Genomic DNA, 230,686 nt, shown 5'->3' with positions numbered 1-230,686 from the left:
CGCAATCCTAACGCCAAGGTGGTGTACCTGCATTCTGAGCGCTTTGTAGCCGATATGGTGAAAGCCCTGCAGTTAAATGCGATCAATGATTTCAAGCGTTACTACCGTTCCATGGATGCCTTGCTGATTGACGATATCCAGTTCTTCGCCGGTAAAGAACGCTCACAGGAGGAGTTCTTTCATACCTTTAACTCCCTCCTTGAGGGGGGCCGGCAGATTATCCTGACGTGTGATCGTTATCCGAAGGAAATCAATGGCCTTGAAGAACGCTTGAAGTCCCGTTTTGGCTGGGGCCTGACGGTAGCGATTGAGCCGCCGGAACTGGAAACACGTGTAGCTATATTAATGAAGAAGGCTGAACAGGTCGGTATAGACTTGCCCCATGAGTCCGCTTTCTTTATCGCCCAGCGTATTCGCGCCAATGTTCGCGATCTTGAAGGCGCCTTAAAACGGGTTATCGCCAGCGCTAACTTTACCGGCCGGCCGATTGATGTGGATCTGGTGCGCGAAGCCTTGAAAGATCTTTTGGCGCTGCAGGACAAACAGGTGGGTATCGATAATATCCAGCGAGTAGTGGGCGAGTATTACAAGATCAAGATAAATGACTTGCTCTCCAAGCGCCGCAGCCGTTCAGTGGCACGGCCCCGGCAGGTCGCCATGGCGCTTGCGAAAGAGCTGACCAATCACAGTTTGCCTGAGATTGGTGAGGCCTTTGGCGGACGGGATCATACGACGGTATTGCACGCGTGTCGCAAGATCAAAGAATTGCAGGAAGAAAGCGCGGATATCCGTGAAGATATGAAAAATTTACTGCGTTCTCTGACAACTTGATCCAGACCCACCGATTCGGTTTATGATGCGCAAGCCGTGCAGGGTATCGCACCAACCTTTACCTTCTGTTGAAGCCCTTTTATCAGGACATTTAAAGAGACCAACACATGAAATTTGTCGTTTCCCGTGAGGCTTTGCTTAAACCCCTACAACTGGTTGCCGGTGTTGTGGAACGCCGGCAGACCCTGCCGGTGTTATCCAATGTGTTGCTGGTCCTGAATGGTGATAAACTGTCCTTAACCGGTACTGACCTTGAGGTTGAGATTGTCGGTCGGGTACAGCTGGAACAGGCGGGAGAGAGTGGCGAAATCACTGTTCCAGCGCGTAAGTTGGTAGATATCTGCAGATCCCTGCCAGATGGATCCAATATCGAGTTTTTTCAGGAAGAGCAGCGGATTATTGTTAAGAGCGGCCGCAGCCGGTTTACCTTATCGACCCTCGCTGCCAGCGATTTCCCGAATGTGGAGGATAGTCCGGGCAACCTGCAATTCAGTTGTGCCCAGCAGGAGATCAAACGCCTTATTGAGCGAACCGCTTTTGCCATGGCACAACAGGATGTGCGTTATTACCTTAATGGTATGTTGTGGGAAGTTCGCCAGGATCAGTTGCGCGTAGTGGCCACTGATGGACATCGGATGGCGATGTGTACTCGTGCTGTGGCGGTAAATACCGGCGAGATTATTCAGGCCATTTTGCCGCGCAAAGGCGTACTGGAATTATCCCGCCTGCTCGATGATTCTACTGCTCAGGTAGAGATCACCCTCAGCGCCAATCACATTCGCGTGACCTCTGCGGAATATACCTTTACCTCTAAACTCGTTGACGGCAAGTTTCCGGAATACGAACGGGTCTTGCCTCGGGGCGGGAATAAGGTGGTTATTGGCTCCCGTCTTGAGTTAAAACAGGCTTTCGGTCGCACGGCGATTTTGTCCAACGAGAAATACCGCGGTGTGCGTTTGTTGCTGAGCGACGGTATGCTCACTATCGTCGCCAACAACCCGGAGCAGGAAGAGGCGGAAGAGCAGGTTACCGTGGATTATTCCGGAGATTCCCTGGAAGTAGGCTTCAATGTAAGTTACCTGCAGGATGTGGCAAACGTGATCAGCCATGAAAATATCGAGATCACCCTCTCCGACGCCAACAGCAGCGCCTTGATTGAAGAGCCTGACAACAGTGATTCTCTGTATGTGGTTATGCCGATGCGTCTCTAGGACGCTCGGTATCTGTTTACTATCTCTTTCCTCTTCTTACTAAAGAGACCTTCTTATGACCTTGAAGCGTCTCTTTATCCAACATCTGCGCAATTTGGGCGCTGTTGATATTACCCCCTCAGCGCAAGTAAACCTTATCTACGGGGAAAACGGCTCCGGTAAAACCAGTATCTTGGAAGCGATTAATGTCCTGGGTGTTGGCCGTTCTTTTCGTAGTCATAAGCATAAGCCCTTAATTAACCATCACCAGACATCATTCACTGTCTTTGGCAAAGTAAACGCTGAAGGAGTCGAGGTGCCGGTGGGGGTAAATCGCCAGGCAAATGGCGAGGCCGTATTCAAGGCTAACGGCATGTTAGTTTCATCCGCAGCCATGCTGGCTTCTTATCTTCCGCTCCAGGTGATCAATTCAGATACGTTTTTGTTATTGGAAGGTAGCCCGAAGATTCGACGACAGTTTATGGACTGGTTGGTGTTTCACGTGGAACCAGGTTTTTTCCAGGTTTGGAAAGATGCGCAGCGGTGTCTCAAACACCGCAATAGCTTGCTCCGCCGTGATAGAATGGACCGCTTTGAATTGGCCACCTGGGATAAAGAGTTAGCGCAGTACAGCCACCAAATTCATGTATTTCGGCAGGAATGCATGCGCCAGTTTTGCGAGACCTTTTACTTGTTGGTACAAGAATTTATCGCGATAGAAGGCGTGAGCCTGACCTACTACTGCGGGTGGGACGAAGAAAAAGACTATGCAGCGATCCTCGCCGATAGCGTTGAGCGGGATAAGCGCCAGGGATTTACGCAGGTAGGCAGTCATCGGGCGGATCTTCGTATAACGATTAATGGGTATCCGGCTGCTGAAGTGCTTTCCCGAGGGCAGCAGAAACTCCTGGTTTGTGCCCTCAAGATTGCCCAAGGTTACCTGTTCAGTAAGATAACCGGCCGGCGCTGCATCTACCTCATTGATGATCTACCGGCGGAGCTTGATGAGCATCACCGTAGTCTCCTGGTGAGGTGGTTGGATGCTATGGAAACCCAGACATTTGTTACCGGTGTAGAGAAGCAAGCTTTATTGGATGCTTGGCAAGAGTTGCCAGCCACAGAGATAAAACTGTTCCACGTGGAACAGGGGAATGTTCAAGCGATTGTCTAATTTACGATAAACGCGACAGATTACGTAGCAAGCGGAGAATAAATCTATGTCAGATGAGAAGACTTACGACTCGTCCAGTATTAAAGTCCTTAAAGGACTGGATGCGGTGCGTAAGCGCCCAGGGATGTACATTGGTGATACCGATGATGGTTCGGGCCTGCACCACATGGTCTTCGAAGTCGTCGATAACTCCATCGACGAGGCGCTCGCCGGTTACTGTACTGAAATCAAAGTTGTTATCCACCCCGACGAAACAGTGTCCGTCGCTGACAATGGCCGGGGCATTCCCACTGATATGCACGAAGAAGGTGTGTCAGCAGCGGAAGTGATCATGACAGTGCTCCACGCCGGTGGTAAGTTCGATGACAATACCTACAAGGTATCCGGTGGTTTGCACGGCGTAGGGGTTTCCGTGGTCAATGCCCTGTCAGAAGAACTTAAACTGACAATCCGCCGCAAAGGCAAGATTCACGAGCAGGTTTATCGCCATGGCGTTCCTCAGGCACCCCTAACCGTGGTAGGCGATACCACCACGACCGGCACAGAGATTCACTTCAAGCCCTCGCCGGAAACCTTCACCAATATTGAATTCCACTACGATCTGCTGGCCAAGCGTCTGCGTGAACTGTCCTTTCTTAACTCCGGTGTCTGCATCCATCTGAAAGACGAGCGCTCAGGCAAAGAAGACACCTTCCAGTACGAAGGTGGACTTAAGGCGTTCGTGGAATACCTGAATCAAAACAAGAGCTCCATGAACAAGGTTATCCATATCCTAGCGGCGCAACGGGAAGACGGTATCGGTGTCGAGATCGCCCTGCAATGGAATGATTCGTTCCAGGAAAACCTCTACTGCTATACCAACAATATTCCACAGCGGGACGGTGGTACGCACCTGGCCGGTTTCCGCGCTGCGTTGACCCGCAGCCTGAACAACTATATTGAGAAAGAAGGCTTGGCCAAGAATGCCAAGGTAGCGACGACCGGGGACGACGCCCGTGAAGGTTTAACCGCGATTATCTCGGTTAAAGTGCCTGATCCGAAATTCTCATCCCAGACCAAAGACAAGCTGGTTTCATCCGAAGTAAAAACTGCTGTGGAGCAGGAGATGAACCAGATTTTCAGTGACTACTTGCTGGAAAACCCCTCGGAAGCCCGCGCGATCGTGAACAAGATGATCGAAGCCGCCCGTGCCCGGGAAGCAGCGCGCAAAGCGCGCGACATGACCCGCCGCAAAGGCGCGCTGGATATCGCCGGCCTGCCCGGCAAGCTGGCAGATTGTCAGGAGAAAGATCCGGCGTTGTCCGAAGTTTACCTGGTGGAAGGTGATTCGGCGGGCGGTTCCGCCAAGCAAGGCCGTGCCCGCAAAACCCAGGCAATCCTGCCGCTGAAGGGCAAGATCCTTAACGTGGAAAAGGCACGCTTTGACAAGATGCTCTCCAGCGCCGAAGTCGGCACCCTGATTACCGCTTTGGGTTGCGGGATTGGTAAAGACGATTACAATCCCGAGAAGCTGCGCTACCACAGCATCATCATCATGACGGACGCCGATGTCGACGGCTCCCACATTCGCACGTTGTTGCTGACCTTCTTTTTCCGCCAGATGCGTGAACTGATTGAGCGCGGCCATATCTATATCGCCCAGCCGCCGCTGTACAAAATCAGCAAAGGCAAGCAGGAACAATATCTCAAAGATGAGGCGGCAATGACGGAGTTCCTGACCCAGGCAGCTCTTGAAGGTGCCAGCCTGCACGTGAATGCTGACGCGCCCGGCATCAGCGGGGAAGCGCTGGAGAAACTGGTTGGCCAATACCGCAAGGTCATGGCGACCATTGACCGTCTCTCCCGGCTATACCCATCGGAAGTCCTGGAGAAGATGATTTACCTGCCTTCGCTGCGGGCAGAACACCTGGCAGATCAGGGCCATATGCAGCAATGGTGTGATCAGATGCTGGCGCGCTTTAGCCTGGACACGCGTGCTGGCAGCCAGAAATACATTATCAGCGTGCGTGAAGACAGTGAGCGCCATCTATTTCTGCCCCAGGTCGAAATCATCGCCCACGGTATCTCCAACCATTACCCCTTCAATCACGACTTCTTCCAATCCGGGGAATACGCATCGATTGTTGCCTTGGGTGAAAACCTTGAGAGCCTGATGGAAGAGGGTGCCTACATCCAGCGGGGCGAGCGTAAACAAACTGTTAGTAATTTTGCAGAAGCCCTTGATTGGTTGATGAAGGAATCGCGCAAGGGTTACAACATCCAACGTTATAAAGGGTTGGGGGAGATGAATCCGGAGCAGCTGTGGGAAACGACGATGAACCCGGAGACTCGGCGTATGTTGCGTGTCAGCATTCAGGATGCTATCGCTGCTGATCAAATTTTCACCACTCTAATGGGTGATCACGTGGAACCGCGCCGTGAGTTTATCGAGTCCAATGCGTTAGCAGTTGCTAACCTCGACGTCTAGAATTGCTGCTATGGTCTATACTCATTACACGGCTCCCATCCAGCCAGTTCAACCCGTAATGTGTAGCAAGAGGCAATATCAATGAGTGAAAAAAAACTCAAGGCGGTAACCCTGGGCCAGATCGTGGAGGCGCTGGAAGAGCGTCAGACGCCGGATCGACGCAGGAAAAGTCGGGGTCTTCCGGAAGGAATTGCCAACGATCGTCGTAAGGGTGACAGACGTAATCCCAAAGGTGAGAAGAGTTAAGGCATAAGCCCACACGAAGCAAAGCCAATCTGTAAAAGGGTTGGCTTTTCTTTTTGGCGATTAACAGGAATCAATGGATTGCGTTTGCATTAACCGGTGAGAATCGATATATATCGTTGTGACACATTTTTTTACTAAACGATAACGTATCATTCCAACAGCATCACCGGCTTGTCGACCAGGCTCAACCACGTGAGAGGGTTATGGACACACCTGAACAGTCTAATAAACAAAGATCCTCTGCTGAGCCCATGGTGTCCATTCAGGTCCTGAATGCCTGCCGTATTCTGGTGATTAACGGAAAAGGAGGCGCGGGAAAGACAACGGTCAGCACCAACCTGGCTGCCTGGCTTGCTCATCGCGGTGAGCGAACGGTGCTCGTCGACGCAGACCCCCAGGCGTCTTCACATTACTGGGTTACCCATCGCGATCCCGTACTGCCCTCCATTTACAGCGTCAAGATTGAAACCAACTCGCGCACCACGCGCAGTTTCCAGTGGCGAGCGCCCAAACCGACCCGGTGGCTGATTACCGACGCGCCGCCAGGCTTGACCGGCCCGGCCCTGGATGATCTGGTACAGGATCACGACCTGATCGTGGTACCTGTGCAACCTTCGGACATTGATATTCGTGCCAGTGCGCGCTTTATCGGCGAATTACTGCTGACCCAGAATATGCGCCGCAAACGCCGGCCGATTGCGGTGGTAGCCAATCGCGTGAAGCAGCAAACCAATGCCTGGGAGCGCCTGCAAAAATTCTTATTGAGTTTGAATATTCCCTTCCCGGCCACTCTGCGCGATACACAGAATTATGTGCGTGCTTACAGTGAGGGGCGCGGCATCGTGGATTATCCGTTTCAAAGCCACGCCCGCGACAGACAGGACTGGGAGATTTTAATCCGCTGGCTGGACGCGCAAAATTCTACCCATGAATGGTTGAAGGAAGATCCGCCCACCAGCACCATCACCAATGCTTCCTGATACTGCTAGGCAAAAGCCTGGCGATCAATCCCCATCTTTTTCATCCTCGAGGCCAGCGTAGTGGGTTTGATACCCAATAACCGGGCCGCACCATCTTCACCGTAAAGTTTTCCCCTGGTATGCCGCAGCGCATCTATCGTGGCTTGGTAACGTAGATCCCGGTAATCCTGTTCAGTAATCGTTTCAGCGACGAGGGGTAACACATCCTGTGGTGGTTCGCGCGTCAGGGCGAGATCATCAAGCACGAGCTTATCGCCCCGACTTAAAATCACCTGCCGTTCAATCAGATTTTCCAGTTCGCGAATGTTACCCGGCCAATCGTATTGTTGCAGGCGCTGGATCTGGGCAATGGAGACTTTTAATTCCGGTTTATGAAAACGCTGACAGGTCTTTTGCAAAAAGTGCGCTGTTAGCAAAGGAATATCTTCCAGTCGCTCGCGCAAGGGAACTGAGCGAATAGGAAAAACATTTAACCGGAAATATAAATCCTCACGAAATTTTCCCTCTTTCGCGAGTTGCTTGAGATTACGATTCGTCGCCGCGATAACGCGCACATCGACTGAACAGGTAACGGACTCACCGACACGTTCGAATTCACCGTCCTGCAATACACGTAATAATTTTCCCTGCAAACCCAAAGGCAATTCGCCGACCTCATCGAGAAACAGGGTGCCGCCATCCGCTACCTCAAAACGACCCAGGCGATCCGTGACTGCACCGGAAAACGCACCGCGAACATGACCAAAAAATTCACTCTCAAATAAATCCTGCGGGATTGCCGCACAATTTACGCGAATTAACGGGCGACTGTTGCGATCACTGGCACTGTGGATCGCACGCGCAATTAATTCCTTACCCGTGCCGGATTCGCCGGTAATTAATACCGTTGCCACTGTGGGAGCGACCAACTGGATTTGATATGCAATCTGTTGCACCGCCGGGCTACGCCCGACAATATGATGGGGGTTGTAGCCCTCGCTGATTTCTTCCTGCAGGTACGCATTCTCCAATTCCAATTTATGCTTCAACTGCTCAACTTCTTCGAGTGCCTTACGCAATTTACTTTCCGCCAGTTTGCGATCCGAGACATCGCGGAAGATCACCACCGCCCCGACCAGGTGCCCGTTGTCCATAATCGGTGTGCTGGTGTACTCCACCGGAATTGGTCGGCCATCTCGATGCCAAAAAACCTCGTCGTCCACACGTCGCACAGTGCCATCTTTAAAGGCGGCAAAGATCGGGCAATCGTGTACGCAATAATCCGAACCGTCGGTGTGACTGTGGTGAATCGCCACATGAATATTACGACTGATCAATTCCTCCGCCTTCCAACCGAGAATTCGCTCTGCTGCGGGGTTCACAAAGGTTGCCCGACCCTCGGCATCAACACCGTAAATACCTTCACCCGCCGCACTCAGGATCAACTGATTTTCTTTTTCAATATCCTGGAAAACCTGGTGGATGCGTTGCCATTGCAACAGCCCGAATTTGTGATGGCGTTGCGCGTTCGCATGCATGCGCCACTGTTGATAAAAATCCCGGTCGCGCAGGCACAGGCAAATTAACTGTTGATTTTCAACGCTGGTGACAGACGCGTTGATTTCCAATTCAATCTCGCGGCCATCGGCCGTGGTGATGGTGATGTCATCGATCAAACTGCTGCCTTTGTGTATTACCGCTTGCGTGAACACGTGCAAACTCGGCAGCGAATTTTTAAAACACCGGCTGACCGGCTGGGACATTAATGCATCGCGATCCCACCCTAACAAATCACAGGTTAATTGGTTGATAAACACAAACCGGTCCTGCCAGGGGTTGATCAACGCCATGGCTTCAGGTGCTTGATCGAGCATGATGTCGTTCATAGTTATTCATTCAACGTTAAGGTGGTCAGAAACCTCTACCCAATGCGTCCACAGTCCAATTTTGAGAAGAGAGAGGTGGCAGCGCTCCGTTGGCGCTTGCGAGACACGCCGTGAATACATCCCTGTAGGCTCATCATCGGCATCCATGCCGATGATGGTCTCGCAAGCGCCAACGAAGCGCTTTCTCGTCTCCCTGTGGCTCTTAAGGATCAACAACGAAAAATCGTGCCAAGTGCAACGACATTTCGTTAACCACGAAAAATCGTGACGAACCAAAATCCAAAGCCAAATAAAAACACGATGAAAATCAGTGAGTTGAGCGAACGGAAAAGATTGGCATAAAGCTCGCAATAGCCCTCATAGCCGTAAAACAGTAACTACAACTTCTTAAATAATTCCGCGCGATGGCTGCCGTAACTTGGTGCTGTGCGCATTAAAAGGGGGCGTTATGAGTAACAAGAGTTTGGGTAATCCTTACGACAGCAAGGTCTCGTTGATCCATACCAAAGGCTGCAGCTGCTCCACTTGCCAGGCTGCCACTGACCAGAAAAGTTACTCACAAGCGCTTGAGCAATATGAAGCACATAACCGGCCTGTCACGGCCGAGACAACGGATCTGCAATCGGTTGAAGATTATATGGATCGCGCGGTGGAGAACGCGATTGTGCGCGCGGTGTTTAATCAGGATGACGGTGGTCGCCGGCGTTTCTTGCAGGCGATTGGCGGCGGGACTTTGGCCGCTGCGCTCTCCAGTGTGATTCCGCTCGGAGCTATCAAAGCCGCTGCAAAAGAAGCGGGCGGCCCGCTGGAAAAGAAAAATCTTAAGGTCGGCTTTGTACCCATTACCTGCGCGACGCCCATCATCATGGCGCATCCCATGGGTTTTTATGCCAAGCACGGTTTGGATGTTGAAGTGATCAAGACGGCGGGTTGGGCGGTTGCGCGGGATAAGTCCCTGGCGGGTGAGTACGACGCGTCGCACATGCTGACGCCCATGCCGATTGCGATGAGTATGGGTGTGGGTTCCACCGCGAAACCTTTCATCATGCCCGCGGTGGAAAACATTAATGGCCAGGCCATTGTGTTACACGTGGACCACAAAGATAAACGCGACCCCAAGCAATGGAAGGGATTTAAATTCGGTGTGCCGTTTGAGTTCTCCATGCACAACTTTTTATTGCGTTATTACGTCGCCGAGCATGGCCTCGATCCGGATAAAGATATCCAGATCCGTGTGGTACCGCCGCCCGAGATGGTCGCCAATTTGCGTGCGGGAAATCTTGACGGCTATCTCTCGCCCGATCCGTTTAATCAACGCGCCGTGTGGGAAAAAGTAGGTTTTATCCACACGCTGACCAAAGATATCTGGGAAGGCCATCCCTGTTGTGCGTTTGCGTGTAGTAAGGAATTTGCGTTGACCAACCCCAACACCTACGGCGCCTTGTTGAAATCCATTGTGGAAGCTACGCACTACTCCGCCAAACACGAAAACCGCAAGGAAATCTCTGCCGCGATTGCGCCGGCAAATTATCTTAACCAACCGGTTCCTGTGATCGAACAAGTATTGCTTGGGCGTTATGCCGACGGCTTGGGTGAAGTGAAAAACGTACCTGATCGTATCGACTTCGATCCTTTCCCCTGGCATTCCATGGCGGTGTGGATTCTCACCCAGATGAAGCGTTGGGGTTATGTAAAAGGTGACCTGGATTATCAAAAAATTGCCCAGGAAGTTTATCTGGCCACGGACTGTGAAAAAGTCATGAAAGAACTGGGCTACACCGTGCCGACCTCGACCAACAAAAACTATTTCATCATGGGCAAGGAATTTGATTACACCAAGCCCGAAGCCTACGTTGACAGTTTTGCCATTCGGAGAAGTTAAATGAGCAGCATCAATTTGCGCGCGCTCGTTGTATCGCTCAGCTTTCTTATTCTGGTATTGGGCATCTGGGAATTAAACGCACAAGCACCGGCAGCAACGGAAGCCGTGTCGGAATATGAATTGCTGATGGGTGGCGCCGAACAGGAAGCGCGGGTACCACCGCCTTCAGCCATCCTGGTGCGCGCGTGGGAAGAGTTGAGCAATCCCTTTTACGACGCCGGGCCGAATGATAAGGGTATCGGGATTCAATTGGGATATTCCATCTATCGCGTGCTGAGTGGATTTTTTCTGGCGGTGTTAGTGGCGATTCCAATTGGTTTTTTAATCGGCATGTCGCCGCTGATGTATCGCGCGTTAAACCCGTACATTCAAGTGCTGCGACCGATATCGCCGCTGGCATGGATGCCGCTCGCACTGTTCATCATCAAGGATTCGGAAACCTCCGCGATCTTTGTGATTTTTATCTGTTCGATCTGGCCGATGCTGCTCAACACCGCATTCGGCGTCGCCAATGTGCGCGAGGACTGGATCAATGTAGCGCGCACCCATGAACTGTCACCTTTGCGTACGGCGTTTACCGTCATCCTTCCCGCAGCGGCACCGACCATCCTGACTGGTATGCGAATTTCCATCGGTATTGCCTGGTTAGTCATTGTGGCGGCGGAGATGCTCGTGGGCGGAACCGGCATTGGTTACTACGTGTGGAATGAGTGGAACAACCTGGATTTAACCAGCGTGATTTTCTCGATCCTGATGATCGGCATCGTCGGTATGATTCTGGATTTATTGCTTACCGGCGCGACGAAACTGGTGCAGTACGACGAGTAATTTATGAATAAACATTTTCTACAAGTACAAAATCTTGCCAAACGTTTCAGCGGCAAAACCGCGAATGATTCGCTCACGGTGTTTGAAAACGCCAACTTCTTTATTGAGAAAGGTGAGTTCGTTTGCATCATCGGTCACTCCGGCTGTGGCAAATCCACCATCATGAATTCACTGTCCGGTCTGGATAAACCCAGCGATGGCGTGGTGATCATGGATGGCAAGGAAATCAGCGGGCCAAGCCTGGAGCGCGGCATTGTGTTTCAAAATTATTCGCTCCTGCCCTGGTTAAGTGCACAGGACAATGTGATCTTCGGTGTGCGTGCGCGCTGGCCGCAATGGTCAAAAGAAAAAATAAAACAACACAGCCGCGACTATCTGGAGATGGTGGGTTTGCAAGGTGTCGAGAATCGCAAACCGGCGCAACTCTCCGGCGGTATGCGGCAACGGGTTTCCATCGCACGCGCTTTTGCAACGCAACCAAAGTTACTGTTGCTTGATGAGCCCTTCGGCGCACTGGACGCACTGACGCGTGGTGTTATTCAGGATGAGCTAACCAATATCTGTAATAAAACCCAGCAAACGGTGTTCATGATTACGCATGATATTGACGAAGCCATGTTATTGGCTGATCGAATCTTATTAATGAGCAATGGCCCCGGCGCTGTCATTGCAGAATCGGTCCAGGTCGATATACCGCGACCACGTAAACGCGCGGAGATTATTCATCATCCCGGCTACTACCAGATCCGCAATTATCTGGTGGATTTTTTGGTGAACCGCTCCAAGACCATCAAGGCCGAACCGGGTGTACAACATTTTCCCATCAACATTAACCCCACAACCGTTAATCCAAAACAGGATGCGCAGCAAACACAAGCGATTTCTGCGCACGCCGTTAATGCCTAGGAGCACCACGCCATGAAAAAGCAAGACGTTGTAGAAGCTATTATCCTCGCGAAACAAAAGATGAACCTGACCTGGGAAGGTGTTGCTGACAGTATCGGCATGTCGCCTGTGTGGACGACCTCGGTATGCCTTGGTATGAACAGCGCACCCGCAGAAAAAGCCGAAGCCTTATGCAAGGTCTTTGATCTGCCGGAAAGCGCCAAAGCCGCGCTGATGCAATGCCCGACCAAAACCTGGGGCGATGCGATTCCGCAAGATCCGCTGATCTATCGCTTGTATGAAATGATTGGTGTGTACGGCCCGACGATCAAGGAAATTATCCACGAGAAATTCGGTGACGGCATCATGAGCGCCATCGACTTCTCCATGGAGATCGGCAAGGAAGAAAACCCGAAAGGTGATAGGGTGATCATCAATTTGAATGGAAAATTCCTGCCGTACAAAGCCTGGTAAGCCAGCAGGCCGAGCATGCGCCCTGACTCGCCGGGGTTTCGCATGCTCGGATTCAACCATCACCTGCCGTCGCTATGGTTTTCTCACTTATCATAGACGGCATCAACCACTCAAAATGCTTCCCCTGCCAATGTTTCTCCCATTCCCTTCGCGCTTGTTTCAAATCAACTTCCTGGATTGCAGAGAGGATTATTTTGGTAGCTGACGCAACCAAAATGGGGATGTGATTATGCGAATTTTACTCATACAAGGACACCCGGATGGTGCCGGGCATCACCTGTGCCATGCCCTGGAGATGGCCTATAAAAGAGGCGCTACGGGAGCTGGCCATGAAGTCCGGGAAATCAACGTGGGACAACTGGATTTCCCATTTTTGCGCAGCCAGCAGGACTGGGAGTATAGCGCCACACCGGAAGCGCTTTTGCCGGCGCAGCAAGATATCAAATGGGCCAAGCACGTGGTGCTGTTTTTCCCGCTCTGGTTGGGCGATATGCCGGCCCTGTTAAAAGCGTTCCTCGAACAAGTTGCGCGCCCTGGTTATGCCTTTTATAAGGACGATGGAAATCCCTTCGCCAACAAAGGGCTCACGGGCCGCTCCGCGCGGGTGGTGGTGACCATGGGCATGCCGGCGGTGGTGTACCGGTGGTACTTCCGTGCCCATAGTGTGAAATCGCTTGAGCGCAATATCCTCGGGTTTGTCGGCTTCAGTCCGGTGAATGAAACCCTGATCGGTATGGCAGGTAACCTGAAAAAAAGCGACGCCGAAAAATGGCTGAAAAAATTGGAGAAACTCGGTGCAAATGCGGAATAACCTCCACTCAAAAAACATAGGAAATCGCCTGAGGGTAGGTTAAGGTTACGCCGGCGCAATAACCGGAGACGCAGATCCCGGAATGCCTGGCGCAACCTCGGCATGGTAGAGGTCAATGATGTTCATTGACGGCAGGAACGATAACCATGAATAAAATCAACCTAACCACAGTGCTATGTCTCTTTACGTTTGGCTCTTCCATGGCCATCGCGCAAAACCCGCTGGATTTCGGCAGCAATATCAAAACCGCCGATCCGTCCGCGCATGTGTGGGCCGATGGAAAGATGTATCTGTACACCTCCCATGATCAGGAATGCCAGCAAGATTTCCACATGAAAGACTGGCACACCTTTTCGTCTTCTGACCTGGTGAACTGGACTGATCACGGCCCCAGTTTATCGGTGGATGACCTCACCTGGGCCGACGACTTCGCCTGGGCGCCGGACGCAGCTTATAAAAATGGCAAATACTATTTGGTCTTCCCCGCCGGCACCGGCTTTAAAGATCGCGTCAATCCGGAAAAAAGCACCAAATGGATGGGCATCGGCATTGCCGTCAGCGACTCCCCCACCGGCCCTTTCAAAGACGCCATTGGCAAACCCTTGTGGAAAAAACCTTACGCCAATGATCCCAGCCTGTTTATCGATGACGACGGCAAAGCCTATCTCTATTTTCACGGTATGAACCACGATTACTACGTGGCCGAAATGGCTGACGATTTACTCAGCGTGAAAGGTGATTTCATCAAGATGGATATGGGCGGCTACGAGCCCAAGATGGAAGGTCCCTGGGTATTCAAACGTAACGGTATCTACTACTTCACCATGCCCGAAAATAATCGGGTGCTCACGTATTACATGGCAAAGTCGCCCACCGGTCCGTGGAAATATAAGGGCGTGATTATGGAAGAAGAAGCCAACGCAAATAACCATCACTCTATTGTCGAATACAAAGGCCACTGGATTCTGTTCTACCACCGCTGGCTGAAAACCCCGGGTTCTGCCTGTGATAAAAAGCAACGTCATGTCGCTGCGGAATATATTCATTTTAATGAAGACGGCACGATTCAAAAAGTGGAGCGAACGGATGAGGGGGTAGGTGATTTTCGGAAGAGAGTGAAAGCTGGCGCATTGAAATAGCTATTACAAAACAGAGGAAGTACCCGCGAAAAATCTCACACCTTGATGAGATTTTTCGCATTTTACCTCGAGAGGTTTACGAACCTTTAACGGCCGCTTCAACCATCTTGACCAAAGGTGTTGTCGGTCGGCCAATCAATCGGCTGAGTTGATGGCTATCATCAAGCAGTCCGCCTTTCCCTGCACCTGTATCTGATTCAGCAATGAGTGTGGCAAAGCCATCCGGTAAACCGGCGCCGATTAATGCTGCTTTATAATCTGCCTCGGGCAAATTGTGGTAGGTCACCTGCTTTCCTGATTGACGGGCAATTGCAGCGGCGAACTCGGCCAACGAATAGGAATCATCGCCAGCCAGTTCATAAATGCGCCCGGCTTGACCTTCCTCCGTAAGCACTACCACTGCGGCGTCAGCATAATCTGTTCGCGCGGCAGAACTGATGCGTCCGTCACCGGCACTGCCAAATACGAAACCAGACTGGAGCGCGTTGGGAACGCTTGCCAGATAATTCTCGGTATACCAACCGTTGCGCAAGAACACGAACGGAATACCTGAAGCGCGAATCAACTGTTCGGTTTCCTTATGCTCAGCGGCCAATGGCAAAGGCGATGTATCAGCATGCAAAATACTCGTATACACAAGCAAACGAACACTCGCACGTTTCGCCGCTTCAATCACCGCGTGATGCTGCGGCACCCGGCGTCCGACTTCATTGGCAGAAATCAGCAACAACTTCTCGACACCTGTGAATGCACTCACCAGCGTTTCGGGCTTATCGTAATCCGCCAAACGCACCTGCACACCCAGCGCCGCCAGATCGGCGACCTTTTCGGGACTGCGGACGGCAACGCCGATGTCGTTTGCAGGTAATTTTTTCAGCAGCGCAGCAATAACTAAACGGCCCAGTTGCCCAGAAGCGCCAGTAACCATAATCATGGTAAAACCCCTTTTCAGTGGAATTCGGTAGAAGAAGTTGCCACAATACCAACCAAGCTAACTTTTAGTAAGTACGCACAAAAAGGTAAGCATAAAATGAGCCCCAAACCCGCCAGGTTAGAAACCACGCCGGAAACTCTCAGTAGCAAGCTCATGCGCGGCGATGTCATGGCCGACCAATGCCCCTCGCGCGCCATACTTAACCACGTCACCGGTCGCTGGGGCGTATTACTCTTAATCGCCCTGCGTAGCGGCACCCATCGTTTCAGCGAACTGCGCCGCAAGGTCGACGGCATCAGCGAAAAAATGCTCGCACAAACGCTGCAAGCGTTAGAAGGTGACGGCTTTGTCCAGCGAATTTCCTACCCCGTCGTACCACCGCATGTGGAATATTGTTTAACGCCATTGGGCGAACAGGTAAGCGAGAAAGTGGCGGATTTGGCGGATTGGATTGAGGTGAATTTGGGGAAGATTTTGGCAAGGAAGGAGGAAGGGCTCGATAGCTCGGGGTATTAAAAATCTCACCTCAGCTTGTCATAAATGCAATTCTCAATACAAGGGAGCCAAAGATCCTCTTGTATGTGACTACGGAATTCCAAGGCGAGCGCTCTATCCGTACTCTCTACGTAATTACAACATTCAGCTATCAATTAAATTTTTGAGCTCTGGACATTACCCAACTGCGCCTGAGCAAATTCAAATAGAACTCGAGTGCCGTAATTATGGTTGTTCACCAAGGCAAGCTTTAGAAGCGGAGCTGCTCTCTTATGGCGAACCACCTTGGATTGATGCTTCATTCTTAAAGGCGGCATATCTTCAAGAGGTTGATAGAGCTGGGCTCATTTCTCCAGTATCTGAATCCTAATGAGTAGAATGTTTTAATGGTTCGTTAACATAGATATCTATCTGGATGCCCTGGGAGGGATTGTGGAAATGAAAATTCAATCAGTTTGGCTCTTACATCATAAAGCTTCTTTAGCGCCGGACTCAACTGAGAATCTTGATGGTTCAACATTTATGCTGGGTGTGGGTGTAGTGCCAGCCTCCAATATGAGAGAAGCATTAACAAAGTTCGATAGTTACCTCGAAAGCCGGAAGATGGAGATTATGGAACTTTGGAAGTGCGAGCAATGGGACCCCAAAAACTTCATCGGAGATTCTCTGGAGAACCGACAGATCAATGCAGCAGCGGGTAAGGCATTGGAAAGCGATAGAATTCACTACACGTGCGGCATTTCATCGGAAGCATTGGATTGCGAGGAGGATTGATCATGAGTGAATCACAAGGAGCAATGTCGATCGCTGAAGGGAATCTGGATTACAAAACGGACGTTAATTTAGTTCTCGATGGTGGTCAAAAGATCAAAAAGTATGTATTACGCACGACCTTGGACAGCATCGGGGTGTGGAAAGCAAAATATCCTAAAAACGCATCACCCTTTACGGAAATGATCAGTGGTGTGACCAAAGATGCAGCTATTATCGATAAAGAGGTTTGGGTGTTTGGTATTGATGCTTCTAACTCGGGTGATATTTTCATAGCTGTATCAATCGCAAAAAAATATTTTAAGATCAGTGCAAAAGAATTAATTGGTGAGGTTTATGTGAAAAACCTCAACGCAGAACGCGAAAATGAAATGGAGTTACAAGCGCTGGTTCGCGCAAATAAAGCGCTTTATTCCAAGGTTTGCAAAGCGTTAGTTGAAGCGGCTAGGAAACTTGGTGTTAGCGGGAATGTTAATTTCTGGATATTCAGCAATAGCATAAACCCTAAAATACCAAAACAGGACCTGCATGAAGCGTTAAAAAGTGGTAATGCGGAATCAATTACGACCGATGATAAAACTAAACATGTTTTCTTTGTGGGTTCGAATGACGGTACTGATGAGCGAAAATTTAAAACTAACCTTCACCTAGCTAAATTAAAGATATAGTAAGGCTTGATGTTTTGAAGGTATTTGGATACATCCATTAATGAATACTAGAAATTTCTTATCTTCCACTGTGCGATTTGTCCAAGCTGTACTGATAGCCGCTGTTGCAGGCTGCATCGCTCAAACCCAAATCAACCTGGCGGCACTGATTAACCTCGGTGCAAAAATCCCACCCGCGTTGCGCCTGGATGTCACCATCCAGGATCTGCTGGGTTTTGGTCCGGTGTATGTCGCCATGGTGTTTACCGCGTTCATTCCCGCCTTGTTGTTCGCGCATTTTCTTACCCGACATTGGCCGCGCCTTCGCTATCTGATTTTCATTTCCGCTGGTGCTTTATCGTTATTAATAACCTTCAAATTGGTCGATGCTGTTGCGCCTATGCCGACCTTGATCGCTGCGACGCGAGGTATTGTCGGTACTTTATTGATGATGAGCGGTGGTGCATTGGGTGGTTGGTTTTTTACGCGAGGATATCGCCGGGGTGACGTATGTTGAGTTTGCTTCGTGCAGTGGTTGCGAGCCTGATTTTTGTGGCCAGTTTAACGGTGCATAGCCAGCAAAAGTTTCGTATCGACACCCTTGCCGAGGGGTTGGAATTTCCTTGGTCCCTGGCTTTTTTACCGGATGGTCGGTTACTCATCAGCGAGCGACCCGGGCGTTTGCGGTTACTGGATCTGGAGGGCAAGCTGCATGCCGTGAGTGGTGTACCTGAGGTTTTTGCACAAGGTCAATCCGGCTTGTTCGATGTATTACTCGCCCCGGATTTTGCCAGCAGTGGGCAGGTTTATCTCAGCTACACCTGCGGTACTCACAATGCGAATACCTTGTGTTTAGCGCGCGCGGAGTTGAATAACAACAATTTGCACAACACGCAGCAGATCTTTGCTGCAAAACCGATGCGCAAGGGCGCCGCCCATTACGGCGGGCGCATGGTATTCTTGCCGGATAACACGCTGGTGCTGACCTTGGGTGATGGTTTTGATTATCGCGAAGAAGCCCAGAATCCACGCAATCATCTGGGCAAGATTCTGCGCTTGAATGCCGATGGCAGCACGCCCGCGGATAATCCTTTCGTTGATCAAACCGATGCCGCACCGGAATTATTCAGCCTGGGTCATCGCAATGTGCAAGGGCTGGTTTACGACCATCAACACCATCGTATTCTCGCGAATGAACACGGTCCCAAAGGTGGCGATGAAATCAATTGGATTCGCGCTGGCCGCAATTACGGCTGGCCCCTGGTCAGCCACGGCATTGATTACACCGGCGCGCGGGTTACACCGTTTACTGACCTCTCGGGTTTCGAAGCTCCCTTACTTTACTGGACGCCGTCCATCGCGCCTGCGGATATGACCTTGTATCAAGGAACCTTATTCCCCGAGTGGCAAGGGGATTTGCTGGTCGCCGCGCTTGCTGCCAAAGCGGTTTACCGCGTTCGCCTTACGGACAAAGGCGCTGAACAAGTTGATATTTTATTTGCCGATATGAACGAACGTATTCGCGCTGTGCGTACCGGTCCGGATGGGGCGATTTATTTATTAACGGATAGCCGGGAAGGGCGGTTGCTTAAGGTGACGCCCCGGCCGTGATTGTTTGGCTCGACGTGAAAAAATTCGAGCCTAACCCCTTGTGCCGCATCAGTAATCAACCCGGTTGAAAAACACAGTTCGTTTAACCGCCTCCGTAATCTTTCCAAAACGCCGTCCGTGAAATCCCGCCTTTCCAGACACCTCCTCAACAAACCTGACTAAACTGCTTGCCAGCTGTGTATATCTGTATATACTGTGCATATCGTATATATACAGATGGGGTTTGCGTGACCGAAGCACTATTTCTTTCGCAGAATGATAGTCGGCCCATGTATCTGCAGATCATGGAGCAAATAAAGCAAAAGGTTCGTGCGGGCGATTGGCCGGCGGGGCACCCCTTGCCTTCCATTCGGGAATTGAGTGTTGTCACCAAGGTGAGTGTTATTACAGTCAAACGTGCATATACCGAACTGGAACAGGAAGGGGTGATCGTGACCCAGGCCGGGCGCGGATCCTTTGTGGCAGACAGCGCTGATTTAACCACGGAATTGACGAAAGCCGAACTGGAAAAGACCTTGGACAATTTTATTAGCTGCATGAAGCGATTGGGTTTGAGCGATACGGAGATCCTGGCGCAGGTTAAAAAAGCATTGGGCAAAGTTCGCTAGCACAACATGTTTAACGGAATTATTGGGATAGGGTTATGCAAAACGCTATTGAATTTAATCAGGTCTGCAAACGTTATCCGGAGTTTTATCTGGATAATCTCGATTTGCACTTGCCAGTGGGGCAGGTGATGGGATTGGTCGGTGTGAATGGCGCCGGAAAGTCCACGATGCTTCGTTTAGTAATGGGTTTGATCCAGCCGGATGCGGGCGATGTCAGCGTGTTGGGTTATCGCCTGCCGGAGCATCAAGTTCTGGCAAAGGAAAATATTGGTTACGCCGCCGAGGATATGCGCCTGTACGGCGCGGAGAATCTGCGTTGGCATATGCGCTTTATCCAATCAATTTTTCCTTCGTGGGACCCTTTATACGCAGAGCATTTATTAAAAAAATTCGATATGAATGCCGAGCAAAAAGCCAAAAGCTATTCACACGGTCAGCGCGTTAAAGCAAGTTTAATTCTATTGCTGGCGCGGCGTCCGCGCCTGGTCATTCTGGATGAACCTACTACCGGTCTTGATCCGGTCTCGCGTTACGAAGTTTTGTCTGAATTGGCAGAAATTCTGCGCGATGAAAACCGCAGTGTCTTATTTTCCTCGCACAGCACCCAGGATGTAGAGCAGCTGTCGGATTCGATTACGTTTTTGCACAAAGGCAAAACCCTCGCCTGTCAGGACAAAGAAACGTACATCGAAGGGTGGCGCAGAGTCATGTGCTCGGGCACGCTCAATCAGCCGTTGGATTTACCCGGTGTGGCGGAATTAAAAAGTAATGGCTCGCTGCACGAAATCAAGATCAGGGGCTTTGACAAAGCCATGCTTGCCAGACTCAGCGCGCAAGGGCTGCAGGTGTCGCAGGTGGAGCGCATGACATTGGAGCAGATTTTTATCGCAAGTGTGCGGGAGGTTGCAAAACAATGAATCCGATAATTGATACAGCAAATAACAATCCCGTCAGTATCCATCCATCAGCGAATCGCCTCACATTGAATATGCCGGTGATCAAACAACTGGTTTATAAAGATTGGTACTTGAACCGGAAATTACTCGCGATCTACGTAGGTGGCGGCATCTTTTCGTTGAGCATCCTCAGCCTGGGCGAATGGCAATTCTTTATGGGTTCAATCATGTTCATCACCATGTTGGTGGCGTTGGGCAACCACCAGTTATCCGTCACCATGATCAATGAACGAAAAGAACAAACCCTGGCATTTGTGATGAGCTTGCCGGTATCACCCGCCGACTATGCCATGGCGAAATTTTTATCAAATATGGTGCTCTTCTTTGTGCCCTGGCTGTTGTTAGTCACGGTGACAACGGGCGTTATCTTGCTGACACCCTTACCGGATGGGCTCCTGGCTTTTACGCTGCTGGTGTGTGTGTTGATTGCCGTCAATCACTGCATCTGCTGGAGCGTCACCATGTTTACTGAGACCGAAGCCGCGTTTCTGATGGTGATGATTGGTCTCAATTGCTTGTTAAATCCTGCGTTATATTTTTTAGCCCGCTCGCCGAATATCGGTATTAGCCAAGGCGAAAATTTTATCTGGACCGATACAGCATCGCTTGTTCTATCCGGCGAGATTCTCGCGATCCTGCTGCTGCTATTCGGCACCCTGTATCTCCGATCCCGAAAGAAAGTCTTCTTCTAACAAGCACGTCAACCCTGATTCGTCAGGGATTCCCTAATCGTCTCAAGAGGTGGTCGTTATGAACTCCACAGAGTCTTCACACGTCTATGAAAAGCTGCAGACCGAAAGAACCCGTTTACATTATCTTGATAATCTGCGCGCATTGGCCATGATCGGCGGTGTCTTTTTCCATGCCGCGCTTGCTTACAGCCCGATGTTGCATCACCTTTGGTTGACGGCAGATAGTCAACAATCTGAACTCGTCGATATCGTGAGTTGGTTTTCACATCTGTTCAGAATGCCGCTTTTTTTTGTCGTTGCCGGATTTTTTGTGGCGTATCTGGTGAATAAGCGAAGGATGGGCGGGATGCTGGCTAATCGTGCCAAACGAATTCTATTACCGTTTATTATTTTCTTGCCGTTATGTTTGTGGGCGATTGTGGCACCAATGATGTCGGCGGTTGCGACGGTGGAAAATAAATCGCCCATGCTGTTGATGATTGCGCAGGCCATCGCAACACCTGGCTCGCAGCCGCCGCCGTTTTCCACAATGCATCTATGGTTTTTATACAATCTGGTGTTTTTTTGCATCCTGACCTGGGCGTTGAGCTACCTGAACTGGACACGATTATTTAATCTGTTTAAGGGCATCAAGCCGTTGCACTTTATCTTGCTGTTTCCGCTGTTGCTGTTGCCGGCACTGATGTCTGTTTCATCGCCTTTTCCTGCGCCGGATCAGTTGTTGCCGCAATTATGGTCATTCGGTTTCTTCGGTATTTTCTTTGCTCTTGGTTATTGGATATGTCGCGATGGGCAATTCATTGAAAAATTTCTGCCCTACGGTTGGACGTTGCTCGGGGTAAGTATTCTGGTTTACGCGCTTTACTATTATGTTATTCCCAAACAAATCAGCTTTCCGCCGGTGCCTGTTGAGCTCCCAATAAACGTGTTGTTAAAAATCGGCGAAGCCTATATTTCGGTATGGATGACGCTGGTCTGTCTGGTGCTCGGCAAACGTTATTTAAATGCCCACAATTCGGTCATGCGTTTTTTCTCGGACAGTTCTTACTGGATCTACATTATCCACTTGCCCCTGTTATTTGCGGTGCAGTATCAACTAATGGATCTGGACTGGAGCTTGCTGATGAAATATACGGCATCAGTGGGCATCACATTGGCAATCGGCGCCATGAGTTATATCGCGTTGGTCCGCTGGACGCCGATTGGATGGATGTTGAATGGGCGAAAGAAAGCCACCCATAAAACCGGGGCGCTACCGGTGGCTGATGGAAGCGGTGGTGCACCTTAACCGGTCGCCCAACCCAGCAGCAGTAATCCACACAAGATCCACGCACTCAAGGTCATAATGTTTTGTTGCCAAAAGTGATTCCAACGGCGTTCCCGGGCGCGCCAGCGTACAGCATCAACCCTCGGCTCCAGCGGCGGTACCGGCGGACGTTTTACTAGCCGAAATAACTGCAGTGAAAGATAGCGCGCCGGGTTGGGCAAATGCGTTAGTCGATAGGGTATTGTCCAGCCGCAGCGTATCGCCAGCAACGTCAGCGCAAGTGCAAACAGCAGGGGCCAGAAGGTTGCCCAGATGGCGTGAAGGCTGAGGCTCGCCAGCCAGGTAGCGCGCAGCTCGGGCCATAGCAGAGGAAGCAACAGCGGCATCAGGCACAGTAACGCCCAAGGAAGGATCAATGTCCGGGCTGCCGGCGTTGATGGCGCGGCGTTTTGGGCATGTCGCATCAACCAGAGTGCTCGCGCCAGGACTAAGGCGGTAGCCAGTGCACCCAGGGTAAGGAGTGGTAGCCATTCGTTTAGCAGGCTTTGGTCCAGCTGTTTTTTAAACAAGGTTTTAACGGCGGCGCCGCTGGTGATGGGCGCGCCGGCAATGGCCAAGGCTGGTATCAACATCAAAAAGCCATGCAGCGGGTTGAGCCGGTAACTGGACGCAAGCCCCGCACCCATAAACAAAGCACCCTTGGCCAGTCCGTGATGCACGGCATAGAGCGCTAGCAATGTGCCCCATAAAGCGCGTGCTTCTGGCTGATACCAAGCGAGGGCGAGTATAGCCAGCAGGTATCCCACCTGACTCACAGATGAGTAGGCCAAAGCCGCCTTGGCTTTGGTTTGTACCAGCCCGAGCGCCACGCCGTAAAAAGCGCTGACCATCCCGATGGCAAACAGCACTGTTGACCAATCAACCAGCCATCCATCGCTATCCGGCATAAAACGCCACAAACCAAGAATCCCGGCCTTGATCATCGCGCCCGATAACACCGCACTGGCCGCTGCCGGAGCAGCGGGGTGCGCCAGCGGCAACCATACATGGAGCGGCCAGAAGCCGGCTTTAATACCAAACCCGGTCAGGATCAGCACGGCGGTAACTCCGCCCAGCGGCGCCGTCTGCCAATCGGTAAAGCCGTAGACGCCGCCCACCTCGTGAATCCGCAGCATAAGCCCGACATAAAGCAACATCTCGCCTAGCACGGCGAGTTGGAGATAGAGCCGCCCTGCCTGGCGCGGAGCCGGCCCGGCTTGATGAATAATGAGCCCATAAGCCGCGAGACTCATCACCGTGAAGCCGACGTAAAAGCTGGCGCCGTCCTGCGCGATTATCAATAACAAATTGCCGCTTAACGACAGCAACCAGAAGCTGAAAAAGCGCAGGCGATGCGGATCGGTTTTGTGATAAGCAAAGGCATAAAGACTGGCGCAGCCCCACAATAACGCGGTGAACCCGAGAAAAGCGCGCGCGACCATGTCCGGCGCACCCCATTGTGCACCGGGCCAGAGTGCTGGCAACGGCAGCGCAGCGGGCGGAAACATGGCGGCGAGCAGTGCCGGCAAGCAGCTCAGCCACAACCAGGGCGCAACCCGATCGCGCCAGCACAGCAGCATGCATGCCGTGACCAAAGGAGCCATCGGAATGACAAGCCAGACCACCGCATTCATGGCGCAAACTCCGTGGCTATGATCAATTGGGCCCAGGTGAGGGGACTGAAATCCGTCCCGGCAAGTACTCCAGCTAACAGGGAGAGGCTGGCGGTAAACAGGGTGGGTAACAGCAGCATCCAGTGGGTTTCACGCCAACCGCGCGTGCCGCTGCCGAGGTGAGCGTCTTCCGACCATGCCTGCGACGGTTCAGCAAACCAACCCCGATAAACCAGCGGCAGAAAATAGGCAGCGTTCAACAGACCGGAACCGACCAGCACCAGCAATACCCACGCCTGCCCGACCTCCAGGGCCCCCACACCCAGGTACCATTTACTGATAAAACCAGCGATGGGCGGCACCCCGATCATCCCTAAAGCACCCAGGGTAAAAGCCGCCATGGTCAGTGGCATGCGCCGCCCGATGCCGTCCATCTCGCGTACATGGTGTACATGTAGCGTTTCAGCGAAGTTACCCGCACAGTAAAACAGCGTCACTTTCATTAGTCCCTGGTGCACCAGATGCACCAGAGCACCGATGGCGGCAATGGGTCCGAGCAGGGCAATACCGAGGATGATATAGGACACCTGGCTGACGGTGGAGTAAGCCAGTCGCTTTTTAATCTCGTGTTGTTGCAAGGCTCTGAGTGAGGCATAAAGAATTGTGGCTGCCGCAAGCCATAGTAGCGGTTGCGCCAGATCAAGCGCTTGTACCGGCTCCACCCCGAACACATCGCACACGACGCGGATAATGCCAAAAGCGCCCGCTTTAACCACCGCCACCGCGTGTAACAAGGCGCTTACTGGCGCCGGGGCGACCATGGCCTGCGGCAGCCAGCCGTGCAAGGGGATCAGCGCAGCCTTAACACCTAAGCCGGCCATCAGGAGCACAAACGCCAGGGTCAGGCTGAACGGGTGATTTTCTACCAAGGGTTTGAGATAACCGCCCGGCACGAAGTCCGGGCTGCCGATCAGAGTATGAAGAAGCGCTACACCCATCAATACCAACGTACCGCCGCCGAGGGTATAAGCCAGATAGATACGCCCGGCACGCAACGAATCGCGCGTGCCCCGGTGCACTACCAGGGGAAATGTCGCAAGGGTTAGCAGCTCGTAAAACAGCAGAAAACTCACCAGGTTACCCGCCAGCGCCAGCCCCACCGTGGCGCTGACGCATAAACTGAAGTAGCCAAAAAAACGGGATCGCAGGGGCGAACCTTCCAGATAGCCGATGGCATATACCGTGGTGGCCAGCCAAAGAATGGCGGAGAGGCTAACAAACTGCAGCGATAGCGCGTCGGCTTGCAGGATGAGCTCACCGCCGGGAACAAAGGGCACCGCAAAACGGAAACTCATGCCCTGGCTCACGCCGTAGATCATCAACCCGGTCAGCCCCAGCTTGGCGAGCACGCCGCTCAGGTTAAGCAAAGTGCGCAGACCATGCTGATCCTCCCGCAGAGAAAAGATAATCAAACCCGGCACCAGAGAGCTGAGGACCATCAACAGAGGCAAGAAATTGGCAGTGGACTGGATCATCCCGTCACCCCTGTGAGCCACAGGATCAGTGAATCACTGATCAAAGCCATGCCCCACACACAGAGTGCCGGCAGCAGCGCGAGCCATTGGGCAAAGCGATCAGGATGGTAATCCGGGTGCGTCGGGCTGGCGCGATCAAAGGATAAGGCCACGATACGAAACACATAGGCGGCGCTGATTAACGTACCGATCAGCACCCCGGCTGCCCAAGGCCAGTGGGCGGGTTCGAGCAGTAAGGGGCGCAGCAATACCCACTTGGCAAGAAATCCGCCGCTGGGCGGCAGGCCAATCAAGCTGCCGCCAGCGACCGCAAAGGCAAACATCGCGATAGGCATGGTCTGCGTAGCTCCCTTCAGGCAGGCGACGCTCTTGCTGCCAAGCGTCGCCTGCATTTCGCCGGCGGCGAGAAACATCGACACTTTAGCCAAACCATGGGCCAGCACAAACAGCCATAGGGCGACGTGCAGTTCCGGCTTCTGCCAATGCAAAAGCAGCCCCAGTGCCAGCATGGCGTAGCCCAACTGCGCCACGGTCGAATAGGCCACCATGATTTTAATAAAGGGTGCACGCCACGCCGACCAGCCGCCGAAGATCAGCGCCAACACCCCGGCTACCGCAATAACGGGACCTGCCTGCCGGCCCAACTCCGCCGGGGCTAACTCGCTCCACAACATCCACAGGATAAACAGCGGACCTTTCACCACTAGGGCAGACAGCAGGGCACTGACAGCGGTGGGGGCGCTGGCGTGGGCCGGCGGCAGCCATAAATGCAGTGGCCAAAAAGCCGCTTTGAGCATTAATCCCAACGTCATCAGGACGAGCGCCGCCTGAGTGCCAGGGTCAGCCTGGGTGAGCTTGGTCAGCAACGCCAGATCCAACACACCATAACGGCCATAAAGTAGTGCCACACCAAGCAGGTAGAACAGAGATGCCACCAGCGAGAGCAACAAGTAGCGCAACGCGGGCCAATAAGCCTTGGGACCGGAAATGGTCACCATCGCCACGGCCACCAGGCCCAGAAGTTCGAGCGTGATGTACCAGTTGAACAGATCGTTGGAAAGCCACAGCGCCGCCAGGCTCCCGTGCAACAGGCTGGCGAGCGGCCAGAAATCGGTACGTCGGGTCTGGCTGTGGCGACTGCGTTCAGCATACACGGCTACCAGCAGATGAATCAGCGCCGTGAATACCAGCAGGAGTGCCGAGACCGGCATCAGATGAAAGCGGATCGCCAGTGGACTATCCCATCCGCCCAGGTTCAGCCATTGGCTGCCGTCATCGATGACACTTTGCAATGCGCCCAGAGCGGCCAGCAAGCTGAGTAGACTGGAGGCCATCATCCACCAGCCCGCCCGCATCTGCGACACCAGCAGAAACAGCGCCATCAACAGGGGGATAAGCAAGCTGATCAGGGCGAAATTCATAGATCGCCCTCCGGCTTTTTTCCACGCGCCAGCAGATGGCTGGCCAGGCGTAAAGCAAAGGCTGTTGCACTGATGGCGACCACCAACCCGGTAACCACCAGCGCGTGTAACACCGGATCGGTGTCTTCGCTGCGTCGGGCCAAGGCTACCATTACCATGAACACGCCGCTGCCCATGATGTTGATGGCGATGATCAACCGCAGCGGTTGGTGTTGCACCAGCAGGCTGTGGAGCCCCAGCAAAAACAACCCGACACCGATGGCGAGATAAAAGAGCGTCATGGATCTAGCTCCTCCTGCTCTCCTACCACCAGCAGGGTCAGGGTAGTCGCGATGGAGAGGGTGGCCGCTATTTCAATGATCATTATCAAGCGGCCTGCCCAGGCAGTAGGGTAGATGAGCCAGCCGGTCCCAAGGTACGCGCAGAATCCCCCCACCGCGACAAACACTGCCACGCCGATAAGGACCAGTAAACGGGTTAACCAATAGTCCCAGCGCAGTGGTGGCAAGAGATGGCAGAGCCGCAGGATTACGGCCCCGGCGGCGAGGATGGCACCGGCCTGAAAGGCGCCGCCCGGTGCGAATGCACCTCGCCACAGGACATAACCGCCGACCATCAACGCCAGCGGGGCCAGCATCTGACCCCAGGCGAGTAACAGCGGCCAGGGTCGGGGAAGGTTGAGCTTACTTGTTTGCAACTGACGCACACCGAGCAGGGCTAACAGCAGTACCACCAGCTCCAGCAAGGTATCCCAGGCCCGATAATTCAGTAGCACGGCGGTTACCGGGTGGTCGACGCCACTGACCGGGAGCTGTTCGTTAACCAAAGCGGGCAGTATCACCGGTCCCTCAGCCAGGGGCCAGACGGCGCGTAGCAGAACAAGCGATACAAGCGCGGCGAGAAGCGTGGCCGGAAAATAGCGAACCATGGCCCGCCGGGTGGTGTTCACCTGTGTGTCAGCTTCGCCGCGCGCCAGTGCTGACAGTAGGAGAGCGCCCGTCAGGCCCGCACCGATGGCGGCTTCGGCCAATGCCAGGTCCGGGGCGCCCAGCCGGGCCCAGGTGAGCGCGAGCAATAAACCAAAGGCAATGAACAAGACAACGCTGGTGTACAGCCGACGCACATGCAGCACCGCCGTGGCCAGTGTCAGCAGCAGAAGGCCCAATGCACCGTCAAAGAGCCACACTGTCATCGACGCCCGGCCCCTTCATTATCTGCCTCCCTTATATCGGTGGCTGCTTGATCCTCCCGCGCATAACGCGCCAGTAGCTGACAGGCAGTAGCGCCCGACGCCATGATCAAGAGCCAGATCAGCAGCATCATCACGACAGGCTGCCAGGCTTCAGCGCGTAAACACAGCCCCAGCACAATACATCCCAGTCCGAGGGTATCGGCCTTGGTCACGGCGTGAAGACGGGTATAGATATCCGGAAAACGGAGCAAACCTGCCGTACCAGCCACAAAGAAAAAAGTGCCACTCGCCAATAGCAGCCAGCTAAGCCAATGTAACCACTCACTCACCGGCCGGCCCCCGCAGATATTGGACTAAGGAAGCCGATAAAACGGCGGCCAGTAAAGCCAGAACCAGCGCTGCATCGCGCAGAGCTGGTGCGGCTTGCCATTCCGCCAGGAGTAGGAGCAACGCCGTGCCAGTGGTGCCAAAGAGTTGGATGGCCAGCAATCGATCAGCGCGACCGGGCCCGCGCAACACACGCCATAACCCGACAAAGACCGTTAGCAGCAGGATGGCGGCGAGATAGATCATAGATAATCCCCTTCCAGCAATTGCGCTAGATGGGCTTCCATCCGGGTTACCGCTGCGCGCCAATCCTGCTCTTTATCAAGTACGTGCAAATAGAGATTGTCGTTATCGACGTGGGAGGCCAGGGTGCCAGGCATCAGGCCGACCATGGCTGATAACAGCAAGTGCACCCGGGGGCTTGGGCTGCGCAGCGGGTAAATGACCCACGCCGGGCTGAGTGGCAGTTGGGGATGGAGCGCGCGACGGGCAACATCCCATGCGCCGAGCGCCGTTTCAAAAACGAAAAAAACCAGAAAGCGGGGCAAATAGAAAAACCTCAATCCGCAGGTTGGCAAGGTTAACCACAGCGAAAGCAGAGTGGCCGCCAAAGCAAACGCCAGCCCGAAACCCCATCCGCTGGCGTCGCTGAGTAGTGCCCACAGCGTTAGGTAGACGGCCAGCCAATAACCGGCATGAACGGACAATTGTTGGAGTTTACGCGACGATTTCACAAGGGTTCCTTTGCTCTGCACGGTTTTGAACAAGCCCCACGCTACTTGTGGCCGGCTTACATTAAGATGTCTCTTAAGGACCGCAAAATGACGGAAACGCTCCTGAATTACCCCACCGGCAAAGCCGTCTTGTTCACCGGCGACTTCAACACAAACGATGAATGCACGCCGCTTACCCCTTCGATGCGCGTCAGCTTTTGCAGCAAAAACTGCTGATAGGCATCCATATCTTTCACGATCACCTTCAATAAATAATCCGCCGACTGCCCGGTAATCAAATGGCATTCAAGGACTTCCGGGTAGCTGCCGACGGTTTTCTCGAATGCATCGAAACGCTCGGGGGTGTGTTTGTCCATGCTGATCTGGATAAACGACATGAGCGTGAGGCCGAGCTTGCGCGCGTTGAGCAGCGCAACGTAACCGTCGATCAGACCATCTTCCTCCAATTGGCGGACCCGGCGCAGGCACGGGGAGGGAGACAGGCTGATGGCATCTGCCAGTTCCTGGTTGGAGATACGGCCATTGTGTTGCAGTTGTTCCAGGATGAGGCGGTCGTAGCGATCAAGGTTCATGAGCAGGTGCCTCTGGGCTTGATGTTCTGGTTGGTCGGCCGGGTTTGACAGGTTAAACCAACGGCAAGCAGTATTAAATGCCAATTAATGAGATATTTCAGCAATAAAATCGCTCATTAACGTTATATGTAACAATTTTGGCAATCTTCTTGCGCGAGAGACGCCCTATACTGTGTCCAACCTGATCGCGAAGCATTGGCCGTCACAAGCGGCTTGCAGGGCTGGCTGCCCAGATCCTTACCGGGATCACCCACACGCCAGCGGTTCATGGGGCACTCCCAACCACCCTATCTGCAGGTCTTCCACAGGTTTTTGTCGTTAAGCCACCTTTGTTTTTGGAGTCATCATGCTTGCCAATCCATCCACCAAGTATCAGCGTTTTGCCGGCGTGGCCTTGCCGGACCGCCAATGGCCGAACAAGATTATTGAAAAGCCGCCGATCTGGATGAGCACCGACCTGCGCGATGGCAACCAGGCACTGATCGACCCTATGTCGGTAGCGACCAAGTTGCGCTTCTTTAAAGAATTGGTGGCGATTGGTTTCAAAGAAATCGAGATTGGTTTTCCCTCCGCATCGGAAACCGACTTTGAATTTACCCGCTTATTGATCGAACAAAACCATATTCCCGACGACGTCACCATCGAAGTATTGGTGCAGGCGCGTTATGACCTGATTGAAAAAACCGTGCAGAGTTTGCGCGGTGCCAAGCGCGCGATCTTGCATATGTACAACCCGCTTGCGCCTGCGTTTCGCAAGATCGTTTACAACACCGATAAAGCAGGTGTGAAAAACATTGCCATCCAGGGCACCAAATGGGTTAAGGAATTAACCGCGCAGGCGCCGGAGGTGGATTGGACTTATCAATATTCTCCGGAAGTGTTTTCCAGCACCGAAGTTGAATTTGCCAAAGAAGTGTCCGACGCGGTGGCGGCGATCTGGCAGCCGACGCCGGCCAAAAAAATGATCCTCAATTTACCGGCAACCGTAGAGATGAGCACGCCGAATACCTACGCCGACCAAATTGAGTGGATGCATCGCAACATCAATAACCGCGACGCCATCATCATCAGCGTACACCCGCATAATGATCGTGGCACCGCTGTAGCAGCGGCGGAACTGGCGGTGATGGCCGGCGCGGATCGCGTCGAAGGCTGTCTGTTTGGTAACGGCGAGCGCACCGGTAACGTTGATCTGGTCACGCTCGCGTTGAATTTGTATTCGCAAGGTGTGCATCCGGGCCTGGATTTTTCCGACATTGATCGCGTGCGCAAATTGGTGGAAGACTGCAACCAGTTGCCGGTGCATCCACGCCACCCTTATGCGGGCGAATTGGTATTTACGGCGTTCTCCGGTTCGCATCAGGATGCGATTAAAAAAGGCTTTGCCGTGCAGAAAAAAGATGCGCTTTGGGAAGTGCCTTACTTGCCGGTTGATCCGGCGGATTTGAATCGCAGCTACGACGCCGTGGTGCGCGTGAACAGCCAATCCGGTAAAGGTGGCGTGAGCTTTTTATTGCAGCAGGAAGCGGGCTTGCAGTTGCCGCGCCGGTTACAAATTGAATTCAGCGGTGTGGTGCAAAAGGTCAGCGACAAGACCGGCAAGGAAGTCAGGAGCAGTGAAATTGCCCAGCTGTTTGAGCAGGAATATTTTGCGGTGAACACGCCCTTTCGTTATCACAGCAGCAAGATAAGTGAAGATGCTGAGCATGTGGATATCGTGATCCATGTACGCCACCAGGAAAATCCGGTTTCACTTTCCGGTAGCGGCAATGGGCCAATTGATGCCGCCGCCCACGCGCTGAGCCAGCATCTCGGTAAGGATGTGCAAGTGGTGGATTATCACGAGCACGCGGTAGGCGAGGGCTCCGATGTGGCTGCTGTATGTTATGTGGAGTTAAAGATTGACCAAGGCAAAACCGTGTTTGGAGTGGGCAAGGACAGCAACATTATCTCCGCCGCCATCAAGGCCTTGCTGAACGGCGTTAATCGGCACCAGAAGATGGCAAGCTGAATGGCCAACGGCCGATGCCTAAGCGCATCGGCCGCAGGAAGCGCCGAATTTCTTACCTTTGGCACAAAATGATGGCAAAAAAAGGTGTACAGTATTTCACCGCCATCGTGCTGTCATGCCGGCACAGGTAGAATCTCTGCACATCACGATTTGTGTAAAACAAGGAGTTGCTTATGGGCCAGACCACCTTTGCCAACTGCCGCGGTATTGTCCACAAAGGCAGCAACGGCGTCAGTATCGTATTCCCCGACGTATGCAAAACCCCCACCCCCGGTGGCCCCGTACCTATTCCTTATCCCAATATCGGCAAATCCTCTGATACCACCAAAGGCCCCAAAAGCGTAAAAACCGACGGCCAGATGCCCATGGTAAAAGGCGCCCAATACTCGCGCAGCATGGGCGATGAGCCGGGTACCTTGAAGGGCGTTGTCAGCAGCGACCAGATGGGGGTGTGCGAATTTATGATGTATTCGCCGGACGTGAAATTCGAGGGCAAGAATGTGTGCCGCCTGGGCGATCCGCTGTTTCACAACAAGAAAAATATTATGGGCTGATAAGGCCGGATTCATGCCAGCGAAACCCCCTTACTGACTGCAAAATCGAAGGAAGCGTTGATGTCCCAGCACACCAAGGTCTATGTGGCCGGCGCCGGCATTATCAGCCCCCTCGGGCCCGACTCCTCCGCTGTGGCGGCGGCGGTCAACGCCGGGATCAGTGCCGTGCAGGAAACCCCGCTGCTGAGCAAACATCTGGCACCCATCAAGATGGCCCTGGTACCGGAAGACGTACTCAGTCCTCTCGACCCTCGTCTGGTCGCCGCGAAATTACCGTCCCGCCAGGAGCGATTACTGCGCATGGCGGCCCCGGCACTGCAACAAGTGCAACCACTCTTGCCTGAAGGTGGTGTGTTGCCGATGTTGCTTGTTTTGCCAGAGGTCATCCCTAATCTCAGTCATCCTTGGCGAGGGAATGCGATTGAACAACTGGCGGTTCAGAGCGGTATTCCCCTGGATTCGCGTAACAGCAGAGCTGCTGAAATCGGTCGCGCCGGCGGCCTGCACGCGCTCAAGCATGTTTTCCAACTGATGGAACAAGGCCAGGACTGGGTACTACTCGGCGGTATGGATAGCTACTGGGATGCGGAATTGCTGGCGCGGCTGGATGCACAGGACCGGCTGCTGCTGGAAAACAGTCTCGATGGATTCCAGCCGGGCGAGGGCGCCTGTTTTGTGCTGCTGGCCAGTGAGCGGGTTGCCGGAACCTTAGCTGCACCGCGAGTGGTGCTCTACCGTCCCGGCATCTCACAGGAAGCCGGACACCGCTACAGTGAAGAACCTTATCGCGGTGATGGATTGGCGAGCGCGGTCCGTGATGCTATCGCACAAGCACCGGCGGCGAAGATCGACGCCGTCTGGACCAGCATGATTTACGATAGCTACGGCGCAAAAGAATTTGGCGTGGCCATGACGCGCAACAGCGCGCATTTTTCGCCAACTGCCAGCCAGAATCACCCGGTGGATCGGTTAGGTGATGTGGGTGCGTCCATCGGCCCGACACTGATCAGCTTGATCTTTGAATTGTCCCGCCGCCCTAAAAAACCGGCGCAACACCATATACTCTGCTGTTCGTCCGATACCGCCTATCGCTCGGCGGTGCGTATGGATATTGAAGGAAACGCCTGAGGAGATCGCCATGACTGATATCGGTGAGATGATTGCGCCCCCGGCGCTACACAAGGAACCCAACGAAAAATGCCCATTCTGTCCACCGGCGGAACCGGTGAAATACACCACCTACCCAGGGGCAAAGAATAATTCAACGCACCTGGCGTCCATCATGGCAAAGCCGGCGCAGCTGACCGCCCTGCAAGCGGGTGCACGGCCCCAGACTGCCAAGGTGGACAAAGACGGTTACACCCAGGAGCAGGAAAAGCCCGATCCCCGTAAAGAAAACAAGGATAAATTTTATACTCATCAGGCGCATCACCTGATCAGCGGTAATCAGGCGCTCAAGGGCAGCCCAATGGAAGACTGGATTCTGGCGAGCAAGAAAAACGACAAAGACACGGGCTATTCGGTAAATTGCACCGGCAATGGCTTTTGGGCACCGTCAGTGCCGAAAGAGCTGGTGGGTAAGTGGGGACCCAGCAAAGGTGTACTGACCGACGCCAAGCGGCAGGAATGGGCTGAAAAAGTCATGAAGGATGCCAATGCGCAAGCGCATATCGGACCGCACAATATTGCCGATCCGGACGATCCTCTGGGTCACAAACATCAAAGCTACGATAAGTACATTAAAGATTTGCTGACGGCGTTATCGGATCGCATAAAGGCATGGTCGGATACCTGTTATCTCTGTGAAGACGCGAAGAAAAAGAATAAAAAACCCCAGGCGAACTACACCGTTCACGATGTACTGGACCGATTATCCAACCATCTTCAACGAGAGATTACCGGGTCGAGAAAGAACTGGAAAATTTTCCTCTCGAAATACGCAATGGCTTTTCATAAGCCTGTCTGTACCCACAAAAGGGAAAGATTATGAGCACCTATTATCAACTCGCAGAAGACTACTTTCTGGATTACGGCGTTACGAGTGGGCCGACATTGCCGGACGGCAGCATCATGTCAGGGAAGTGGGTTGACGCCAACTCCCTGCCGGAATTGATTTACGAGATCAATGTTCCCGATGATGAACCCTGCCAGCATTTTATGACCGGCGGCACTGTCATCGTCAGTGAACATTTTATCAAGGTGTTGCAAGGTGCGGGTGTAACGAACTTTCAACAATTTCCCGCAGTGCTGGTTAACCCGAGCACCAAAAAACAACGCACAGGGTTTTATCTGTTCAATGTACTCGGCATGATAAAAGCCGCTGACCTGCAAAAATCCTCATTCGACACGCTGATGGACGCCGACGCAGAAGGTGTTGATGTGCCCTTGGTGGCCTTTAATCAAATCGTATTGGACGGCACCAAACCGCGCGGACTACACATGTTCAGAATGGCGGAAAGCCCTAACGTCTTGGTTGTTGATGACACCATCAAAATTGCACTTAAGGAAAATCGCCCGGAAGGTGGTTGGGGAATTATGTTGGAAGAGATGGATGTGGTTTGACTATACGAAAACGTATAAGAAAGGATTAATGAATGATAATCTTCAGGCATATTTTTATCCTTGCGATAAGTGCATTAACGATAGTTGGCTGTAGAGCTGAAACTGAATCGATAATAGATCGTGATGGCGACGACCATCCGGCGACTCTTGCAAAAGAGATCGAAAATCCTCAATTGCACAAAAATATCAACTGCCTGCCGCCGCTCGACAGTGCTTTTGATAATCTTCCTGCCGAGGTTCTGGTCGGGACTGATGTTGACGTGATTGGACGCTTCACCAGCGCCGCTTTTACACCAGGTACCTATTACGCTGAGAATGGAGGAGCAGAGCTAAGCGTGACGGTATTTGAGACCGAGAGCGGCTTGGTTGCACAGCGTGATTATCTGGAGCCTGGATCAGCAAAAAACGCAAAAATTTACACTGATCTTTGTAAAAAAGAAGATGCTCTCTACGGTAAATATTTGCGTGTTAAATTTGTGAAAGACGGATTACTTTGGCTGGAGCTGGAGCCAGACAATGATTTTATTCCTACAGATGTATGGTTTTACCTGGAGAGATCAAATTAATTAACGAAGGAACGATACAATGAAATTAAAGCCGGTATTAAAAAAGGGAAATAGGGGAGATGCTGTTGTAGAACTACAAACGCTCTTAAATAGCATGGCTAGCGTTAAACCAAAGCTTGTGATTGATGGGATTTTAGGCGCGGGAACGGACAGAGCATTAAAACAGTTTCAGAGAGAAGCGAATTTACTTGCGGATGGTATCGTCGGCAAAAGAACCTGGGCTGCTTTATTACAGGCTTCTTTGCCGAACAACGACAAGATTTCACTTTACAGTTTCCAGCCACAGTCTGCTTTGGCAGATATCGCCAGGCGCTACATCGGTGTGACTGAAACGGGCAATAATCTGGCAGGCGATAGCAAGGAGTTGTTGGCAATTTTTAAATCCGATGACTTAAAAATAAATGGAAAAACAGACGGTTATCCCTGGTGTGCGGCTTTTGTCTCCTATTGCATACAGAAACTGTGTAAACAATCGCCTTATTTCAGCGGATTAATTCCTCCTCGCGAAGCATCGGTCAATCGACTTCTAACGTTATGGGCAAAGAACAATCACTGCCTGATATTCACCAACAGATCTAAGGACTTACAACCGAAAAAGGGAGACATTGTTGTCTTCACCTTCTCTCATGTCGGTATTATTGAAGACACGCAAGGCGCCACCCTGCGGACTATCGAAGGTAATACAAACGACGCGGGTAGTCGCGAGGGAACCATGGTTGCGCGGAAAACGCGTGCGAAGTCATTAATAAGATCCTACATAAGGTTACCCGTTTCGCTGATCAATATTCCCACGCACGTGGAAACGATAGCGAGAATGGTATGATCATCTACATTTAAAGGCGGAGCTAAACGCATGGGCGAAACCGATTTACGCGATTCACTTGCTGTGGAGCGCACTCATCTGGCCAACGAGCGTACCTTGTTGTCCTACATCCGCACGGCCCTGGCGTTGCTGGCTGGGGGTGCGATGGTGTTGAAGTTTCTGAATAATGATCCGGTACTAATGCCGTTTGCCTGGGCGGCGCTGGTGGTGGGTACGCTGGTGTTGGTGATCGGCAGTTATCGCTTTTTCAGTGTGCGGCGGCGTATCAGTCGCGGTTGATCTTCTTGATAGAAAGGATGCTTCTCCCGGGAGCAAGGATGATAATTTTTCTCATGTCTGTTGCCCTTCTCATCCTCCTTTCTGATAGACATTCGACGGCCTCTGGTAAATTGAAAAAATTTTTATATCGGGTGAATCCGAACGGCCATTTATTGCTTCTAATCTCATAACAAGCGGCGAGAGCGCCGTGTAAAGAGCCAGACGGGTAGATGACAGATGTCACCAGTTTGTTAATTTCGGTAAAAACCTGGCCATTTTGCGGATGGTTTTCGGAAAAACTGTTTAAGCTTGGCGCAAGCCCGTGGTTCCACGAAGGATTCAAAGACACATGATCAAACTTCATAACATCCATAAATACTATTCCACCGGTGAGCAGCGCCTGCACGTGCTCAAAGGCATCGACCAGCATATCCGCGAGGGTGAGTTGGTATCGATTATGGGTTCATCCGGTTCGGGCAAGTCTACCTTGTTGAATATCCTCGGAATTCTCGATAACCACGACGAGGGAGATTACTTCCTTAACGGCGTGGAGATCCGTCGCCTCAAGGAGAAAAAGGCCGCGCAATTGCGTAACCAATTGCTGGGCTTCGTGTTCCAGTCCTTTAACTTACTGCCCTTTAAAAATGCCACGGAGAATGTGGCCTTGCCGTTATATTACCAGAATGTCAGCCGCAAGGAGCGCAATTACCGCGCGGCGCAATATCTGGAGATGGTGGGGCTATCCAATCGCGCTACCCATATGCCCAACGAATTATCCGGAGGCCAGAAACAGCGGGTGGCGATTGCCCGCGCATTGGTCACCAAGCCCAAGGTTATTCTCGCCGACGAACCAACCGGCGCGCTGGATAGCCAGACCACACAAGAGATTATGGCGTTGATGAAAGACGTGCACAGCCTGGGTAATACCATTGTGATCGTCACCCACGAGCAGGATATTGCGGATCAAACCGAGCGCCAGATTATTCTCAAAGATGGTTTGATTGTGCCGGCAAGAAAAAAGACGCCCGCCATGACCGCACCGGCCATTGCCAACGAAGAAGACATCCTGGGATAAATGACAATGGACGGCTTACAGGAAATTCTCTACACCCTGCGCCAGAACAAACTGCGCACCGCACTGACCGCGTTCGGCGTGTTCTGGGGCATCCTGATGTTGATTTTATTACTCGGTGCCGGACGCGGGATGCAGAACGGTGTTTATGCGGATTTCGGTTCTGATGTGCTGGATTTTATTGTGGTTTATACCGGTACTACATCGGTGGCTTATCGCGGCATGGGCCTGGGCCGGCAGATCAGTTTAACGCTTGACGATGTTGATGCGATTCAACGGCAGGTAAAAGGTGTTGGGGTGATCTCACCGACCAACGAGCGCGGCGGTATTGCCATCGTGTACGGTGATAAAACCGGTAATTTTGCCGTGCATGGCGTGCCGGATGAATTCTTTAAAGTCAAGGAAAGTGTGCCCTTTCCGCTGGGCCGCAAGATCAACCCGCTCGACGATGCTTACGTGCGCAAGATTGCGGTGATCGGCACTGTCGTTGCCGAGCGCGTTTTCGGCAAAGATGTCGACCCGGTTGGAAAAGAGATTCGTGTTAACGGCGTGGTGATGAAAGTGGTGGGCACGTTTTACGATAAAGGCAATCGTGGTCGCGACTCCGAGCGTGTGTACATTCCTATCACCACGTTTCAAAAATTGTTCGGTGCCAGCGATAAAATTGCAGCGATCTGGTTGCGTCCACAAGCCGGCTTCGATGGCTTTGTCGTTGAAGAAAAAATCATTGAATTATTAAAACGTCGCCACGCTGTTTCGCCGGAAGATCGCCGCGCGATTCGCTCGTTCAACATGGCTGAGCCCGCGAAGATGGTGAACGGTTTGTTCCTCGGCATCAACGCGTTTATCTGGTTTGTCGGCTTGGGGACATTAATGGCCGGGATTGTGGGTGTGAGTAACATCATGATCATCACAGTAAAAGAGCGTACGCGTGAAATCGGTATTCGCAAAGCCTTGGGCGCAACGCCGTTCAATATTGTCAGCACGCTGCTACTGGAGTCGATTCTAGTGACCAGTATCGCCGGCTACGCGGGGCTGGTGGTCGGGGTAGGATTGATTGAGCTGGTGTCCTATTTTCTTAATTCTGTGGGTGCGCAATTGCCGTACTTCACCAATCCGGAAATTAATTTTCAGGTGGCGATCACTGCGATTATTTTGTTGATTGTCGTAGGTGCTTTGGCAGGGTTAATGCCCGCCTTGCGCGCTGCGAAGATTATGCCCATTGAAGCCATGCGCGCGGATTAATCATCATGATTATTGATACAGAAAAATGGCAGGAAATTTTCAAGACCTTGGGTCAACACAAGCTGCGCACCGGATTAACAGCTTTCGGTGTGTTCTGGGGCATCTTTATGCTCACGGTGTTGCTCGGGGCGGGCAAGGGTCTGGAAAACGGTGTGATCGAAGGTTTTCCCCGGGTGGCCAACAGCGTGTACATCTGGATACAGGGAACCACCCAAGTACCTTATCAGGGGCTGCCCATCGGCCGGCAAATTCGGCTGGAGCCAACCGATGTCAAAGCCATTGAAGAGAATGTGCCCAGTGTCAGTTTTATTCGCGGACAAAATTCCGTGGGCATCTGGGGCGGTACGCCGCCTTACACGAAATATAAAGATAAAAATGGCACTTTCTATGTGCAAGGCACCCACGCTGGCATGGCCAACATCAATTCCATGCGCATTATCGAAGGCCGTGGCATCAATGAGATTGATGATGATGAGCGGCGCAAGGTGGCGGTCATTGGTACGCGGGTAAAAACCCAGTTGTTTGATGAAGGCATCAACCCGATCGGCGAAAACATTACCTTGTCCGGCATCAGTTTTACCGTCATCGGTGTATTCAAATCCCTGGCTGACGGCAACCAGCAACAGGAAGAGGAAAAGATTTATATCCCCAATGACACCCTGCGCTACGCGTTTAACCAGGTGGGTTGGGTCGGCAGTTTTGTACTGATTCCACAACCCGGTTTACATGCACGGGTGGCCGAGCAGGATGTCAAAAAATACCTGGCCGAAATCAAAAAAGTATCACCGGAAGATGTCGGCGTGTTCGGCAGTTTCAATCTGCAAAACGAATTCGACAAAATCCAGGGATTGTTTACCGGCATCGAAGTGTTCAGCTGGATGGTGGCTATCGGCACCATCATGGCCGGTGCCATCGGCGTGGGCAATATTATGCTGATTGTGGTGAAAGAGCGCACCCGGGAAATCGGTTTGCGCAAAGCGCTGGGTGCTACGCCGACGTCGATTGTGGCGATGATTGTACAGGAATCCATCTTTATCACCGCGGTAGCGGGTTATATGGGGCTGGTGGTGGGTGTGCTCCTGCTTGAGGGCGTCAGCAATGTGCTTGAGGCCAGCGGTGGCGGCTCGGGCATGTTTCGTCGGCCCGAAGTGGATTTCGGAACAGCGATCAGTGCGCTGGTGGTGTTGGTGATCTCCGGTTTATTGGCATCGTTGATGCCCGCCGCCAAGGCGGCTGCGGTGAATCCGATTGTGGCATTGCAAGATGAATAATGGCGGTGTTTGCTGAATGTTGCTTGTGTTGTTGCACAGATAATGTTTGGTAACCCTGACAAACCTGTAAAAAATTTCAGTCAAAAGTAAGAAGGGAAAAATGAAAAAATTAGTGTGGTTCGCCGTATTGGCTTTGATCGCGTTTATCTTTATCGGGACAGCCGTGTTCCTGTTCAATAAATCCCAGGCAAAACCGGTGGTTTACGAAACAGATGCGCCTTTCAAGACAACCATCATCAAGAAAACCGTGGCCATCGGTAAGGTAATTCCGCGCAAGGAGGTCAATGTCACTTCCCAAGTGTCCGGCGTGGTGGAAAAGGTTTATGTGGTTGCCGGCCAAACGGTAGAGAAAGGTGATTTGATCGCGCGCATTACCCTGGCACCCAACATGGTGATGTTGAATAGCGCTGAATCACAATTGCAGTCAGCCCAGATCAATTTGAAAAATGCTGAAGATGAACTGGAGCGGCAGAAAAAACTCTTTGCTGACAAGCTTATCTCTGAATCGGAATACAACAAGTTTCTGCTGACCTATAACCTCCAGCGCCAGGCAGTAGAGTCGGCAGAAAATAATCTGCTGTTGATTCGCGAAGGGGCCACGCGCAAATCGGATTTGGTTTCAAATATGATTCGCGCCACGGTTGATGGCATGATCCTCGATGTACCCAATAAGGAAGGTGCATTTATTGTGGAGTCCAGTACCTTCGGCGCGGGCACCACCGTGGCCAGCCTGGCAGATATGAACGATATGATCTTCGAAGGGATGGTCGACGAAGCGGAAGTGGGCAAGATCCGTGAAGGCATGGAACTGGTATTGGATGTGGGCGCGCTGGAAGGGGAGCCCTTCAGCGCGGTGCTGGAATATATCTCTCCCAAGGGCATTGAGGACCAGGGTACCATTAAATTCCAGATTCGTGCGGCGGTTACCCTGAGCGATAAACTCTTCCTGCGCGCCAACTATAGTGCCAACGCCGATATCGTGCTGGAGAAACGCGAGGATGTATTGGCCATCAACGAAGGCAACCTGCTGATCGAGGACGGCCAGCATTTTGTGGAAGTTGAGACCGCGTCACAGCAATTTGAGAAACGCAAAGTGGAAACCGGTTTGTCCGATGGTATCAATATCGAAATCATCTCCGGCCTGACAGAGAGCGAGAAAATCAAACGCCGTTGAGAAGCGGCGAGTCATAGCGGATAATGCTCGGGCCACTGCGGTGGCCCTTTTTATTGGGTGACTGGCAGCGGTAAACCGGGCGACAGCGCGCAGTAAAATTAGCTATAACGGGCTACACGCTACAATACAAATTGTTACAACATATCGGAACCTTTCAAGGTATACATAAGCTGGGTGATTTTACCCTGGCAACTTATGTACCCCATTATGAATAAACAGCTTCTCAGAGCCATGCTTTTACTCTTCGGCTGCTACGTGGTGGCGGCGTCTGCCGCTGACTGCGACAGCAGTACGGAAGGCTGCGTGGAGGTCGGCAAATGGCAGGTCGCCGTAGCACTGGGTGTGGGCGTTCGCACGAATCCGGTGATCGATAACGAGGATATTCCGCTCTACGTTATTCCGCAGGTGAGTTATAACGGTGAACGTTTTTTCCTGCAAAACCTTGACCTGGGTTTTATCCTGTTTGAAGACGATACCCGCCAGTTCAACCTTTTGTTGACTCCCAGTTACGACCAGGTATTTTTTCGTCGCTGGGATGTGAACAATTTCGTGCTCACGGAAAACCTGGTATCCGAGCCCGGTCCTATGTTTGGTTCGGCTAATGACGCCTATCATAAGCTTATTGATACCGACCAATTGCGCAAGCGACGCATGGCCGGCCTGGCAGGTTTTGAATACAACCAGCAGTTCAATAAATTGGATGTGCAAGTGCACGCGTTACAGGAATTTACCGGCTATCACGATGGCCAGGAATTACGCATCGCGTTGGCGCGGCATTTTCTCGCAGGACAACACCATTGGATTTTATCGGCCGGGGCCATCTGGCAAAGCGGCGACGTACTCGATTACTACTACGGCATTCGCGAAGGCGAGGGCGGCACGCTGGATTATCGCTACGATCCCGGTAGCGGTGTTTCGGGGGTTGCCCGGGTCGACTGGAACTACCGCATTAATGATCGCTGGAGCCTGACTTTTACTACGGCCTATCGGCAACTGGCGTCGGGTATCCGGCGCAGTCCCATCGTGAATGACGACAAAGTCATTACCTCATTCATCGGAGGGGTTTACCATTTCTAACGGCACATCGGTTTTGGTCGCTACAGCGTTCTCCTGCCTGCTTGCGTTATCGCTGAGCGGCTATGCTGTTGCAGAACAAAAAAAACTACCGGTGATTCAGTTTTCCATCAAACCACGTTTGTGTGTGCTGACGGCGAAAGAAGAAGTGTGTCGTGATGAACTGGAAGTCACCTGGGCTGCCGAAGAAGCACGTAGCTTGTGCCTGTACCAAAGTGGCGAAGCCATGCCATTGCGCTGCTGGGAAAATCAAACCCGCGGTGCCTATCAATTCAATATCACCGCCAGTACCAGTGTTGATTTTCACCTGCGCGAAGCCGAAGGCACCCCCGCATTGGGTAGCGAAGTCTTTGAAGTGGTTTATGATCAAAAGAAATTCCGCAAACAACGGCGCAACCCCTGGAGTTTTTTCTAACGCGATATGACTATGAACAACAACCTCATCCTGTTAGTGGAAGACGACCGCCGCCTGGCTGATCTGGTCAAAGATTTTCTCGAAACCAACGATTTTGCTGTGGTGGTGGAAGCTCATGGCAATCGGGTGATTCGCCAATGCCAGAATGTGAACCCGGCGCTGATCATCCTCGACATTATGTTGCCGGGCAAAGACGGCTTGACCCTCTGCCAGGAACTGCGCCCCGAATACAAAGGGCCGATCCTGATGTTAACGGCGCGTAATGAAGATGTGGATCAGGTGCTCGGTCTGGAATACGGTGCGGATGATTACGTGATAAAACCCGTCGAACCCCGTGTGTTGCTCGCCCGCATTCGGGCGCTACTGCGTCGTTATTACCAAACGGATGCGCGTGAACAGGAAGCCTTGGTATTTGATCAATTAACCATTCAGCCTGTGCAGCGCAAAGTGGAACTGGCGGGCCAGGAAATTCATTTGTCCAGCCATGAATTTGATTTGCTGATGGCGCTGGCTAACCAGGCGGGTCAAATCCTCAGTCGCGAGTTTTTATTCAACCAGATTTACAGTCGCCCTTACGACGGACTGGATCGTTCGATTGATGTGCGCATCTCCCAATTGCGAAAAAAATTACTCGATAATCCGGAAAATCCCACGCGCATCAAAACCATCTGGGGTCGTGGTTATTTATTTATCGCCGACGCCTGGAAGGATTAACGGGTGTGAATCGCGCATTTATCTCGCTGTATTTTTTTATTGTTTTTTCCGTCATTGTCATCGGCTGGGGGCTGGATAAATTTTGGGAAAAACTCTATCCCGCCCCGGATCTGGAAGCGGACGTCGCCGACCTGATCATCCTGCTTGAACAAGACCTTGTTCCCTTGTCTGCCGAACAACAGCAAGCGCGCATCGAACAACACAACCAGCATCTGCACAATCAACTGCAATTGATCCATATTGGTGACCTCGCTAATTCATCGGCCACGCAACAGATTCGCGCGGGTGAGGTGGTCAGCGCCTCGGCGGATGCCGATCGTCTGATCTGGTACAAACGCATCGCAGACACCGACCAGGTGTTGGTGATGGTTTCGCCCAATAGCGATCAAACCCGTTCGCCCGTGTATTCCGGTTTATTGATCATCTTTTATCTCGGCATCGCGTTGGTGGTGTTTTTGTGGGTCTGGCCTTTATCGCGCGACCTCAGCCGGCTGGAAAAACACACGCGCCTTGTCGGTAAAGACGGCGCGCCGGATCAAATTGCTGTTGCGCCTACGTCCACCGTATTTACCTTGGCCAATGCATTTAACCGCATGGCAAAACGCATCCGCGAATTGATTAATTCGCACAAGGAAATGACCTACGCCGTGTCCCACGAATTACGCACACCGCTGGCGCGCATGAAGTTCGCGTTAGCGATGGTGGATAATCACGATGATGCAAAAGTGCAAAAACAACTCGACAGCATTCATCAGGACGTGATGGAGATGGAGAACCTGATCAGTGCCTTATTAAGTTACGCGGGCTTTGAACAGGAGTCGCAACAACTGGATCGGCGCGACGGCTTCATGCACGACCTGCTGAATGAACTGTGCGCGCGCATCTATCGCGACCGCCCGGACGCGGTAGCGATTCATATTCGGGATGAATCCGGTGGGCAGGCGTTTAACTGCGAATGGAAGTTGATGGAATGTGTCATCCTCAACCTGCTGCAGAACGCTGCGCGTTTTGCCAGGGAGAAAATCCAGGTGGAATTGCGCATTACCGATACGGAGTTCCAGGTCGCCATTGAAGACGATGGGCCTGGTATTCCACCCGAACAGCGCGCCCGGGTGTTTGAATCTTTTGTGCGCCTGTACAACGAACATAAACCCCAGCCCAGCGGATTCGGCCTGGGTCTGGCCATCGTCAAACGGATCATGAAATGGCACGGCGGCGATGCCACCTTCGTCGACGCCCGCTCCGGCGGCGCACGAATTCTGCTGTATTGGCCTAAACAACCGATGCCGCTCTTTCCGTCCTGAGCCTGTCACGCCTAATAATTTTCATCCTCTCCCAGGCACTTTTTTATAACCATACCGAATTAACGCCATTAAAATTTCACCAAAATTTACGTTGATTGATCAAAAAAGCGCTGGCTCAGGGGTGGATATGGCGCGTTTTATGGGTATAGAATGCAAGCTCAATCAACCAAAGAGTGTGATTTGGGTGGGATAACAGTAAGATCAAACACCCCCGGGGGCGAAGAGAGCGCCACTATCTTTGAGTACAGCTGGCAAACAGCGACCGAAGAAACCCGATAACAGCTATCCCTGAATCATCACTCGCTGCTTGCGTGTGACCATGAAAACAATAAGCCTGATCAGGGCACTGGGGACTGCATCCCTGGTGTTTGTTGCTGCTTGCGCAACTGCCGACACCGCCTATCGCGAAATACCGATAAGCGAGTTCGCGGACGCCATAAAGCACTGGAATGATCGCACCGGCGAGACAGACGCAGCGCATTACGCCCTCACCCAAATCCCCCAGATCGCTGACAACATCCTGCGTTACCAACGCGCCGATGGTGGTTGGCCCAGCAACAAACACCCCATTCGCATTTTATCCACCGCTGAGCAAAAAGACCTGGCGGCGCAACAACACCTCACCGATGCCAGCTTCGACAATCGCAATGTTTACCCGCAGATTAATTACCTTGCCCGCGCATACCAGCAAACCGGCGATAGTCGTTATCGCGATGGCGCTTTGCGCGGAATCGACTATATTCTAAAAAACCAGTATAAAAATGGTGGCTGGCCCCACACGCCCGCCAGTACCAAGGCAACTTATCATCAGCACATAACCTTTGCCGATGATGTCATGACAGGATTACTGCAATTTTTGCGCGACGTGACGAACAGCCAGTCACATTTCGCCTTTATATCGCCAGAAACTTTGGCAGATATACGCAGCGCGATTCACAAAGGCGATCAACTGATTTTGCAATTGCAAATCAGCATCGACGGCAAACCCACCGTGTGGGCCGGTCAATACGATAAAAATACCCTGGCGCCCGTAGGTGCCCGCAGTTTTGAATTACCGGCGCTATTAGCGTGGGAAAGTGTTGCGGTTGTTGATTACCTGATGCGCATTGAAGACCCGACAGACGACATAAAAAACGCAGTACACGCGGCAGCGGCCTGGTTTGACCAGGCAAAAATTGAAGGGCTGACGCTACAGAAAATCTCACATCCCAGGACTCGCTACCCTTACCACACGGCGGACTACGACCTGAAAATTATTCGCGACCAGAATGCTGAACCCCTGTGGGCAAGATTCTACGACTTGAAGACACAACAACCGTTCTTCGCCAATCGCGATGGTAAAAAAGTGTTCAGCCTGGAAGAAGTAAATCACGAACGCCGCACTGGCTACAGCTGGTACGGCAGCTGGCCGAGCACATTATTAAGCACTCGCTATCCCGCATGGCGCGCGCGAAACACACTGTAATACCACGACAAAAAGCAGCGAGGTTTTCTGTTATACGTACGCTACACCTGAATAATAAATCAATCACTGTATCAACCTAGTCTTACAAGATCCTTAATAAATTTCGATAAAAACGAGGGAGAAAGAGATGTTCAAAAAACGCCTATTACCAGTCTTTGTTGCCATGGCAGCCACCGGCTCGCTACCCGCTCAGGCACAGGATTCTTCTGACAGTGCACTGGAAGAAGAAATTATTGTGACCGGGGTGCGGAATGCGGAGTTGAATGCGCGTCAATCCGAGCGGAACAAAAATATTTTCAGCTCTGTTATTGCCCAGGATGACGCGGGGAACTTTGCCGATCAAAACGTTGCTGAGTCCCTTCAGCGTTTGCCGGGGATAACTTTGCAACGCGAAGAAGGTGAAGGAAAATTTGTTTCGGTGCGCGGCCTTGGTCCAGGTTTTGTATCAGTTAACATGAATGGTGCCGAGCTGGCTTCAGCTAGTTCGGATACTCGTGCCTTTGCACTCGATGCAATTCCTGCTGACCTGCTAGGTTCCATCGAAGTTTTCAAATCCCTGACTCCTGATATGGATTTGAACTCAATCGGCGGTACAGTGAATGTAAAAACGGTTTCCGCTTTTGATCGCAAGCGCGACACAATGCAGTTGACCGTTCAGGGTACTTATCAGGATTACGCTGAAGAGGTTTCCCCCAAAGTCACGTTCCGTGGGACCAATTTGTTTGCTGGCGACACTATCGGTGTGGGCTACTCCATTTCATGGGAGAAGCGGATGACGGAGTTGTATGAGCAGGTTCATCATAACGATACCTTGCCTGAATACCGCTCGGTAACGCATCCGACAGCAAATCCTGATGCGGTAATCCTGGCGCCGTTTGAATTTGAAACTCGCCAGGAAGAAGCAGAGCGCACCCGGTTGGCTGGTTCATTGGATTTGGGCTGGCGCCCCAATGAAGACAGCGAATATTACCTTCGTTTAAGTCGGACAGAGTTTGAAGACAAAGACGTCGCACTGCGTGAGTACTATCGCTTCAATCCAAGCGGTGCCGATTTGATCGCTTATGTTGATCCCCAGAGCGGCATGTTTGCGGCTTTGGATGCGGAGGTTCAACAACAATACTTTATTCAGGAAGGTGAAGCGATTACCACCACGTTCGCAATTGGTGGTGAGAATGTTTTTTCGAGTACAAGCGGCGATTGGACATTGGATTACGACTACACCAATTCTGTTGGTGAGTTTTCAAAACCGGATGGTCGTCGGGTACAGTTTCGTTTGCAGGATTTGCCGGTCCTCGGTATGGCAGGCAGAGATTTTGTTGTAGGGGCTGTGCGCTCACCGGAATATCTTGCCGAACTGACAGGCGGTTCAGTCACTGACTATCAAATTGCCGAGACACAAGGTTGGACACGTTACACACCCGGTAGCCGTGTACAGCCTAACATGTCCTATGACAATATCTTTATTGAAGACAGTTTTCGTGAAGATACCCTGGATCAGGTGAGTGTAAATTTACGCAAGGATTTTACTGACGGCTTCGTCAGCTATATCAAGACCGGTATTCAGGCCAAATGGCGTGATCGCGACCGCAACAAGGATCGCTGGAGTCTGGATCCACGCCGTTTTACCCAATTCTGTAATGGCGACCAGCAGTGTCTGGATTGGGCCGGCGGCGCGACGCTAGCTGATTTCGATACTTTCAGACCGAACAACCCCATGTTCGATCACGACTTTATTACCCAAGCTGATGCAGAGCGCTTGTTAGCATCTACGTGGAATGTTGCCAAAGGTCTTGATCCCTTGGGTGTGGATGACGATAGTATTAAAGAGGACTACCTGCTAACGGAAGATACGCAAGCAGCCTACGTCATGGCAGATTTTCGTCTGGCAGAAAAACAATCGCTGATTGCGGGTGTGCGTTATGAAAAAACCGAGTTCACTTCCACCGGTTATTTCTCGGTAAGAAATGATCGCCTGGAGGAAACCCTGGGGATCAAGCAAGACGTTGCTGTACCTTTGGCTGGAGCAGAGTCGAGCTACGATGATTTCTTTCCCAGCCTGCATTACCGCTATGAAATGCGGGATGATGTTCTGGTACGTGCATCGCTGTGGACAAGCTTCACTCGACCCTCGTTTGATCAGGCACGTGCTTTCGCCAACATCGAAGGCCGTATCAGGTTATGTGATCCCAGTCGTCCGGAAATTCCATGTACTGACGAGATTCAACGTTCTCCAACGGCCACTACTCGCCCCGGTTTTGGTGTAGAAACGCCAGAGGATATTCAAAATCTGGTGATGGCTTCGGATAACATCCTGAGTTTTGGTAATCCTACATTAGAGGCCATGACGTCTACAAACTTTGACGCCTCCATAAGTTGGTACGCTGATGAAGATCTGTTCCTGCAAGCTGCATTTTTCTATAAAGATATTGATGACTTTATTGTTAATGTGCGCGGCACCGGAATGAATATCCAGGACTTACCAGTTGACCTGCCATCAATCTCCGAATTTATCATCCCGGAAGATTTGTATATTGATAACGTGAACTGGTCAACTAACGGCGATAAAGCCAAGGTCTACGGCGTGGAGCTGTCCTATTCGCAATATTTCAAAAGCGGATTTTTTATTCAAAGTAACGTGACCGTAATGGATAGTGAGGCCGAAGTAGGTGAAACAATCCGTGCGGGCAAAATTCAATTGCCGGATCAGGCCGATCTGACAGCTAACTTGTCGGTAGGTTGGGAAAATGAGCGTTGGTCACTGCGCCTCAACGGTAATTATCGCAGCGAGATTCTGGAACGTATCGGTGCATGTTCAGAGGCGGATATCGCAGCTGATCAAGCATCTGGTTTGGCATATCCGGAAAATTGTGCGGAGTGGGCGGATATGTTCTATGACGCTTCGTTCATGGTGGATGCTCAAGCAACTTACCAAGCCACAAAAGATATCAAAATCACCTTTGATGCTATCAACCTGACCGAGCAAACCTCTGATCGCTATTTTGCCGGTAACGCTTACTCCAATGGCAAGACTTTCTTCCGTATGGAAGATTACGGTGCTTCATTCCAGTTAGGTGTCAACGTTAGATTCAAGTAATCAACCTCCGGGCCCCTTCGACGAAGGTGCCCGGCTTTTTACATGTCCATAATCATAAATAGAGAGTGTAACCATGAAACTTAATCAACATAAATGGCTTGGCGTCAGCGCGCTGAGTATCATGCTTGCCGCCTGTGGTGGCGGTTCAGATTCCCGTCCAGAATTGCCTGGCGCCCCGGATCCTGTGAGTTCGTCTTCATCTGTATCTTCTTCAGCAGGATCCTCCTCTTCAGCTGGCAATGAAGAACCCAATGGTGTAATTCTTCACGAAACATTTAATGTCAGTAACGGCGCTGAATTTTTCAGTGTTGATTACAAACCCTTGCCTGGTGCTTTTAACGATGATCCTCACCCATCGATGTATTTTCCTATCGCTGGTTTTGAGCTGAATCCAGACCCGGCGTTACCGTCGGTGGATCCTCGCATCCTGGTTGGCGACGGCAAGTTAACTATTACCAGTAGTTCGCGCTTTTCTATCGGACAGCATTCCAACGTGCGTAATCGAAGCACAACGGGTTTCGATACAGGTGCCTTGGGTGCGTTGGATTTGAGTCAGCCCTGGAAAATATCTTTTTGCCTCGTTAACGCTACCTCGACTGACGTCAACTCCAAAGTTGAGTTTTATGTAGATAACAACACCACCGGTCTGGCGAATTCCCGCCACGGCAACAACAACAGGATTCTCTCCGTAGCTACACCGTCTTACGTGAGTCATATTGGTAGTCGTGTCGTTGTATCTGTGCCGGGTGTGGCGACCCCCGTGGCTGATAGAACAAACACGGCACTGGAGAATGCGACGAACTCATTTCTCCAGTTTCGTGTATCCGGTGCGAATGATCAAACAACGGTAACCATTTCCGATCTCTGGATTGGCCTTCAGGATGCGGAAGCACCGACGGCGTGTGAAGCGGGAGAGCACTTGAGCCTGAATCCGCCCGCGAATGCACCGGCAGCGCCAACGGTAACGGCGGGTGATTCACAGCTGACGGTTACCTGGAATGCCGTTGAGCGGGCGTCTGGTTATGACGTCGCGTGGAATACAACTGATACCCCCCCAACAGATACAGCACAGATAGTGAGTGCGTCCGGTTTGGAACAAACCATTACCGGTTTGACAAACGGTACCAATTACTACGTCTTCGTCCGGGCTAAAAATGCGGGTGGTGCGACTGCATGGTCTGCTTCTACATCGGGTTCTCCCGTTGCCGCGGTTGTTGTGCCGGATGCTCCTACGGGTTTGACCGCCCAGGCAGGGAACGGACAAGTATTGGTAAGTTGGGATGAGGTGAGCGGTGTTTTGGATTATACGCTCGCCTACAGTACTACTGATGATGTAAGTGCTGCGACAGAGATTACGGCGATAACGGATAACAGTTATGTCGTCACCGATCTGGCTGATGGAACCACTTATTATTTCTTCATCAGTGCAACGAACAGTGCAGGCCAAGGTGCTTACAGTCAGAGTGTATCTGCAACTACCTTGGCTGCCGTCAGCTGGCTCACGACAAACGCAGATATTTTCGGTGATTCGGGTAGCGCGCCTGATGGTTCACTATCAGAAAATGGCGAGGAGATCAGCATCACAGCCAATGGCGGTAATTTCTCAAGTAATGCTGGTTTTAGAATGTTCCTCGCCACTCAGGAGATGATGCCTCCTTTCTACCTGCAAGCACGTATTGCGTCGATTGATGTTACCAATGAGGGTAATAGCGGTGCAGGCAATTCCTACGGATATGGCTTGGCTGTTATTGAGTCGCTGGAATCCAATGCAGGTGGCACTACTTATGAAAACACCGTCCCACGTTTTGCAACTCTGGGTGTATTTCCATCGGGTGACCCTATCACTTTCTCAGGTTCGCGCGCACACAAACTAGCGAATCAATCAGGGACACGTTCACGCAGTAACGTCACAGTTGCAGTGGGAAGCACGTTAATGCGTATTGAGGTAACAGCGACTGGCGTGGTGCGGTGTACCTATGACCCCGTAGGAGATACATGGACGCGTGAAAACTCTTCCTCGTGGGGCTCGGATGTTGAGATTCCAGCTTCCTGGAATGCAGGTTTCTATTCTGCACCAAGCCATCCCACTACTGTCGTATTTGATCAGGTCGAGCATGGCATATTGACGGATTCCGCTTGTCCTTAATCTTAAGCCAATATATGAAACCCCGCTTCGGCGGGGTTTTTTGGAGTGTATGACTGGAACTCAACACCATTCAAAAGTATTTGCAGTTATGTGATATCGGTGTGAGAGCCGATAAACAACCTTAATAATAAAGAGATGTACAACATGAATAAAAACCTTTTAGCTGTGCTGCTAATCAGCAGCGCACTGGTCGCCTGTGGCGGTTCCGATAACAATTCCTCCTCTTCAAGCGCATCATCTTCTCCGACTATTTCTTCAAGCTCCTTATCGTCCTCGTCGGAGGCGCAATCATCTTCTGAGCAATCCTCGTCTGTGCCGACATCATCGGACGCTTCATCATCCGAACAAAGTTCAAGCACCGCATCCAGCGAGCCGGGTTGCGAGGTGGCGGCGATTGACTTTGCGGCGGTGACGCCCTTAAGTCGCAGTGTGCTCGATGGCGCTGAGCCGGAAACCGAAGCACCGGTTGATGATCTTCCGGAATATGTGTGTGAAGACGGTTTATATTTCTGCGATGATTTTTCCGCAGGCGATGGTAAGTGGAATCTGTTGCCCACAACCGAGCACGAGTGGACGCCCAACGGTGCTTTCGATGTGCTGGATGACGCTGGCAACAATGTATTGCGTTATACCGCCAACAATGTCGGCGGCGTAATTGCTTTGGTTGATCCGGCGGAATTTACCGGCGTGACCTCGGCGGATTATTACGTGGAGGCGCGTGTTCGTCCGCGTGCGAACGGTACGACGGGTAATAAACAAATTTATTTGCTGGCCCGTTATCAGGACGGCAATAACTGGTATGCCGGTGCGTTGAATGTGCAGAACGCAACGACCAGCACCCAGGTAGAAATTGCCATGATGAAAGACGGCGTGCTGTCGCGGCCGCTGCAAGTTAAGCGGCCGTTAGAACAGGGCGCAAGAGATGCGACCGATGGCACCTGGTACACGCTGCGCATTGAGCTGATCGGTGATGCCTTAACGGTGTATCTCGATGGCGAATTGATTGGTAGCCGAACCGATGCAGAATTTACATCAACTGGCTTAATTGGTTTGTGGACGGCGAATAAATCCTTCGAGATCGACGACATAAAAGTGGGCAATGCCAATGACAAGCCCGCGCAATTAAGTATCACGCCTGCAAGCACCACTTATGCGGCTGAGGTGAATGACGAACCTTACGTGATTGATGTGACAGCAGTAGCGCCCAGTGGTGATGTGGATAATTTTACCGTGGAGTCGAGCGATCCGACGGTGGTGTCAGTCAGCGTAGAAGGCGCGCAGGTTTCGCTTGCGCCGGTGGGCGAGGGCAGTGCGGTTATCACCTTCACCAGTGGATCGGATGCAGGCCTCACGCGGCGTATCAACGCGACTATTGCGCCGGAGTTTGTTTTACCCGTAGCAACTTACGATCTTGAGTGTGCGGCTTTTCCTGCGCCTGGAAGTACCAACGTGCATGTGGATACCAGCCTGAGCCTGACCTTTGATGAAGCGCCGACTTTCGGTGATGTAGGCGCAATCCGTATCTTCAAAGCCGATGACGACACACTGGTGGACAGCATCAAACTGGCCTACGAAAAAGACACCATCGGTGTGGGTTCAACCACGCGCACATTGAACACGCTGCCGATTCAGTTGACCGGCAATACGGTGACGATTGATTTGCACAGCGATAAGCTGGAATACAACACCACCTATTACGTGGCCATCAGTGCGTCGGTATTCCCGGAGGCTACATTGGCCGGTGAGGTCTTCGCCGGTATTGGTAAAGATGCGGGTTGGTCTTTCACCACCAAAGCGGCACCGCCCGCCATTGAGACCACCGCGTTGACTGTTGGCAAAGACGGCGCAACCAGCGACTTTGGTTCCGTGCAAGGTGCATTAAATTTCGTGATGGAAAATATTGCGAAAGAAACACCGGCCACGATTGAAATCCAGGATGGTGTTTACGAAGAATTGTTGTACCTGAACAACAAAGACAACCTCACCCTTCGCGGTGAAAGTCGCGATGGTGTGATTATTCAGTATCGCAATTCCGAAGGCTTGAACGGCGGCTCCGAGGGACGCAATGTGTTCCTGGTGGCGAATGCCGATTTGTTAACCCTGGAAAACCTTACCCTGAAAAACACGACGTTGATCGGCGCAGGTGGCCAGGCGGAAACCCTTTACTTCAACAGCCAACAACGTTTGATCGCGAAGAACGCCAGCTTTATCAGCGAACAGGATACGCTGCAACTGAAAGGTTACAGCTGGTTTTATCAAACCCTGGTCGCGGGTAATGTCGATTACATTTGGGGCAACAATCGCGTGGCGCTGTTTGAAGAAAGTGAAATTCGCACCCTCGGTCGTTCCAGCGGCCATAACAACGGCGGCATTATCCTGCAAGCGCGGACAGTCAACGCAGAGGACAAAGGTTTTGTATTCCTCAACAGTGAACTCACACGCGGTGCAGGCCCAACGGGTGAAGAATTTGCCGATGAAACCGTGTGGCTGGCGCGCAGTGGTGGCAGTGCGTCTTACTACGACAACATTGTGTTTGTGAACACCAGGATGGACGCTCACATTCGCTCCACGGGCTGGTCCGATAATCCCGTTGCCAATCCTGCTGTGCCCTCCGCCATCAGCGGCTGGCGTCAATACAACAGCATGAATCTCGCCGGTGAAGTGCTGGATGTCAGCAATTGGACGCTCGGTTACACCTTGTCGCAAACCGAGTACGAAGATGAGTTCGCTGATCGCGCAAAAATCTTTTCAACCTACAACGCGGGTGCCGGCTGGAACCCGCAGCCCTAAGACGTAGGTCGGATTAGCCAAAGGCGTAATCCGACAAGCCCCTCAAAAAAAACAACAAACGCTGCCCCCTGAAAAAGGGCAGCAACAAAACCAAAATGGACGTTCAAAAACGCAATAAAAAAACGCAACAATAAACGAGAGAATCAACCTATGAAAATTACACAGCTCGCTTTGACAATCGCGCTTACGAGCGCGCTTGTTGCCTGTGGCGGCGGCTCATCCGGTAGTGGCTCCAGTGCGCCGGTTAGCAGTTCTTCCGCCAGCTCTTCTTTAGCCAGTTCTTCTGTACAAAGCTCCGCAGGGGATAGCTCCTCTGCAAATAGCTCTTCAGAAAGTTCGGCGATCAGCAGTTCAAATAGCAGTAACGTGGAGAGCAGCAGCTCATCTTCAGCGTCGGGTACGGATGGAATTCGTCCGGCCAAGATAGAGGGTTTTGCCGCATACGAAAATGTCACTGGCGGTCAAGGTGGCCCGGTCTATCTTGTGTCTACTGGAACGGAGTTAAATCAGGCGTTGTGTGGTTCACGCAATGGGAATAGAACGGCACCCGTAGTGATTCTGGTCAACGGTACGATTAATCACGCTAACACCACAGCGCAAGGGTGCGATACACAATCAGATGTTATCGAAATTAAAAACACCAGTAATGTGTCGATCATTGGCGTGGGCACGAACGCCTTGTTTGATGAAATCGGTATTCACCTGCGATCAGCGAATAACATCATCATTCAAAACGTACATATTCGTAACGTGAAGAAAAGCGGCACCCCAACCTCTAACGGTGGTGATGCCATTGGAATTGAGCGTGACGTTAATCGCGTCTGGATCGACCATAACTGGCTGGAGGCGTCAGGTGGTGAAAAAGACGGTTATGACTCGCTCCTGGATATGAAAGATGGGGTCACTAACGTGACAGTTTCATACAATTTATTTAACGACTCCAGCCGTGGTGGATTAATTGGTTCTAACGATTCGCCGCAAGGAAACGACAATATTACCTTTCATCACAATTGGTACAAAAATATCGAACAGCGCACGCCGCTAATTCGCCATGCCTTGGTACATATCTACAACAACTATTGGTCTAACGAAAATCGTGCCGCCATGATTCACGGCATCAATTCGCGTTCCGAAGGGCGGGCTCTGGTTGAAAGCAACTACTTTCACAACACCAACAATCCTTTGCTAGCCTCTTCAGATTCGCCGACACCAGGTTGTTGGCAAACGAACAATGACAATACGCTGGTGGACAGTATTTATAGTCGGAGCGTTGGCAACGGTGCGCTGATTATTCCGGAAATTATTGATGGCCAAATGCAATCAATTTCCTGTAATGCCGGAGTACCCTACACCGTAGAGATGGATGCAGCGGCTGACGTCCCAGCCATTGTGATGGCCAATGCCGGTGTAGGTAAAATTGATGTCAGCATCGAAGGCGCCATTGCTGTGCCCGGCACTGGCAGTAGTTCTTCAGCGGGAAACTCCAGTAGTAGCTCATCATCAGGCGTTATTGAGATGACCGACCTGCCGGTAAGCGAAGGTTTCAACAATGTAGTAAGTGCTACGGACTTTTTTAGTGCTACATACAAAGCTCTCGCGAGTTCCTTTGAGCCCTTCTATTATCGCAGCGGTGGTACGGTAACGTTTAGTGGTAATCAGGTAACCTTGGCCGGAGGGCGCTTTACCCTGGCGAACACCCAGCCTGCGACTAGCACCACTTCCGGAGACACCCAAACATTTGGTGAACTGGATTTAAGCCAAGCTTACCGTATCTCTTTTTGTGTCAAAGCGGCGAGTGGTGCGGGAGCCTTGCAGGTGTCGGTGAACAATAATGGCACCTCTGCAGGCAATTCAATTCATGGCAGCTCCAGCCGTGTGTTTAACGCCGGCGCAGATACCCTGACGGCCGGTCAGCGTGTGGTCATTGATAGTAGTGTGGGTAACGCCAACTCGTTTATTCAGCTACGCACGGAAAGTAGCGCTACGGTTGTTATAGATGATCTTTGGATCGGTTATCAAAGTGATACGGATAGCGAGCCAGATACCGCGAGTTGTACCACCGATTAAGCAAATGATCGGCATCACCTTCACAGATGACAAAGCCCGCGTTTGCGGGCTTTGTTATTTATAGGACCAGTGAAAGTGAATTTCCAGGGGTTCAAGCAGAGCGCGCATTAAGAACCCAAAGTTGTAACCTCCCATGCTGACCACAATTACACCTCATAACCAGAAAGATAAGTAAACGATTACATGCTTTTCATGAGAAAAATGTAATCGTATCCATTCATAAAATGGCAATATCCATCACAATAATCCGCAAAAATGACAAAATTATTGATTGACCTGCAATTGGGGAAAGTGCAAGAATTGATCAACACGCCAAGACAGGGAAAGCCATACCAGCGGATCCCTTTTCACATTGCTTCAGGGCTCGCGCCAACCCGCCGCAGGATTCAGCGGGCGATGTAAAAAACATAAAAAGACGGTGAGAGAAGTCTGAAAAGACGTCGTTAATTACGCAGGCAAAAGACCTGCACATAACAACAATAATTAAAAAATACAGCGTTGGATAACAACGCTAATGCGGAATTCCCGCAATCACGTGGTACATCTTTTTTACGTTTCGATTTGCAGCCGCAAGATACAGTGCGCCGTGTGTGGATTTTTGTCTCCATGGCGCAGTGCTGTCGCGGCGCTGTAAAAACATAGTGGTAACCGTGGTAAAGAGCAATGCTTCGATGAGTTCACTCATTGAAGTCTTGTTGTTTATGTTTCCCATTTTCTCGAGGAGGTCAAACGTCAACACCCAGCATTCCCCTTTCTGTTAACTCACTCATTACGCCCTGCTAATCAACCACATAACGAAGCAGGCGTAACAAGATAAGAAGGAAAAATTTATGAAGATGCGAGTTCCCCTTTTATTGCGCCAGTGCGCGCTCGGCGCGGGCAGTTTACTGACTGCTGCGGTTGCGGCGGCGGGCCCGATTGGTTATGCCACCTTAAATGGCGGCACCACCGGTGGTGCCGGTGGCCAGGTGGTATATGCCAGCACCGGTGCTCAAATTAACCAGGCGATGTGTAATCGCGCCTCCGACGATACGCCGCTGATTATTTATGTGAGCGGCACCATCAACCACGGCAACACCCAAAAATATTCCGGTAGTTGTGACACCAAGGACGATGAAATTCAATTCAAAGGTGTCAGCAATATTTCATTGATTGGTACAGGCAGCGGCGCGGTGTTTGACCAGATTGGTATTCATTTACGCGATACCTCCAACATTATTCTGCAAAACCTGCACATCAAAAATGTGAAGAAATCCGGTTCACCTACCTCTAACGGCGGTGACGCCATCGGTATGGAAAGCGGTGTATTCAATGTGTGGGTTGACCACTGTACGCTCGAAGCCACCGGCGGCGAGGATGATGGTTACGACTCTTTGCTGGATATGAAAGCCACCACGCAATATGTGACGGTGTCTTACACGCATTACCACCATTCCGGTCGCGGCGGCTTGATGGGCTCCAGCGACAGTGACGACACCAACACCTTCGTCACCTTCCATCACAACTATTACCAGGATGTGGATTCGCGCATGCCGCTGTTGCGTCACGGTACGGCGCACGCGTTCAACAACTACTACAACGGCATCACCAAATCCGGTATGAATCCGCGTATGGGCGGCAAGATCAAAGCCGAACACAATCACTTTGAAAATGCCAACAACCCTATCGGCACGTTCTACACCACCAACATGGGTTACTGGGATCTTAAAGATAATATCTTTGAAAACGTCACCTGGACTTCAGCGTCCGATGAATTCCCGGCGGGCCCGAACCCGGTATCCACCACGTCTATCAACATTCCCTATTCGTATCAACTGGATGCAGTGAATTGTGTCAGAGACATCGTCAAAGCGACCGCCGGTGCGGGTAAAGGCTTGGCAACATCTGATGGTTCGTGCAGTGTTGATCCGGGCCAGCCCACCAGCTCTTCCAGTGCTTCCAGTGTTTCAAGCACACCTGCAAGTTCATCCAGCAACTCCAGCACGCCCGGTGGTGAATTGGTTCTGGGCACTAACCTTGCCGGTGGTGCAGCTGCTGACGGTACCAGTAAAGGCGGCGGTACCAGCTACGGAAATGTTACCGACGGGAATCTGAGCAGCTACTGGTCGCCCAGCTCTACCAGCGGCGAGCGTGTTTCTATCAAGGGTCTGAGTGGCAGTTTCAATACCGTGATCATTCGCGAATTGAACAACGCAACAACCAGCTGGCGGTTGATCAACAACGACAATGGAAATGTATTGGCATCTGGCACAACATTAGGTGGCGAGCGCATCATCACCGGATTTGGCACCATCTCCGCCAGTAAGCTCAACCTGATGATCGACAGCGCTAACAGCGCGCCGCAAATCGCCGAGTTCGAAATGTACAACGCCAGTGGCAGTGTCCCGGCTAGCAGCGCGTCTTCAGCATCCAGCGCAACACCCCTACCGAGCAGCAGTTCTGTCAGCAGCTCAGCGCCGCCGATCAACGAGACGGTGCGTTATGAAGCCGAAAGCGCTTACCTGTATCGCGGCACTGTCGACAACATTCACAGTGGCTACAGCGGTACGGGCTTTGCTGACTATGAAAACGTAAGCGACAGCTACGGTGAATGGACAGTCAACGTACCGAGCGCTGGTCAGGTTACGGCCACCTTCCGGTTTGCCAATGGCACGACCGTGAACCGTCCGATGGCGATCAGCGTAAATGGCAATGTCGTGAACAGTGGGTTGGCTTTCAGTGGCACGGGTGGTTGGGCATCCTGGGCAACGCAAAGTATTACGTTAACGCTCAATGCCGGTACTAACGTCATCCGCGCAGCATCAACCACCGCTAACGGTGGCCCGAATGTGGATTACCTTGAAATCACCACCACCGGCAGCGCACCTGCGTCCTCCGCCAGCTCGACCCCTGTCAGTAGTGCGTCAAGCAGTAGTGCACCGGAACCTGAGCCAGTTGTACTCGGTAGCAATGTTGCAGCTGGCGCGGCCGCCGACGGTAGCAGCAAAGGTAATGGCACCAGCTATGGCAGTGTGACTGACGGCAACCTGGGCACCTACTGGTCGCCCAGCTCTACCAGCGGTCAACGTGTGTCAGTCAAAGGCTTGAGCGGCACTTTCAACACCGTGATTATTCGCGAATTGAACAACGCGACCACCAGTTGGCGGATTGTTAACAACGACAACGGCGCGGTATTGGCCTCCGGTTCAAGCCTGGGTAGTGAGCGTGTGATCAGCATTGGCAGTGTATCCGCCAGCAAGCTGAATCTGATGATCGACAGTGCGAGCAGTGCGCCGCAGATTGCGGAGTTCGAGGTCTACAACGCCAGCGGTGATGTCGGTACATCCTCTTCATCGGCAAATAGCTCAGCCAGCAGCACACCGCCAGTGTCCAGCTCCAGTGTGGCCGTGAGCAGCAGCTCGTCTTCTGTCGCAAACTCCAGCAGCAGCGCCGCTAACTCTTCACTGCCGAATTACTCCGGTCCATTAAGTAATGACTGTATCAACCTTGCCACCAACCCCAACGTGAACTGGCGTGATACCTCGCTGCAAAGTGACCAGGAAATCGTTGAGTGTCTGGCGCAAACCCTGGGTCAACCGGTGGGTTACGGTGAGAATGCACGCGGTGGTTACGATCCCAATGGCAACAGTAAACTGACGGTCATCACCAAAAACGGCAGCACCTCGGTAGAGCAACAAATTTATGATGCAATTACCGATAACGCGCATAACTGGATTGTGTTCGACAAATTTGATTTCGCGAACCCATCTGAAATTGCGATGTACCGTTTGCAATGTGGTAACGCCGCTGTTCAATCACACCTGGGCGCAACCGAAGCACAATGTATCAACTACACCCAATGGTGTTCCAGCAAAGGTATTTCCAGCGCAAATTGTGTGAGTGAATTCTTCAACAACGCGTTGAATGAAAGTGACTTGCCGATTCGCAATACCGTTGTCGGTTCCAATAAAACCCTCGACGGTCGGATGAGTGAAGCTTTCTTCCGTTTCAACGGTTTTGCGATTGGTCGCGACAGTTCAGGTCAAGCGATTCAGACATCGAACAGCGTGATCCTGACACACCTGAACTTCGTAGGCGCAGGTCACACTGAAGATCACGGCCTTGATCCCGATATGATTCGCGCTACCGGCGAGTCACACGATATCTGGATTCATCGCAACAACTTTGACACCACAGGCGATGCTGCTTTTGATGTGAAAGTCGGTGCCTATGACATCACCATTTCTTACAACAAACTGGTGGATGTGAAGCGTGCATCCCTGCATGGCTCCAGCGACAGCCGGACCATCAACGAGCAGATCACGACCACCATGCACCACAATGCGTTTATCACGCGCGATGGCAGCTACAGTTCGTTGGGTAATACCTTGCGTCGTGTTCCGCTGATTCGCCGTGGTACTTCGCACATGTTCAACAACGTGTTCGTCAACTACCGCAAAGATATCCTCAGCATTCGTGTCGGTGCGAGCGTGCTGTGGGAAGATAACGCGTTTGTGGTCAATCGTGCGCACCAGGAAAAAAGCTCACTGGAATCTTCCCTGGACGAACTGCAGTCTAACCTGGTGCGTGACATCAGCGGCGGCAGCTTCCGTGGCGAAGGCATCTACCTGTGGTTCTCCGACGGTGCGTGCAACATCGACAGCACAACGCAACGGCAGATCACTGCTTCATCCGGCAGCGTGGGTAACCTGACGCAGCAGTATTCATCCAGATCGCAAAACAACATCGCTGACTGGCGCTTCACCGCTGGCCAGGATCTGGTGGATTACGTGAGTGCGACTGCAGGCCGCGATGGTGTGTTGCCATTCAACTCGCCTTTGGCGGGTGATCGCTACTATGTCTTGGGCTTGGGTAAAGTGCCTTGCCTGTAATATGAGTGAATTAGCTGCCGGTGTCGCCAAGTGGTGATGCCGGTCGCTAAAAACCTGCGAGATACGTGCTTTATCGATAGTGATGTAAACGATGTCCTGAAGCCGTAGTGCTATATAAATGCTTTGGAAGTTATCTTAAAAATCCGTTGTCGGTTTGCGCTGGCAGCGGATTTTTAAGTTGGCTGACAAGAACAATAAAAAAGCTTTTCCTGGTTCCCGGCGTTGCGTTTTGCGTAGCGACTTTTCCCAAACGCCAATTCACTATCCAGCTGATGGTTGATGTATGACTTTTATACACCAGGCATCGGATGGCTTTATCGTGTGTATTTTATAAGGAGAGACATCTCAGAAACGTATTCTTGATTGCGATAGCAACGTACCATCATCAATGGATGGTGGTGTGAACCATAACGAATAATTATTAACAGGTACATTAAGATGAGAGCGATAAAATCACCAAAAGGCATTGCTACTATAGCCGCCTTGGCGTTGATCAACCTGATGTCATTAAACGCAGTGCATGCACAAAATCTCGGTTCGAATTTATCCATCACCGGCCCGGGTGCTGGTGCCGATGGTTCTGGCTTCAGCGATACAAAACTGGTGCGCGATGGAAGTACTTCTACCTATACGCAAGCAAGTGGCACGACTAATCAACGTGTTTCCGTTAAGTGGAGCAGTGCGATTAATTTCAATACAGTAGTGTTGCGCGAGTCCGGTAGCAATGTGGCTAACTGGCAACTGGTTAACAACGATACCGGTGCGGTACTGGCAACAGGATCAGGTATTGGAGCTGCGCGCACGGTCAATTTGGGCGCGGTCAATATGAAAAAGTTGAATCTGATCGTTAACGGCAGCTCGCCGCTACGCATGGCCGAAATCGAAGTGTATAACGCTTCAGGTAGCAGCGCTTCCTCCAGCGTGGCCTCCAGCTCCAGCAATTCATCCAGTTCATCAAGTTCATCCAGTACGTCGTCCGGTTCTTTGATGTCGTGTCAGGAGGCGAATACAGTACGCGGTTTTGCCTCGTTGGGCGGCGGCACCACCGGTGGTGCTGGCGGTACCAGCGTGACAGTGACAACCGGTGCGCAATTGGTAACGGCATTGGCGAGCAAGAAAAATAACACAACACCCATCAAGATTTATGTTAACGGAACGATCACACCAGCCAACAGCGCCGGTGCAACCCAGTTTGATATCAAAGACATGGAAAATGTATCGATTCTGGGAGTGGGGACCAACGGTATATTTGATGGTATCGGTTTGAATATCGTGCGTGCGGATAACATCATCGTGCGTAACATCGTGGTTCGTTACAACCGCATTGGTCAAAAAGATGGTATCAGTCTGGATGGCAATTCCACCAACGTATGGATCGACCATAACGAGTTGTACAACAGCCTCAACGTCGGCAAGGATTATTACGATGAGCTGATAAGCGGCAAAGGCGAGATCGACAACATCACCCTTTCTTACAATTATCTGCATGACAGTTGGAAAACATCGCTCTGGGGCTCAAGTGATACAAATGCTTATGAACGCCGTATAACCTTCCACCACAACCGTTTTGAAAATGTAAACTCTCGCTTGCCGTTGTTCCGTTTTGGTCAGGGCCACGTGTTTAACAATTATTACAAAAACGTGCTGGAAACGGCGATTAACTCACGTATGGGTGCCCGTATCCGTATTGATGGAAATTACTTTGAAAATGTAAAAAATCCGATTCTTAGCAAAGATAGCTCCCAAATCGGTTATTGGGACGTTGGCAGCAGTGACACCAATGTGTATTCCGGTGTGACCTGGGAGCCCTCAACCTGTGATGGTGAATCCGCCTGTGTCGTAGCGGGACCGAACGTAGGTTCAACGGTCAACTACACACCGCCTTATTCATATAGCCTGATGTCAGCCTCCGCAGCGAGAGCACACGTCTTGGTTAATGCCGGAGTCGGAAAGTTAAAGGGTTGTCTTTAACCGGCAATGTCGGTCCGCTGACCCGGCACCGATATAACTGGAAACTGGAAAAACTCTCGTAAGTTAAGTCTTGTGGGAGTTTTTCTTATATAAATCCCTTACCAAAAAGAGAGTTGATTGAACCGGTAAGCAGGATTGAAAAAGTTGTTAAAAATTGTACAAAAGACGATTGACTTGAAAAAAACCTTGTGTGCAAAATAACGCCAAGCTTAGTAAGCAAGCTGTAACTTTTCCGATATATGTATCTCCGATCTAGGTGGCACGCCTTGGGTGTAGGATCAGGCCACATTGCTGTAAACCTCTGTTGAAACGCGGTTGTAAGAAATCTCATAAGGACTTGGTTATAAGTTTCGTTGATATTTCCAGCGCTATTTTGCCGGCAAATATTAAAGAAGTTATAAAACAAGCTGTTGCGTATTGTGTGTGATCGCAACATAAAAATAAGAGATAAGAAAATGAAAGAACTCAGCCCTTCCAAACAAATTCTGTTGTGTGTATCGCTGTTGTTGATCAATATTATTTTTAATGTGGTGATTCCTAATCCGAATCCGTGGTGAGATACCCGCATTAATGAGCCATCAATTTTTTGTCCTTTATAGTTTTTGCTATTCACCTGCGGATGATGCTGCGAATAGCAAAAACTTGCCGATAGAATTTTTTAACCTCTCCGCGTAAAGCGACCACTGCGTTTACTTCCTTAAAAAACTACCCGCCTCGTTTGTTTTGCACAATTTTCGACGACGCAGCCACTCAGTGAGTGTGTGCCTCAGCCCCATTGGTGCCTCTTGGTAGGTGTGTGAACGAACAGACCGTTAATACCACCTAAACTACTTTCGCGCTTCAGTACTCTAAAAAAATAATTTAACGCGAACGAAAAAGGAGATCGGTATGCAAACCACGCTTGAAGAAAATCCTGTTTATCGCAACGACGCAACAAATCTCGCAGCAATTTCTGCCAGCGCGGTTTCCTGGGGCGCCATCTTTGCCGGTGCAGCGGCCGCAGCAGGTTTGTCATTAATCCTGTTAATCCTCGGCGCTGGTTTAGGGTTTGCTACTACCTCGCCCTGGTCTGGTGAAGGAATCAGCGCAACCACCTTTGGCATATCCACCATTATCTGGGTGATTTTTATGGCATTTGCCGCCTCGGCAATTGGCGGTTATATCGCGGGGCGACTCAGAACCAAATGGGTCGGTGTGCATACGCACGAAGTCTATTTTCGCGATACCGCCCATGGTTTTCTTGCGTGGTCAGTAGCGACTTTAGCTACCGCGGCTTTTTTAAGTTCAGTGACCGGCGCCATCGTCAGTGGCGGTATAAAAGCTGGGTCTTCCATGGTCGGTGGTCTGGCCTCCACGGCCAGCGCCACAGCCGGGCAAGTGGAACTTGATGGTGGTCAATTGGGAGAAAGTGTGGATTATTTTGTGGATTCACTCTTCCGCCGCCAACCCACTAGCGCCACCACCAGTCCCGCACCGGCAACGGACACCACCAATCCCGGCATGAATCCCAACGCCTCTGAACCTGCCGCCGTCGCCACAAGCGATGTACCCACGCAAACGAATACTGTTGCAGATAATGCAGTAGAAAACACGGCGGAAGTCGTGCGTATTTTTATGCGTGGCTTGCGTGAAGAGGGTGATTTGCCGCAAGAGGATGTCCGTTATGTTGCGCAATTAATTGCGCAGGAAACGGAGCTGTCCCAGGCAGAAGCAGAGCAACGGGTTAACGAGGTTTACGAGCGTGTCCAAAGCGGTTGGCAAGAAGCACAAACCACCGCAAAAGAGGCAGCGGATAAAGCACGCGAAGCCTCGGCGTACGCTTCCTTATGGTTCTTTGTCTCTTTGTTAATCGGCGCGTTTTCAGCGAGCCTGGCAGCGACCTTCGGCGGCCGCCAACGCGATCTGTAAACCTACATTTGTAAAAGGAGAACAACGATGCACGCGATTCTTTTATGGTTACTCGGTGTACCAATCCCCATCATTATTTTGCTGATTTTATTGTTGTGATGGGTTGTAAAAAAACGCTGTGCGATGCACGGCCACATTATCAACATTAAGGAGAACACCTATGTCTGTCGGAACTATCCTGATCATCATCTTGATTCTGTTATTAATCGGGGCGCTTCCCGCCTGGCCTCACAGCCGCAGTTGGGGGTACGGCCCTACCGGTGGTTTAGGGTTGGTATTGGTTATCTTGCTGGTATTGGTGCTACTGGGCGTCATTTAGTGACGGTGGCCGTGCAGTAAAGGCCGGTGCGGCGTTAGGGCTTGGGTTTCGAAACCCAAGCCCTAATGACAAACGGATTAAGCAGCTCTTGATTCCAGGAACATCGAGCCATCGAAAAAAGTTTATTTTAAAGCACGACTTGAACTCGCCGGGTGCCAAGGCTCAGGCACATAATGCGTTCTCTCCAGCGCTTTGTAATGCTCCAGATCATGCGCAGGCTGCTCCAAACCAGCGGGAATTGGTTTCCCGGAAAGACTCTGGAAATACAACACACAGGAATCCCGCCACCGCACCGCATCGCGCTCCTGAATCTCCAGCAACGCCTTCACCTGCGCAAACCGCTGCGGATCAATCAGCCCCTCCAGCGCATCCCACTCACGCTGCATTTCCCGCACCTGCTCAACCCCCGCGTAATATTTGCGAACCAACTCCTCCCACAAGGTTTGTCCCGATTCCATCTTGTGATCCCAGCTCACATGGTGAAACCACAGCAGTAAATCCTCCGGCACTTTATCAATATCAGCATAGATATTGCGCACCGCAGGATGATATTGCGCGACCGCATTGGAACCGCTGGCGGTGCGATCAAAACCGATGCCGTCTTTACTCGCACGGTGATAATAGGTTGCCGTCCAGTCAGCGCGGCCGGATTTATCGTGCCAGGGCGCAGGACCATAGTGGTGGCCTTGCGCATACAAATGGGTAAGGCCCAGGGGCGAACGATAGTTCACGCCAGCCTCGCGGGACTGCATCATTATCGCAAGCGCAGGTGCGATAAATTTTTCGTTATTGGTGAAGGTCATGCGCAGCCATTCATCGGCAATGGCTTCTGCGGTGACCGTGTAGTCCCAGGCTAAACGGCCAAAGGCATACCAACTGGACTGCACGAACGGATGACCGGTCCAGTTGCGGTCGGTGCCTGGATTGATGACGGCAGCCATACCGGTGCGTGAATAATTAAACACCTTTCCTTCGAGAATCTTACCGATAGTTGAGCCCGGCCCTTTCGCGTGAGTGTCTGTATTGAGCGATTCAGTGAACAGTGGCCCTTGATAAGCGAGATGCTTATCGAAACCAAAATATTCCTGGGTCACCTGAAATTCGATCATGGTGTTGGTGTTTGGCAGGTTGCCGAACAGCGGCGAGAAAGGTTCGCGCGGCTGGAAATCAATGGGGCCGTTCTTCACTTGCAGGATGACGTTTTCACGAAATTTTCCATCCAATGGCGTGAACTCATCGTAAGCACCGCGAAAACGATCTTCGATATCCGCGTTGTACACAAAGGCGCGCCAGAACACCACGCCGCCATAGGGCTTGAGTGCATCGGCCAGCATGTTAGCGCCTTCAGCATGATTGCGACCATAACCTTGCGGGCCGGGTTGGCCTTCGGAGTCTGCCTTTACCAGGTAACCGCCGAAGTCGGGAATATAGGAATAAATTTTTTCGGTGCGCGCTTTCCACCAGGCTTGTACGCGCGGATCGAGTGGATCGGCGGAATCCAGATCGCCGAACGCACGGGGCGAATCGTAATTAATAGAGAGATACAACTTGATGCCGTAGGGCCGGAACATATCAGCCAGCACGGCGGCTTTTTTCAGGAACTGGTCGCTGAGGATGCGCGGGTCGGCATTGACGTTATTGATCACCGTACCGTTGATGCCAAGCGAGGCATTGATGCGCGCATAATCGGTGTAACGCGGGTTTTTATATTCCGGCAGGCTGCCCCATTCCCACAGTGACAAGCCGGCGTAACCGCGCTCCACCAGGCGATTCAAATTATCCCAATGATTGACCACGCGATGCTGCACGCGCGGTGCACTGCTGATGGCAAGGTCATTCAATTTCTGGTGGGTCTGCATTTGGCGTAGCAGATCGAATACGCCGTAAAGCACGCCCACATCAGTGTTAGCGGCAATCACCAGCGCGTCGCGCGCCTTGACCCTGGTTTGCTCAATCAAATAACCCTCGGGGCCGAGTTCGGCCAGGCGATCATCGAGCTTCAGAGAGGCAATCAACGGCGAGCCTTGCGGGGTGCCGATGACCACAGAACCTTTGCGGGCGAGCTGTTTGGCCAGGGGGATGTCGGTATCCAGTAATCCCGACAGGCCGAGCTGCAATTCAGCGGTTGCGGCACGCAAGATCGGTGAGTCGGTTTCGCTGACGATATGTTTGACCTGCGCGCGATATTGCTTGAGCAAGCGGGTATCGGACACTGCCGGATAGCGCAGCCACATGTCATAGCCATCTTCGGCCAAAGCTGTCTGGGCGACTAGTATACAAGTTAAGGAAAGAAACCAGGGTAAGCAGCGTTTGAACATGATGTTAAGCCTGTTTTTATCGGTATTTGACGCGTTTATTTGCGTCGATCAGATTGGGTCGGAGAAAGGATAAAACACAAACAATGCAAAAGATTCTGGTTAATGTCAAATAAACCAAAAGTAAAAAAGCGTCAATGTGGAGCGCAGGTGGGACAGGACGCAATAAAGAATCAGGAATGCTCAGTCGCCTGGTCGGTTTCATCGAGCCAGGGGCGCTTGCCGTCCTTGCGCGCGGGAGGCAATTGACTGATCTGGGTTTCAATCCAGGTTTTGATGTCTTCGGTTAACTGCTTGCGGTCACGGCCTTCTGTCAGTATCGGCTCGCCGATTACGACAGTCACCGTGCCGGGGTATTTAAGGAAGTGTTTATGGGGCCAGCATTCCGCCGCATTGTGTGCAATCGGCACCACCGGCACACCGGCGGTGCAGGCGATGTCTGCGCCGCTGCGCGCATAATTTCCTACGGTACCCAGAGGTACACGCGTGCCTTCGGGAAAAATCAGCAAATTGTTGCCTTCCTTAAGCCGCGCCAGCCCCTTGCTTTTCACATCTTTGAGCGCCTGGATCGGATTCTTGCGATCAATGGCAATAGGACGCAGGGTGGCCAGGCCCCAGCCGAAAAACGGAATCCGCAGCAGTTCTTTTTTGAGGATGGTGCTGACCGGACCAAAATAATATTGCAGGAACATGGTTTCCCAGGTGCTCTGGTGTTTGGACATCACCACGCAGGGATAAAGCTCCGGGTGTCGCTGGCCTACGATATTAACGCGGATGCCGCAACACACCCGCAACAACACCATCGTCAGGCGATTCCACAAGGTCACGATGCGCCAACGCCAACTGTAGGGCAGGATTGGTTGGATGATCACCGCGATAAAACCGATGATCATCCCGGTGACATTATGAAGCATCAGGAACAATAAACTGCGGAGGTAAAGCACTATGGATTCTCGCGTGTTGTGTTGATCAGAGAGTCGGCCGCTGCGGCCAGATCATCAAAAACCTGTACCTGTTCCAGGGTCAGCCCCGGGAAATCATCGGTGCTGTCGCTGTCCGGATACTGCAAATCCTCAAGGGTTTTTACCCCGTTGCCGGTGCGCACCAGCCACGGCTGACAACCCTTGCTGATCGCCGCCTGCAAATCGCGCAGAGTGTCGCCGATAAACGGCGCACCCTCGGCGGAGATATTAAATTCTGCTTCAATGGCATCGATCAAGCCGGGTTTGGGTTTGCGGCATTTGCAGTGATCTTCCGGCGCGTGGGGGCAATAAAAAATCGCACTGATCTCACCGCCGTGATCTTCTACCAGTTGCGTGATTTTTTCATGCATGGCTTCCAGATCGTCAAGATCAAATTTGCCGCGCGCCAGGCCGGATTGGTTGGTGGCAATCACCACCGTAAAGCCCGCCTGCGACAAACGCGCAATCGCCTCAATACTGCCCGCAATCGGCACGCACTCATCCACCGACTTTACAAAATCCGGCCGGTCGAGATTGATCACACCATCACGGTCAAGAATTACCAGTTTCATCGCGTCTCACAGTAGGTCGAATTAGCCGCGTATAACGCGGCGTAATCCGACAGCAAAATTAACTCTTCGCCGGCACCAGATAAGAAATATCAGCTACTTCCAAAAACAATCCGCGCAGTTGCTGTAACAGCGCCAGGCGATTTTGTTGCAGTGCCGGGTTGTCGCACATCACCATGACGTTGTCGAAGAAGTTGTCTACCGGTTGCTGCAGATCGGCGAGGCTAGCCAGGGCTTCAGTGTACTGATGGCCAACATACAGGGGTGCAACCACACTGGCTTTCGCGATGATCGCTTTAGCCAAGTCTTTCTCGGCCGCTTCCGCGAGCAAATCGGAATTCAATGCAGCGTCAATCTCGCCAGCTTGTTTGCTAAGGATATTGGATACACGTTTGTTCGCGGCCGCCAAGGCTTGCGCCTGCGGCAATTTACTGAATTCGTACACCGCTTTTACGCGCAGATCGATATCCAGAGGCACACTGATCTGCTTTGCGTTAACCGCCTGGAAGACTTCCGCCGGAATCTGTGCGTCTTCATAAAACGCGCGGAAACGGTCGAGCATATAGCCCAGCACGGTGTCCACCAGCTCGTCACCAACAGTCAAGGCTTTGTGCTGCGCCTTGGCGAAATTCAACAGGTCGCGCAGGTCCAGGTTAAGTTTTTTCTCTACCAGAATACGCAACACGGAAATACTGGCGCGACGCAATGCGAAAGGGTCTTTGGAGCCGGTAGGTTGTTGGCCAATGCCAAAGATACCGGAGATGGTGTCGAGACGATCCGCCAGTGCAATGATGGCACCGGTCGTTGTTGCAGGTAATTCATCACCGGCAAAACGCGGCAGGTATTGCTCGTTCATCGCCGCCGCGACGTCAACGTTTTCACCGTCATTCAATGCGTAGTAATAGCCGGCGATACCCTGCATATTGTCGAACTCGCCCACCATGTTGGTGACCAGATCCGACTTGCACAATTGCCCGGCACGTTCAGCCAGTTGTTTATCGGCTTTTAATTGCCCGGCGATATAAACCGCCAGCGCGGCGACGCGTTCGGTTTTCTCGTAAATCGTGCCGAGTTGCGCTTGAAACACAATGCTCTTCAAACGCTCACGCAGAGATTCCAGGGTAACTTTTTTATCGGTTTCAAAAAAGAAGGCCGCATCTGACAGGCGCGGGCGGATCACGCGCTCGTTACCGTCAATCACCAGCGCGGGATTTTTACTTTCGATGTTGGCCACAGTAATAAAGTGCGGCAGGAGTTTGCCTTTGTTATCGACCACGTGGAAATATTTCTGGTGTTCCTTCATAGAGGCAATCAGGGCTTCGGCGGGCACGTCCAGAAAACGTTTTTCAAAATTACCGGTCAAGGCCACCGGCCACTCCACCAGGGCAGTCACTTCGTCGAGCAAGTCCGCATCGATTACCGCGACGCCGCCCACTTTTTTCGCTTCGGCTTCAACCTGCTGTTTGATCAGTTCGCGCCGCTCGTTCATATCGACCAGCACGTACCCGATAGTCTTCAACTTGTGCAGGTATTCTTCCGCACTTTCCAGTTGTAGCTCCTGGTTGTAATGGAAGCGATGGCCGCGCGTGCAACGGTTGGCGCGCAAGCCGAGCACGGTGGCGTCCACAATGTCGTAGCCGTAGAGCATCACCAGCCAGTGAGCCGGGCGTACAAATTCGGTTCGTTTTGCGCCCCAGCGCATACGCTTGGCGATGGGTAACTTGGCAAATGCGGTTTCCACGATGTCGCCCAACAGGCTGCAGGTTTCCTTGCCTTCGGTGGTTACGCGGGCAACGAGTTTTTCTACTTTGCCATCGCTTTCCGTTGTTAATGCGTCGACAGCGATATTGTTTTTCTCGGCAAACGCAATGGCCGCTTTGGTGGGCTTGCCAGCGCCATCAAAGGCCACGGTTTTTGGCGGGCCCCACACAACCAGTTCCTTTTGCGGTGTAGCCTCGATCAACTGTTCAACGATGATCGCCAAACGGCGTGGCGCAGCAAAAGATTTGATTGCAGTGTAAGTCAGCTCCTGAGCTTGCAAACCCGCGGCGATATTTTCTTCCAGCGCGGCGATCAGCGTTTTCAGGGCTTTGGGTGGCAGTTCTTCGGTGCCCAGTTCCAATAAAAAATCAGCAGACATTATTCTTCTCCCTCCGCGGACAGCAATTCATTGCGCAGAGATTCAGGGGCCAGCGGGAAGCCGAGCGATTTACGCTTGTCGAAATAAGCTTGTGCCACGGCGCGCGCCAGCGCACGCACGCGCAGGATAAAACGTTGGCGTTCGGTGACCGAAATCGCGTGGCGGGCATCCAGCAAGTTAAAGGCGTGAGATGCTTTCATCACCATTTCATACGCAGGCAGCGGCAAACTTTTTTCCATCAAACGCTGGCTTTCGCGTTCGTACACATCAAAGCTGTGAAATAAAAATTCTGTATCGGCTTCTTCAAAGTTGAAGGTGGACATCTCCACTTCGTTTTGGTGGAACACATCGCCGTAGGTGACCTTGTCGCCGTTGGGGTTGATGGTCCACACCAGATCAAAGATTGAATCTACACCTTGCAGATACATGGCGATGCGCTCGATACCGTAGGTGATTTCACCGGTGACCGGATAACACTCGAGCCCACCCACTTGTTGAAAGTAAGTGAACTGCGTGACTTCCATTCCGTTCAACCATACTTCCCAGCCGAGGCCCCAAGCGCCGAGGGTGGGCGATTCCCAGTTGTCTTCCACAAAACGGATGTCGTGAATGGTGGTGTCGATACCCATCTCGCGCAATGAACCCAGGTAGAGTTCCTGGATATTGTCCGGCGAGGGTTTAAGTGCAACCTGAAACTGGTAGTAATGCTGCAAGCGGTTGGGGTTCTCGCCGTAACGGCCGTCTTTGGGGCGGCGGCAGGGCTGCACGTAGGCGGTGTTCCAGGTTTCCGGACCGATGGCGCGCAGGAAGGTGGCGGGGTGGAAGGTGCCGGCGCCGACTTCGAGGTCGAGCGGTTGCAGGATCACGCAACCCTGGCGTGCCCAATATTCTTGCAGGGCGAGGATCAGCCCCTGGAAGGTGCTTACATCCGGTTTTTTGGCATCAGGCTTGGGAGAACCTGCGGAATCTTGATGGTCAGACACGGAGACTTGCCTCTGGCTTGCGGTTCGAAAAGATAAAAGAGCGCCGGATTATAGCGGGACTGGTGCGGCATTAGTACTGTCGGGCTCCATGCTTGTGGATGGATTGTGAGGTTATCTCTGAGACTCGCCGTAAACCCGGTCCCTTCGCGCTCCCGGCGCTTCGGGACACTTCCCACATCCATGTGGGTCGTCCTTGGGGGCTCATCACCAGCATCCATGCTGGTGATGATCTCAGGGGTAAGATCGGAAACCATGGAAGATCGGAGTAATACCCGGCGTTCAGTTGTGGGATTTTTTCCGGTAAGCTGGCTGGCTGTTTTGCCAGTTGTTGGCAGTAGATGTTCACAATAATGAGTTCACCACGAATGAAAGACTGGTTAGTCGTCAGTTTTATTAAATTCCTTTCGCTTTTACCGCTATCAATAAGTCGTGCCTTGGGCACTTTTTTGGGTGGTTTGTTGTGGCGTGGTCGGGGGCGGGAGAAGCGGGTGACGATTGCGAATCTGCAGTTGTGTTTTCCGGAGTTAAGTGAAGCTGAGGTTCATGCGTTGGCGCGTGAAAGTTTGCAGGAGACGATGAAGACGGCGATGGAGGCGGGTGCGGTGTGGCGGAGGGATTACGCCTGGCTCAGGAGCAAGATGGTGGAGATTGAGGGCGAGCATATCCTGCGGGACAAGTTGGCTTTGGGGAAAGGGTTGTTGATGTTGGCGCCGCATCATGGGAATTGGGAGGTGGTGGCGCCGTATCTGGCGAGTATTGCGCCCTTGACGGCGATGTATCAGCCGTTGAAGTCGGCGGCGATGGATGAACTGGTGTTGAACGGGCGCAGTAAGTTGAACATTACGATGGCGCCGACCAATCGCAAGGGTGTGATGATGCTGCTCAAGGCGTTGCAGCAGGGCACCATCGTGGGCATTTTGCCGGATCAGGTGCCGGAGAAGTCAGCGGCTGGGGGGGTTGCGCCGTTCTTTGGTCAGCCGGCGCTGACGATTGGTTTGATCCACGGCCTGATTCAAAAAACCGGTTGTGCGGTGGCTTCGGTGTTTGCGCAGCGGGTGCCGGGTGGGTTCAAGATGGTGGTGCTGGATGCCGATCCGGCTATTTATAGCGAGGATGAGCTGACTTCGCTGACGGGTATGAATGCGAGTGTTGAGGCCTGTGTGCGGCGCGCACCGGCGCAATATCAGTGGGAATACAAACGTTTTCGTCGCCTGCCGGAGGGCTATCCCCGGCATTACCAGAGGAACCTGCCGTAACAGAATGTTAGCGCGAGGCTATTGAGACGCTTGCTTTGCAAAAAATCCTTTTTCACCATAGTGTGTTGCGTCAGTCTTAGGGCTACAATTAGGCGGCTTTTATGTCGCCGCGCTCCGGTGTGTTATTCGAGAGCGCTCATCCGTCGCTGCTAACCCAGCATCTCCTGTTACTCAATTCATGTGATAGTCGTTGGCCAGAATAATGAGCAATAACACAAAGTCAGGTTTGCATTGGATCGTTGTTGGATCGCTATGGTTGACCCTGACTGCTTGCAGTTCAACCTCTCATCTGTTTGTAAAAAAAACCGAGCTGGATGCGCTGGACCAATGTCTGGCGACGCAAAAATCGCAACAGGAAATCTTTACCCAGCAACAGGCCAAGCTGGAAGAAACTATTAATATGCTCAGCGAGAGCCTTGAAGAACAAAAGAAACTTGCCGCCATTCCCCCTCCGCCTCCTCCGCCAGTAGAAAGACCGCGCCCGATTGTCTGTCCGAAATTGCCACCGCGACCAGTACAGGCGACGAACGTCAATGACACGGCGTTCCAGGATAAACAGGTCGTGGGTGAGAAAGAACAGGTCTTCCTCAACGATCTGGGTATTAGCATTCTTGCGCGCATCGACACAGGTGCGACCACGGCGTCGATGGATGCGAGGAATATTCAGACCTTTGAACGCAATGGGGAAGAGTGGGTGCGTTTTACGGTTTATCATCCAATGACTCGCGAGCCGATTGAAGTGGAACGCAAACGGGTTCGCCGCGTCCATATCGTTCAGTCAGGTGCCGAAGAGCCGGAACGACGCCCGGTGGTGGAGATGCGGATTACCCTGGGCAAGATTACCCAGAACGCCCAATTTACCCTCGCTGATCGTAGTAACCTGGAGCAACCCATGCTGATTGGTCGCAATGTATTGCGCGATGTGATGCTGGTGGATGTGAGCCGTAGCGAGATTGTTCCGCCGGTTCGCCCAGAGAAAGCTCCGGAGCCGGCACCCAAGGCGCAAGACACACCCAAAGCGGAAGAAAAACCCAAAGCTGCCAGCGAGCCGCAAGCCAAGCCGCAGCCTCAACCCCAAAACCAACCCCAAAATCAACCAGAGCCTCAACCTGAACCACAGGCTGACCAATGAATAAGCCCTCCCGCGTTCCGTTTTACAGCATTATTGTCGGATTGATTGTGCTCGGCCTGGGCACCGCCTGGCTGCGCCACACCACCATGGAAATTCCGTTCCTGGCCGGTGAGCAGCGCCCGGTATGGATGATTGAGGCGCGGGTGGATTTTTTCGCCAGCGGTGATGCAGTGGTCGCCAACCTGGCGTTGCCGGATAACCCACCCGGATTCCGGATGTTTACCGAACAGGCTGCCTCACCCGGCTATGGCTGGTCGGTTATCGAAAGTAACGAAGGTCGGCGCGGTGAGTGGACCAAGCGCAGCGCCAGCGGGCCGCAAACGCTCTACTACAAGGCGCAGTTTGTCGGTGGGCTGGATAATGAGCCCATGCTTGAACCACAGCCACCCCAGGCGACGCCGGTGATTTGGGATGGTCCCCAGGCAACTGCTGCCGGGCAGCTGCTGGCAGTGGCACTCTCCACCTCCAGCACCCCGCAAAGTATGACCCGCGAGCTGATCAAACTGCTTAAAGATCCCTCTCCGGATCAGAACGCCTCGCTCATGCTGGCGGCTGAGCCCAATATGGCTACCCTTTTGGAGAAGCTGCTCAACCAGGCCGGTATCCCGGCACGCAGTGCTATGGGTTTATATCTCGAAGATGCCCGTCGCCACCAATCCCTGACACAGATGGTAGAGGTGTACGATGGCGAGGAATGGGTGCTGTTTAATCCCGTGACCGGCCAGCAAGGTGTGCCGGAGAACCTGTTAATCTGGCATCGCGGCAATCAGTCGCTGCTGGATGTGGTGGGTGGACGCAATTCGCGCATCGGCTTCTCCATGATTTATCAAACCGTACCGGCGCTCGAATTGGCTCGCGCCCAGACCAATGACAACATCTTCTCCATCATCGGCGTGCACCGTTTACCGATTGAAGAGCAGAGTATGTTCAAGCTGCTGTTCCTGTTGCCGCTGGGTGCATTGGTGGTGGTCTTTATGCGCGTGATCGTGGGCCTGAAGACCTCCGGGACTTTCATGCCCATCCTGATTGCCCTCGCATTCCTGCAAACCTCGCTCGGTTTAGGGTTATTCAGTTTTATTTCGGTGGTGTCTTTCGGCCTGGTGTTGCGCACCTACCTTTCGCGCCTCAACCTGTTGTTGATTGCGCGTATCGCCACACTGGTCGTGCTGGTGATCTTTATTATCTCGGTGCTCAGCCTGGTGGGTTATCAGATGGGCCTGAATACCGGCATGACGATCACCTTCTTCCCGATGATCATCATCGCCTGGACCATTGAGCGGATGTCGATCCTGTGGGAAGAAGAAGGCCCGAAAGAAGTCCTTGTCCAGGGCGGCGGCAGCCTGCTGGTGGCGGTGCTGGCCTACCTGATGATGCAGTTGCCGTTAATTGGCCATCTGACCTTTAACTTCCCGGAGCTCAACCTAGTGTTCCTTGCATTCATCATGTTGATGGGTCAATACACGGGCTACAAATTCTCTGAGTTGCGCCGCTTCCGCGCCATGGTGGAGAACGAAACTGTCGAAGACAAGGCGGGTGGCACCAAGTGAAATGGGTCAGTCCGTGGCGCCTGCGCCGCATGGGAATTCTGGGGATGAATTGCCGCAATCGCGATTTTATCGGCAGCTACAATTCCCGCCACCTGTTCCCGCTGGTGGATAACAAACTCAAGACCAAACTGCTCGCCGAAGAATACGAGGTGGCAACGCCACGCCTGTTTTTTGTGGTGGAGCAGCAACACGAAATTGCCCATATTGAAAAGAAGTTGGAAGGTCTGGAGGGCTTCGCGGTCAAGCCGGCGAAGGGTTCGGGCGGTAAAGGGATTCTGGTGATTATTGGTCGGCGCGGCGACAAGTTTATCAAGTCATCCGGTGCGGAGATCACGGTTGAGGATATCCGTCGCCATATGAGCAACACCCTCGCGGGCCTTTATTCTCTGGGCGGTAAGCCGGACATGGTGATCGTGGAAGACCTGATCCAGTTCGACGACTCGTTCGAGGGCTATTCCTACGAAGGCGTGCCGGATATCCGCATCATTGTATTCAAGGGTTACCCGGTCATGGCCATGCTGCGGCTGGCAACCCACGCGTCTGACGGCAAGGCCAACCTGCACCAGGGCGCGGTGGGCGTGGGGCTGGATATCGCCACCGGTCGCGCGCTCAAAGCGGTGCAATTTTCCAAACCCGTCACCCACCATCCTGACACCAAACGCCCGCTTAACGAGATCCAGATTGCCAACTGGCGTGACATGCTGTTGCTGGCGTCGCGCTGCTATGAGATGACCGGCCTGGGCTATATCGGTACCGACATTGTGCTCGACAAAGTGCGCGGCGCGCAGCTGCTGGAATTGAACGCCCGGCCGGGACTATCGATTCAAGTCGCCAACGGCCGCGGCCTGCTGCCGCGCCTGCGCCACATCGAATCCCTCAAACCGCGCGCCCACCGTACTCCGGAGCAACGGGTGGATTACGTCATGCGCACCTTCACCAGAGACGGCTTGTAATCCCGTAGGTCGGATTAGCACAGCGTAATCCGACACCCCGCTCTCCACTAACACCTTACCGTCGCCAAAACATCGGACTAAACAACACCAACAACGTAAACACCTCCAACCGCCCCAACAACATCGCGAAACACAGCACCCATTTTGCCGGCGCGTTGATGCTGCTGTAATTGGACGCCACCTCGCCCATACCCGGGCCGAGGTTGGTGATGCAGGCACCGACGGCGGAGAAGGAGGTGACCAGATCCAGGCCGCTCATCAAGAGCAGTAAGAACATCAGGATGTACATCACCACGTACATCGCAAAAAATCCCCACACCGCTTCCACCACCCGATCCGACACATTGATGCGCCCCACCTTGATGGGGATGACCGCGTTGGGGAAGATCAGGCGATGGATTTCACGAATGCCCTGTTTGTAGAGTAGCAACACGCGAATCATCTTCATGCCACCACCGGTGGAGCTGGCGCAGCCGCCAAGGAAGGCGAGGATAAACAGGGCGAAGGGCAGGAAGGATGGCCAGGCAACAAAGTCTGCCGCAAACCCGGCAGTACTGAGGGTTGATGCGAGGTTGAAGAAACCGATAACAAAGCTGTCCTTGGCGTCGTAGGTGTGGGTGAAGTAGAGATAGCTCACAGTCACCAGGGTGCCCACGACAATCCAGCCAAAGTAAAAACGAAACTCCGCATCGGCAAAATAGTAATGCAGGCTTTTCTCGCGCCAGACGAAAAAGTGTAGCGCAAAGTTGGCGCCTGATATCAACATAAACACGGAACATATCAGCAAGATCGCTGAACTATCGAAATAACGAATACTGTCATCGTGGGTGGAGAAGCCGCCGTTGGCGACGGTGGAAAACGCATGGCACAGCGCCTCGAACCAGTTCATCCCCGCCAGCCAGTAGGCGATACCGCAGGTGAGGGTCAGCACGAGGTACATCAGGAACAGTGCCTTGGCCGTTTCGGTAATCCGCGGTGTGAGTTTGTTGTCCTTCACCGGCCCCGGCGCTTCCGCGCGGTAGAGCTGCATCCCACCGATGCCCAGCATCGGCAGGATCGCCACGGCTATCACGATGATCCCGATGCCGCCGAACCACTGCAGCTGGTGGCGGTAATAGAGAATCGACGGCGGCAGCTGGTCCAGGCCGCTGATGACGGTGGCTCCGGTGGTTGTCAGGCCCGAAACGGCTTCAAACATCGCATCGGTAAACGACAGGGAAAGTCCATCGGACAGGATCAACGGCAGCGCCCCGAAAGTACTCAACACCGACCAGAACAGCGCCGTAATCAGGAAGCCATCGCGGGTACGCAAATCGGCTTTGCTGGTGCGTGCCGGCAACCACAAGCCAATACCGGCGGCGAAAGTGATGGCGAAAGCCAGCAGGAAGGTCATGTAATTGTGGTCGTCAAACCACAGGGAGATGGCGATGGGCACCAGCAGGGTCAGGCTGAACAGGGTGAGCAATACGCCCAGCACCCGGGCGATGGTGGCGAAATTCATGTCACACGTAATCCATCAATGAGCCGTTAAACATCAAAAGAAGGTGAAGCCGACCTGGAACAGCTTCTCGATGTCGCGAGTGTGCTTTTTATCCAGCAGGAACACAATGACGTGGTCGCCCGACTGCACCACCACATCGTCATGGGCGATGATAACCTCGCTTTCGCCGTCCGCCGTGTCGCGCACGATGGCTCCAATATTGGCGCCTTCGGGCAAGTCGATATCTTCCAGCGCCTTGCCTACCACCTTGGATGACTTGGCATCGCCGTGGGCAATCAGCTCCAGCGCCTCCGCCGCGCCCCGGCGCAGTGAGTGAACGTTCACCATATCACCGCGCCGCACGTGGGTCAGCAAACTGCCGATGGTGGTGGTCTGGGGCGAGATGGCGATGTCTATGTCGCCGCCCTGCACCAGATCCACATAGGCCGGGTTGTTGATCAACGTCATCACCTTGCGCGCGCCCAGTCGCTTGGCGAGCATGGACGACATGATGTTGGCCTCGTCATCATTGGTCAGCGCGAGGAATACATCGGTGTCTTCAATATTCTCCTCCAGCAGCAGATCCTGATCGGTGCCGCTGCCGTGTAACACGATGGCGCGCTCCAGTTGCTCGGAGAGGCGCGCGCAGCGATTGCGGTTGTGTTCGATCACGCGCACGTTGTAACGGCCTTCCAGCTTTTTCGCCAGCCGATAACCAATGTTTCCACCGCCGGCAATGGTCAGGCGCTTGTAGGGGACTTCGAGGCGGCGCAGCTCACTCATCACCGCGCGGATATCGGCCTTGGCGGCGATAAAAAAGACTTCATCATCAGCTTCGATCACCGTCGAACCGGTGGGCATTATGGCGCGATTGCGTCGATAAATAGCCGCTACACGGGTCTCGACATTGGGCATATGCTGGCGCAGGTAGCTTAGCTCCTGACCTACCAGCGGTCCGCCGTGGTAAGCGCGCACAGCCACCAACTGGACCTTGCCGTCCGCAAAATCCAGCACCTGCAAGGCGCCGGGGTTTTCGATCAGGCGAAAGATGTAATCAGAGACCAACTGTTCAGGACTGATCAAAACATCAATGGGAATGGCGCCGCTTTCAAACAGGGCGCGATGGGTGAGGTAGGCGGTGGAGCGCACCCGCGCGATCTTGGTGGGGGTGCGGAACAGGCTGTCGGCGACGCGGCAGGCGATCATGTTGATCTCGTCGTTATTGGTCACGGCGATCAGCATATCCGCGTCCTCGATCCCCGCTTGAATCAGGATATCCGGATGTGACCCCTCGCCCGTGATAACCCCGATATCGAGCCGGTCGCGCAGGTCGCGCAGGCGCCCCTCGTCGGTATCCACCACGGTAATGTCATTGGCTTCGCTGGCGAGATGCTCCGCAAGGCTGCCGCCCACTTGTCCCGCACCAAGGATGATGATCTTCATAAGCCTTCTTAGTTAACCAGGGGTTCAAATCCGCAGCCGCGCATCCAGAGCCCGACCGTACAGCGGCTGCCACTTTACTGCGTTTGGGTGTAAAAACGCTATAAAAAGCAGCTTGGTCGGTTTTCCTTCCTTTCTTTCTTAGTCCCGGATTCCTGGTGTGCTTGGATTCGTTAAGATTTCTCGTACATCAATCGCCCATATCGATTTGGTCACTTTCGACAGGGCAAACAAGAAGATCAAGGGCAGGATCATGGTCTTTAGTAGAAAAAGCGTCATTAAATTCAAGATGCCATTAATAGCACCTTCAAGTTTATCCTTCATGGAAAAAGCATTAAATTTATCGCCAAGACTTTTCACTGATGACATCGAATCAGACACGGTCATTCCGATGGATTCCATAAGGCTGTTTGGCTTTCCAGCCAGGGTATTTTCTATATAAATTTTTCTTTCCTGGATTGCTTCCATATTTTCTTCAAGCTCCTCTATCTGTTCTTCGAGAAGTTGAAGGCTTTTCTTTTTGGCTGAAGCAGTGCTTTTTAGTGACGATAAATCTTTATCCGATAGCCTTTGCATAAGGCTCAATTTTTCTTCTGCATTTCTGACGTTTTCATCAGCTTTATTTACAGATTTGTTGGCATTCTCACGTAGTTGGTGCTGCTTTTTCAAGAGGTTGCTAATAGATTGTTCTTCTGCGTTTAGTTGTAGTAGTTGATCTGAAAGCGCCTTATTATCTGCGACAGATATTTTCTGTATCTGATTGGCAGTATCAATATCGTGACTAAGTGAACTTAGTGCTTCTACATCATCTTGTGTTTTCTCATCGAGAAACGCATGGTCTACAAAACTATTCATAATGATGACGAGAGCTAAAGAAAACCTTATGAACAGGAAAAATAGAAAGAGTCTTGACAGAAAGTTCAGATGCATCCCGTTTTTAAAATAAAATCCGGTTAAAAGTAAAACTCCTGATACGCTCAATAAAATCTTGAACAATGTATCAGATACAATCTCCACTAATAATTTTTGGATTATTAGTGATCCGATAGCGAGTTTCATGAGTGATGCATAGTCTTCCACTAGGTTATTGACAGGATTCAATACCTCTCCAATCGTTACATTGGCTACACCTACGCCTAATGTTAATGATTGGCAGACAGAAATTACGGCATTAAGTGTTCGCGCAACACCAAACGCTACAGTGGACTTCACCAACGAGTCGTCAATATATTCCGTAGAGAGCTTGTCCAGCTTACCGAGCCATGAAATTAGCACTAAAAATAAGATGCTAATTATTAGAATGTTGCGGGTTTTCGGATGCTGGATCTTAGGTGGGTAGGGATCAAATGACATACTAACTCCTTATAGCTTTTGTTGTTGATAGCTGCCTTAGCAAAAAAATAATTGCACATTCAAATGAGAGTAGCTTGTTAATTTATGCCATTTTTGCGTAACCGGGCATAATAAAATCCGTCATGGCCTTTTTCATCGGGCAGTAATTGTCGACCACAATGTTGCGGAGTGCCCCAGGAAACATCCAGCGATTCGCACACGGCGTCAGGCTGTCGGGCCAGGAAGGCTTCGACCACCTGGGTATTTTCGGCGGGCATGATCGAGCAAGTGGCGTACAGCAAGATGCCGCCGGGTTTAAGCAGTGGCCAGAGGTTATCGAGCAATGTGCCCTGCAGCTGAGCCAGCTTGGTGATGTCGGCGGCGCTACGCAGGACTTTGATATCTGGATGACGGCGGATAATTCCGGTGGCGGAGCAGGGGGCATCGAGCAGGATGCGGTCAAATAGCTGACCATCCCACCAGTCACCTGGCTGGCTGGCGTCACCGCACCGGATCTGCGCGCTCACCTTGAGGCGTGCGAGGTTTTCCCGCACCCGCCCCAGGCGACGCTCGTCGCTGTCCAATGCCACAACCTGCAGATTGTCCGCGCTCTCTAATATATGGCCGGTTTTGCCGCCGGGCGCACAGCAGGCATCCAGCACCCGCTGACCGGGTTCAAGTTGCAGCAGGCCGGCACTTAATTGTGCGGCTTCGTCCTGCACGCTGATCATGCCCGCATCAAACAGCGGTAATTGCCGGGGATCGCTGGCGGTCTCCAGGGTAAACCCCACCGGACTAAACGGAGTGGGTTGCGCAGCGATAGCGGCGTCAGCCAGTCGGGCGAGATAGCTGTCCCTAGTTTCCTGCCGGGTATTCAGACGCAGGGTAAACGGCGGATGGGCGTTATTCGCCGCGATGATTTGATCGATCTGATCCGGCCAGGCGCCTCGGAGCGTGTTGAGCAGCCAGGCAGGATGGCTGCTGGTGAATACCGGGTCATCCTGTAACTGGCGATCCAGTTCCTCGTGTTCACGCTGGAAGCGGCGTAACACGCCGTTGATCAGTTTGGTGGCCCAGGGCTTTTTCAGCGGGCGTGCCGCTTCCACAGTCTCGCTGATGGCGGCGTGGTCGGGTACGCGCAGATGTTTGAGTTGGTAAAGGCCCAGCAGCAGCAGCGCCTGGATATCGCTGTCCTTGGCGCGCAGGGGCTTGTCGAGCAGACGTTGCAAGTAGGCGTCCAACTGCGGTTGCCAGCGCAGCGTACCGAAGCACAGCTCTTGCAGAAACGCTCGCTCTGTTTCCGGGACTTTGGTCTGGGTCGCCGGTAACAGGCTCGACAGCGAGCCCTGTTGGCGCAGGATCTGGCCGACGACCTGGGCGGCGGCGGTGCGGGCGGTCAGTGCCATCAGGCGGGTAACTCCAGTGGATCACCCAGGCTGAATAAATACGGGTGTCCGCGCAGCAGTTCATCGACACCCATAGGCTTTTTACCCGGCAGCTGGACTTGCTCAAGCAGCAAACTGTCTTGGCCACAACTCACGCGAATGCCAGTGCTGCTCACTTCCATCACGGTGCCGGGTGCCTTATCCGTATTGTTCGGTACGACCCGGCTCGACCAGATACGAATGCGGTCTTCGCTGCCGGCTTTTTGGGTAAAGGCCACGGGAAAGGGATTAAAGGCGCGTATCTTGCGCTCCAGTATGACCGCCGGTTGCCGCCAATCGAGCAGGGCTTCGTCTTTGTGCAATTTGGGTGCGTAGCAGCTTTGGCGGTCGTCCTGTGATTCAGGCTTGGCGAGGCCATGTTGCAATTGGTCGAGCGCTTCCAGGAGTGCCGGCGCACCGATGGTCAGCAATTTATCGTGCAGGCTGCCGCCGGTATCGTCCGGCAGGATGGCGCACTCGGCCTTCACCAGCATGTCACCTGTGTCCAGCCCGACATCCATCTGCATGATGGTGACCCCGGTGATGGTGTCCCCGGCCTCCAGTGCGCGTTGAATCGGGGCCGCGCCACGCCAGCGTGGCAGAATCGAGGCGTGCACATTGATACAACCCAGGCGCGGAGTATCCAGCACTGCCTTGGGCAACAGCAGTCCATAAGCGACGACGACCATGATATCGGCCTGGAGCGCGGCCAGCTCCTGCTGGGCGGCAAGCTCTTTAAGGGACAGCGGTTGATAAACCGGAATGTTATGCGTGAGTGCCAGCGCTTTCACCGGGCTGGCGGTGAGTTTCTTGCCGCGCCCCGCCGGACGGTCCGGCTGGGAATACACAGCGATCACCTGGTGACGACTATCCAGCAGGGTTTGCAGATGGTGCGCGGCAAAATCCGGGGTACCGGCGAAGACAATGCGCAGCCCCTCAGCGGCGGGGCGAGACGATGATGGCATGGAAGACCTGACTATTCGAGCGTCGTAAAAAAGAAAGCCTGACGGGTTAGATCAGGCTTGGGCGCGATGTTTCTTTTCGAGTTTCTTGCGAATCCGCGAACGCTTGATGGGCGACACGTAATCGACAAACAGTTTACCGTTAAGGTGATCGATCTCATGCTGGATGCAGACCGCCAGTAAGCCGTCCGGTTCGATAGTGAACGGCTTGCCATCGCGGTCCAGGGCATTGACCCGGACATGGCCGGGACGCACAACGGTTTCGTAGAAACCGGGAATCGACAGGCAGCCTTCGTCGTATTCCTGCAATTCTTCATCCAGCACGGTGATTTCGGGATTGATAAAGACCATGGGTTGGGATTTATCTTCGCTGATATCGATCACGATCACCCGCTCGTGCACATTGACCTGCGAGGCCGCCAGACCAATGCCCGGTGCGTCGTACATGGTTTCAAACATGTTATCGACCAGCTGCCGGATGCGGTCGTCGACCACAGCGACAGGTTTTGCGACAGTGCGCAGACGCGGATCGGGAAATTCGAGTATTTCTAATATCGCCATAGCTTGTGACAAACTTCTAGTAAAAAGACAATAACCGCTGCTAACATGATGATCGCACAGCATTTACGCCGCGAGAATGCGCCACCAGCAGGCGGAAGATTGGGCTATTATAACGTCAACAGCAGGGTGAAATCCTGCTTTACTTGCTGGTGCAACGTTAAAAATGGCGGCAAAGTTCCCGGCTTCAAGGGTAACGCAACGAAGGATGACGCATTGAATGGTTTGAATGTGTGCTAGCCTTCTTTCGGCGGCACCGCTGTGCATTTGGGGCGCTGCTAACTTCCAGGACCGAAAAAAACAGGATCGGTTTCTATGAAAAAAATGATAATTGCGGTACTCGCAGTGTCACTGCTGAGTGTGTTGACTTGGGCACAGGATGGGATCTTGCGTGACAACCATCCCGATGAATACACCGTCAGAAAAGGCGATACCCTGTGGGATATCTCCAATACCTTTTTAAACACCCCCTGGATGTGGCCGGAAATCTGGCATGTTAATCCACAAATTGAAAACCCTCATTTAATCTACCCCGGCGACGTCATCCGTCTGATCTACCTCGACGGCCAACCGCGTCTGACCCTGGATCGCACTGTGCGCCTGGCGCCCGGCGATACCAAACTGGGCCCGAGCGTGCGCGTCCTGCCGAGCGAAGATGCCATTCCCGCGATTCCGCTGGACCGCATCGACAGCTTCCTGTCGCGCAGCCGGATTCTGGATTTAGATGATTTGGAAGGTGCACCTTACATGCTCGCTGGACCTGAGAAGCGTATCGTCGTGGGTGCCGGTGACACGGCATATGCGCGCGGCGACTTCAGCGGCGATATCAAGAACTATGGTGTCTTCCGCAAAGGCGACAAATATGTCGACCCGGTGACCAAGGAATTTCTCGGTATCCACGCCCAGAGCATCGGCACGGTCAGCGTCAAATCGGTGAAAGACGATATCGCCACCGTCACCGCAACGCGCAGCACTGAAGAAATCCGTATGGGCGACCGCCTGTTGCCCAACGAAGAGCGTTCAGTGGACTCCATCTTTTACCCCAGCGCGCCGGATACCGAGATCGAAGGGGTGATTCTCGGTGTTGAGGGTGGCGTCAGCCAGGTGGGCAAGATGAACGTGGTGATCCTTAATCGCGGTGATCGCGAGGGCCTCCAGGTCGGCAATGTCCTGGCCATCTATAAAACCGGTGAGCTGGTGCGCGACCGGGTCACCAACGAGCGCGTGCAATTGCCCGACGAGCGCGCTGGTCTGCTGATGGTGTTCCGTACCTTTGAGAAGATGAGCTTCGGTCTGGTATTGGAAGCCGAGCGCCCCCTGTCTGTGAACGACAAAGTGCGTAATCCCTGATTCATATTTCCCCGTTAACACAGCCGCTTCATTGACGAAGCGGCTTTTTACTTTCAGCAAGGATGTGTATGCAAGACTCCCTTCAAGCCAATCTTATCCTCCAGCGTTTACCCGATTTTGGTCCCGCCACCTATTGGCGACTGATCGATGCCTTTGGTGATCCCGCCACGGCATTGAAGCAATCTCCCGATCAGCTGCAGGCTGTTTTAAAACCGGCAGCGCTCGAGGCGCTGCGCGAATATCAACGGCAGCCCCACGACAGCCACGCGGGCCGGTGCCTGGCGCATGACCTGGATTGGCTCGATCAGCATCCCCAGGTGACGCTCCTTAGCCTTGAACATCGTGATTATCCCGCCCTGTTACGCGAAATTCGCCGGCCGCCACCCTTATTGTTTGTTCTGGGTGATCCCGCATGCCTAAGCATGCCGCAGGTGGCGATTGTGGGCAGTCGCAGTCCCACACCCGGCGGCAGCGACAACGCCCACCAATTTGCCCGCTTCCTGGCCGGTGCCGGTTTTGTGGTGACCAGCGGGCTTGCGCTGGGGGTTGACGGTGCGGCACATCGCGGCGCGCTGGCCGCTAACGGCAGGACGGTTGCGGTGTTGGGAACGGGCATTGACCGGGTCTATCCGGCGCGACACCGGCAGTTGGCTCAGGACATCATCGCGGCAGGCGGTGCACTGGTGTCCGAATTCCCGCTCGACACCCGCTCCAACGCCAGCAATTTCCCACAGCGCAACCGCATCATCAGTGGCTTGAGTTGCGGCACTCTGGTGGTAGAAGCGGCGGTGCAGAGTGGATCGCTGATTACGGCCCGGCTGGCGCTGGAGCAAAATCGCGAAGTCTTCGCTATTCCCGGTTCGATCCATAACCCGCTGGCGCGAGGTTGCCACAAGCTGATTCGCGATGGGGCCAAGCTGGTGGAAACCGGCCAGGATATCGTGGAGGAATTGGGTGCCTTACTGGGCTTTCAGCAGGCGGAACTGGACTACGGACGCGGTGACAGCCCGAAGGTACCGCTGGACCCGGATGAGACGCATCTGCTGCAAGCCATGGGTTATGATCCGGTGGATGTTGATACCCTGGCACAGCGCACCGCCCTGGATGTGGGCCTTATCGCGGCGCAGCTGATCGGGCTGGAACTCAAAGGCGTGGTCAGCAGCACGCCCGCAGGTTATGTGCGGGCGATTGCTTAGGACCTGTTGAGCCGACCGGCCCGGTGCATTAGAGTGCGGACTCGTTTAACGGGCCAATGATGCCCATCTGCTACAGGATCTGTGCCATGACCAACTGGTCACTCAATCCCCGTATTCGCCACGCCGCCGAGGTGATGCGACGGGGCGGTGTTATTGCTTACCCCACGGAAGCCGTGTGGGGGCTGGGATGTAATCCCTTTGATCGGCGCGCTGTGGAATATCTGTTATCCCTCAAGCAGCGGCCCATGCACAAGGGGTTGATCCTGATCGCGGCAGATATTCGCCAGGTGGAGCCGTTTATCGACCACCTGGACGACCTGCAGCGCCAGAAACTGAAAAACTCCTGGCCGGGTCCCGTTACCTGGCTCGTACCCAGGAATAAGCTGGCGCCGTTTTGGGTAACGGGAAATTCTCCGTCTCTTGCGATCCGGGTAACGGATCATCCCGTGGCGGCGGGTTTGTGCCGGGCTTTCGGTGCGCCGATAGTCTCTACCTCCGCTAATCCCCAGGGACGTGAACCGGCCCGCGATGCCTTGACCTTGCGGCGTTACTTTGGTGATCAACTGGATGCCATTACCCAGGGAAAAGTCGGCCGCCGAGCCAACCCCTCGGAGATTCGCGACCTGTTAACCGGTGAGATCCGCCGCCCCGGCTAGTGTTGTCAGTAACCTGCGACCATTTTTGTAAGCACCATCAAGTGAGGATTTATGACCGAGACCAACCCCGGCTCAGCACCCGACAAACTCGCCGTCAAGGCTTACCTGCTGGATTTGCAGGATCGGATTTGCGCTGCACTCGCCGACGAGGACGGTGGCGGGAAATTTATTGAAGATGCCTGGGTCAGAGCGGAAGGCGGTGGCGGGCGCTCCCGTGTCTTGGCAGAGGGTGCCGTGATCGAGAAAGGCGGGGTAAATTTTTCGCATGTACACGGTACCCAAATGCCTGCGTCGGCCACGGCCCACCGGCCCGAGTTGGCCGGGCGTGCATTTGAAGCCATGGGGGTGTCGCTGGTGATTCACCCGCACAATCCTTACGTGCCCACCAGTCACGCCAATGTGCGGTTTTTTATCGCCGAGAAGGAAGGCGCAGAGCCCGTCTGGTGGTTTGGCGGCGGTTATGACCTCACGCCCTATTACGGCAACGAAGACGACTGTCGCCACTGGCACCGCACGGCTCAACAAGCTTGCGCGCCCTTTGGCGATGAGGTGTATCCCCGGTTTAAACAATGGTGCGATGACTACTTCTTCCTTAAGCACCGCAACGAGGCGCGGGGCATTGGCGGACTGTTTTTTGATGACTACAACAAGGGTGGATTTGAACAGAGTTTCGCGCTGATGCGCGCGGTGGGTGACAGCTACATCCCCGCGTATCAACCGATTCTGGCGCAACGAAAACATCAGGCTTATGGGGACCGCGAGCGGCACTTCCAGCTTTACCGACGCGGTCGCTATGTGGAGTTTAACCTGGTCTACGACCGCGGCACCTTGTTTGGTTTGCAAACCGGTGGACGCACCGAATCCATCCTGATGTCGCTGCCGCCGCTGGTGCGTTGGGAGTACAATTGGCAGCCGACGGACGGGTCTGCGGAAGCAGAGCTATACGAAAAATTCCTGCCCGCGCGCGCCTGGGTTTAATCAATATCCAAGCCATCCCAACGAGGATGGCACACCTTGCCAAAACGATAACAACACGCACAACACACTGGACTTGCAATGACTGACCTCTATGCTGTTTTCGGCAACCCGATCAATCACAGTAAATCGCCGCATATCCACCGTCATTTTGCCGAGCAAACCGGGCAGGACATGACCTACACCAAACAATTGGTGGTCGACGGAGAATTTGCGGCGGCGGCGACGGAGTTTTTTGCGAAGGGTGGTAAAGGGCTGAACATCACTGTGCCGTTCAAACTGGATGCTTATCGTTTTGCCGACCACCTCACGCCGCGCGCGCGCCGCGCCGGTGCCGTCAACACCCTTGCGGCGCAAACCGACGGCAGCATCCTGGGTGATAACACCGACGGCATCGGCATGATCCACGATATGCACAACCTCGGCTGGGAATTACACAATAAACGTGTGCTGATCCTCGGTGCTGGCGGTGCGGTGCGCGGCATCCTGCAACCCCTGCTGGAGCAGGAGCCGGAGAGCCTTGCCATCGTTAACCGGACCCACGACAAGGCAGAGCAGTTGGCCAACAGTTTCCATGACCTGGGCGATGTGCGTGCGCTTAAACTGGAAGAACTTGCCGGTCAACAATACGACCTGGTGATCAACGGCACCTCCGCCAGCTTGCATGGTGAATTGCCCCCGCTGCCGGATGATCTGCTGGCACCCGGCGCCTGTTGTTACGACATGATGTACGGTGCCGAGCCAACGATCTTCCTGCAATGGGCGCAGGATCACGGCGCTACCGGTGTGGCGGATGGCTTGGGCATGTTGGTGGGGCAGGCGGCAGAGGCGTTTTATCTGTGGCGACAAATACGCCCGGAGGTGGTGCCGGTTATCACCGCCATGCGCCGGCAAATGAGCGATAAAAATCACAAATAATCCACTGCCCATCAGCTATAGTGATGAGGCAAACCGGAACGGTTTGCCAGTTGAATTTTTAGGAGGTTTAACCTCCGGGATTACTGATGCTTTGCGAGGAACAGCCCATTAACCATCCATGAGGATGTAAAGTATGAGTAAGTCACAAGATGCGAAAAAAGAAACCAAGAAACAACCTGCGTTAAACGCCAAGGAAAAAAAGGCGCGCAAGAAAGAGAAAAAATGGATAAATAGCTTTTGATTGTCAACGGAACCCAACTTTTATCTCGTGGGTTCCGTTACCTACCCCCAAAGCCTCGCATATATTTTATCGGTTCGATGAAAAACAACTCAGTTAAGTTTTTCAATCGTGTAATGATTTACTATCGATAAAATTATTAAACAATTATTTAAGTGTCGTAAAAATCATCCAACCAATAAAATTAGTTGTAATTGCCAGCCGAGTTGCTAATAGCAAATCCGTCTAGGCGTTTATCGCATTTATTTCTGGTGACCGTTTACCCGCCCTTAGTATGGCTATATATTTTCTCTCGCTTGATAGTTAGCAGTAAGCGCAACGCGAACAATCATTGCCGACGGATTTATTTCGCTCTGCAGTATGATTGTGAAAATAAAAAAGTTGGCGTTGTTCGCACAATAATAACGTAACGTGAGAGAGCTAATACTATGTTAAAAAAACTGTTATTTTCTTTTGTGGTCCTATCCCTGTCTGCCAGCGTCTTCGCTGCCAAAAACCGTCCCGACGGTTATGTCACTATCTGTAAAATTGGTGAGACCTGTTTTGTCAGTTCCTCAACCAACGTAGCTTTTGGCGCGTCCGACAAATTTGTCTATAAAGTGTTGAGCGGGAGTTTCTCCTGTTCGGTGGCGACCTTTGGTTCTGACCCGAATCCTGCCAAGTCGGTAAAAGAATGTTCGATTCCGTCAGGCAGTTCAGGTGGTGGCGCTTCCAGTTCATCCAGCTCCAGCGGCGGTTCTTCCGGCGGCGGCTCCAGTAGCTCATCGGGCGGTGGCAATTCCGGCAGTATCACCGGTGCTTCCTGTTCTGCTAATGGCTCCACTACCGTGAACTCCACCATTCGCGTTACCAGCGGCACCTACGATGGTAGTTGCCGTGTGCATAATGCCGGCAGCGCGTTGGGTGACGGTAGCCAAAGCGAAAGCCAGCAGCCGGTGTTCCGCGTGGAAAATGGTGCGACCTTGCGTAACGTGATCATTGGCAACAACGGCGCAGATGGTATCCACGTTTACAACGGCGGTAACATCGACAATGTGACCTGGCAAAACGTCGGCGAAGATGCCTTGACCATCAAATCATCTGGTACCGTGAATGTCACTAATATCGAAGGTTACGATGCTGACGATAAATTCTTCCAGGTGAACGCGGCGAGCACCTTGCGGGTGAGCAACTGTATTATCCGTAATGCCGGTAAAGCCCTGCGTCAAAACGGCGGCACCACCTATAAGATTGATGTGGCGTTTGATCGGTGTGATATCTCCGGAATGAAGGAAGGTGTATTCCGCACTGACAGTTCTACCAGTGTGGCGCGCATCACTAACAGCCGTTTGAAAAGTGGTACCACCATTTGTATCGGATTCCGCTCAGGTAACTGCACATCATCCGGTATTACTTACTACTAGGTTTGTGCGTTAATTCTTTTTTATTCGTCTGATTTAAGCGCCGACAGTGTCGGCGCTTTTTTTAATCTGCGCGTTTGTTAGCCTGCGCGATAAAATACGTAGTCCTTACCGGCCTCTGTCTCCAGGTCCCATAATTGCCCTTCACGTACCGGCGCCCGCTGAACCGGAGCATCCTGATTGATGAGCGGTGGTTTTATGACGGGTGTCGAGAAAAAGCGATTGGGATTATCGCCGTTTGCTGGTAATAAACGCGCATCGCTTTTCAATGTTGTGTGAACACGCAGACGCGCTACGCCACCCAGACGCGAGTGCAGTTTCAAAGAGGTTAGCTCGCCATTATTCCAGGCAATATCCACCACAAAGCCACCGCGCGTTACCAAGCCTTTCACTTCGCCCTGCGGCCATGCCTCCGGCAAGGCTGGCAGGATATGGATAAATCCGTCGTGGCTTTGTACTAACATCTCGGCGATACCGGCAGTCACACCAAAATTGCCATCGATTTGAAACGGTGGATGGGCGTCAAGCATATTGGCGTAGGTGCCGCCTTTCTCGGAGATAGCATCGGTTGCTTCGGTGAGGTTAATTTGTTCCTGCAATAACGCGTAGGCGCGATTGCCATCGAGGAAGCGTGCCCACCAGTTGATCTTCCAACCCATGGACCAGCCGGTGGATTTATCGCCGCGATGCGCCAGCGATACTTTCGCAGCGTTTAACAGTTCGGGCGTGCGATAAGGAGAAATCTGGTTGCTGGGAAACACACTGTACAAATGCGACACATGACGATGGTGATCCTGTGGATCATCCCAATCCGCTAACCACTCCTGTAACTGACCGAAGTGACCGATTTGCATGGGCGGTAGGCGGTCGCGCTTGGTTTGCAATTCTGTTGCGAATGCTTCATCGATACCCAGCACAGCTGACGCCTCAATAACCGCCGAAAATAAATCAAATACCAGCTGGTTATCCATGGTAGTGCCGGCGCTGATTGATGTTGGTGTACCTTCGCGACGGTAAGTATTTTCCGGTGAGTTAGACGGCACCACGACCAGCCATTGATGTTCAGGTTCCACTTGCAAGGTATCGGCAAAAAACTGCGCAGCGCCGCGTATTACCGGATAGTACTTGCGCAAAAAATCTTTATCGCCGGTAAATAAATAATGCATCCAGATATGCTGACTCAACCAGGCGCCGCCGGTTTGCCATTGACCGTAAAAGGGTGCATCCACTTGCCCGGTAATCCGCCAGATATCGGTGTTGTGATGCATCATCCAGCCGCGTCCACCATAAAGTTTTTTCGCGCTTTCCTGGCCGGTTACCGCCAGGTCTTCAAGCATGTCAAACAGTGGCTGGTGCAGCTCGGGAAGTTGCGTCACTTCCGCAGGCCAGTAATTCATTTCGGTGTTGATGTTGACCGTGTACTTGCTGTCCCATGGCGGATTGGTGTGCGGATTCCAGATGCCTTGCAAATTGGCTGGCTGGGTGCCCGGTTGCGAGCTGGAGATCAATAGATAGCGACCGTATTGGAAATACAACATCGCCAGCTGCGGATCGTGTTGATGGGCAAATTGGGCAATGCGTTGGTCCGTGGGCTGATCCATTGCTGGTGTGGTACCGAGATCCAATGCAACGCGATCAAAAAATTGTTGATAAAAACGGATGTGCTCGTCGCGCATTGCCGGGTAAGATTTTTGCTTCGCATGTTGCAGATAATTTTCCGCACGCGCCACACTGTTACCGCTTACATCATCGTAGTGATTAAAGTTAGTGCCCACAGCAATACGAATAATGACTTCATCTGCCGCATCAATGTGCAGGCCATCGCTAGCCTTTGTAACACGCCCACCGGTAATCTCCGGTTCAATCAACGCAGTAAAACGAATCTTGCCCTCCACACCTTCATGGGCGTGGCCGCGTCCCTCGACGCGCAGACGCGTGTCTTCGATATGCAGTTGATGGGTTTGCGGACTGTTAAAACCAAGGCGCGTGGAGATCTGCCCGGCGCGATCAGCGGTCAAGCGAATAACCACCACCTGATCGGTAAACGAACTGAACGTCTCCCGCGTAAAGGTTACGCCCTTGTGACGATAGCGGGTCGTTGCCACGGCATTTCCCAGATCCAGTTCGCGATAGAAATCGTTGTAATCTTCATGACCGGGAAACGCCAGTATGAGATTGCCCAAGGTTTGATAAGGCATGCCATCATTGGTGGACTTAATCTTCCGGTCAGCCAAGGCTTGTGCCTGCTCATACTTACCCGCAAGCAATAGATCGGTGACTTGTGCAATCGCATCGGCAGCAGCGGGGTTAACATTATTATTCGGGCCGCCCGCCCAGATGGTATCTTCATTTAACTGAAGTTGTTCCTGCGCCGGATCACCAAACACCATGGCACCCAGGCGGCCATTACCGATGGGCAGCGCCTGATTCCAGTTCTGCGCGGGCTGGTCATACCACAGGCGCAAATCGGTTGATGACATTGGGGTATTAATTGTTTGGCAAGACAGTGTCAGCAAAACTGCACAGCCGTACACCAGCACGCGGAAAAGCGATAAAAAAGAAGAAAAAACCAAGCCGGAAGACATGATGACAATCCTGTTTATTAGAAGTGTATTATCAATCGCGCGTCAACCACGCAGTACACAGAGATGCCGAGCAATATAACGCTGTTATAAGAATAATAATGGCCCGAAACGGTAGGCCGTCAAAGTATAAAACAGCGCAGAGCGTTATAAACCAAATTACGAAACTTTACCTTATTATGATTAAGGAGCATGTGTAGGATATCGGTGACCAGATGAAGGACACAGACAACTTGAATATGAAGTTGCTTGCAAGGATACTTGCGTGAATTTAACGGATAAGGTAGGCGCCAAATGAAACTCAACGATATCCGAGTGTTTATCCCCAGCAAGGATTATGAAACATCCCAATCTTTTTATCGGGCGTTGGGCTTTACTCTATCGAAGGCGTCTGATGATTTATCGATACTGGAGAAGGACAACACCACCTTCTTTCTGCAACGATACTACAATAAGGAGTTTGCAGAGAATCTGATGCTGCAACTCGTGGTGGAAGATATTGAAGCGGCATACAAAGCCGTGTCCGGGATTGAGGTGGGAAATTACAATGCCAGATTCAGTCCTATAAAACAGGAAAGCTGGGGCAAGGTTATTTATTTGTGGGGCCCATCGGGGGAGCTTTGGCATATTACCGAATTAAAACCCTGAAAAATGAAAACTCAAAATCTATTTCCCAATGTTTAAAGGAGTTTCTATGAGTAAACGGATCTTACGCTACACGCTGATCGCTATCTTCTTTATCCCCTTCGGCGCGTTTGCGCGGGAGATTGCCATAACTTTTGATGATGCGCCGACACCAGACTCCGCGTTGATGACGGGTAGGGAGCGAACCACGAAATTAATTGCAGCGTTAAAAAAAGCTCAGGTTCGCGATGCACTGTTTTATGTAAAAGCTGATTATATCAATCCAGAAACAGCGGCACGTCTAGAACAATATACCCAAGCCGGGTTTCATTTGGCCAATCACAGCTTTAGCCACACGTCAGCCAATGAACTGGGCGCTGATGCTTATGCGGTGGATGCATACAAGGCGCATCTGCAATTAAAATCCTTTGACAATGTTGTGATGTATCACCGCTTTCCTTACCTGCACTACGGCAAGGAGTTGGCGTCTATCAATAAGCTGCAACAGTTATTGGCTGAGCTGGGTTACCAGGACGGCTATGTCACTATCGACAACTTTGATTGGTATATAAATGCCTTGCTCGTCAAAGCGGCGGAAGAGGGTAAGTCAATAGACTATGAGCGGGCGCGTGATTTTTACGTGAATACGCTCTATGACAATATAGAATTTTATGATGCGCTTGCCGAAAAATCCTTGGGCCGCTCGCCCCGGCATGTATTGTTGTTGCATGAAAACGACACGGCCGCTTTATTTGTCGCTGATCTGGTAGAGCACCTGCGTACTAAAGGTTGGAAAATTATTTCATCGCAGCGAGCTTATCAGGACAAGATCGCGAGAGATTTTCCCCAAACCGTTTTTCATAAGCAGGGCAGAATTGCGGCTATCGCCCATGCTAAAGGTATCCCCGAAGCTGAGTTGCGTCATGTATCAGAAAATGTTGATTATCTAAATAACGCATTCTCAGCCGCAAAAATTATCGGTGATTAATCAATCCGAACAATTCGCTCTCCCACCGCAAGCACCGCGCCCGTTTTTGGATCTGTCGTCAGGCTCCGGAAATGGCTGGCGGTGTGGGTGGGTAAAGTCTCCCAGCTTACACCGCCGTTTGTTGAGCGGATAACCTTACCGTCGCGCCCGGTGAGCAGCAGATTTTTTGTATCAGGTTCCACGACGGCATCGCGCAGCTCCTGGGTTGTTCCACTATCCATCGCTTGCCAGCTATCGCCCGCGTTGGATGAACGCAGCAAGGTGCCGTCGCCCCCAAAAGCCATTAGGGCTTTGGTGTTCGGGTCCATTGTCATTCGCCGTAGATCGGAATTTGTTGACAGATCGATTGGTTGCCAGCTTTGTCCATCGTCTCGTGAGCGTAATAAGGTGCCGCCCGCGCCGAGTAAAAACAATTGTTGATGGTGTTGGTCTGCATAGCTGCCAAACAAATCAGCGCTGGTGTTGGTATCAATCGCTTGCCAGGTCTGGCCACCATCAAGGCTACGTGCTGCCACACCAGCTTGGCCGGTTATGAGAACGACACTCTCCTGTGTTCGCGTTAATACACTGCCGTGCCAGAATTTTCGCTGCGTGGTAATCGGCGATGCAACCCAGGTTTTGCCCTGATCCTTTGACAGGTAATGGCGTCCATCGGCTTCGATCGCAATAAGCTGATGATGTGTTGAATCCATTAATAAATCGGTAAACGCTTCTGCCACATTAAAAGGTGTGTAATGCACCTCGGTCCAGCTCACGCCATCGTCTGTTGAGCGCACAATGGTACCGGTTGGCCCGGCGGCAATGAGTGCATTGGATTGGGTTTCTTCAATCAGTGCACGGTAGGTTGGTGGCGTCATCGGGTCGGTATAGGCAATGTTCAAGAGTTGCCAGCTTTTTCCTTGATCGATGGACCTCAGCATATAACCCAACTCGCCCGCCACTAACCAGGTACCCTGCGAACTGACCAAGGCGTTGCGCCAATAAATATCCAGTTGCATGCGATGATTCCGCCAGTTATCGCCACGATCATCGCTGGTTGCGAGCAAGCCACCGCGCCCGAAGGCGATATAGGATTTTTCATCGCCCAGCACAAGCACATCTTCAAACGGTGTTTGCGTATGCCGGGTTTGCGGCTCCCAGGTTAAACCCGCATCGCGCGATACCAGATGCGTGCCGTAATGGCCAAATGCGCGCAATACGTTTTTCTGTTTATCAATTACCACATTACCGAGGTAATTAGCGGCGCCGTGAAAGGGCGCATCGATTAATTGCCAGGTTTCTGCGTTATCCGCCGTGCGCAAAATTTTACCGTTGTGGCTCGCCAGCAAAAAAACATTCGCGGCACTGTCAAACACGCCATCGTTAAAGAACGCCTGGCCATCGGTTTCAATTAATTGCCAATTGCTACCTTCATCGCGGGAGACAAGCAACTTTCCATAAGCACTGGTCGCAACCAACACATCATTGAACGCATAAAACCCACTCAACGGCGTATCCAGATCCAGCTGCATGACCTGCCAATTCACACCGCCATCATCAGAAAAACCAAACAAACCGCGCGACCCACCGATAAATAAGCGCTGGCTTTTGGGCGAAACGAAAATCGCCTCTATATCCAGCACCGCCAAACCTTTGCCGAGCTCAATGTTTTGCCAATGCTGGCCATCATCAGAACGCAAAACCGTACTGCCGGTACCGACAGCAAACCACCGCTTATGCTCGCTGCTATAAATCAACGCCTTCAGATTCGCCGTCGTATCCGCAGAAATTTTATTCCACGTTTTACCCTGATCAACAGAACGCAACACCGTACCCTGTTCGCCCACCGCCACCAACGCATCGCCCCCGCTAACTATGTGATTCAACTGCGCCGTCGTCGGCGCCCCCACAAACTCCCACGTCCCTGAATCAGTTGAACGCTGAATAACACCATCACTACCCCACACCAAAATCGCCTGCGAATTTGGGTCGACCATCGCGCCGGTGTAATTGGGATTAATGACCTCGGGTTGATAATGAACCACTTTTTCCGGCGATGCAGATTTCTCTGTACAACCGAATAATATGAAAACCAATAGAAAGGACACGCGTAATATAACGCTGGACAGGCATTGCATGATCAGGTTTCTCCCTCGATATAGCGCACAAGATTTAGTTTTTATCTTTCTTGCACGTTGATTATTTTTATTGTTGAAAAATTAAATACTGCCAAACTCTGTTCGAAGTGCATTTGTTATCCGGGCTACCTGTTTCGAAACCTTCAAGTCAGGGACGACTTGAAGGAGCCACAGGGATGTGTCTATGCGTTTTCGAAACAGGTAGCCCGGATAACAAACTTCTAGCCAAGTACTTCTAAGGCGATTAGATTCACCACATAATTATTATAAGTCGATAAAACCCACCATAAGCACAACCCCCTCCCAACACAACCCCCACACACTAATCCTGCGACGCAAACCAATCTATTCCCCCGCACGCCTCCACAAACCACGCCAACGCCTTACCGTCATTATCCTTCCGCCACGCCATATACAACGGCATATTCGGCCGCGGCACACTACATGGCAGCGCCACCAACTCACCGCGCGCCAGCAAATCCACGATCAAATGCCGCGCCAGAAAACCCACGCCCACACCCAAGCGCTGCGCATCAATCTTGGCCGTCATATTCGCCACCCGCACCGTCTGGCGGCTGTCCAGCAAACCGCTGGAGCGCAGGGGCGAGGTCAACGACGAATCCGCTGCAACAATCGTCGTGAACGCCCGAATCGCTGCCGCATCCACCGGGCCTTTATGCAAGGTCAGCGGATGATCCGGCGCTACCGCAAACACAAACTCCACCTCACCCATCAGGCGATACTCGAAAGTCCCCTTGGGGAACTCGCCGCCCACACCCAGGGTCAGGTCGCAGCGGTCGCAAACCAACGCATCCCAACTGCCCCCGAGCACCTCCTCGCTGATATCAATAGCCACCTGTTTGTCCAATTGGTGAAACGCCGGTATCAGCTTCAGCAAAGGCTCGTTGGGCAAGATCGTGTCCTTGGCAATGCGCAGCCGCGTCTCCCAGCCCGACTCCAGTTGCTTGACCGCATCCTCCAGGCGGCTCGTGGCCTGCAAGAGTGTGCGACCTTCTTCCAGCAGCAAACGGCCCGCTGCCGTGAGTTGTGCCCGCTGTTTAGAACGATCAAATAGATTGACGCCAAGTTCTGATTCCAGCTTTTGAACGGTATAGGACAGGGCGGAGGGCACTTTGAAGAGCATCTCCGCTGCCGCGCCGAAGCTGCCTTTGCGGTCAATAGCATCCAGCACACGCAGGGCATCCAGGGTGATTGCATGGTGCATGATGGGCTCCGATTCATTTGTTCAAATTTTTTGAAGTTTACGCTCAAAATGTTCCGCTTTTAAGCGGTGCGGCGCAAGCATAAAGTGACAACCACTGAGGCGACGACAGGTTCACGCCGCAGGGAAGACGAAGACTTTCTTCGCTGACACCCCTCTAAACTTTTATGTGGAGCACGCATCATGAGCGCAATCAAAAACATCATTAACCCTGGTCAACAATGGTCATCCCTGGTGCTGCGCGTACCGCTCGGCATCATCTTCGCCGCCCACGGCGCGCAGAAATTGTTTGGCTGGTTTGGCGGCTACGGCCTCGAAGGCACCGGACAATGGATGGCCTCCATCGGCCTGCAACCGGGTTACCTGATGGCACTGGCTGCGGGCTCGGCAGAATTTTTCGGCGGCTTGTTCCTGTTGTTCGGTCTGCTGACACGCCCGGCAGCGCTGGTACTGGCGTTCACCATGGTGGTCGCAATCTTCGCGGTGCATATCGGCAACGGCCTGTTTATGAGTAACAACGGTTACGAGTTCGGCCTGGCTTTGTTGGCCGGCGCCGTGTCGCTGGTGCTGTCCGGTGGTGGTCGCTTGAGCCTCGACACGATACTTACCAGGCAAGTGAAATAACACGCGGTACGAATATAGTGAGAGCGAACCCGGTCGCTCTCTTTTCACAACGAACCACAACGGAGGCCACACCATGATTAACATCAGACGCAATAAAGAACGCGGTGCAGCGCAATTTGACTGGTTGAAGAGTCGCCACACTTTTTCGTTCGGCAACTATTACGACCCCAAACACATGGGCTATTCCGCGCTGCGCGTGATCAACGACGACGAAGTGATCCCCGGCGCCGGCTTCCCCACCCACGGCCACCGCGATATGGAAATTATCAGTTACGTGCTGGAAGGCGAAATTGCCCACCGCGACAGTGAAGGGAATGTTGCAACATTGCCAGCGGGAGAATTTCAGTTGATGTCGGCGGGCAGTGGCATCACGCACAGTGAGTTCAACGCGTCCAAGAAAAACACACTGAAGTTTTTGCAAATCTGGATTCAACCGAACGTGTACGGACAAGAACCCGGTTATCAGCAAAAAGATTTTGGTCGCAAGGATGGCTTGACGTTAGTGATCAGCCCTACCGGTGAAAACGGCAGCCTGACCATCAAGCAGGACGCATCGCTCTATCAATTGTTGTTGCAACCAAAAGGCAGTGCGAGTTTGGAAAACCCCTACAAGCGCAAACATTACGTGCATGTAATTGATGGCGAGTTAACGGTGGAAGGCGAAGTACTGAAACCCGGTGACGGCGCACAACTGGATGGCGTGGATGTGTTGCAGTTGGTGGCGGGTGAGCAGAAGGTCAGGGCGTTGGTGTTTGATTTGCCGAAGTAGACGATTTGGAAAACTGTTGTTTTTGTAAGTTATGCCCGCAGGTCGAGTACCAGTGGGCATTTTTTTATTGCCGATACCATTTACACTAGTCTTTGGTAAGAGTGCTTCGTACTAATGATGGACGGAGATCATTTATTGGCAAAGGTGAACAAACTGCTCTATAAGGGAGGACTATCCATGAGCATATACAAAACGCCAGAGGCAGACGTTGAGTTGATTGAAGAAAAAAAGTTACAACCCTTTAAAGCGATAACTTATGGCCTACTGGTATCCGTGGTATTGATTGTAATAGCGAGTGGTATTCAGGGAGTTGCATTCACATTAATCAACTTTGAAGATGTGATGGCGTTTGAAAGTCCGGAGGATGCAAAAAATTATTTCACGAGCAATCTCTCCTTTTTGATAATTGACATTGTCGTGTCATTTTTCATTCTTTATTTTGCGGGAACAAGGGCTAGAAAATACGCCCGAGGGCAGGAAATAAAATATGCCTTGGTGCTATCCGTCTTAACATTCTTAATTCATCTCACGTTCTTCATATACAAGAATTCAATTTCTGATTATCCGCTGTGGTATAACGCATCGCTGCTGTTAATAATATTCTTGGGTATATTCGGTGGCGCAAGACCAGAAAAGGTCAGATCGATTGAAGGACAGTAGTCTGTAGTTCGAGTATTACACCCGTTAGTCCATTGTCTGATAGCTTGTCAGTCGGATTACGCCTTTGGCTAATCCGACCTACGAATTTTACGAATAGCACTCCGTAAATCCCTCTGTAAATCGAAAGACTCCCCCCATTTGGCGGGTTTTGCCGCTTGCATCCTGAACGTATGATGATCAATTACGAGTAGACGGTGTCGTTAGAGCCCAACTTTTTGCTGGGCGAGGACTTTGCGTTCGCCGGCCAGGCTCTTCCTGATACATTCCAATAGAGTGAGCTAAACAAATGAAGCAGGTTATTTCTTGGGGCCGTGTGTGCATGGTATCGCTGGTACTGATCCTCACCGCTTGTGGTGGCGGTGGTGGGGGAGGCGGCGGTAATGGCGGTGGTGGGAACAGCAGTATTGCCAGCACTGCAAGCAGCACCGTTAGTAGTGCAAGTAGCAACGTTAGTAGCGCAGACAGTAGCGTTAGCAGCGTCACGAGTTCATCCGATAACAGTTCAAGTAGCAGTGTCCCTCCCGAACCCACGCCACCGGATCTTATAGATGCAAACACACAGAGCTTTGTTCTGGATGAATTAATCAGCGTAAGTCTGAACAATATCGGTGGTCATGCGCTGACTGAGTGTTCATCTGATTTACCGGACACCTTCACGGTTGCAGTGTCAGCGAATGCGTCAACCTGCGAGATCAGCGGTGAGGCTACGGCCTTGTTGGCGTTAACCAATTTTACAGTCACGGCGGTTAACGCAGAAGGCAGTGATTCCGCTCTGGTCCCGATTGAAATCGTAGCAGCCTCGCCTTTTGTCACCACTTGGAAAACCGATAACGAAGGCGCCAGTGACGATAACCAAATCACGATTACGACCTCGCCGAATTTCAGTTACGACTACACCATTGACTGGGGTGATGGTAACGCAGACGAAAATGTAACGGGTGATATTACCCATACCTATGCCACACCCGGTGAGTACCAAATTTCGATTACGGGGCGCTTTCCTCAAACCTATTTCAATTTTTTTGAAGATGTTGTCGATGCCAACAAGCTTGCTTCGGTAGATGCCTGGGGTAACCGGGTCTGGCTGTCGATGGAATTTGCATTTGCAGGCGCTGCTAATCTGGTGATTAACGACACTCAAGCACCTGACTTGTCCCGCGTGACCAGTATGTTAGGTACTTTTGCCGGCGCCGTTAATTTTACTAGCGATATCAGTCACTGGGATGTTTCAAATGTAACGGACATGACCGGAACGTTTTTTTCTTTGGAGAATTTCAACGGTGATTTAAGCAGCTGGAATGTATCCAATGTAACCACTATGGAATTCATGTTCAGTGAAGCGTTTACGTTTAACAGCGATATCAGTCAATGGGATGTTTCCAACGTAACGAACATGGCGAACATGTTCTCAGGTGCAACTGCATTTAATCAGGATATCAGCAGCTGGGACGTCGCCAATGTCACTAATTTTTCTTCCATGTTTGAAGACGCAGAAGCCTTTGATCAAAACCTTGGCAGCTGGGATGTCTCGAACGCGACAACCATGAGTGACTTCGCGGAAAGGTCGGGGTTAACGCTGCAAAATTATGATGCCATCTTGCTCGGCTGGTCGTTATTGCCACTACAGCAAGAACTCGATGTCAGTTTTTTTCCAACACAATACAGCGCAGCGGCCGAAGCAGCACGCTTTATCCTGACCGATACCTTTGGCTGGTCAGTGACTGATGGTGGCTTGTTGACCCTTCCTGATCTGCAAGACCAAGCTTTTAGTGTGCAAACCAATGAGGTGGCAAGCATCGGTATCCTCAATAGCGGTGGAAAACCTGATAGCTGTGTTGCCGATGCCTTACCTGACGGGCTTGAAGTCGAGGTGGTTGACAACACATGCGCCATCGTCGGCACGCCCGCAACAGCGCAAGCAGCCATCGACGTTACGATTGTTGCAACCAACGCCTTGGGCAGCGATTCTGCGGTTATCACGCTGACAATCGAGGAGCAAACGCCGTTTGTCACGCGCTGGAAAACCGATAATCCCGGCTTGAGTGACGACAATCAAATCACCATTCACACCGCATCTGGTATGGCTTACAACTATCGAGTTGAGTGGGGTGACGGATCATTTGATCCAAATGTGACCGGTGAAATTACCCATACCTATGCATCACCCGGTGAATACACGGTATCGATTACGGGAACATTTCCGCAACCGTTTTTCAAAGCCACGTTCGATCCAACAACAACAGATTCGCAGAAATTATTATCGGTCGAGAAGTGGGGTAATCGAGCCTGGCGCTCAATGAGCCAAGCCTTTTTTGATTGCCGCAACCTAACCATTAACGATACGGAAAGTCCTGATTTGTCACAGGTCACCAGCATGGCGAATATGTTTAGAAACGCTGATAATTTAAGCGGCAATATCAGTAACTGGGATGTATCCAGTGTGACCACTATGAGCCGTATGTTTGAGGGTGCCGACAATTTTAATCTGGATGTTAGTAGCTGGAATGTTTCCAATGTAACCAATATGGACAACATGTTCCGAGGCACAAAATTCAATCACGATATTAGTAACTGGGATGTAGCTAAAGTCACTAATATGAATGCTATGTTTCAGGAGGCAAGAGTATTTAACCAACCCATTGGGAATTGGAACGTCGGTAATGTCACGACCATGTTCGCTATGTTTAGAGAGGCCGATGCGTTTAATCAACCTATTGGTAATTGGAATGTCGGCAATGTCAGGAATATGGTCGATATGTTTTTTGGAACCGACGTGTTCAATGCTGATATTAGCAATTGGAACGTTTCCAACGTCACCGATATGGGCAATATGTTCAGAGAGACCGGCGTGTTTAATCAACCTATTGGTAATTGGAATGTCGCCAATGTGACCAGTATGCGCGAGATGTTTTTCCGTACCCCATTTAATCAGGACATTAGCCAGTGGAACACATCCAGGGTTACCGATATGGGCAATATGTTCAGAGAAGCCAGAGCGTTTAATCAGCCTATTGGTAATTGGGATGTCGCCAATGTCACAACGATGAGAGATATGTTTCTGTTTGCCGACGTGTTTAATGCCGATATTAGCAGTTGGAATGTTTCCAAGGTTACCGATATGTCGAACATGTTCAGAAGCACAAAAGCGTTTGATCAAAACCTTGGCAACTGGAATATCGCTAATGTAAATAACATGACTAACTTGTTTCTCGCAGGCGTGCTCTCTACTGCAAATTACGATGCCCTGTTAATCGGTTGGAGTCAGTTGCCCAGCGTTCAACCTGATGTGACACTCAATGCGGGAGCAACAAAATTCTCCGCCGCTGCACAAACCGCGCGCGATACATTGATTAATAATGCTGGCTGGACTATCACGGATGGTGGTTTAGCGGAGTAATCCCGCGTGGCTGACGCCGCCTCACGGGAGGCGGTGTCAGTTGTTACGCCAGGCAACTGTCCGCTGGTTGTTTAACGGAGATTTCAGGCATACTCCAGGATCACTTGATCACTATGCCTCGTGGTGAAATATGCACATCTCTCAATCAACCTTTTCAGAATTACCCGTCCACCTCGCGGTGAAATGGGTTGTTCTTGTTGTGCTTTTCAGTTTCACCATGCCGACGATTGGCGCTGTGCCAGACACAGGTAAAGTATTGATCCTGAGCGATCCCAAGGCACGCCATGATATTAACTCCGCTCCCCAGGCATCGGGGCTTTATGCCTGCCCAAAGGGTTTAAGTCCTGACGCCGTCGTAAAGCTTCAACGCATGGCGATGCTTGAGCCGATAGACCCACACAGCCTTCAGACCACAACACTGCCAGATTTTCAGAGAAATCACCGCTACTGTATGTTTATTGCATTTCGTAATGAAACGGATCAGTACCAGTGGAAGCTGCATTTCAGCAACTTTTTTCTGCATAAGGTAAAAATAATCTTATGGGATGGAACGAGCCTGCAGGCGTATCAATCGGATTGGATGTCTGGTGTCGGCACAGAAAGCATTAATGTATTGGGTAGGGCGTTTTCACTAAAACTTGAACACAATAAAGATTACTTTATGGCCGTGGAATTAACCTCACGCGGCTTGGTGGCAGCGCCCTATGTGGCGCTGATGACGAAGCATCAATACCAGGCATGGTCAGCTGCCATGAGCGACCTGTACAGCCTCAGCACCGGCGTGGTACTGGGGTTGGTATTGATGGCCTTGTTATGCAGTGTCATCCTCAAAGATATTACATTTTTCTGGTTCGGTATCTCATCACTGTTTTTGTTTTCGTTCTTTGCTATCAGAAGTCATTTGGGACTTTTTGTGATTCATGGTGATGAAGATCTTCCCCCCTGGATATGGTTATGGGCCACGATGGCGCTGTTGAGTTTTATGTTATTCGCGCGCTCCTTTTTACTACCTGAACCGGATGATCGTCCGCTCAAAAGAATATTTAATGCAGCTATCGTTATCTTTCTATTGTCTTTGCTGTTAAGTCAGTTTTTATCGCGCCAGTGGAACGTAGCGGTGTATTTGTTAAACGGTATCATCATGATAACGCTTATCTTTTCTGCCGGTATCGTGCGGGTCATTGAAAAGGGTCGTTATTATCTGATCTTTATGTTGGGTTGGGTTCCGGTGCTTTTCTCGCTAGTGGAGCTTGTTGGAACGGTTACCATTGAGCCAAAGCCCGGCGACAGTACGCTGTCGTATAAAATTTTACGCGAACCGGTATATCAAATCGTCCACATGCTGATTCATTTTGTCGCGATGGTGATACGCATCGACACATTGAAAAAAGAGAAACATCAGGCAGAGATGAAGAATGAGGCTAAATCGCGTTTCCTCGCCTCGGTAAGTCATGACTTGCGGCAGCCATTACACAGTATGGGTATGTTTCTGGCGCACCTGAATGATTACGTGAGTTCGCCGGCAGGTCAAAATGTCCTGACCAAAGTTTATGGCTTACACACGACGATGAATGATTCGTTTAAAAAATTAATGGATCTGAGTCGCCTTGAAGCGGGCGCGGTCAAGTTAAACAGTGAATCTATTGACCTGCGCTTACTCATTGCGCGCATGCAGCTTGAGTTCGAACCTTACGCTTGCGCAAAAGGTTTAAAAATTCGCTTTAGAAGCAATATTAAAAAGCTTGACACCGATCCGGAGCTGCTGGAAAGAATTCTCCGGAATTTGTTAACGAATGCCATCAAGTACACGGAAACAGGCGGCGTGCTGGTGGGATTTCGTCGCCGGAAGAGGCACCTGCTTATCCAGGTCTGGGACACGGGTTGTGGCATCAGTGCGGATGATCAGCACGTGATCTTTGATATCTATGAACGTTCAGAAAAAGTGTCAGCCAGTCATAAGGGTATGGGAATTGGTTTGGCGATTGTCAGGCACCTGGTGGATCTATTAGGTGGTGAAATCCTTGTACGATCAGCCGAATCGAATACTCGGGCGAAAACGGGAACATTATTTCAGGTCAAGTTGCCGTATACAGAAACCAGTAGCCAGGAAACCGAGAGCAAGGCCAAGACCGGTTTGCGCATTATCGTCGATCTGCCGGATACGCCCATGTTGAGTAAAGTGTCCGGTAGTTTAAAAAGTTGGGGTTATTTAACGACCGACGAGTCCAGCGAGGGTGGCAGTGTGCCGATAACGCTGATCATCATGGCGTGTGCCGGGCAGTTAACCGCTGAATCCATGGCTGACTCTGTAAGTCATTTGGAAGAACAATACGGGAATGTCGTGATTGCCCTGTTTTGTGACCATGTTGATCGGGAGCTGGCTGGAAAATTAACAGCACTTAACGTGCATATTCTTTCAGCACATTATCGCCCAGCGCAATTACGCTCCTTGCTTCGTTACCTGGAAAGCTTTTTATTAAAAAAGCAAACTTAACTAGTTGCGTTACAGCATGGCATACCATCACGCTTAAAAATTTGTTGGAATAAATGTATGGCAGAATTACTTGCAGGCGAAAAAGTACTGATCGCGGAAGATCACGAACTCTATCGCGACGGCTTAAAATTGCTTTTCGAGGAAATAAATCCCGAAACACGCATCTATCTGGCAGGAAATTTTCCCGAGGCGCTAACAATACTTCTGCGCGAACCGGATATCACGCTGGTGATGCTCGATATCCGTATGCCGGGCACCCAGGATCTGGATGGCTTGAAAGAGATACGCAGCCGCTTTCCGACACTGATTATTATTGTTGTATCCACGCTGGATTTTGATACCAGCACCCGGCAGATGATTGATGCGGGCGCAAATGGTTTTATCGCCAAGTCCACGCCAAAACAATCAATGAAACGAGCGATCGCTGAGGTTCTCGATGGCAATATCGTGATTGAGTCCGAGCGCGAAGGAACAGACTTTATCGATCTATCGCAACAACAACTGGCCACCTTGCGTTATTTAGCCGAGGGTTTGTCCAATAAAGAAATTGCCAGTCGCCTCGGAGTTTCGCCGCTGACAGCGAAAGAATATGTTTCTAAAGTGATTGAACGCCTCGACGCCGCCAATCGCACCCAGGCTGTGCTTATCGCCCAAAAGCATGGGTTGCTTATCGACCATTTAATGTAAACCGCATAACTCCGCTAGCAGTGTTTTATCTCCATCATCCCCCCATTTGGCGGGTACTGCATATCCAATATTTGACGTAGCATAAAGGCTCGTCTTACCCGCCCTGTCTTCCAGGTGAGCCATCGCAACTGTGTGTTCTTCCGCTCGCTCATGGATTTGAGACACCAACAACGAGGTTGAAAAACTCCTATGCCCTTACCCACCGACCTGGAAGTTCTGGAAAAAGCCGAGGCCTACAAAGGCATTCACTCGTGGGACGTGTCCCAATCCCATACGATATTGGGCAGACAGGCGGGGCGGGGTGTTTGCTTTGCCGCCTCCTGTTATTACATTTCAAAGCACAAAGCGGGTGGCTCATTGAGAGAGTTCATCGGCATGTATTTGGAAAATAACAAGCGAACCTTCGTTCCCTTGAACCAGAAGGCGGTAGGCCTGATTAAAACCGAGCAGAAACATTTCAGGCATTTTGAGACACCGGCTTTCGAGGCTTGGCTGAATCATAAAAGTGGAGTGAAAAAGCGCGGCTACGGTGGCGGTTCTGTCACTAGAATGCACTTGTTGAATTCCATCCTGGCCGTAAACGCCGGGTATATGCTGTTCGGTTTTATGCCGCCGGACGGTAGTGGGCATGCGGTGGCGATGTATTTCGGTACTGAAAGACGAGGTAAGGTTCCGGTTCGGTTTTTTGATGTGAATTTTGGGGAGTTTTTGTTTAGGGATCGTTATGAATTTTTCTGCTTCTTCGAATGGCTGCTTTTCGTGGGTTACGGTAACAGCGCAACATCGCGTTACGTGTTCTTCCACCTCGTATAACGTGATTGCCGGTTCGGATTATCCGACGTGTAACTTGACTCCCGGCCGCCTTTTTCGGTTCGGAAATTTGTTTGGTGGTTGCCTATCTGTAAAAGTCGGATTACGCCTGTGGCTAATCCGACCTACGTTAAATAATCAAGTTTAACTGCTTACCAACCTTCCGGCGGCGATGCGCAGGCGGCGCGAAAGTGACACGGCAATTGCGCGAATGACTTTGGCGGCAACTTTAGGGTTTTCCTGCATCATTTTTTCGAGTGAATCTTTGGAAAGCAGTAACAACACACATTCACTGGCAGTGGCGCACATGGCGGAGCGACGCTCGCCGTCGAGCACCGCCATTTCCCCAAAGCTCTGGCCTTTGGGTAAGGTAGCGATCTGGACATTTTTCTCCTCGGCATTGGCTTTATAAACGGCAACGCTGCCGCTGTTTATTATGCCCATAAAGGTGCCGGCATCACCCTCCTTGAAGATAATCTTGCCTTTGGGGATTTTGTTGAGGCTAAAATAACCGGCGGCAGACAGTAGCTCTGCCGCAGCCAGGTTATTAAACAAATTGCACTCCGCCATCATGTCGCGGATCTCAAGAATCAATGAAGATTTATCGGGCATGGTTCGCTAACCTGCAGCAGTTACCGCTTTTTGTTTACGAATCCATTCATCCACTTGCTGTTCCAAGACGGTCAGCGGTAGGGCACCGCCACCCAATACAAAATCGTGAAACGCACGCAAATCAAAGTGCTCACCTAATTCACGTTTTGCTTTATCTCGCAATTCAACAAATTTATTCATACCGATCTTGTAAGTCGTTGCTTGGCCAGGCATAACGATGTAACGCTCGATTTCCCGCGTTGCATCAGCGCGATTCATCGGGCTGTTCGCCACAAAATAATCGATGGCTTGTTCCCGTGTCCATTTTTTTCTGTGGATTCCTGTATCAACAACCAAACGCACTGCACGCCAGAGTTCCATCGCCAGCCGACCAAAATCGGAGTAGGGATCGGCGTAAAAGCCCATGGCTTTGGGCACCAGCTCGGCATAAAGTCCCCAACCTTCGATATAGGCGGTGTAACCACCGTGGCGACGGAATGAAGGTAAGTCTTTCATCTCTTGTGCAATCGCGATTTGCATATGGTGGCCCGGCAGTGCTTCATGATACGCCAGCGCTTCCATTTGGTAACGCGGCACGCCGCTCATATCGTACAAATTTACGTAATAGGTACCGGGGCGGGAACCATCATCAGCGGGGCCGTTATAAAATGCTTTACCGGCAGACTTTTCGCGAAAAGGCTCGACGGCTTTTACGACCAGATCAGCCTTCGGCAGATGACCAAATAATTCCGGCAGGCGCTTGCGCATCGCATCAATGATAGCGCGAGTGTCTTGCAGATATTGTTCGCGCCCGGCATCACTATCAGGATAATAAAATTGCGGATCATCGCGCATGAAGGTGAAAAAAGCCTGTAGATCACCCTCGAATTTTACGGTCTTCATGACCTGCTCCATCTCATTGCGAATCCGCGCCACTTCGGCTAAGCCGATCTTGTGAATGTCGTCGGCGCTGAGCGTGGTTGTGGTCATCCGCTCCAGCGCATGATTATAAAACGCTTCACCCTGCGGCAATTTCCATACGCCGTCACGGTTGCCTGCGCGGGCCTGCAAGCCCTCGACCGCTTTGATTAAACGTTGATACGCCGGCTTTACGGTATGCTGCAACTCTCTTGTTGCTGCACTGAGTAACGCGGTTTGCTGTTTATCTTCCAGCTTCAACGCCTCCACTTTTTTGGTGAAGTCTTCCAATAAAGGGCTGATCTTGTCACTGTCATCAAAAGGTTTGCCTTTGATGATATTGCGACTGTCGTCGAGCACAAACGGATACACAAAAGCCGGGGCGAGAATACCTTTGTCAGCACGGCGTTTGAGGTTGGCGATCAATTGATCGATAAGATCCCCCACGCCAGCGAGTCGGGCTATGTAATCCTCGGCATCGTCCTGCGAAGAAACATTATGGGAATTGATGAGAAACGCGGGTATGCCAGCATGCAAACCAAACATCTGGTTGACCGGATAATTGTGATCGCGCCATTGATAACCAGCGATGTCCTGCTCCAATTCAAACTGGAGCAATTCATAGCTGAGCTGGTTATCCGTATTGAGTGAATGTTTATCAAGCTTTTTTAATCGAGCAAGTTGGTCTTTGTTGAGCTGGAGATAAAGCTCGTCTTGTTGAGGACTTATATCATTCCATTTATCGTAGTTGGTTTTGCGCCCAAGATAGGTTTGCCACATGGGGCTGAGCGATACTGACTCTTCAAAAAATAATTCAAAGAGTGCACGCGCTTTAGCGTCTGCATCTGTGTCGGCAGCGAAGGTTTCAGTGGTGACGAATAATAAAAAAAGAGCGATAAAAAACTTTGCGCGTATCATAACGTCCTCGTCGTGAATATTTATCTATAAGTTCAGAATTATTGACTAGCTAATGGCACGGAGTTTGTTCTCAGGGGGTTTATGTTTCGAAACCCTCAAGTCAGGGACGACTTGAGGGAGCTACAGGGATGTATTCATGCGTTTTCGAAACATAAACCCCCTGAGAACAAACGTACTCCGTTATTGCTACGGAGCCTCCCCAAAACTAATCCTTCGGAATAACAGGCAATAACTCTCCATCCAATTCATAACCATTATCCCGCGCAATCTTTTGCAAATTGGCAATGCGCGCATCCAGGTCCGGATGCGTAGACATCCATTCCGGCAACACCAAGTCATCATGCTCTTCTTTAAGTTTACGAAATAACTCATCAGCACCCGCCACATGACCATAATGATTATGCAATGCCTGCAAAGCCCAGCGATCGGCTTCGTTTTCCTGCTGGCGGGAATAATTTAACAGGGCGAGGTTGCCGCCGACACCGGCGAGCTGGGCGAGGTCGGTTTGGCCGAAGATCATGGCGCTGAGCAAGCTCATACTTAAACCCCGCGCGACGGCTTGCACCGGGTGGCGGTGTTGGATGTGGGCAATTTCATGGGCGATGACAAAGGCGAGGCCTTGTTCGCTATCGACGGCATCCACCAAACCTTCGAAGATCATCATGTTGCCGCCGATGGTGGCGAAGGCATTGATGGTGTCGTCTTCGCTGTAGCGAACCTGCAAAGCGAGTTCAGGTGAGAGGCCACCCGCTTGTGCGAGTTGATCGGCGAGTTGTTGCAAATAGCCTTGTTGTTCGCCGGGTTGCTCCTCGAGCGCCCAGGAGTTTGTCAGCGCTTGTTCCCAGGAAAATGGCGTCCACTTGGCGGTCCAGGCGACAAGTTGCAACAGCAGCCAGCACAAGAGCGCGAGTCCGGCAAAAAAGCCGATCACCAATAAAATAAAATCCCGCGCCCAGCCATGCTCGACAACGTTGATGCCTTCTGGCGGTTGGCGATTTTCGTAGCGCATGTGCTGGGCCTTTGCGGGAAAAATTTATGGACGTGGAATAATGGCCGTACCGTAGGCGAGTACCTCCAGACAACTGACGCTGTTGGGATTGCGCCCGCCGATGGACATGGTTTCCAGTTTGACATTAAAGATTTGCGTTGCGCCGAGCGCTTTGGCTTCTTCGCGCATACGCAGAATGGCTTCGCGGCGCGCGCGGTCGAGCAGGGATTCATAGGTATTCAAGCGCCCACCAATCAGCATGCGCAAGCCGGCAATAAAGCGTTTGAAATAATCGGAAGAGATTACCACCGAGCCGCTCACCAGTTGCGTTACCGGTGCCGGCAAGATCGGTGGAGGTAAACGTTCAGCGAAGACCATTACCTGATCGGGCGAAGTCTCCCGGGCGATGATATTGGCGTAGTGTTTTTTCTCCAGGTAACGCCCTGAAAAAAATCCCACGGTGAGTAATACCAACGCAATCACCAAAGGCCCGATAAATTGGGCAAGAAAGATTTCCATGGTATTTACTCCAGTTCAACGGCGCTGCCATAGACAAATAACTCTGCGGCGCCAACCGCAACGGAACTGGTGGAGAAGCGAATATTGAGAATGGCATTGGCACCCATGGCTTTTGCCTGGGCCACCATACGCGCGATGGCTTCCTCGCGCGAATCGTTGAGCAGCTCGGTATAACCTTTCAGCTCACCGCCGAAGACATTTTTGAACGAGGCGGCAATATCACGCCCCACATGTTTTGCGCGCACAGTACTACCCTGCACCAGACCGTAATGCGCAACCACCCGACGACCGGGCACAATTTCCAGATTACTCAATAACATGAAGGCTTCCTTTTTCAACAGGCAGATTAGGGGAGGGGTTAATCTAGCACAGTTGTCACCCTGTGCAACGCTTCAGCGCTTGCGGCGGTAAAGCGTCATGGCGATGGGCCCACAAACCAGTGTCAGCAGTGCCGGTGCGATCAGGGAGAGGCCGATAAGTTGCACACTGGCATTGCCATCCATCAAGCCGCGAATGGCGCTCACCAGATGCGTTACCGGGTTTATCGAGACAAAGGCTTGTAACCAGCCGGGCATGGTAGTGGGGTCAACATAGATATTGGAGCCGAAGGTCAAGGGCATCAGGATCAGCCAACCAATCGTCATCACCGCGCCGGGGGTGCGCAACAACAAACCGATAGTGGTAAAAATCCAGCCAAGCCCCAGCCCGAACACGTTTAACAGCAGCAACGATAACAACACGCCGACCATCCCGGTCTCGGGTCGATAACCCATGATTAACCCGATGATCACCACGATGGTGGACGCAGCGGTATAACGCAACACATCGCCGAGCATCGCACCGACGATCGGCGAGGGCGACCAGATAGGCATGGATTTAAAACGGTCATAGATCCCTTTGGAAATATCGGTATTCAGAGTGACACCGGTGTAAAGCGATGTGAAGGTAACCGTCTGCGCGAGGATGCCGGGCAATAGAAATTGCAAATAGTCACTGGTGGAACCCGCCAGCGCGCCGCCGAATAAATAGGTGAACATCACCGTAAACATAATCGGCGTGATCACCACATCAAACAATTGCTCCGGCAGGTGTTTTATTTTTAACAGTGCCCGCCAACCAAACGCCACCACATTGCTAATTGCACTGGCTTGCGGCGGGCGGGTGTGGGCGCGAATCACCTTGTGCAAAGCGGCGTTGATATCATGTGATGTGTTATTCATGAACCCGCTCCTTCTGTCGTCGGTTCGGCTGCAAGAGGCGCCTGACCGGTCAATGCAAAAAACACTTCATCAAGACTGGGTTGACCGAGCGAATAATCACTTAACGCGATGCCGGCTCGGGCGACTTCCGCTAACGCCAGCGTGGCTTTTTGTGCGTCGGAAATCTGCACCGACAGCGCGCAAGGATCTTTCTCAATCAACACCGGCACCGCCAATTGTTCCACCAGAATTCGTTGTGCCGCTTCACGCTCCTGTGCATGGCTGACGCGCAGATGCAGCACACCGGAGCCGACGGATTTTTTCAACTCACCGCTTGTGCCTTCCGCAATCACCTTGCCGTGATCAATCACGGCAATGCGGTCCGCCAATTGATCGGCTTCCTCCAGATACTGTGTCGTCAACAACACCGTGGTGCCCTCAGCCACCAAGGCTCGCACGATATCCCACACCTGATTGCGCGAGCGCGGGTCCAGCCCGGTTGTCGGTTCATCCAGAAAAATCAGATCCGGCGTCACCACCAGCGACGCCGCAATATCCAACCGCCGCCGCATACCACCGGAATACTGCTTGATCTGCCGATCCGCCGCCTCTGCCAGATCAAACGCCTGCAACAACTCCTGCGCCCGTTCCTTCGCCGCGCGCCCGCGAAAACCCAGCAGCCGCGCCAGCAACACCAGATTCTCCCGCCCGGTCAAATCCTCATCCACCGACGCGAACTGCCCGGTCAAACTGATCCGCGAACGCACCGCATGCGCCTCACGTACCAGATCATGCCCCAACACCCGCGCCTGCCCGCCATCCAACGGCAACAAGGTCGCCAACATCCGTACCGTGGTCGTCTTCCCCGCCCCGTTCGGCCCCAGCACACCATACACGCTGCCCTTGCGCACGCGCAGATCAATACCATTCACCGCATGCGTCGCACCGAAATGTTTGATCAGCCCGGAAGCTTCAATCGCCAAATCTTCAATCATTGTTTTATCCATAACTTTTGGTTGTCGTACCACCAATCTTGCCGCCTTGGTCTGGTAATGCCGGTTGGGACCATCAGCAGCAGGGATGCTGATGATGAGCCTACAAGGATGTATTCACGGCGTGTCCCAACTGGCATTACCAGACCAAGGCCGCACAAATTGACGCAACGCAATAATCAAAAAGTCTTTAACAAAAAATTACCCGGCAATAACATTCACCCGCAAACACTCCCCCAACCCCTCAAGATTCGCCACCAACCGATCCCCCGGCACTACCGGCCCAACCCCTGCCGGCGTACCCGTAAAAATCAAATCCCCCGCCCGCAAATGCACAAACCGCGACACCTCCGCAATCAGCTCCGCCACCGGCCAGACCATCTCCCGCCAATCGCCTTTTTGCACCAGACTTCCGTTTCGGGTCAACGACAACTGCCCCATCTTCTGCAACTCATCATAACCACCGAGCTGCAACGCCGAGCAAGGCGCAGAACCGTCAAAACCCTTCGCCAATTCCCAGGGACGACCCTGTTGCTTTGCCTGTTGCTGCACATCGCGGCAGGTCATATCCAGCCCCACACCAAAGCCGGCAATCAAGGTCGGCGCGTCCTCAACCGACACCTGATAACCTGACTGGCCCAGTGCAATCACCAGCTCCACTTCGTGGTGTACATTCTGCGAAAACCAAGGGTAAATAAAATCTGTGTCAGATTCTGTCAGGGCACTTTGCGGCTTGAAAAAAAAGAACGGTGGCTCGCGTTGCGGATCGTGACCCATCTCCCGCGCATGTTCGGCATAGTTGCGCCCGATGCAGATAATTTTATTCACCGCAAAGCGGGTATGGGGTTGGCCGATAACCGGCAATGAACACTGGGAGTCGCTGAGCATAATGAAATCCCTATGCAGTACAGAAATAAAAAAAGACCCTGGAGCGGGGCTCGATCCAGGGTCAAAAAAGCGGATAACTTACTTGGCGGTTAAGGTACCGGTATCCACCAGGTAATTGGTCAGGTTGCGCGTCCACCGTTCCATCAACAGTCTGAAATGACGCGCGTTGGTGACACGGTCAGTGCGCTCCAGGCGATTGCCGATATTGGCTGACGTTTCGCGATGATCAATAAACTGCGCGATCACTTTATTGGTGCTTGCTTGAATCAAAGTTAAATCAAAGGTGGCATTGCCCACTTCATACACATACTTTTTCGTGCGCCCGGGCATACTCAAATCCGGTGCGTAAATATTTAACTCGCGCAGCAGCGGGCGATAGATAACATCGGCGTCGGCTGCGCTATCGACCACGGTGACATTGGTTTGCTCAGCCATGCCTTCGCGCAAGGCTTTCTTCAGCATCTCGCCATACGTGCTGGTGATACGCTCCAGGTCGCGGTCGGTGTAGTCACCGCGAAAATCCAGTAGCCAATGTTTGTTAAAGCTGACTTGCGGGTCTTCGATAAATACCTTTGAAAAGGTTTGAATACCGCTGCCAGGCATCATCAACACGTAATCAAAACTGCCCGCTTTGGCGCCCATTAATTTGGGGTCGGATTTCGGTAAAACCGGATCACTCGCGCAGGCACTCAACAGTAATACTGCTGCGAGAAAAACCGATACGGTTTTGGCTGATGGACAAATATTTTTCAACAGGGTGAATGACATGATGCCTCCGTCCACTTGGTGGTATAGCGATAAAGACTGCACATTATGGTTATGGCTGTAATGGCTTTGATTAATCATCCTGAAACAATAGCCTGCGATACGCACATCGGGACCGGGTGGATCAAGGGTTACCGGTCTGTCGTCATAGACAGCTCGCGCAAGTGAATGTCCTTCAGCTTGACATAATTATTTGCAGAATATGTAAAAAATTGTTTCTCGCTGTCCTTCAATGGCCGCACCTGTTTGCATGGTGAACCCATATAAAGATAGCCACTTTCGAGGCGTTTGCCGGGTGGCACCAATGTGCCCGCACCGATCACCACATCGTCTTCCACCACCACCCCGTCGAGCAGCGTGGAGCCAATACCCACCAATACCCGATTGCCAATCGTGCAGCCGTGCAGGTTGACCGAGTGGCCAACGGTCACATCATCGCCAATGACCAGCGGATAGCCATCCGGGTTAAACGGCCCGGCGTGGGTGATGTGCAATATAGAGCCATCTTGAATACTGGTGCGGGCGCCTATACGTATAGAATGCATGTCACCGCGCACTACCGCGTAAGGCCAGATAGACGAATCATCGCCGATCTCTACCTGGCCGATAACGACCGCCGTTGGGTCAACCAACACATTGTTGCCCAGTTTGGGGGTATGGCCCTGATGGGTACGAAGCGCCTGATGGGTACCAAGCGAAAGTGACATGGGTGTATTCATTGCAAAATCTCACGCGTTGAAGATGGAGGTCGGTGACGCTCACAAGCCGGCGCTACGCCATAAACAATGCGTGTATCATACGGAATCCCGCACAGTGATTCAGCTGATCGATTGATTGGAGTCTGCGTTATGTCCAACCCGTTATTAGAAACCCACGAATTGCCCCCGTTTTCTGCTATCCAGCCGGACCATGTTGAACCGGCCATCAGCCAGTTGATCGACGCCAATCGCAATCACCTGCAGGCTTTGCTCAGCAGCCTGCAACAACCGACCTGGGATAACCTTGTCGCCCCGCTGGAAGCCCAGGGCGACTTGCTTGAGCAGGCCTGGTCGCCGGTTAGTCATCTCAACGCTGTGTGCAACAACGACGCGCTGCGCACCGCTTACAACAACAGCCTGGCGCTGTTGACAGAGTACGGCACCGAAGTCAGTCAAAATACCGAGCTCTACAACGCCTATCAGAAATTGGCGGACAGCGAGGAATACGCGCAGTTGACCCAGGCCCAGAAGCAAGCGGTCGACAACGCCTTGCGCGATTTTCGTCTGGGCGGCGTAGCGTTGGACGGTGAGCAGAAAAAACGTTTCGGTGCGATTCAAAAACGCCTGTCCGAATTGTCCACGCAATTCTCCAACAATGTCCTCGATGCAACCCAGGCCTGGTTTAAACATTTTACCGATGCAGAAGCGCTCGCCGGCTTGCCGGAATCAGCGCTGGCCCAGGCCGCTCAAACTGCAGCGCAAAAACAATTATCCGGTTATGTCGTGACCCTGGATTTTCCCTCTTATTTGGCGGTAATGATGTATGCCGACAACCGCCAGTTGCGCGAAGAAATGTACACCGCTTATGTCACCCGTGCATCAGCGGATGGCAAAAAAGCAGACGGCAGCAGCGCCGCGCAATGGGATAACAGTGCACTGATTACCGAGACGCTGGCCTTGCGTCATGAGTTGGCGCAATTGCTTGGCTTTGCCAATTACGCCGAGCGCTCACTGGCGAGCAAGATGGCAGAGAGCACCCAACAGGTGCTGGAGTTTTTAAATGAGCTTGCACAAAAATCGCGGCCGCTGGCAGAGCGCGATATCCAGGCATTGCGCGACTTCGCCGCAACGCAAGGTTGTACGGATTTGCAACCTTGGGATATGACCTACTACAGCGAAAAACTGCGGGTGGAAAAGTACGCAATCTCACAGGAAGAATTACGCCCCTATTTTCCTGCCGAACGCGTTATCAATGGTATGTTTGATGTCGTTAAACGCTTGTATGACATCGATATTGTGCAGGTAGCGGTATTTGATTCCTGGCATCCTGACGTGCGTTTTTATCACATCTTTAAGAACGGCGAAAAAATTGCGAGTTTTTATCTCGACCTGTTTGCCCGCGAACATAAACGCGGCGGCGCCTGGATGGCGGACTGCCGCGTGCGCCGCAAAACGGCTACCGGAACACAATTGCCGGTGGCTTTTTTAACTTGCAATTTTACGCCCCCGGTAGGCGATACGCCCTCGCTGCTGACTCATGATGAAGTAACTACCTTATTTCACGAATTCGGTCATGGTTTGCATCATATGCTCACGCAAATTGATGTGGCCGCCGTAAGTGGTATTAATGGCGTCGCCTGGGATGCGGTGGAGTTGCCCAGTCAATTTCTGGAAAACTGGTGTTGGGAGCCGGAAGCGATTCCACTGATTTCAGGACACTATCAAACCGCCGAACCTTTGCCGCAAGCCTTGCTCGACAAGATGCTCGCGGCGAAAAATTTCCAATCCGGGATGCAGATGGTGCGCCAGCTGGAGTTTTCGCTGTTCGATTTCCGCCTGCATGCCGAATATGATCCCGCCAACCCGCAAGATCCGCAAGCGGTGCTTGATCAGGTGCGCCGTGAAGTCGCTGTGGTACAGGCGCCAGCGTTTAATCGTTTTCAAAACAGCTTCAGCCATATCTTTGCCGGTGGTTACGCCGCTGGTTATTACAGTTATAAATGGGCCGAAGTCTTGTCTGCTGATGCTTTCTCACGCTTTGAAGAAGAAGGCATTTTTAACGCACAAACCGGTGAGAGTTTCCTGCGCGAAATTCTGCAACAAGGCGGCAGCAAGGCGCCGATGGAGTTATTCATCAATTTCCGCGGCCGTGAACCCAGTATCGAAGCCTTATTACGTCACAGTGGCTTAGGCGAGGCAGCGTAATGGCCTACAGTCAAAAACGACGTTTTGTCGCCGGCGCGGTGTGTCCGCGCTGTTCGACAATGGATAAGCTGGTGGTCTACAGTGAGGACGGCAAGGATTATCGCGAGTGCGTCAGCTGCGGTTACAAGGACGAGATGCGCTTTCCCGGCAAGGCCAAAGAACTGCCCACGCGCGTGAATACGACAGAAGAGGAAAAACAGGAGCAGGTGCAAGTGGTGAAAATTCTTTCACCAAAATGACATAAGTTCTATGTAAAAAAACCCGCGTAAATCTCGCGGGTTTTTTATTGGGTGTATGAGTTGTGTCTGCTAATGCAATTTATCCGGCTTCTCGCCAAACTCTACTGCAATCGCCAGATCATCTGTCAGGCAAGGCCAGCGCTCCAGTTCTTCCGACCAGCCGCGGGTTTTGTGTGAGTCAATGTAACGCTGAAAATTTTCCCCGGAAAAACCGTATTCATTCAGTAATAATTCAGCGGAAAATAATACGGCTTGATCCAACTCGTTAGCGAAGGGTTCACCGATCAGTTCATGCACGATGATGTTAGCCCGCGTCATATCCATAGGTGCGAGCGGAATGCCGCAGTAACCGATAAACCGGTCATTCACTTCTTCCAACAACCGGTGCGCCAGATAAGCTTCATCCAGTAAAGTTTCCAGATGGCTGTGGCCATTCACAATATCGGGCGGCGATAAAAAATAATCGCACGCAATATTGAGCAATGGGCTGACACCGTCGTAGATGCCAGCTTCTTGTGCAATGCTGGTGATGGCTTCAATAAAGTTAGGTACCTGCTCGATATAGCGCACGACAAAATCCGCCAATAGATCGGCGGCGTGGTCATCGGGTAACTTGATGGCCTCGTGCAGGTATTGGGCGCGTTTCTCAAGCAAGCTCAGAAGTTGCGCGCTTTCCTTGTCATGTTCTCTGGCGTGGGTGATAAAGTCGCGAATTTGACTCACAGGGTTGATACTCATGGTTTTCCGAATCTTGCGATTCTATCGGGATAGGCAGTGACAGCAGTATCGATTCAGTGCGGAAGAAACGCCGTCAAATGCAACATTAAAAGTAAACCATAAGGCTGTAATCGCAAGTGAGTCTTAATACCGTGTTCTTATAAAAATGCGAAAAAGTGCTGTGAAGCATGCAATCCTGAGCGGTGATCTGGCTGGTTGAGCCTGGCGTTTCGATGACGTCCGTTACAGCGAAACGGGGCGCCTGGATTCTCAGGAATGCTACTTCACGTGAAAAACGGGGGAAATTTATCTACAAAAACCACAAAGCGATTGACTTTTTAATTTCTATATGGAATTACTGTCGCCTCTTTATGCGACAATTCGTCGCATGCAATGATCTGTACTCACGAAGGGTGCTGTAAACACCCCGGGACTTGTTCAGGATCTTGTCGCGCCAGGTAGTGCAGCGTGAAATAATGATTCAACAAGGTTTTTACTGCGTGTAAACTCCGCGTTCGCTCTACTTTCGCTCGGCTTGCCTCGCTTCGTTCCTGAATAGCTTCCCTGTAAAGCGGTAAGCGTAGTCTTCCTGTTAGCAGAGTAGAGAGAAGTTGTGAATCTGGCTTTCGTTGAGGCGGTAAGGGGTATCGCCGCCAGAGGTTCAGCGAAGATGTAGCCTGGGGCACTCCCTCGAGGTGTCCTGCAGTAGTTAGAAAATAAGCATAATTAGCTACACGGAGAAGATGGGCGATGTTGAATAGAGCACACGGGCGAAGCCCTTGGCTGCTTGCCCCTGCCTTGCTGGTCAGCAGTTACCAGTCACTGGCAGAAGAGGTAGAGCGGTGGAAATACAATATGACTGAAGGGGTTACCCCTGTCAGTCAGGACATCCACGGTCTCCATATGGAGATGTTCTGGTGGTGTGTCGGTATCGGAGTTGTGGTTTTTGGCGTCATGTTCTTCAGCATGATCGTTCACCGCAAGTCCCGCGGCGTCAAGCCCGCACACTTTCATGAAAGTACTGCATTGGAAATCCTCTGGACCGTTATTCCGGTGGCTATCCTGATCCTCATGGCTATGCCGGCCACCAAAAGCCTGATTAATCTCTACGATGCCTCTGAGGCCGATATGGATGTATTGATCACCGGCTACCAATGGCGTTGGAAATACGACTATGTTGAGGAAGATTTGAGCTTCTTCAGCAGCCTCAGCACGCCGCGCGAGCAGATCGAAGGCCTGGCGCCCAAAGGCCCGCATTATCTGCTGGAGGTCGACGAGCCACTGGTTGTACCCATCAATAAAAAGATCCGCTTCCTGATTACCGCCAACGATGTCATTCACGCCTGGTGGGTGCCCGCACTGGGCGTCAAGAAGGATGCGATCCCCGGTTTTATCAAAGAATCCTGGGCCGTGATCACGGAGCCCGGTACCTATCGTGGACAGTGCGCTGAGCTTTGTGGTCGCGACCACGGCTTTATGCCCATCGTGGTGGAGGCCAAGACGGAAGAGGACTATCGCGCCTGGCTGCAGGAGAAACAGGCTGCTGCCGCTGCTGTCCGCGAACTGACCTCCAAGACATTTACCTTCGATGAGTTGTACGCGCGCGGGGAAGAAGTTTACAACCGCTCCTGCGCCGCTTGTCACCAGGTTAACGGTGAAGGTATTCCCGGCACATTCCCCGGCCTGAAGGGTGTGGGTGTTGCGGTAGGTCCCATCGACCAACATATCGATGTGGTTGTGAATGGTGTGAAAGGCACCGCCATGCAGGCGTTTGGTGAGCAGTTGAGTGAAGTGGATATCGCCGCCGTTGTGACCTATGAGCGTAATGCCTGGGGCAACAACATGGGCGATATGACCCAGCCAATTGACATCTATAACCATAAACAAGGCAATTAGGAGCTAGGTTATGGCACACGGTCCTGCTAAGGGTATAACTCGCTGGTTATACACCACCAATCACAAAGACATCGGCAGCATGTACCTCTGGTTCAGCTTTGCTATGTTCCTGCTGGGCGGCGTTTTTGCCCTGGTTATCCGCGCGGAATTATTCCAGCCCGGATTACAAATTGTTGATCCCAACTTCTTCAACCAGATGACCACCATGCACGGTCTGGTGATGGTCTTCGGTGCGGTTATGCCAGCCTTCGTCGGTCTGGCTAACTGGATGGTTCCAATGATGATCGGTGCGCCGGATATGGCGCTGCCGCGCATGAACAACTGGAGCTTCTGGATTCTGCCCTTCGCCTTCGCGATGCTGACATCCACGCTGTTTATGGAAGGCGGCGCCCCCAACTTCGGCTGGACGTTCTACGCTCCACTCTCCACGACTTATGCGCCGCCGAGCGTGACCTTCTTCATCTTCGCTGTGCATATCATGGGCGCCAGCTCGATTATGGGTGCGATCAACATCATCGCCACCATCCTCAACATGCGTGCACCGGGCATGACCCTGATGAAGATGCCATTGTTCGTGTGGACCTGGTTGATTACGGCTTACTTGCTGATTGCGGTGATGCCAGTACTGGCGGGTGTGGTCACCATGATGTTGATGGATATCCATTTCGGTACCAGCTTCTTCAATGCGGCCGGTGGTGGTGATCCGGTACTCTTCCAGCATATCTTCTGGTTCTTCGGCCACCCCGAGGTGTACATCATGATCCTGCCGGCGTTTGGTATCGTCAGTGCGATCATCCCGACCTTTGCACGCAAGCCACTGTTTGGTTACGCCTCGATGGTATACGCCACGGCATCCATCGCGTTTCTCAGCTTTATCGTATGGGCGCACCATATGTTCACCGCTGGTATGCCATTGGCAGGCGAACTCTTCTTCATGTACGCCACCATGCTGATTGCGGTCCCGACCGGGGTGAAGGTATTTAACTGGGTGGCGACCATGTTCAAGGGTTCCATGACCTTTGAAACGCCCATGCTGTTTTCTATCGCCTTCGTCATCCTGTTCACCATCGGCGGTTTCTCCGGCCTAATGCTCGCCATCGCACCGGCGGACTTCCAGTACCACGATACCTACTTCGTCGTGGCGCACTTCCACTATGTACTGGTACCTGGCGCCATCTTCTCGATCACCGCGGCAGTGTATTACTGGTTGCCCAAGTGGAGCGGCAAGATGTATAGCGAAGTCATGGGCAAAACCCATTTCTGGCTCGCGTTTATCGGCCTGAACCTGACTTTCTTCCCCATGCACTTCTCCGGTTTGGCCGGCATGCCCCGTCGTATCCCGGACTACCACATGATGTTTGCTGACTGGAACATGATTTCCTCGGTTGGCGCCTTCCTGTTTGGCGGTGCGCAGGTGTTGTTCCTGTACATCGTTATTTCCACCATCGTCGGCGGCAAAAAAGCCACGGACAAAGTGTGGGATGACCCGGAAGGTCTGGAGTGGACTGTGCCGTCACCGGCGCCTTACCACACCTTCAGCACACCACCGGAAGTGAAGTAACGGGGGCCGCGATGAAAGGGCTGCTACCAAATAATCCCATCCATGCGCTCTGTCTGAAGCTGGGCACGTTGGGAATTGGTATGTTTGTCTTTGCCATCTGGGTCATGCCGCCGATTTACGATGTGTTCTGTGAAATCACGGGGCTCAACGGTAAAACCGGCGGCCCTTACCAGGCGGTATCGGCGGAGGTGGACACTAGTCGAACGATCACCGTGCAATTCGTGGCGACCAATAATGAAGGTATGCCGTGGGAGTTTTCGCCCGAGGTACGCACGGTGAAGGTTCATCCGGGCGCCCAAACGCGAATTAATTACCGGGCCAACAATCGTACGGATAGAGACATGATTGGTCAGGCAATTCCCAGCTTGGTACCGTTTAAGGCAGCCACCTATTTTCACAAGACAGAATGTTTCTGTTTTGAGCAACAGCCGCTAAAGGCGGGCGAAAGCGCGGAATTGCCGATGTACTTTATTGTTGATCAGGATCTTCCCGAACACATTCACACCATTACCTTGTCTTATACGTTGTTTGATGTAACAGATCGCTTTGCCAACGACAAGGTTGCGAAAGTAGCAAACTAGAGAAAGCGACGAAATAACATCGAAAGTAATGAATTAAATTGGACGTTTAACCGCAAAACCATAACGAACGCGGAGAGAAAAAATGGCAACGCATGAAGGAAGTTATTACGTACCCGAACAGAGCAAGCTGCCGATCTGGGCCAGCTTCGGTCTGTTTCTGACAGTATTTGGTGCCGCGCACTGGATTAATGGCAACAGCAATGGCCCGATGATTTTTTTCGCGGGCGGCTTGGTGTTCGCTTTTGTTTTATGGAGCTGGTTTTCTGCTGTTATCAGCGAGAATATGGCTGGCCTTAATAGCCCTCAATTGAAGCGTTCTTATGTGTGGGGTATGGGCTGGTTTATCTTCAGTGAGGTTATGTTCTTCGCCGCATTCTTTGGTGCGTTGTTTTACGTTCGCACCATGGCGTTACCCTGGTTGGGCGGTGAAGGCCATGCAGCAGCAACCAATGAATTTTTGTGGAAAGGTTTTGAAGCGGAATGGCCGCTGATGACCACGCCGGATATGGCAGTGAACGGCGATAAAGCCACGGTGTTAGGTCCACAGCAAAACATGAGCTTTCCTGGCCTGGTTGCCATGTTCAGCTGGCTGCCTTTTTGGAATACAGTGATCCTGCTCAGCTCCAGCGTTACCGTTCATTTTGCACACAGTGCTATCAAAAATGACAAGCGTCAGGCTTTTAACGCCTGGCTTGGTTTGACGGTTTTGCTGGGTATTATCTTCCTGGTGTTGCAAGTGTGGGAATATCACCATGCCTACACCGAGCTGGGGCTGACGCTGGAATCCGGTATCTACGGTACAACCTTCTTCATGTTGACCGGCTTCCACGGCGCCCACGTGACCTTGGGTACGTTTATGCTGCTGGTGATGTTGCTGCGCTCTGTACTCAAAGGCCATTTTAAACCCCACGATAATTTCGGCTTCGAAGCAGCCAGTTGGTATTGGCACTTTGTTGACGTCGTGTGGGTAGGTTTGTTTATCGCCGTTTATATCTTTGGTTAATGATGCGTTTCAGGCAACTGCTTCCGGTAGTTGCCTGATCTGAATATTTGGCCGGCAATTTAAATGCGGTGATCCCAGGGCGCTTGGCTATGCAAGATACCGCTGTAGAAACCGTAAAAAATACACAGCATCATCAATACAGCCAGCGTGATACGAATACCCAAGGCATACAGCGTTCGTTTTGATTGGGGAACATTGGCATCTTTTAACAGAAATCCTAAAGCGCTGCTGAGACTGATCAGGATACCCACAAACAACACCAGAATAATTATTTTTAACCACATAGCAGTTTCCGTGTAATCAGTAAAAGATGGTGATGTAAGCGAAGGTGAGATTGAGGTACACGTGAACTCTGTCGATAAATCCGCACATCAACTGCGCTTCATTGTGACGTTCAATCGCAATATCACCCTGTTTACGTTAATAACCCTGCCGATATTATGCGGCCTTGGTACATGGCAGTGGTATCGGGCAGCGGAAAAACAGGAACTGGAAGCTCATTACGCCCAGCAACAGGCACTGCCACCGGTGACATTGACCACAGCTAATCTCGCAAACTTGCCGGATTATCAGCGCGTTATGGTGCAGGGACATTTCGATAACGACCATACATGGTTGCTTGATAATAAACAACGCCATGGCAGAGTCGGTTTTGAAGTCGTTACGTCTTTTGTCTTAGGTGATGGTCAGCGGCTGTTGGTGAATCGGGGTTGGTTGGCAGCAGGTAAGACGCGCGCACAATTACCGACGATAGATGCTATTGAAGGGGAGGTGACGCTGTTTGCCGAGCTGGTTTCAGTCGTGGAGCATCCCCTATTGGATGCACAAACCGGACAAGCCGACTGGCCCAGGATCATTATGGCTATCGACATACCGGACATGGAACGGCAACTACAGAAAGCGCTTTTAACGCGTTATGTGCGCTTGGATGAAAGTAGCCCCGGTGCGCTTGTGACCGAATGGCAAGCCGTGAACATGACACCCGAAAAACATATCGGTTATGCATTTCAGTGGTTTGCCATGGCGCTGGCATTGATTATCTGGTTTGTATTTGCCAATACCAATTTGCTGGATTACTGGCGTAGGCGCCGACAAAAAGAACCTGATAAAAATTAAGGCTTTTTATGAGCAATGATGTAGATCGTTTAACCGACCAGCAAAAACAGCAGCGCCGGGGTCGTCTTCAGGCAGCCGCCATTATGTTGATTGTTATCCTGCCGATGATAATTGCTTACAGTGTGTATTACACCGGTGTTGGAATACCGAAGGGCACGGTTAATAAAGGCCAATTAATTGATCCCCCGCAGCAGATTGATGATCTGCCGTTGCAGACACCCGATGGCGAAGCCTGGCGAGTCAGCGAACAGGCCAAGCGATGGCGCTGGATTATTCCCGGCTATGCAAGTTGCAATGAACAATGCCAGAAAAACCTTTACCTGACCCGGCAGGTCCATATTCGCCTCGCGGAAAAATCCGGGCGTGTTGAGCGTCTCTACTTGTTGCTCGATGACCATATTGACGCAGCCACACTGGAATTTATTCACACCGAACATCCCCATGTGCCCATCGTAAAAGCCCCGGCAGATGCGGTAAAAGAATTATTTGCCCAAACCAATTTACCACCCGATGCGATTGCCGCCGGTCACTATTTCCTGATGGATCAGGAAGGCTTTGTCATGATGTCCTATACACCGCTGGATCAAGGCAAGGACTTGCTCGACGATATCAAGCGCATGCTCAAATATTCTTACGAGGAGTAGATCCGGTGTGGCATAACAATCCATTATCCAGTGCATACCGTTGGGGTTTGATCGCTACTGCTATCGCCTGTGTAGTTGTGGTCCTGGGTGCATTTACACGCTTGTCTGATGCAGGCCTCGGGTGCCCGGATTGGCCAGGTTGTTATGGACACCTGACCTGGCCGAAGAGCGACGCTGCAGTAGCGCGTGCCGAAGCTCGCTTTCCGGAGTTTCCGGTAGAGCACGATAAAACCTGGCCAGAGATGGTCCATCGTTACTTTGCCGGTTTTCTCGGCCTGATCATTCTGGGAATTACAATTTCGACCTGGCGTTGGTCGGTGAAGACGCCGCATCAATCCTATCCGCGCAAACACGCGTTGGGCTTGTTATTTCTGGTGATCATCCAGGGCTTGTTTGGCATGTGGACAGTGACCTTGAAGTTATGGCCACAAGTGGTCACCGCACATCTTTTGGGTGGTTTCGCAACGCTCAGTTTGTTGTGGTTATTTACCTTGCGCTGCGCTGGTACTCAATGGCAGCTTCCCGGTGACAAACATCGCCAACTATCCGGTTTAAAATGGCTGGCGTTGGTAACGTTACTGGTGGTCATTACCCAGATAGCTTTGGGTGGTTGGACCAGCTCAAATTACGCCGCTCTGGCATGTACGGATTTGCCCACCTGCCACGGCGAATGGTGGCCGGCGATGGATTTCGAACATGCGTTTAATTTTGCGCAGAGTATCGGGCCTAACTATCTCGGTGGTTTACTGGAAAACGAAGCGCGTACGGCTATTCACGTGACCCATCGGCTGGGTGCCATAGTCGTGACGGTTCTCGTGTTGTTGTTATCCTGGAAATTAGTGCGCCTGGGCAGTTTTGTTACGCGTCCCATTGCGTGGCTATTAATGTTAGTGTTACTCATACAAATCAGCTTGGGGGTGACCAATATTCTGGGCTCATTACCCTTGGCTGTTGCCGTCGCCCATAATGCCGTGGGTGCGTTGTTATTGCTGGTGATGATCACATTGATGCATCGCTTGTTTACCGCTAAAAGTTGTTAACCGGATTCTGCGCAAGCAGAGGTAGTGAAATGAACAAAATTCCTGAAGGACAAACCGCCACACTGGCATCGGCCAGCTGGCGCGATTACTACGAATTGTGTAAGCCGCGCGTGGTGATGTTGATGATCCTGACTTCATTGATCGGTATGTTTCTCGCCGTACCGGGCATGGTTCCTCTGGATGTATTGATTATCGGCAATCTTGGCATTGCCTTATGTGCGGGATCAGCAGCAGCCGTCAATCATCTGGTGGATCGCCATATCGATAAAAAAATGGCGCGAACCTTTAATCGTCCCGTAGCCAAGGGACGTGTTGAACCAATGCAGGCGGCGCTTTTTGCGTTGGTGATCGGTGCGCTGGGTATGACGCTGTTGGTGGTATTTATCAACGTGCTGACCGCTGTACTTACGCTCGCGTCTCTGCTGGGTTATGCCGTCATCTACACCTTATTTTTGAAGCGCGCGACACCACAAAATATTGTTATTGGCGGCCTTGCCGGTGCTGCGCCACCTTTGCTTGGCTGGACGGCCGTTACCGGTGAAATCCACGGTCATGCGCTGCTATTGGTACTGATTATTTTTGCGTGGACACCGCCGCATTTCTGGGCTCTTGCAGTACACCGCAAAGATGAATATGCAAAAGCCGATATTCCGATGTTGCCGGTCACCCATGGTGAGGCTTACACCAAACTGCACATTTTGTTGTACACCATCATCATGATTATTGTGACGGTATTGCCTTACATCACCGGCATGTTTAACTGGTTATATTTGTTGGGCGCTTTGGTATTAGGTGCCGGATTTTTATATTGGGCACTGGCCATGATCTTTAGCAAAAAGCCTTCGGTAGGTATGGATACTTTTAAGTATTCCATTGTTTATTTGATGGCGTTGTTCCTCATTATGTTGCTCGACCACTATTTATTGCCCATGCCGCAACACCTTGAATTTAATCTCTAGCAGGTGAGTTTGTGACTGATACACCGGAAGACAACTTTGATCTCGCCAGCCGTCAACGCGGTATACGCAATACCGTTATTATTTTATTGCTGATAGTCGCAACGGTTATTGGTCTGATTGTGCACAAGGTGACGAAGCCGCGCATTTTGGATCAAATGGAACTGCGTGCCCAGGATGCCATTGTGTTTGATACTCCACGCCGTTTCAGTGATTTTGAATTAATTGATCATCACGGCGAGCCTTTTACGCGAGAAGATTTACAAGGCAAATGGTCGTTATTATTTTTTGGTTTCACTCAGTGCCCCGATATTTGTCCATTGACCCTGTTGGACCTCAGCCGCCTGATGCCGGCCTTGCCGCAAGAGATTGCCGATAATACCCAGGTTATTCTGGTGAGCCTGGATCCTGCGCGTGATAAGCCGGAAGTTCTGGCAGAATATGTAGCGGCTTTCAACAAGGATTTTATCGGCGTAACCGGTGAGTTTCTGACATTGCGACGTTTTGCCAACGAATTAAACGTTGCCTTCGCCAAGGTAACCCAGGGTGAGGATTATACGGTCGACCACAGCGGAAATATTGTGATTATCAATCCCATGGGCGATTACCACGGCTTCTTTAAACCTCCCTTCTCCGTAGAGAAACTGCAACTTACCTATACCTCGGTTGTGCGGGGCTTCGATCATTAAAAGAGGTTCGTAAAAGGCTTCTGATTGACCATATACAACTGGTATTTCCCCTGTGCTTGTTATAGTCTGATGTCGCTCTATTCAACTATGGGCAATATCAATAATCAACACAAAAGGGAATCGGTATGTCTTTTACTGCCTCAATTACTCGCGTTTCAGCCATTATTTTATCGTTGTTTTTTGTCTATGGTTGTGCAACACAAATTACTGAACAGCCTTCCAAAGTCACTCGCGCTACGGTCAATCTGGGCGAATATAAAAAAGTGGTCCTGGTTAAATCCGAAATCGCCAAACCCTACGCTAATCAATCCGCAAACATTAAGGCGGTCAATAAAATTGATGAGGTTTTAGCCTCCCGCCTTGGAGCAATTTTTGATGAGGTGGAGGTTAAGACTGCTCAGGAAGTGGCTGCGATGGATTTTTCAGCAATACAAGAACGGGATGTGTTGTTGATCAAGCCGCTAGTCAAGCAGGTTAAATTTATCGGCGGCGCTGCACGTTTCTGGGCTGGCGCAATGGCCGGCAGTTCGGTGGTGATTCTGGATGCATCATTTGAAGAAGCAAAGACGGGTAAGCAGTTAAGTAATCCCGGCTTCATACGCAAAGCTGGCGCTTATACTGACGCGTTTGGTGTAGCGTCCAACGCTATGCTCTCCGATGTAGCTCAGGATGTTGCTAACTACGCTATCGCCAACAAGTAATCGTATATCGTGAGTCTGGTTTAACCAGGCTCACGATGCTTCAGGCAACGTGACTTGCCACGAGCGAGTCTGCCAGATCTTCCTGCCATTGCACCTGATCGCTGTAATGCAATAACCGCATCTTGCCTTGATAATCCTCCACCAATGCGGTGCAGTTTTCAATCCAATCGCCAGTGTTCGCGTAGCGAATACCGTTCGCTTCAAACAGCGCAGGGTAATGGATATGACCGCAAATCACGCCGTCGAAACCGCGTCGCCGGGCTTCTTCCATGGCTTCGTTTTGATAGGTTTCAATCGCAGCCTTGGCGCCCTTGATGTTGCTTTTGATCAAGCCCGCAAGAGAAAAGTAAGGGCGACCCATCCATTTGCGGAACCGATTGGCCCAACGATTGATAAATAATAAAAAATTGTAGGCAATATCACCGCAAAAGCGCGTCAGCCAACTGAGATTGATGTAAGCATCCATGGCGTCGCCGTGCATGATCAATAAATGCTTGCCGTCAGCGGTGGTGTATTCATGTTCTAACGCAATTTCTATAGGCCCGAACAATTGGCCGCAAAAGTGCCGCATAGGTTCATCGTGATTCCCCGGCACATAAATAACGCGAGTGCCCTTGCTCGCGAGTTCATAGAATTTCAACATCACCTGATAATGCTTCGCCGGCCAACAAAAACGCCGCTTAAGCGCCCACAGATCAATAACGTCTCCAACAAGGTACAAGGTGTCGCATTTGATATCGCTGAGGAACTCCAACAAGTAATCTGCTTTGCAATCGCGGTAACCCAGGTGGATGTCGGATATCCAGATAGTGCGGGCACTGATGTGTTTTGCTGGTGGTCGGGGTTGGAGCTGGGGAGGAATGGAGGCTAGTGGGGTATTGCTGAGGTCATCGTTGCGCAAGGCTTGGCGGTATGCAGTCATGGTGCTGTTCCGTCGGGCTGTTTGCGCAAGTTTTACCCAGCCATGTGACGGCTTTGCAACAGGATGATGAAGATTTAATGACGAAAAGAACGACGGCAACAGTTAACCGGTATGTTGGGCACCTTTTGGATGAAGGATATCCGAGGGGTCAATATAAATGCCCTGGCTCGCCAGCGCATCCAACTGGCGGCGGTTTAACTCCATAGCGAAAGCGGTATAACAGCGTTTGACATCGGGCGCATGGGAGTTGGCACCGGCAATCAATAAATCGATGATACCTTGGGTTGTAGAAAGCTTGTGACGTTTACCTGTGTGATGATGCAGATGGTTGGCAAGTTGTTGAAGATGGAAAACAGCGGCTTGGGAAAAGATCAGGGTTTCCATAGTACATCCTTCCCTAGGCGGGACAGACTTCAGCCGTTACTGACTTTTTTGTTGTCTTGTAACAGCCAATCCAAAACCGCTTGGCGGCTTTCGAGCATGTTTTTGTAGGTTTGAACCACTACCGGGTTGGGATTGCGTTGTTGCTCGAGCAATTTCAACCGATCAGCGAGGAAGGTGATATCTGATTGAACCTTGATAGCAATCTCTTCGCTGTTAATGGCTTCATCACCAATGTTAAGTACGGCCATGATGCATGATCCTTGTGCGCTAAAATGTGGCCAGTTTGCTACAAACATGGGTGGGGGAATAGTGGCTAACGGCGGTAGATCGTGTGAGATATTGCTCACAGGGTAAATGCACTAAGCCGTTCGCTGTTTAGCTAGTGTCAGAATAAAAAAGGCGGTGGCGGATAACACAATGGATGGGCCGGCAGGTGTGTCCCAGAAAAACGAAGCGGCTAGTCCAGCACAAACTGCAAGGCAGCCAAGGAGGCTGGCGAGGATTGCCATGGATTCCGGTGTGTGGGTTAAACGACGGCTGGCGGCGGCGGGAATAATCAGCAGTGCAGTAATCAACAGTACCCCCACAACTTTCATGGCAATCGCAATAACTAATGCCATCAGCAACATCAGCGCCGTGCGCACGGCGGTGACTGGTACACCTTCAACCTGGGCCAATTCCTCATGAACCGTAATGGCGAGCAACGCCCGCCACAACCACATGAGTGCGGCTAACACGGCGAGAGCAACTAGCCAAACGGTAACGACATCAGTGAGATTAGCTGAGAGAATGTCGCCAAATAAATAGGACAATAGATCGATACGGCTTTCGCTGAACAAACTCACCGTCACAAGACCGAGCGCCAGGGTTGAGTGGGACAGGATGCCCAATAATGTATCGGTTGCCAGAAACCGGTTCTGTTGTAAGGCCACCAATATCAACGCCAGCAATAAACATCCCACGGCCACCGCCAGGTTTAAATTGATATCCAGTAAAAAACCAAAGGTGACGCCGAGGAGTGCCGAATGCGCCAGGGTATCGCCGAAATAAGCCATACGTCGCCATACGGCAAATGACCCTAAAGGTCCCGCCACCAGTGCCACGCCAAGACCGGATAACAATGCATAGAGTAAAAAATCAGGCATGATGATCGTGCTCACAATCAGCACTGTGACGATGGGAAATTATATTGCCGTGCGCATCATGCTGATGATCGTGATGATGCGTGTAAATTGCTACTTGTGGCTTAGGTGTATCGCCGAATAACGCCAGGTAAGCTGGATCGCTGGTCACCTTTTCCGGGTGGCCGTGACAACACACATGCTGGTTCAGGCACACGACAGTATCGGTGGTGGCCATGACCAGGTGCAGATCATGGGATACCAACAGCACGCCACATTGACGGCGCTTGCGTATTTCATTAATTAATCCATATAGCGCAGATTGCCCGGTTACATCGACGCCCTGGACGGGCTCGTCCAATACCAATAGCTGTGGATCGCGCAATAGCGCACGAGCCAATAGTACCCGCTGTGTTTCGCCGCCCGAAAGCGATTGCATCGTTGTCTGTTGCAAATGTGCAATACCGGTCAGCTGTAAGATGTCCTGTAGCTCAACTCTGGGAGCACCGCCTAAAGCAAGAAAGCGAGCCACGGTTAACGGAAGGCTTGCATCAATATGCAGGCGTTGCGGCATATAGCCGATTCGCAGATCAGCGCGACGCTCGATAACGCCCTCATCAATCCTGATTAAACCCAATACGCTGCGTACCAGCGTAGTTTTGCCTGCGCCATTGGGGCCGATCAAGGTGAGGATCTTTCCGGCTTCGAGTGTGAGATCCGCATTCTTCACCAGATAACGTTCACCCCGCCGAACGCCGACACCGCGTGCGCTGATCAAGGGGGCGCTCACGATGCACGCCCCTCCTTGAGCGCCTTGCCTGTACATGCCGGGCAAACACCCATGACTTCCAGAGAGTGGGTTTCCACAACGAAGCCAGCATCTTTGGCAGACGACTGGATATCCTGCGTCAGTTTGTTGTTATCCAGCTCAACAGCAGTATCGCACAGGCGACAAATCAGGAAATGACTTTGGTGTTTTTTTTCCGGCGAAGGGCAACCGATAAACGCATTCAGCCCATTGATACGATGGACCAGTCCCTGCTCAAGTAGAAAATCCAGTGCGCGATACACCGTCGGCGGGGCTACCCGGCGTGTGGACGCAGAGGCGAGCATTTCCATCAGCGTATAAGCCCCGAGGGGTTTATGGTTTTGCCAGATCAGCTCGAGCACCTGCTCACGTAAAGAAGTCAGGCGCACGCCGCGGCTCTCACATAAATGACGTGCAGATACCATGGCGTCTTTGATGCAATGGCTGTGATTATGATGGCTATAAGCTAGCGGTGTTTTTTCCATAGCGAAGCGGTGATTCCGGTGAGCTGGCGGTGACCAAGTATGTTACTCTATAACAATCCTCGGCACTACCAGTTGTGGCAGTTATGGACATTACCGGTAAATAGACACCACTGGTTTAGGCGTTACTAATCATCCCCCTCTTGCACGGTATCGACGTTTCTATGTTTCTCCTCCGCTTGCCCAGAATCTTCAGCCACCTTCCGCTTATTTTATGGTTGGTTTTGCCAACAATGGCTGTGGCGGACATCAAGGTGGTGACCAGTATCAAGCCCCTGGCGCTGATCGCAAAGGAAATAGCGGGCGATAAAGTGAGTGTGGAAAATTTGTTGTCGGTAAAGGCATCGCCCCATGATTATCCGTTACGGGTATCGGATATCCGTCGCCTGCAAGACGCGGATCTGGTGCTTTGGGTTGGGCCAAGTCTGGAAACCTTCTTGCAGCGTCCATTGAATAATCTTGCATCAAACAAGCATCTCGCTGTTTACGATCTTCCTGGTATGAATTGGCCGGAAGGTGAGTCGCATTCACATGCCAGTGCAGCAGGCCATCAACATCATGGGCACGATCCGCACGTTTGGCTAGACCCGCGCAATGCGACGATCATTGCCGAGGGGTTAGCAAAAAAATTAAGCGAGATCGATCCTGCGTCTTCCATGTTTTATGCAAACAATGTCAAAAAATTTTCCATTGCCATTAAGGAATTGGATCAGCATTTGATGAAAATCCTGACGCCAGCGAGAGGAAAGGGTTTTGCGGTGTATCACGAAGGTTATCTGCATTTTGTGGAACATTATGATTTACAGCAATTGGCTTACGTGACCTTTACGCCGGAGCGCCGCCCCGGTGCAAAACATTTGTATGAGCTACGGCAGCAATTAAATAACCGTGCGACCTGTCTTTTTATAGAGCCTTATTACGACATGCGTATTGCTACCGACTTGGCGCAAGAATTAAATTTAAAGGTCGCCATTCTCGATCCTATTGGCGAGCCGGAAATAAAAACCTATAAACAATTATTGGAAAAGATGGCGCAAGCTTTTTTAGCTTGCCTTGCGAATAGCTCCGTTACGGGAGAAGTGTAGCGGTACGCGCAACGTAACACCGCGTTCGGATAAAGATTCGATTTGGCGCTTGTTTAGCTCCATTACGAAAGCATCGTAAGATTCCCGTACATTGGCATCCTGTGCCAGCGCAGCGGCTTTCAATAAATCAAGAATACCTTCCGGTGTAGCCAGTTTGTGTCGCACGCCACTGTAATGGTAATAGTGACTACCTAGCTGTTGTAAACGAAAAATAGCGGACTGCGAGAAGATCAGAGTATCCATAAAAATTCCTTTGCTATTCAAACACGATTAGCGATTGCCAGAAATTGGTACATCCAGTCTCTCTAACGACAACCTCAGCGCAAGAGTTGTTCACAGTGTAGGTGAATAATGAAGAGTTTCAGGGCGGTAGCTCACTTAATAAGCACTAAATGTCAAATTTGTGATGCAAATAAAAAAAGAACCCTGTGTTTTCTGCACAAAAGGAAATAAGTGCCGACACAGGGTTAATCACGAGGAGAAAAAGGATCAATAAAAATCCGGTTGTGATGAGATAAACCGGATAAATAAAATTAGTAATTCAGTTGGTTTTTAAATTTTTCTTCCAGATTTTTTTCCAATTTGGCATTGAGTTTTTCGTTCAATGCATCAGTCTTTTCAGCCAGGATATCAGTGTGACGTTGTTCGGCATTGGTTTCAGCCTTGTCCAGCGTCCAGCTCAATGTGCTACCAGTTTCTGCGGCTGCAATCGTCAGATTTGAATAAGCTGCAGCATCATCAGCCAGTGCATTAGTTGTCAGTACCAAAGCTGCAACGATAAAAGCGAGTTTTTTCATGTTTTCGTCCTCCGTGGGGATGTTTGCCTTTGAGGTGGTCCGGTGTCCCCGGGTTAGCCTCTTGTTTGTTACTTGATGTTACTCATGGTAACACATTTATTATTTTGCGCTAGTGGTATTTCAAAAAAGTTTAATTTCAATGATGGTTTTGTGAATAAATACCGATACTTAAGGCCCTATTTACATGTTGGAGATCAGGTTTGGCGTCGGGTAACACAAAGGTAACACTTTGTCAGAGGCATTATTGATACCGAGGTCGTCGGTTCATCCGAACAGATATTTGGGTGAGCGCGCCGGTGAGGGGAGGTTGGCCGCCCCGGTGGGTGTTTTGGTGTATCCTGCGGCTTTCTTCGTTTATGCCTGTCCTCCGGGACAGATAACTTCCCCTGAACAAAAGAACGATGATCCATGGCTCGAAATGATTTTCCTGTGGCGCCCCTGGTGCTGGTAGACGGCTCCTCCTATTTATATCGCGCTTATCACGCGTTACCCCCCCTCACGAATTCCAAAGGGCAACCTACGGGGGCGGTGAAAGGGGTAATCAACATGTTGCGCCGTTTGCGTAAAGATTATCCGCAAAGCCCGATTGCGGTTGTCTTTGATGCGAAAGGAAAAACCTTTCGTGACGAGCTATTTGCCGAATACAAGGCAAACAGGCCTCCGATGCCCGATGACCTGCGACCCCAGGTTCAGCCGATTCATGACATTGTCACAGCCATGGGCTTGCCCCTGTTGGTGGTGGAAGGTGTAGAGGCGGATGACGTCATTGGGACGCTTGCTCGACAGGCGGCAGAAAAGTCCCATCCGGTGATCATCTCCACCGGCGATAAAGATATGGCTCAGCTGGTATGCGAGCATGTGCATTTGGTCAACACCATGACGGAAAGCTACCTTGATGCACCGGGGGTAAAGGAAAAATATGGATTCGGCCCTGAATTAATGATCGATTTTCTCGCCCTGATGGGCGACAAAATTGACAATATTCCCGGTGTTCCGGGGGTGGGCGAGAAAACTGCTCTTGGCCTGATTCAGGGGTTAGGTGGGCTTGATGCTATTTATGCGAATCTCGAGGCCGTGCGCACGCTGGATTTTCGCGGGGCAAAGAAAATGCCGGAGAAACTCCAGGAGCATCGTGACCAGGCGTTCCTCTCCTATCAGCTCGCAACTATCAAAACCGATGTACCTTTAGCGGTAACACCGGAATCCATCCATATCGGTCAGCCAGATAACCAGCGCCTGCTGTCGTTGTTTAAGGAATTGGAGTTTAAAAGCTGGGTGGCAGAGCTGAGCGACGCCGAGGTGGCGTCCACTGAGGATTTATTTGAGGCTCCAGCGACAACGCCGGAGAGCCCCGATGTGCCCTTGGCTTCTATTGAAACCCGTTACGACACTATCACTGATATGGCCATCCTGGAAAAGTGGATTGCCCGCTTATCCGATGTTGATCTCTTTGCATTCGATACCGAAACCACCAGCCTCGACGCCATGCAGGCGAGAATTGTCGGTGTTTCTTTCGCAGTAGCCCCGGGAGAGGCCGCTTATGTTCCCTGTGGCCACGATTACCTCAATGCTCCGGAGCAGCTTGACCTGAATACGGTTTTGCGAGCGCTTAAACCGTTATTGGAAGACGCGGGCCGCCAAAAGGTGGGGCAAAACCTGAAGTATGATCGTAGCGTGTTGTTGAACCACAACATCAAGCTGGTGGGAATTGCCTATGACACCATGCTGGAATCTTATGTGCTCAATTCCATTGGCAGCCGACATAACATGGATGACCTTGCGCAAAAGTATCTTGATCACACCACCATACTTTTCGAGGACATTGCTGGCAAAGGGGCGAAGCAGCTCACCTTTAATCAAATCACGGTAGAGGACGCCGCGCCTTATGCTGCGGAAGATGCCGACATTACCTTGCGTCTGCACCAGCGCCTGTGGCCGGAGTTGGAGGCAATTCCGTCGCTACAACGGGTGTTCACCGACATCGAGATGCCATTGGTTCCGGTGCTGTCGAATATTGAGCGCAACGGCGCTTTGGTGGATGCCAAGCTGCTGGGGCAGCAAAGCATTGAGCTGGGCGAGCGCATGGTAGAACTGGAGCGCAAGGCATACGACATCGCGGGGCAGGAGTTTAACCTTGGGTCGCCCAAGCAACTGGGCGCTATCCTGTTTGATCAGTTAAAGCTCCCGGTCATCAAGAAGACGCCGACGGGGTCACCCTCGACTGCGGAAGAGGTATTGCAGGAGTTGGCACTGGATTATCCCTTGCCCAAGGTACTGATGGAATACCGCATGCTCGCGAAACTCAAGTCCACCTATACCGATAAGCTGCCGCTGATGATTAATCCGCAAACCAAACGGATCCATACGTCATATCACCAGGCAGTCGCTGCTACAGGTCGGCTTTCGTCCACCGACCCCAACCTGCAAAACATCCCAATCCGCAATGAAGAAGGGCGCCGCATTCGTCAGGCCTTTATCGCACCGACCGGCCACAAAATTGTGGCGGCTGACTATTCGCAGATTGAGCTGCGTATCATGGCGCACCTGTCGGAAGACGCGGGGCTATTGAATGCTTTCGAACAGGAGCTGGATGTACACCGCGCTACCGCGGCGGAAGTGTTCGGAGTAGGATTGGACCAAGTAACGCCGGAGATGCGCCGCAGTGCCAAAGCAATTAACTTCGGGTTGATCTACGGCATGTCGGCCTTCGGTCTTGCCAAACAACTGCGTCTGGGGCGTAACGAGGCACAACAATATATCGATCGTTACTTTGAGCGCTATCCCGGCGTCCACCGTTATATGAATGAAACACGTTCCCTGGCCCATGAACAGGGCTATGTTGAAACCCTGTTTGGGCGGCGGCTCTACTTGCCGGACATTAATGCGCGCAATAAAAATCTACAGTTGGCTGCAGAGCGCACGGCCATCAATGCACCGATGCAGGGAACGGCGGCCGACATCATCAAAACGGCCATGATCAGTGTCGATAGCTGGCTGACCGAAAGCCAGCTGGATGCGCGCATCATCATGCAGGTCCACGATGAATTGGTGCTGGAAGTGGCAGAGGCTCATATCGACGTCGTCAGTAAAGCCGTCAGGCAACATATGTCTGCCGCCGCTACGTTAAAGGTACCCCTATTGGTTGAGGTGGGGGTGGGGAACAACTGGGATGAGGCGCATTAAACCCCCCGGAGAAGATCTGACCGAGCCGTCAGAAAAATTTTGTCAGGAGGGTGAACTTATTAAACTGTCCTTATGTCATAGAAATGTGTGTTTTATGTTCATGAGCTAACTCCTCCCCCTGATTGGCTTTTTAAGCCAGCTAAGCCTTCTAAGTATCAAGCGAAGCAACCCCGATGATAAATCGGGGTTTTTTTTGGGCGAAATTCAGCAATTTCCGGTGAAAACTGGCGGAAATGTCGACATCTGCATGGTTTCAATAAAAAATTTAACGACCGTTGAACTTAATGATCCGGCCGTCGGTCGTAAATTTTGAACGCAAGTGGTGGCTACTCCCCATAGCTTCTGTAACCGCTTCAACTGACATCACCCCAAGGGTGTCAGTCCTTTACTCCGGTGATCTTCCTCTTGAATCACCGGATTTTTTTTGTCCGCAGATTAGAGGGAGGCTGGAGCGTGTTCGGCGTTATCCAGGGTGAGCCAGGACTGCAGTTGGTTTTGTAACTCTTCAATACCAGTGCGTTTTAATGCAGAAAAACATTGGATGCTGATACGGTTTGCGATACCTGCTGCTTTCAATTCTTTGATGACCGCCTGACGCACATTGTTGGCCGGGCCGCGATTCAGCTTATCCGCCTTGGTCAGCAAGATATGGACGGGCATATCGGCATCGATAGCCCAACGAATCATTGTGGCATCGAAATCCTGAAGTGGATGGCGAATGTCCATCAAGAGTATCAGGCCGCGCAGACATTGGCGTTTTTGCAAGTACTCAGACAAATTCCGCTGCCATTCTTCTTTCATGTCGCGAGACACCTTGGCATAACCATAGCCCGGCAGGTCCACCAGGCGCTGTGTATCCGAGAGATTGAAGAAGTTGATCAACTGGGTGCGACCGGGCGTTTTGCTGGTACGCGCCAACTTGCTGTTGGTTAATGCATTGATTGCGCTGGACTTTCCAGCGTTAGAGCGACCTGCGAAGGCCACTTCGACACCCGTCTCCGGTGGGCATTCGCGCAAGCTTGGAGCGCTTTTGGTGAAATAGGCCTTGCTAAAAACAATGTCGCTGCACATAAAGCCCTGCAAAATGGTGTGTTATTAAACGGTTGGTATATAATGCGAACCGCTTCTAATGGCCGTTCCCGCATCGGGGGCGGAATTGTAGCCTGAGCATAACAGGCAAGGCCATTAAGGCCGCTCAAGAAATCGTCGTGATTGTAACGAAACATAATCAGAACAACGGGTTAGCCAATGAAAAATTTACTGAAGCATGCACTTTTTTCGCTGGGATTGATGGCCATTGCGCAATGCGCATTCGCGGCCGGTGATGCCAAAGCGGGTGCAGATAAAGTAGCGGTGTGTGCCGCTTGTCATGGTTCTGATGGCAACAGCCCTCTGCCAACCTTCCCCAAACTCGCCGGCCTGGGTGAGCGCTACCTCTATAAACAACTGCAGGATATCCAGGTGTGGGATCTTGAAACTGATGCCGCCAAAAAGCCGACTATTGGTCGTGCGGTGCCTGAGATGACCGGTATGCTCAGCAACCTGAGCGACCAGGATCTGCAAGATATTGCAGCCTATTTTGCCGGCCAGACTATTCAGTTAAGTGGGGCAAAAGATTTACAGGTAAAAGTGAATTCGGGAATTATGGTCGATGGTCTGGAGCTGGGCGAGCGGATTTATCGTGCGGGTAACCTGGCTAATGGTGTGCCGGCCTGTACCGGTTGCCACGCGCCGGATGGTCACGGTAATGCCCCGGCGGGTTTCCCCCGTTTGAGCGGTCAATATGCTGAATATGTTGAAAAGCAACTGGTTGCATTCCGCGGTGGAAATCGCACCAATGACGGTGATCAGATGATCATGCGCCTGGTGGCAGAAAAGATGAGTGATGCTGAAATCAAAGCTGTGGCCAACTTTGTTGCTGGCCTTAATTAATGGGTTTGATTTAATTCCGTAAATAAAAAGGCGACCTGGGTCGCCTTTTTTACTATCAGAGGTTCGGTTTCAGAACATTTTCAGTATTTTACGCAATGCCGCTTACGCTATGGCTTGCTTTTGATAGCGGAACTTGAATAACCTTCCTGGTTCTATAGTGCGTGCGGCAGCGTACATTTAACTCTATTCGATAACAACGGAGTAAATCCTATGCGTTTTCTGGTGGCCCTTTTTGCCGTTTTTCTCTCTCTTGCAGCCTGTGCTGAACAATCATCCAAGCAGGAATATGTCGCTGGCGAGCATTACATTGTGCTCGAACAACCGGTAAGAACCATTGATCCGAAGAAAATTGAAGTAGCCGAAGTATTTTCTTACCACTGCGGTCACTGCTTCAATTTCGAACCTGCGTTGCAAGCCTGGAAGAAACAACAGCCGGATGACGTCGTTGTTGTACAAACCCACGCAATCTGGAATTCACAAATGGAAAATCTGGCGCGCGCCTTTTACACCATCAAAGCATTGAAGATCGAAGACAAGGCGCATATGGCAATCTTTAATGCAATTCACCTTGAACGCAAAAATTTCAACACCCCGGACCAGTGGGCTGAATTCTTATCGGGTTTCGGCACTGATAAAGCCGATGTACTGAAGACGTTTAATTCGTTTGGTGTGACCAGCCAAATAAAACAGGCTGATGCACGGGCGCGCGGTTATGGTATTACCGGAACGCCGGAAATCGTTGTTAACGGCAAGTACCGCATCAGCAGCTCCAAGTTGAGTGGCCAAGGCGAAATGCTGAAAGTAGCTGATTTCCTTATTGAAAAAGAGCGCGCTGCACTCTAATCCCTACGCAACAACTCACTAACTGCCCGCCGGCTCCTGCGTTTTCATGTGCAGGAACCGGTGGGCAGTGTCGTTTTGGACGAGCGTGTTTCGATGAAGTACGTCTATAATCATAGGCACAGAAAAACGACAGAACAGGCTTCATCATGGTAGATCGCCCGGACGATACCACTCATCACACAAACTGGCGTGACAAATATCTGGATGCGCTGGATACCCAGGAAGCGATAGAACAACAGCGGGAACTCCTCCGGCGGGCGCTGGTACGCCTCAGTGTGTCGGCGGATGGACACAATGACTCGCTCGATGATGCGCTGGACGGCTTGCGCCATGCATTGCGTAAAGATAATCCTCTTAATACCGGTGATCTTCAAAAAGTATTTGATCAACTTGACCAGGCAGTGGTCAGGTTTGAACAGCATCGCGAAGAAACGGGGCGGCAAATGAGTCAGGCATTAACGGACATCCTGCGGCCTTTCCATAATCGACCCCTGTCTCGTGCGTTAAAAAAAGATATTGGGAATTATCTGGCGCAGATCCCCGGTCACAGTGAAAAAATTCGTTTATATCCTGCGCTGCTGGAACACCTGGCTCAATTACAACAGCGAGTTTTTGAGGAGCTCCAGCAGCCTGCTGCGGGCATTCTGCAAAAATTATTCGGCAACACTGCCGCGACAGCAACGGCAAATTCTGAAGACCCTGAAATAAAAAGCCCTGAAGTAAATGGCGGTGCAACGCCTTCAGATGTTGCACAAGCCCCGGTTCACCACTTGGCGACTCATTCTGGTGTGATGTCCTCTACGCCGGCCCAGGAAATCATCGTGAGTAATGTCAGCCAGGTATTGAGCGATATGCTCGATAAAGTTGATGTACCGGACGCTATTGCTCCCGATGTGGAAATTATTCGCCAACGGCTACACCAGGGGCTGACAACGGATAATGTGATTACCACCCTGGAGCATGTCCGTGACTTGATGGTGGAAGCCTATCTGGCGGCCAACCAGGCCTTCGCTAATTACCTCAACAATGTAAACCAGGAGCTGGCTGATATTTATCGTGTGATCGGTGGTGTCGCCGAGCATCAGGCTTCGCGTTGCGAAGTCTCGCGTAATTTGCAGGATTCAATGATGCAACAGGTGGCTAGCCTGGAAACCCATGTGGCAACAGCAACGGAGCTGAATCAATTAAAAGCGCAAGTTACCTCGCAACTGGGTAACATTCGTCAGGCATTGGATACCTTTCAACACAGCGAACAGGATCAGCAACGATTGACCGGCCAGTTACAAACGCTGGCAGAAAAAATCAAAGCGATGGAGGAAGATGCCGAGCGTAATCGGAATGCAATGGAAAAGCATCGTTACAAAGCGCTGCATGATCCATTAACTGAATTACCCAATCGCGAAGCTTACAACGAACGCGTGGAAGCTGAGTGGCAACGGTGGCAGCGCTACGATCATCCGTTAACCCTGGCAGTTTGCGATCTCGATCATTTTAAAAAAATAAATGATAACTTTGGCCACCAGGCGGGTGATCGGGTGTTGAAGGTTATCAGTCGCTCTATCGCAAAACGGTTGCGCGAGGTGGATTTTTTCGGCCGCTATGGCGGAGAAGAATTTGTCGTCATCATGCCGGAAACGCCGCTGGACAAAGCGGTGGCAGTACTGGAAAAAATTCGCGCCGCCATCGCGAATACAGCATTCAACTATAAAGAAGAACCACTGGCTATTACCTTGTCTATGGGTATTACCGAATTTCGTCCGGGAGACACCACGGATAGCGTCTTTGCCCGTGCGGATCGCGCGCTTTATAGCGCCAAGGCGGGTGGGCGTAACCGCTGCGTAGTCGCAGAATAACGGCCCGAGTCTCGCCATTTGATCACTGGATCAGTTGTCAGTACAAGAAACTGCGTTTAACAGTATTTAACATTTCTCCACAAAATAGAGCGATTCAAACAACGCTGCCGAGGTTTATGCTGGCGCCGCTTGGGCTCACTTTCACGTTAAACAATAATCATAAATATATCGGGTCGGCGTAGCTGCCGGATCTGTTGACCCGTTATGACAAGCGAGGAGAAAATAACATCATGCGCTATCTTATATTCGCCGGTTTGCTGTTGTGCGCAACAGTGCAAGCCAAACCCAATCTGCAAATCAACGATCAGAATTACTTTGCAAAGCAGGGCTTGAATGTCACGGTGTTTGCTGACATTTATCCCGATGGCCACCAGACAGGTGTAACCGTGATTCAACACGGCTCTCGCGTTGCGGCTAATGGCGATTTGCGCCTCGAAGCTTCACCGGGACAATGGTCGCCGGTGCCCCGTGGTGTAGGTGAAACTGTAGTAAATAAAAAAATTCAACAGATTTCCCAGACGCTGTCATACCCCGACCCGGATAAAGACCGAAAAGGTTTTAACCCCATTCTGTACCCGGACTTGCAGTTCACTTATCAGGTTCATGTGACAGCGCTGGACGGCAACAGCTTCAAAATTTCTGTGGATCTGGAAAAACCTTTACCCAAGGAATGGATTGGTAAGGTCGGTTTTAACTTCGAATTATTTCCCGCGCATCTATTTGGCAAATCGTTTTTGATGGATGATCAGGCGGGTATCTTTCCCCAGCAACCCAATGGTCCTCTGGTTGATCATCACGGTGAAATTCTCACGGCACCTTTAGCGGTAGGGAAAAAATTCACCCTGGCGCCGGATCTGGACAAGCAACGCATGTTGATCCAAGTGGAGCAGGGCGGTGCGCTGGAGTTATGGGATGGCCGCGCGAATCATAATAACGGTTGGTACATCCTGCGCAGTGAAGTACCGGAGGGCGCAACGAAAAACGCGATTGAATGGGTGGTTACCCCCAATGTGGTTAAGAACTGGCGCTACGCACCGGTTATTCAGGTTTCACAACTGGGTTACAGTACCCGGCAATCAAAAAAAGTGGTGATTGAACAGGATGCGATCGACACCAAGGCTGATCGCGTGACCTTGTATCGTTTGACCGAAGACGGCAAAAAAGTAGTTCAACGCGGCAAGCCGGAAGCTTGGGGGAAATTCCTGCGCTACCACTATCTCACCTACGATTTCTCCGACGTGACTGAACCGGGAATGTATGTCGTGAGCTACCGCGATAAAACGTCCCACGCATTTAAAATCGGTGATGATGTTTTTGATCGCCACGCCTGGCAACCGACGCTCGAATATTTTCTACCTGTACAAATGTGTCACATGCGCGTGAATGAAAAATATCGCGTGTGGCATGGGCTTGATCACCTTGATGACGCTATCATGGCGCCGGTAAATTTCAATCATATTGATGGCTACATTTCCGGTCCTTCCACCTTAACGACATTTAAACCCGGTGAACGCGTACCCGGTTTAAATGTGGGTGGCTGGCATGACGCGGGTGATTATGATCTACGCGTTGAATCGCAAATTGGCACAGTCTGGTTGCTGGCTATGATGGTGGAAGAATTCGGTCTCGATTACGACGCCACCTTGATTGATCAGGATAAACGCCTGGTTGAGATTCATGTGCCCGATGGCAAGAACGATGCGCTGCAACAAGTTGAACACGGTTTGTTGAGTATCCTCGGTGGCTATCGCGCCATGGGCCGTTTGTATCGCGGCATTATTGAGCCGACGATTCGTCAGTATGTGCTGCTGGGCGATGCATCGGTGCAAACCGATAATTTCGAGTACGATGCGAACCTAAAACCCGGTGAAATTAAACATGGCAAATCGGGCACCGCGGATGATCGCTGGGTATTTACGGAAGATAATCCCAACCCTGAACTTGATGTTGCGGCGGGATTGGCTGCCGCGTCGCGGGTTTTACGTAATTACAATCCCGAGATGGCAAAAGAAGCGCTGACGGTAGCGCAGGCTTTGTATCGCGAGGCCTTTACCCGTAGCGACGATATCGCGGTAAAAGCCTTTGTATTGGCTGAACTCATTTTATCAACCAATGACCAGCAATATCGGGATGCACTGGTGGCCATGCAAGCTGATGTTATCAGCAAGATTGCTGACACTGGTTGGGCTATCGGACGGGTGATGAAACAGATTGACAATCCTGCGTTTGTTGCTGCGGTATCCGATGCGGTTGCGCAACATCAACAGGCCTTGCGTGAAGCCGCCAAGACGGAATCACCCTACGGTGTTCCCTACAAACCCAATATCTGGGGAGCCGGTTGGACCATCCAGGACTTTGGTGTTAAACAATATTTTTTCAACCAAGCCTGGCCTGAGCATACCAGTACCGATTTCTATCTCAATGCCTTGAATTTTGTGCTGGGTGTTCATCCGGGAGACAACACACAATCCTTTGCCTCGGGTGTCGGCGCCAATTCCGCTATCGTCGCTTATGGTGTGAATCGTGCGGATTGGTCTTACATTCCCGGTGGTGTGATCTCCGGAACCGCATTGATTCGTCCGGATTTACCTGAGTTAAAAGTCTGGCCGTTTTTCTGGCAGCAAACGGAATACGTGATGGGCGGCGGTGCAACCAATTATATGTTTCTGGCATTGGCTGCCGATGCTCTGGCGAAGCAACAAGCCAAACGTCCTTGATACCGCAACGAAGCATAAATTCGCGCAGAATGCAGCGTGAATTTATGCTTCGGTATCGTTGAGACCCTGGCCTATCCGTGGGAAAATTTGCACTCACAAAACGACCTGAAATGAGTGCGGCATGATCAACGATATTGTAATCCTGGGGGGCGGTTCTGCAGGTTGGATGACCGCCATGATTATGGCGCGCGCCTGGGCTAAAAAGCCTATTCGTATTACGCTGCTGGAGTCATCGGAGGTTGGCATTATTGGTGTGGGCGAAGGCTCAACACCGGCGCTTAGAAACTTTTTTGACATCATGAATATTCCGGAAACGGAATGGATGCCTGCGTGCAATGCCACCTATAAATGCGGCATTACTTTCTCTGGTTGGTCTACGCGTCCGGGCTTTGAAAGCTACTACCATCCATTCCCTTCCATGGTGGATAGCCATACTCTGCCGATGTTTATCCGCAACGCGCAACAACGGCTGGCGGGTGAAGCGGTTGAGGCGCACCCGAAGCATTTTTTCCTGTCGCAACGTCTCGCCGAAAAGTCGCTCGCACCCAAGGCTCAGCATCACTTTCCTTTCGATACGCAATACGGCTACCACTTTGACGCCGTGTTGCTCGGCCAATTTTTAAAAACAAAAGCGGTTGCTATGGGCGTTCAGCATCGCGTGTGTCATGTGCAGGATGTTGTGCTGGACGCGCGGGGAAATATTCAACATCTGGTATCCGATGCCGGCGAATTACTGGCGGCAGATTTTTTTGTCGATGCCAGTGGCTTTGCGGGAATCCTGTCGCAGAAGACATTGGCAACACCTTTTGTCAGTTATGGCAATGTGTTGTTCAATGATGCGGCGGTAGCCATGCCCACGGCAATGGAAAGCATTATTCCATCGCAAACTTTTGCCACGGCATTGCGCAATGGCTGGGCCTGGAAAATTCCACTGACCGAACGTTTCGGCAACGGTTACGTTTACAGTTCGACCTTCTGTTCCGCGGATGACGCCGAGCGTGAACTGCGCGAACATTTGGGTCTGGCCGATGCGGACGTGCCGGTACGACACCTGAAAATGAAAGTAGGACGGGTAACGCAGCCCTGGCATCGAAACTGTTTGACTGTGGGACTGGCGCAGGGGTTTATTGAGCCACTGGAAGCGACGGCGCTGTTTTTGATCCAGCAAACCGTTGCAATCTTTGTGGAGCTGTTTGAACAGAGCGGATTTACCGATCAACATCAGGCGAGCTTCAACCAGCGAATCAATGACCAGTTCGACGGCACACGTGATTATATCGTGACCCACTACAAAACCGGTTCCCGCAACGACAGCGACTATTGGCGAGCAAATACTGCTGATCCTGATGGCGTGTCGGAATCCCTGCGCGCGTTATATCAATGCTGGAAGCGTGGCGGTAATCTCGCGGCAGAGGTCAAACGACAAGCGATTGAAAAATATTACCCCGTCGCGTCCTGGTATTGCATCTTTGCGGGCATGGGAATTTTTCCTCCTGTCCGGTCATCCAACGCCGCAGCAAAATCCCGGCTTGAGTTACAACAACTGGATGATTTTATTGCGCGTTGCGCCTTGAACTTTGATGATCATCGCGCGGTGTTGGCGCAATTACGCAAGGCATAAAAAAGCCCCGCAAGCGGGGCTAAGGGTTGGTCTGGAATAATTACTGTGCACAATCACTCCATTCCTGATGACAAGATTAAAACGTTGCGCGAACACCCAGCGTGTAACGCGCTTCGTAAATATTCTGATTAACTACGACATCTTCCCACTGCATGTAAGTTTCTTCGTACTCTTCAGTGATGTTGGTGCCTTGCAGGTAGACAGACACATTGTCATTGATGTCGTAGCTGACCGACGCATCGATATAACTCGTCGGTGCTGACCACCAGGCCGCCGGGCTGCCATCGTTCCAGGCGCGACCGATGAAACGCTCACTGCGGTAGTTATAGGCGAGACGCGCCTGCCATGCATCGTACTCGTACCAGAGCACCGCATTGATCTGATCTTCGGAGTTATCGGCCATAGGCATGGTTGCGCCATAGAAATCTTTCTCACCGCCTTCTGCGTCTGTGAAGGTGTAGTTCAGGTTCAAACCCAAACCACTAAACGCACCGGGCAAGAAATCAAAGGCTTGTTGATAATTGATTTCGTAACCTTTCACTACGCCACCGTCGACATTGTCGCGAATGGTCAGGTCGATGGTTTCACCGGGTCGGCGGTTCACGCCGTCGGAATCTGGCACCGTTGGAATTTGCACGGAGCTGGTGGCGATAAAAGTTTCGATATCGAGATAAAAGATGCCGGCACTGAGCAACGATGAGTCATTGAGGTACCACTCGTAACTCAAATCCCAGTTATCGGAACGCCATGGTTCCATATTCGGGTTGCCGTTCTGGGTTGCGCTGACGGTTTCGAATACGCCGAGATCGGGATTGTTGTTGGTGGTATACACCAAGCCCAGGCCAAGATCATCCGCGTTCAGTTGCGACATGGTTTTGGTGAACGCAAAACGCAATTTGGTGTTATCCGAGGTATCCCACGCAATGTTAAAGCGCGGCAATACATCGTTGAAGCTGCGATCAGTAACCGCCGTGTCAACAATGTCTGGCGCTACGCCGTTGGTAACGGGGTAAACGGTACCGTCGATAGTGGCTGTGGTGGCATCGTAAGAAGGAACAAACTGCGTAATGTTCAGGTTGGTTTCAACATACTGCACGCCCAGGTTTGCCTGGAACGGAAACACCATTTCACCTTCAATATTTCCCTGAATGTAAAAGGTGTGCGTCTCGTCTTCAACGATATAACTCTGTGCACCGTCTTTACGCTGGATATTGCCGCTGTAGAGCGACTCTTGGAACGCGAGGTTATCTTCCATCGCCTTCGGATCAATAAAGTAGTAGCTGTTGCCGTCGCTGGCGGGGCCAAAGTCATTTTGGGTATGGATGTACCCCATGGCATCCAGCTCTTCAAAGCTGAAGGTTCTGCCGATGGTATCTCCACCCTGGCTCACCGCAATACCGGAGTCCTTCCATTTGGAATAGACAGTAACGGGATTACCATCGGCATCGTTCTCGGTGAAGGGAGAGATCAGGTCATACTGGTCTCGTTCAATCCGACGATCAGCGTAGCGATAGCCGAAGTCCAGACTGGCCGCCTCGTTGATGTCAAAGATGCCGTCAAAGCGGAATACATCCAGCTCCGATTCTTCGTTGCGATTCTGCGCGGAGAAGGTGGATACCAGGCCGTAACTGCTGATGTCTTGCCCAAAGCCTTCCGGATAGATCATGCGCGGATGTTCGCCGGAAAAATCTGCCGTCACAGGTACGCGCTCCGGTCCCCAGCCATTGGGATTTACTGGCTCGGCTACGCCATCGTTTACTGTCATCAAGCCGGACTGGGCGCCGCTGGTCAGCTGTGCGTCAGCGATGCTGGCGGTGTGGTCATTGCTTGCTTCGCCGTGCAGATAACGAACGCTGCCGCGGAAGTTGTCGCTGAACTCGATGTTGGATTGCAGATTAATGTTCAAGGACTCGCGCTCATCCATGATGGTTTGGGATGAGGCAATCACGCGCAACGCATCGAGGTGAGTAATGCTGGAGGTATAGAAGTCCTTGCCACTGCCGCCGACGGCGGGTCCGCGATTGATCAGGGTATCGGGATCGGGCGTCACCCAATCGTATTGCGACCAGGAATTGTCGGCGATGAGTCCATTGACGTAATCGCCTTGGTCCATCTTGGTGTAGAACACATCCGCCAGTACTTCTACGCGATCAGACGCCTGGAATTGGAAGGAGCTGGAGACGCCCAGGCGCTCTCGCTCGGCGGTGCGATTGGTGACACCGTAGTCGATGGTGCCGAAGATCTGGTCATCGAAGTCCCCGTCGCCGGTCAGGTCGGTTGTAACGTCAGTGGGCTGGCCGGGCCACGCGCTGTCTTCGTTGTAACCCCGGAACCACCAGTCGGAGTACATCCCATAACGGTAGTTGGCCAGGGTAGCGTCTGAGGTGGTCAGGGTGAACAGCGCACCAAAGTCTTCACCGTTGTTGAAGCCAGCAAAACCGGAGATCTTGTGGCCGATATCATCATCGGTGTATTGCCCTTGTGAACCTTCGGCGGAGCCGGCGAAGGTCCAGCCTTCGTCCAGATCGAAGGGACGACGGGTTTTCATATTAATAGTGCCCGATACACCTGCTGCAAGAGTACTGGCTTGAGAAGACTTGATCACGTCCACGCCGGAAAGGAGTTCAGCCGGAATATCGGTAAAGTCAGGTTGTGCGGTAGTGATCGAGCCGGCGCTCAGGAATTGTTCGCCATTCAGGAGCGTACTGACTTGCGGCATGCCGCGTACGTTGACAGTGGAGCCTTCGCCAGCGGTGCGGCGGATCTGAATGCCGGGAACACGCTGCAATGAGTCGGCAATAGTGACGTCGGGCAATTTACCGATATCTTCAGCGCTAATGGCATCTACTACGGAGGGCGCATTGCGTTTTACGTCAGCAGAACGGGTGAGCGAGCTTCGAATGCCCGTCACAACCACTTCTTCCACCAAACCACTTTCTTGTGCCTGGGTTACACCCGTGGCGGTCAACGCTACGGCTGCAATACAGGAGGACAACAAACGTTTTCTGAAGCAGGAAGGCTGCATCATGTTTAACTCCTCGATTTATTAGGGGGTGTTATTGATTGTTATATCAATGGCTCCGGCAGCTTGGCTGAGGGGGAGAGCAGATAAAGAATGGTTGGATTTATGGATTATCTTGCGTCCCGGCTGACCGGAGGACTTTGATTGGGGCGGTACGATAATTGAAACCGATTACATATTCAATCGAAACATTGTTTATTTATATTATTTAACAATCATTGCCACCCGGGTTTGAGACTAGGTCTGTTAGAAGCAGACGTGGTGTCTAATTATGCGGAATTATTTTATTTCATTGATTTTTAATGAAATATTCTTTTTCCCTATCACCTGCTAGTGACGGGTAACGCGCCTTTCCCTCAGTCGTATTATTTGGCGCTTCGCGCAGCATTGTCTGTTTAAAAAGAAACCGATTACAAAAAATCACGATTTTTTACGTTAATAAGTGGGTTGACGAGTTGGCGTTAAGAGGGTGAAGGAAAGCGGAAGGCGCGGCTCTTGCGCCGCAAGCCTTGTGCGTTGTGCTTGCTTCATGGATTTTATATGTTATGTTATAACATCAAAATCAAGCCGGGCTGTGAGGAGTGCGAATGAGCGAAGCCGTGTTAACGCCCCAGTCTCTGCTATGTATGCCCGATCAGGACTACATGAACGCGCAACAGCAAGCGTTCTTTAAAGGTGTGCTGGAGCAAATCAAGGTAGAGACGCAGCAGCAGATTGAAGTTATCAAGCAGGACATCGCCTCCGCCGATTGTGGAACGGATGAACTCGATCGTGCGTTAGCAGAAGAGGAGAACCGGCAGCGCATGCGCTTGGCGGAACGCCAGTATTTGCTATTGCGCAAGATCGATAAAGCTTTGGCGCGCATTGCTCAGGGCACATATGGCTATTGTGAAGTCACGGGTGATGCGATCGGTTTGCAACGCTTGCTGTTGCGTCCGACAGCCGAATTGTGCGCCGAAGAAAAAATGCGGCAGGAGCATCTCGAACGTAATTTTGCTCAGCGTCATCTTTAATTTTTTTGATCTATACGGATTGGAACCATGCATAAACAACTTCCCGTTACGCTCTTGTCCGGCTTTCTCGGTGCCGGCAAAACCACCGTGCTTAATCACATTCTGAATAACCGCGCTGATTTGCGGGTGGCAGTTATCGTGAATGACATGAGTGAAGTTAACATCGATGCCGCGTTGGTAAAAAATCAGGTGCAGCTCCACCGCGCGGAAGAAAAACTGGTGGAGATGAGCAACGGTTGTATCTGTTGTACCTTGCGTGAGGACTTGCTGATTGAAATCAACCGTCTGGCCCATGAGGGCCGTTTTGATTATCTGGTCATTGAGTCCACCGGCATCTCTGAACCTTTGCCGGTGGCCGAAACCTTTACCTTTGAAGATGAAGAGGGCAAAAGTCTGGCGCAGGTTGCGCGTCTCGATACGATGGTGACGGTTGTGGATGCGGTGAACTTCCTGCGCGATTTTTATGAAGCGCAATATTTGCAGGAAACCGGTGAGCATCTGGGTGAGGAAGACCAACGCAATGTGGCAGATCTGTTGGTAGATCAAATTGAATTTTGCGACGTGTTGTTGATCAGTAAAACCGATCTGGTGGATGCGGAAACATTGGCAGAACTGCAAGCGGTATTGCGCAAGTTGAATCCGGATGCTGACATCATCCCCATAACAAAAGGTCAGGTGCCCCTGGATCGCGTGTTGAATACCGGTCGCTTTAATTTTGAAAAAGCGCAGCAGGCGCCGGGTTGGTTGAAAGAAATGCGGGGCGAGCACGTACCGGAGACGGAGGAATACGGTATCAGCAGCTTCAGTTATCATGCGCGCCGTCCTTTCCATCCTGAAAAATTGCACGACTTCTTCTTTAGCCCAGTGATGAGCGGCAAACTGTTGCGTTCAAAAGGTTTCTTCTGGCTCGCCAGTCGACCGCAGGTTGCAGGTCAATGGAGTCAGGCCGGAGGGATCGCGCAACACGGCGCCGCCGGCATGTTCTGGAAGGCGATTCCCGAAGAACAATGGCCCACAGATCCGGAACATCGCCAATATATTATGGACAAATGGCAGGAGCCCTTTGGCGATATGCGTCAGGAACTGGTCTTTATCGGGCAGGGTTTGCACCCCGATGAGGTCACCCAACGACTGGACGCCTGCCTTCTGAGCGACGAAGAATTACTGGCGGGGCAGGCCATGTGGAAGACCTTGCCCGATCCCTTTCCGGAGTGGCAGGTTTGATGCACAATTTCAATATACCGTCCTACTTCTGAGATAGACGATGTACAGAAAATCACTGACCGCAGTAACCTTATTATTTCTGCTGCTGGCCGGCTGCGAAAAGTCCACACCGCCTGTTGACCCATCGACGGCGTTGACCGAAACGAACGAAGCTGCCCATCATCATGATAACCATGACCATGACCATGACCATGACCATGACCATGGCTATCGCGACGCGGGGGCGCATCAGCATGGCGCGGCGGAGATGACACTGGTGTTGGAAGAAAAACTGCTGAGCATCAGCCTGAGTTTGCCAGCCATGGACGTGCTGGGTTTTGAACGCGCGGCGCAAACAGAACAGGAACAACAGCAGCTCGGCCAGGCTGTGGCTGATTTGCGGGATGCGGGAAACATGCTGGCGTTAACGCCGGCAGCGCACTGTGAGTTAGGTGATGCAGAAGTGCAATCCGGTTTGCTTAACGCTGGGCAGACCGTGAAAAATCACGCGGACTTTCTGGTGTTCTATGAATTTACTTGCCAGGCACCGGAGCAACTGTCTTCCGTTGGCGCGTCGGTATTCACGCACTACCCCAGTCTTTCCACGCTGCAATTAACCTGGATTATCAATGCGCGACAAGGGCTGGAAATCCTGTCGCCGGACGAGCCTGCATTTCATTTTTAAAATCCCATGCGTTACCATGCATCGCCTTTTCAGTTTGCGGGTGATCTATGCGTAACGCGATTCCAACCAACATCATCACCGGATTCCTCGGCGTGGGAAAAACCACCGCCATCACCCACCTGTTGCGCCACAAACCGGCGGATCAGACCTGGTCTGTACTGGTGAATGAATTCGGCGAAATCGGTATCGACGGCGCCATGCTCAAAAGTGTCAACGCCCACGTGCGCGAAGTACCGGGTGGCTGCATTTGCTGTGTTGCCGGCTTGCCGATGAAGATCGCGCTCAACATGATGATTGCCACCACCAAACCCGATCGCATCCTGATAGAACCTACTGGCCTCGGTCACCCGGAAGAAATCATCAACACCCTGACAGGTGAATACTACGACACCGTGCTCGACCTGCGTGCAACCCTGACCCTCGTCGACCCGCGCAAGCTCACCGACGAGCGCTACACCAGCAACGCCAATTTCCAGGATCAGTTGGCCGTGGCCGACGTCATCGTCGCCAACAAAACCGATTGCTGCGATGCGCAAGACCGTGAAAATTTCAATCAATTACTACACTCCTTTGAACCGCCCAAACAACGCAGCGCCTGGGTAGAACACGGCGCTATCGAGCCCGAATGGCTGGACCTGCCACGCATTCCGCGCCCGTTAAAAAATCCACAGGCACACCGCAAAAACGCCCTTAGTCCGCAACGCGAATTCTACAATTCTGCTATTCAACTACCGCAGGATAAAGATTTTATTCGCCGCGAAAACCAGGGGCAGGGCTACTATAGCTGCGGCTGGCTGTTTCGCCCGGATTGGCAATTTAATTTCAATTTATTATTTTTGTTGATGACCGGTTTGTCGGTGGTCCGCGCAAAAGCGGTGATGAACACGGAGCAGGGTGTGCATGTGTTTAATTCTGAGAATGGTGTGTTAAGTGTTAATCAGTTGGATCAATCGTTGGCGGGAGATATTCTCGATAGTCGTATTGAATTGATTGATGATGGGGTTATTGATGCTGAGGCATTTGAAGCGCAGTTGTTGGCTTTAAAATTATAAGCATTTACAAAAATAATTCTGGGTTATGGACTCCGGCATTTCCTCTGAGACACGCCGTGAACCCGTCCCTGGGGGCTCATCACCAGCATCCTTGCTGGTGATGGTCTCAGAGGAAACACCGGAGTCCATCAGCAAGTGTGGTGGTATAAATTAGAAAAAAAGAAAAGCAAACTTGACGCTAATAAGATGTGAGTTTGGCGTTGGGTACATAGGTTCGGAACCCTCAATTCAGGGATGAATTGAGGGAGCTACAGGGACGATTCATTCGCCACATCCTTGTGGCTCACCCTGCGGGCAGCTTCGCTGTGCAAATTGGCTTCCTGCCAATTTGGCATGCGCTTCCGAACCTATGTACCCAACGACGAACGTACTACGAAGTCAAATGCTCCCTGTCTTGTTACTCCTCCGTATATTCCACCATCGAGTCCACCTTCATACTGTAAGCCGCCAAGCCCAACTCATGCTCGTGAGTTTCAATCTTCACCGTGCCACTTAACCAATACGGCGTATACAGATCCTCCAGCGTAAACCCCTGCGGATACTCAACATAAACCAACTGATTCGGTGGCGGTGGTGGAACGTGAATGCAGGCACCGAAATAAGGAACCAAAAAGAACGACGTAATCACCTGATTGTCGTCATACTCCAGCGGCACGATGTAACCCGCCAAACGAATCTTGGTATTATTGAATTCCGGCCGTACCCGGGTAGAGGTCAGCGCATCCTGCCAGGTGCGCCCGCCTGACGGTTTGGCCATAGCCTGCTCTATTGCGCTGGTGACCTGATTCTCAAAACTACTGGCAGTTGGTGGCGAATTATTGGTCGTGGGCTGATCCATCGCCAACTCCTCATCGCTCAGCGACGTGTGATCCACCTGCGGCATGTTCATCAACAGCTTCAGGTCTTCTTCCGGCATCAAGTCAGTCCATTCGATGGTGCGCGGCGTCCTGGTGTCAGCGGGGTTGGTTTGTGCGAGGCTCGAATTGCTGCACAAGGCAACTAACAGAACGGCTAAACAAAAAATGGGATGTCTTGACATAAGGTGATTGACCAACCGTGAAGCAACAGGTTTAGGAATGTGGGTTATGATACGGCAAGTCTTCGACCTTCTGTCTATAAAAAATTCCGGCGAATAAGATTTTGTGATTATGATAAATAACGAACCCGCTATCTTACTGCGCGACCTCAGCTTCCGCTGGTCGCCGGCCAAACCACCCGTGTTGCAGATTCCGTTGCTCGAGATTGCACGCGGCGAGCGCTTGTTCCTTTACGGTCCCTCCGGATCTGGCAAGACGACGTTGCTGAATTTACTGGCCGGTGTTATCAAGCCGCAAGGCGGGGAATTGCGTCTATTGGGGCAGGTATTGAGCAGGTTTTCGCAGCGCCAGCGCGACGCTTTTCGTGCGCGCCATATCGGTGTCATCTTTCAGCAGTTTAATCTGATTCCTTATCTCAACGTGCTGGACAATGTGCTGCTCAGCGCGCATTTTGCAAGATTACCGTTAGCGGAATCCCGTCAATGCGCAGAACATTTACTGGATGCCTTGGGCTTATCGACAGCTCTGCTCGATCAACTCGCTCGTCAGCTTAGCGTCGGTCAGCAACAACGCGTCGCCGTGGCGCGCGCCCTGGTGACCCGCCCGGAAATTCTGATTGCCGATGAGCCGACCTCAGCGCTGGACAGCGACAGCCGCGCTGCGTTTATGCAGGTATTGCTGGATACCGCCGCCGAGATCAATTGCACCATTGTATTTGTCAGTCACGACCGCAGTCTTCAACCTTTTTTTTCGCGTGCGCTGGATATTCGTGAACTGGGTAACACAGCGCAACTGGAGGCATCATGCTGATTAAACTGGCACGCCTCAGCCTGTGGAATCGTCGCGCAACCGCATCCCTGACCCTGGCTTCATTAATCATCAGTGTAGCCCTGGTGCTGGGCATCGATCACCTGCGCGAGCAAGCGAAAAAAAGTTTCAGCCAAACCTTATCCGGTACCGATCTGATTGTGGGCGCGCGTTCGGGGCAACTGAATTTATTGTTGTACTCGGTGTTTCGTATCGGCAATGCTACCAACAACATTACCTGGCAAAGTTTTCAGGAGTTGAGTCGCCACAGTGCGGTTGAGTGGACCGTGCCCTTATCCCTGGGTGACTCCCATCGCGGTTATCGCGTGCTGGGCACGACGGCTGCGTACTTCGAACATTATCGTTACGGCCAACAGCGGCCCTTGGTATTTGCCGAAGGAAAACCTTTTGCCGGTGTCTACGACGCGGTGCTCGGTGCTGAGGTTGCACGTAACCTGCATTATCAGTTGGGCGATGAGCTGGTGCTGGCTCATGGCAGTGGTGCGGTGAATTTGCATCACCACGATGACAAACCCTTTCGCGTGACAGGCATTTTGCAGCCGACGGGAACACCAGTGGATCGCACCGTACATATCAGTCTGGCCGGTATTGAAGCGATTCATCTCGACTGGCAACAGGGCATGCCGATCCCCGGGCAAACTGTTTCCGCCGATGCTGCCTTGCAACAGGACCTCACGCCAAAAAATATCACGGCGATTCTGGTGGGATTAAAATCCCGCGCGGCGACTTTCACGGTCCAGCGTCAGGTCAACCAATATCCGCAGGAGCCCTTATTAGCGATTCTGCCCGGCGTAGCGCTTACTGAACTCTGGCAAATGCTCAGTGTGGTGGAAAATGTGTTGTACCTGATTTCCGTTATGGTATTGCTGGCGGTGTTGATCGGCATGATGACCAGCTTGTTAGCGTCGATGAATGAACGACAACGGGAGATTGCTATTCTGCGCGCGGTCGGTGCCGGGGCGGGTTATTTATTTTTGTTGATTGAACTGGAAGTGCTGCTGTTGATTGTGCTTGCCTTGGTCGGTGGTGTTTTATTATTGGCCGGCAGCTTATGGATTGCGCAACCCGTGTTGGCGGAACAGTTTGGTTTATTTATTGATATTAACCCTTTGCAACCGCAGACATTTTACCTGCTGGGCGGTATTGTCGCGCTGGCGGCGTTGATGGGGTTGATTCCAGCGTTCAGTGCTTATCGTCGCGCATTAAGTGATGGCCTGGCGCAGCGCTTGTAACGTTCAAAAACCTTAACTGATAGCCGGCGGGAAAATAATTTCAAACTCCACGCCGCTGTTGTCAGCGCGATTGCGTGCACTGACGCGTGCATGATGCACTTCGACAATTAAGCGCACGATATGCAAGCCCAATCCCAAATGGATTTTGTTGTCGTTGTGTTTATCTTTTGATTCACGGATCGACACCAGCGAGTCGAATAACTGGCTCTGCATCTTTTGCGGTAACAAGGGGCCGTCATTACTCACGATCAAAACAACCTGTTCCTTATGTTTGCGCAGTGAAAAAACAATCTTTCCTTCCGGCGGACAAAAATCACAGGCGTTGTCGAATAGCTTGTCGATCATTTGCACAATCAAATCGGCGGAGCCATGGATAACAAAGGATTCGTCGGCAGGGATATCCGACACGACCTGTTGCTGCGCGATATCCTGATAGGCGAGAGTCAGTTCGTGAATCACTTTATCCAGGGGAACCGATTCCATCTCGGTAGTACGAATGCTTTCTTCCACGCGGCTGGCAGAGCTGATCGCGTTGAGAATGGCGGACAGCCGTTGCGAACCTTCCTGCGCACGCGTCGCAAACACTTTGGCTTGCGCATCCAGTTTTTCATTGTCGAGATTGTCGAGGGAGCTGCGCACTACCGCGAGCGGCGTACGTAATTCGTGGGACAGCTTATTTGACAGCGTGCGCAAATAATCCGTGTATTCCTGCAAGCGCGTCAGCAGTTGGGCGTAGCTGCGATTCAGATCACCGATCTCGTCCTGTGCCTTGGATACCGGAAACTGGTTTTCCAGTTTTCCATCTTCACGCATGGCGGTGTCGGCCGCTTCGCTCAGGCGCCGAATGCGCAGCGACAACCAGGTGGCGTAGGTTAACAAACCTGCACCGGCAAACAGCGTGGCCAGAAGCGTATAAAACATCAATCGCTGGAAAGCATTGTTGGTGAGCGACAGAATGCTGGCACTGGTTTGTTCAACCACCACGGTACCGATGATGCGCGTCTGGCGCACGATCGGCACAACAGCGCGGCCCAGGTTGTGTACGCCATATTGATACCAGCTGCGTGCATTGTCGCCGTTAAGCGCCTGCTGAATTTCCGGTGCGTCAAGGCGGCCGGTAAATTGTGGTGTATCCAGCGGTGGCAAATCGGTGCGGGTAAATAAATTGCGCATCAGCCAGGCCAGCAAGCCGTTTTCCTCGACGGGCAATTTACTCGGTGATTGCAAACGACCCGCCTCGGCAATCAACCATTGATTGCGTCCGGTAATACGTAACCGCAGATCCTGCCCGGCGAACACATTTAGCGCATCCGCGAGTACGGCATTTTGTTTTACCAGGGGTTTGGGATTGTCCGTGGGTTTTATTGCGCCCAGCCAGTCGCCGGTGGTTGCCGCATCACTGGCTGCGCTGTGATTAACCACCGCCACACTTAAATAGCCGTGGGTCATGGTGAGCGGCAATTGCAGTTCCAGTTGATAACCCTGCGCGCGCTCCTGCCATACGCCTTTGATGCGATGTTCGCGCACATAGCGCGTGATGCGTTCACCGTATTCGTTGTAATCGAGCGTTGCCGCGTGCGCGTTGACCATGCCCGGCGCGCTGGTGTTGATTAAAAAATCCTGCGCATTGCCTTCAGCATCGTGCATGCGCAACACCAGGTAATCGCTTTGGGACGGCGCTTCAAAGCCGGGGTTGTAATACAGAATATCTGCATCATCGACACGGGCAAACAGGTACAAATCCTTGTCGTGGCTGGCGGCTTGCAGATGGAATGAAACGGCAGGATTTTCCCAGGCTAATCCGTCGAATTCGCGATGGCGCCATTCATCGTCGTAACCGTCCAGGATGGCCGGTGCGGGAAACGGATGCGCGTAAATTTGATCGGTGGCATAAACCTGGGCGGCGGGTTGCTGCAATTCTTCCAGCAGCGCCGGTTCATTGCTGATGCGATTGGCCACCGCTTGCGCGCTGGCCAGCAAGGCAATGCTTTGGCCCTGGCGCAATGCATCTTCCATCTCACGGATATATTGGCAACCGGCCCAAGGCAAACTTAATCCGAGCAAACTCACCAGCAATAATTGTCGACGCAAACGCATGGTTATTGTTCGTCCCAGCGGTAGCCCATGCCGTAAGCGGTTTTTACTGCATCAAATTGTTCATCGAGGCGCAGGAATTTTTTACGGATGCGTTTGATGTGCGAGGTAATAGTGTTGTCATCGAGCACGACGTTGGCTGCGTCCATCAATTGCTGGCGGTTTTTTACGTGGCCGGGATGTTTGCTGAGCGCGTGGACGATCCACAATTCCGTAACCGTCAGGTCTACCGGTTGTTCATCCCAGTGCGCGCTCATACGATCCATGTTCAATAACAATTTGCCGCGCTGCAGAATTTCTTCACTGGGCTGCGCGTCGGGTTTACGCAGGGCATCCACGCGCCGAAACAAGGCCACGATGCGCGCGAGCATATGGGGCTGGCTGATATCTTTGGTGAGGTAATCATCGGCACCCAGACGCAAACCGGATACCACATCAAATTCACTGTCGCGCGCGGTTAAGAAAATAATCGGCAAGGCCGGCGCTTTACTGCGCAGGTCGCGACACAGTTCAAACCCGCCTTCAATGTCATCTCCCAAGCCCACATCAATAATCGCCAGGTCCGGCAGGCTTTTAGTAAATGCGGCCAAGGCGTCAGGGCGGTTGTGGTAGAGACTCACGCTGTAACCCTGGCGGGTGAGCGCATCGCGGTAGTTATGGGCGAGGGCGATTTCGTCTTCAACGATGGCGATGTGGCGGGCCATGGGTGTCCTTTGCGGTTGATAGGGTGGTGTCGGATTACGCCGCTGTGCGGCTAATACGACCTACGAGTACGGAGATTTTAATGGAGAAAAATGGCTGCGAGAGGTTTTGCCACAATTCGCCATAATTGATCACCGCTTTTACGTTTTTGTGCCCCGGCAACGCCGGATTGCGCTGGTTTACTGACCCTGTCGAAACGCCGTTTACGGCTTTAACTTTTGCAGGGAATACTATCATGTGTTTTAACCGCCGCCGCATCCCCAAACATCTGCTGTTGCAACCGTCACCGCCTCACCGGCCCGCGCGTCGGGTATGGACATGGGTTTTAGGCTCGCTGGTGGTGCTGCTAACGGTAGCCGCCGCCGAAATTGCCCGCGCTGACGTAAACCCGGAAGAAGCCAGCGCGGGGTCCTTGTTATTCAAAACCGCCAGCGGTTACCGCGCGGCGCTGCATCACCACAGCGAGGCGCAGGTCACCATCAAGGGCATGCTGGCGCGGGTGGTGTTGCGCCAGACCTTTGAGAATGTCACCGACGACTGGGTGGAAGGCGTGTATGTATTTCCCTTGCCGGAGGACGCGGCCATCAATCGCATGGTGCTGGAGATTGGCGAGCGCCGCATTGTGGCGGACATTAAAGAGAAGCAGGAAGCACAGCGGATTTATGATCAGGCCAAGCGTGAGGGCAAACGTGCGGCACTGACCCGGCAGGAACGGCCCAACCTGTTTACCCAGGCGATTGCCAACATCGGCCCCCAGGAAAAAGTCGTCATCGAATTGCAGTATCACGAGCTGGTGACTTACCGCAATAAGACCTTTAGCTGGCGTTTGCCCACCACACTCACGCCGCGCTACATCCCCGGCGTGATGAAACAGGATACCGATACCCAGGTGTCGCTGGAAACCAACAGTGGCTGGGGCTGGGCGCAACCGACCGATCAGGTACCGGACGCGCACCGGATTACGCCCTTTGTGCATCCCGCGCCGCAGCCTGACACCAACAATATCGCCATCAATATCAGCCTGGATGCTGGCGTGCCCCTAGCGCAAATTCGCGGTGCTTACCATGAACTCAGCATCTATAAGCTAGGCAACGGCCACCAGATTACGCCGACGCAAAAGCACATCCCCATGGACCGCGACTTTGAGATGCAGTGGCACACCGTTGCAGGCAAGGCACCGGATGCAGCCTTCTTTACCGAGCGGGTGGATGGCGAGGATTACGCACTGCTCATGGTGTTACCGCCGCAACAGGAACCATCCGGCACTGCCCTGCCGCGCGAAGTGATCTTTATCATCGACACCTCCGGCTCCATGGGCGGTGTGTCCATTGAGCAAGCCAAGGCCAGCCTGCAACTGGCGCTGTCGCGCCTGACCGACAAGGATCGCTTCAACGTCATTGAATTCAATTCCTTTCATCAGGCGCTGTTCCATCAACCGGTTCCGGCAGATGCTAACGCGCTGCAACAGGCGCGCAGTTTTGTGCAGCGGCTGAATGCGGATGGCGGCACCGAGATGGCCCCGGCGCTGGAAGAAGCCTTGCACTACCCGGCGGCGGAAGGCTACCTGAAGCAGGTGATCTTTATCACCGACGGCAGTGTGGGCAATGAGACCGCATTGTTCGAGCTGATCCATCAACAACTGGGCGACGCGCGGCTGTTTACCGTCGGTATCGGCTCCGCACCCAACAGCTACTTTATGACCAAGGCCGCCGAGTTCGGGCGCGGCACCTTTACCTTTATCGGTGCCCAGACCGAGGTGGCGGAGAAGATGCAAGCGCTGTTCACCAAGCTGGAAAGCCCGGTGATGAGCGATATCGAGATCGACTGGCCGGTGCCGGTAGAAGCTTGGCCGGCGCGTATTCCCGACCTGTACCAGGGCGAGCCGCTGTTGGTCAGTGCCAAGGTGAACGGCACCTGGCCGAAGCAGGCCGTTGTTGATGTGCGTGGTCGGCAAGCCGGTAACAACTGGTCGCGCAAGCTGGCCGTAACAAACACACCCAGCGATGCCGCATCCCACAGTGGCATCGGTGTGCGTTGGGCCGAGGAAAAGATCGCCGTGCTTCTGGATGAGAAAGTGCGTGGTCGCCCGGAAGCCGAGGTCCGCGAGGCGGTGCTGGAGGTGGCCCTGCAGCATCAATTGATGTCGCCCTACACCAGCTTTGTGGCGGTAGAGGAAACACCGAGCCGCCCGCAGGATCAGGCTGTGGCGCAGGCGCCGGTCCCCAATCTGTTGCCCCAGGGTCAGCAGGCCGCGCCCTTGATGTACCCCCGCACTTCAACCTCCCTGCTGCTGAACTGGTTGCTTGGCAGTTGCGCGCTGGTGGTCTTGATGGTCCTGCGCCGCTGGCGCGCAACGGAGGTGAGTCATGGCTAGACGCTATCTCTGCCACCGTATGGTGGGTGTACCAACTGAGCAAAATCCCGGTAGCCCTGATGTACAACCGGGCACAACGGATCACCAGCCCCTCGATTTGAGCGGCGATCTTCTGGGTTCACGCCGCCGCGTGCTGCGTCATGCGCCGGCAACAAAAGCGCCGGCCAAACGCCGCCGTTCCCGGTTGTCAGTGTTCAGTCTCGTGCTGGTGATGTTGGTGGTCTGGCAGTGGGGCAACGCGGGCTGGATTCTGGTGAAGGCGCAACTGGCCCAATGGCTGATCGCGCAGGCCTGGGAGAATAGCGCGCGTCCCAACCAGGCGATCAAACCCTGGCCTTGGGCGGACACTCATCCGGTAGCCCGCTTGCGCCTGCCGGAGGAGGGCGTGGATCTCTTTGTGCTCGAAGGTGCCCAAGGCAATTCTCTCGCCTTTGGTCCCGGTCACCTCCAGGGCACGGCGTTGCCGGGGGAGGGCATTACCGTGATTGGCGGGCATCGCGATACCCACTTCCGGTTTCTCAAGGACATCCAGCCGGGGGACGCCCTGTATGTGCAAACCCGCGATGGCCGCGAGCTGACCTATCGCATTGAGCAACGCCAGATCGTGGATTCCCGCCACACGCCACTGCAATTGCCCGATTACCCGGCCTCCGGCCTGGTGCTGGTGACCTGCTACCCCTTCGATGCCCTCGATCCCAACGGACCCCTGCGCCTGGTGGTGTGGGCGAGTGAAGTGAATGACGCCGAGCTGATGCCGACACAGCAGCCTTACCCCCAGCAAATCACCGAAAAGGGCAGCTTGAGTTTTTCGCTCTAGCCTCGCCTTTCCGCCCTGGTTGCCCATCAGGGTGACCGGCCTGTCTTTTTTCTCCGTATAACCCTGCACCCGCTCGGCCAAAGGTTCATGACGCGCCAAGGTGACAAAATCCGTGAATTATTGCGTGCCGTAAACAGGTGCAATGGGCTATTGTTATGAAACGCGCCGGCACCTGAATTGGGCAGCCAGTTTGCGGTCGTACAGTGTTGTGGTCTTAACAGTGATTGTTTTGGCCTTTGCCTCCCGAGTCGGGCATGTCTCATCTATGTGAGCAGTTAGGAGAAACCTATGTTGTTGCTGTCGTTGCTACTTATCCTTATTTTGATCAGCGTCCTCCTGTACCGTAAGGTCCCCTTGCCGGCGGCCTCGGCTATTGTGGTGGTGGCCTGGCTGGTGTTGGGGGTGTTGTCCCCGGCCATGTGGTCATTGTGGCTGGTTATTCCCCTGGCGGCGGTGCTGCTGATTCTGAACGTGCCCGCCTTGCGCCGGCCGATCCTGACCAAGCCAGTGTTCGAGATCCTTAAAAAATCCATGCCCAGCATGAGCGTCACCGAACGCGAAGCGCTGGAAGCGGGTACCACCTGGTGGGAAAAAGATATCTTCAGCGGCAAGCCGGACTGGAACCAGTTTGCCCAGATCGGCCTGCCGCAGTTAACGGCGGAAGAACAATCCTTCCTCGATAACGAGGTGACTGAGTTGTGTGCCCTGCTGGATGAGTGGGACATCCACCACAACCGCAAAGATCTTTCTCCCGAAGCCTGGCAATACCTGAAAGATAAAGGCTTCCTCGGCCTGATTATTCCCAAGGAGTTCGGTGGCCGTGACTTCAGCCCCTACGCCCAAAGCCGCGTGATGAGCAAGATCGCCAGCCGCTCCATTACCGCTGCCGTGACCGCCATGGTGCCTAACTCCCTCGGCCCGGGCGAGCTGTTGATGAAATACGGTACCGATGAACAAAAGCACCGCTGGTTGCCCGGTCTGGCGCGCGGTGAAGAGATTCCCTGTTTTGGTTTGACCGGCCCGGAAGCGGGTTCTGATGCGGGCTCCATTCCCGATGTGGGGATCGTCTGCAAAGGCGAATTCGAAGGTAAGGAAGTGATCGGCTTGCGCCTGACCTTCAACAAGCGCTGGATTACCCTGGCCCCGGTGGCTACCGTAGTCGGCCTGGCCTTCAAACTGGTGGACCCGGATGGCCTGCTGGGTGACCCGGCCAAGAAAGAATACGGCATCACCTGCGCGCTCTTGCCCGCTAATCACCCCGGTATTGAAATCGGTCAGCGCCACAATCCCGGCTCGCCCTTTATGAACGGCCCGGTAATGGGTACCGATGTATTTATTCCGGTGGACTGGATTATCGGTGGTGCGCCCATGGCCGGTAAAGGCTGGCGTATGTTGATCGAATGTCTGGGTGCCGGTCGCGGTGTTTCCTTGCCCGCCTTGGCTACTGCCAGTGGTGAGATGAGCTATCGCATGGTGGGCGCGTTTGCGCGTATTCGCCGCCAGTTCAATATGGAAGTCGGCAAGTTCGAAGGTGTTCAGGAAGCTACCGCTGATATCGCGGGCGGCGCCTATACGCTGGAAGCTATGCGTCATTTGGTTACCAAGGGTCTGGAATCCGGTGCGCCAGCGGTGATGACCGCCATGGCGAAATACCACGCCACAGAAATCATGCGCCGCTTGATCAACCACAGCATGGACGTCGTTGCCGGTCGTGCGATCCAGCTTGGCCCACGTAACTTCCTTGCGTTTCCGTACCAGAGCATTCCTGTAGCGATTACCGTGGAAGGGGCTAACATCCTGACCCGCTCCTTGATGATCTTCGGTCAGGGTGCGATGCGCTGTCATCCTTATCTGTTCGAAGAAATGCAGGCCATGCAGGCGGATGATCTGGAAGCCTTTGATCGCCTGTTCATCCATCATTTAGGCCATGTGTTCAGCAACCTGGTGCGCACCAAAGTGTTGGGCGTTACCCGCGGCCACTTCAGTGAAGCCCCGGCCAATGCGGATAACTTCAGCACCCGTTGGTACCAGCGCATCAATATCCTCAGTGCTTCATTGGCGGTCACCTCGGATTTTGCATTGGCGATCCTCGGCGGCAACCTGAAACGTCGTGAGTTGTTGTCGGCGCGTCTGGGTGACGTGCATAGCCAGTTGTTCATCGCCTGTTCGATCCTCAAGTATCACTCGGCCCATGTGCGCACGAAGGAAGAGGATATCCACGCGGAGTACGCGATTACCTTGGCGCTGTATAAAGCCCAGGAAGCACTGATCGATTTCTACGAGAACTTCCCGGTACGCCTTGTGGCGGGTGCCTTGAAGCTGGCGACCTTCCCCACCGGGCGTATTGTGGCGAAGCCCAGTGATGAGCTGACCCGTCAGATGGGTGACCTGATCATGGAAGATAATCCGGTGCGTCAGCATCTGGGTACCTTTGTGTATCGCAATATGGACCCGGATGATGCGACGGGTCGGGTGGAGAGTACCTATCAGATGTTGCTGTCGCTTGGCCCATTGTGGAATACCTTTGCACGTGCCCAGAGTAGCGGGAAGCTGGCGGGTGCGACGCTGGAAGAGCGGCTGCAGGATGCGGCGAGTAAGAATATTATCCAGCAGGGTGATGTGGCGCGTTTGCTGGAGTATGACGCGCGTCGGTTTGATTGTTTGCTAACGGATGCGTTTGATTCGATTTGATGTCTAGGAAGCCCCTCGTTGTAGGGGCTTTTTTCATACTGTGAGATGAATACTTCGTAGTACGTTTGCTGCAAGGTGGTTCATGTCGAAAACGCCGTAAATACTTCCCTGTAGCTCCCGCACGTCATCCCTGACGTGAGGGTTTCGACATGAACCACCTTGCAGCAAACTCCCATCGTAGTGCGGCATTCCCGTCGTTAATTGAAAGAACAGGAGAAACCATGAGCTGGCTCCCCGATGCTGAACCCCAATGTGTGGACCATGCTGGCGATGTGTCGCCGGTGGAATTGATTATTGAGCCCAAGGCGCGCGATCTGGGTGATTTTGAGGTGCGGCGGGTGTTGCCGTCGAGTAAGCGGCAGATGGTGGGGCCGTTTATCTTTTTTGATCATATGGGGCCGGCGCATTTTGGTGTGGGTCAGGGGATGGATGTGCGGCCGCATCCGCATATTGGGCTAGCGACGGTGACTTATTTGTATAGCGGTTCGATCTTGCATCGCGATAGCCTCGGTTGCACGCAGCTGATTACACCCGGTGCGATTAACTGGATGACGGCGGGGCGGGGGATTACGCATTCGGAGCGCAGCAGTGATCAGGCGCGGCAGCGGCATCAGGTGTTGGAGGGTTTGCAGTTGTGGGTGGCCTTGCCTAAAGAGCATGAGGAGGTTGAGCCGTCGTTTGTGCATTATCCGCCGGAGGATTTGCCAGAGCTGGATCGGGATGGGGCGCGGATTCGGGTGTTGGCGGGGCATGCATTTGGGGTGGATTCGCCGGTTAAAACCTTGTCGCCTCTGGTGTATGTAGATATTGCCTTGCATCCGGGCAAGGTGCTTCAGCTGGATGTCGACTACGCCGAGCGGGCGATTTATGTGGTTAAAGGTGAGATCACCCTGGCCGGTGAAACCTACGCTGCCGGGCGTATGTTGGTGTTGCGGAAAAACAGCGAGGTGACCTTTCGCGCCGATGAAGAAACCCAACTGGTGGTGGTTGGGGGTGAACCACTTGATGGCCCGCGTATCGCCTGGTGGAATTTTGTGTCCAGCAGCCGCGAGCGCATTGAACAGGCCAAGGCGGATTGGCAGGCGGGGCGGTTTGCCCAGGTGCCCGGTGAGACGGAGTTTATTCCGTTACCGGACCGTTAACCGCGGGTTTATGGCTGCTCCGTCTCTGCAATGATGGTGCAGTTCCGGCCGATGGATTTAGCCTTATAGAGCGCGGCATCGACCCGCCGGAATGCGGACGCAAAGTCCTCGTCTTGCTGGATGGTGCCGACGCCGAAGCTGGCGGTAATCGTCACCGGCTTCTCTTCTTCAAACATCGTATCGCTGATGATCTTGCGAATTTTTTCCGCCAGATAAAACGCGTTATCGATGCTGGTCTTGGGGCAGATCAAAATAAATTCCTCACCACCCCAGCGCCCAAAGATATCCTCGCTGCGAATATTGCTGCTCACAATCAACGTAAATTGTTTAAGGATGTTGTCGCCCACATCGTGGCCGCGCCGGTCGTTGATACGTTTGAAGTGATCGATGTCAATAATGATCAAGGCGATGGAATTTTTGCGCGGGTCGGCGAGCAATTGGGTGATGCTTTTATCAATAGCGTAGCGGTTGTAGATACCGGTCAGGGCGTCCAGATTCGATAGCGTCTGGAAGCGCGACTTTTCTGTTTGCAAGCGGGAATTGCTGACTGCCAGCTCATTAATCCGCTGTTTGGCTTGCTGGCCTTCCTGCTTCAGCCGGACCATCCGCACGCCTATCACCAGCAGGCCAGACAATATCCAGGCCACCAGAATACTCAGGTACCAATGCTCCGGCGAGATCAAATCCCCGGTGAAACTCAGGGATTCCACCGTTACATCATGATTGCCCGGCGGCAAACCCTCGACGAATTCAATGCCGATAAACACCACATTACTGACGTCAGGGCGCGCTAAATGGCGGGGCAAATCGAATTGTTCGATCCACCATTCAGCCACGGTAAATTCGGTCAAATTGATGCTGATTTTTTTGTTGAAGTCCTCCTGACGCAGCATCACGAATTGAAATTTGGAGCTATTGGTATCCTCCAGCGTGCTGAAACGCGTATCAAAATTGCGCAAAACTATCCGCATTTTTTTGGCTGGGCCGGTGTAATTCAGCTTGACGTCTAACGTGGAATAACTGGATAAGTCCCACCCTTGGGTGACATCCGCTACTAAAACCATCGAAAAACTGCACACCAGCCATCCTTCCAATTCCTCGCTGATACAGCGCCACTGATGCTTGCTTTGATCGATAAATTCAAAGCGCGTCTTGCTGCCTTCGGGCGCGGCCAGATAATAAAAGGTGTCGTAATGCTGCGTGCTAGGCACCACCACAATGGTTTTCTTGGGCAGATACTTTTGCAGCCCTATCGCACCCACAGACGCAATAATCGCTAACAGCAGCACCAGGTTCAGGGTGTTGAGTTTTTTCATAGGAGGGGGAATCGCAACCAACGGCATGCCCTAAGTATTGTAGAAAAAATCCAGATTGCCACTGACAAACAAAGAAAATTGCGCCACGAATAAATTGAGAAGAATTCTCATAACTCCATAAATAAAGCTAAATCCGCCAACAGTTACGCCTTTATCAACCCTCGCCCGAAAAAAATCGAACAATTGCCAAAATTCCGTCAACCTTTAGTTTTTTGCACGGTCAGCTTTTAAAGCGATTTCTGGTTTTCATCTTTTCGTTTCGCTTTCTAAGAGGACACAACGCATGCTCGCCATGAACTATCGAGGTCCACAACGTGTGCGGGTTTCGCAAAAACCCATGCCGGACATTCTCCACCCAGAAGATGCCATCGTGCGCGTAACGCGCTCCTGCATTTGCGGCTCCGATTTGCATCTCTATAACGGCAACGTGCCGGATACGCGCGTCGGCAGCACATTTGGCCACGAATTTGTCGGCGTGGTAGAAGAAATCGGGGCGGATGTGCATAACATTCGCGTCGGCGACAGAGTCATCGTGCCGTTTAATATTGCCTGCGGCCGCTGCGTTTTTTGCAAGCAGGGTTTATACGGCAACTGCCACGAATCCAATTCACAAGCCACCGCTGTGGGCGGCATCTATGGTTACTCACACATGGCCGGCGGCTACGACGGTGGCCAGGCCGAATACGTGCGCGTGCCCTACGCCAATGTCGGCCCGACGGTAATTCCGCCGGGCATGGATCTTGATGACGCCGTGTTGCTGACCGACGTCGTCCCCACCGGTTACCAGGCGGCGGAGATGGGCGGCATCCAGCGCGGCGATACGGTAGTGATCTTCGGTGCGGGACCCATCGGCATCATGGCCGCGCGTTGCTCATGGCTATTCGGCGCGGGTCGGGTGATTGTGATCGATCAACTCGATTACCGTTTGGAATTTGCAAAAAATTACGCGCAATGCGAAATCTATAATTTTTTATCGCTTGAAGACCCGGTGGTTTTTATCAAAAAAATTACCGACTCACTCGGTGCCGACGTCTGCATTGATGCCGTCGGCGCCGAAGCCGCCGGCAGTGCGATGCAAACCATCACCGGCCGGAAAATGTTACTGCAAGCCGGCTCAGCCACAGCCTTGCAGTGGGCGATTAACTCGGTAAAAAAAGGCGGCATTGTATCGGTAGTTGGTGTGTACGGCCCCACCGGAAATTTGGTACCGATGGGCAATGTGTTAAATAAAGGCATCACCCTGCGCGCAAATCAGGCCTCGGTAAAACGCTTGCTGCCACGGCTGATTGAACATGTGCAAAACGGCATCATCGATCCCAAAGCCCTGATTACTCACCGCATTCCACTGGAAGACGCCGCCGATGCCTACCGCATTTTTTCCGACAAACTCGACGGCTGCATCAAACCGGTACTCATCACGCCCACAGCCAACCAATAAATTTTTGCAGAGGAGAACATCATGGAAAATGCTGACAACGATCAATCCACCTCTCCCGACATGTCCCACATCAAAGGCTGGGGAATTGACGCCGATCCAAAAAATGACCCCACCTATCCCATGCGCAACCGCAGCGAAGGCGGTGACCAGGGCTACCATTGGCAACGCCCGCCACTACAGGAAAAAACAGTAGAAGTACTGCACTCCATCGAACGCCCCAATGTAACCGCTGTATTCGGCACCTCCGTACCACCCACCGGCCTCAGCGGCTGGATTCGCCGATGCGCCTTTAAATACAGCGAAGGCAGTTTTGGCCACTGGCTACCCTTGTTATTGGCGGACAGAGTGAACGAAGTGGAAGGCGTGATTGATGACCTCTCTCACGGAAACCTGCCAAATATCTGCGCAGAACGCGGTATGAAAGCCCAGTGGAAACACGACCAACGCGCAGTGATGAATAAAGTTACGTTAGGTTTGGGGTTGCTGGCGGCGGCGGTTGTGGTGGGTGGTCGTAGCAGGAATCGATAATTTTAAAAACGGAATACGGAATCTAAAGAGCCGCTGCTTATTTGCAGCGGTTTTTCTTATTCGAATCATGAAATTCTCCCTTTCCACGCACAAAATCGAAGCACAAGTCCATCTTTATCCTATTTTTACCGTACGGGATAAAACTTCAATTTTTCCAGCGAAAAGTCCATTTCTTTACCGTACGGTAACTATTTGGTTGACCACGGTATATTTACTCGCTAATTTTTACCGTACAGTAATTTTTATGGCCAATCAGATGAAAGGACAAGCGGAATATGGTGTCATTCGGTCTGCCGAAGAGTTGGGCAAGTTGGCGCGTGCGCACAGGAGACAACGCAAGCTGACCCTGGAAACTATCTCAGGGCTGGGCAATGTGAGTACTCGTTTCTTATCCGAGTTTGAGCGGGGTAAGGAAACCGCCGAGTTGGGCAAGGTATTGAAAGCCCTGCGCACCTTGGGGTTAGAGGTCATTATCCAGCCGCGAGGTGGTGCATCACACGCGTCATCGTTAAAGCAAAAGGAGGATAAGAATGCTTGATGGCCTTAATGTCTGGAGCGGCTTACAGCTGGTAGGGTATTTGTGGCGCAACGCCCAGGGGTTAATGGGGGGTTTCGTTAACTCCGATGGGCACGTAAAAAATCTGTCTTTACTTTACCTGCCACAAAAAAATCCGGTTAGCGCTCGCGCTTCCTTCAAGAAAGGGTGCGTGTATTAGCAACCGCATTGTTGCAACAATTACAGCCAGTGAAGGAGCAATTTGAAACTCTCTATGGCGCTTATCCTGCCTTGCAACGGGTAGAGCAAGTAGTTACCAAGCAATGCCGCTGCGCACTGGCTTTTTAATCTGCTCGTTCTTACAGAGAGGGCGGCGGCAGTGAAATATCGTGTTATTCGCATATACCCGGACGTCGTCTATTCTTTCATAAGCAGAATGTGGGGGATTAATCTGTACCCGCTTGACATATCCTATGGAACAGGTTCAACGGATGATTTGGCTTTTCCGCCGTAAAGTTCCTTCTGGTAATTTGACTGGTATCAGGCTTATTAAATCTGCGTGACTAATAAAATGCTAGATAGCGTTTTTGCTATGCATGATATGCGCATAACAAGTAATAAAGTTCTTGGGCCGGCTAAACTTTAAATGGCGTCGGGTGGAGTGGGCTTCTACGTTCCCTGCGTTCACCATAGTCGTAAGGTTTTACGCAAAGTCTTCAATGCTCCGAAAGTGAAAGTGCGGCACATCCAGTTATGTGCACGTATTGTTGCATTCCAATAATTAGTGATTATGTTTAAGGGCTTGGTTATGTAATAGTCAATAGATAATTGAATCCAACTGATGAATAACGAGAGCAGAAAATCTTCTGCTGCAGTCTCATCGGGCTGTGCTCCAGAGGGGGATACCAATAGGAGAGTCGTGAAAACGGGAAGCACACGAGATTGGATCGATACTGGAAGTTATTAGACCAGTATCTAACTCGATGTGAGACTAGGTTTGAAAAACCGAGTTCTGCGGGACAATCTGAAAATATGAGAATAATGTAATATTGAGAGCTGGGATATTTTCAGGATTTTGGCCGATTAATCAAATTACAATTAAAGTCTTCATAGTAGCATGTAAGTTTTCTAATCTAAGGTTATTAAAAATATGGAATTTTACAAGTAATGATAGAGTTGATTATTTAATGGCTGTAGCTAATAAAAAGACAAGCTTTCAGCGGTTTATTCGTTCGCTAAATAGTGTTATGGCTGAATATCAGGTTACAGCTGATGCATTGATAGGTGCTGCGCTATCTTCCTGGTGTAAACAATCATTTAAAGGGTTGCCCCGGCCAGGTCTTCCTGCGCCTGTCATACTGCAGCAAAATCCGGCAGTGGTCGACTTTGTTGATTTCATCAAGCAATTAGATTTGCCGGAGGCAACTTATTGGTTTTCGTCTGCTTATGCTCATTTGATTGGAGATAATAATCGAAAGCAGTTGGCGATGTTTTTTACTCCACCTTCGTTGACGAAGCGACTGCTGGACGATTTGGAGGAGAGTGGCGTTGATTACACTGAAAACAGCTTTTGCGACCCTGCTTGTGGAGGGGCGGCGTTCCTAACTCCAATTGCAATGAGGATGCGAAACGCGCTGCTTTCGAAAAAAAATTCACCTAAGAAAATACTTTTTCATGCTCAAAGAAACTTATATGGAACTGACAAGGACGAAACGCTATGTAAGCTTTCAAGGCATTTCTTGTTAATGGTTTTTCATAAAGAGATAACTACTTCTGGAGTCACTCCGAAATTCCATATTTCATGCGCTGATGCACTACATCAGCCTTCTTCATTAGCGCGGAAAGTGGATGTTGTCGTCTGCAATCCGCCATTTCGAAAAATGAAATCTGCAGAGGTCGACCTATACATTGATAAATACTCTGAAATAGTAGAGGGTCAGCCAAATCTCTACGCGCTTTTCATGGTTTTGTGCATAAATCTGCTGGCTTCTAGTGGGCGATGTGCTCTGGTGACCCCCACAAGCTTCCTGTCAGGACAATACTTTTCAAAGTTACGTACTTACTTAATATCTCATACAAAATTGCTTGGTATTGGGATGGTGAGTGATCGCTCAGGAATATTCATTGATGTAGAGCAAGAGACTGCTCTTACTTTAATGCAGCGCCATGAGGGTCTGTCGGATAGAGTCGTACCTATTTGTGTGGTATCTAGAGATGGGCAGTATGTAAATGTGGGGAAGTGTCTTTTGCCAAGTTCTGAATCAGCTTGGCCGATTCCTAGGTCGGAAAGCGATATAGAGTTACTGCGTCTGACGTCCAGTTCAAAGTTTACTATTGTTGACTATGGCTATAGAGTCCGAGTTGGTGCTTTCGTATGGAATCGTGATCGCCGCCCTACCTACTTATCGCATAAGGATGTTGTTAATAAAAAAGCCGATTCGGCAGTTCCGCTTATTTGGTCAAGTGATATAGCATCAGGTGCGCGCTTAAGATTTGATGGAAAGCCTAAGTTTAATAAAGAGCCCTGTTTTGTAGATCTAGGCTCAAGGTTTCATAGGTCAGTAGTTCAAAACCCCAGTGTCATACTTCAGCGTGTAACTTCAAACGATCAATCCAGACGCCTGATTGCGACTGTTGTTCCAAGTAAACTATTTGAAACTTATGGAGGGTTTGTTGGTGAAAACCACATTGTTATTTTAGAGCAGGTGATTGAGACACCCGCTCTGGAACCTGAAAGATTAGCCCTTCTACTAAAATCTTCAATAATTGATAGGTATTTTCGATGTATTTCTGGAGCAACAAATGTCTCCGTTTTTGAACTTAAGCAGTTGCCCCTTCCAGATCCAGTTCAGCTGAAGAAATTTTTGGCACGTGGTCTAGAATTTGAAAAAGCAGTACAAAATGCATTTGCGATCGGCCAGTCGTAAACTAATAGATTCTTAGGATAAGTTCTATGGCACGTAAAGATAAACTAAAGAGTTTAAAGGAAGCTGATAAGCAACGGAAAGAAGCTAGAGAGAATGTGCTGGCCGCAATTGCTAGGAAAAATAAAAACAAAGCTAGACATTCTTTCAAAAAAGAAAAGTCAAATGTTGATAAGAGGGGAATGCAAGAAGTTAAATCTTTGCCACCAGTTACACAGCGAGTAGGTAATTCGTTGATAGACCTGTTTGTTGATGACGATCCATTATTGCGCGTTCCATCTAGTACATTAATTAAATTGGCTGACCTGTACTTGCATGCAGCTGAGCATCGGACACGACATATTGCGCTTGTATGGCCGGCGCCCATAAGGTCTTTGACATTAGTCCATACTTTGGCAACGATCGCGAGGTGGAGAGAAGGAGATAAGCAAGGAGTTAGAGGGGTCCTTTTTCCGGTTAAATCGAATGTATTCTATCCCCTTAATCATATCCATCTTGATCGAACTGCAGTGCTAGATATAGCAAATAGACTTGCCGAGGTGTTCCCCAATAGCTTGGTTAAGCGTTCTTTACCTGATAAAGATGCGTACTTTTACTCACTCAGCGATACCAGTCTGCCAAATGCGGAAGGCCAGAATTTCAATCCAACCGTAGGAGAATTGCTGCCCACATTTTTTGCTGCGCCTGAATTTCAAGAATGGAAATCCTGCGCCGATAAATTACTTTCAATCATACGCACTAAATTGCTTAAGCGCTCACATGCCAAATCCTTGAAGGAATTGCATTGTAAAGTTATAGGGTCGCCTGCATCAGCTCCGGATGCTTTGTTTGCGCTGGATGGGCGAATGTCAAATGATGAGTTGAATAAAGCACTCAAGGAACTTAACAATCTCTCTCCGCCTGAAGTGGTGGTAATTTCTGCGACACGTGCTGTTCGATCTGAGGCTCTTGGCTGGAGGGGACGGACTGCACGTTTCTGCATGATGCTAGAAGAGATTTTTCAGGAAAAGACCCCCGGTGTAATTATTGTTACGGATGAGCCGCATTCGGCATACAAGCTAAAGGATGAGCTCTGGAAACGTAATAATAAACGTGAATCAGATCTGCGTTGGAAATCACCTCATGAATACAAGATTGATGCTTTTCCGAGCATTGTGGGATCTGAAGAGCTATTGCTTAAAGGGGCATACGAGTGTTTACATCCAATGCCGAAAGAGTTTGAAGTCTACATTGTTGACTCGGATGTCGCGAAGGTTGCCAATAAACTGACTCGCATTGCTAGAGACATCCCCTGCGGAAAAGAAGGAGCCAAACCCTTGATCGACGCAGCGGCGTATGTTTCACGTATTGCTGCTCTTCCATGCGGTATAAAGCATTTAGCTGAATATTTGTCAGGGCCTGATATAGCCATGCACACTCGCGTAGCTTTTGATTGGCCTACTCAAATTGGTGTTCTGAACCAATTTGATCATGATGTGGGAGTTGGAGAATACCGGTCAGCGTTGATGGACTGTATAGGTAAAGGCTCTGAGCTGTATGTCAGCTATCAAGAAGCAACTCCCTTTGCTCATAAGCTGGCCGATCTCGTGGCAAATGCAGCCACAGGAAATAAGCACCAAGTTACCGTCGTGTTTACAAGTGCTCTTTATCGTAGACTGGCTGAGCGATTTTTAGCAGAGTATCGTCAATATCCAGGGGGTATTCTATTCGAGGCTTTCAACAATCGAGTTCATCTCATTTCAGCCACGAATTTTGAAGAACATCTGGCACAAAGTGAGAGGTCTACACTTGTCTTTGCAGGTCTGAATGAGGTCTGTCTGAGATTAATTCTTACCGATGATCGAGTGCCTGCGCACTCAGTGATTCTTCTCACGCAACGAGCAGGGCAATTTTTACGTGCGTCCCTTAAGCCCATTATCGAAAATTTCTCAGAGTTTAGATCTTTTAAGCCACGGATAGAATCAATTCTTCGTCAATTAAAGGATCTACCGAACGATGCATCAGTTTTGTCTACCAGTGATTATACTTTGCCTACATTTCGTATAGACCTTTCCTCGGAAGTATCCACTGAGCACAACGACATCGATTCTGATACATGGATCATTCGTCTGGACAATGGAACTACTCTGTATCGACGAGATAGCTCTGAGGTCTACGTATATGATCCCACATCACTGTACTCATCAGACCGGGGGTTCAAAGCCTGTCAAATAAAGTCATTGGAAGTGGGTGACAAGCTTTTTGTTATGTCGGCTGAACTGCGTGAAATGGTTGAGCATGTGCTACGTCAGGCTGGTGTTCCCATTCATACGGATAAGACATTTGAAGCCGCACTGCGCAGCTATCATGAACAAGTACAAACGCGTTTCTCTAAAAAATTTTCTGAAGGAACGATTACCGATAAGGTTAGAGAACTTCGTAAGCGAATGCTCGAGCTTGATCCTAAGCTGGAAGACGATTTACCCAAAGAAACGTCAATGCGCCAATGGATAGACTTGGGTGAATCGCCAAATACACCATTCGAAGAGCTTCGGCCACAAGCTCCACGAAGTGAAGCAGCATTCAAAGCATTTGCAGATGTTTTAGAATTTTCCTCCCTCGAAGCAGCATATCAATGGCAACGCGTTATTATGGCTGTTCGAACATCGCGCCGATTGGATGGGCGACATATATCGGATATCTACGCTTATATGCTATTGCAGCCCGAATCAGTCATGACTCAGTCTAATATCAGTCGACAGACGCTTACACTATTATTCGATGCTGCTCGTGAGAGCGTGGCCACCGTTGAATGTATTGGCCCTATCAAGGAACAGAATCTATGAATCAAACTATAGTCCGAGAAGATCCCTCAAAGATTTCTTCCACATTGAAGGAGGCAGTGGTCGATAGCATTCTCAACCTGACCTATGCCCAACTGAGCGGCCAGGGGCCCACAGGCCAATATCTGTTCGGGGCTCGCCCAAGGGCGCTTTTGAATTCTGGCTTTCTCCTGCCTCAACGTAATCCTTCTGGCGACGACGAGGTGACTTCACCGATCTGGATTTCATCACACGGGTTGCAGATGCAGCTCAACGCGACGTCTAACTCGGTGATAACAATTCAGCCACAGCTTTCACTGTACGTGCGTGTTTTACCTCACGAAGAGGATCTCAGGCGTCCCGACTGCAGGCCAGTCTTCATGTTGAGGCAGGCTGTGATTGATGAACTCAAAGCCGAGCGTAACAAGCGCCTAGATCAAGAATGGGAGAAGGCCAGAGGCACATACGCATCCAAGTGGAAGCATCCAGGTTGGCTCGAGATTCGCCAGAAGGTTGTTGATGAGGTATATGCCGCCAAGGGAATCCCAAGACATCTGCTGACTTCTGACTTACCACAGGAAGCAACTGAAACTGAAGCAAGTCGCGAGACCGAAGGAGATGAATCAGGTGATACGGTGAAAGAAGCATTTCCTGTTGCCACGACTGGAATACCTCCAATCAAGGACGAACACTTTGAACCCCTAGCTGTTCCTCACAAGTGGATGCGGTTGGAGATCGAGCTTCCTGTACTTGAAATAGATACTTCTAAATCCAGTATTCAACTTCAGCGTGATGCCGATGAGCATGCTTTGCGCATGAACGACGCTATTGTCCGACGATTGAATGAATGGATAAATAGCGATGAGCCAGGAACAGGAGGAATGAGGTGGGGATATCGCCGCCAACTCTCGATTCCGGCCAGCCAGTATACCAATTGGTCAGACTTCCTCGACAGAGTCCGAAACTCAGGCTTACCACTAGCTGTTCCAAATATTCAGCTTAGCTGGGATCTTCAATTTAATACTGATTGGCTCGACAGTTCTAAATGCAACCTGTTTTTAGCACTGGAAAATGTTAGTCCGGCTCCTCGCCAGCATGTCGACGAAACCGAAGAATCTGTCTTTCTTGTTTCGCTGCGCACGCAGTTGCCAGCAGCGCGCCACCATTCTTTAAAATTAGAGCGTATCAAGCCTTCATACCGATTCAACAAATACCTTACTTATCCGGCAATGGGACATAATTGCGGCGTCATTCGCGTAGAGTCAAAGCCCGAGCTTGCCGTGTTACAAACCACTTGGACTCCGCGCTATATACAACCTCGAATTGTGCCGACCAGTGCTAATGGCGTACAGCGGAAAGTGCGCCTACTTGCGCAGCCTGAAGGCCTTGAAGGTATAGAGCCACTCGTGCCTGCTATGCAAACATGGTTAGATTCGTTACCTCGAGAGGTGAACTCAAGAGAAGGGCTTGACGCATCTGATAGCGAAGGTATTGCACGAGAAATGGAGGCTTTACAGTCGGATATCACCAAGTGGGCAGCGGAGATTAACTCAATCGCCACAGGGCTTGAATGCTTGCAAGAGTCCAAGTCGTTATGGCAAAAGCGAGGACAACAATCTGATCCAAAAGCCTTCGTCTATGAAGCTTGGCTCGCCATGAATGAAGCGATGGCTGATTTCATGCAATCGCGATTCAAACACGACAATAATGAGTGGCGTCTGTTCCAGCTAGCTTTCATCATTGCTAACATTCCCGCGCTAGCCTCTCGTATTGAAGAGTTTCGCCATTTCTACGACGAGCGACGCGATGACGCTGTCACCCTTCTGTACTTCGCCACTGGTGGGGGGAAGTCCGAAGCCTTTTTCGGTTTGCTGGTCTTCAACCTAATGCTTGACAGGCTACGTGGAAAGCGCCGTGGTGTTACAGCTTTGATTCGTTATCCATTGCGGTTGCTTACAATTCAGCAGGCCCAACGCTGTGCTCGAGTGCTAGCTTGGGCAGAACGTGTGCGTCGACGTTATGAATACGCTGGCGATAGGTTATCCATCGGATTTTGGGTAGGTAGTGGAGGCTCGCCGAATCGCCATAACGCAAAAGGCGTCAAAAGTATTCCTCAAATTACAGCAGCTCCGCCATCGCTGGCGGATGAGGAGGAACTTCGGGAGAGCGACACGAAGTACTCAGCGGCGCTGCGTGCTTGGAGAAAGCTGCCTAAGTGCCCGTTTTGTCAGAAAGAAACTGCGTTACGTCTTTTTGTCGAGGGTGATCAGACGCTCGGCCACGTCTGTACTGATATTAAGTGCGACTCTAATCAAGGGCAATGGCAGCCTCTACCATTCTACATCGTTGATGAGGACATCTATGATTTAGCACCATCTGTGCTGCTCGGCACCGTCGACAAGCTGGCGCTTATTGGACATTCTAGTCGGACCATTCGACGCATTTATGGCATGTTCGGAGCCGCACCATGGGTCAGGCCCATCAATGGACGTCTCTATATTCCTGATAACAAAGAGCTCGCCCTAGGCCCAGAGGCCAAAGGTATGGAGGGTGTGTATCCCGCTTATAAGTCTGGTCAGCGGATATTTCATGACCCTTTTCCTAGTCTCATTATTCAGGATGAGGCGCACCTGCTTGATGAGTCATTGGGTACTTTCGCGGGGCTATTCGAGTCAACGCTAGATGCTGTATTCGAGTACCTAGGAAAGCCGCTGCGTGAGATTATTGCAGTTGATCCTCAGGGACAACGTCGACGCGCCAAGATTATCGCCGCATCAGCGACAGTTTCAGATCCAGAACGTCAGCTTGAGCATTTGTATCAACGTTCAATTCCAGCGACGCAGTTTCCTGAGCCAGGGCCTTCGCTATACAAGTCTTTCTACGCAGAGCCTGCGGAGGCCGCTGTGGAAGAAGTTGCCCGGCGAGCCAATCCAAATATCGAGGTGGCGAGCCAGCAAGCTCGTGTGTATACGGCGTTCATGACGAATGGAAAGCCCCACACTTCGACAAGTGTGGCGGTTCTTTCGGGCTTCCACTTGACCATCACTCGGCTGTTCGACAGTCTTGTAACTGGCGATGATCATCAGCTCAAGGTTGTGCAGCAGCAGCTGGCTGACAACATATCATCAGGGCCAATTCAAGAGTTACATAAAAAAAATCTTCTAGCTGCAAGCGCTTCGGAACTTATAACACTTGTCGATTTACACCGCATCGCACTGACTTATGTAACTAATAAAAAAGGTGGCGACCAAATTATGGCCGCTGAGGCAGAGGAAACGCGCAAACGTCATCTCAACGAAGGCATCGAGCTGGCTGGGATTGACACTCGGCTCATTACAGGATCAGTGGAGCAAGGTGAAATCCAAGCCGTGGTGGACACAGCTCAGCTGCGCGTGAATCCAGGACAACCTCTCCCGCCCATCCGCGAGCAATTGCGTTCCGTCATTGCCACGTCTGCCATTTCACACGGTGTTGACGTCGATGAATTTAATTCGATGTTCTTCGCCGGCATGCCATCAGATATTGCCGAGTACATCCAGGCCTCGTCTCGTGTCGGACGTATGCATATTGGCTTCGTTGTACTTCTGCCAACGCCGCAGCGCCGTCGCGATCGCCATATTGTCCACGTCTTTGATATCTTCCACCGCTTTCTTGAGCGTATGGTTCAGCCCGCAGCTATTGATCGCTGGGCTGAGCGTGCCATCGAACGTGTGTTCCCGAGCCTTTTCCAGGCATACATGCTTGGAGTATTACCAAGCCAGGAGTTGCTAAACCTCCCGGAGAACGAGAAGCAGAAGGCACCAGACTTCACGGTTATTCCAAACGTGCGAAGAGAGCTCTCCGCTAGAGGCAACGCTTTTATTGAAGAAATAAACCGATTTATCGAACTCGCCGTAGGTTTGCGAGGTGGCTTTGCTCCAGAAGGAGAAAATTACTACCGCCGGCGAATCGACCAACGTACGCGAAGGCTTATCGTGGATACATGGAGCAGTCCGCTTTGGGGTAGTGGCACGATGGATGGCTATTTTAAAAGTCAGACAGACTTATTACTAAAGCCGATGACGTCGCTACGAGATGTTGATCAAGGAGGCATCATTCAAGTTTCCTCCCGCGACGCGGAGGGACGTAAACAGTTGTCAGGCGAAGTTCAGGGGGTGATGGATTTAATTCGTCACGGTGTTGCTAATAACGACGGCACGGACAACTCACAAGCAGGAGACTGATATGGCGACAGGAAGAACATTTCTCGCACCGGAGGACGACGAGAAAATAATTAGCGCTCCGACGATGGCGCGTTCGCGCAATCAGTTGGGATCCGCGTATGCCCCCGGGGCGTTCTTCACATTCGAAGGAGGCCTTGGTGCATGTATATCAATCCCCGATCTCTCGGCATCAACCGACGAAGCGTCTATCCGGCCTGAAACCAAGGCGCAAATCATTCTTCGTCTGCAGGAAGTCTGGCAGAGTTGGTTCGCTCGCGCTTATTCAATAAATACTTCTGATCGACCAATCGACCCGCGTCAATGTCTTGATGAGGCGTTGCTCAGCGGCACTTCTGTGGCACCTCTTGCTGGTGATCGTCTTGCATTCCTAAATCCTCTTCGTATGGGCTATGCTCCTGCTCCCCTGACTTTTGTGTGTAACAAGTGTCATCTGTTTAAGAGGTTTGATTCGGCCTCTGATCTGGCTAAAAACATAAGTACTCTTCGCAATACTAAATGCACTGCAGCTGGGGCAACAGGTCCATGCCAATGGCGCCAGCTTGATGTAATTTTTGTGCATTGGTCAGGTGAATGGATGCCGGCTACACCTGGGAAGTGGGAATGGAGTGATCGCATCACAGAGGCGCGGCTATATGGAGAGGAATGCAGAATATGTGGTGGTAAGGAATTCAAGCTCAATACCCAGTCACCGCAAATCGGACAGTGGCACTTCTATTGTGCCAATTCGACCTGCGGTCATAAAGGTAGCAACGAATGGCGCCAAAATGATCGATTCACTACAGGAATATTCCGCGACCGCGCTGGTACTCGAATTGGAGAGCGCCGTATGGAACCAATTTCATACCGTGCGTCATCAGCATATTATTCTCAAGCCGAACAGTTTGTGCTCTTTCCTGAGACGGAGCATAAACTCATAACTCTTCTCGAACCTCAGATGCATGCTGAGTTGGCTATATTCATTGCGACCAAGTTCCACTTTGGTGGCGCGGAGCTCAAGCCCGATGAAATGAAGGAGGCTCTATTGGCGGCTGGTAAGGCTAGTGAGTGGGAATCCTACGAAAATATTAATCGTATGCTCAATCTCGCGGAAGCCAGTGGTGACACCGAAGCGTTTAATCTCATGAACAGTGAACTTAAAAAGCTGGTTACCCGCTGGACTACAAGTGACCCCCCGTTAGTGCGGCAATGTGTCGATTTACCTCCAGCCGTCATGATGCAACTGGCGAATCGTAGTGAATTCACTAGCCGGTTCGATCCGTTTGTCTTGGCCGTGGAACATGAGGCACTCAACCGGGGAAAACTTTCGGCTGCCTCTATTGGGGAGCGCTTTCCGTTTGTGCGCTTTAACCATCTGGATAACGATTTGGCTCCGAAGGACACTACGAAAAAAGCTGCTCAGGAAGTGGAAACCCAATACCTTATGAAAAAGCTAGGGTTGGTCGACCTCGGACTGATTCGAGAGTTTGATTTATGTCGTTTTACGTACGGCTATACTCGGGTATCAGCAACGCCCACCTTTGAAAAGCGCGGGCAGAATATGCCAGTTCGGCTACGACTATTTGATCCTCTGAGCAATGGAAAGCGCCCAGTTTACGTTGTGACCCAGGCCAATGAGGCTCTGTACGTCCGCCTGGATCCTAAAGCGGTATACGCGTGGTTGCAGGATGTTGGTGTATGCGATTTACCAGAGTGGGATGGTGACGAGTCGCTAATGTTAGGTGGACGACTGTTACAAGTAGCGCAGCCATTCGGACGGTACTTCTCGTTGCTTAAAGAGGGTGATGCGTCTACGTATCGATACGTTTACACGTTGTTGCACACATATGCGCACGTGCTTATGAAGAATATCGCGGAATTGTCTGGTTTAGACCTTGGTTCAATGGGTGAATATATTTTTCCATTGGATTTAGCATTTGTCGTATACCGAAACGGTACGACGATGGATCTCGGAAACTTATCATCGCTGTGGCGCAATGAGAACAACCGTTTCCTGTCGCGACTGTTGGAAACCTCGACACACCGCTGCAATTCTGGAAGACTTTGTGATAGTGCTGGCGGAGCGTGCCCCGATTGCATAATGATCCCCGAGACTTCCTGCGTTGCGCAGAACCAGCTATTGTCACGCGCCGTCCTCAAGGGCGGGCCAGCTCCACGGGAAGATTCAACTCATAAGGGACAGCGGATCCGAGGTTTTCTAGAAATTGTAAACCAAAATAATGAAAATTAACCGCTTGCCGCTGTAGATACTCTTGCACCTTTGTGCGAGGTTGATGCACCAACCTGTGAAATGGGGAGTTCTGTGGCGCTTGGCAAATTGCAGGAATTAATAGCTAGCAATATGTGCATCGTTTTACTACATGCGATTACAGGCGATGCCGAGCATATACCAATAACTCGCAGGCGGTACGCCTGTGTTCAAAAGCGACAATCTTAGAAAGAAATAGTGGCTGGTTAGGACAATAGGATGGCTTTCGTTTATGTCATCAAGCATGCCGGTAGATCGTCATAGCCTTCTCTCATGAAGGTTCTCTTTAAGAAGTTCATAGGACATTCATCTTTTGTCTCGGCCCATTTCATTTTGTGCATAGTTTTCAAGGTGGAAAACAGAGTCAATAACTGCAAGCTGTGTTCACTGCTATCATTAATTAAAACTTCATCGGAAGCTGCGTCTTCAATAACTTTTATCTCGGGTAATCCTACTTCTGTAAGCTCTATAAGAAGCGCGAGTTGTGATAAAGGATAAAGAAAGTTACATGATTATTAATACTAATTTCTGGTCGATGAGTTTGCAGTTGCGCTTGGATTTGATTCTAACTATTTGTCCTTATGGCGATCCATTTTTTTAGGAACGTCCGGTTCATTTTCCTCTCGTGCTGAATTTTTTTTTACTAACTTTGGCTTACGTTCTTCCGATGTGTACTCTTCAGCCTCGTCTGGAAATGACTCCGCATCTGTTGAGCTAAGAGCTTTTTCACCTCCCACCAAAAGTCCTGACTCTTCAAAATCTGCTGTATCAGCTTCTGATAATTGCTTACCCCTTGCCTCTGCTCTTTTGCGTACCCACTCCCAGTATTCGTCGCTGCCGGGAGTAGGTTTTTTATTCTCGGTCATATGAGATCCTTGTAACAAAAATCTTCTCGTTTGTTGTATGAGAAGCCCCTCTTGCTATCTAGATAGTGGTTTCTGACTCGTTCATTAATTGGATTCATAATGCGTAGCTGAGTTGCACCGATAGCGTCAGCATAGGTCTCGGCGGCAATAATAGTAATGTCAGTCACTAAACCTGTTAAAGCATTTTTTTCCGGTGATGCTTCTATGAAATCCAGGCGCAATTTGCTACCACTCCATGTGGGACGGCCAAGAGCTAAACCGGATAAGAAATGACCCTTGTACCATATGGCCAGTTCAAATCTTTTTGGGTTTAGCCAAGCATAATTGCCGACGCTTTTCATCCATGGCCAATCAACGCGCCTGAATGGGGAGCTATGCCAAGCGCCTGCTTGGGATCTGGCTCTAAAGTCAATGGCAGAAAGATTAACAGCTGCGCGAGTATTAACTGCCTGACCTAAACTGTTGGTCATAATCACAGGTAGTGCCAGTGCTGCGATCTCCCGTGCCTTATTCCGAATTACTTCATGCTGATCTTCTGTGGCTCTATGAGTATGCTTCATTGGCTTCATGTAGATCTATTCCTTTCGTTGTTAGCTTATCCATTGGATAGTTTGATTCTTAGTTAAAGATAAATACCGACCAATCTGATCCTAGACTCTTCAAGAATGAAATGTCGTGATCAGTGTGTAATTTTTGATTAATGGCGGGTGAGCGAAGAAATCGAGGTGACTAATTGAAGGAAAAAATGGCGCACCCGACAGGATTCGAACCTGTGACCAACGGCTTCGGAAGCCGCTACTCTATCCAGCTGAGCTACGGGTGCTGGAAACTGATTTTCTAAACAAGACCATCATGTGCTGGTCGTTCTAGCAGTGCTTCGCACTGCCGCTACTCCCCTCGCCAGGCTCGGGTCCTGCCAGCCAACAGGTTGGCTGGCGTTCGGCTGCGCGCGAAACATGTTTCGCAAACGCTTGCCTCACCCAGCTGAGCTACGGGTGCTGGAAACTGATAGCTATCAGAAGGTCGGCGATTTTACTTGTCTCGGCGGCCTGAGTCCATGGCCAATTTGGTTGAGACGATATTTTCCGGTGATCCGGCCAGGTCTTGCAGCGTCAGGGTCTGGCTGATGGCGACGGAGCCCAGGCTTTGGCTGATGGTGCCGAACGGGAAGTCGTCGATCATGCGTTCCAGGCGCGGCAGGCAGCGCTTGAGGTTGGTGTAGTGGCGAAAGCGTGAGAACCAGCTGGCGTTGGGGATGCGCGGTTGGTCCGGGTCTATCTCCCAGGGGTGCAGGTAGAAGATTTGCGGTTTGGTCTGGTTGAGGCTGGCGCGGTCGAACAGCCAGCGCGACAGGGCGTAGGGGTATTGGCGGAAGTATCCGCCGCCTGCGGCGGGTATGGCTTGCCCGAGTACCTTGGCGGTCGTGAGCGGGAATTCCGTCAGGCGGGCGCCGCTGCTGGTTACGATGGTGTAGGGGGCTTCCGGGCTGCCGGGAATGCCGTAATTGTCGTGGCGCGTCGGGAAGATGCTAGAGTCCCAGGTGAAGCCCAGCTCTGCGAGGATATCCAGCGCCCAGAGCGATTTACGGGTGATCGAGTAGCTGGCGGCGCGGTAGCCGGTCACCGGGGTATTGATGATGCCTTCCAGTATCTGCTTCGAGCGCGCGGTTTCGTCGCGGAAGACGGCCGGTGTCTGGGTGTAAATCAGCTGGTGGCTGTAGCCGTGGGAAGCAATTTCATGGCCCTGGGCGTGGATGCGTTTAACCAGCTCAGGGTGGCGCTCCGCTACCCAGCCGAGGATAAAGAAGGTGATCTTGATCCCGGCGTCGTCGAACAGTTGCAGCAACTTATCCGTGTTGTCTTCCACCCGTGACGGCCATTGCGACCATTCGTTCGGCTTGACAACCTTGGCGAAGGCGGCGACCTGGTAGTAGTCCTCCACGTCGACGGTCATGGCGTGCGTCACTGCGTGTGTTTTCATAACCTCTGCCTTTATACCTTGTAATAATCGCGATACCACTTCACGAAATTGTCGATGCCGGCTTCCACTGGCGTGGTGGGTTTGTAGTCCACGTCTTCAATCAGCGCGTCGACATCGGCGTAGGTGTCCGGTACATCACCTAGTTGCAAGGGCAATAAATTCTTGATGGCTTTTTTGCCGAGGCAATCTTCCAGTACCTCAATGTAACGCAACAATTCCACCGGATTATTACTGCCGATGTTGTAGATGCGGTAAGGCGCTTTGGAGGTGGCGGGGTCCGGCGTGTCGCCGTTCCATTGCGGGTTGGCCGGTGCGACATGATCGAGGGTGCGGATCACCCCTTCGACGATGTCGTCGATGTAGGTGAAGTCACGGCGGTGATGGCCGAAGTTGAATACATCGATCGGCTCACCGGCGAGAATTTTTTTCGTGAAAATAAATAACGCCATATCCGGGCGGCCCCAGGGACCGTACACGGTAAAAAAGCGCAAGCCGGTGGTGGGGATATTGAATAAATGGCTGTAGGTATGTGCCATCAATTCGTTGGCTTTTTTGCTGGTGGCGTACAGGCTGACCGGGTGATCCACGTTATTGTGCACGGAAAACGGCATAGCGGTGTTGGCGCCGTATACAGAGCTGCTGGACGCATACACCAAGTGTTCGGTACCGATGTGGCGACAGGCTTCGAGGATATTTAAAAAGCCGGTGATATTGGAATCAATGTAGGCGTGCGGGTTGATCAACGAGTAACGCACACCCGCCTGGGCCGCCAGGTTCACTACGCGATCCGGTTTGTGTTCCTTGAAGATCTTGTCGATGGCCGCTTTGTCTTCAATGTTGGCGCGCACATCGGTGAAGCCGGTTTGCGGCAACAATTGTGCGAGGCGGTCTTTTTTGATTTGCACATCGTAATAATCGTTAAGATTATCGACACCGACCACTTCATCACCGCGCGCCAATAAACGTTTGGCCAGGCTGGAACCGATAAATCCGGCGGTGCCGGTCACTAACACTTTCATGGGAAATCCTTAATTGATTACAAGCGTGCGTCCACTGCCTCTTTAGGCAGGATGTGTTTGACATCGAAGAGCACATGGTTGGGTTTGCCGAAGGCACGAATTGCGTCGGCGCCGAGTTCACGAAATTTTTGGTGGCCGACACACAGAATGACCGCATCGTACCCCCCTGACTGGGGCTTATCAATCAGATCCAGGCCATATTCATGTTGGGCCTCGGCTTTATCTGCCCAGGGGTCGTACACATGCACATTAGCATTGTATTTTTGCAATTCGTGGATGATGTCGATGACGCGGGTATTGCGCAAATCCGGACAGTTTTCCTTAAAGGTCAGGCCCATGATCAGGATGTTGGAATCCACCACGTGGGTCTTGCGCTGGGTCATCAATTTCACTACTGAATCCGCAATAAAATTGCCCATGCCGTCATTGATACGCCGACCGGCCAGAATTACTTCGGGGTTATAACCGACTTGCTGTGCTTTATGGGTGAGGTAATAAGGGTCAACGCTGATACAGTGGCCGCCCACCAAGCCGGGACGAAAGGGCAGGAAATTCCATTTGGTGCCGGCCGCTTCAAGTACTTCCAGCGTGTCGATATTCAGGCGTTTGAAGATAAGCGCCAGCTCGTTGATCAGCGCAATGTTGATATCGCGCTGGGTATTTTCGATTACCTTGGCTGCTTCCGCCACCTTGATGCTGCTGGCCTTATGCGTGCCGACCACCACGATTTTGCGGTACAGTTGATCGACATATTCGGCGACCTCCGGTGTAGAACCGGAGGTGATCTTGGTGATGTTGTGTACCCGGTGTTGCTTGTCGCCCGGGTTGATCCGCTCGGGGCTGTAGCCGGCAAAAAAGTCGCGGTTAAACACCAGGCCCGACCCGCGCTCGATCAGCGGGACACAGATTTCTTCAGTGCAACCGGGGTATACCGTGGACTCAAACACCACGATGCTGTTCTTGCCGATCACCCGCCCCAGCAGTTGCGAGGCTTTTTCCAGCGGTGTCAGGTCAGGTTGCTTGCTCTCATTAATGGGTGTGGGCACCGTGACGATGTAAACATCACAACCTTTGATGTCGTCTTCGTGCGTTGTGTAACGCAAGGATTTCGCTTCGTTGAGTTCAGCCGCATCCAGCTCTAAGGTATGGTCGACACCGCGCCGCAATTCATCGATCCGGTGCTGATTGATATCGAAGCCGATAGTGGTAATTTTCTTGCCGAATTCGACCGCCAGAGGCAGGCCGACATAGCCGAGACCGATGATGCAAAGGGTGGGGTTGCTGGCAAACATGATGGGTGAATTTCCTTGGGCGTTCAGTTGATCCAGTGGGCGGCTAAGTTACCACATTTGGTGGCATTTTTTGTATGGCGCTGTGCGTGAAAATGTAAAGCTGCATAGCGACCTGTAATGAATTCCGACACTCTGTAAATAAGCGTTCTGATCGCCTTTTGAGTAGTCGAGTATTTGTCACAAAACCCGCTATAATGCCGGCTCATTTGCGTTCAATAACAGCCGCTTAAAAGGATTAAGCTTTGTCGTATATTCGTCTGAGCAAACATTACGTCCACTTGCCTTACCTCTACCTCGGCATTGCCGAGGCATTGTTACTGATGCTGGCTGCGTGGCTGGCACAGCGGGTGGACGCCTATATCACACGCGACCAGGTGGATTCGGAGACGATCATTTTCTATTGGTTTCCCGTTCTGGTTTTTTCGGCGGTTATGAGTTGTTGCACGCTGTCGATGGGTGTCTATTCAGCGATGGTGCGCGAAGGCAATGCGAGCATGATGCTGCGCACCCTGGTCAGTTTCTTTTTGCTTGGCAGCGTTGCCCTGTTTTTATTAAACCTGATTACCCCCGGCGATTTAATTAACCAGAGTTTTATTTTTTGGGGCGTAATCATTGCAACGGTTCTGGTATTTATTACGCGCTGGTTATTTTTGGCCGTCGTCGATACGGCCAAACTGAAACGTCGGGTCGTTCTGTACGGTGCCGGCGAACGGGCCAAAACCCTATTGCAGGATCTTGCCCCGGAAGTTGATGTGTTGGGTGTGCAAATTGCCGGCTGTGTTGCCAATGCGCGCGAGCCGGTGGAAGTCGATCAGGCGTTATTGATCGAAGAGCCGCAAGACTGGCTGAGTTTCGTTAAACAAAATCAAATTTCTGAAATTGTTGTTTCCCCCGATGAACGCCGTCGCGGTGAGGGCGGTTCGTTTCCCCTGAATGAATTTATCGATTGCAAACTGGCTGGCGTGCCGTCGAGCGATGCGCTGAGTTTTTGCGAGCGCGAATTGGGCAAGATCGATATCACCTTACTCAAGCCCAGCTGGATGTTGTTTTCTGACGGTTTCAAATATTCCAAACGGCGTTCCATTGCCAAGCGCCTGTTTGACCTGGCGTTGGCCTCGCTGTTTTTTCTGGTGCTCTGGCCGTTTATGTTATTGACTGCGCTGGCGGTAAGACTCGACAGCCCAGGCCCAATCCTGTATCACCAATTGCGCGTCGGGTTAAATGGCAAAACCTTTCGTATCTATAAATTTCGCAGCATGCGTCAGGATGCTGAAGCCGGCGGCAAGGCGATCTGGGCGCAAAAAAATGATTCCCGTGTGACCCGTGTCGGCGCCTTTATTCGCAATACCCGCCTTGATGAACTTCCCCAACTGTACAACGTGCTTACCGGTTCCATGAGCTTTGTGGGCCCGCGCCCGGAGCGCCCGGAATTTGTCAGTGACCTGGGCAAGCAAATACCCTTTTACGACATGCGCCACAAGGTCAAGCCCGGCCTGATGGGCTGGGCGCAATTGAAGTATCCCTACGGTGCATCCGTTGAAGATGCCAAAAATAAATTGCAATACGATTTGTACTACACCAAGAACCACAGTTTTCTGATGGACATGTTAATCATGATCCAGACGGTAGAAATTATTCTGTTAGGCAAGGGCGTGCATTAATTTACCTGCTGCCACAAACTCGATGAAGGAGTGAGAGCGTGAAAAAGTTTATCTGGTTGATCAGCGTGATGATGACAGGCGCTTTGATCGGCGCGTGCTCCGGTAATAAAACCGTTGCACCGCCGGTGAGCGATGGAGCGGGCGTACTGGAGGAGTATCGGATCGGTGTGGGTGATGCACTGGATATCAACGTGTGGCGCAATCCGGAATTGTCGGTATCCGTGCCTGTGCGTCCGGATGGAAAAATTTCCATGCCGCTGATTGGCGATATTGCAGCGGCTAACCTGACCACCACGGAGCTGTCGGACAACATCGTCAAGGGGCTCACCAACTATGTGCGCAGTCCGCAGGTAACCGTCATTGTTACCAACCCCAGCAGTTCGGATTTCCAGCGTCGCGTGCGCATTACCGGCGCGGTGAACAACCCGCAATCCATTCCCTACCGCGAAGGCATGACGGTATTGGATCTCGTCTTGCTCGCCGGTGGGACTAACGAATTTGCGTCCGGGAATGGCGCAAAGCTTTACCGCAAAGTAAACGGTACCGTAAAAGTATACCCGGTACGTTTGAATGATCTGGTCAACAAGGGCGATGTCAGCACTAATTATCCGCTGCAGCCTTCGGATATTGTAACGGTGCCGGAGCGCTCTTTCTGACGGTTGTCGTGACAACCCTACAGCTGGTGAGGATTCATGGATACGGCGTTTATTAAAGATATCTTGCTCGCGTTGAAAGCGGAATTGATCCGCTTTCGCTTTTGGTGCGTGCTCCTGTTTATTCTGGTGAGTGGTCTGGTGTTGCTGGTCGGTGTGATGTGGCCCAAGAATTATGCAACCAGTGCACTGTTGTTCGCCGATGAAACCAATATTCTGGAGCCTTTGTTGCGCGGTCGTGCGGAAGTGACCTCCATTGACCGTTCAGTGCAGGCGCGGGAAATTATCTACACCCGCGGCATTATGGAAACGGTAGCGCGCCAGCGCGGGTTCATCACCAAAGATACGCCACCGGAACAACAGGATCGCATCATTCGCGCGATTCGTGGCGGCCTTGATGTACGTTCGGAACAAAATAATTATTTCCGCATTTCGTTTGTATCCAATGATCCGGATAACTCGTTTGAAACCCTCAATACCATTATCAATGTCTTTATCGAAAACAGTGCCAGCAAAAAACGCCAGGAGAGCCTGAACGCGTTTAATTTTATTGACGCCCAGGTGCAAACCTACAAGCGCCAGCTGGAACTGGCAGAAGAAAAGCTCAAGGAATTTAATGCGCAAAATGTGGATGGTACCGAAGCGAGTGTGGCCACGCGAATTGCGGAGCTGCGCGGCGAGATAGAGGCACTCAAGATCACCATTGAAGAAACGGAAGCACGGATCAATACCATCACCACCCAACTGGGTAACGAAAGCCAATACCAACAGACTAAAGGCGAGCTGGATGAATTGCGCCAGCGTCGGCAAGGCCTGGTGAATCAACTGGAACAACTGTTGTTGGTTTATCAGGAGGGGTATCCGGATGTTATTTCACTGCGCGCGCAAATTGCTGAATTGGATGCAGCGATTTATACCGCACGGGCTTCTGGTGGCGATATCTACACCGGGCGCGGCGAAGCGGTGGAAAACCCGCTGTACGAAGAGCTGCGGCGCCAGCTCTCGGTAGCCAAGGTTGACCTGCGTGGGCAAAAACGGCGGATGGAATCCCTGGTGCATTTGTCGGAACAGGAATACGAGCGGGCGCAACGAGTGGCCGCTAACCAGGCGCAATTGTCGGAGTTGACGCGCGATTACAATGTCACGCGCGATGTGTACGAAGAAATGTTGCAGCGGAAGGAATCGGCGCGCTTGTCCATGACACTGGATATCGAAGGACAGGGGATCAGCTATCGCATTCAGGAGCCGGCGGCATTCCCCTTAAAACCGTCCGGTCTACGCTTTATTCATTTCGCAATCATCGGGCCGATTATCGGACTGCTGGTGCCGATTGGATTGTTGATCTTATACGTTATGGTCGATCCTCACTTCCGGTCGGCGCGTGCGCTGCAACAACAATTGCCACCGGGCATCGAATTGATCGGTGTTATTCCGCATTACCACACGCCGCTTAATGAGCGTCTGTTAAGAAAGGATGTGCTGATATTGTTCATTCTGTGTTTGTTGGCGATGGCTGCTTACGCCAGTTTTGCCAGCTATTGGCATGTCACTACCAGCTAAGGGGCAGAAGATGGACAAGAACAAAGAGCGCAATATCGAGCAACTGATTGAAGGCGTAGATGCCATGGTCGAGAGCCGTGACCAATTGGTTAAGACGGCGGTCCTTGAACATCGCAAACGGGAGCAGATCAAAAATATGTCGCTGCCCGTCCTGTGGACGCAAGATGAACTCTACGAAAAGAAAGTCGTGTTTATCGGCATGCGTCAACGGGAGTTATTGAACGCTTTTCGTGAAATCAGGATTCGCCTGTTACAAAAAAGTAAAAGCGATAATATCGTGGTGTTGGTGTCTTCGGTCAGTGCCGAAGCGGATTCCAGTTTCTTCGGTTTTAACCTGGCCGCAACCTTCGCGCTGGATCCACACAAGACGGCGCTTTATGTGGATTGTAATCCCCACAGCAGATCCGCCGAACGTTACACCGGGACCGAAGTCGATAACGGGCTGGTGCAATATCTTTTTGATAACACCATCCCCTTGAAACACATTATTTATCCCAGCGGTGTTGAGCGTTTGCGGGTGATACCCTCCGGCGGCCTGAGCGAGTCGGCAGCGGAATTATTCAGCTCCAAGCGCATGGAAGTCTTTATTGCCGAAATTAAAAATCGTTATCCGGATCGTTTTATCGTGCTCGATGCACCACCGGTACAGCAATCCACCGAGGCGCGCATACTCGCCCAATATTGCGACCATGCACTCCTGGTGGTGCCGTTTGGCAAAGCAGTGACCAATGAAGTATTGTCGGCGGTCGAGGCGGTAGGCAAGGAAAAGTTTGCGGGGCTGGTTTTCAATAACTGATTGTCATTGGGAGGCATCGATGATGAAACGGACATTATTTTTCAGATGTTTTACGTCTTTGTGCATTCCCGCGCTGGCGCTGCCGGCGATGGCGGCGGTAGAAATTGATCTGGGCGTTACCAGCCGTTACTCGGACAACGCACGGCGGACCTACAGCGACAAAATTGCCGAACGTCAGGATGAATACAGTGCAAGTATCCTGGCTGATTATGAAAATACCTTGCTGGATTTTGAAACCGATTATCGCGCGAGTGAAAACCGCTTTGATAAAGACACACAGCCGGATCGTAGTTTACTGGAAGGCAACGCCGAATTGCTGATCGGCAAAAGTTATCATCCGGTGGACTTGCTCCTGGTACATTCGCGCCGCTCGGTGCTGGGCGCACCGGATCAGGTTGACCTGTTGCAAAATGAAGACGAGCGACAAATTTTTTCGGCCATTCCCACCGCGCGTTTGCGTCTTTCATCGGTAGATAATGTGTTGTTGCGGGCTAACTACACGCAGGTGGATTTTCGCTACGCCGATGCGTTTAACTCCGAGCGCGCCGGCGGATCGCTGATCTGGCAGCATCGCTTTTCGTCAGTGAATAATATGGAAATTGCGGCCGAGCACACGGAGATCAGTTACGACGCGCTGCCCGATAACGACTATGAATATCAAAATGCATCGGTGACTTACGCCACGGAATTGCGCTATCTGTCCTATCGCGTGAGCCTGGGTTACAACCGCAGTACGCCGGAAGTGGGTGATGATTTCTCTGCCCCCAGTTACCGGGTCGAGATAGATTACCGTACCGGCTTCAATACCCTGAGCTTATTGGCCAGCCAGCAGATTACCGACACCTCCTTGGGCAATGGTAATAGCGGCGTGCTGGATAATGTGAACCTGGACGATGCGACGGGTGTGGGCCTGGATCAATTTGAAAGCCGGGTGGTTGAGCTGCGCTGGCAAAACCAATCACTTTGCGAGCGTTGCAGCGCCTACGCAAGCCTGCTGTATGAGCAAGAGCAGTATCAAACACTGATAGAAGACAACGATCAGCAGGTCGCCAGTATCGGTCTTGATTATCGGTTATCCCGCGCGTCTTCCATCGGGTTTCAAGCAAGCTGGCGTGAGCGTCGCTTTGACAGCGATGTTGATCGAGAGGATTTTGCCGTCACCTCGGTGGGTATCAACTACCGTTACACCTTCGCTAACGACCTGGATGTACAGCTTTTCTTTAATGCTGACGAGAGTGAATCGGATTCCCAGACCCTTACCTACGATGAGCGCATCTCCGGTATCGCCCTGCGCTACACGTTTTAACCTCTTCTGCTCTGTTTGGCACCGAACTAAACGCCTTGGCAGGCGCGGTGCCAGTTTGCCCGGATTGGGCATACGAAATTTTCTCAAGATGTAGCCCGCTTCTCATATTTCCCCCCTTTATCCCGCTATGATTCCGCCGCCTCGGTAAATTTGTCGGATTTTTTAACACTTTTATGACAGTCGCCGGGGTATCAGGGGGAAGATTCGCGTGTGGCGCCGAGATCCTTTATATAACCAAAGCTCATATAAAGATTTAGCCGTCAGTGAACGAGGCAGCACAGAAAGCGTGGCGCCATTCTACAAATTGCAAAATACCGCGCCCGACGCATGAATTTGCCGAACCCTGATCAATACTCTCTTCAGGAATCCATCGAAGGAATGACGAAAATCAACAGTTTTGCTTGGCTCTGGCCAAAGATTTTCAGGATGTACCCGGCATGAATATCTTCCGTATATCACATCGCATACCCGGCCTGTTGGTAGTCGCCAGCACAGTGTTGTTGCTTTCCGCTTGCGGCGGCAGCGACGAAGAGTCCCGTCTCGGCCAGGTTAATGATTCATCGAGCCAGGCCTCCGTCGGGGCATCGGTGTCGTCCAGCAGTTCAAGCGCGGTGTCTTCCAGCACATCATCGCAGCGATCATCAAGTAGCGCTTCGCCTGGCGGTGTGGGTGCCTCGAGCAGTCTTGCCAGTTCCAGAAGTTCAACCAGTTCCGCTAGATCCAGCAGCTCTTCCTCGGCAGCGCCGGTCTCGAGTGACGTGGTGATCGAATGGTACATTCCCACAGAACGTGAGAACGGTGATTACCTTGAGTTGTATGAAATCGGTGGCTACGAAATCCGCTACAAGCTGACCTCCACCCAAGATTACCAATCTGTCGTTATTGACGATGGTATGGTTGATCATTATGACCTGGGTAAACTCAGCGGCAACTACGAATTTCAAATCGCGACCTTCGATGTTAACGGTCTCTACAGCGAATTTGTTTCCATCAGCCCCAACTAGTTCGGGGTAGCGGTTCAAGGATGAGCCTATAGCATTTTCTGCGTCTTCAGTCCGCCTTTTATTCTCCCCTATCCAAGGATGGGGTGGTGAGGTAGTATCCCTCGCAATTCCGTCTTCCTTGCAATCTGCCCACTATTTTTCAGAGGTTCCCGGACGAGCAGATGAAAAATCTATTCGCCTTTCTGGCGCACGAACAGCAAAAATATTTTGTGCAGTTTTGCCTGTTCTTCCTGCTCATCATTGCCTTTTATTTCCCGTCCGTCAGTCAGCTGTATTTGCGCTGGATTCAATGGGATCAGGATTTATCCCACGGTTTACCGACCATCGTGATTTTCATATTCCTGATGTGGCGCGCATTGCCCTGGCCATACCGACGCGATACAAAAATGTTGCGCGTCGGCTTGCATATCTTATTGGGGTTAGCATCCCTGGCCTGGTTTCTGTTTTATAAAATTCACATCGGTATCCTTGCTCACATTACGCTGCTGTTAATCATCCTGTTATTTATTGCCTGCTGTTATTCACTGAGAACGCTCCGGCATGTGGTTGTGCCCTGCGGGCTGCTCATCTTTGCCTTGCCCTTATGGGGCATCCTCAATGGTCCCTTGGTGGACATCAGTGCAGCCGTGGTCGGCAGTATGGCGCGCCTGAGCGGCATGACGTTATTGATGGATGGAAGCAATATCTTTATTCCGTATGGGCGGCTTTATATTGACGATGGCTGTTCCGGGTTGCGCTATTTCATCATCGGATTGTTGATGGCGTATTTGATCAGTTACCTCAATCACTACCGCGCCAGACAAGTGCTGGCGGCTTTTGCTGTGGCGATTGTGTTGTCATTATTGACTAACTGGGTGCGCATTTTTTTGTTGGTGGTTATCGGTTATCAGACTGAGATGAAAAGCAGCCTGATGGAGGACCATGAATTGTTCGGGTGGGTGTTGTTTGCGCTGGTGATGTTGCCGGCGATTTACTATGCGCCGGCTTATAAGTCCCACGCGCAAACCGCCGGTGAATCCGCGCCCCTTGCGCAACCGATCTTGCCCTTGGTGCTGCTCATTATCGGCCCGGCGCTGGCTTTTTTAACGCCCGCCAACCTGAATGCCGCACCGGGTTTTACCCTGAATGCCCTGGATTATTATCCTGCCGCTAGCGCATCAGATAATGAGGTCGAATTGAGTTACCCGGGTTTGCCATTAACCTATAACCGTTCGGTTCAGGCGGGCGACATTGCCGTGCAGGTCGCGCTCGCACAATACATACAGGCCGATGCGCAGCAGAAACTGGTGCCGTATTTCAGAAGCTTGCACAATCGGGATGTCTGGTCCGTTTTCAATGAAAGGACAGATGAATCAACCGGGATGCGTTTTGTCGTGATGAAGCGTGCCGGTTCGCAGCATTATCATTTGCTGGCGCATATTTATTTTGTCGGGCGCTATCCCACCCATCAATATGAGCTGGCGAAGCTGTTGCAAATACCGGCGAAGCTGTGGGGCGACAGTTATTTTTTGATCTTTACGGCGCAGGCAGCCTGTGATGATTCCACCTGTGCCATGCAGGCAGACGCCATTAAACGGGTGGCACAGGATTGGTTGGCGCAGCCGGTCTTGTAGACATTTAACCCGATATTAACCGCCAGTCGTTAATCGCCAGACGTTAATCAATGGTTACGCCAGGCGAGAGATGATGTCGTTTATCCGTCTGAGCGAATCCTGGTTAACCCCCTCGTGCAGCGGCAGGGTGATCAGGCGATCAGCAAAATCCTGCGCGTTTTGATAATTCCCTTCGATATCCACCATGCCCCGAACCCCGTCAATCGCTGGCAAGGGTTTTTGGTACATGGCCGTTGCCCCCAGTCCCGCGCGGCGCAAATTGTTTAACAGAATAGTGCGTTGCCTGGCATCGTTAACCAGCAAGGGGTAGCGCAGCAATCGTTTGCGGCGCGACGATCGGAGCGCGTCAAGGCGGTTGAGCGAGGCAGGAATGCATGTGTCGTATGCCTGCTCCCGATCCCGGGACCGGTCGGTGTAGCGTTTGAAATTTTCCGGTAACAAACGCCGGCGCTGTTCATCCATCAGGCTCACCCCGGTTAACGCGTGGTAGCGCGTTTCGCCCAGTTTCAACAAAGGATTGCGATTGAGTAACTGGTAGAGTCGCGGCCGCAGCAACAGGTTATACGCGGTAGCTTTGAGTTTGAAATGGGAAGCGGTATTCGGTGTGTCAGTGATGGGTAGTGATGAGAATCCCAGCGGTTGTCTCGTCAATAACAGGCCGCCGCCTAGCAGGCTGAGCGGCTTGCCGCGACCGAAGGAAAACACCACATAATCGCCGGACAATTCAGAGAATTCTTCAGCATCGGGAAACCACTGCGCATTATCTTCAATCAGGCTGATGCGGGGGTGTTGTGCCAACCATTGTTTAAGCTCGGTTAACTGTTCGCGAATGCCCAGAAAATTAACGGCGATGATAGCCAGGGTATTGTCGCTGATGGCGGCCTGTACCGCCTCAATATCCAGCGCCGGATCAGCTTGTGCAATGTCGACCACCACCACCTTTACACCCGCGAAGATCGCCGCTGCCACCAGGTCCGGGCAACAGTACGCCGGAACGATAACTTCCGGTGCGCTTATATCCGGCTGCTTCGCTTTCGCTGCCAGGAGTGCAACAGCGAGCGCAGAGGTACCGGAATCCAGCCATAGCGGATAATAGCCGGCAAATGAGGGGAATGCGTCAACGGCTGTTTCCTGCAGACAAATGGGATTGCCGGCCGGTGGCAAGTCGCCATGTATCAACGCGCCGAAGGCTTCCATGTTGTCATTCTCTCACCCGCCAAAAATTTGATTGCCGCATCCAGCAATGCCAGGTTTACCTGCACAAAGAAATAGATCAATTTGATCCAGGATTTCTCGCGCAGTGTTGGCAAAAAATGCGCGAGCAAAGCGACACCATAAAACGCCAGCTGCGCCAACAGCGCGAGAGAATAAAATGGACTTTTGTGAGCAATGACCGCAGACACGATAAACAAACCGATCAAACACCAGGGCACGACCCAGCGCATCAACTTGTGCGAGAACACCTGGAAGGCAAACAAACCAAAGCGTTGCGGATTGAGCACTTCGCTGTGGCGCGACAAAGCCGTCATACCGCGAATAACCGTGCGGATCTTTCGTTGGTATTCCTTTTGCGGATCTTTCAGATCCTGGTAATACCCCAGCACATCCGGCGCAGTTACCGCACGCAACCCCAGGCGAGCTGTGTTGAGTGCAGTATTAAAATCGCTGGGAGAATGAATATCCCACACCTGGCAAACCGCTTTACGCGCGGCAAAAAAGGATCCGCTCAGACCGACCAGGCCGGCAAGCCGCGACTCCTGCTGGCGCAGCCACATTTCATATTTGACATAGGCACCCTCTCCGGCGAGGCTGCCATCTTTGCTGATAAAACGGTCCTCGCTCGAAACGGCGCCGATCTGCGGATCCTGGAAATAGGCTTCCAACCGCTCCAGCGCATCCTCCGGAATCTGGGTAGCCACATCCGAGAAAACGATAACATCACCGCGTGCTTCATCGATGGCAGTTTTCTGCGCGTTCTCCTTGCCCAATCGCTCGGCTGCACGCACCAGGCGAACACCCCGATCAGCATACTCGCGCACGATATCATCCGTCTTATCATCAGAGCAGTCAGAAGCCACAATCAACTCCAGGCGCGTTGGATCGAAACGAACCTTTAAGGTGTTTTCGATCTTCTCGCGGATGCGGGCCTCTTCGTTATAAGCCGTCACAATCAGAGAAAGAAAAAGCGGCTTGGGCGGCTCTTGGTCGCCGGACAAAATGTCGCGCCGATGAGGTTGTGGCAGGACCTTGAGAATCAGTGGATAGATGAAATAACTGAAGACCGAACCCAACGCAAAAAGCCAAAAAAGAAACTCAAGCATAGACGACCTCATTGTTGGAATTCTTTACAGGTGACAGTTATAAAATCACTTGTTGTGGGCAGACATCGAAGCATAATATTCATCTCCATTGTGTAGTCTTGATGACGGGGCGTTGATTACCCGTACCGACTATCCCGACGCTTTTCAGATACTGGTTAAGAAATCGCAGCATGGCAATTGTAAACCGACGCATGAAGGTAATGCACATTATTTCTGGCGACCTTTGGGCAGGGGCTGAGGTGCAGGCGTATACACTGCTGAAGGAATTACGGGCCGAGTGCGAACTGCATGTGGTGTTGATGAATCCCGGCGAATTGGCCGATCGTTTAAAGGCATTGGCCATACCGGTAACTCTGCTTGATGAAAGCAAGATGAACCCGGTAAAAATTTTACTGGGACTGCGCAACATCATGCTGTCATTCCGACCGGATATTGTGCATACGCATCGGCAGAAAGAGAATATTTTGGGTGCGGTTGCTAACCTGCTCAGTGTGCGCAGCAAGTGTGTCAGGACGAGTCATGGGGCACCGGAGTTTTGTGTTAAGGGTATTCGCCAGCTACAACCGAGGTTGGACAACTTTATCGGTCGCTATGTGCAGCATGGTATTATTTCAGTTTCTGACGATCTTACACAAAAGCTTCAAAAAGTATTTCCCGCCAAAAAAATACATACTATCCCCAATGGTATAGACAAGGAGTCGCTAATAAGTCAGTGCCAAGAAACGGACTTCAGGATTAATGAACCCGACAAGATCCACATAGGCATAATTGGTAGGCTGGAGCCTGTAAAAAGAATCGACATTTTTTTGCGAATGGCAGCTTTACTTTTGGGAACGCCTTCAGAAAAACCAATGTTATTTCATATTGTTGGTGAGGGCAGTCAGAGGAAAATATTGGAAAAGGAATGCAAAGCCTTGGGCCTCAATGAGAGTGTGATATTTCATGGCCACCGTAAGGATATTCCAGCATTGATAAGTTCTCTGGATGTGGTGGTTATGTGTTCGGACCATGAGGGGACGCCAATGACAGCATTGGAGACATTGGCACTGGGTGTTCCATTGATTGCTCATAACGTCGGTGGGCTTAAGGACGTGCTTGATAGATATCCTGAATGGCAAGTTGATGAGCATACGCCGCAGGGCTATGCAAACGCGTTAACAGCGGTTATTAGAAACTATCCCCAGAAAATAGTGCTGAATGAAAATTATTCTTCTCATTGTACCTCGCAAAAGACATTAGGCTTATATATGAGTCTGTTATAAATAATACGAAATACACCGTTCGTCGATCACCAGTCGGAAGATACTTGAGGTGAGGGAATAAATTGTTCGAGGAGCCTGGATGTGAAAATCTCGTTAGTTGTATGCACCAAAGATCGCGCCGAACAACTGCAGCAGTGCCTTACGTCTATTTCAAATATTCGATTCCCCTCTGCCTGGGAGCTTATTGTAGTCAATAATGCATCGACAGATCATACAGAAGCGGTATTAGAAAACTTTTCCGTACGAACGCATCTGGCGTTCAAAAAGGTTTATGAACCGATGCTGGGTTCAGGGTGCGCAAAAAATACAGGCTGGAATTTGGCGGCAGGTGAATACATCGCATTTATCGATGACGACTGTTACCCTCACGAGGATTATCTATCAGAAATTGTGCGATGTCTGGAGAAATCCTCATTTGGATTTGTTGGAGGGCGGGTATTGTTATTTGATCCCGAGGACTATCCAATAACTATTCAGACTTCCTTGGCTCGCAGGGAATATAACGCATACAGTTTTATAGGCGCAGGTGAGATCCATGGCGCAAATTTCGCTTTTCGAAAACAAGCGCTGCAAGCCGTGGATGGCTTTGACCCATGGTTTGGCGCAGGCACACTATACCCGTGTGAGGATGTTGATATATTGGCAAGAATTTTAGCGGCGGGTTGGTCTGGCCTCTATGATCCCGGTCCGGTGGTATATCACCATCATCGCCGGAAAATGGACGCGGTACCCAGGTTGGTCAAGCAATATGATCATGGGCGAGGTGCTTATTACGCTAAATGTATGCTGAACAAAACCCTACATCGGCAGTATCGGTCTGAGTGGTTTAAAAGGGTTCGTTCACAATCTATCGTGACGACCGGGCGTGAGTTGGAGGCTATGTTAAGGTATCTGTCTGCGTTGTTTAAAAAGAAGATACTAAACAAAGCAAAAATTACCAAATCGTCTATATCCAGCTCATAGACAAAAGCTGTGGAGATATGAAAGAGAATAATGAATAGCTTACCAATTATTAGCGTTGTGCTCTGTACATATAATAATGCAGACTCTTTGGCAATTACGCTGGAACAGATTTCGAATCAAAAATTGCCAGATCATTCTTTGGTTGAAGTGCTGGTAATCGATAATAATTCCCCTGACCACACTCGCGCTGTTGTTGACAAGATCTCCTATAACTCCAACGTGGTAATGCATTATTTTTTTGAGGCTCGGCAAGGACTTTCCCATGCTCGGAATACGGGCGTTGAAAAAGCTGTCGGTGAATATATTCTGTTTACCGATGACGATGCAGACATCCCTCAACACTGGATAGCGGCCTATCTGGAGAAAATAGCAACATTAAAGCCGGACTGCCTCTACAGTAAGATTAATATCATTTGGGACAAGCCAACGCCCTGGTGGTACACCAATCGCTTCCGCCCCTGTTTTGTTGGGCTCGATTATGGTGAAAATGTGCTGGAGGTAGATAATATTAATCAGGAGTTTTTTGGGAAAAATTTTTGCCTGAGAAAGGATCTGCTGTTGGTATATGGTGGATTCGATCCGGCTTTAGGCCGAAATGGCAACCGCCTTATTGCCGGCGAGGAAACGCTTATATATAGAAATCTTGTTAAGGAACGAAGACGAATATTCTACTTTCCGGATGCTCCGGTTGGACACCGATTGAAGGCGCGTGAATACGAAGAGTCTAACATCAGGAAGCAATTTATCGATAGTGCCTACTCGTCCTACCATCTTGCACAATTAACAGCGCGAAAAAAAGTTTTTGGCCGTCCTCTTGGCGTCCTTCTGGAGAGTGTCAAGGTGGTTACATTTTCTTTTCTTAGTCTCTGTAAATACAGCTTCATAAAAAACAGGCAGGAGATGTTTTTTCATAAAATTAATCTCAAGCGTTCTTTAACCCTAATAAAATTATGGATGAAATCAGAATGAGCAGCAGAGGTTCCTTGTTGATAATGCTGCATTGCGAACAATTCACGGGATATGCTATTGGCGTTCTTGAGAATATTTTTTATGAGGCGGCGAAGCGGTCGGGTTATCAGGACGAGGAAATATTCTGGTCTTACAAATCAGTAACGGATAGTGGTGCAGGAAATGTTATTGCATGTGATTATCGATGTTTTGACGCAACTCATTTATTGGCTTTTTTACGGACTAACAATATCGGTCAAGTAATAGCATTTGATCTCAACTATCCAGCGAAGGTTCTTGACGTATTAAAGCAAGCCAAAGTTAATCGAATAATTTCTTATTGGGGCGCAGGCATAAGTTCGATTAATAGCGGCATTAAGCTGGCACTAAAACGGTTTGAGTGGCTATTGCGGCGTAATAAACCAGATTGTTTCATTTTTGAATCCGAGGCTATGCGTGAGACGGGAACATCAGGAAGAGGCATACCTTATAGCAAGACATTCGTTCTGCCTTTGGGGGTAGACACTGAAAAATATAAGCCGGATTATGGAAGAGATTACTACGCTCACGATGTGTTGGGCATTCCTCGCGAGCGTAAGATAATTTTTTATTCCGGACACATGGAAGAGCGTAAGGGAGTAAGGGTGATTGTTCGAGCTGCGATAGAATTGGTCGACAAGATCAGGAACACAGGTATCCATTTTGTACTGTGTGGAAATAAAGGTAACGAATCGTCAGTTTATGAGATGCTGCTGGAGAATACGGAAGCCGCAGGGTATGTGACTTTTGCGGGCTATAGAAATGATATTGCCGATTTAATGAGAAGTTCTTCTGTTGGTGTAATTGCTTCTACCGGGTGGGATTCCTTCACGATGTCCAGCGTAGAGATGATGGCATCCGGATTACCACTTATTGTTTCAAATCTTCAAGGTCTGGCAGAGACAACTGTCAATGGTGTGACAGGATTTCATATCGAACCTGGCGATTACGAGGCATTGGCCGAGCGAATTAACTATTTATGTTCGGCCCCTCAAAGAGCAATGGAATTTTCTAACGCGGCGAGACAAAGGGCTGTAGCGTTATTCTCCAAAGAGCAGCAAATCAATGGGCTGGCTGACATTCTCTGTAATTCCAGATGAAGCTCATTAATCTATCTAATTTGAGTTAACGTTTAATTATGTACATTATTCATATTATTAAAAATATTTTCACGATTCTTGATGATCGCCAAAGGTTAAAGCTGATTATATTGCTTTGCTTTTTTTTATTCTCCGCCCTGGTCCAGATCGTTGGTGTGGCGAGCATAGCGCCATTTATCACTATTCTGTCAAATCAGGATCTTATTCACAGCAATAAGTTCTTATCTTTTTTATATAACTTTTTCGGTTGCGAAGATAATAATCAGTTTATTATAGGTTTTGCCTTTGGGTCACTGTTGCTGATCTTCTTCTCAAATAGCATCTCTGCGATAACACTTTGGCTCTTGTTGAAATTCTCAGTGCTGATTGGTGGTGACCTGCAAAAAAAACTTTACCAGAACATTATGTACAGGGAGTATATTTTTCATAAAACAACCAATTACAACAAGTCGATATCAACCATCTCCCAGGAAACTCCGCGATTTGTGTATATGGTTTTACAGCCTTTTCTACTGCTGGTAAGCCAGCTTTTCGTAGCGATTATCATCCTGCTGGGTCTTCTTATAATAAATCCATTTATTGCGTTTGCCTCTGGCGCCCTCATTGGCGGATCTTACTTCCTTACTTACATCATCGTTAAAAAATCGCTCGTTCGTCATGGACGAATAGTGACGGAGCGAAATGATGGTGTTCAGGCTATCTTGTCAGAGTCTTTTATCGGTATTAAAGATATAAAACTGGGATCGCTTGAACACAGATACGCTGATGCGTTCGAGAAGCTGAATCACAGGGGGCTGAATTCAGCAGCCTATATTGCATTGTCCGGCGACGTACCAAAATTCGTTATTGAGACGATATCGTTTGGTGCGATACTTCTGCTCGCGATCATATTGCTTCTAACATCTGATTCTCCAGATAGTGTCATATCGATATTGAGTATTTACGCCCTGGCTGGCTATAAATTGCTGCCCACCATGCAGCAAGTTTATAAATCCATATCCAGTATGAGCGCCAATGGTAGCGTGGTATCGGACTTGAAATATGAATTAAGCAGGGTAGTTGCCAATCGATCTTCAACAACTGGTAATACGATAGGTGAGATAAAAAGCTATGAGCTGGCTGGTATCGCTTATCAATATCCAAATGTAAACCGACCGACATTATCAGATATCAATCTTAAATTTGAACTTGGTAAGTTGAATACAATTGCCGGCCCTTCCGGGTCGGGAAAATCTACTTTGGCCGACGTGATGCTTGGTTTGTTGCCTTATTCACAGGGAAGGTTATTGGTCAACGGCCAGGAGTTAAATCAAGCCACTATGGCTGATTACCAAAATAGTATTGGTTACGTGCCACAGAATATTTTCATTCTTGATGATAGCGTAGTTGCTAATGTTGCTTTTGGGATCTCTGAAGAACATATTGATGAAGCGCGAGTTTATAAAGCCTTGCAACAAGCTAATGCCATGGAGTTTGTGGAACGCCTTCCGCAGGGTATTAATACCCCATTAGGACAGGATGGAAAATTGTTAAGTGGAGGCCAACGTCAGCGTATAGGCATCGCGAGAACGCTTTACCGCAACAGCAAGATGTTGATACTCGATGAGCCCACCAGTGCTCTGGATATCGACTCTGAATATGAGTTAATGATGTTGCTGGAGAAGCTGAAGACAGAGGTTTTGATTATTGTTATATCCCATCGTCCGGCGGCTATCAAACTGTCTGACACTATTACGATTCTTGATCAAGGGAAGTTGCTTGCTACAGGAAGCTATGAGGAACTCAAAGTAAATAGCGTCAGTTTTCGAGAGATGATGGAAAAAGGATTTATTGATTAGGCAGGTTTATTTAGCCCTGATTATCGCCAAGTATAATCAGGGCTAACTATCAGTCTTTGCGGCCGGGCGGCATAGGACGTGACGGCATTCCTGGAAATTCCTTATCTGAGAACTCAACGTCATCTACAATCCACTCAGTGGTTTTTGCATAACCCGGATTCGACCATCCCATTAAATAACCCGCTCTCCAACCATCGGGTCCTGCGGGTGGACTGGCAATATCGGCATCGGTCAAGCGGTGCAGCAACGTAAACGAAGCCTCGTCTTGCCAGCGTCTGTATGTCTCAATAATGCCGTTATTTGCCCCTCGGCTGGATGCTTCTTTTACGTGGACGAGTATTTGCATCCAGCGTCCTTGGTCATTGGGATAGGAGATGAAAGGCTTATGTTGGAGATGCGAACCCGTAATTGTATATTTGCCCGCCGAATAGTGAACGGCAAGCTGACTGCCTCCCTTTCCATCGGACCAGAATTCCCACACAACAGACGGACCATCTCCTTTCGACGAATAGTCGTCCATCCATAGAGCAAGCAATTTGTTATTGCTGGGTTGGGTCTTTGAATGCTCAAAATTTTCTGGCACCTTTAACCAGTAGCGTAGCCATAACTCCCGGTAGGGCATTCCAAGATCAAAACGCTGTTCCGACATAAATTGACCGGCAGCGTAATGAAATTTCAAGGCCTGAACTCCTTGGCTCCCCGGTCGCGAAACTCCTTTGATAACACTGGTGTTATTGGGGCCCTGCCACTTGAAGCCTTGGGTGTTGGATTTGACCAAGTCTCCTGATTCGAAACTCTCTGTCATAAAAACTTCTGCAGAGGATGAAAAAGGAAGCAGCGAGAAGAGAACTAAAAGCAATGGTCTTGCTGAAAATTTCATGAAATTAAACCTCAAAAAAACCGATCACATCGGCGCTCTTGAAAGCCTAGATCATTTTCCCCCGTTGTTAAAGGAAGGAATATCAATATGCAGCGATAACGCACATTTTGTCTGCGAATAAGCGTCGATTTCATAACCTCGATAGATATGTAAAGATTCATATATATTAATCCGTTATAGATTCAATCTATTGATGACAAACCTCTTCAACGGCTTCGCTTAAGGAAGCTCCAATACTTTTAAAGTTGTATTTTTCCTCAATTAATTTACGTGCATTCCTGGCAATCGTTTGAGTTAATGCGGGGCTTTCAAAAGCATTCTTTATAGCGGAAATATAGTCAGTTGGCGTGGCGGCAAAAATAACATTTTTCATATGCTCTACAGTGATGCCTTCACAGGCAATGGGATTGGCTATGAGCGTCTTCCCCATAGCCAGGGCATCCAATACTTTGAGCTTGGTTCCGCCGCCGTCCCGTATCGGGCACACATATAAAGCGGCTTTTGCGAGGTAAGGGCGAACGTCATCAACAAATCCGGTGATAGTCAAATTTGGGTATTTTTCCTGAAGTTGTTGCATCCAAGGGGGTGGTGATCTGCCAATAATGGTCATGCTTACGTCAGGAATCTCCTGGTTCAGTTTTGGCCATACATGCGTTAAAAAAAACTTCATGGCATCCAGATTGGGATACCATGACAACCCACCGGCAAAAACAATGGATTTCTCTTTGATCGGTAAGGCCAGCGGAGAGAAATAATCCAGATCAACCCCGTTAGGAATTCCCAGGCTGCGAACGTCGGGAGCAATGTCATTCAGTCGCTCTGCGTCTAAATCGGAGCAGGTGATGTTAAGATCGAAGCGCTTGCAGATTCTCTTTTCGTAGTTCATTAATTTCTTTCCTTCCTGGAAAAAATAAATTTTCTTTAATACATTAGGTTCATTCTCAGAGCGCCTGAGCATCATCAAGGATTCAATATTATGATGGTTAAGAATTTTCTTATATTCTTTGAGGTGAGCAACATAAGGGGCAAGGCTAATGGTATCAGCATGGATTAGATCGAACGTCCTTCCGGCCAGTATCTCTGAAAGCTTTGCCTGATAACGTGATGATTTTAACCAGTTTACGGTATAGGTATTTCCAGGTAACAATCCCTTTGCGAGTAACTTGACCTTTGAAAGTTTGGATGAATCTGCTTCTATCGGCACGACATCTACAACATCACAAAATTGACTCAGATGTTTGATGCCTTCACGCAACTCTTCGGGTGAGGCGCAAAGATTTTTCTGGTTGAACGCCAGAAGAGTAATGTGATGACGCTTGCTCACTTCTTTTATCAGATTGTAGCTGCGTTGCAAAACGCCACCTTTGGGTGGGTAAGGTAGTAAATGAGAAAGCCAAAGAATTTTTTTCATATGCTAAAACTGATTATCCTGTACGTTGTAGTTTGCCGACTTTGCTAACAACACTTTTAAATTTCCCATTCGGGCCCTTCTCTATCTTTTCTTGATAATCCACCCGGACCTCAATTAGTTGGCTTGTTCTCTGTTGCAGATTGTTAATCAATAGTGCCTCATTGAAAAGATGCTTCTTTTCCTTGTCCAGCACCACAGTAACTATGATTTTATCAAGCTCTTCCTGTACAACCTGAGCAAGTTCTATTCCCTCCACCCCCTTAAAGGCAGGATCAATTCTGCCTACCCGTCGGCCCTCTGGGGTAACAATGACATCATCCATTCTTCCCTCGACATAATCAAAGCGATAAGGATTGCTCGGGTCCCCAGTCACAACACAATCGCCTATCTCATAACGCACAAGCGGCATGGCGAAATTCAACAGGCCAGTGGTGATGAGGGAATACCTGTTGTCACCCTGTGGGTCTAATTCCAGAACTGAAAATAATGGGTTAGCAAAATATTGTCCCCCCTCAGAGAAAGCGGATACCGTCATTTCCGTACAGCCATAATGATCCACAACCTTGGCTCCAAAAAAAGCTTCGATATCAATTCGTGCTTGTAAGGAAAGCGTTTCGGAGGAGGTCAGAATAAATTTTGGTTTGAAGCTAAGTGACAGACCTTTATTTCGTGCAAGCCGTTGTATCTCAACGAGTGCAGACGGGTATGAATCTATAAATTCAGGTTTCCAATAGTTTAATGCTTCAATGTACTTATTAATGGTGGTGTCGGAGATAAAATATGTGGAAAGGTACTGGGTGTTGTTAAAGCTATCGTAACGATCAAACCGATTGCTGGTTTCTTTATACAGCAGCCTGCCGGCGAAAGTTGTGCTTCTTGAACGGTAAGTTGTACCTTTGTCGCGCAGCAGTTGTTCGTAAAAACGATAGTTCACTCTTCGGGCTTCGAGGGTAGAGTATATCGTCAGCGGAGTTCCGCTGCTTCCACTGGTATTAAGTTTTATCAGGTGACCTTTAAAATCAGGATGCGTGGATAGAAGAAGGTCGTGGTGCAGGATAACCTCTGATTTGCTTAGCTTCGGTACAAAGTCGGAAAGGTTGCCGGGGTTAATCTTGCTTATATCTACCCCTTGAAACATCTTTTTATAATAGGGAACATAAGTCGCGCAATGGTGTATTAGCAGATTAAGGCGATGGGCCTGTCTTTCATATTCGGCTTTTGTTGGCGCTGAAAACGATGGACTCAGATGAAGGTAATCTTCGGGGATATTTCCACCAAATCGTTCTCTGTAGATTTTTGCTCCATAGATTGATAGAGCAACATTCTGCAAGAAGGCGGGAGCTTTCAAATAAAGATTGGTTAGCATACCGATCAATCCTTAAAAAAACATATGCTGGATCTGGTTGTTGATGTGATAAGAAATCTATCTGCGCTGTCAGGTTTCATCGCTGATTCGTTTAAGTGTCGCTCTGTTTTTTAAAATGACTGTATTCAGTGAAACTATAAGTGCCAGATGTATCCATAAAAAAGGATAGTAGGTAACGGTAACGAATTGCCCTGCTATCAGGAATCCAAACACCCCATACCCCAAGCCCGCTGCCATTGCTTTCCATAGCGGATCTATATCTTCCTGTTTGGTGAGCTTTCTCGTTGTTCTCAAGCAGAAAGCAATAATCATGACAAAGAAGAACAGGCCGATAAATCCCGCATCGGTCCCTACCTGGATAAATATATTGTGAGGTAGTTCTGCGTGCTCATAGAGCATATCGTGAGGAAAGTAATCCCGATAGTATGGAATGAAATTGAAGTACCCAACCCCAAAGAAGGGATTTTCTTTCATCATGTCCCATCCATGTTCCCAATATAACAGTCTTTGTCTTGAAGTGCGGTCCTCACCAACGGATGAGAACCTTTGCTTTTGTTCGTCGGGCAATAAGAAAAATAAGCCCAAGCATAGGATGGAAATACCCAGCAGCGGTTTTAGCTTAAACATGCTTTTCCGGAATATAAGGAATAGCTGGATGGCGAGAGCAATTTGTGAACCCCGACTACTTGCTCCCAGAATAGTGAGGATGGGACATATCCAGAAAAGCAAAAGAATGCGTCTTTCCCAAATTCCAGCTCGATTTTTTGAAGCTACATAAAGCAAATAAGCGAGAGGAAAAAGCATAAGCATCAGAATGGCTAATTCACCTGAATTTTGAAAATAACCACGAGGCCCCATCAATCCCCAGCTTGTAAAAGCAAATCCGCGGCCAACCCAGGCTTTTGCAGTACCGACAGCTATCTTGGCTGCAGTAATAAGAAATATGAGAAGAAAAATATAGAACCGTTCAGGGGTGTTAACGATATTGATGATTAAAAAATAAATCAGGAACCAGCCGAAGAAGTCCATGAAATATTGTTTTGAAACATCCGGATAATACGCTGTACTGATGGAAATTATTATAGTGATAAGAAAAAGTATCATCCATGCATTCGCGGGTGATGGTGTCCACCTGACACTCCTATCCAGAGCTATTCCAACGAATGACAAAATGATGAAGATTTGAGCCCAGGGCAGAAAATCAATAATGGGGAATATAGCTTGCGGTCTCACAAACTCGAAGAACAGGTAACAGCAAATCATCCAGAAGGAAAAGCTTTCCTGCTTGAAATAACGCCACAACGCGCCAATTTTGAATAAGTAAAATTCTTCTGCTTTGGGCGGTGACATCTCAGTGTCTCAGCTTGGCGATGAGAGCGTTGGTCGCAGCCACAACTTCCGTTTCACACCGATTGAAAAAGATCTCATTGGCATTAAATGGATCATGAATATAGGCTTTACAAACGGGAAGCCATAACCCTACTAATGTAATTTTGATGTTGGGGTCGGCCATAGGGCCAAGCAGCTCTTCCAGGGCTTTGGCATGATTGGGTTCCATGCCAACCAAAAGATCGCCCGGGTGAGGGACATAAAGATTAATATTCTTGGTAATATGATTTTTCAGATCGAAGTCATTTTTAGAGGCGAATGCGATAGCCCTGGGATCTGCCTTGTCTCCACCACGGCAGTTGAGTCCATACGATATGCTCTCAATTCCGGCTTTGAGCGCTACAGCTTCAGCCAAAGGGCTGCGACATATATTACCGGAGCAAATAAATACCAATCGCTTCACTTGCTTGAAATCAATATCTTTGTACTGCTTAAAATCGCCAAACCTGACCATCATGGAATATACCCACTGATTTTTCAGGCCGTATTTTGATCCATAGTGATTTTTGATAGTTTGAATTATGACATTCAACACATGCAGACCCTTATTTGTTCAGATGGCGGAGCGAAGTGAGTTGCCCGGTATGTAAATATCCAGCGAGTCCTTTAAGGCAATAATGACAAATATTCATTTTGATAAGACCTCAATAATGTAGTCATAGCAAAGGTAGCTCGAGCATGACTCTGGCCGTTGCTGGACAAGCGCTTGCGCAGATCGTCATCATTGAGTAAATCGATAATTCCCTTGGCCAGAGCATCGGCATCATTCGCGGGAACCATAAAACCATTATTTCCATGGGAAACAATCTCTTCCGGTCCCCCACAGCGGGTTACGATGACGCTCAACCCGGTGGCCATGGCTTCAATGGTGGAAATGGAAAACCCTTCAGAACTGGAAGACAGCGCAAAAAGATCCATTTGCCCTAAAAAAGCAGCGCTGTCCTGCTGAAAGCCAATGAAATGTATATTAGCTGCAATACCGGCGCGGTTAATCTGATCATCAAGCTGTGCCATCAGTTCCGGCTTTTTATGGCCGGCGATAACAAAGTGCACCAAAGGATTGTCATTGATAACCGTGGCGGCTGCTTCAATAAGAATGTGATATGCCTTGGCAGGCCTTATATTGCCTACACTCCCGATGAGGATAGCCTTGTCATCCAAAAGCAGCTGCCGGCGGACATCGGTTAGCGAATTCCTGCTGTATTTATCTACATCGACGCCGTTATATATCACACGAATGTCACTTGTATTAAACAGGCCGCGAGCCTCGACATACTCGGCCAGATCGCGACTTACAGTGATCAGTCGCTTGACGCCTAATCTCATGATCAGGTTCTTCAGATAGATAAGCCGCTCCTTCGGGTTGACGTCAACCTTCCCATGCAAGGTAGCCACCAGGGGAATCCGCAGCAGCAATGCAATAATGGAGTACGTCAGCGTTGAGCCAAGCAAATGGGCCTGGATAAGTTTTACATTGTTTTCGCGGACAATACGAATGAGTTCTCGATAATACGATAGTGAAAAACTGCCGCCCGGTTTAACAATGTAATAACGTATTCCGCGTGCCTTCAGTTGGTCTTCGACCCAGCCTGGTCCTTTGATGATGGCAAAGGATCGATAACCATCAAGTGTTAAATTTTCCGTCAGGTCGAGAAAAACTGTTTCCGCACCACCCGGACCGGTGGTATCGATTGCGTGTAAAATACTAGGCAAGCTGATGTCCATTTGTGCGAACCTGAGGATAGAAATTGGGCTGCGACAATCTACTAAAATCAACGGGCTATTACCAGTTTAAAAGCGGCATAATTCACACGATCGCGGTATCATCGTTACTGATAATTTAGGGTAAGGATTGACTGAATGGCTTTTCATATACTGGTACTGGATGCGCATCAGCGTAGCGCATTGGCAGTGACGCGCGCTCTGGGATCATTGCCCGAGGTGACAGTAACTACAGCTGATTCCGCCGTAAGTACATTGGCCGGCTCTTCAAAATTTTCCAGTCAGAGTTTGCTCAGTCCCAGTGCGGAGTTGGAACCTGGAAAATATCTCGACTGGTTGGAACAATGTCTTGCTGCGCAGCGAATTGATCTGGTCATTCCGGTAACTGAAATTACCAGCCAATTGTTGCTGATGAACCAGCAACGCTTTACGCATTTGACCTTGCCTTTTGCTGATTACCCGACCGTCATGTCATTGGCAGATAAGGGAAAATTGGTGGCTTTGGCGGAACGAAACAATGTGCCATGTCCGACCTCTCAATGGTTCGCTTCGGCGGCGGAGCTGGATGTTGATGCGCAGGAGTTTCCAGTAGTTCTCAAACCCTGTTTATCAAAAATTTACACGGGCGTTGCTTGGGTGGCCACCCGTGTGCGAGTACTCTACTCAAAGCAGGAATTGATAGAGGAGCTGCGAGTATCACACTACCTGAACAGCACGCCGTTTATGTTGCAGGAATTCATTCCAGGCCACGGCGCAGGTATATTCTGCCTCTATGATCAGGGCAGGCCCAAGGTTTTTTTTGCCCATCGGCGGTTGCGTGAAAAGCCCCCGCAAGGTGGGGTCAGTGTGCTGAGTGAAAGTGTGCCGGTAGACCCTGTGCTTAAAGCCTACGCGGAGAAGTTGCTTAGTGCTGTTCAATGGCACGGTGTGGCGATGGTGGAATTTCGTATTACTCCGGATGGCAGAGCTTACTTGATGGAGGTCAATACCCGCTTCTGGGGTTCGTTACAGTTGGCAATAGATGCCGGGGTGAATTTCCCCCGGTTACTCTGGGCAGCTGAGCAAGCTCGAGCTGGTCATCCAGAACCTGTAATGCACACCGACAGTTACCGTATCGGCCAACGGTTGCGTTGGTTTCTAGGCGATCTCGACAGCTTATATATATATCTCAAGGGAAATTATTCCAGGGCACAAAAACTGCAAAGAATTATTCAGTTTCTTACACCACATCCTGGCTGCACGCGGCATGAAGTGAACCGTTGGGCGGACCTGGGGCCTGCGCGACATGAATTGACATTATATATCAAACAATTGATGGGTCGTTGAGATGAGGGATGGCGTAAAGCAGATTATCAAACCGATTCTGGTTTCGTTAGCCAGTAACTTTGGGCCGCATACACGTACAGGCAAGCACCCCCGGTTATGGTTGCTGATGTATCACCGCGTTCTGCCGGCCCATGATGTGCGTTACGGCCGGGAAGAGCCCGGTATGTTGATTCGGCCCGAAACACTTGAGATGCATATCCAGGAGGTGAAACGGCAGTTTGATCTTATATCTCTTAAAGAATGGATTGATCTGCATCGAGCGGGTGTGGCTGTTCCTGACCGGGCTTGCGCCATTACATTTGATGATGGCTGGCTTGATAATTATCAATATGCTTTCCCTGTATTGCAAACATACTCTACACCGGCAACGCTATTTGCAGTCGTGGAAAAAATAGGGACAGATTTTCAATTCTGGCCAAATATCCTGGCCAATTTATTGCTTCACGGAGCTAAACAAGAACTGGAACGGCACCCGATATTTCAGCCCTATGTCAATAGATTGACGGGGAATGTTACTGTAGATCAGGTGGCTGGTGTCATTAAACAGTTAAAAGTACACACGGATGCAGATATTTTTGATGCGTTGGAGCAAATTAACTGGCGAGCCTTGTGCACCAGTTATGCAGGGGGCATGACACCGGCATTGATGAATTGGGATCAGCTGTGCGAGATGAAACAGTCGGGATTGGTAGATATTGGTTCGCACACCTGCACACATCGCCGCCTGACTAATGCATTGTCTCAGGAAGAGCTGGAGTATGAGATTGTCCACAGCAAAACATTACTGGAGCAACGGTTGCAATCAACGGTAGATTTATTCTGCTTTCCCAACGGCGATTATAACGATCTTGCGTTATCATTGGTAAAGCAGCACTATCGAGCCTCTGTGACGACGCAACGTGGAATTAATAAAGATTACGAGCTGAATCTTCACGAATTAACTCGCATTGGCTTGCACGATGAAGTGAGTTGCAGTCGCAGGCTGTTTCGTGCGCGGCTTTCCGGCTGGGTTTGATAGCAACATCATCATGAAATATGGGTATAGATCCTAGAGCATAGCGGTTGTTTAGCCTCAAGGGCTGCAAAAGACAGGAGTGCGATGAACCATTTATTGTTGCAGGCAATGACGAATAAATATGTTGATCGTTGGATGACGAAGCTATTAGGCCCGTTTGTAACGATCTATACCTTGCATCGCCCTAATCCTGCCAACCATTCTTTTCATGGCATCGACGAGGAATTACTGGATCAAAGTCTGCAGTTTGCGGTTGAACGCGGCTATCGATTCGCATCCATTGACGAATTGGTTGAAGCGGCGGTTAGGCAGCAGGAACTGACTCACCCCACGTTATGTTTTACCCTGGATGATGGTTATGCGGATCAGGTTACTCGCCTGGTCCCCGTACTGCTCAGACATCAGGCAAAGCCAACCCTTTTTACCATTACCGATTTTGTTGACCGGGTAGATTGGCCATGGGATGCGAAAGTATCTTATGTTATCTGGAATACGCACCTCACCCGCTTTACATTGGAAACTGCCGGAAAACAACTTGAGTTGAATTGCTCAAGCCCCGGGCATCGGGTTAATGCGCGCAGAGCATTATCCCGCCACGCTAAAACCCTTAACAAAAAATCCCTGCACGAATTCCTGCAACAACTGCAAGAGATATGTGGCGTCAGCGTTCCAGAGAAAGCACCCGAAGAATACGCCCCGGCCACATGGGAAGCGCTGCGCACCTATGAAAGTCAGGGCTTGCGCGTGGGAGCTCATTCTCGTTCACACCTTGTGTTGAGTGCGTTAAGTGACGAGGAAATTTTGCAGGAATTGACCTATTCCAAACAGCGGATCGAGAGCGAGCTTAAGAACCCATCACGTGTGTTCTGTTATCCCTCTGGTACTGCGCGGGATTTTTCGGCTACACACCCGCGTTTGGTCGAACAGGTGGGCTTCTCATCGGCCATTACAACAATATCCAAGCCTACCAATCTGCAGGCGATACGTAATAATCTGTATCAGATTGATCGCATTGGTTTTCCTGAAACCTTTGATAAATTCGTACGCTATTCATCCTGGATAGAAGTGCTCAGAAACAAACTCTCCTGAAATTTAATCATCACTATAAATCGTCTCAAAAATCAGCTGAATAGATTCATACCAGGCGTATTAGTTAAGGTAGGACAATGGACATAAAAAAATTTCTGGCTTCGCCGGAATCGAGTATGGCTTCGCTTGGTATTTCGGTCGAGAGTAGCAAGAGGCGCGAGCTGTTGGAACAGGTCGACCAACTGACGCAACTTAGATCCCGACTGAAAGAGGCAAAAAAAAATAAGTCCGAAATAGCACGTCAGTTTAAAGCACCGGAACAAGCCGCAGATGAGCGAGAGTCATTAATCCTTGCTATGCAAGTGGTCTCGGCCGAGATAAAAGGTATTGAAGAAGAGCTTAAAACAATCGAAAAGCGCCTGGCCGATGCGCTTAATGCAAACCAACAACAGGGCGCACCACTACCACCTTTTGTTATAGCCTCGGAGCATCATTACAATGGGGGCTACACGGTACGAGAGCTAAGGGCCGCGGAGCGACATCTGTGGGAAGACTTTTTATCAGCTGCGCAAACATCCGCATATCATCATCCCGTCTGGGCGGAGCTGATCAGGCGGTCGTTTGGTCATCCAACGCGAATATGGGTTGCTATAAATGATGAAGGAAAGGTTATCGGTGGCATACCGTTAACCTTTTTCTCCAGTAGATTGTTCGGGAAATTCGCCGTATCCATTCCCTACTTTAATTACGGTGGTGTAATCTCAAGGTGGTTTAATGTGGCGAGAGATATCATTGGACACCTGAAAACAATTTGTAAACATGAAAGTCTTTCCCACATAGAAATCCGCACTATGCAGCCGGACCTGGGTGAGCACTTCTCCAGCAAAAAGGTATCGATGGTCCTGAGTTTACCTGATAGCGAAGCTTCTCTTGATGAGCAATTAGGTGCAAAAGTTCGCGCACAGTATAAGAAATCAGAGGAATACCAACCCAAAATTGTATTTGGCAAAATAGAGCTGTTGAACGATTTTTATCGCGTCTTTGCTCATAATATGCGTGATCTCGGCACGCCAGTTTATGGAAAAAAATGGTTTGCCAATATTCTCACTGAATCAAAAATAAATGCTGTCATTGCGGTCGTGTATGTAAATCAAAAGCCTGTGGCAACCGGTTTTCTGATAGGTCACGAAGGAATGCTTGAGATACCTTGGGCATCGACTATCAGGCAAGCTAATGCGATGAATGTCAATATGTGGATGTATAGGAGAATTCTGGGTTACGCAGTGAATGAAGGTTACCAATTTTTTGATTTTGGCCGATCTACCCGCGATGCAGGCACCTTTAAATTCAAAAAACAATGGGGAGCCGTGGCTCATACGCACTATTGGTATTATCTCTTTCCGGAGGGGGGCGCTGTCCCGGAGTTAAATCCGGATAACCCGAAGTATAAGCTTATGATCAATATTTGGAAAAAAATGCCAGTGTGGTTGAGCAAATTAATTGGCCCGCCAATTGTTGCTAATCTTCCCTGACTTTATCAGCGTTTTTTGATGAGTGACTGGAATCGGTAGATCTGCTTTAACCAGCGGCTTCTTATCAATAACAGCGTTGCAAATTCATCATGACGGTTGACCAACCTCTTTTTGTAGTCACTTTTCTTCCCTTTGCCGGCCATAAAGTCATAGTATTGAATGGTCGGGTTAGTGAATGCTGCTTCAATTTGATAGCCGAAATGTAAGGTTCCCAAGGAGACAGAACGACAGAAATTTTCCAGATAGCCACTTTGAAAATTATACTGCCTTCCCTGATAGCGGATGTCGAAGGCAACAGAAACGGGTGCACCGGAAATGCTCATAACCGAAAAATCGACCTCATGTCCCTCTAGGGCTAAATGGTCCAGAAACACATTAATAAAATCGAGGTTTCTACCTCGGTAACAGGCTTTGCCCCAACGAAGTTGGTGAAAATCATTTAATAACTGGAAAAAGGCAGCGCGGTCTGGCCAGATGTTCTCAATGGTTACCGAACCTTGTCGTTCAAGGTTTTGTCGACGGTTGTACAGTCGTAAACGTGTGTTTTTTCCCAGTTCACGCAGGTAACCTGCGAAATCCTGCTGGCGTAAGTCAATCGCGTAGGTTGGTTCAATTTTGCTATGAATAACATCTAAATTTCGGGCCTTGGCCGCCTGTAAAAGCAAATGATAAGTAGGAGATGAACGTAGTAGATCGGCTATGTAAAACTGGTCCCATGGGCGTTGTAATGCAGTATCCAGACGATGGTTAATGGTATCCGATAAATGTTTATCTTCGTTCCCAAAAAAGAAGTACTCACTGCGAATACTGGGTATTTCCCTGGTAGAAAGCCCTACGGGATAAGCAGTGGTCAGGGGCAAGATTTTCCCTTTATAAGAGCGCGTGCAGGCAATCATTCGCTCTAGCACTGCAATTGAAAGCGGAGCTGCGCTATCTTCGGACAATCGTATAGCGGGATGTTTGCCCCACGTCTCACACCAAGCCATCAACCAGGCCGGCGAACGAAACAAGCCTGGTTGATGAGTGCAAGGAAAAAAATCGGAGGGATCTCGCTTCATAAGGATGTCTGCCGGTTATCGCGCAGTTGCCATCGCATCGCTACATAATCGTAAGAGCAATAACATCCTGCTTCAGTTTCTCCATTGAGCGGTAAAAGAATTCACAGTCGCTCTTTAGCTACTGCCAAATGCTCCCGAATCTCCTCATTATCCGGCGCCGCGCGAGCAGCTTGCTCCAGAATCCGGTGGCCCTGTTGCACGTCGCCACTTTCTACCAGTAACCACCCATAGGTATCGAGGATAGCTGCACTGGTAGGTGCGAGTTCATAGGCACGTTTGGCCAGTTCCAGCGCGCGTGAATCTTTCTGTTCGTAGTAAAGCCAGGCGAGGTTGTTGAGCGCGGCAGGCATTTGCGGGGCTAATTCCAAAGTTTTTTCATACCATTTAACAGCCTTGGCCGAGTCCTGGGTGCGCTGTGCGGCCATGGCTTTTATCAGGGTTGGTTTGGCACTCTGTGGTAATTTTTGTATCCACTCATCGACAAAGGCGTCCGCCTGTTGCGGATTATTTTTTTGATGGTGACTAAAAAGTGCTTCAGCAGCGGTGTCATTGGGCGTGGATTGCCAGGATTGACGATAAAGTTGTAAGGCTTCTTCAGGCTTCTTTTCTGCGATGCGAATCATCGCTTGCAAGTTAAAGCGTGCGGCCTGATTGGTTTGGGTAGATGTTAACTGATCCAGTAATTTTTGAGCTTCTGCAATATTCTGTACCCCCAGCTCCGCTTGAACCATGCTGCCCAGATAACGCATATCATCAGGAAACAATTTTAATGCGCGCAGCAAGAAAGTTTTGGCTTCATCCGGTTGTTTTTTTGCCAGCAGGGCGACGCCTTGTTGATGGTATAGGTTAGCTGCCAATTGCTTGACAGGTATGCTATTACCACTGCGTGCCATTGCGGTTTCGATATGCGTTATGGCTTGTTGGATATCATGTTGCGATGCATAGATGCGTGCAAGCATTACCGCTGGTTGCCATTGCTGGCTTCCTTCTTCCAGCGCAACCAGAAATTCTATCGCTTCCTTGGTGCGTTTTTGTGATTGCATTAACGTCAGCCAGTGGCCGTAAGCGGGGATCATGGCTGGGTCGGCCTGCAAGGCTGACTGCCAGGACTCGATGGCTTGTGCCGGTTTTTGCTGGTCGGTATAAATTTGCGCGAGGCCGGCATAGGCAAATTGTTTTTCGCGGTTATCCGGATGGGCAATCGCTTTTTCAAACGCGCGTTGTGCTTCGGCTAACTGCTTTTCTTCATACGCGAGCCAGCCCGCAAGAAAGTCGCCGCGTGGATTGTCAGGAAATTGTTGCTGGAATTGGGCGATAAGGGTTTTGACTTCCGCCTGCTGGCCATTGGCAATCAGGGCGTGAAAGTAGCTTTGCTGGATAATAATGTCGAGTGGCATCTCGGTATAGGCTTTCTGCAATTGCGCCAATGCCTGCTCGGTATTTTCCAGTGCAAAATAACGCTTGGCCAGGGCGATGCGCAGGCGTTGTTGCGAGGTGTCCAGTGCAAGGCTTTTTTCCAGGGCCAGTGCACCTTCATTACTCTTGGCATCCCGGTCCAGCAGGGCGAGGCCATAACTGGCAAGGAGCGCCGGATTCTGTGGCTGGTTTTCACTGGCCATCTTTAATAATGTCAGTGCTTCGTCGTCCTGGTCGGCGCGCAATTTGGTTAACACGGCGGTCTGGATCAAACTGGTAGACGCGGTTTCAGGATCAATGTATTGGTCAAATAATTCGGCGGCACTCTCGTCGCGCCCCAGTTGATGTTGCACTAGGCCCAGCAATGTGCCGGTGGTGGCGTTCTGCGGAAATTCTTCGTGCAGTTTGGTGAGCACAGCTTCCGCATCGGCATAGTTGCCGTCCTGGTATAACGCCAGGGCTTCGTTAAAACGTTGCTGTGCTGAATGACTTTCAGGATTGGCTTCCGATAATAATTTTTGATAAGCGTAAGCTTCGCTGGTGCGTCCTTCACGAATCAGTACATCGGTTAGCTGGTTCAATACCATGATGCGTTGTGCCGTCATGATGTCAGTCGTGCCCAGTGTAGTCAGGGCGCGGGTAAAATGTTTTTCAGCGCTGGGTAGATCATTTCGATAAAGCGCTATCTCGCCTTGTAAAATCAACGCATCAAAATGCTCGGGATGTTGGCTGAGCAATTGCGTCAGACTTTTTGCTGCAAGGTCACTTTCGCCATTAGCCAAAGCCCAGCGAGCGCGCAGTAATTCGACATCCAAACCGCTGTTGTCATAGGTTTCCAATTGCGCGAGCGTTGTGTCAAAACCGCTGCGATCACCGACCGGGATCTGTGCGCGACCGCGTAAAATCCATTGTTGGTATTGTTCGGCGGTTTCCTGTGCCGGGTGCGCGTCCAGGATTTCAAGCGTTGAGCGATATTTCTGGGTGTTCAGATAGGCTTCGGCGAGCAGGGTGCTGGTTTGCGGATGCCGGGTTACAACGCTTTCAAGCAGCTCCTGGGTCGCACCATAAGCGCCCATATGGTTGTAAATGCGGGCCAGCGCCATATAGCCGGCGGCATTTTCCGGCTGTAACTGGATGGCATTCTTGGCTTCGATCATTGCCGCGCGCAGTTGACCTTGCTGGGTATAGGCTTCAGCCGTACGCAGGTGGCGCTCAACATTGGCGGCCTGTTCGGCTTCCTTGTTACCGCAACCGGCGATCAATAAAGCCAGCCCGAAGCCTGCGATGATAGTGAGGTATTTCATGGTCATTCTGTTCCGTGATAGGTTCGCGGTGCCTGATTGAGGCGCAAAAACACAGCTTGCGGTTAATCGTTGTCGTGGTTGGTCTGATTATGCGCTACCGGTATGTCATATTTTTTAATCAGGTCGTAAAACGTCGGGCGTGTTATGCCGAGCAGTTTGGCCGCGGCAGAGATATTGTTGTCGGTCATCACCAGCGCGCGCATGATGGCGGACTGTTCTGCCGCCTGGCGCACATGGCGCAGATTCAGTGACAGCTCGCCGGCATCGGCAAGCCCCATGTCTTCGCGCGTGATGTACTTGCCATCAGCCATGATGACAGCGCGCTTCACCTTGTTTTCCATCTCGCGAATATTGCCGGGCCAGTTGTAGCTTTCAATGGCGGCAATGGCGTCCGGCGTAAAGCCGCTGATATTTTGTGAGTGTTCTGCGGCAAACTTCATCTTGAAATGGCGCGCGAGCAGAACCTTGTCGCCGTGGCGCAGCCGCAGCGGTGGAATATCCACCGTCATTTCGCAAATGCGGTAAAACAAATCTTCACGAAAGGTGCCTTCGCTCACCATCTTTTGCAGATCTTTATTGGTGGCACAAATTACGCGCACATCCACCGGGATTTCTGTGCGGCCGCCAACGCGTTCGATCACACGCTCCTGCAAAAAGCGCAATAATTTGGATTGCAGGTTGAGTGGCATATCGCCGATCTCATCCAGGAACAATGTACCTTCATTGGCAGTTTCCACCTTGCCGACGGTGGTTTTATTGGCGCCAGTAAAAGCACCTTTTTCGTAACCGAACAATTCACTCTCAATTAAATTTTCCGGCACCGCCGCACAGTTAATCGCAACGAAACGTTTATTGCGCCGCGGGCTGATCTGGTGGATCGCGCGCGCCATCACTTCCTTGCCGGTGCCGCTTTCGCCCAGTAGGGTACAGGTCACGGTGGTGGGGGCAATTTTTTCCAGTTGCCGGCAAATTTTTAACATCTTGGGGTCGTTAGTGATCAAACCTTCCAGCGGCTCCTGCTGGGTAATGTGCAACCGGCGATTGTCTTCTTCCAATTCATAAATATGAAATGCGCGCTGCACAATCAGGTCGAGCGTGCCGGGATCAACCGGCTTTTGATAATAATCGTAAGCGCCCATGGCAATCGCGCTGATGGCATGTTCGTGACCGGTCTTGCCGGTCATGACAATGATCTTACTGGTGGGAGAAATACGCAGGATATCCTGGATGCATTTAAAGCCTTCATCCACACCGTCTTCATCCGGCGGGAGCCCCAGGTCCTGAATAATGACGGAGGCTTCATGTAAGCGCAGCGCGGCAATGGCGTCCTGGCGGTTCTCGGCAATGATGGTTTCGTATTGGTCGAAGTGCCAGCGCAATTGGCTTTGCAGGCCGCGGTCATCTTCGATAATCAGGAGCGTGGGCTTGTTACTGGACTGTCTGCTCATGGAAGCTCATAAATCCTTGTTGAAGTGGCTCGTTGAGGGGCAGGGTAATGGTGATCGTTGTACCTTCGCCGACGGCGCTGATCACATTCAATGTGCCGCCCAATTCACTAATGTATTCACGCGAGAGATACACACCGATACCCATACCCTTGCCGGATTTGGTGGTGTCGAAAGGTTTAAACAAACGGTTGTGAATAAAATCCCAGTCCATGCCGGAACCATTATCTTCGATGGTTATGGTGGCATTATTGCCGGAGCAGCGCAATGTGAGGTGGACGCGCCCGTCATCGGGCGTGGCTTCCTGGGCATTTTTGATGAAGTTGGTGATGGTCATCACCAGGCGGACCTGATCGGCGTTGATGGTTTTATCGGTATCCTGGATATCCGCCGTGAGCACCGGCGAACTGCGTTGGCATTCTGCCAGCGCCTGGTCAATCACGTCGCGCAAATGCAAGCGCTTGACCAGGTCGCTTTCATCGCGACGCAATTTCCTTAACAGGTTATTCATGCGATCCACCGAGTTACTGATGGTCTCAATAGCATCTTCAATAAAAGCGGGGTTGTCTTTATGGCGCTCTGCGTTACGCACGACCAGTGCCTGTTGCGCAATCAGGTTGTTGAGGTCATGGATAATAAAAGCCACCAATTTGTTGTAAGTATCAAACTGGCGTACCTCCACTAACTGCTCCGCTTGCTGATGGCGTTTCAGGTAGCTCGCCAGCTGGCGTCCCATGGTTTTCAGCATGTCCAGATCTTCCCAGGTCAGCGACGCGTCCGCAGTGGGTTTAGTCAGTGCCATAAAACCCACCAGCTCATCGGCGACGATCAGCGGAAAGATCAACCAGAGTTCCGGAATATTGCGCGCCCAGTGGGGCAGGAATTCATTGTTCTGACTCAGCGCTTCGTTGTCGCCGGAGTCGGGGAAAAAGACCCATTCGGATTGCAGGAAGGTCTCACAAAAAGGGCTGTCCACCGCTTCTTCCTGCAGGTCCACAAAGCCGGGAATGCCCGATTGGAAAACCGGCTCATAGTAGCCTTGCTTGCGTAGCCAGATGGCGCCACCGGGAGCCTTGGTAATAGATGCTACGGCGTAAAATGCGCGCTGATTTACTTCGTTGTTCTCTGCGGGTTGAGCCAGATAGTTGATCAGGCCCAGCCATTCGCTGCGGTAATCATATTTATGGCGGAACAGATGTTTGTTGATAAGCACGGACAGTTGTGAGCGGATACTGCTGGAAAGGAACACCGTCGCAATCGCCAGCACAGCGCCGATCAACACAAAACTGTACACCACCGTTCCCCAGTTACCGCCGTAAAGCCGCACGTAATAGCCTCCCAGCGCGAGGGCGCTGATAAGTACACCGACCCCGACCAGGGATGTGGTGTAAAACGCGATGGGACGGGAAAGGTTGAAGTGCGCGGGACGGTCATTCTGCTGCATCAACAGCAGGCCGCCTAAGGCCATAAACAGGCAGGTGCCGATGGATACGGCGGCGCGGGACTGCCACAGCAAGGGGTCCAGTCCCTGAAAGATCAGGCTGTGGGTATAAAGATAGATATCGTAGAGGAACAGCACGCCCAGGTTCATACACATCAATTTGATCTGGCGATCATTGGCTGCGGCATAGCGAAACAGTTGCTCTATGCTCACCAGCCCGATGACTGCAAGCGTCAGCGCAAACCAGGACGACAGGCGCAATAGTGGCTCAAAGTCAGCCAGGCTGGCCACCAGTACCACGGCGGTTAACGGCCAGCCGATGCTGAACAGGATCTTCAGGCTGCGCGGCAGGCGCTGTTTGTTGGTGGCGGCCCGCAGAATCAGGGCGATGCACAATACCCACACGTTGTAGTGCAGGCATTCAAAGACCAGCAAGGTGAGTGCGGAATAATCCCGGTCGCCAAATGACAGGGCAATCACCAGCAGGCTCAGGGTATGGGTAGCGGCCGCCAGGGCGAACACATAGGTGCGTTGTTGCCTGAAGAATTGATAACAGTAGGTAACCGTCAACAGGGCCGCGACAATGGCGGCACTCAGATAAGCGGTAAAGGTGACGCTGTTATATTCCATGGCTTACGGATTTTTCCGAAAAAAATGAGGTTAAAGCATAACAGCAGATGGAGGCAGATCAAATCAGCGGCTGTAATGGAAGCATAAAATTAAACAATGGAGCCTGCTATTACACGACCTTGCAGGTGTCAGGTGTTCAGTTCACGTTGATACAGATTTGTGGCTATAATGGCCGCCGACTTTGCCCAGCGGGGCGTTATATATAAAGAAGAGGAAAAAACCGTGAGCCAAATGAAGAAGATATTCAGTCTGGTACTGGTCGTGGGCCTTGGTGCTGTTTCCGGTCTCGCCTACAGCCAGTCAGCGGCCCTGACTGAAGAGATGAAAGCGCGCATCGCCCCCGTTGGCAGTGTTTGTAAATCCGGCGAAAGCTGTGCTGCCGCCCCGGTAGCCGTCAGCAGTGGCCCCAAGTCCGGTGAAGAGGTGTACAAGAGTGCCTGCACGACTTGTCACGCTATCGGTGTGGCCGGCGCGCCCAAAACCGGTAGTGCGGATGACTGGGCTCCGCGTATCGCCAAGGGTATCGACACCCTTTATACCCACGCTATTGATGGTTTCAACGGTATGCCCGCCATGGGCTTATGCAGCACCTGCTCCGAAGATGAAGTCAAGGCAGCGGTTGATTACCTCGTCGAGGGCGCCCAGTAATCCCTCTGTGGGCTAACTGATGTAGTGTCAGTTAGCCCATCTACTTTCTCTCCCCGCTTTACCCCTTATCGCTTCCCGTGCTTCGTTCGTTATCGCTTTCCTGACGGAAGGATGTTTGCCTTTCCTTCATCAGCAAACCTCCACCTTACGACCCTGGTCCACGAGTTGATGAAAGTGGGACAGGCGCAAAATTTCTGATTTTTTTCTTCTTCGCTCGTCCCGCCAGAAATCTCTAACTTTTTGTTTTTAAACAAAAAATTTTTCGGCCGAGTAAAGGTTTTTCATTCGAACGTACGGCATAGCCATGTCTGACCCTACTCGGACGCCCACCTCAATGGTTTTTGTGAATATGCATCCGGGTCATCAGCTTCCGCCGAGGCTTTTGATCTGTGAGGCAAGGCCACTCGGGCAATGCGGTAAGGGTTGCAGTGTTCCTTCGGAGTGCGGCTTCTCTTATAGCAGTCACGATAACAATAACGTTTGAGGAAAAAGCATCATGAACAAAACCACTATTTTTAGAAAAAAACTGTTAGCGAGTGCGGTTGCCGCATCCGCCTTGGCGGGCCTCAGCAGCACCGCTGTCCTGGCGCAGGACGAAGGGGTTGTTGAAGAGGTCGTCGTGACCGGTATTCGCGCGAGTTTGACGCGTTCGATGGACGTCAAGCGCAACGCGGTCGGCGTGGTCGACGCCATCTCTGCCGAAGATATCGGCAAGATGCCGGATACCAACCTGGCTGAATCCCTACAACGTATCCCCGGTGTTTCTATCGACCGTGTAAACGGTGAAGGCAGCAAGGTTACCGTGCGTGGTTTGGCCGGTGATTACAACCTGGTGACCCTGAATAACCGCCAGATGCCCGCTTCATCGTTCGGCACCAGCCGCTCGTTCGACTTTGCCAACCTGGCGTCTGAAGGTGTTGCGGGGGTAGAAGTCTACAAAAGTGGCCGTGCAGACCTGCAATCGGGCGGTATGGGTGCGTTGATCAACATCATCACCCCGCGCCCGCTTAAAAACCCCGGCCTGAAAGCCGTCGTAGGGGCCAAAGCGGTCTACGATGATTCTTCGGTGATGGAAGACGACCTGACGCCGGAAGTGTCCGGTCTGTTCAGCAATACCTTTGCCGATGACACCATCGGTGTTGCCTTGACCGGTAGTTACCAGGAGCGTAACAGCGGTGACCGCAACGCCAGCGTCAGCGACTGGTTTGTTCATGCGCCGGATGGGGGTGACTGGGCGAATATCCCGGAAGAACACCAACCGGGCGATGGCAGAACCTACGGTATTCCGTCAGAGGTTATGTACTCGGTTAATGAAGTAAACCGCAAGCGGTTGAACGGCCAGCTGACCTTTCAATACCAGCCGGTAGAACAACTGACAGTTACCGCAGATTACTTGTACGTCCAACAAAAGAATGAGACCAATAATTTTGGTACCGGTATGTGGTTTACCCGCACCAGTGGTCTGGACATCGAGTGGAGTGACACCAATCCGGCGTATCCGTTGTCCTACACAGAAAACACCGGCTGGCATGAAATTAACGGCATTATCAAATACAACAAAACCAAATCTGACCTGAAATCCGCTGGCCTGAATATCAAGTGGGATGCGACAGATAACCTGGCGTTGGAGCTGGATGCACACAATTCAGACTCCTATTCCGGGCCGGACGGCAAGTGGGGCGGTAACAACCAATTTAATATTGGTACCATCGATAACTACCGTGCATCTCTGGAGTTATCTGGCAAGTTCCCAATCCTGCAGGTAGGTTACGAAGATGGTCGTACCACGCCAACGCCGGACGTTGCTATCCAGCAACTGACCAACAACATCTTCCGTATTCAGGAGCAGGATTCTTCGGTTGATGAATACCAGTTAAAAGGTACCTACACCTTTGATGACAGTTTCATCCACAACATTAAAGCCGGTATAGGCACCAACGAGATCACCAACGAATACTTCTTCCTGGGACTGCAACAGCAAAACCAGGGCAGCTGGAGTGGTGTGCAGGGTGAAAATGGTGTTGGGGATATTCCGCAGTCTTACTGGATTGTCGATCAGCTATCCAACTACTTCGATCACGGTGCGGTAAACAGCCCGAACTTCCAGAACACGTTTGTGCGTGGCAATTGGAACGAACTGTTGGCGATCGGTGCCGAGCTTTACGGTTCTGATACCGGCTTCTGCCCAAGGGCCTATTGCACTACCCGGGACCCGGCATTAGCGAACGACGGATTCGATGAACAAGTCACCGTAGAAACCTCTGATTTTGCTTATTTGCAATTTGGTTTCAAACCAGAGATCGCCGGCATGCCTGCTAATCTGGCCGTAGGTGTTCGTCACGAGTCAACCGAGGTAGAGTCAACGGCTAACGTCTCCGCTTACACACCTTATATCCGGTGGAATAGCGGAAATGAATACTCCTTGTTGTCCACGGGCGGTTTTGAATATGCCACCACCACAGGTAGTTATTCGAAAACCTTGCCGAGTGTGGATTTTGACATCTTCCTGACCGATGACGTCAAACTCCGTGCCTCGTTCAGCAAAACAATTGCCCGCCCGAACTACAATGACCTTAAAGGCGGTTTTATCTGGGGTACCGCGCCGCGTATCAGCATGGGCTCTGCATCAGCCGGTGATCCGGACCTGAACCCCATGGAGTCGACCAACTACGATATATCAGCAGAGTGGTACTACGCTGACTCCAGTTATGTGTCGCTCGGCTACTTCAAGAAAGATGTAGTGGATTTCGTTGGCAGCAGTGCGCCGCAAGTGATTGAAGACAGTGGTTTCCATACGCCGGTTAACGGTCCAAGATGGCAGGCTGCGGTTGCTGCAGTGGGTAACGATCTGGTGGCAATCAATCAATACATCGTTGCTAACTATCCGGATAGCTCAGACGCTGCAACAGGTTTTGTTTATGCATTGCCTGAAGATCCGATTCTGCCCTTTGAAGTAACACGCCCGATAAACAATGAAGATGTATCGATTGATGGTATTGAACTCATTGTGCAACACACCTTTGGTGAATCAGGCTTTGGTTTCCAGGCTAACGCCACTCACGTAGATTCCGATACGGAGTACAACAACGTATCCAAGGCTGCGCAATTCGCTATCTATGGATTGAGTGACTCAGCCAACTTTATTGGCTTCTACGATAAAGATGGCTTGCAAGTGCGTATTGCTTACAACTGGCGCGATGACTTCCTGGCCAGCGGTGGCGGTAACCCGCGTTACACCGAAGCCTACGGTCAGGTGGATGCGAGTGTCAGTTACGAGCTGACGGACAACCTGACGGTTTCGCTTGAAGGTCTGAATATTACCGATGAAACCACCCGTCAATATGGCCGTCACACGGGTATGACGTTCAATTACATTGAAACCGGTGCCCGTTATAACCTGGGTGTTCGTTACAACTTCTAATGAACCTCTGAAAAATTACCTGCGTTGCCAGCGCGGCGTTAAAAACAGACTCAAAATGCTCATTTACTTATGTAAACTCCGCTTTTTCATCTGTTTTTGCCTTGCGCTGGCTGCCTCGGAAACATTTTTCAGCGGTTCACAAATTGTTGTACTGCAATAAAAAGCCGCTGGAAACAGCGGCTTTTTTAGCGCTTTACGCTGGCTCTGTTTTCTGTTCATACTGCGTGTTAATCAATAATTATTAGAAATCTGTAGGTCGTTTATGACAGATCAAATAACCCGGGTTGTCATAGTGGGTGGCGGTTCCGCAGGTTGGTTATCGGCAGGTATTATTGCGGCATCAAGTCCTGCGCATGTTCAGGTTACGCTGATTGAATCTCCCGATGTACAGCCTATCGGTGTCGGCGAGGGTACCTGGCCTACCATGCGTGCAACCTTGCAGACTATGGGTATATCAGAAACGGATTTTTTCCGTGAGTGTGATGCCAGCTTTAAACAAGGTTCCAAATTTTCCCGCTGGACAAGCTTGTCCCAAGAGGATGACTACTACCATCCGTTTACGCCACCGGCTAAATACCACGATATAAATCTGGCACCTTTCTGGTTGCCCTTCAAAGATAAAATCCCTTTTGCCAACGCGGTTTGCCCGCAAGCGGCAATGTGTGATTTGGGCAATGCGCCAAAACAAATTACCACGGCGGAATTCGGTGCGGTATTAAATTATGGCTACCATCTGGATGCCGGAAAATTTGCGCCTTTTTTACATAAACATTGTGTAGAAAAGCTCGGCGTACACTATATCAGTGCGAATGTGATCCACATAAACTCGCAAGACAATGGCGATATAGAATCCGTGACGACCGATGCACAGGGTAAAATTCCTGGCGATTTATTTATTGATTGCACCGGTTTGTCATCCTTGCTCATGGAAAAACATTACCGCATCCCTTTTGTTTCCCGGAAGGCTATTTTATTTAATGACTCTGCCCTTGCCGTGCAAATTCCCTATGCAGAGGGCCAAACGGCTATTGCATCGCATACACTCTCCACCGCACAAACCAATGGCTGGATCTGGGATATTGGCTTGCAATCCCGGCGCGGTATTGGCCACGTATTTTCCAGCGATTATACGACAGATGAAGCTGCGGAGCGCGAGTTGCGCCATTACCTTGCTCCTTCGGTGGGCAATAAATTAGCTGAAGAGCTGGCGGTCAGAAAGATTACGTTCAATCCCGGGCACAGGAAAACCTTCTGGCATAAAAACTGTGTCGCCATTGGTTTGTCCGCCGGCTTTATCGAGCCGCTTGAGGCAACCGCGCTGGTATTGATCGAGCTGTCGGCAAAGATGATTGCGCAACAGTTTCCCGCCAATCGCAGGGT

The 230,686-nt window shown here is 51.2% G+C and carries 191 protein-coding genes and 1 tRNA gene (2 of these 192 cut by a window edge); 120 read left to right on the top strand and 72 right to left on the bottom strand.

Features of this window, described 5'->3' with window-relative positions; translation table 11 throughout:
* The 6 genes from dnaA to ACSV5M_RS01380 all read left to right on the top strand — a co-directional run.
* Nucleotides 1–831, top strand: the 3' portion of a protein-coding gene (dnaA, locus tag ACSV5M_RS01405) for a chromosomal replication initiator protein DnaA (RefSeq protein ID WP_439173644.1). Its footprint begins 735 nt before the window's first position; the window shows 831 of its 1,566 coding nt (coding positions 736–1,566); its start codon lies off the left edge, out of view; it ends in the stop codon at nucleotides 829–831.
* A 107-nt stretch (nucleotides 832–938) separates the two neighbouring features.
* Nucleotides 939–2,042 carry a DNA polymerase III subunit beta gene (gene dnaN, locus ACSV5M_RS01400; RefSeq protein ID WP_439173642.1) on the top strand — a complete coding sequence of 368 codons (1,104 nt, stop codon included), beginning with the start codon at nucleotides 939–941 and terminating at the stop codon, nucleotides 2,040–2,042.
* A gap of 55 nt (nucleotides 2,043–2,097) precedes the next feature.
* On the top strand, nucleotides 2,098–3,192 hold the full coding sequence (recF, locus tag ACSV5M_RS01395; RefSeq protein ID WP_439173640.1) for a DNA replication/repair protein RecF: 1,095 nt from the start codon (nucleotides 2,098–2,100) through the stop codon (nucleotides 3,190–3,192).
* 46 nt (nucleotides 3,193–3,238) lie between these two features.
* Entirely contained in the window at nucleotides 3,239–5,659 is a 2,421-nt protein-coding gene (gene gyrB / locus ACSV5M_RS01390; RefSeq protein WP_439173639.1) for a DNA topoisomerase (ATP-hydrolyzing) subunit B, read from the top strand.
* Nucleotides 5,660–5,740: 81 nt separating this feature from the next.
* Nucleotides 5,741–5,905, top strand: coding sequence for a hypothetical protein (locus ACSV5M_RS01385; protein WP_439173637.1), 165 nt, complete (start codon nucleotides 5,741–5,743; stop codon nucleotides 5,903–5,905).
* Nucleotides 5,906–6,108: 203 nt separating this feature from the next.
* Entirely contained in the window at nucleotides 6,109–6,885 is a 777-nt protein-coding gene (locus ACSV5M_RS01380; protein WP_439173635.1) for a nucleotide-binding protein, read from the top strand.
* Nucleotides 6,886–6,890: 5 nt separating this feature from the next.
* On the opposite strand, the gene ACSV5M_RS01375 is transcribed toward ACSV5M_RS01380, so the two are convergent.
* Complete coding sequence (locus ACSV5M_RS01375) at nucleotides 6,891–8,750, bottom strand: sigma 54-interacting transcriptional regulator (RefSeq protein WP_439173633.1); 1,860 nt, start codon at nucleotides 8,748–8,750, stop codon at nucleotides 6,891–6,893.
* A 448-nt stretch (nucleotides 8,751–9,198) separates the two neighbouring features.
* Between ACSV5M_RS01375 and ACSV5M_RS01370 the strand changes: the two genes are divergently transcribed.
* The 6 genes from ACSV5M_RS01370 (at nucleotide 9,199) to ACSV5M_RS01345 (ending at nucleotide 14,769) form a co-directional block, all read left to right on the top strand.
* Nucleotides 9,199–10,632 carry a CmpA/NrtA family ABC transporter substrate-binding protein gene (locus tag ACSV5M_RS01370; RefSeq protein ID WP_439173631.1) on the top strand — a complete coding sequence of 478 codons (1,434 nt, stop codon included), beginning with the start codon at nucleotides 9,199–9,201 and terminating at the stop codon, nucleotides 10,630–10,632.
* The gene (gene ntrB, locus ACSV5M_RS01365) at nucleotides 10,633–11,460 is read left to right on the top strand and encodes a nitrate ABC transporter permease (RefSeq protein ID WP_439173629.1); all 828 of its coding nucleotides are present in this window, start codon (nucleotides 10,633–10,635) and stop codon (nucleotides 11,458–11,460) included.
* A 3-nt stretch (nucleotides 11,461–11,463) separates the two neighbouring features.
* On the top strand, nucleotides 11,464–12,366 hold the full coding sequence (locus tag ACSV5M_RS01360; protein WP_439173627.1) for an ABC transporter ATP-binding protein: 903 nt from the start codon (nucleotides 11,464–11,466) through the stop codon (nucleotides 12,364–12,366).
* A 12-nt stretch (nucleotides 12,367–12,378) separates the two neighbouring features.
* Nucleotides 12,379–12,819 (top strand): cyanase, encoded by a 441-nt coding sequence (gene cynS / locus ACSV5M_RS01355; RefSeq protein WP_439173625.1) that lies wholly within the window; start codon nucleotides 12,379–12,381, stop codon nucleotides 12,817–12,819.
* A 229-nt stretch (nucleotides 12,820–13,048) separates the two neighbouring features.
* Complete coding sequence (locus ACSV5M_RS01350; RefSeq protein WP_439173623.1) at nucleotides 13,049–13,630, top strand: NAD(P)H-dependent oxidoreductase; 582 nt, start codon at nucleotides 13,049–13,051, stop codon at nucleotides 13,628–13,630.
* 146 nt (nucleotides 13,631–13,776) lie between these two features.
* Nucleotides 13,777–14,769 (top strand): family 43 glycosylhydrolase, encoded by a 993-nt coding sequence (locus ACSV5M_RS01345; RefSeq protein WP_439173622.1) that lies wholly within the window; start codon nucleotides 13,777–13,779, stop codon nucleotides 14,767–14,769.
* A gap of 76 nt (nucleotides 14,770–14,845) precedes the next feature.
* On the opposite strand, the gene ACSV5M_RS01340 is transcribed toward ACSV5M_RS01345, so the two are convergent.
* Complete coding sequence (locus ACSV5M_RS01340) at nucleotides 14,846–15,703, bottom strand: SDR family oxidoreductase (RefSeq protein ID WP_439173621.1); 858 nt, start codon at nucleotides 15,701–15,703, stop codon at nucleotides 14,846–14,848.
* Nucleotides 15,704–15,799: 96 nt separating this feature from the next.
* Between ACSV5M_RS01340 and ACSV5M_RS01335 the strand changes: the two genes are divergently transcribed.
* The 9 genes from ACSV5M_RS01335 (at nucleotide 15,800) to ACSV5M_RS01295 (ending at nucleotide 22,771) form a co-directional block, all read left to right on the top strand.
* Nucleotides 15,800–16,219, top strand: a complete 420-nt coding sequence (locus tag ACSV5M_RS01335; RefSeq protein ID WP_439173620.1) for a winged helix-turn-helix transcriptional regulator — start codon at nucleotides 15,800–15,802, stop codon at nucleotides 16,217–16,219.
* A gap of 417 nt (nucleotides 16,220–16,636) precedes the next feature.
* Entirely contained in the window at nucleotides 16,637–16,972 is a 336-nt protein-coding gene (locus tag ACSV5M_RS01330; protein WP_439173619.1) for a hypothetical protein, read from the top strand.
* Nucleotides 16,973–16,974: 2 nt separating this feature from the next.
* Nucleotides 16,975–17,637, top strand: coding sequence for a hypothetical protein (locus ACSV5M_RS01325; protein ID WP_439173618.1), 663 nt, complete (start codon nucleotides 16,975–16,977; stop codon nucleotides 17,635–17,637).
* Nucleotides 17,638–17,677: 40 nt separating this feature from the next.
* Nucleotides 17,678–18,133, top strand: a complete 456-nt coding sequence (locus ACSV5M_RS01320) for a hypothetical protein (RefSeq protein WP_439173617.1) — start codon at nucleotides 17,678–17,680, stop codon at nucleotides 18,131–18,133.
* Nucleotides 18,127–19,227 (top strand): PQQ-dependent sugar dehydrogenase, encoded by a 1,101-nt coding sequence (locus tag ACSV5M_RS01315; protein ID WP_439173615.1) that lies wholly within the window; start codon nucleotides 18,127–18,129, stop codon nucleotides 19,225–19,227. The genes ACSV5M_RS01320 and ACSV5M_RS01315 overlap by 7 nt, the downstream gene beginning before the upstream one ends.
* A 227-nt stretch (nucleotides 19,228–19,454) precedes the next feature.
* Nucleotides 19,455–19,835: a GntR family transcriptional regulator gene (locus ACSV5M_RS01310; RefSeq protein WP_439173614.1), complete on the top strand. Its 381-nt coding sequence runs from the start codon at nucleotides 19,455–19,457 to the stop codon at nucleotides 19,833–19,835.
* 35 nt (nucleotides 19,836–19,870) lie between these two features.
* Complete coding sequence (locus ACSV5M_RS01305; RefSeq protein WP_439173613.1) at nucleotides 19,871–20,752, top strand: ABC transporter ATP-binding protein; 882 nt, start codon at nucleotides 19,871–19,873, stop codon at nucleotides 20,750–20,752.
* The gene (locus ACSV5M_RS01300) at nucleotides 20,749–21,483 is read left to right on the top strand and encodes a hypothetical protein (RefSeq protein ID WP_439173612.1); all 735 of its coding nucleotides are present in this window, start codon (nucleotides 20,749–20,751) and stop codon (nucleotides 21,481–21,483) included. Before ACSV5M_RS01305 ends, ACSV5M_RS01300 begins: the two co-directional genes overlap by 4 nt.
* 58 nt (nucleotides 21,484–21,541) lie before the next feature.
* Nucleotides 21,542–22,771, top strand: coding sequence for an acyltransferase family protein (locus ACSV5M_RS01295; protein ID WP_439173610.1), 1,230 nt, complete (start codon nucleotides 21,542–21,544; stop codon nucleotides 22,769–22,771).
* Here the strand turns inward: ACSV5M_RS01295 and ACSV5M_RS01290 are convergent.
* The 9 genes from ACSV5M_RS01290 to ACSV5M_RS01250 all read right to left on the bottom strand — a co-directional run bounded on the left by ACSV5M_RS01290 (nucleotide 22,768) and on the right by ACSV5M_RS01250 (nucleotide 30,183).
* Nucleotides 22,768–24,423 carry a complex I subunit 5 family protein gene (locus ACSV5M_RS01290; protein WP_439173609.1) on the bottom strand — a complete coding sequence of 552 codons (1,656 nt, stop codon included), beginning with the start codon at nucleotides 24,421–24,423 and terminating at the stop codon, nucleotides 22,768–22,770. The genes ACSV5M_RS01295 and ACSV5M_RS01290 overlap by 4 nt on opposite strands.
* Nucleotides 24,420–25,937 carry a complex I subunit 5 family protein gene (locus tag ACSV5M_RS01285; protein ID WP_439173608.1) on the bottom strand — a complete coding sequence of 506 codons (1,518 nt, stop codon included), beginning with the start codon at nucleotides 25,935–25,937 and terminating at the stop codon, nucleotides 24,420–24,422. The genes ACSV5M_RS01290 and ACSV5M_RS01285 overlap by 4 nt, the downstream gene beginning before the upstream one ends.
* The gene (locus ACSV5M_RS01280) at nucleotides 25,934–27,358 is read right to left on the bottom strand and encodes a complex I subunit 5 family protein (protein WP_439173607.1); all 1,425 of its coding nucleotides are present in this window, start codon (nucleotides 27,356–27,358) and stop codon (nucleotides 25,934–25,936) included. The genes ACSV5M_RS01285 and ACSV5M_RS01280 overlap by 4 nt, the downstream gene beginning before the upstream one ends.
* Complete coding sequence (locus tag ACSV5M_RS01275; RefSeq protein ID WP_439173606.1) at nucleotides 27,355–27,639, bottom strand: NADH-quinone oxidoreductase subunit K; 285 nt, start codon at nucleotides 27,637–27,639, stop codon at nucleotides 27,355–27,357. Before ACSV5M_RS01275 ends, ACSV5M_RS01280 begins: the two co-directional genes overlap by 4 nt.
* Nucleotides 27,636–28,550 (bottom strand): hydrogenase subunit MbhD domain-containing protein, encoded by a 915-nt coding sequence (locus ACSV5M_RS01270; protein ID WP_439173604.1) that lies wholly within the window; start codon nucleotides 28,548–28,550, stop codon nucleotides 27,636–27,638. The genes ACSV5M_RS01275 and ACSV5M_RS01270 overlap by 4 nt, the downstream gene beginning before the upstream one ends.
* Entirely contained in the window at nucleotides 28,547–28,879 is a 333-nt protein-coding gene (locus ACSV5M_RS01265; protein WP_439173602.1) for a cation:proton antiporter, read from the bottom strand. Before ACSV5M_RS01265 ends, ACSV5M_RS01270 begins: the two co-directional genes overlap by 4 nt.
* Nucleotides 28,872–29,123, bottom strand: coding sequence for a monovalent cation/H+ antiporter complex subunit F (locus tag ACSV5M_RS01260; RefSeq protein WP_439173600.1), 252 nt, complete (start codon nucleotides 29,121–29,123; stop codon nucleotides 28,872–28,874). Before ACSV5M_RS01260 ends, ACSV5M_RS01265 begins: the two co-directional genes overlap by 8 nt.
* Nucleotides 29,120–29,611 (bottom strand): Na+/H+ antiporter subunit E, encoded by a 492-nt coding sequence (locus ACSV5M_RS01255; protein ID WP_439173599.1) that lies wholly within the window; start codon nucleotides 29,609–29,611, stop codon nucleotides 29,120–29,122. Before ACSV5M_RS01255 ends, ACSV5M_RS01260 begins: the two co-directional genes overlap by 4 nt.
* Before the next feature lie 107 nt (nucleotides 29,612–29,718).
* A complete protein-coding gene (locus ACSV5M_RS01250) occupies nucleotides 29,719–30,183 on the bottom strand; it encodes an Lrp/AsnC family transcriptional regulator (protein ID WP_439173598.1) in 465 nt (154 codons plus the stop codon).
* A 346-nt stretch (nucleotides 30,184–30,529) separates the two neighbouring features.
* Between ACSV5M_RS01250 and leuA the strand changes: the two genes are divergently transcribed.
* The 8 genes from leuA (at nucleotide 30,530) to ACSV5M_RS01210 (ending at nucleotide 36,978) form a co-directional block, all read left to right on the top strand.
* Nucleotides 30,530–32,194, top strand: a complete 1,665-nt coding sequence (leuA, locus tag ACSV5M_RS01245) for a 2-isopropylmalate synthase (protein ID WP_439173597.1) — start codon at nucleotides 30,530–30,532, stop codon at nucleotides 32,192–32,194.
* Between the two features lie 173 nt (nucleotides 32,195–32,367).
* Nucleotides 32,368–32,748 (top strand): DUF4150 domain-containing protein, encoded by a 381-nt coding sequence (locus ACSV5M_RS01240; protein WP_439173596.1) that lies wholly within the window; start codon nucleotides 32,368–32,370, stop codon nucleotides 32,746–32,748.
* 60 nt (nucleotides 32,749–32,808) lie between these two features.
* A complete protein-coding gene (locus ACSV5M_RS01235) occupies nucleotides 32,809–33,876 on the top strand; it encodes a hypothetical protein (protein WP_439173595.1) in 1,068 nt (355 codons plus the stop codon).
* Nucleotides 33,877–33,886: 10 nt separating this feature from the next.
* Nucleotides 33,887–34,738 carry a hypothetical protein gene (locus ACSV5M_RS01230; RefSeq protein WP_439173594.1) on the top strand — a complete coding sequence of 284 codons (852 nt, stop codon included), beginning with the start codon at nucleotides 33,887–33,889 and terminating at the stop codon, nucleotides 34,736–34,738.
* Nucleotides 34,735–35,310 carry an imm11 family protein gene (locus ACSV5M_RS01225; RefSeq protein ID WP_439173593.1) on the top strand — a complete coding sequence of 192 codons (576 nt, stop codon included), beginning with the start codon at nucleotides 34,735–34,737 and terminating at the stop codon, nucleotides 35,308–35,310. The genes ACSV5M_RS01230 and ACSV5M_RS01225 overlap by 4 nt, the downstream gene beginning before the upstream one ends.
* A gap of 32 nt (nucleotides 35,311–35,342) precedes the next feature.
* Nucleotides 35,343–35,876: a hypothetical protein gene (locus ACSV5M_RS01220; protein ID WP_439173592.1), complete on the top strand. Its 534-nt coding sequence runs from the start codon at nucleotides 35,343–35,345 to the stop codon at nucleotides 35,874–35,876.
* A 19-nt stretch (nucleotides 35,877–35,895) separates the two neighbouring features.
* Nucleotides 35,896–36,699, top strand: coding sequence for a peptidoglycan-binding protein (locus tag ACSV5M_RS01215; protein ID WP_439173591.1), 804 nt, complete (start codon nucleotides 35,896–35,898; stop codon nucleotides 36,697–36,699).
* Nucleotides 36,700–36,729: 30 nt separating this feature from the next.
* Nucleotides 36,730–36,978, top strand: a complete 249-nt coding sequence (locus ACSV5M_RS01210) for a YidH family protein (protein WP_439173589.1) — start codon at nucleotides 36,730–36,732, stop codon at nucleotides 36,976–36,978.
* Here the strand turns inward: ACSV5M_RS01210 and ACSV5M_RS01205 are convergent.
* A complete protein-coding gene (locus ACSV5M_RS01205) occupies nucleotides 36,965–37,330 on the bottom strand; it encodes a hypothetical protein (protein ID WP_439173588.1) in 366 nt (121 codons plus the stop codon). The two genes, ACSV5M_RS01210 and ACSV5M_RS01205, sit on opposite strands and share 14 nt — an antisense overlap.
* Here ACSV5M_RS01205 and ACSV5M_RS01200 point away from each other — a divergent pair.
* The 13 genes from ACSV5M_RS01200 to ACSV5M_RS01140 all read left to right on the top strand — a co-directional run bounded on the left by ACSV5M_RS01200 (nucleotide 37,307) and on the right by ACSV5M_RS01140 (nucleotide 56,788).
* On the top strand, nucleotides 37,307–38,032 hold the full coding sequence (locus ACSV5M_RS01200) for an ABC transporter ATP-binding protein (RefSeq protein WP_439173587.1): 726 nt from the start codon (nucleotides 37,307–37,309) through the stop codon (nucleotides 38,030–38,032). The two genes, ACSV5M_RS01205 and ACSV5M_RS01200, sit on opposite strands and share 24 nt — an antisense overlap.
* Before the next feature lie 6 nt (nucleotides 38,033–38,038).
* A complete protein-coding gene (locus tag ACSV5M_RS01195) occupies nucleotides 38,039–39,274 on the top strand; it encodes an ABC transporter permease (RefSeq protein WP_439173586.1) in 1,236 nt (411 codons plus the stop codon).
* Between the two features lie 5 nt (nucleotides 39,275–39,279).
* A complete protein-coding gene (locus tag ACSV5M_RS01190) occupies nucleotides 39,280–40,545 on the top strand; it encodes an ABC transporter permease (protein ID WP_439173584.1) in 1,266 nt (421 codons plus the stop codon).
* Nucleotides 40,546–40,645: 100 nt separating this feature from the next.
* On the top strand, nucleotides 40,646–41,719 hold the full coding sequence (locus tag ACSV5M_RS01185) for an efflux RND transporter periplasmic adaptor subunit (RefSeq protein WP_439173583.1): 1,074 nt from the start codon (nucleotides 40,646–40,648) through the stop codon (nucleotides 41,717–41,719).
* Between the two features lie 207 nt (nucleotides 41,720–41,926).
* Nucleotides 41,927–42,796 carry a MipA/OmpV family protein gene (locus tag ACSV5M_RS01180; protein ID WP_439173582.1) on the top strand — a complete coding sequence of 290 codons (870 nt, stop codon included), beginning with the start codon at nucleotides 41,927–41,929 and terminating at the stop codon, nucleotides 42,794–42,796.
* A gap of 13 nt (nucleotides 42,797–42,809) precedes the next feature.
* Nucleotides 42,810–43,208: a DUF3019 domain-containing protein gene (locus tag ACSV5M_RS01175; protein ID WP_439173581.1), complete on the top strand. Its 399-nt coding sequence runs from the start codon at nucleotides 42,810–42,812 to the stop codon at nucleotides 43,206–43,208.
* Between the two features lie 12 nt (nucleotides 43,209–43,220).
* The gene (locus ACSV5M_RS01170; protein ID WP_439173580.1) at nucleotides 43,221–43,922 is read left to right on the top strand and encodes a response regulator; all 702 of its coding nucleotides are present in this window, start codon (nucleotides 43,221–43,223) and stop codon (nucleotides 43,920–43,922) included.
* Between the two features lie 5 nt (nucleotides 43,923–43,927).
* Complete coding sequence (locus ACSV5M_RS01165; protein ID WP_439173579.1) at nucleotides 43,928–45,226, top strand: ATP-binding protein; 1,299 nt, start codon at nucleotides 43,928–43,930, stop codon at nucleotides 45,224–45,226.
* A 319-nt stretch (nucleotides 45,227–45,545) separates the two neighbouring features.
* Nucleotides 45,546–46,691, top strand: coding sequence for a pectate lyase (gene pelA / locus ACSV5M_RS01160; protein WP_439173578.1), 1,146 nt, complete (start codon nucleotides 45,546–45,548; stop codon nucleotides 46,689–46,691).
* Between the two features lie 127 nt (nucleotides 46,692–46,818).
* On the top strand, nucleotides 46,819–49,785 hold the full coding sequence (locus ACSV5M_RS01155) for a TonB-dependent receptor (protein ID WP_439173577.1): 2,967 nt from the start codon (nucleotides 46,819–46,821) through the stop codon (nucleotides 49,783–49,785).
* 73 nt (nucleotides 49,786–49,858) lie between these two features.
* A complete protein-coding gene (locus ACSV5M_RS01150; RefSeq protein ID WP_439173576.1) occupies nucleotides 49,859–51,931 on the top strand; it encodes a fibronectin type III domain-containing protein in 2,073 nt (690 codons plus the stop codon).
* Nucleotides 51,932–52,075: 144 nt separating this feature from the next.
* Complete coding sequence (locus tag ACSV5M_RS01145; protein ID WP_439173574.1) at nucleotides 52,076–54,721, top strand: pectinesterase family protein; 2,646 nt, start codon at nucleotides 52,076–52,078, stop codon at nucleotides 54,719–54,721.
* Between the two features lie 150 nt (nucleotides 54,722–54,871).
* Complete coding sequence (locus tag ACSV5M_RS01140) at nucleotides 54,872–56,788, top strand: pectate lyase family protein (RefSeq protein WP_439173573.1); 1,917 nt, start codon at nucleotides 54,872–54,874, stop codon at nucleotides 56,786–56,788.
* A 511-nt stretch (nucleotides 56,789–57,299) separates the two neighbouring features.
* Here ACSV5M_RS01140 and ACSV5M_RS01135 read toward each other — a convergent pair.
* Entirely contained in the window at nucleotides 57,300–57,473 is a 174-nt protein-coding gene (locus ACSV5M_RS01135) for a hypothetical protein (RefSeq protein WP_439173571.1), read from the bottom strand.
* A gap of 145 nt (nucleotides 57,474–57,618) precedes the next feature.
* On the opposite strand from ACSV5M_RS01135, the gene ACSV5M_RS01130 reads away from it, so the two are divergent.
* From ACSV5M_RS01130 to ACSV5M_RS01115, 4 genes are all read left to right on the top strand, one after another.
* Nucleotides 57,619–61,659, top strand: a complete 4,041-nt coding sequence (locus ACSV5M_RS01130) for a pectate lyase family protein (protein WP_439173570.1) — start codon at nucleotides 57,619–57,621, stop codon at nucleotides 61,657–61,659.
* 438 nt (nucleotides 61,660–62,097) lie between these two features.
* Nucleotides 62,098–63,630 carry a pectate lyase family protein gene (locus ACSV5M_RS01125; protein WP_439173568.1) on the top strand — a complete coding sequence of 511 codons (1,533 nt, stop codon included), beginning with the start codon at nucleotides 62,098–62,100 and terminating at the stop codon, nucleotides 63,628–63,630.
* 888 nt (nucleotides 63,631–64,518) lie between these two features.
* Nucleotides 64,519–65,538 carry a hypothetical protein gene (locus ACSV5M_RS01120; protein ID WP_439173566.1) on the top strand — a complete coding sequence of 340 codons (1,020 nt, stop codon included), beginning with the start codon at nucleotides 64,519–64,521 and terminating at the stop codon, nucleotides 65,536–65,538.
* Between the two features lie 160 nt (nucleotides 65,539–65,698).
* Nucleotides 65,699–65,857 carry a DUF3309 family protein gene (locus ACSV5M_RS01115; protein ID WP_439173565.1) on the top strand — a complete coding sequence of 53 codons (159 nt, stop codon included), beginning with the start codon at nucleotides 65,699–65,701 and terminating at the stop codon, nucleotides 65,855–65,857.
* A 122-nt stretch (nucleotides 65,858–65,979) separates the two neighbouring features.
* On the opposite strand, the gene ACSV5M_RS01110 is transcribed toward ACSV5M_RS01115, so the two are convergent.
* The 5 genes from ACSV5M_RS01110 to glyQ all read right to left on the bottom strand — a co-directional run bounded on the left by ACSV5M_RS01110 (nucleotide 65,980) and on the right by glyQ (nucleotide 72,826).
* Nucleotides 65,980–68,175: an alpha-glucuronidase family glycosyl hydrolase gene (locus ACSV5M_RS01110; RefSeq protein ID WP_439173564.1), complete on the bottom strand. Its 2,196-nt coding sequence runs from the start codon at nucleotides 68,173–68,175 to the stop codon at nucleotides 65,980–65,982.
* A gap of 170 nt (nucleotides 68,176–68,345) precedes the next feature.
* The gene (locus ACSV5M_RS01105) at nucleotides 68,346–69,116 is read right to left on the bottom strand and encodes a lysophospholipid acyltransferase family protein (protein WP_439173563.1); all 771 of its coding nucleotides are present in this window, start codon (nucleotides 69,114–69,116) and stop codon (nucleotides 68,346–68,348) included.
* The gene (gene gmhB, locus ACSV5M_RS01100; RefSeq protein WP_439173561.1) at nucleotides 69,116–69,706 is read right to left on the bottom strand and encodes a D-glycero-beta-D-manno-heptose 1,7-bisphosphate 7-phosphatase; all 591 of its coding nucleotides are present in this window, start codon (nucleotides 69,704–69,706) and stop codon (nucleotides 69,116–69,118) included. Before gmhB ends, ACSV5M_RS01105 begins: the two co-directional genes overlap by 1 nt.
* Nucleotides 69,707–69,764: 58 nt before the next feature.
* The gene (gene glyS, locus ACSV5M_RS01095) at nucleotides 69,765–71,843 is read right to left on the bottom strand and encodes a glycine--tRNA ligase subunit beta (RefSeq protein ID WP_439173560.1); all 2,079 of its coding nucleotides are present in this window, start codon (nucleotides 71,841–71,843) and stop codon (nucleotides 69,765–69,767) included.
* Nucleotides 71,843–72,826, bottom strand: a complete 984-nt coding sequence (gene glyQ, locus ACSV5M_RS01090) for a glycine--tRNA ligase subunit alpha (protein ID WP_439173558.1) — start codon at nucleotides 72,824–72,826, stop codon at nucleotides 71,843–71,845. The genes glyS and glyQ overlap by 1 nt, the downstream gene beginning before the upstream one ends.
* A gap of 365 nt (nucleotides 72,827–73,191) precedes the next feature.
* Here glyQ and ACSV5M_RS01085 point away from each other — a divergent pair, with 365 nt between their 5' ends.
* From ACSV5M_RS01085 to ACSV5M_RS01070, 4 genes are all read left to right on the top strand, one after another.
* Nucleotides 73,192–74,082, top strand: coding sequence for a lysophospholipid acyltransferase family protein (locus ACSV5M_RS01085; RefSeq protein ID WP_439173556.1), 891 nt, complete (start codon nucleotides 73,192–73,194; stop codon nucleotides 74,080–74,082).
* A 202-nt stretch (nucleotides 74,083–74,284) separates the two neighbouring features.
* Entirely contained in the window at nucleotides 74,285–75,214 is a 930-nt protein-coding gene (locus ACSV5M_RS01080; protein ID WP_439173555.1) for an ATP-dependent zinc protease family protein, read from the top strand.
* Entirely contained in the window at nucleotides 75,211–76,761 is a 1,551-nt protein-coding gene (locus ACSV5M_RS01075) for an inactive transglutaminase family protein (protein ID WP_439173554.1), read from the top strand. The genes ACSV5M_RS01080 and ACSV5M_RS01075 overlap by 4 nt, the downstream gene beginning before the upstream one ends.
* Nucleotides 76,758–77,714, top strand: a complete 957-nt coding sequence (locus ACSV5M_RS01070) for an alpha-L-glutamate ligase-like protein (protein ID WP_439173553.1) — start codon at nucleotides 76,758–76,760, stop codon at nucleotides 77,712–77,714. The genes ACSV5M_RS01075 and ACSV5M_RS01070 overlap by 4 nt, the downstream gene beginning before the upstream one ends.
* Before the next feature lie 55 nt (nucleotides 77,715–77,769).
* Here the strand turns inward: ACSV5M_RS01070 and ACSV5M_RS01065 are convergent, their stop codons facing one another.
* The 6 genes from ACSV5M_RS01065 to def form a co-directional block, all read right to left on the bottom strand.
* Complete coding sequence (locus ACSV5M_RS01065) at nucleotides 77,770–79,215, bottom strand: TrkH family potassium uptake protein (protein WP_439173552.1); 1,446 nt, start codon at nucleotides 79,213–79,215, stop codon at nucleotides 77,770–77,772.
* Between the two features lie 33 nt (nucleotides 79,216–79,248).
* Complete coding sequence (gene trkA / locus ACSV5M_RS01060) at nucleotides 79,249–80,637, bottom strand: Trk system potassium transporter TrkA (protein ID WP_087467356.1); 1,389 nt, start codon at nucleotides 80,635–80,637, stop codon at nucleotides 79,249–79,251.
* Nucleotides 80,638–80,775: 138 nt separating this feature from the next.
* Nucleotides 80,776–81,987 (bottom strand): hypothetical protein, encoded by a 1,212-nt coding sequence (locus tag ACSV5M_RS01055; protein ID WP_439173551.1) that lies wholly within the window; start codon nucleotides 81,985–81,987, stop codon nucleotides 80,776–80,778.
* Nucleotides 81,988–82,064: 77 nt separating this feature from the next.
* The gene (rsmB, locus tag ACSV5M_RS01050) at nucleotides 82,065–83,372 is read right to left on the bottom strand and encodes a 16S rRNA (cytosine(967)-C(5))-methyltransferase RsmB (protein WP_439173550.1); all 1,308 of its coding nucleotides are present in this window, start codon (nucleotides 83,370–83,372) and stop codon (nucleotides 82,065–82,067) included.
* Entirely contained in the window at nucleotides 83,372–84,355 is a 984-nt protein-coding gene (gene fmt, locus ACSV5M_RS01045; RefSeq protein ID WP_439173549.1) for a methionyl-tRNA formyltransferase, read from the bottom strand. The genes rsmB and fmt overlap by 1 nt, the downstream gene beginning before the upstream one ends.
* A gap of 51 nt (nucleotides 84,356–84,406) precedes the next feature.
* Entirely contained in the window at nucleotides 84,407–84,913 is a 507-nt protein-coding gene (def, locus tag ACSV5M_RS01040) for a peptide deformylase (protein WP_087467352.1), read from the bottom strand.
* 312 nt (nucleotides 84,914–85,225) lie between these two features.
* On the opposite strand from def, the gene ACSV5M_RS01035 reads away from it, so the two are divergent.
* From ACSV5M_RS01035 to ACSV5M_RS01010, 6 genes are all read left to right on the top strand, one after another.
* Nucleotides 85,226–86,260, top strand: coding sequence for a LysM peptidoglycan-binding domain-containing protein (locus ACSV5M_RS01035; protein ID WP_439173548.1), 1,035 nt, complete (start codon nucleotides 85,226–85,228; stop codon nucleotides 86,258–86,260).
* A gap of 68 nt (nucleotides 86,261–86,328) precedes the next feature.
* Nucleotides 86,329–87,456, top strand: a complete 1,128-nt coding sequence (gene dprA / locus ACSV5M_RS01030) for a DNA-processing protein DprA (protein ID WP_439173546.1) — start codon at nucleotides 86,329–86,331, stop codon at nucleotides 87,454–87,456.
* An 86-nt stretch (nucleotides 87,457–87,542) separates the two neighbouring features.
* Complete coding sequence (locus ACSV5M_RS01025; protein ID WP_439173545.1) at nucleotides 87,543–88,112, top strand: L-threonylcarbamoyladenylate synthase; 570 nt, start codon at nucleotides 87,543–87,545, stop codon at nucleotides 88,110–88,112.
* A gap of 51 nt (nucleotides 88,113–88,163) precedes the next feature.
* Nucleotides 88,164–89,090: an oxygen-dependent coproporphyrinogen oxidase gene (hemF, locus tag ACSV5M_RS01020; RefSeq protein ID WP_439173544.1), complete on the top strand. Its 927-nt coding sequence runs from the start codon at nucleotides 88,164–88,166 to the stop codon at nucleotides 89,088–89,090.
* A gap of 78 nt (nucleotides 89,091–89,168) precedes the next feature.
* Nucleotides 89,169–90,005, top strand: a complete 837-nt coding sequence (aroE, locus tag ACSV5M_RS01015; protein WP_439173542.1) for a shikimate dehydrogenase — start codon at nucleotides 89,169–89,171, stop codon at nucleotides 90,003–90,005.
* Between the two features lie 666 nt (nucleotides 90,006–90,671).
* Entirely contained in the window at nucleotides 90,672–91,646 is a 975-nt protein-coding gene (locus ACSV5M_RS01010) for a pectate lyase (RefSeq protein ID WP_439173541.1), read from the top strand.
* A 77-nt stretch (nucleotides 91,647–91,723) separates the two neighbouring features.
* Here the strand turns inward: ACSV5M_RS01010 and ACSV5M_RS01005 are convergent, their stop codons facing one another.
* On the bottom strand, nucleotides 91,724–94,228 hold the full coding sequence (locus tag ACSV5M_RS01005; RefSeq protein ID WP_439173539.1) for a glycoside hydrolase family 95 protein: 2,505 nt from the start codon (nucleotides 94,226–94,228) through the stop codon (nucleotides 91,724–91,726).
* 291 nt (nucleotides 94,229–94,519) lie between these two features.
* On the opposite strand from ACSV5M_RS01005, the gene ACSV5M_RS01000 reads away from it, so the two are divergent.
* Both ACSV5M_RS01000 and ACSV5M_RS00995 read left to right on the top strand, forming a co-directional pair.
* Entirely contained in the window at nucleotides 94,520–94,873 is a 354-nt protein-coding gene (locus ACSV5M_RS01000; RefSeq protein WP_439173538.1) for a hypothetical protein, read from the top strand.
* 46 nt (nucleotides 94,874–94,919) lie between these two features.
* Nucleotides 94,920–95,837, top strand: coding sequence for a polysaccharide deacetylase family protein (locus ACSV5M_RS00995; protein WP_439173537.1), 918 nt, complete (start codon nucleotides 94,920–94,922; stop codon nucleotides 95,835–95,837).
* Here ACSV5M_RS00995 and ACSV5M_RS00990 read toward each other — a convergent pair.
* Both ACSV5M_RS00990 and ACSV5M_RS00985 read right to left on the bottom strand, forming a co-directional pair.
* The gene (locus ACSV5M_RS00990; RefSeq protein WP_439173536.1) at nucleotides 95,834–97,954 is read right to left on the bottom strand and encodes a VPS10 domain-containing protein; all 2,121 of its coding nucleotides are present in this window, start codon (nucleotides 97,952–97,954) and stop codon (nucleotides 95,834–95,836) included. The genes ACSV5M_RS00995 and ACSV5M_RS00990 overlap by 4 nt on opposite strands.
* 322 nt (nucleotides 97,955–98,276) lie before the next feature.
* Nucleotides 98,277–99,179, bottom strand: a complete 903-nt coding sequence (locus tag ACSV5M_RS00985) for a LysR family transcriptional regulator (protein WP_439173534.1) — start codon at nucleotides 99,177–99,179, stop codon at nucleotides 98,277–98,279.
* Between the two features lie 180 nt (nucleotides 99,180–99,359).
* Between ACSV5M_RS00985 and ACSV5M_RS00980 the strand changes: the two genes are divergently transcribed.
* From ACSV5M_RS00980 to ACSV5M_RS00950, 7 genes are all read left to right on the top strand, one after another.
* Nucleotides 99,360–99,800 carry a DoxX family protein gene (locus tag ACSV5M_RS00980; protein ID WP_439173533.1) on the top strand — a complete coding sequence of 147 codons (441 nt, stop codon included), beginning with the start codon at nucleotides 99,360–99,362 and terminating at the stop codon, nucleotides 99,798–99,800.
* 73 nt (nucleotides 99,801–99,873) lie between these two features.
* On the top strand, nucleotides 99,874–100,569 hold the full coding sequence (locus ACSV5M_RS00975; RefSeq protein WP_439173532.1) for a pirin family protein: 696 nt from the start codon (nucleotides 99,874–99,876) through the stop codon (nucleotides 100,567–100,569).
* 177 nt (nucleotides 100,570–100,746) lie between these two features.
* Complete coding sequence (locus ACSV5M_RS00970) at nucleotides 100,747–101,229, top strand: hypothetical protein (RefSeq protein ID WP_439173531.1); 483 nt, start codon at nucleotides 100,747–100,749, stop codon at nucleotides 101,227–101,229.
* 286 nt (nucleotides 101,230–101,515) lie between these two features.
* Entirely contained in the window at nucleotides 101,516–104,626 is a 3,111-nt protein-coding gene (locus ACSV5M_RS00965; RefSeq protein ID WP_439173529.1) for a BspA family leucine-rich repeat surface protein, read from the top strand.
* 130 nt (nucleotides 104,627–104,756) lie between these two features.
* Complete coding sequence (locus ACSV5M_RS00960) at nucleotides 104,757–107,120, top strand: sensor histidine kinase (RefSeq protein ID WP_439173528.1); 2,364 nt, start codon at nucleotides 104,757–104,759, stop codon at nucleotides 107,118–107,120.
* Nucleotides 107,121–107,177: 57 nt separating this feature from the next.
* Nucleotides 107,178–107,807 (top strand): response regulator, encoded by a 630-nt coding sequence (locus ACSV5M_RS00955; protein ID WP_439173527.1) that lies wholly within the window; start codon nucleotides 107,178–107,180, stop codon nucleotides 107,805–107,807.
* Nucleotides 107,808–107,996: 189 nt separating this feature from the next.
* Complete coding sequence (locus ACSV5M_RS00950; protein ID WP_439173526.1) at nucleotides 107,997–108,620, top strand: YopT-type cysteine protease domain-containing protein; 624 nt, start codon at nucleotides 107,997–107,999, stop codon at nucleotides 108,618–108,620.
* Between the two features lie 141 nt (nucleotides 108,621–108,761).
* Here the strand turns inward: ACSV5M_RS00950 and ACSV5M_RS00945 are convergent, their stop codons facing one another.
* The 10 genes from ACSV5M_RS00945 to ACSV5M_RS00900 all read right to left on the bottom strand — a co-directional run bounded on the left by ACSV5M_RS00945 (nucleotide 108,762) and on the right by ACSV5M_RS00900 (nucleotide 117,102).
* On the bottom strand, nucleotides 108,762–109,229 hold the full coding sequence (locus ACSV5M_RS00945; protein ID WP_439173525.1) for a Crp/Fnr family transcriptional regulator: 468 nt from the start codon (nucleotides 109,227–109,229) through the stop codon (nucleotides 108,762–108,764).
* A gap of 6 nt (nucleotides 109,230–109,235) precedes the next feature.
* Complete coding sequence (locus ACSV5M_RS00940) at nucleotides 109,236–111,044, bottom strand: DUF885 domain-containing protein (RefSeq protein ID WP_439173523.1); 1,809 nt, start codon at nucleotides 111,042–111,044, stop codon at nucleotides 109,236–109,238.
* Nucleotides 111,045–111,249: 205 nt separating this feature from the next.
* Nucleotides 111,250–112,053 carry a M48 family metallopeptidase gene (locus ACSV5M_RS00935; RefSeq protein ID WP_439173521.1) on the bottom strand — a complete coding sequence of 268 codons (804 nt, stop codon included), beginning with the start codon at nucleotides 112,051–112,053 and terminating at the stop codon, nucleotides 111,250–111,252.
* A 24-nt stretch (nucleotides 112,054–112,077) separates the two neighbouring features.
* A complete protein-coding gene (locus ACSV5M_RS00930; RefSeq protein ID WP_439173519.1) occupies nucleotides 112,078–112,551 on the bottom strand; it encodes a YbjQ family protein in 474 nt (157 codons plus the stop codon).
* A gap of 5 nt (nucleotides 112,552–112,556) precedes the next feature.
* The gene (locus tag ACSV5M_RS00925; RefSeq protein ID WP_087467315.1) at nucleotides 112,557–112,871 is read right to left on the bottom strand and encodes a YbjQ family protein; all 315 of its coding nucleotides are present in this window, start codon (nucleotides 112,869–112,871) and stop codon (nucleotides 112,557–112,559) included.
* A 72-nt stretch (nucleotides 112,872–112,943) separates the two neighbouring features.
* Nucleotides 112,944–113,771 carry an ABC transporter permease gene (locus tag ACSV5M_RS00920; protein ID WP_439173517.1) on the bottom strand — a complete coding sequence of 276 codons (828 nt, stop codon included), beginning with the start codon at nucleotides 113,769–113,771 and terminating at the stop codon, nucleotides 112,944–112,946.
* Nucleotides 113,768–114,745 (bottom strand): ATP-binding cassette domain-containing protein, encoded by a 978-nt coding sequence (locus tag ACSV5M_RS00915; RefSeq protein ID WP_439173515.1) that lies wholly within the window; start codon nucleotides 114,743–114,745, stop codon nucleotides 113,768–113,770. The genes ACSV5M_RS00920 and ACSV5M_RS00915 overlap by 4 nt, the downstream gene beginning before the upstream one ends.
* A gap of 198 nt (nucleotides 114,746–114,943) precedes the next feature.
* Complete coding sequence (locus tag ACSV5M_RS00910; protein ID WP_439173513.1) at nucleotides 114,944–115,630, bottom strand: fumarylacetoacetate hydrolase family protein; 687 nt, start codon at nucleotides 115,628–115,630, stop codon at nucleotides 114,944–114,946.
* Between the two features lie 78 nt (nucleotides 115,631–115,708).
* Nucleotides 115,709–116,398, bottom strand: coding sequence for a hypothetical protein (locus ACSV5M_RS00905; RefSeq protein WP_439173512.1), 690 nt, complete (start codon nucleotides 116,396–116,398; stop codon nucleotides 115,709–115,711).
* Between the two features lie 128 nt (nucleotides 116,399–116,526).
* Nucleotides 116,527–117,102: a gamma carbonic anhydrase family protein gene (locus ACSV5M_RS00900; protein ID WP_439173511.1), complete on the bottom strand. Its 576-nt coding sequence runs from the start codon at nucleotides 117,100–117,102 to the stop codon at nucleotides 116,527–116,529.
* Nucleotides 117,103–117,243: 141 nt separating this feature from the next.
* Between ACSV5M_RS00900 and prlC the strand changes: the two genes are divergently transcribed.
* Complete coding sequence (prlC, locus tag ACSV5M_RS00895; protein ID WP_439173509.1) at nucleotides 117,244–119,298, top strand: oligopeptidase A; 2,055 nt, start codon at nucleotides 117,244–117,246, stop codon at nucleotides 119,296–119,298.
* Nucleotides 119,298–119,537, top strand: a complete 240-nt coding sequence (locus ACSV5M_RS00890; protein ID WP_439173507.1) for a YheV family putative zinc ribbon protein — start codon at nucleotides 119,298–119,300, stop codon at nucleotides 119,535–119,537. The genes prlC and ACSV5M_RS00890 overlap by 1 nt, the downstream gene beginning before the upstream one ends.
* A 69-nt stretch (nucleotides 119,538–119,606) precedes the next feature.
* Here ACSV5M_RS00890 and ACSV5M_RS00885 read toward each other — a convergent pair whose 3' ends face one another.
* Nucleotides 119,607–120,275: a hypothetical protein gene (locus ACSV5M_RS00885; RefSeq protein WP_439173505.1), complete on the bottom strand. Its 669-nt coding sequence runs from the start codon at nucleotides 120,273–120,275 to the stop codon at nucleotides 119,607–119,609.
* A gap of 729 nt (nucleotides 120,276–121,004) precedes the next feature.
* Between ACSV5M_RS00885 and coxB the strand changes: the two genes are divergently transcribed.
* From coxB to ACSV5M_RS00865, 4 genes are all read left to right on the top strand, one after another.
* Nucleotides 121,005–122,150 carry a cytochrome c oxidase subunit II gene (coxB, locus tag ACSV5M_RS00880; protein ID WP_439173503.1) on the top strand — a complete coding sequence of 382 codons (1,146 nt, stop codon included), beginning with the start codon at nucleotides 121,005–121,007 and terminating at the stop codon, nucleotides 122,148–122,150.
* A gap of 10 nt (nucleotides 122,151–122,160) precedes the next feature.
* Nucleotides 122,161–123,711: a cytochrome c oxidase subunit I gene (gene ctaD / locus ACSV5M_RS00875; RefSeq protein WP_439173501.1), complete on the top strand. Its 1,551-nt coding sequence runs from the start codon at nucleotides 122,161–122,163 to the stop codon at nucleotides 123,709–123,711.
* Nucleotides 123,712–123,722: 11 nt separating this feature from the next.
* On the top strand, nucleotides 123,723–124,292 hold the full coding sequence (locus ACSV5M_RS00870; RefSeq protein ID WP_439173500.1) for a cytochrome c oxidase assembly protein: 570 nt from the start codon (nucleotides 123,723–123,725) through the stop codon (nucleotides 124,290–124,292).
* 82 nt (nucleotides 124,293–124,374) lie between these two features.
* A complete protein-coding gene (locus ACSV5M_RS00865) occupies nucleotides 124,375–125,295 on the top strand; it encodes a cytochrome c oxidase subunit 3 (protein ID WP_439173499.1) in 921 nt (306 codons plus the stop codon).
* Nucleotides 125,296–125,354: 59 nt separating this feature from the next.
* Here ACSV5M_RS00865 and ACSV5M_RS00860 read toward each other — a convergent pair whose 3' ends face one another.
* Complete coding sequence (locus ACSV5M_RS00860; protein ID WP_087467303.1) at nucleotides 125,355–125,579, bottom strand: DUF2909 domain-containing protein; 225 nt, start codon at nucleotides 125,577–125,579, stop codon at nucleotides 125,355–125,357.
* A 61-nt stretch (nucleotides 125,580–125,640) separates the two neighbouring features.
* Here ACSV5M_RS00860 and ACSV5M_RS00855 point away from each other — a divergent pair, with 61 nt between their 5' ends.
* From ACSV5M_RS00855 to ACSV5M_RS00830, 6 genes are all read left to right on the top strand, one after another.
* Entirely contained in the window at nucleotides 125,641–126,411 is a 771-nt protein-coding gene (locus ACSV5M_RS00855) for an SURF1 family protein (protein WP_439173497.1), read from the top strand.
* Between the two features lie 8 nt (nucleotides 126,412–126,419).
* A complete protein-coding gene (locus ACSV5M_RS00850) occupies nucleotides 126,420–127,055 on the top strand; it encodes a hypothetical protein (RefSeq protein WP_439173496.1) in 636 nt (211 codons plus the stop codon).
* A gap of 5 nt (nucleotides 127,056–127,060) precedes the next feature.
* Complete coding sequence (locus tag ACSV5M_RS00845) at nucleotides 127,061–128,095, top strand: COX15/CtaA family protein (protein ID WP_439173494.1); 1,035 nt, start codon at nucleotides 127,061–127,063, stop codon at nucleotides 128,093–128,095.
* A gap of 29 nt (nucleotides 128,096–128,124) precedes the next feature.
* Nucleotides 128,125–129,054, top strand: coding sequence for a heme o synthase (gene cyoE / locus ACSV5M_RS00840; RefSeq protein ID WP_439173492.1), 930 nt, complete (start codon nucleotides 128,125–128,127; stop codon nucleotides 129,052–129,054).
* Nucleotides 129,055–129,065: 11 nt separating this feature from the next.
* Nucleotides 129,066–129,740 carry an SCO family protein gene (locus ACSV5M_RS00835; RefSeq protein ID WP_439173490.1) on the top strand — a complete coding sequence of 225 codons (675 nt, stop codon included), beginning with the start codon at nucleotides 129,066–129,068 and terminating at the stop codon, nucleotides 129,738–129,740.
* A 125-nt stretch (nucleotides 129,741–129,865) separates the two neighbouring features.
* Nucleotides 129,866–130,441, top strand: coding sequence for a hypothetical protein (locus tag ACSV5M_RS00830; protein WP_439173488.1), 576 nt, complete (start codon nucleotides 129,866–129,868; stop codon nucleotides 130,439–130,441).
* A gap of 40 nt (nucleotides 130,442–130,481) precedes the next feature.
* Here the strand turns inward: ACSV5M_RS00830 and ACSV5M_RS00825 are convergent, their stop codons facing one another.
* From ACSV5M_RS00825 to ACSV5M_RS00800, 6 genes are all read right to left on the bottom strand, one after another.
* The gene (locus ACSV5M_RS00825) at nucleotides 130,482–131,363 is read right to left on the bottom strand and encodes a UDP-2,3-diacylglucosamine diphosphatase (RefSeq protein WP_439173486.1); all 882 of its coding nucleotides are present in this window, start codon (nucleotides 131,361–131,363) and stop codon (nucleotides 130,482–130,484) included.
* Between the two features lie 102 nt (nucleotides 131,364–131,465).
* Nucleotides 131,466–131,747 carry a hypothetical protein gene (locus ACSV5M_RS00820; protein WP_439173484.1) on the bottom strand — a complete coding sequence of 94 codons (282 nt, stop codon included), beginning with the start codon at nucleotides 131,745–131,747 and terminating at the stop codon, nucleotides 131,466–131,468.
* A gap of 29 nt (nucleotides 131,748–131,776) precedes the next feature.
* On the bottom strand, nucleotides 131,777–131,995 hold the full coding sequence (locus ACSV5M_RS00815) for a hypothetical protein (protein WP_087467295.1): 219 nt from the start codon (nucleotides 131,993–131,995) through the stop codon (nucleotides 131,777–131,779).
* 111 nt (nucleotides 131,996–132,106) lie between these two features.
* Nucleotides 132,107–132,892: a zinc ABC transporter permease subunit ZnuB gene (gene znuB, locus ACSV5M_RS00810; RefSeq protein ID WP_439173483.1), complete on the bottom strand. Its 786-nt coding sequence runs from the start codon at nucleotides 132,890–132,892 to the stop codon at nucleotides 132,107–132,109.
* A complete protein-coding gene (gene znuC / locus ACSV5M_RS00805; protein WP_439173482.1) occupies nucleotides 132,885–133,658 on the bottom strand; it encodes a zinc ABC transporter ATP-binding protein ZnuC in 774 nt (257 codons plus the stop codon). The genes znuB and znuC overlap by 8 nt, the downstream gene beginning before the upstream one ends.
* Entirely contained in the window at nucleotides 133,655–134,161 is a 507-nt protein-coding gene (locus ACSV5M_RS00800) for a Fur family transcriptional regulator (protein WP_439173480.1), read from the bottom strand. The genes znuC and ACSV5M_RS00800 overlap by 4 nt, the downstream gene beginning before the upstream one ends.
* A 230-nt stretch (nucleotides 134,162–134,391) precedes the next feature.
* Here ACSV5M_RS00800 and ACSV5M_RS00795 point away from each other — a divergent pair, with 230 nt between their 5' ends.
* The gene (locus ACSV5M_RS00795) at nucleotides 134,392–135,243 is read left to right on the top strand and encodes a zinc ABC transporter substrate-binding protein (protein WP_439174017.1); all 852 of its coding nucleotides are present in this window, start codon (nucleotides 134,392–134,394) and stop codon (nucleotides 135,241–135,243) included.
* Here ACSV5M_RS00795 and ACSV5M_RS00790 read toward each other — a convergent pair.
* Both ACSV5M_RS00790 and ACSV5M_RS00785 read right to left on the bottom strand, forming a co-directional pair.
* On the bottom strand, nucleotides 135,202–135,486 hold the full coding sequence (locus ACSV5M_RS00790; protein ID WP_439173479.1) for a hypothetical protein: 285 nt from the start codon (nucleotides 135,484–135,486) through the stop codon (nucleotides 135,202–135,204). The genes ACSV5M_RS00795 and ACSV5M_RS00790 overlap by 42 nt on opposite strands.
* 290 nt (nucleotides 135,487–135,776) lie before the next feature.
* The gene (locus ACSV5M_RS00785; protein ID WP_439173478.1) at nucleotides 135,777–136,040 is read right to left on the bottom strand and encodes a hypothetical protein; all 264 of its coding nucleotides are present in this window, start codon (nucleotides 136,038–136,040) and stop codon (nucleotides 135,777–135,779) included.
* 408 nt (nucleotides 136,041–136,448) lie between these two features.
* On the opposite strand from ACSV5M_RS00785, the gene polA reads away from it, so the two are divergent.
* Nucleotides 136,449–139,223: a DNA polymerase I gene (polA, locus tag ACSV5M_RS00780; protein ID WP_439173476.1), complete on the top strand. Its 2,775-nt coding sequence runs from the start codon at nucleotides 136,449–136,451 to the stop codon at nucleotides 139,221–139,223.
* A 435-nt stretch (nucleotides 139,224–139,658) separates the two neighbouring features.
* Here the strand turns inward: polA and yihA are convergent, their stop codons facing one another.
* The gene (yihA, locus tag ACSV5M_RS00775; protein WP_439173475.1) at nucleotides 139,659–140,294 is read right to left on the bottom strand and encodes a ribosome biogenesis GTP-binding protein YihA/YsxC; all 636 of its coding nucleotides are present in this window, start codon (nucleotides 140,292–140,294) and stop codon (nucleotides 139,659–139,661) included.
* A 177-nt stretch (nucleotides 140,295–140,471) separates the two neighbouring features.
* On the opposite strand from yihA, the gene ACSV5M_RS00770 reads away from it, so the two are divergent.
* The 5 genes from ACSV5M_RS00770 (at nucleotide 140,472) to ACSV5M_RS00750 (ending at nucleotide 148,189) form a co-directional block, all read left to right on the top strand.
* Nucleotides 140,472–141,155 carry a c-type cytochrome gene (locus ACSV5M_RS00770; RefSeq protein WP_439173474.1) on the top strand — a complete coding sequence of 228 codons (684 nt, stop codon included), beginning with the start codon at nucleotides 140,472–140,474 and terminating at the stop codon, nucleotides 141,153–141,155.
* A 210-nt stretch (nucleotides 141,156–141,365) separates the two neighbouring features.
* On the top strand, nucleotides 141,366–141,998 hold the full coding sequence (locus ACSV5M_RS00765) for a thiol:disulfide interchange protein DsbA/DsbL (protein ID WP_439173473.1): 633 nt from the start codon (nucleotides 141,366–141,368) through the stop codon (nucleotides 141,996–141,998).
* A 146-nt stretch (nucleotides 141,999–142,144) separates the two neighbouring features.
* A complete protein-coding gene (locus tag ACSV5M_RS00760) occupies nucleotides 142,145–143,851 on the top strand; it encodes a GGDEF domain-containing protein (protein WP_439173471.1) in 1,707 nt (568 codons plus the stop codon).
* A gap of 230 nt (nucleotides 143,852–144,081) precedes the next feature.
* The gene (locus tag ACSV5M_RS00755) at nucleotides 144,082–146,568 is read left to right on the top strand and encodes a glycoside hydrolase family 9 protein (RefSeq protein WP_439173470.1); all 2,487 of its coding nucleotides are present in this window, start codon (nucleotides 144,082–144,084) and stop codon (nucleotides 146,566–146,568) included.
* A 121-nt stretch (nucleotides 146,569–146,689) separates the two neighbouring features.
* Complete coding sequence (locus ACSV5M_RS00750) at nucleotides 146,690–148,189, top strand: tryptophan halogenase family protein (RefSeq protein ID WP_439173469.1); 1,500 nt, start codon at nucleotides 146,690–146,692, stop codon at nucleotides 148,187–148,189.
* Between the two features lie 76 nt (nucleotides 148,190–148,265).
* Here the strand turns inward: ACSV5M_RS00750 and ACSV5M_RS00745 are convergent, their stop codons facing one another.
* The gene (locus ACSV5M_RS00745) at nucleotides 148,266–151,217 is read right to left on the bottom strand and encodes a TonB-dependent receptor (RefSeq protein WP_439173467.1); all 2,952 of its coding nucleotides are present in this window, start codon (nucleotides 151,215–151,217) and stop codon (nucleotides 148,266–148,268) included.
* 581 nt (nucleotides 151,218–151,798) lie between these two features.
* Here ACSV5M_RS00745 and ACSV5M_RS00740 point away from each other — a divergent pair.
* Genes ACSV5M_RS00740 through ACSV5M_RS00725 form a run of 4 tightly spaced genes read left to right on the top strand, consistent with a single transcriptional unit; the run spans nucleotide 151,799 to nucleotide 155,164 of the window.
* Nucleotides 151,799–152,224 (top strand): TraR/DksA family transcriptional regulator, encoded by a 426-nt coding sequence (locus tag ACSV5M_RS00740; RefSeq protein ID WP_439173465.1) that lies wholly within the window; start codon nucleotides 151,799–151,801, stop codon nucleotides 152,222–152,224.
* Between the two features lie 27 nt (nucleotides 152,225–152,251).
* Nucleotides 152,252–153,448 (top strand): zinc metallochaperone GTPase ZigA, encoded by a 1,197-nt coding sequence (zigA, locus tag ACSV5M_RS00735; protein WP_439173463.1) that lies wholly within the window; start codon nucleotides 152,252–152,254, stop codon nucleotides 153,446–153,448.
* 40 nt (nucleotides 153,449–153,488) lie between these two features.
* Nucleotides 153,489–154,112 carry a ZrgA family zinc uptake protein gene (locus ACSV5M_RS00730; protein WP_439173462.1) on the top strand — a complete coding sequence of 208 codons (624 nt, stop codon included), beginning with the start codon at nucleotides 153,489–153,491 and terminating at the stop codon, nucleotides 154,110–154,112.
* A gap of 47 nt (nucleotides 154,113–154,159) precedes the next feature.
* Nucleotides 154,160–155,164, top strand: a complete 1,005-nt coding sequence (locus ACSV5M_RS00725) for a CobW family GTP-binding protein (protein ID WP_439173461.1) — start codon at nucleotides 154,160–154,162, stop codon at nucleotides 155,162–155,164.
* Between the two features lie 397 nt (nucleotides 155,165–155,561).
* Here the strand turns inward: ACSV5M_RS00725 and ACSV5M_RS00720 are convergent, their stop codons facing one another.
* Nucleotides 155,562–156,203 carry a DUF3299 domain-containing protein gene (locus ACSV5M_RS00720; RefSeq protein ID WP_439173460.1) on the bottom strand — a complete coding sequence of 214 codons (642 nt, stop codon included), beginning with the start codon at nucleotides 156,201–156,203 and terminating at the stop codon, nucleotides 155,562–155,564.
* Between the two features lie 109 nt (nucleotides 156,204–156,312).
* On the opposite strand from ACSV5M_RS00720, the gene ACSV5M_RS00715 reads away from it, so the two are divergent.
* Together ACSV5M_RS00715 and ACSV5M_RS00710 are read left to right on the top strand one after the other, a co-directional pair.
* Nucleotides 156,313–157,011 (top strand): ABC transporter ATP-binding protein, encoded by a 699-nt coding sequence (locus tag ACSV5M_RS00715; protein ID WP_439173458.1) that lies wholly within the window; start codon nucleotides 156,313–156,315, stop codon nucleotides 157,009–157,011.
* Nucleotides 157,005–158,261: an ABC transporter permease gene (locus tag ACSV5M_RS00710; protein WP_439173457.1), complete on the top strand. Its 1,257-nt coding sequence runs from the start codon at nucleotides 157,005–157,007 to the stop codon at nucleotides 158,259–158,261. The genes ACSV5M_RS00715 and ACSV5M_RS00710 overlap by 7 nt, the downstream gene beginning before the upstream one ends.
* A gap of 12 nt (nucleotides 158,262–158,273) precedes the next feature.
* Here the strand turns inward: ACSV5M_RS00710 and ACSV5M_RS00705 are convergent, their stop codons facing one another.
* From ACSV5M_RS00705 to ACSV5M_RS00695, 3 genes are read right to left on the bottom strand one after another with little or no spacing between them, the layout of a single operon-like run.
* Nucleotides 158,274–160,358, bottom strand: coding sequence for an ATP-binding protein (locus ACSV5M_RS00705; protein WP_439173456.1), 2,085 nt, complete (start codon nucleotides 160,356–160,358; stop codon nucleotides 158,274–158,276).
* Nucleotides 160,359–160,360: 2 nt separating this feature from the next.
* Nucleotides 160,361–161,059 (bottom strand): proteobacterial dedicated sortase system response regulator, encoded by a 699-nt coding sequence (gene pdsR / locus ACSV5M_RS00700; RefSeq protein WP_439173455.1) that lies wholly within the window; start codon nucleotides 161,057–161,059, stop codon nucleotides 160,361–160,363.
* A gap of 34 nt (nucleotides 161,060–161,093) precedes the next feature.
* Nucleotides 161,094–161,294: a hypothetical protein gene (locus ACSV5M_RS00695; protein ID WP_439173454.1), complete on the bottom strand. Its 201-nt coding sequence runs from the start codon at nucleotides 161,292–161,294 to the stop codon at nucleotides 161,094–161,096.
* Between ACSV5M_RS00695 and ACSV5M_RS00690 the strand changes: the two genes are divergently transcribed.
* The 4 genes from ACSV5M_RS00690 (at nucleotide 161,293) to ACSV5M_RS00675 (ending at nucleotide 168,081) form a co-directional block, all read left to right on the top strand.
* Nucleotides 161,293–163,431 carry a marine proteobacterial sortase target protein gene (locus tag ACSV5M_RS00690; RefSeq protein WP_439173453.1) on the top strand — a complete coding sequence of 713 codons (2,139 nt, stop codon included), beginning with the start codon at nucleotides 161,293–161,295 and terminating at the stop codon, nucleotides 163,429–163,431. The genes ACSV5M_RS00695 and ACSV5M_RS00690 overlap by 2 nt on opposite strands.
* Nucleotides 163,424–164,248, top strand: a complete 825-nt coding sequence (locus ACSV5M_RS00685; RefSeq protein ID WP_439173451.1) for a class GN sortase — start codon at nucleotides 163,424–163,426, stop codon at nucleotides 164,246–164,248. Before ACSV5M_RS00690 ends, ACSV5M_RS00685 begins: the two co-directional genes overlap by 8 nt.
* 288 nt (nucleotides 164,249–164,536) lie before the next feature.
* Nucleotides 164,537–166,939 (top strand): acyl-CoA dehydrogenase, encoded by a 2,403-nt coding sequence (locus ACSV5M_RS00680; protein ID WP_439173450.1) that lies wholly within the window; start codon nucleotides 164,537–164,539, stop codon nucleotides 166,937–166,939.
* Between the two features lie 221 nt (nucleotides 166,940–167,160).
* Nucleotides 167,161–168,081 carry a pirin family protein gene (locus ACSV5M_RS00675; RefSeq protein ID WP_439173448.1) on the top strand — a complete coding sequence of 307 codons (921 nt, stop codon included), beginning with the start codon at nucleotides 167,161–167,163 and terminating at the stop codon, nucleotides 168,079–168,081.
* An 8-nt stretch (nucleotides 168,082–168,089) separates the two neighbouring features.
* Here ACSV5M_RS00675 and ACSV5M_RS00670 read toward each other — a convergent pair whose 3' ends face one another.
* On the bottom strand, nucleotides 168,090–169,397 hold the full coding sequence (locus ACSV5M_RS00670; RefSeq protein ID WP_439173446.1) for a GGDEF domain-containing protein: 1,308 nt from the start codon (nucleotides 169,395–169,397) through the stop codon (nucleotides 168,090–168,092).
* Between the two features lie 283 nt (nucleotides 169,398–169,680).
* Between ACSV5M_RS00670 and ACSV5M_RS00665 the strand changes: the two genes are divergently transcribed.
* The 7 genes from ACSV5M_RS00665 to ACSV5M_RS00635 all read left to right on the top strand — a co-directional run bounded on the left by ACSV5M_RS00665 (nucleotide 169,681) and on the right by ACSV5M_RS00635 (nucleotide 184,034).
* Entirely contained in the window at nucleotides 169,681–170,835 is a 1,155-nt protein-coding gene (locus tag ACSV5M_RS00665) for a zinc-dependent alcohol dehydrogenase (protein ID WP_439173444.1), read from the top strand.
* Between the two features lie 21 nt (nucleotides 170,836–170,856).
* Complete coding sequence (locus ACSV5M_RS00660) at nucleotides 170,857–171,363, top strand: hypothetical protein (RefSeq protein WP_439173442.1); 507 nt, start codon at nucleotides 170,857–170,859, stop codon at nucleotides 171,361–171,363.
* Between the two features lie 67 nt (nucleotides 171,364–171,430).
* Nucleotides 171,431–171,901: a helix-turn-helix domain-containing protein gene (locus ACSV5M_RS00655; RefSeq protein ID WP_439173440.1), complete on the top strand. Its 471-nt coding sequence runs from the start codon at nucleotides 171,431–171,433 to the stop codon at nucleotides 171,899–171,901.
* 1,007 nt (nucleotides 171,902–172,908) lie between these two features.
* Entirely contained in the window at nucleotides 172,909–174,786 is a 1,878-nt protein-coding gene (locus ACSV5M_RS00650; protein ID WP_439173438.1) for an HsdM family class I SAM-dependent methyltransferase, read from the top strand.
* 26 nt (nucleotides 174,787–174,812) lie between these two features.
* On the top strand, nucleotides 174,813–177,608 hold the full coding sequence (locus tag ACSV5M_RS00645) for a hypothetical protein (protein ID WP_439173436.1): 2,796 nt from the start codon (nucleotides 174,813–174,815) through the stop codon (nucleotides 177,606–177,608).
* Nucleotides 177,605–181,807, top strand: a complete 4,203-nt coding sequence (locus ACSV5M_RS00640; protein ID WP_439173435.1) for a DEAD/DEAH box helicase — start codon at nucleotides 177,605–177,607, stop codon at nucleotides 181,805–181,807. The genes ACSV5M_RS00645 and ACSV5M_RS00640 overlap by 4 nt, the downstream gene beginning before the upstream one ends.
* A gap of 1 nt (nucleotide 181,808) precedes the next feature.
* Entirely contained in the window at nucleotides 181,809–184,034 is a 2,226-nt protein-coding gene (locus ACSV5M_RS00635; RefSeq protein WP_439173434.1) for a hypothetical protein, read from the top strand.
* A 587-nt stretch (nucleotides 184,035–184,621) separates the two neighbouring features.
* Here the strand turns inward: ACSV5M_RS00635 and ACSV5M_RS00630 are convergent.
* The 6 genes from ACSV5M_RS00630 to tviB form a co-directional block, all read right to left on the bottom strand.
* Nucleotides 184,622–184,918, bottom strand: coding sequence for a hypothetical protein (locus ACSV5M_RS00630; RefSeq protein ID WP_439173433.1), 297 nt, complete (start codon nucleotides 184,916–184,918; stop codon nucleotides 184,622–184,624).
* On the bottom strand, nucleotides 184,915–185,487 hold the full coding sequence (locus ACSV5M_RS00625) for a hypothetical protein (protein WP_439173432.1): 573 nt from the start codon (nucleotides 185,485–185,487) through the stop codon (nucleotides 184,915–184,917). The genes ACSV5M_RS00630 and ACSV5M_RS00625 overlap by 4 nt, the downstream gene beginning before the upstream one ends.
* A 177-nt stretch (nucleotides 185,488–185,664) precedes the next feature.
* Nucleotides 185,665–185,741: transfer RNA gene (locus ACSV5M_RS00620), tRNA-Arg, on the bottom strand.
* A 209-nt stretch (nucleotides 185,742–185,950) separates the two neighbouring features.
* Nucleotides 185,951–186,898 (bottom strand): XrtA system polysaccharide deacetylase, encoded by a 948-nt coding sequence (locus tag ACSV5M_RS00615; protein ID WP_439173431.1) that lies wholly within the window; start codon nucleotides 186,896–186,898, stop codon nucleotides 185,951–185,953.
* 11 nt (nucleotides 186,899–186,909) lie between these two features.
* Nucleotides 186,910–187,917 carry an NAD-dependent epimerase gene (locus tag ACSV5M_RS00610; protein WP_439173430.1) on the bottom strand — a complete coding sequence of 336 codons (1,008 nt, stop codon included), beginning with the start codon at nucleotides 187,915–187,917 and terminating at the stop codon, nucleotides 186,910–186,912.
* Between the two features lie 17 nt (nucleotides 187,918–187,934).
* Nucleotides 187,935–189,209, bottom strand: coding sequence for a Vi polysaccharide biosynthesis UDP-N-acetylglucosamine C-6 dehydrogenase TviB (gene tviB / locus ACSV5M_RS00605; RefSeq protein WP_439173429.1), 1,275 nt, complete (start codon nucleotides 189,207–189,209; stop codon nucleotides 187,935–187,937).
* 242 nt (nucleotides 189,210–189,451) lie between these two features.
* Here tviB and ACSV5M_RS00600 point away from each other — a divergent pair, with 242 nt between their 5' ends.
* The 7 genes from ACSV5M_RS00600 to ACSV5M_RS00570 all read left to right on the top strand — a co-directional run bounded on the left by ACSV5M_RS00600 (nucleotide 189,452) and on the right by ACSV5M_RS00570 (nucleotide 197,802).
* Nucleotides 189,452–190,870 (top strand): TIGR03013 family XrtA/PEP-CTERM system glycosyltransferase, encoded by a 1,419-nt coding sequence (locus ACSV5M_RS00600; RefSeq protein WP_439173428.1) that lies wholly within the window; start codon nucleotides 189,452–189,454, stop codon nucleotides 190,868–190,870.
* A 38-nt stretch (nucleotides 190,871–190,908) separates the two neighbouring features.
* A complete protein-coding gene (locus ACSV5M_RS00595; protein ID WP_439173427.1) occupies nucleotides 190,909–191,526 on the top strand; it encodes an XrtA/PEP-CTERM system exopolysaccharide export protein in 618 nt (205 codons plus the stop codon).
* Nucleotides 191,527–191,562: 36 nt separating this feature from the next.
* Nucleotides 191,563–193,083 (top strand): XrtA system polysaccharide chain length determinant, encoded by a 1,521-nt coding sequence (locus ACSV5M_RS00590; RefSeq protein ID WP_439173426.1) that lies wholly within the window; start codon nucleotides 191,563–191,565, stop codon nucleotides 193,081–193,083.
* A gap of 10 nt (nucleotides 193,084–193,093) precedes the next feature.
* The gene (locus ACSV5M_RS00585; RefSeq protein ID WP_439173424.1) at nucleotides 193,094–193,879 is read left to right on the top strand and encodes a tyrosine-protein kinase family protein; all 786 of its coding nucleotides are present in this window, start codon (nucleotides 193,094–193,096) and stop codon (nucleotides 193,877–193,879) included.
* 19 nt (nucleotides 193,880–193,898) lie between these two features.
* A complete protein-coding gene (locus tag ACSV5M_RS00580) occupies nucleotides 193,899–195,185 on the top strand; it encodes a hypothetical protein (RefSeq protein WP_439173422.1) in 1,287 nt (428 codons plus the stop codon).
* Between the two features lie 437 nt (nucleotides 195,186–195,622).
* Nucleotides 195,623–196,189, top strand: a complete 567-nt coding sequence (locus ACSV5M_RS00575; RefSeq protein ID WP_439173421.1) for a hypothetical protein — start codon at nucleotides 195,623–195,625, stop codon at nucleotides 196,187–196,189.
* Nucleotides 196,190–196,350: 161 nt separating this feature from the next.
* The gene (locus ACSV5M_RS00570) at nucleotides 196,351–197,802 is read left to right on the top strand and encodes an exosortase/archaeosortase family protein (RefSeq protein ID WP_439173420.1); all 1,452 of its coding nucleotides are present in this window, start codon (nucleotides 196,351–196,353) and stop codon (nucleotides 197,800–197,802) included.
* A gap of 54 nt (nucleotides 197,803–197,856) precedes the next feature.
* Here ACSV5M_RS00570 and ACSV5M_RS00565 read toward each other — a convergent pair whose 3' ends face one another.
* Together ACSV5M_RS00565 and ACSV5M_RS00560 are read right to left on the bottom strand one after the other, a co-directional pair.
* Nucleotides 197,857–198,999 carry a DegT/DnrJ/EryC1/StrS family aminotransferase gene (locus ACSV5M_RS00565; protein ID WP_439173419.1) on the bottom strand — a complete coding sequence of 381 codons (1,143 nt, stop codon included), beginning with the start codon at nucleotides 198,997–198,999 and terminating at the stop codon, nucleotides 197,857–197,859.
* On the bottom strand, nucleotides 198,978–200,123 hold the full coding sequence (locus tag ACSV5M_RS00560; protein ID WP_439173418.1) for a glycosyltransferase family 2 protein: 1,146 nt from the start codon (nucleotides 200,121–200,123) through the stop codon (nucleotides 198,978–198,980). The genes ACSV5M_RS00565 and ACSV5M_RS00560 overlap by 22 nt, the downstream gene beginning before the upstream one ends.
* Nucleotides 200,124–200,293: 170 nt before the next feature.
* Here ACSV5M_RS00560 and ACSV5M_RS00555 point away from each other — a divergent pair, with 170 nt between their 5' ends.
* From ACSV5M_RS00555 to ACSV5M_RS00535, 5 genes are all read left to right on the top strand, one after another.
* Nucleotides 200,294–201,385, top strand: coding sequence for a glycosyltransferase (locus ACSV5M_RS00555; RefSeq protein WP_439173416.1), 1,092 nt, complete (start codon nucleotides 200,294–200,296; stop codon nucleotides 201,383–201,385).
* An 81-nt stretch (nucleotides 201,386–201,466) separates the two neighbouring features.
* Nucleotides 201,467–202,348: a glycosyltransferase family 2 protein gene (locus tag ACSV5M_RS00550; RefSeq protein ID WP_439173415.1), complete on the top strand. Its 882-nt coding sequence runs from the start codon at nucleotides 201,467–201,469 to the stop codon at nucleotides 202,346–202,348.
* Between the two features lie 30 nt (nucleotides 202,349–202,378).
* Nucleotides 202,379–203,317 carry a glycosyltransferase family 2 protein gene (locus ACSV5M_RS00545; protein ID WP_439173413.1) on the top strand — a complete coding sequence of 313 codons (939 nt, stop codon included), beginning with the start codon at nucleotides 202,379–202,381 and terminating at the stop codon, nucleotides 203,315–203,317.
* Nucleotides 203,314–204,435 carry a glycosyltransferase family 4 protein gene (locus ACSV5M_RS00540; RefSeq protein WP_439173411.1) on the top strand — a complete coding sequence of 374 codons (1,122 nt, stop codon included), beginning with the start codon at nucleotides 203,314–203,316 and terminating at the stop codon, nucleotides 204,433–204,435. Before ACSV5M_RS00545 ends, ACSV5M_RS00540 begins: the two co-directional genes overlap by 4 nt.
* 38 nt (nucleotides 204,436–204,473) lie before the next feature.
* The gene (locus tag ACSV5M_RS00535; protein WP_439173409.1) at nucleotides 204,474–206,273 is read left to right on the top strand and encodes an ATP-binding cassette domain-containing protein; all 1,800 of its coding nucleotides are present in this window, start codon (nucleotides 204,474–204,476) and stop codon (nucleotides 206,271–206,273) included.
* Nucleotides 206,274–206,322: 49 nt separating this feature from the next.
* On the opposite strand, the gene ACSV5M_RS00530 is transcribed toward ACSV5M_RS00535, so the two are convergent.
* The 6 genes from ACSV5M_RS00530 to ACSV5M_RS00505 all read right to left on the bottom strand — a co-directional run bounded on the left by ACSV5M_RS00530 (nucleotide 206,323) and on the right by ACSV5M_RS00505 (nucleotide 213,044).
* A complete protein-coding gene (locus tag ACSV5M_RS00530; RefSeq protein WP_439173408.1) occupies nucleotides 206,323–207,153 on the bottom strand; it encodes a hypothetical protein in 831 nt (276 codons plus the stop codon).
* 187 nt (nucleotides 207,154–207,340) lie between these two features.
* A complete protein-coding gene (locus ACSV5M_RS00525; RefSeq protein WP_439173407.1) occupies nucleotides 207,341–208,564 on the bottom strand; it encodes a glycosyltransferase in 1,224 nt (407 codons plus the stop codon).
* 13 nt (nucleotides 208,565–208,577) lie between these two features.
* Nucleotides 208,578–209,930, bottom strand: a complete 1,353-nt coding sequence (locus tag ACSV5M_RS00520; RefSeq protein WP_439173406.1) for a hypothetical protein — start codon at nucleotides 209,928–209,930, stop codon at nucleotides 208,578–208,580.
* 69 nt (nucleotides 209,931–209,999) lie between these two features.
* Complete coding sequence (locus ACSV5M_RS00515) at nucleotides 210,000–211,280, bottom strand: O-antigen ligase family protein (RefSeq protein ID WP_439173404.1); 1,281 nt, start codon at nucleotides 211,278–211,280, stop codon at nucleotides 210,000–210,002.
* A gap of 1 nt (nucleotide 211,281) precedes the next feature.
* Nucleotides 211,282–211,854, bottom strand: coding sequence for a low molecular weight phosphatase family protein (locus tag ACSV5M_RS00510; RefSeq protein WP_439173403.1), 573 nt, complete (start codon nucleotides 211,852–211,854; stop codon nucleotides 211,282–211,284).
* 71 nt (nucleotides 211,855–211,925) lie between these two features.
* Complete coding sequence (locus ACSV5M_RS00505; RefSeq protein WP_439173402.1) at nucleotides 211,926–213,044, bottom strand: glycosyltransferase family 4 protein; 1,119 nt, start codon at nucleotides 213,042–213,044, stop codon at nucleotides 211,926–211,928.
* A 135-nt stretch (nucleotides 213,045–213,179) separates the two neighbouring features.
* Between ACSV5M_RS00505 and ACSV5M_RS00500 the strand changes: the two genes are divergently transcribed.
* From ACSV5M_RS00500 to ACSV5M_RS00485, 4 genes are all read left to right on the top strand, one after another.
* Nucleotides 213,180–214,367 (top strand): carboxylate--amine ligase, encoded by a 1,188-nt coding sequence (locus tag ACSV5M_RS00500; RefSeq protein ID WP_439173401.1) that lies wholly within the window; start codon nucleotides 213,180–213,182, stop codon nucleotides 214,365–214,367.
* 163 nt (nucleotides 214,368–214,530) lie between these two features.
* Nucleotides 214,531–215,382, top strand: coding sequence for a polysaccharide deacetylase family protein (locus tag ACSV5M_RS00495; protein WP_439173400.1), 852 nt, complete (start codon nucleotides 214,531–214,533; stop codon nucleotides 215,380–215,382).
* Nucleotides 215,383–215,466: 84 nt separating this feature from the next.
* On the top strand, nucleotides 215,467–216,471 hold the full coding sequence (locus tag ACSV5M_RS00490) for a polysaccharide deacetylase family protein (RefSeq protein ID WP_439173399.1): 1,005 nt from the start codon (nucleotides 215,467–215,469) through the stop codon (nucleotides 216,469–216,471).
* 77 nt (nucleotides 216,472–216,548) lie between these two features.
* Nucleotides 216,549–217,943: a FemAB family XrtA/PEP-CTERM system-associated protein gene (locus ACSV5M_RS00485; protein WP_439173397.1), complete on the top strand. Its 1,395-nt coding sequence runs from the start codon at nucleotides 216,549–216,551 to the stop codon at nucleotides 217,941–217,943.
* 5 nt (nucleotides 217,944–217,948) lie between these two features.
* On the opposite strand, the gene ACSV5M_RS00480 is transcribed toward ACSV5M_RS00485, so the two are convergent.
* From ACSV5M_RS00480 to prsK, 4 genes are all read right to left on the bottom strand, one after another.
* Entirely contained in the window at nucleotides 217,949–219,001 is a 1,053-nt protein-coding gene (locus ACSV5M_RS00480; protein WP_439173395.1) for a GNAT family N-acetyltransferase, read from the bottom strand.
* Between the two features lie 101 nt (nucleotides 219,002–219,102).
* A complete protein-coding gene (locus ACSV5M_RS00475) occupies nucleotides 219,103–221,721 on the bottom strand; it encodes a tetratricopeptide repeat protein (protein WP_439173394.1) in 2,619 nt (872 codons plus the stop codon).
* A gap of 62 nt (nucleotides 221,722–221,783) precedes the next feature.
* The gene (gene prsR, locus ACSV5M_RS00470) at nucleotides 221,784–223,169 is read right to left on the bottom strand and encodes a PEP-CTERM-box response regulator transcription factor (RefSeq protein ID WP_439173392.1); all 1,386 of its coding nucleotides are present in this window, start codon (nucleotides 223,167–223,169) and stop codon (nucleotides 221,784–221,786) included.
* A complete protein-coding gene (gene prsK, locus ACSV5M_RS00465) occupies nucleotides 223,150–225,237 on the bottom strand; it encodes an XrtA/PEP-CTERM system histidine kinase PrsK (protein ID WP_439173391.1) in 2,088 nt (695 codons plus the stop codon). The genes prsR and prsK overlap by 20 nt, the downstream gene beginning before the upstream one ends.
* A 231-nt stretch (nucleotides 225,238–225,468) precedes the next feature.
* On the opposite strand from prsK, the gene ACSV5M_RS00460 reads away from it, so the two are divergent.
* The 3 genes from ACSV5M_RS00460 to ACSV5M_RS00450 all read left to right on the top strand — a co-directional run.
* Nucleotides 225,469–225,885: a c-type cytochrome gene (locus ACSV5M_RS00460; protein ID WP_439174016.1), complete on the top strand. Its 417-nt coding sequence runs from the start codon at nucleotides 225,469–225,471 to the stop codon at nucleotides 225,883–225,885.
* Between the two features lie 496 nt (nucleotides 225,886–226,381).
* Complete coding sequence (locus tag ACSV5M_RS00455) at nucleotides 226,382–229,306, top strand: TonB-dependent receptor (RefSeq protein WP_439173389.1); 2,925 nt, start codon at nucleotides 226,382–226,384, stop codon at nucleotides 229,304–229,306.
* A gap of 262 nt (nucleotides 229,307–229,568) precedes the next feature.
* A protein-coding gene (locus ACSV5M_RS00450; RefSeq protein ID WP_439173388.1) for a tryptophan halogenase family protein crosses the window boundary here: on the top strand, nucleotides 229,569–230,686 show its 5' portion. 454 nt of this gene lie beyond the right edge of the window; the window shows 1,118 of its 1,572 coding nt (coding positions 1–1,118); the start codon lies at nucleotides 229,569–229,571; the stop codon falls past the right edge of the window.

Origin of the sequence: Cellvibrio sp. ARAG 10.3, assembly GCF_051846955.1 — a bacterium.
Taxonomy (GTDB): Bacteria; Pseudomonadota; Gammaproteobacteria; order Pseudomonadales; family Cellvibrionaceae; genus Cellvibrio.
Note: the sequence above shows the minus strand (reverse complement) of the source record. Positions and strands in the feature narration are given on the sequence as shown.

Excerpts from the sequence above, each read along its gene's own strand:
- ACSV5M_RS00615 (WP_439173431.1), bottom strand. The coding sequence starts at position 186,898 with ATGAAAACACACGCAGTGACGCACGCCATGACCGTCGACGTGGAGGAC.
- ACSV5M_RS01085 (WP_439173556.1), top strand. The coding sequence starts at position 73,192 with ATGAAAGACTGGTTAGTCGTCAGTTTTATTAAATTCCTTTCGCTTTTA.
- ACSV5M_RS00525 (WP_439173407.1), bottom strand. The coding sequence starts at position 208,564 with ATGAAAAAAATTCTTTGGCTTTCTCATTTACTACCTTACCCACCCAAA.
- ACSV5M_RS01330 (WP_439173619.1), top strand. The coding sequence starts at position 16,637 with ATGAAAATTCAATCAGTTTGGCTCTTACATCATAAAGCTTCTTTAGCG.
- ACSV5M_RS00535 (WP_439173409.1), top strand. The coding sequence starts at position 204,474 with ATGTACATTATTCATATTATTAAAAATATTTTCACGATTCTTGATGAT.
- ACSV5M_RS00765 (WP_439173473.1), top strand. The coding sequence starts at position 141,366 with ATGCGTTTTCTGGTGGCCCTTTTTGCCGTTTTTCTCTCTCTTGCAGCC.
- ACSV5M_RS00500 (WP_439173401.1), top strand. The coding sequence starts at position 213,180 with ATGGCTTTTCATATACTGGTACTGGATGCGCATCAGCGTAGCGCATTG.
- ACSV5M_RS00745 (WP_439173467.1), bottom strand. The coding sequence starts at position 151,217 with ATGATGCAGCCTTCCTGCTTCAGAAAACGTTTGTTGTCCTCCTGTATT.
- ACSV5M_RS01235 (WP_439173595.1), top strand. The coding sequence starts at position 32,809 with ATGTCCCAGCACACCAAGGTCTATGTGGCCGGCGCCGGCATTATCAGC.
- recF (WP_439173640.1), top strand. The coding sequence starts at position 2,098 with ATGACCTTGAAGCGTCTCTTTATCCAACATCTGCGCAATTTGGGCGCT.
- ACSV5M_RS01225 (WP_439173593.1), top strand. The coding sequence starts at position 34,735 with ATGAGCACCTATTATCAACTCGCAGAAGACTACTTTCTGGATTACGGC.
- ACSV5M_RS00520 (WP_439173406.1), bottom strand. The coding sequence starts at position 209,930 with ATGCTAACCAATCTTTATTTGAAAGCTCCCGCCTTCTTGCAGAATGTT.
- dprA (WP_439173546.1), top strand. The coding sequence starts at position 86,329 with ATGCAAGACTCCCTTCAAGCCAATCTTATCCTCCAGCGTTTACCCGAT.
- ACSV5M_RS00660 (WP_439173442.1), top strand. The coding sequence starts at position 170,857 with ATGGAAAATGCTGACAACGATCAATCCACCTCTCCCGACATGTCCCAC.
- ntrB (WP_439173629.1), top strand. The coding sequence starts at position 10,633 with ATGAGCAGCATCAATTTGCGCGCGCTCGTTGTATCGCTCAGCTTTCTT.
- def (WP_087467352.1), bottom strand. The coding sequence starts at position 84,913 with ATGGCGATATTAGAAATACTCGAATTTCCCGATCCGCGTCTGCGCACT.
- polA (WP_439173476.1), top strand. The coding sequence starts at position 136,449 with ATGGCTCGAAATGATTTTCCTGTGGCGCCCCTGGTGCTGGTAGACGGC.
- ACSV5M_RS01210 (WP_439173589.1), top strand. The coding sequence starts at position 36,730 with ATGGGCGAAACCGATTTACGCGATTCACTTGCTGTGGAGCGCACTCAT.
- pelA (WP_439173578.1), top strand. The coding sequence starts at position 45,546 with ATGAAAACAATAAGCCTGATCAGGGCACTGGGGACTGCATCCCTGGTG.
- ACSV5M_RS00800 (WP_439173480.1), bottom strand. The coding sequence starts at position 134,161 with ATGGAAAAAACACCGCTAGCTTATAGCCATCATAATCACAGCCATTGC.
- ACSV5M_RS00625 (WP_439173432.1), bottom strand. The coding sequence starts at position 185,487 with ATGAAGCCAATGAAGCATACTCATAGAGCCACAGAAGATCAGCATGAA.
- ACSV5M_RS00950 (WP_439173526.1), top strand. The coding sequence starts at position 107,997 with ATGCCCTTACCCACCGACCTGGAAGTTCTGGAAAAAGCCGAGGCCTAC.
- ACSV5M_RS01320 (WP_439173617.1), top strand. The coding sequence starts at position 17,678 with ATGAATACTAGAAATTTCTTATCTTCCACTGTGCGATTTGTCCAAGCT.
- ACSV5M_RS00495 (WP_439173400.1), top strand. The coding sequence starts at position 214,531 with ATGTTGATTCGGCCCGAAACACTTGAGATGCATATCCAGGAGGTGAAA.
- ACSV5M_RS00955 (WP_439173527.1), top strand. The coding sequence starts at position 107,178 with ATGGCAGAATTACTTGCAGGCGAAAAAGTACTGATCGCGGAAGATCAC.
- ACSV5M_RS01155 (WP_439173577.1), top strand. The coding sequence starts at position 46,819 with ATGTTCAAAAAACGCCTATTACCAGTCTTTGTTGCCATGGCAGCCACC.
- ACSV5M_RS00705 (WP_439173456.1), bottom strand. The coding sequence starts at position 160,358 with ATGCGTTTGCGTCGACAATTATTGCTGGTGAGTTTGCTCGGATTAAGT.
- ACSV5M_RS01385 (WP_439173637.1), top strand. The coding sequence starts at position 5,741 with ATGAGTGAAAAAAAACTCAAGGCGGTAACCCTGGGCCAGATCGTGGAG.
- trkA (WP_087467356.1), bottom strand. The coding sequence starts at position 80,637 with ATGAAGATCATCATCCTTGGTGCGGGACAAGTGGGCGGCAGCCTTGCG.
- ACSV5M_RS00770 (WP_439173474.1), top strand. The coding sequence starts at position 140,472 with ATGAAAAATTTACTGAAGCATGCACTTTTTTCGCTGGGATTGATGGCC.
- ACSV5M_RS01360 (WP_439173627.1), top strand. The coding sequence starts at position 11,464 with ATGAATAAACATTTTCTACAAGTACAAAATCTTGCCAAACGTTTCAGC.
- rsmB (WP_439173550.1), bottom strand. The coding sequence starts at position 83,372 with ATGGCACTGACCGCCCGCACCGCCGCCGCCCAGGTCGTCGGCCAGATC.
- ACSV5M_RS01295 (WP_439173610.1), top strand. The coding sequence starts at position 21,542 with ATGAACTCCACAGAGTCTTCACACGTCTATGAAAAGCTGCAGACCGAA.
- ACSV5M_RS01010 (WP_439173541.1), top strand. The coding sequence starts at position 90,672 with ATGTTAAAAAAACTGTTATTTTCTTTTGTGGTCCTATCCCTGTCTGCC.
- ACSV5M_RS00825 (WP_439173486.1), bottom strand. The coding sequence starts at position 131,363 with ATGACTGCATACCGCCAAGCCTTGCGCAACGATGACCTCAGCAATACC.
- ACSV5M_RS00730 (WP_439173462.1), top strand. The coding sequence starts at position 153,489 with ATGTACAGAAAATCACTGACCGCAGTAACCTTATTATTTCTGCTGCTG.
- ACSV5M_RS01055 (WP_439173551.1), bottom strand. The coding sequence starts at position 81,987 with ATGTCATTTGATCCCTACCCACCTAAGATCCAGCATCCGAAAACCCGC.
- ACSV5M_RS00850 (WP_439173496.1), top strand. The coding sequence starts at position 126,420 with ATGAGCAATGATGTAGATCGTTTAACCGACCAGCAAAAACAGCAGCGC.
- ACSV5M_RS00975 (WP_439173532.1), top strand. The coding sequence starts at position 99,874 with ATGATTAACATCAGACGCAATAAAGAACGCGGTGCAGCGCAATTTGAC.
- ACSV5M_RS01305 (WP_439173613.1), top strand. The coding sequence starts at position 19,871 with ATGCAAAACGCTATTGAATTTAATCAGGTCTGCAAACGTTATCCGGAG.
- ACSV5M_RS01290 (WP_439173609.1), bottom strand. The coding sequence starts at position 24,423 with ATGAATGCGGTGGTCTGGCTTGTCATTCCGATGGCTCCTTTGGTCACG.
- ACSV5M_RS00985 (WP_439173534.1), bottom strand. The coding sequence starts at position 99,179 with ATGCACCATGCAATCACCCTGGATGCCCTGCGTGTGCTGGATGCTATT.
- zigA (WP_439173463.1), top strand. The coding sequence starts at position 152,252 with ATGCATAAACAACTTCCCGTTACGCTCTTGTCCGGCTTTCTCGGTGCC.
- ACSV5M_RS01065 (WP_439173552.1), bottom strand. The coding sequence starts at position 79,215 with ATGAATTTCGCCACCATCGCCCGGGTGCTGGGCGTATTGCTCACCCTG.
- ACSV5M_RS01230 (WP_439173594.1), top strand. The coding sequence starts at position 33,887 with ATGACTGATATCGGTGAGATGATTGCGCCCCCGGCGCTACACAAGGAA.
- pdsR (WP_439173455.1), bottom strand. The coding sequence starts at position 161,059 with ATGGCCCGCCACATCGCCATCGTTGAAGACGAAATCGCCCTCGCCCAT.
- ACSV5M_RS00545 (WP_439173413.1), top strand. The coding sequence starts at position 202,379 with ATGAATAGCTTACCAATTATTAGCGTTGTGCTCTGTACATATAATAAT.
- ACSV5M_RS01075 (WP_439173554.1), top strand. The coding sequence starts at position 75,211 with ATGAATAAGCCCTCCCGCGTTCCGTTTTACAGCATTATTGTCGGATTG.
- ACSV5M_RS01275 (WP_439173606.1), bottom strand. The coding sequence starts at position 27,639 with ATGACGCTCTTTTATCTCGCCATCGGTGTCGGGTTGTTTTTGCTGGGG.
- prsR (WP_439173392.1), bottom strand. The coding sequence starts at position 223,169 with ATGAGCAGACAGTCCAGTAACAAGCCCACGCTCCTGATTATCGAAGAT.
- ACSV5M_RS00640 (WP_439173435.1), top strand. The coding sequence starts at position 177,605 with ATGAATCAAACTATAGTCCGAGAAGATCCCTCAAAGATTTCTTCCACA.
- ACSV5M_RS00865 (WP_439173499.1), top strand. The coding sequence starts at position 124,375 with ATGGCAACGCATGAAGGAAGTTATTACGTACCCGAACAGAGCAAGCTG.
- ACSV5M_RS01240 (WP_439173596.1), top strand. The coding sequence starts at position 32,368 with ATGGGCCAGACCACCTTTGCCAACTGCCGCGGTATTGTCCACAAAGGC.
- ACSV5M_RS01285 (WP_439173608.1), bottom strand. The coding sequence starts at position 25,937 with ATGATCCAGTCCACTGCCAATTTCTTGCCTCTGTTGATGGTCCTCAGC.
- ACSV5M_RS01150 (WP_439173576.1), top strand. The coding sequence starts at position 49,859 with ATGAAACTTAATCAACATAAATGGCTTGGCGTCAGCGCGCTGAGTATC.
- coxB (WP_439173503.1), top strand. The coding sequence starts at position 121,005 with ATGTTGAATAGAGCACACGGGCGAAGCCCTTGGCTGCTTGCCCCTGCC.
- ACSV5M_RS01375 (WP_439173633.1), bottom strand. The coding sequence starts at position 8,750 with ATGAACGACATCATGCTCGATCAAGCACCTGAAGCCATGGCGTTGATC.
- ACSV5M_RS01025 (WP_439173545.1), top strand. The coding sequence starts at position 87,543 with ATGACCAACTGGTCACTCAATCCCCGTATTCGCCACGCCGCCGAGGTG.
- ACSV5M_RS00695 (WP_439173454.1), bottom strand. The coding sequence starts at position 161,294 with ATGATAGTATTCCCTGCAAAAGTTAAAGCCGTAAACGGCGTTTCGACA.
- ACSV5M_RS01340 (WP_439173621.1), bottom strand. The coding sequence starts at position 15,703 with ATGATTATGGTTACTGGCGCTTCTGGGCAACTGGGCCGTTTAGTTATT.
- ACSV5M_RS01205 (WP_439173588.1), bottom strand. The coding sequence starts at position 37,330 with ATGGATGTTATGAAGTTTGATCATGTGTCTTTGAATCCTTCGTGGAAC.
- ACSV5M_RS00995 (WP_439173537.1), top strand. The coding sequence starts at position 94,920 with ATGAGTAAACGGATCTTACGCTACACGCTGATCGCTATCTTCTTTATC.
- ACSV5M_RS00830 (WP_439173488.1), top strand. The coding sequence starts at position 129,866 with ATGTCTTTTACTGCCTCAATTACTCGCGTTTCAGCCATTATTTTATCG.
- leuA (WP_439173597.1), top strand. The coding sequence starts at position 30,530 with ATGCTTGCCAATCCATCCACCAAGTATCAGCGTTTTGCCGGCGTGGCC.
- ACSV5M_RS00670 (WP_439173446.1), bottom strand. The coding sequence starts at position 169,397 with ATGAAAAAACTCAACACCCTGAACCTGGTGCTGCTGTTAGCGATTATT.
- ACSV5M_RS00565 (WP_439173419.1), bottom strand. The coding sequence starts at position 198,999 with ATGGAAGCCTTCGGCGCGTTGATACATGGCGACTTGCCACCGGCCGGC.
- ACSV5M_RS00580 (WP_439173422.1), top strand. The coding sequence starts at position 193,899 with ATGATGAAACGGACATTATTTTTCAGATGTTTTACGTCTTTGTGCATT.
- ACSV5M_RS01380 (WP_439173635.1), top strand. The coding sequence starts at position 6,109 with ATGGACACACCTGAACAGTCTAATAAACAAAGATCCTCTGCTGAGCCC.
- ACSV5M_RS01180 (WP_439173582.1), top strand. The coding sequence starts at position 41,927 with ATGAATAAACAGCTTCTCAGAGCCATGCTTTTACTCTTCGGCTGCTAC.
- ACSV5M_RS00635 (WP_439173434.1), top strand. The coding sequence starts at position 181,809 with ATGGCGACAGGAAGAACATTTCTCGCACCGGAGGACGACGAGAAAATA.
- ACSV5M_RS00750 (WP_439173469.1), top strand. The coding sequence starts at position 146,690 with ATGATCAACGATATTGTAATCCTGGGGGGCGGTTCTGCAGGTTGGATG.
- ACSV5M_RS00475 (WP_439173394.1), bottom strand. The coding sequence starts at position 221,721 with ATGAAATACCTCACTATCATCGCAGGCTTCGGGCTGGCTTTATTGATC.
- ACSV5M_RS01000 (WP_439173538.1), top strand. The coding sequence starts at position 94,520 with ATGAAACTCAACGATATCCGAGTGTTTATCCCCAGCAAGGATTATGAA.
- ACSV5M_RS00920 (WP_439173517.1), bottom strand. The coding sequence starts at position 113,771 with ATGAATAACACATCACATGATATCAACGCCGCTTTGCACAAGGTGATT.
- ACSV5M_RS01005 (WP_439173539.1), bottom strand. The coding sequence starts at position 94,228 with ATGTCTTCCGGCTTGGTTTTTTCTTCTTTTTTATCGCTTTTCCGCGTG.
- ACSV5M_RS00980 (WP_439173533.1), top strand. The coding sequence starts at position 99,360 with ATGAGCGCAATCAAAAACATCATTAACCCTGGTCAACAATGGTCATCC.
- ACSV5M_RS01130 (WP_439173570.1), top strand. The coding sequence starts at position 57,619 with ATGAAGATGCGAGTTCCCCTTTTATTGCGCCAGTGCGCGCTCGGCGCG.
- ACSV5M_RS00900 (WP_439173511.1), bottom strand. The coding sequence starts at position 117,102 with ATGTCACTTTCGCTTGGTACCCATCAGGCGCTTCGTACCCATCAGGGC.
- ACSV5M_RS01110 (WP_439173564.1), bottom strand. The coding sequence starts at position 68,175 with ATGTTCAAACGCTGCTTACCCTGGTTTCTTTCCTTAACTTGTATACTA.
- ACSV5M_RS01335 (WP_439173620.1), top strand. The coding sequence starts at position 15,800 with ATGAGCCCCAAACCCGCCAGGTTAGAAACCACGCCGGAAACTCTCAGT.
- ACSV5M_RS00680 (WP_439173450.1), top strand. The coding sequence starts at position 164,537 with ATGTTGTTGCTGTCGTTGCTACTTATCCTTATTTTGATCAGCGTCCTC.
- ACSV5M_RS00815 (WP_087467295.1), bottom strand. The coding sequence starts at position 131,995 with ATGGCCGTACTTAACATTGGTGATGAAGCCATTAACAGCGAAGAGATT.
- ACSV5M_RS00710 (WP_439173457.1), top strand. The coding sequence starts at position 157,005 with ATGCTGATTAAACTGGCACGCCTCAGCCTGTGGAATCGTCGCGCAACC.
- ACSV5M_RS00790 (WP_439173479.1), bottom strand. The coding sequence starts at position 135,486 with ATGGATACTCTGATCTTCTCGCAGTCCGCTATTTTTCGTTTACAACAG.
- ACSV5M_RS01120 (WP_439173566.1), top strand. The coding sequence starts at position 64,519 with ATGCAAACCACGCTTGAAGAAAATCCTGTTTATCGCAACGACGCAACA.
- ACSV5M_RS00630 (WP_439173433.1), bottom strand. The coding sequence starts at position 184,918 with ATGACCGAGAATAAAAAACCTACTCCCGGCAGCGACGAATACTGGGAG.
- ctaD (WP_439173501.1), top strand. The coding sequence starts at position 122,161 with ATGGCACACGGTCCTGCTAAGGGTATAACTCGCTGGTTATACACCACC.
- ACSV5M_RS01215 (WP_439173591.1), top strand. The coding sequence starts at position 35,896 with ATGAAATTAAAGCCGGTATTAAAAAAGGGAAATAGGGGAGATGCTGTT.
- hemF (WP_439173544.1), top strand. The coding sequence starts at position 88,164 with ATGACCGAGACCAACCCCGGCTCAGCACCCGACAAACTCGCCGTCAAG.
- ACSV5M_RS01190 (WP_439173584.1), top strand. The coding sequence starts at position 39,280 with ATGATTATTGATACAGAAAAATGGCAGGAAATTTTCAAGACCTTGGGT.
- ACSV5M_RS00540 (WP_439173411.1), top strand. The coding sequence starts at position 203,314 with ATGAGCAGCAGAGGTTCCTTGTTGATAATGCTGCATTGCGAACAATTC.
- gyrB (WP_439173639.1), top strand. The coding sequence starts at position 3,239 with ATGTCAGATGAGAAGACTTACGACTCGTCCAGTATTAAAGTCCTTAAA.
- ACSV5M_RS00560 (WP_439173418.1), bottom strand. The coding sequence starts at position 200,123 with ATGCTTGAGTTTCTTTTTTGGCTTTTTGCGTTGGGTTCGGTCTTCAGT.
- ACSV5M_RS00990 (WP_439173536.1), bottom strand. The coding sequence starts at position 97,954 with ATGCAATGCCTGTCCAGCGTTATATTACGCGTGTCCTTTCTATTGGTT.
- ACSV5M_RS01080 (WP_439173555.1), top strand. The coding sequence starts at position 74,285 with ATGAGCAATAACACAAAGTCAGGTTTGCATTGGATCGTTGTTGGATCG.
- ACSV5M_RS00655 (WP_439173440.1), top strand. The coding sequence starts at position 171,431 with ATGAAATTCTCCCTTTCCACGCACAAAATCGAAGCACAAGTCCATCTT.
- ACSV5M_RS00755 (WP_439173470.1), top strand. The coding sequence starts at position 144,082 with ATGCGCTATCTTATATTCGCCGGTTTGCTGTTGTGCGCAACAGTGCAA.
- ACSV5M_RS00945 (WP_439173525.1), bottom strand. The coding sequence starts at position 109,229 with ATGCCCGATAAATCTTCATTGATTCTTGAGATCCGCGACATGATGGCG.
- ACSV5M_RS01325 (WP_439173618.1), top strand. The coding sequence starts at position 16,975 with ATGAGTGAATCACAAGGAGCAATGTCGATCGCTGAAGGGAATCTGGAT.
- prsK (WP_439173391.1), bottom strand. The coding sequence starts at position 225,237 with ATGGAATATAACAGCGTCACCTTTACCGCTTATCTGAGTGCCGCCATT.
- ACSV5M_RS00590 (WP_439173426.1), top strand. The coding sequence starts at position 191,563 with ATGGATACGGCGTTTATTAAAGATATCTTGCTCGCGTTGAAAGCGGAA.
- ACSV5M_RS00515 (WP_439173404.1), bottom strand. The coding sequence starts at position 211,280 with ATGTCACCGCCCAAAGCAGAAGAATTTTACTTATTCAAAATTGGCGCG.
- ACSV5M_RS00910 (WP_439173513.1), bottom strand. The coding sequence starts at position 115,630 with ATGCTCAGCGACTCCCAGTGTTCATTGCCGGTTATCGGCCAACCCCAT.
- gmhB (WP_439173561.1), bottom strand. The coding sequence starts at position 69,706 with ATGAAACTGGTAATTCTTGACCGTGATGGTGTGATCAATCTCGACCGG.
- ACSV5M_RS00675 (WP_439173448.1), top strand. The coding sequence starts at position 167,161 with ATGAGCTGGCTCCCCGATGCTGAACCCCAATGTGTGGACCATGCTGGC.
- ACSV5M_RS01220 (WP_439173592.1), top strand. The coding sequence starts at position 35,343 with ATGATAATCTTCAGGCATATTTTTATCCTTGCGATAAGTGCATTAACG.
- ACSV5M_RS00530 (WP_439173408.1), bottom strand. The coding sequence starts at position 207,153 with ATGAAATTTTCAGCAAGACCATTGCTTTTAGTTCTCTTCTCGCTGCTT.
- ACSV5M_RS00740 (WP_439173465.1), top strand. The coding sequence starts at position 151,799 with ATGAGCGAAGCCGTGTTAACGCCCCAGTCTCTGCTATGTATGCCCGAT.
- ACSV5M_RS01200 (WP_439173587.1), top strand. The coding sequence starts at position 37,307 with ATGATCAAACTTCATAACATCCATAAATACTATTCCACCGGTGAGCAG.
- znuB (WP_439173483.1), bottom strand. The coding sequence starts at position 132,892 with ATGCCTGATTTTTTACTCTATGCATTGTTATCCGGTCTTGGCGTGGCA.
- ACSV5M_RS01315 (WP_439173615.1), top strand. The coding sequence starts at position 18,127 with ATGTTGAGTTTGCTTCGTGCAGTGGTTGCGAGCCTGATTTTTGTGGCC.
- ACSV5M_RS01280 (WP_439173607.1), bottom strand. The coding sequence starts at position 27,358 with ATGAATTTCGCCCTGATCAGCTTGCTTATCCCCCTGTTGATGGCGCTG.
- yihA (WP_439173475.1), bottom strand. The coding sequence starts at position 140,294 with ATGTGCAGCGACATTGTTTTTAGCAAGGCCTATTTCACCAAAAGCGCT.
- ACSV5M_RS00610 (WP_439173430.1), bottom strand. The coding sequence starts at position 187,917 with ATGAAAGTGTTAGTGACCGGCACCGCCGGATTTATCGGTTCCAGCCTG.
- ACSV5M_RS00785 (WP_439173478.1), bottom strand. The coding sequence starts at position 136,040 with ATGAAAAAACTCGCTTTTATCGTTGCAGCTTTGGTACTGACAACTAAT.
- ACSV5M_RS00505 (WP_439173402.1), bottom strand. The coding sequence starts at position 213,044 with ATGGACATCAGCTTGCCTAGTATTTTACACGCAATCGATACCACCGGT.
- ACSV5M_RS00905 (WP_439173512.1), bottom strand. The coding sequence starts at position 116,398 with ATGTCATTCACCCTGTTGAAAAATATTTGTCCATCAGCCAAAACCGTA.
- ACSV5M_RS00940 (WP_439173523.1), bottom strand. The coding sequence starts at position 111,044 with ATGATACGCGCAAAGTTTTTTATCGCTCTTTTTTTATTATTCGTCACC.
- ACSV5M_RS01270 (WP_439173604.1), bottom strand. The coding sequence starts at position 28,550 with ATGACAGTGTGGCTCTTTGACGGTGCATTGGGCCTTCTGCTGCTGACA.
- ACSV5M_RS00885 (WP_439173505.1), bottom strand. The coding sequence starts at position 120,275 with ATGAGTATCAACCCTGTGAGTCAAATTCGCGACTTTATCACCCACGCC.
- ACSV5M_RS00585 (WP_439173424.1), top strand. The coding sequence starts at position 193,094 with ATGGACAAGAACAAAGAGCGCAATATCGAGCAACTGATTGAAGGCGTA.
- ACSV5M_RS00970 (WP_439173531.1), top strand. The coding sequence starts at position 100,747 with ATGAGCATATACAAAACGCCAGAGGCAGACGTTGAGTTGATTGAAGAA.
- ACSV5M_RS01260 (WP_439173600.1), bottom strand. The coding sequence starts at position 29,123 with ATGATCTATCTCGCCGCCATCCTGCTGCTAACGGTCTTTGTCGGGTTA.
- ACSV5M_RS00935 (WP_439173521.1), bottom strand. The coding sequence starts at position 112,053 with ATGCGCTACGAAAATCGCCAACCGCCAGAAGGCATCAACGTTGTCGAG.
- ACSV5M_RS00460 (WP_439174016.1), top strand. The coding sequence starts at position 225,469 with ATGAAGAAGATATTCAGTCTGGTACTGGTCGTGGGCCTTGGTGCTGTT.
- ACSV5M_RS00925 (WP_087467315.1), bottom strand. The coding sequence starts at position 112,871 with ATGTTATTGAGTAATCTGGAAATTGTGCCCGGTCGTCGGGTGGTTGCG.
- ACSV5M_RS00965 (WP_439173529.1), top strand. The coding sequence starts at position 101,516 with ATGAAGCAGGTTATTTCTTGGGGCCGTGTGTGCATGGTATCGCTGGTA.
- ACSV5M_RS00570 (WP_439173420.1), top strand. The coding sequence starts at position 196,351 with ATGAAAAATCTATTCGCCTTTCTGGCGCACGAACAGCAAAAATATTTT.
- ACSV5M_RS00685 (WP_439173451.1), top strand. The coding sequence starts at position 163,424 with ATGGCTAGACGCTATCTCTGCCACCGTATGGTGGGTGTACCAACTGAG.
- ACSV5M_RS01145 (WP_439173574.1), top strand. The coding sequence starts at position 52,076 with ATGAATAAAAACCTTTTAGCTGTGCTGCTAATCAGCAGCGCACTGGTC.
- ACSV5M_RS01350 (WP_439173623.1), top strand. The coding sequence starts at position 13,049 with ATGCGAATTTTACTCATACAAGGACACCCGGATGGTGCCGGGCATCAC.
- glyS (WP_439173560.1), bottom strand. The coding sequence starts at position 71,843 with ATGTCTGCTGATTTTTTATTGGAACTGGGCACCGAAGAACTGCCACCC.
- ACSV5M_RS00485 (WP_439173397.1), top strand. The coding sequence starts at position 216,549 with ATGGACATAAAAAAATTTCTGGCTTCGCCGGAATCGAGTATGGCTTCG.
- prlC (WP_439173509.1), top strand. The coding sequence starts at position 117,244 with ATGTCCAACCCGTTATTAGAAACCCACGAATTGCCCCCGTTTTCTGCT.
- ACSV5M_RS00725 (WP_439173461.1), top strand. The coding sequence starts at position 154,160 with ATGCGTAACGCGATTCCAACCAACATCATCACCGGATTCCTCGGCGTG.
- tviB (WP_439173429.1), bottom strand. The coding sequence starts at position 189,209 with ATGTTTGCCAGCAACCCCACCCTTTGCATCATCGGTCTCGGCTATGTC.
- ACSV5M_RS00820 (WP_439173484.1), bottom strand. The coding sequence starts at position 131,747 with ATGGAAACCCTGATCTTTTCCCAAGCCGCTGTTTTCCATCTTCAACAA.
- ACSV5M_RS00555 (WP_439173416.1), top strand. The coding sequence starts at position 200,294 with ATGGCAATTGTAAACCGACGCATGAAGGTAATGCACATTATTTCTGGC.
- ACSV5M_RS01135 (WP_439173571.1), bottom strand. The coding sequence starts at position 57,473 with ATGAGTGAACTCATCGAAGCATTGCTCTTTACCACGGTTACCACTATG.
- ACSV5M_RS00915 (WP_439173515.1), bottom strand. The coding sequence starts at position 114,745 with ATGATTGAAGATTTGGCGATTGAAGCTTCCGGGCTGATCAAACATTTC.
- ACSV5M_RS00645 (WP_439173436.1), top strand. The coding sequence starts at position 174,813 with ATGGCACGTAAAGATAAACTAAAGAGTTTAAAGGAAGCTGATAAGCAA.
- ACSV5M_RS00690 (WP_439173453.1), top strand. The coding sequence starts at position 161,293 with ATGTGTTTTAACCGCCGCCGCATCCCCAAACATCTGCTGTTGCAACCG.
- ACSV5M_RS01140 (WP_439173573.1), top strand. The coding sequence starts at position 54,872 with ATGAAAATTACACAGCTCGCTTTGACAATCGCGCTTACGAGCGCGCTT.
- cyoE (WP_439173492.1), top strand. The coding sequence starts at position 128,125 with ATGAACAAAATTCCTGAAGGACAAACCGCCACACTGGCATCGGCCAGC.
- ACSV5M_RS00870 (WP_439173500.1), top strand. The coding sequence starts at position 123,723 with ATGAAAGGGCTGCTACCAAATAATCCCATCCATGCGCTCTGTCTGAAG.
- ACSV5M_RS00455 (WP_439173389.1), top strand. The coding sequence starts at position 226,382 with ATGAACAAAACCACTATTTTTAGAAAAAAACTGTTAGCGAGTGCGGTT.
- ACSV5M_RS00890 (WP_439173507.1), top strand. The coding sequence starts at position 119,298 with ATGGCCTACAGTCAAAAACGACGTTTTGTCGCCGGCGCGGTGTGTCCG.
- ACSV5M_RS00760 (WP_439173471.1), top strand. The coding sequence starts at position 142,145 with ATGGTAGATCGCCCGGACGATACCACTCATCACACAAACTGGCGTGAC.
- ACSV5M_RS00720 (WP_439173460.1), bottom strand. The coding sequence starts at position 156,203 with ATGTCAAGACATCCCATTTTTTGTTTAGCCGTTCTGTTAGTTGCCTTG.
- ACSV5M_RS00860 (WP_087467303.1), bottom strand. The coding sequence starts at position 125,579 with ATGTGGTTAAAAATAATTATTCTGGTGTTGTTTGTGGGTATCCTGATC.
- ACSV5M_RS01300 (WP_439173612.1), top strand. The coding sequence starts at position 20,749 with ATGAATCCGATAATTGATACAGCAAATAACAATCCCGTCAGTATCCAT.
- ACSV5M_RS00715 (WP_439173458.1), top strand. The coding sequence starts at position 156,313 with ATGATAAATAACGAACCCGCTATCTTACTGCGCGACCTCAGCTTCCGC.
- ACSV5M_RS00930 (WP_439173519.1), bottom strand. The coding sequence starts at position 112,551 with ATGGAAATCTTTCTTGCCCAATTTATCGGGCCTTTGGTGATTGCGTTG.
- fmt (WP_439173549.1), bottom strand. The coding sequence starts at position 84,355 with ATGCCATCATCGTCTCGCCCCGCCGCTGAGGGGCTGCGCATTGTCTTC.
- ACSV5M_RS01195 (WP_439173586.1), top strand. The coding sequence starts at position 38,039 with ATGGACGGCTTACAGGAAATTCTCTACACCCTGCGCCAGAACAAACTG.
- ACSV5M_RS01250 (WP_439173598.1), bottom strand. The coding sequence starts at position 30,183 with ATGAACCTTGATCGCTACGACCGCCTCATCCTGGAACAACTGCAACAC.
- ACSV5M_RS01125 (WP_439173568.1), top strand. The coding sequence starts at position 62,098 with ATGAGAGCGATAAAATCACCAAAAGGCATTGCTACTATAGCCGCCTTG.
- ACSV5M_RS00480 (WP_439173395.1), bottom strand. The coding sequence starts at position 219,001 with ATGAAGCGAGATCCCTCCGATTTTTTTCCTTGCACTCATCAACCAGGC.
- ACSV5M_RS00575 (WP_439173421.1), top strand. The coding sequence starts at position 195,623 with ATGAATATCTTCCGTATATCACATCGCATACCCGGCCTGTTGGTAGTC.
- ACSV5M_RS01035 (WP_439173548.1), top strand. The coding sequence starts at position 85,226 with ATGAAAAAAATGATAATTGCGGTACTCGCAGTGTCACTGCTGAGTGTG.
- ACSV5M_RS00665 (WP_439173444.1), top strand. The coding sequence starts at position 169,681 with ATGCTCGCCATGAACTATCGAGGTCCACAACGTGTGCGGGTTTCGCAA.
- cynS (WP_439173625.1), top strand. The coding sequence starts at position 12,379 with ATGAAAAAGCAAGACGTTGTAGAAGCTATTATCCTCGCGAAACAAAAG.
- ACSV5M_RS00795 (WP_439174017.1), top strand. The coding sequence starts at position 134,392 with ATGGCTGTGGCGGACATCAAGGTGGTGACCAGTATCAAGCCCCTGGCG.
- aroE (WP_439173542.1), top strand. The coding sequence starts at position 89,169 with ATGACTGACCTCTATGCTGTTTTCGGCAACCCGATCAATCACAGTAAA.
- ACSV5M_RS01170 (WP_439173580.1), top strand. The coding sequence starts at position 43,221 with ATGAACAACAACCTCATCCTGTTAGTGGAAGACGACCGCCGCCTGGCT.
- ACSV5M_RS00960 (WP_439173528.1), top strand. The coding sequence starts at position 104,757 with ATGCACATCTCTCAATCAACCTTTTCAGAATTACCCGTCCACCTCGCG.
- ACSV5M_RS01185 (WP_439173583.1), top strand. The coding sequence starts at position 40,646 with ATGAAAAAATTAGTGTGGTTCGCCGTATTGGCTTTGATCGCGTTTATC.
- ACSV5M_RS01370 (WP_439173631.1), top strand. The coding sequence starts at position 9,199 with ATGAGTAACAAGAGTTTGGGTAATCCTTACGACAGCAAGGTCTCGTTG.
- ACSV5M_RS01115 (WP_439173565.1), top strand. The coding sequence starts at position 65,699 with ATGTCTGTCGGAACTATCCTGATCATCATCTTGATTCTGTTATTAATC.
- ACSV5M_RS01345 (WP_439173622.1), top strand. The coding sequence starts at position 13,777 with ATGAATAAAATCAACCTAACCACAGTGCTATGTCTCTTTACGTTTGGC.
- dnaN (WP_439173642.1), top strand. The coding sequence starts at position 939 with ATGAAATTTGTCGTTTCCCGTGAGGCTTTGCTTAAACCCCTACAACTG.
- ACSV5M_RS00490 (WP_439173399.1), top strand. The coding sequence starts at position 215,467 with ATGAACCATTTATTGTTGCAGGCAATGACGAATAAATATGTTGATCGT.